This is a genomic window from Microbacterium sp. UCD-TDU (genome assembly GCF_000340625.1).
GTDB classification, from domain to species: Bacteria; Actinomycetota; Actinomycetes; order Actinomycetales; family Microbacteriaceae; genus Microbacterium; species Microbacterium maritypicum.
Window position 1 is genome coordinate 1 of record NZ_KB454446.1, and the last position, 230,686, is coordinate 230,686.

Here is a 230,686-nt window from a genome sequence, read left to right on the forward strand (position 1 = left end):
TTCCCTACACGACGCTCGTCCGATCTGCATCCTGCGTCCAGCAGGGCCTCGGCCCGGTAGAGCGAGGGATTCTTGGTACCGATCTCGGCTGCGGAGTAGGCGACGTCGTGGGCGAAGCCGAGCTGCGCGAAATGATCCGTGAAGATCGTCTCGTGCTTGAGCACCGCATCGAAATACGACGGCATCTCCGGCAACTCACGCCAGTACCGCGCCCACTCCTCCGACAAGAACATCTCACGACGAACCGCGATCCAGAACGACTGCAGATGATACGGAAGAACACCCTTACCCGTGAACGGATTCGGATCCTCCCGCGCATGATCGGTCATCCCCCAGAAGTGCGTCGCACGCTCCCCCATCCGATCGAACACCGGAGCATACGGACGCACCGGCCCGAACCACGTGTCATTCGTCAGCAGCACCTCATCGAACTCCGACAGCCGCGACCCCACATGATCCAGAGCATCCTTATGCGCCCAGATATCGAAACCGACGTTCTCCCGAACCAGGATCTCGTCCGACACCGCCTCCAGCTTGCCGCGACCCTCATCCGACAGCGAACCGTTCACGACCACCAGCACATGAGCCGCATGCTCACGCAAACCCGCCAACGCGTACGGAACATAATCGTCCACACCACCACGCCGGTCGAACACCACATACACGACGAGCCGACGACCACCCACCGGAAAAACACCCGGCACCCGACTCANGTTCACGACCACCAGCACATGAGCCGCATGCTCACGCAAACCCGCCAACGCGTACGGAACATAATCGTCCACACCACCACGCCGGTCGAACACCACATACACGACGAGCCGACGACCACCCACCGGAAAAACACCCGGCACCCGACTCACGACTGTCATGCTCCTGTGGGCCCCCGGATCCGGTGATGATCATCGACAGGCCCGTCCCGCCGACGCGTCGCGGGCCGTCGACCATCCTAGCCCGGGGTCAGACGCGACCCTGGGCGAGTGCCTTGAGCAGATAGGCCCCGTACCCGCTCTTCACGAGCGGCTCGGCACGCTCGCGCAGTTCGTCGTCGGTCAGGAAGCCCATCCGCCAGGCGACCTCCTCAGGGCAGCCGATCGACAGGCCCTGGCGCTTCTCCACCGTGCGGATGAAGTCCGTCGCCTCCGCGAGCGAGTCGAAGGTCCCGGTGTCGAGCCAGGCCGTGCCGCGCGTGAGCACCTGCACCTTGAGCTTGCCGCGGTCCAGGTACTCGCGATTGATGTCGGTGATCTCCAGCTCGCCGCGGGGCGAGGGCTTCAGCGCCTTGGCGATCTCGATCACATCGTTGTCGTAGAAGTAGAGGCCCGGCACCGCGTAGTTGCTCTTGGGCTGGGCGGGCTTCTCCTCGAGTGAGACCACTCGGCCCGCGTCGTCGAACTCCACCACCCCGTACGCCGTGGCGTCGTCGACCCAGTATCCGAAGACGACGCCGCCGTCGAGCTCCGTGTACTGCCGCAGCTGCGTGCCCATCCCCTGCCCATAGAAGATGTTGTCGCCGAGAACCAGGGCCGCGGAATCCGAGCCGATGTGCTCTTCTCCCAGGACGAAGGCCTGCGCGAGGCCGTCGGGCGAAGGCTGGGTCTTGTAGGTGATGGACACCCCGAACTTCGACCCGTCGCCCAGCAGACGCTGGAAGGACTCCGCGTCGTGTGGCGTCGTGATCATCAGGATGTCGCGGATTCCCGCGAGGATCAGTGTCGACAGCGGGTAGTAGATCATCGGCTTGTCGTAGACCGGGACCAACTGCTTCGAGACGCCGAGAGTGATCGGGTGCAGCCGGGAGCCTGTTCCTCCGGCGAGAATAATGCCACGCATGGTGAACAGTCTCCCTGATCGGCCCCACCTGAACAAACGCCCCGAGTCTCACAGGAGGGCTCCCGCTACGCTGGGGGGCATGCAGAGACTGCTCGTCACCGGCGGCGCCGGCTTCATCGGTTCCAATTTCGTGCACCACGTCATCGAGAACACCGATGCCCATGTCACCGTGCTCGACAAGCTCACCTACGCGGGCAACAAGGCCTCTCTCGAGGGCCTCCCCAGCGACCGCCTGCGCTTCGTCGAAGGCGACATCGCCGACGCCGAACTCGTCGACGGCCTGTTCGCCGACGTCGACTCGGTCGTGCACTACGCCGCCGAATCGCACAACGACAACTCCCTGCACGATCCCCGCCCCTTCCTCGACACCAACATCATCGGCACCTACACGCTGCTCGAGGCAGCCCGCCGTCACGATCGTCGCTTCCACCACATCTCGACGGACGAGGTCTACGGAGACCTCGAGCTCGACGATCCCGAGCGTTTCACCGAGCAGACGCCCTACAACCCCTCGTCTCCTTATTCCTCCACCAAGGCCGGCAGCGATCTGCTGGTGCGCGCCTGGGTGCGTTCGTTCGGCGTGCGGGCGACGATCTCGAACTGCTCGAACAACTACGGTCCGTACCAGCACGTGGAGAAGTTCATCCCGCGCCAGATCACGAACGTCATCCGCGGCATCCGGCCGAAGCTGTACGGCGCCGGCCAGAACGTTCGTGACTGGATCCACGCCGACGACCACTCCTCTGCCGTGCTCACCATCCTCGACAAGGGCGAGATCGGCGAGACCTACCTGATCGGTGCGGACGGCGAGAAGGACAACAAGTCCGTCGTCGAGCTGATCCTCACCGAGATGGGTCAGCCGGCGGACGCCTACGACCACGTCACGGATCGCGCCGGTCACGATCTGCGGTACGCGATCGATTCCACGAAGCTGCGCACCGAGCTGGGCTGGACCCCGGCCTTCGGTGACTTCGAGTCCGGACTCGCCTCCACCATCGCCTGGTATCGCGACAACGAGGCCTGGTGGGCCTCGTCCAAGGATGCCACCGAGTCGTTCTACGCCTCCAAGGGACAGTGATGACGGAGTTCGGCAAGACACTCGCGGTCACCGAGACGGCGATCCCCGGACTGCTCCTCGCGGATCTGCCGGTGCACGGCGACTCCCGTGGCTGGTTCAAGGAGAACTGGCAGCGCGAGAAGATGGTCGCTGCGGGTCTGCCCGACTTCGGACCGGTGCAGAACAACATCTCGTTCAACGACGCGATCGGTACGACGCGCGGCATCCATGCCGAGCCCTGGGACAAATGGGTCTCCGTGGCGACCGGCCGCATCTTCGGCGCATGGGTCGACCTTCGTGAGGGCCCTTCGTTCGGAACGGTGTTCACGGCGGAGATCGACCCCTCACAGGCGATCTTCGTACCCCGCGGCGTCGGCAATGCGTACCAGACGCTCGAGCCCGACACCGCCTACGTCTACCTGGTGAACGATCACTGGTCGGCCGATGCGGAGTACTCGTTCCTGAACCTGGCCGACGAGACGGCTGCCATCCAGTGGCCGATCCCGTTGTCCGAGGTCGAGATCTCCGCCAAGGACCACGCACACCCGCGTCTCGCGGATGTCACGCCGATCCCCGCCAAGAAGACGCTCATCATCGGCGCCGGCGGTCAGCTGGGCCACGCGCTGCGCGCGCACTTCGGCGAAGCCGCCGAATACGAATACGTGGGACGGGACGAGCTCGATCTCTCGGACGAGTCCTTCCCCTCGGCCCGCCGTTGGCGCGACTACGCGACCATCATCAACGCCGCCGCCTACACCGCGGTCGACAAGGCGGAGACTGCCGAGGGAAGAGCAGACGCCTGGGCCGCGAACGTCACCGGTGTCGCTGCTCTGGCGAAGATCGCCGTGGACAACGGCATCACGCTCGTGCACGTCTCGAGCGACTACGTGTTCGACGGCACCAAGGTCGGCGAGTACACCGAGACCGACTCCGTGCGCCCTCTCGGCGTATACGGCCAGACCAAAGCCGCAGGCGACGCTCTCGTCTCCACCGTCCCGCGCCACTACATCATCCGCACATCCTGGGTGATCGGCGAAGGGAAGAACTTCGTGCGGACCATGGCCTCGCTCGCCGAGCGCGGCATCGACCCTCGCGTCGTGGACGATCAGGTGGGACGACTGACGTTCACCACCGATCTCGCCGCCGCGATCGCGCACCTGCTCGACGGCGATGCCGAGCCCGGCATCTACAACCTCAGCAGCACGGGAGAGCCGCAGTCCTGGGCGGACATCGCCCGCGAGGTGTTCTCGGCGGTCGGACACGACCGCGCACGCGTCACCGGCGTCACGACCGAGGAGTACTTCGGTTCCGCCGATGCCCCGGTCGCACCCCGGCCGCGCAACAGCGTGCTCGATCTGTCGAAGATCATCGCCACGGGTTTCACGCCGCTCGACGGCACCGCGCACCTGCGCGACTACCTCCGTCGCTGACGGACGACAGAAGAGGGCCTGGGAGACATCCCAGGCCCTCTTCTGTCGTCTGCGCGAAGGTCAGGGCACGACGACGTTCTTGCAGCCCAGGAGCGTGTGCCCGCCTGCGCCGTTGTTGATCGCGTAGACGCAGACCCCGTGGTTGCCCGGCGACATCGGCACCGTCTGGTAGAAACCGTGCTTGAGGCCCGTACCGGGGTATGCGGCCAGGACATCCGGGCGATCGAGGGCTGCGGTGTACGCGGAACCCACTCCGTCCACGTAGATGTGCACGGCGATCGGATCCGTCGTGTCCGGATCGATGGCCCATCCGGCGACGATCGCGCCGCCGGCCGTCGCCTGCAGTGCCTCATAGTTTCCGAACGGAGCCCGTCCGCGATCCTGCACGGGCGCCGTGATCGTGACGCTCTTGCAACCGAGAAGGGTGTGGCCGCCCGGCCCGGTGTTGATGGCGTACGCACAGACGCCGGTGGTGCCGTTGGGGACGGTGAACGACTCCGAGAATCCGTGCGCGTCGCCGTATCCCGGGTTGGCTCCGCCGACGTCGGCGCGGGCCTTGTCGGCCGAGTACTCGCGTCCGACTCCCGCGACGTACAGATGCACCTTGATCGACGATGCGGTGTCAGGGTCGATCGCCCATCCGCTGGCCGTGATGGTGTTGCCGCTCACCTGAAGGGCTTCGAACGAGCCGATGGGCATCCGCCCTCGCTCCTGGATCCCCGAGGTCACGTTGACCTCCTTGCAGCCGAGCAGCGTGTGCCCTCCCGGACCGGTGTTGATCCCATAGGCGCAGACGGTCGACTTGCCTGCGGGAAGCGGCACCGACTCCTCGAAACCGTGGTTCGTGCCGTAGCCGGGGTAGAGCGTGCCGACATCGGCGCGGTTCTTGTCGGCGGTGAACTCACGTCCGATCGATCCGACGTACAGGTGCACCTTGATCGGCGAACGGGTGTCGGGATCGACCGTCCACCCCTTGGCCACGGCCGTCGTGCCCGAGACGACGACGGAGTCGAGGGCGCCGACCGGCATCCTCCCCTGCTCGGGGATCTGCGTGTTCACGGTGACCTTCTTGCAGCCGAGCTCCGTGTTCCCGCCCGCTCCGTTGTTGATGCCGTACGCACACACGGTGGCCGACTCACCCGAGACCTTGAGCGTCTCTTCGAAGCCGTGTCCGTCCCCATAGCCGGGGTTCGCCGCGCCCACGTCAGGGCGCGACTTGTTCGCGAGGAACTCCCGCCCGACTCCCGCTTCGTACAGGTGGACGCGTGCGGGTGCCGCCGTGTCCGGATCCAGGACCCAGCCGGTCGCGGTCACGGTGCCGGGCGCGGTGGATGTGAGCGACTCGAACGCACCGATCGGCGCCCGCCCGCGATCCTCGATCACGGTGCCGGGGTGCGTGTTCTGCGAGCAGCCCAACTCGGAGTTCGCTCCGGGCCCGACGTTGATGGCGTAGGCACAGATGGTGTGCACGCCCGCACCGGCGGGAATCGTCGCCTTGAAGCCGTGCTTCGTTCCGTGCGGACGGTACGCGGCCGGCAGATCCGTGCGCTCCACGTTCGCGGTGAAGGAGCGTCCGACCCCGCCGATGTAGAGATGGACCTCGATGGGCGACGCCGTATCGGGATCGACCGCCCACCCCGTCACCTCGAAACCGTCCTTCACGGGCTTGATGCTCTCCACCGCGCCGGCGGGAGGGCCGCTCAAGCTCGCCAGTCGCTTGCAGCCCAGAAGCACGTTGGCGCCGGGTCCCGCGTTCATGGCGTACACGCACACCGTCGAGTCGCCGGAACCTGCTGCCGGAACGCGGGCGGAGAACCCGTGTCTGTTTCCGGCCCCCGGGTAGACGGCGCCCACATCGGGACGATCCTCATCCGCGGTGAAGGCACGTCCGACGTCGCCCACGTAGACATGGACAGAGAGGGAGGCGCTCGTGTTGGGGTCGATCGCCCACCCCGACACGGCGAACTCGCCCGGACGGGCCTCGATCATCTCGATGTTCCCGAAGGGATTGTTCGCGCCGCCCTGTGTGGAGCCGAACCAGTCGGTGAAGTAGTTGTAGAAGTTGCGGTTGCCGTACGCGGAGCAGCCGTCACCCTCGCCGTAGCCCGCGCGCATCGCCGCTGCATTGGGCTGGTACGGCGTGTAGTAGTAGAGGGCCGACGTCGCCTTGTTGGCGATGTAGACGGGCGAACTGCCGCAGTTCGCGTTCGGGTTGTAGAGGATGTTCCAGGTGCGCCCCGGTGCGTACCACTGGAACCACTTGCCCTCCATGTAGATCTGCATCTGGCGCGCGGCTCCGTAGATCTGGTGGAAGAAGCCGATGTAGTTCGGGTCGCAGGGCGCGGTGTCAGGGCAGCCCTGCCCCAGCGCGATGTTGTATCGCCAGGCGCTCGGCCAGGTGTGGGTGATCAGTCCCTGCTCCTTCTGGAGCATCACGATGAGCACCTGAGGATTGATGTTGCAGGACTGCGCGACACGGTAGATGATCCGCGCGGCAGACTCGTTGGCCGCGCCGGTGTACCCCTTGCAGTACGCATCGGCGGGGCGGGTCACCGACGTGATGCGGAAGTCCTTGATGCAGACGTATCCGCTCTGGCAGCTCGACACCTTGCTGTTGAAGAAGGCCTGGATCTGCTCCTCGGACATCGTGCCCGCGTTCGTGAAGACCGCATCGCTGATGATGTTGCCCGCCTCGAAACCTGCAAGCGTGGACTTCACCATCCCGGTCGAGACCGGGTCGACGGCTGCTTTCGCGATGCTCGCGCTGCTCGAGCCGCTCGCGGAGACGGACGCGGTGGCGGCAGTGGCGGGGACCACCGTTCCGATGACAAGGGCGGAGACAGCGAGGAAACAGGTGAGGAGTCGGGGGAACCTCATGTTGTTTCGCGAGCGTGGGGCACGTCGAGACATGTGACCAGTGTGACGGAAGTTGCGTGATGATGCCACTGTTACACGCTTTGCGCCACAACTTTTCGGCGTGTCGCCCGTATGCGCAGGTTGCTCTCAGCGAATCACAGGTCTGCGTGCAGGCCCCAGAGGCGTTCCGCAGAGCTCGCCCAGGAGAAGGCTCGCGACCGGTCGGAGGCGAGCACGCGGAGCCTGTCCGCCGCTCCACCGGTCGCCTCGGCGACCGCGTCGGCGATCGCCTCGGCAGGGACCAGCATGCCCCCGTCGGCGATGACGTCCCGATGCGACCCGCTGGAGACCGCCACGACGGGAACGCCGAGCGCCATGGCCTCCACCGCGCGCCACGGCCAGCCTGCCACCGGGTCCGTCGCGACGTAGGCGGATGCGCCGTGCAGTACCGCTGCACGATCCTCGATGCTCAGTGTCCCCCGCACATGCGTGCGCCTCTCCGGCAGTCCTGCCGCCGCAGCGGCGTCGGCGTAGCGAGGCTCCGCCCCTTCGGGCGCGTCGATGACCACCGCGTCGAGGCCGGCGGCCACCGCACCCCGGAAGCCGTTGGGCAGGCTCGAGACGGACCCGGTCAGAACCACGTACTCGTCGGGCAGCGAGAGGGCGCGGCAACGCGCGGACGCGTCACCGGGAGCGCGGAATCCCTGGGGCGGTGCGCCGGCGATCACACGGAGGCGGTCGCCGATCCTCGCGAGCTCGGACAGACGCTCCGCGACGGCGTGAGAGGGCACCACCACCGCGTCGGCATGCCTGACGGCGCGTCGGAGCATGCCGCGCTGCCAGGCGACGCTGCCTTTGGAGAGCATCTCCGGCGCTTCCCAAGCGCGCAGATCCCACACGGTCACCGTGGTCTGGTCGTTGTCGTGCACGCGATCATGGCGCACGAGCGGGGCCATGAGCGTCGGCGAATGGATGAGTCCCCCACCGACACCGGGGACGATCCCGAGCTGCCAGGCGGCAGCGAGTTCGCGGCGCCCCATGCCGAGGGTGCGGACGTCTCCGATTCCCGCCACAGGCACGGTCGCTCCCGCGGGGACGATGGCATCCACCGCGCACCCGGAGGGCGCCGTCGCGACCAGTCCTGCCGCGAGTCCCACCGCGGCGTCGGCATGATCGGCATCCACGACGCTCACGAGCTGATCCAGAACAACACGCAGCCGAGCACCCATGCCCACAGGCTATCTTCGCCGTGCCGCTCCCCCACGGAACGCGCCGACCGCGCCGCCCGAATGTCAGCGTTCGCACAGTTTTCCCCCACCACCACTGCAGCGGTTCGTGCTTGAATGCTCGGGTGAGCGATGGTCGACTTCCCGTCCGGCGCCGATGGATCGGGTGGACCGTCGGCGTTCTGCTCTCCCTTCTCCTGATCGCCATCGGCTGGGTCTGCATCCGTGGGATCGGCGCGGTGAACGACCTCCAGCAGGTGGCGAAAGGCGCGTCTCAGCTGAAGTCGTCGATCGCTGCCGGAGACCTCGAGGGCGCGAAGCCGCTCGCGAAGAGCATCGCACACAACGCGGAGTCCGCTCGCAACCTGACGTCCGACCCCGTGTGGCACGCGTTCGGTGCTCTGCCATGGATCGGACCGAACTTCAGAGCGGTGAGCGAGATCGCCGAGATCGCCGACGATGTGTCAGCCGACGCGCTCACGCCCCTCCTCGACGTGGCGGCGGGCTTCGATCTGGCGAGCCTCGGCTTCGCCGGCGGGGCGATCGACCTGGCGCCGTTCGCGGAGATCGCCGGCCCGCTCGGCACGGCCGACACCGCGCTCAGCACCGCGCAGATGCAGGCACGACGCATCGACGCCGACGCCACGCTCCCGCCCCTCGCCGACGCCATCCGCACCATGCGCTCATCCGTCACCGAGGCCGCGACGGTCGTGGGGTCGCTCCATGGCGCGGCCGTGCTGCTTCCCACCATGCTGGGCGGTGAGGGACCGCGCAACTACGTACTCGCGATGCAGAACAACGCCGAGCTGCGCTCGTCGGGCGGCATCATCGGATCCATCGCCCTGCTGCACGCGGAGGGCGGCAGGATCACCCTCCAGAGCCAGGCGTCGACGCGGGACTTCCCCCCGCTCGACGCCGCGCTGCCCCTCAGCGACTCGACCATCGCGCTCTTCGAGGACCGTCCCGGCCGCTACCTGCAGAACATCACGAGCATCCCCGACTTCAGCGAGGCGGGAGCTGCCATCGCCGCGCGCTGGGAGGGTCGATTCGGTGGAACCGTCGACGGCGTCATCGCGGTGGACGCCGTCGTCGCGAAGCATCTGATGGCGGCGACCGGCGACCTCACGTTCGGCCCGTTCACGGCGACGTCCGAGAACGTCACCGACATCCTGCTCTCAGAGATCTACGCCGCGGTTCCCGATCCCGCCGTGCAGGACGAGATCTTCGCGCAGGCCGCAGGAGCGCTCTTCGGCGCCGCGCTGTCCGGAGGGGATCCGCGCGCACTGATCGGAGCGCTGGCTACGTCGGCCGAGGAGGGCCGCATCCGGATCTGGAGCGTCCATGAGGACGAAGAGGCCGTTCTCGCCGGCTCCGCGCTGGGGGGCACGATCCCCACCGACAGCGTCGATGCGACCTCGGTGGGGGTGCTGATGAACGACACCACCGGCGGCAAGATGGACTTCTACACCCGCGCATCCATCTCGACATCGGTCGGGAGCTGCCAGGGGACCCCGACCACGCAGGTGCGGGTGACCTGGACCAACACGGCCCCCGCCGACGCTGCCACCTCGTTGCCGCCCTACGTCACGGCGGACGGCTTCTACGGCGTGCCCGCAGGCACGGTGCGCACGCTGATCGCCGTGTACGGCCCCGAGGGGGCGACGCCGTCGCACATCGACCGGGACGGCGCAGAAGAGGGCGTGCAGACGGCGATGATCGGCGACCGCTCGGCTGTGCAGCACGAGGTCTCCCTCGCGCCGGGAGAATCGACGACGATCACGGTCGAGTTCCAGGGCACCGGTGCAGGAGAGCGACTCACGGATGTGCGGCACACCCCGCTGATCCACACCCCCGACACGACACGGGAGCCCCTCCGATGCGCCTCGTGACATTCCCGGCTCGATAGGGTACTGTCGACTCACTGGGGAATATCTGGCGTCTGCCATCCTGCCGTGGGGGCAGGAAGACGCCACGCAGTTGGATGCAGGGGTGTGTCCAAAAGCGATTCCGCGTGAAATTTCTGGGGAGAAATCATGCTGAAGAAACTGGCTGCCATCAGCCTTGCCGCTGGCGCGCTCGTACTCGTCGCGCCCACTGTGGCCACCGCTGCGCCGACTGCACCGGCCGCGTCGTCCGACTCCTATCCGACGCCTCCCGGCGCCAAGGTCGGCGACCCGATCATCGACATCTGCGAAGTCTCGACGATCGTGTTCGGTCCTGGGTACTTCCTGGCGTCCGAGAACGTGAACGTGTCGGTGTCCGGCTACAACGCCGGCAAGGCCGCCGTCTCCGGCAACATCGCCGGCGCCGACGGAAGCCTGACCCTCACGTTCCGTCCGCCGTCCGACGGTGAGGGCTCCTACGCCGTCGCCTTCAACGGCTCGCGTTCGTACACCGCCACGATCACCGTCTCGCACGGCCACGATGCGGCCACCAGCTGCGACCACGATCCCGGGGTTGCGACCGCGGGATCGGAGCTGCCGCTCACCGGTGGCGGTATCGAGCTGGCCCTCACCGGCGGAAGCGTGTCGCCCTGGGTCCTCGGCGGCGGAGCAGCAGCTCTGGTCGCCGGTGGAGCCCTCGTCGCGGTGGGAGCATCGCGCCGCAAGCGCGCCTAGGTCCGGCTGCCGCCTCGTGCGGTGGTCGACTGGACGACGGTGATCCCTCCCCCTCCGATCACCGTCGTCTGGTGCATCCGGTGGAATCCACCGGAAGCCCACGGTCGTTCTCCTTCGGGAGACGGCCGTGGGCTTTGTCGTTCCTGGGGCCAGCGCGCGCAGAGGGTCGCTCATGGGCGCCGAGCGAGGAGCTCGGACCTCAGCGGCCGTGATCACGGCTCGGGCGTCGGCGTCTCCGTCGGCGGATGCAGCTTCTGCTGGATCAAGTCGTGGATGAAGGCGTAGTCGGGCTGGTGCTCGTCCACTCCAGCGTCTGGGGTGAGCTCGATCGACGTGACCGGCTGCTCCTTCGCCTTGAGCATCAGGTCGAAGAACTCCGGCAGCTTGTCCGACGGGAGATCCGTGCTGATCAGCGCCGTCCCGGCCGCTGCCACCTCGTTGAAACGGGTGAGGACGGTCTGCGGCGTGAACTGGGCGAGAATGGCAGCCTGCAGCTCCCGCTGACGCTTCATCCGGTCCCAGTCACTGGTCGTGTAGCGCGAGCGGGCGTACCACTGCGCCGTGTCGCCGTCCATGCGCTGCGTTCCGGGTTCGATCCAGCCGATGGCCCACTCGTTCACGTCGGTGCCCGTCCACCCCTCGGGCGGACCGCCCTTGGGCAGACGCTCCGTGACGTCGATCTCGACACCGCCCAGCGCATCGACGAGCTCAGCGAAGCCGTGCATGTCGACGAACACGTAGTACGGGATCTCGATCCCGAGAACGCCCTCGGCAGCGTCCTTCGTCGCCTCGATACCCGGCTCCGACCCGTTGGCCACGGCGTCGGGGTAGAGACCGGCGCCGGCGTCTTCCCGGCAGACCTCGGCGGCGTTGCGCACGTGGTTCATCCATCCGTTCCAGCCGCAGGTAGAGGAGCCGTGACCCTCGAACCCGTTCGGATACAGCTCCTGCATCGGGCTTCCGTCGCTGAACGGCGCATTGGGGAGCTCTCGAGGGATGCCGGTGATCGTCACGGCACCGGTGTCGGCGTTCACCGAGACCACCGAGATGCTGTCGAACCTCATGGAGTCGCGGCCGTCGCCGCTATCGGCTCCGAGGAGGAGGATGTTGTAGTAGCCGTCGCTGGGCTGCACACTGGGGCCGCTCTGTCCGAAGATCGAGCCGATGGTGTTGCGCACCGATCCGACGGCGGTGGCTGCGTATCCCGCCCCGCCGCCGACGAGTCCCAGCAGCACCAGCGCCACGACGGGGATGGCCAGTCGGGAGACTCCTGGCACCTTCACGAGACGCACCAGGCGCAGAGTGTCGAACGTGAGCACCACCCACAGCACGACGTATCCCACCAGCAGCACTTGAACGATCGTCAGCACGGCCGCCGAGAAGAAACCGGCGCCGATCGTGAGCCACAGCAGGACCGGGCGTGCGAAGAGGGCGAGTCCGAGAGCGACGATCGCGAGGATCCAGGAGACCAGTGTGGCGCCGAGCCCGAAACGGCCGAGACGGCGGTTGCCGGCGAGGACCTGGGCGGACCCCGGCACCAGGAGGTTCGCGGCGACCAGCCACCACCCGCGTTTGGCCATCATCCCCGAATCGGCGGAGTCCGGGTGCCGCAGCGGCCGGGTCTCGATCAAGGGGCGCCGTGATGCGCGCGGAGGCGCAAGAGTCACAGGGAGGCCTTCAGCCGTTCGTTCTTCTCCTCGACTTGCGCCTCGAGGTCGCGCGCGTACTCCTCGACGCGGTCGGCGAGAGCAGTGTCGGCCGTTCCGAGAATCCGTGCGGCGAGCAGACCCGCGTTGCGAGCGCCGCCGATGGAGACCGTCGCGACCGGGATGCCTGCGGGCATCTGCACGATGGACAGCAGGGAGTCCATGCCGTCGAGATACGCGAGAGGCACCGGGACACCCACCACGGGGAGCGGGGTCATCGAGGCGAGCATTCCTGGAAGGTGGGCTGCGCCCCCGGCGCCGGCGATGATGACGCGGATGCCGCGCGAGCGCGCTTCGCGCGCATACGACATGAGCTTGTCCGGGGTGCGGTGTGCAGATACCACCTCGACCTCGTGCGGGATGCCGAAGTCCGTGAGCGCCTGGGACGCATCGCTCATCACGCGCCAGTCGGAGTCGGATCCCATGACGACGCCGACCAGAGGCTCGGCGGAAGAGTGCAGTGGCTCGGTCACCAGATCAGGGTACGGTCTGCCGCTGTGAGATTCCCCGAACGGCACGCCTGTTGCCCCGCATGTGTCGGCGAAGAGGCGATGCGGGCTGCGGATCAGTCGAAGTGTGCGGCCACGGCCCTGGCGACGTAGACCGCGTCGTCGAGGTCGTCGTCGGCGACATTCACATGTCCGACCTTGCGGCCCGGCCTCGGCGCCTTCCCGTAGGTGTGGATCTTCGCCTGCGGGTGCTCGGCCATCGCGGCACCGAAACGCTCGTCGAGCGTCCCCTCGACGGGTCCGCCGAGGATGTTGACCATCACGGACCACGCGGCTCGCGGCGCGGTGCTCCCGAGAGGAAGATCGGCGACGGCACGCAGGTGCTGTTCGAACTGGCCGGTGACGGCGCCGTCCTGGCTCCAGTGCCCGCTGTTGTGCGGCCGCATAGCGAGCTCGTTCACGAGGATGCGCTCGTCGTCGGTCTCGAACAGCTCGACCGCGAGCATCCCGGTCACGCCGAGTCCTTCGGCGATGGTGCGGCCGATCGCCTCCGCGACCTCGGTCAGACGCTCGGCGGCGGCGGGGGCCGGAGCGATGACCTCGGCGCACACGCCGTCGCGCTGAACGGTCTCCACCACGGGATAGGCGACGATCTCACCGCCCGCTCGACGGGCGACCTGCTGCGCGAGCTCGCGCACGAACGGGACGAGCTCCTCGACGAGAAGCGCCTCGCCATCGGCGAGCGCTTCCAGCCAGTCCTGCGCGTCCTGTGCGGCACGGACGACGCGCACGCCCTTGCCGTCGTAGCCTCCGCGCGGAGTCTTCACCACGCCGGCTCCTGCGTGCTCGTCGAGGAACGCCTGCAACTCGGTCGTGGTGCGCACAGCCGCCCAGTCGGGCTGGGGCACTCCGAGTTCCGCGAGACGCGCGCGCATCACGAGCTTGTCCTGCGCGTACTGGAGCGCGTCCGGTCCCGGATGCACGACGACGCCGTCTGCGACGAGCTGACGAAGAACGTCCTGCGGCACGTGCTCGTGGTCGAAGGTCACGACATCGACGTCGGCTGCGAAGGCGCGCACGGTCTCCAGATCCCGGTAGTCGCCGACCGCGGTGGCCGCGAGTCCGGCGGACATCCCTTCACCCTCGGCGAGCACTCGCAGTTCGAGTCCGAGCTCGACCGCCGGAGCGATCATCATCCGGGCCAGCTGTCCTCCGCCGATCACGCCAACACGCAGCGCCATGTGCCGCCTCCATTCGTCTGCCCCCATTCTCCCGCACCGATGCGGGCGTGCACGACAGATTGCGGATCGGCGTCACCGATCACGGCGCTCGGCCGTGTGAATGCCGGCGGATTCAGTCGCCGACGGCCTGCGCGTCGCGGTGCGCGAGAATCTGCCCGACCTCGATCTGGTCGGCGAGGGTCTCGTGCACGAGGGTCACGTTCGGGACGTTCGCCAACCGCAGCGGCGTGTCGACGCCGTTCGACAGCGTGATGGTGCCCGAGCCCCACAGCCGCTGCAGCGGACCGCGGCGAACAGCGATGGTGTAACCCCGGGCATGGGACATCTCGTGACGCCGACGGGAACCGATCCCCTGGCGGGCGATGACCCTCCTGGTCGTGACGGTGGTGCTCCGCGAGTACCAGATGACGAACGGCAGCACGACTGCCAGCAGCACCAGAGCCCCGGCGGCCGTGAGGAGCATCCAGTCCTCGATACCGTCCGGCAGATTGCCGAAGAAATACCCCGTCGCCCCGAAAGTCGCGATGAGCACGAGTGCCGACCAGAACAGCCGACGTGCGTGGCTCCGGAAGCGCGCGATCAGCAGCTCCTCCGAAGGCGTACCGGGCGGCGGCATCAGGGGCCTCCCGCCGAGCGTCACAGGCTGGGTCACCCCACCATTGTGCCCGTGATCTGCGACAAAGCCGTCTGTGCGGCGGCGTGTCAGGTTCCGGCCGGCCGCACGTGCACGACGTCGCCGGCGGAGATCGGGTACTGCCGACCATCCGATTCGACGAGAAGACGGCCCTCCGCATCGATCGCCGTGGCCACTCCATCGAGGGAGCGGCCGGCCGGCAAAGACACGCGGACCCGTAGCCCGAGCGTCGCGCAGCGGGCGGACACGACACCGTGCAGGCCGCTCGCGACGGCATCTCCAGAAGCGGTCAGCGCCGACAGGTGCCCGTCGAGCTTCTCGAGGTAGGCGGACAGCAGCCGGTCCTCGTCCACGACGACGCCGAGGGCTGCGAACGATGTCGCCGTCGGCACGGGGAGCTGCTCGATCGTCATGGCCGTGTTGACGCCCGCCCCCACGATCACCGCCGTCGTCGTCGCCTCCGCGAGGATGCCGCAGATCTTCCGCCCGTCGACGAGGACGTCGTTCGGCCACTTCACGGCGACGTCATGTCCGACGAGCTGCTCGGCGATCGCCTCCGTCATCGCCGCACCAGCGGCGAGCGGGATCCATCCCCGCGCGGCCGGATCGGCCGGAATCGTCCGCAGCAGCACGGAGATCGCGAGAGCGGAATCCGCCGGTGCGACCCACGTGCGATCGAGGCGACCGCGTCCGGCCGTCTGGTTGCGCGTGACCAGGGTCGCCAGGTGCGGCCAGTCTCCGGCGTCAGCCGCTTTCGCCCGCAGGTCGGCGTTGGTCGAACCGGTGTCGGCCACCAGCTCGAGGCGAGGCACGATCGCGCTCGCGAGCGGGAAGTCCATCCTCAGGCGTCCTCGTCGTCTGTTTCTTCGTCGTCGTCGTCCTCGTCTTCGCGGACGGTCCCGACCTCATGCGCCTGCCAACGCTCCCACTCCTGCATGAGGCGTTCGACGGCAGCATGGAACTTCGCGGTCGCCACCCCCTGCGTGGTGTCGCCGAAGTAGTGCTGCACCCACATCCGCAGCCGGGCGATCGCAGCCTCATCGGCTCGAACCCGATCGACCTCGGCGACGATGTCGACCGCAGCCTCCGCGGTCAGCCATTCGCAATCCGACAGGTAGCCCTGCGTGTCGATCGATGCCTGCTCGTCCGTCGGACGCGTGATCATCAGCGGCCTTCCGGCGGCGAGCCGGTCGTAGACCATGGCGGAGATGTCGACGATGGCGACGTCGGCCGCGGTGAGCTGCCAGCCCAACTCCGGAGCCGCGTCGTAGACGTGGTGAGCGGTCGCGTCCGCGGCATTCGCCGCTTCGATCGCGGCCACGATCCGTCGATGCGCGGCGCCATACGCCTCATCGACCACGCCACTGCGGGGATGGGGGCGGTAGATCACACGGTGGGCACCGGTCGCCAGCAGCCGGCTCACGAGCTCCTCGCCGTGCGAAGCGATCGAACCGTAGTGGGCGCTGGGACGGTCGCCTTCCCAGGTCGGCGCATAGAGCACGACGGTCCGCTCATCGGGCGTGTACGGAAGCGTTCCGGAGTAGTGATCGGCCTGCGGGCGCCCGATCTCGATCGTGCGATGGTTCACGTCGTAATCCCACAGCGTGCGTGAGAGACGATCCCGAGCAGCCTGCCCAGCGACGAAGGCGTAGTCGTAGGCCTTGTACTGGTTCGTCGTCATGTACATCTTGTCGGACTCGCCGTGATTGATGAACACATGCCAGCGCCGCCCGTACCGGAACATCTGGAAGTTCCTGGTGTTCTGGTTGACGTACAGCACGATGCGGATGTCCTGGGTGGCGATGAACCTCTCCAGATCGCGCACCTTGGGGACGAACACCACCGGAGGGGCGTCCTCTTCGAGGAGCTTCTCGGTCCCGGTGGCCTGCCGGGAGAGCACGACGACGGGCCAGCGCTTCGCGAGCTCGGCGAGCGGGCGGTACCACTGACGCATCTGGTACATGTTCACGGCACCGTCGGCGAAGTAGACCGCGACCTTGAAGTGGTCGGTCGGAAACGGCTCGCGCTCGGCGAGCCGACGTCGCACGCGCTGCACCGCGGTGCGAGACGCGAGCGCCCGCTTCAGCAGACGGTATGCCTTCTTCGCGTCAGACAGTGCACCCATCCCTCCAGAATAGTTCGTCCGCGTCCGATCCTCCGGCCGCAGCCGTCCCGAGCACTCCGAACGCCCTGCCGCGCCCTCGATCAGGGAACGTGCGTGGACACCGTGCCATGATCATCATGTGCGCGCCGACGAATTCTCCGCTCCCCTGTCCGGGGTGTCCTTCGTGATGCCGGTGCTCAACGAACGCGCGTACCTCGAGCACGCGATCGCCTCGGTGCTCGCTCAGGATGTCGATGCCCCCACCGAGCTCGTGCTCGCGCTGGGCCCGTCGACGGACGGCACGACCGAGCTCGCCCGACGACTCGCGGCGACGGACGACCGCATCCGGCTGGTGGACAACCCCGCGGCGCACATCCCGGTGGGACTGAACGCCGCGATCCGGGCAAGCCGCTACGGCACGATCGTGCGCGTCGACGCGCACTCCGAACTCTCCCCCGGTTACGCCGCCCTGGCGTTGCAGACTCTGGAGCGCACCGGATCGGCGAACGTCGGCGGCGTGATGCACGCCGAGGGGCGCACGCCCTTCCAGAAGGCGGTCGCTCGTCTGTACAACTCCCCTGTCGGGCTCGGCGGAGGCGCCTATCACGGGAGCTCGCAGGAGGGCGAGGCGGAGTCGGCGTACCTCGGCGTGATGCGGCGCGAGGTCCTCGATGAGGTCGGGCTGTTCGACGAGTCGATCCGACGTGGCGAGGACTGGGAGCTCAACCTGCGGATCCGACAGGCCGGCCACAAGGTGTGGTTCGACCCCGATCTGTCGGTCACCTACTGGCCGCGGGAGAGCTGGCTGCGACTGGCTCGGCAGTTCCGCGCGACGGGCGCCTGGCGCGGTGAGCTCGTACGTCGGTTCGGCCGCCGCAACGGGATCCGCTACTTCGCCCCGCCCGCGCTCGTGGTGGTCGTGGCCCTCGCCGTGGTCATCGGCGTCCTGCAGCTGACAGGCGTGCTCAGCGGAGTGGCGTCTCTGATCGCATCGATCCTCGTCTCCGTGCCGCTCGCACTGTATCTGCTGCTCGTCGTCGGTGTGGCGCTCGCGCCCGGCGGAGGGGGCGTGCGTCAGCGGATGTGGACGCTCCTGGTGCTGCCGACGATGCACATCTCCTGGGGCCTGGGCTTCCTGGGCGGTGTGCTGCGCGGTGCCCGCGACACCGTCGACGCCTCGCGCCTCGGCACCCGGAACACACCTCTCCCCTGACGCGCCCGCGCGGACTCAGGGCGTGACGAACCCCAGATCGAGGATGCGGTCGACCACACGCTGCGCGGCATGACCATCGTCGCGGGAGTTGAACTGCTTCCGCCAGGCCGCATAGCGATCCGCGTACGCGGCTACATGGCCCGCGTCGTCCAGAGCGGCCGCGAGCTCCTCCTGAGTGCGCACGAGCGGACCGGGTGCGCGCTCCGCGAGGTCGAAGTAGAACCCGCGCAGCTGTCCGCGATAGTGATCGATATCGGGCACCAGGAAGTACATCGGCTTTCCGGTGACGCTGAAGTCGAACATCACCGAGGAGTAGTCGGTGATCAGAGCGTCTGCCGCCAGCAGCAGCCGTGCGGTCTCGGGGTACCCGGTCACATCGATGACCCGTGCACCCGCGCGATCGCGTCCCTGTTCCAGAGTGCGGGAGTGACCGCGCACGAGGACCACGGCGTTCGCTTGGCGGGCCAGAAGCTCGGCATCGACGAAGTCGACCATCTCGGCACGGTCATCGCGCCAGGTCGGTGCGTACAGGAGCACACGCTCCTCGGGCCCGATGCCCAAGGCCGCGCGGACCTCGACAGGGTCGCCGTTGGTGAGCGCATCGTTGCGGGGGTATCCCTCCACCCAGATCGGGCGCCCGAAGAAGGCGTACGCCTTGCGCAGGATGCGCTCGGAATACGTGTTCTGGGCCAACAGGACGTCCCAGCGCCGGGATTCCTTCACGACCGCGGCCATCCGTCGCGGATCGAAGCCGGGACGGTGCAGGGCGAGCCGCTTGAGCGGTGTGCCGTGCCAGGTCTGGAGCACCTTCTGCCCCGGCTTGCGGGCGAACCGTCGACGCAGCCAGTCATTGACCACCAGCAGCCGTGCGGCTCCGCGGGCGTGCCACCACTGGGGGCTGCCCTCGACGACGGCGATCGCCCCCTCCGGCACCTCGACGGAGAGGTCGACGACACTCCAGTAGCGTCGCACCTCGGGCGCGCGCGCTGCGAGCTCGCGATCGATGGCCCGCGGGTTGCATCCGACGCTTCGTCCGTAGAAGCTCTCGAAGAACACGGCGTTCTCCGTGCCGCCCGCCTGCGCGACGTACCGTTCCTCGAGGGTCGAGCGCCCCTCAGCGGTCTCGTACACCGGATCCACCGGCGCGGCGATGCGGACGGTGCCGGCGTTCAGCGCGATCCGCACCCCGGTGAGCACGGCAGGAGCGAGTCGCACATCATCGAGATCGACGTCGGCGATCCGCAGCTCGTACGTCCCCGTCGGCAGCGGAAGCGAAGGGCCGCCCCAACGGGAGGCCTGCAACGGGAACGTCGCCTTCCAGGTCTTGCCGCCCCCGGTGACACGAGCCTTGACATGCGCTCGCGGTCCGACCAGGTCGGCCGCTTCCGGTCGCTGACCGGTCCCTTCGATGATCAGGGCCTCCGCCGCGTCATCGATGCGGGCCGTTGTCATGCTGCTCCCTTCGGCGCGGGAATCCCCCGCGTGCGGATGACCTGGTACACGCGCTCGGTGTTGCGCCCGTCCCGATATGCGTGCATCTCCGCGCTGAGCGTAGCGGAACGCTCGGACGCAGCGTCGTAGGCGGCGGTGTCTTCGAGGAGCGCTTCGAGCTGTGTCAGAAGCTCCGCCCAGTCTGTGGCCGTGTCAGGGCCTGCGACGTCGTCGTACCGGCCGTAGAAGCCGCGAGTGCGGGCGTACTCCTCGGCATCCGGAGCCAGGAACAGCACGGGCATGCGCAGCAGACCGACGTCGTACGCGAGCGAGGAGTAGTCGGTGACGAGAACGTCGAACGCGGCGAGCGCCGGCGTCACGTCGGGAAGCGACGCCGCGCCAAGCGCGTGCACCCTGCGGCTCGGAAGCGGGGGCGCATATCCGCCCTCCCCCAGGGGATGAGAGCGCACGAACAGGACGGCGTCGTGCTCTTCGAGGACCCGGACGATGCGGATCCACTCCTCAGCGGTGGGAACCGCAGGGTCGGGAGCCCCATCACGCCAGGTCGGTGCGTAGAGGATGGCGCGCGCGGCATCGGGAATCTCCCCCACGACGCTGCGAAGCAGAGCGGATGCCGCAGACCTCACGTGTTCCGCCGATCCCGCCGAGAGCACGTCGACTCGGGGTTCCCCTGTGACCACCACACGGTCATCACCCAGGCCGAACGCGGACTCCAAGCGCCCCCGTGCGCGGTGCGAAGCGGCCGGGAGCACGCGGATGCGCTGGGCGGCCGCGCGGTAGAGGATACCGACCGCGCGACGCAGCAGCGCCGCCGCGGGAACATTCGGAACCTGGGTCGTCGCCGGAGAATCCAGCCCGATCCGCTTCAGCGGGATCCCGTGCCAGAGCTGGACCACGAAAGCACCGCCGTTCGCGTAGCGGTTCACGTCGCCGAGTCCGTGGGTGACCACGAGCACCCCCGCCCGAGCGGTCGTCCACCATCCGCGCAGTCCGCTCTTGCGCACGGTGCGGATGCCGAGGGCGGCCGCGTCCCGATCCTCGCGCTCCGACGCCGTGAGCCAGACGGTGTCGTGGCCCGCCTCGGACGCGTAGCGCTGGAGCGCGAGAGCACCGTCGCCCACTCCGGCGCCGCAGCCGAAGACCCAGCGCCGGCCGCGCGGAAGGAGGAGGGTGCCGATGCGTCCGACGGCATACAACGGGATCCGGAGGAGCTTGGCCGCATTGCCGGTGCCGAAAGAGAAGGACGCCACTCCGCGAGCCTATCGCGGAGGTGGCGTCCTTCCCTGTGCGTGGTGGGGTCAGCCGGCGAGTTCGCCGAGCGTCACCTCGATGTCGTACTCCTTGCCGCCGCGCACGTAGGTGACCTTGGCATCGCTGCCGGCCGCCGCCGCGCGCACCTGGGCGGTGAGATCGCTCGCGCTGGTGATCGGGACGCCGTTGAACCTGGTGACGATGTCGCCCTCCTGGATGCCCGCAGCCGCGGCGGCGCCGCCGTCGGTCGCCTTGGCGATGTACGCCCCGGAGACCGTAGCGCCCTGCACGCTCGAGGCGTCCTGGACGGACGCGCCGAGCAGGCCGTGCGTGGCCGCACCGTCGGCGATGATCTCGTCCGACACCCGCTTGGCGATGTTGGACGGGATGGCGAACCCGATCCCGATCGACCCCGACTCCTCGGAACTTCCCGAACTCGCGATGGCCACGTTGATGCCAATCAGCTCGCCCTTGCTGTTCACGAGCGCGCCGCCGGAGTTGCCGTGGTTGATCGCGGCATCCGTCTGGATCACGGCGATCGAGATGGAGTCCGAGGTCTGGGGCGTGCCGCTTCCGGGGATGTCGAACTGGAACGGCCCCTGCCCCTGGCCCTGATCCGGCGTCTGCTGCTGGTCCGGGGCGTCCTCGGACGACGAGTCGGGCAGGGCGGACGAGGCGATCTGGATGCTGCGGTTCAATGCACTCACGATGCCGGTGGTGACGGAGTTCGCGAGCCCGAGAGGTGCGCCGAGCGCCACAGCGGTGTCGCCGACGTTGAGCTTCGAGGAATCGGCGAAGTCCATCGGGGTCAGCCCCTTGGCGTCCTTCAGCTTGATCACGGCGAGATCGTAGATCGGGTCTGTCCCGACCACGGTCGCCTCGAAGATTCGCCCGTCCGATGTGGTCACACGGATCGTCGGATCGGCGACCGCGCCGCCGAGGGTCACGACGTGCGTGTTGGTGAGCACGTAGCCGTCATCGCTGATGATGACGCCGGAGCCGCTGCCTCCCTGATCGGAGCCCGCCACCTCGATGGTGACGACGGACGGGAGTGCGGCCGTCGCGACTGCTGTGGTCTCGTTGACGGATCCCGGGTTGTTCACCGTCACCGTCTGCGGACCGGAGGCCGTGCCGGAGGACGGGCGGTCCTGGAGTCCGTTCAGCAGCGCGCCGCCGCCGAACCCGGCGACGCCGCCGACCAGAGCAGCCGCGACGATGAAGGCGGCGAACTTCGCGCCCCCACGAGGCTTCTGCTCCTTGGTCTTCGCGCCATCGCCCTGCGTGCCGAATGCGGCGCCGCCGTCGAGCGGCTGCGTGGGCTGGGTGTAGGACGCCGCGGTGGGGATGCCGAAGGCCGCGCCCTGTGCGGTAGCTGTTCCCGGCGCGCCGGCGGCAGGGGCTGCGTAGCCGTGAGGGACCGGCGCGATCACGGGCGCGGCCGGGGCCTGCGAGGTGAACGTCGACGGCATCTGATGCCCCTGGGCGGGGGCAGCAGCGGCCGGCGCGGTGGGTGCCGGGGCGGCAGCGGCCGGCCCGGTCGTGTCAGCGGCGGCATCCATCACCGGCTGAGCGGCGATCTGTGCGGCCTCGGTGGACGGCGTGGCGTCATTCGACGCGGATGCCGACTGGTCCTGGGGGTTGTCTTCGTTCATGGTGTGTGCTCCTTCGACGACCATTTCAGAATGACGCCTGTTTCTGTGCGTTCCTTATGCCGAAGATGAGTTTCAGCTATGGCCTTAGCCTGTTCTTCATGAGTGTCATTCCCGGCGCATGGCGTCGTACCGCAGCGGGGGCAGGTCTGCTCGCTGCCGACGGAACCGTCGCGCCCACCATCTTCGCAGAGATGTCGGCAGCGGCGGCTCGAACCGGGGCGATCAATCTCGGCCAGGGCTTCCCCGACGAAGACGGCCCCGCAGAGGTGCTGGAGGCGGCGCGAGCCGCCATCGCGAGCGGTGCCAATCAGTACCCGCCCGGTCGCGGCACAGCGGATCTCCTCGATGCCATCAGCGAGCATCAGCGGCGGTTCTACGGGATCCGTGTCGATCCTTCCAGCGAGGTGATCGTGACGGCCGGAGCGACGGAGGCCCTGACCGCGACCCTGCTGGCGCTGATCGACGGCCCCGAAGACGAGGTCGTCGTGTTCGAGCCCTACTACGACTCCTATGCCGCCGCCGTGGCCCTCGCGGGGGCACGGCTGCGCACGGTTCCGCTGCGCGCTCCGGACTTCCAGCCCGATCTCGAGCGGCTCGCCGCGACGGTGACCGACCGCACCAGGATCATCCTGGTCAACGACCCGCACAATCCCACGGGAGCGATCTTCGATCGTGAGGTGCTCGAAGAGGTGGTGCGCCTGGCAGAGAAGCACGATGCGATCATCGTCACCGACGAGGTGTACGAGCATCTGGCGTTCCGTGCCACGCACACCCCGATCACCACTCTTCCCGGAGCATCCGCGCGCACGCTGACGATCTCGTCGGCCGGCAAGACCTTCTCCACGACGGGGTGGAAGATCGGGTGGGTGCATGGACCGGCCGCGCTCATCACAGCCGTGCTCACCGTGAAGCAGTACCTCACCTACGTCAACGGCTCCCCGTTCCAGCCCGCTGTCGCCGTGGGGCTGCGGATGGACGACGCGTACTTCACGGACGCAGCCGCCGTGCTCGCCTACAAGCACGGGATCCTCGGCGACGGGCTGAGGGCGGCCGGATTCACCGTGCACGCGCCTCAGGGCGGCTACTTCACTGTCGCGGATGCGACCGCGCTGGGCGGAGAGGACGCAGCGGCCTTCTGCCGGGCCCTGCCGGAGCGCGTGGGCGTCGTGGCGATCCCGCTCACGGCCTTCGTCTCCGAGGAGCACAGGAGCGAATACGCGGGCCTGGTGCGCTTCGCCGCCTGCAAGCGCGTCGAGGTCCTCGAAGAGGCGGCGACGCGCCTCGCTCGCTTCTCCGCGTGACCGCGCCTGGCCATGTCTGACCCGGGCCCGGTCCGCGCCTAGGCTTCGGGGGCCACGACCCCACGAGGGATGACGGAGTACCGCCGCGCGCGCAGCGACGGGTTCGTGATCCGCACGCGCTCGATCGTCTCCCTCTCGACCACCGCGACGGCGATCCCGGGAGCGGTTCCCACTCCGGCGAGTACGACGCCCTGGGGATCGACGATCTGCGAGTGTCCCACCCCGATCGGGGTCGGATGGTCTGCCGCGACCACGTAGACGGTGTTCTCGATCGCACGAGCGGCGAGCAGCGTCGTCCAGTGGTGCTCCTTGAGCGGCCCCCTGACCCACTCGGCCGGCACGACCAGGGCGTCGGCCTGCGCATCGACCAGGGAACGGGCCACTTCAGGGAAGCGGAGGTCGTAACAGGTCATGAGCCCGAAACGCAGCCCCCCCAGCTCGAAGGTCGCGGCCTCCCCCACCTCACCTGGCTCCACCCAGTCGGACTCGGTCTGGCCGAACGCGTCGTACAGGTGCTGCTTGCGGTACACGGCGAGGACGCTGTCACCCCGCACAGCCACCACGGTGTTGCGCACTCGTAGCCCGTCGGTCGCCCGTTCGGCCAGACCCGCGACGATCACGACGGCGTACTCAGCGGCCAGTGCCCTCAGCGTCTCGACGAACTCCCCGTCGAGGTCCTCCGCATTGGCAGCCAGGCTCTCGTCCATGGGGTCGACGAAGTAACTCGAGTACTCAGGGAACACGATCAGCTTCGCCCCCCGCCCGGCGGCGTCGGCCGTCAGCGCAGCGATCCGCTCCCGGTTCTCGGCTCGGGAGGCGGTCGGTGCGAACTGGCACACGGCGACGGGGACGGCTGCGGTCTCGGACATGTCTCCATCCTCTCGCATCGACACGCCCGGGACGTCGCTCGGAGGCCCCCAGGATTCGCCCGCCTTCGGAATCCGTGATAAGTTACTTCTTGTGCCGCGGGGTGGAGCAGTTCGGTAGCTCGCCGGGCTCATAACCCGGAGGTCGCAGGTTCAAATCCTGTCCCCGCAACAAATGAAAGGCCCTCTGACTCGGAGAAATCCAAGTCAGAGGGCCTTTCGCTTTCCCCGGACGATGCCGGGCGCCACCTCGATACGAGAATGGGCACCCCCTCGGGGGCGCCCATTCCATACGATGCTGCGGATCAGTTGCCCGCTGCGGAGTCCAGCTCGATCAGCTTCTGAACCGCCGCGGTGAGGCGTTCGTCGGCCTCGGCGAACTTCGCGAGGTCTCCAGCCTTCAGCGCGGCCTCACGGTCGAGCAGCGCAGTCTGAGCAGCAGCCAGGGCCTCGGCCTCGGCGCCCGTCGGCTGCGTGGGCTCGGTCGTCGGCACCTCGCCGGTGTCGGGCACCTCGGTGTTCGGATCCGGTTCGACCGTGTCGTCACCGCCGGTGGCACCGGAGTCACCGCCGAAGAGGGTGTCGAGCGCCTCGGTCAGGGTGTTCTCGAAGGCGACGCGATCACCGAAGGCGACCAGCACCTTCTGCAGACGCGGCAGCTGCGTTCCCTCGGACGACTGCACGTAGACGGGCTGCACGTAGAGCAGACCGCCACCGACGGGCAGCGTCAGCAGGTTGCCGTAGATGACCTCGGACTCCCCCTGCTGGAGCAGGTTGAGCTGAGGCACGACCGAGGTGTCCGAGTTGTACGTGTTCTGCACCTGACCGGGACCGGGGACCGTGGTGTCGGTGTCGATCTCGAGCATGCGCAGCTGGCCGTAGCCCTCCGCCTTCACACCCTTCTCCGAGCCGGCATCCGAATCCACGGCGAGGTAGCCCATCAGCACGTCGCGGCTTCCGCCAGCCCCCTGCGAGTTCGGGATGAACGTCGAGAACATCGAGAACCGGGGAGAGTCCTGACCCGGCATCTGCATGGTCAGGTAGTACGGCGGCTGCAGCATCGATTCGCTGCGGGGGTCGTTGGGCGTCTGCCAGCGGTTGTCCTGCTGCGCGAACGATCCGGCCTTGTCGACGTGATACACGCCGAGGATGTCGCGCTGCACCTTGAACAGGTCGGTCGGATAGCGCACGTGGCTCATGAGCTCACCCGACATCTCGCTGATCGGCTTCACCGTCGACGGGTAGACCTTCTGCCAGGTCTTGAGCACCGGGTCCTCGTCGTCCCACGCGTACAGCTTCACCGAACCGTCATAGGCATCGACCGTCGCCTTGACGGAGTTGCGGATGTAGTTGATGTCGTCGATCGCGAGGGTCGGCGAGGGGATGTTGGAGTCGGCGATCGCGTCGGACAGGCTCACGCTCGTCGAGTACGGGTAGGTCTGGCTCGTCGTGTAGCCGTCGACGATCCAGACGATGCGTCCGTCCACCACGCTCGGGTAGGGGTCGCTGTCGAGCTCCAGATACGGTGCCACCTTCTGCACGCGCGTCTTGGGATCGCGGTCGTACAGGATCTGCGAGTCCTCGTTCACGAGGTTCGAGAACAGGATCTGCTCCGACTGGAACTTCAGTGCATAGAGCAGCTTGGTGAACGTGTCGCCGACCTTCGGGCCGCCGTCGCCGTCGAACGTGGTCTTCGTCTCGCTCGAGCCGTCCTTCCCGCGCGGGTAGTCGATCTCCGCGGGCTCCGAGCCCTCGGGAGCGCCGACGATCGAGTACTCGGGCGAGTTCTCGCCGAAGTAGACACGCGGCTCGAAGTTCTCCCGGTCGGACAGGAATCCCGAGGTGGGGATGCCGCGCTCGAGGAACACCGGCTCGCCGTCGGTGGTGCGCTGGTTTCCCGCGGCGGCGACGAGGCCGTAGCCGTGGGTGTAGACCGCGACGCGGTTGTTCCAGTTGTCACCGTCGCCCAGGCCCGACATGTCGAGGTCGCGCACCGACACCACGGTGTCCTGCATCTTCCCGTCGATCTCGTACCGGTCGACGTCCATCGTCTTCTGGAACTGGTAGTACCCGCGGTACTGCTCGAGCTGACGCACCGTCGGCGGGATGACCTTCGGGTCCATGATTCGGGTGGAGGCGGTGGTCTCCGCATCCGCGCGCAGCTGACCCGCCTCGGCGTCGGTCTTGGCGGCGAAGGGCGTGGTCTCGAGGTCTGCGACCCCGTACGCCTCCTTCGTGCCGTCGATGTTCCGCTGGTAGTACTCGGCCTGGTAGGCGTTCTGGTTCGGCTTCACCTGGAAGGTGGTCACCACCCACGGGTATCCGACGCCGACGACGAGCGAGGCCACGATGAGCAGCGCGGTCGCGGCCAGCGGGAAGCGCCAGCGGCCGATGACGGCCGTGACGAAGAAGAGGATCGCCACGACAGCGGCGATGATCGCGAGGATGGCGAGACCGGGGATCGTCGCGTTCACGCCCGTGTACGCCGCACCCGTGATGCGATCGTCGGGCTCGACGAGCGTCTTGTACTGGTCGAGCCACAGGCTCGCCGCCTGCACGAGCAGGTAGAGACCGGCGATGACCGCGAGCTGGATGCGCGCGGGCTTCGAGATGCGCAGCTCACCCTGGCCGATGCGCACCGAGCCGTACAGGTACGACACGAGGGCGGTGACCAGGAGGGAGAGCAGGAGCACGGCGGAGACGAACGCGAGCAGGATCGTGTAGAACGGCATCGCGAACATGTAGAAGCCGGTGTCGATGCCGAACTGCGGGTCGACGTCCGAGGTGGCCACACCGTTGATCCAGAGCCAGACCGTCTTCCACTGGCCCGCGGCCGCGAAGCCGGCGAACAGTCCGAAGAAGATGGGCATACCCCACATCGCCAGGCGACGCAGCGGCTCGATGACCTCCTGGTACCGATCCAGCTGCGAGCTGAGCCGCACGTAGACCGGACGCAGCCGGTAGGCGAGCTGGATGACGACGAACAGCGGAACGGCCATCCCGAGGAAGCCCACCACGAACATCACCGCCGTGGCGATCCACTGCGTCGTGAGGACGCCGGTGAAGCCCACCTGGTCGAACCAGAGGAACTCGGTGTAGAGGGAGGCGAACACGAAGAACACCGCGATCAAGGCGGCGATGATCACCAGGGAGATGCCGAGAATGCGTCGTGAGGTTCGAGGCGTGGCCGGATTCGGAGCTGAAGGCGAGGAGGTCACCCCACCATCCTAGGCATCGCTCACTGTGCGCAGGCTGTCATCCCGATCACAGCGCGGTCACGGTGACCTCTGCGTTCAGCTCCCTGCGAGGTCGCAGGTCGGGAGCGCTGAGACGTCTCCGTCGTCCGCGATGACCTCGAGCGCGGCGAGCGACTCCTCGAGCGTCGCCGTGCGGATGACCTGAAGTCCGTCCGGCACATGTCCGACGACTTCGTCGCAGTTCGCCGCGGGAGCCAGGAAGTACTCGGCCCCGGCGTCTCGCGCGCCGTAGAGCTTCTGACGGATGCCGCCGATCGGACCGACGGTTCCCGCCGCGTCGATGGTTCCGGTGCCGGCGATGTCCTTCCCGCCGTTGAGCTCCCCCTCGGTCAGGGTGTCGATGATGCCGAGCGCGAACATCATCCCGGCGCTGGGTCCGCCGACGTTGTCGAGCTGGATCGTGACGTCGATCTCGAAGTCGTAGTCGGTGCGCAGCGTGATGCCGATGAGCCATGCGGTCGCGTCGCCCTCGGTGCGCTTCTCCGGGGTGACCTCCACCGTCTGCTCGGCGCCGTCGCGCAGCACGGTGAGCTGCACCGGCGCTCCCGCCGCCGCCTGGATCGCCTCCCGCAGCTGCGTGGCCGACGAGACCGGAGTGCCGTCGATCGCGGTGATGACGTCATCGGCTTCGAGGATGCCGTCGGCCGGGGAATCCGCCACGGCCTCGACGACGACGACCTCGGCGCCGGTGTCGTATCCGAGCTCGTTCAACGCGGCCGCCGTCGCCTCGTGCTGGGAGTCGACCATCAGCGTGGCGTTGCGCTCGTCGCGCTGCTCGCTCGTCACCCCCTGGGGGAACACCGAGTCGAGGGGGACGACCGCCTTGGACGAATCCATCCACGCCAGGGCGAGCTCGAACCAGCTGGGTGTGCGCTCGCGGTTACCCACGACCTGCACCGTCGTGAGGTCCAGAGTCCCCGCGGTCTCGAACGTCTCGGCGCCCTCGACGCTGATCAGCGGCACCTGCTCGCCGTCTGCACCCTTCGCGGTACCGAGGGTGTCGTACACCGGCCCCGGTCGCTGGATCACGTAAGGCGACGGAAGGAACGTCAGCACGACCAGCGCGAGGAGCGCGACGATCAGCGCCCAGACTCCGAGTCCGAGCTTCCCAGACCGCGTTCGATCCACTGCATTCCTCCGTCGTTCGCGAGCGGCGTACACCGATCTGCCCGCATCGGGTTCGCGCGCAGAAACCTGTGACTAGCGTAGATGCCACGGCAACAGAAGTGCTGAGAGGGCGAGCGACATGGCAGACAACGACCCGACACCCGAGGACTTCCAGGAGTTCCTGCGGAAGATGCTCTCGAACCAGAGCGGCGGCGACATCGATCCCGAGGCGCTGCGGGGCGCCTTCGAGGGGATGGACGGCTTCACACTCGACCCCGCGATGATGCAGACAATCATGTCGCAGCTGCAGGGCGCCCTCGGCGGCGACCCCTGGGAGAACGCGTTGCGTCAGGCTCTGTTCATCGCCAACCGCGACGGACAGGGCGTGACCGACGGATCGCGCACCTCGCTCGCCGATTCCTTCGCGCTCGCGAACCTGTGGCTCGGCGAGGCGACGACCATCTCGGAGCTCTCCGAGACCCCGACCGCGATGACCAGGGGCGAGTGGGTGGAGAAGACCCTTCCGGTGTGGAAGGAGATCGCCGATCCCGTGTCGACGAGCATCGCTGACGCGCTGACCTCGGCGTTGGACACGCAGGTGCCCGAAGAGATGCGCGGCGTGGTCCAGGGCGCAGGCCGACTGATGAGGGGCCTGGGCGGCTCGGTGTTCGCCGCGCAGTTCGGACAGGTTCTCGGCAACCTCTCACTCGAGGTCGTCTCCGGCGGTGACGTCGGCATCCCGGTGCTGCCCGCAGGCACCGCGGCGATCATCCCGCAGAACCTCACGGCCTTCGGCGAAGGCCTCGAGATCCCTGAAGACCAGATCGCGCTCTACCTGGCCACCCGAGAGCTCGCCTACGCGCGTCTGTACCGGCACGCGAAGTGGTTGCACCTGCACGTCATGGCGCAGATCACCGACTTCGCTCGCGGAGTCACCGTCGACGTGGACGCGCTCGAAGACGTCGCCAGCCGCCTCGATCCCTCGAACCCCGAAGAACTGCGCGCGGCGATCGAGGGCGGTGCGCTCCTACCCGTGCAGAGCGACGCCCAGCGCGAGGCGCTCACCCGCCTCGAGAACCTCATCGCCACGATCGACGGCTGGGTCGACGTCGTGACCGCCCAGGCGACCTCTCGTCTTCCCGATGGTGCGCGCATCGCGGAAGCCGCCCGGCGCCGGCGCGCGGTGGGCGGACCCGCCGAGGACGCTCTCGGTGCCCTCGTGGGCCTCAAGCTCCGTCCACGGCGCATGCGCGAGGCCTCGGCCATGTGGCAGGCGGTGACGGATGCCGTCGGCATCAGCGGGCGAGACTCCCTGTGGGATTATCCGGACCTCATGCCGACTGCCGAGGACATCGACGACCCGAGTGCGCTCGTCGCCCGCCTGCAGGCTGCCGAGCGCGGCGAGCAGCCGGCCGCCGACGAGTTCGACGAGGCCCTCGCCCGTCTGCTCGACGGTGACGACTTCTCGGAGGACGCACCTGCCGAGGACTCGACGAACGACGCGGACGAAGACGGCGACGCCGCCCCGGAAGGCGACAGGCCGGTCTGAGCGCGAAGGTGCGGGCGGGCCGCGGGTTCCGCGGACGCCCGCACCGCTCCTACCCCGTTCGGCGAGCACGGAGAAGTTGTCCACGGATGCCCGGTTCCGGCCCCGCACCGACGGCTTCCTCACCACAATCGGAGAGATGCCGCTGACTCCTCCGCTCCTCACGCGTCTGCACCCGAGCTCTCCCCTGCTCTGGCGCGACGCGCACACGCTCCAGCTCGGCGACGAAGGCGGACTGCGCATCGCTGCTGACGATGCGTGGGTCGAGCCGTTGCTCAGCAGACTGCGCTCCGGTTTCCGGCGCGGGGCGTTCGACGTGATCGCGCACGCGGCCGGCGCGCCACGGGAGGCGGCGCGTACGCTCCTCGCCCGCCTCGATCCGCTGTTGCTCGACGACGCCGACCCGCCACGACCCGCTTGGGTCGAGAGCATCGGGATCGCCGACGGGCGCAGCGAGTACCGCATGCGCGAGGCGCTCACCGACGAAGGCATCGCCCTCATGGAGGTCGGCCGTCGGCCCGGTGTGGGCGTCGTGCTCGTCAACGGCGCAGCCGCCGCGCTGCAGTTCGCCCGCTTCCTGCGCGAGGACATCGCGCACCTGCCGGTGTCTTTCGAACCGGGCCGCGTGACCGTCGGGCCGCTGGTGGTACCCGGGGCCTCGGCCTGCCTCGCCTGTCGCGACGCCCATGCTCGAGACCTCGACCCGGCCTGGCCCCTGCTGCACGCGCAGATGATCGGCCGCGACCCCGGCCCGATCCGCGCGGCGCAGGTCGCCGAGGCCGGGCGGTTGGCGGCCCTGCTCCTCGCAGATCATGAGACCGCCGAAGGGCGCCTGGTGCGCGTCAGCGCGGACGGCTCGCTCGAGTGGCGTTCGGTGTCGTTTCACGAAGAATGCCGGTGCCGCGACCCGTGGTCCCCATCTCAGCCAGGAACCGAGACGGGGAGCGCTCACCCCGCCCCGCTGATCTCGACCAGGACAGCGCCAGCGTTCGCGCGGCGCGCGTGACCCCCACGTAGGCGAGTCGCCGTTCTTCGTCGACCGCCTCGAACGTCGTCGCATACGAGATGGGCAGCGATCCCTCCGCCCATCCGGCAAGATACACGTGCGGCCACTCCAGACCCTTGGCCGCGTGCAGAGTCGAGAGGGTGACGGTGCGCATCGTCGGTTCGTGCTGGTCCTTGGCCCGGGCCATCAGCGCATCGCTGAAGCTGCGCAGGTTCGCATCCGCTCCCGCCTCCTCCGCGAGCCTCAGAATGGCGCGACGCGCCTCCCATCCGCTGCGCTGCGCTCCCCCTGCGGCCGGCGGCTCGTCGGTGAGTCCGAGCTCGCGGAGCACACGCTGCACCCCGGGCAGGAACCCCTGCTCGCTGGGGGCGACCGCGGCGGCCCGCAGGGCGAGGATCGCCTGACGGACCTCCGGCATGGCGAAGAATCGTGTCCCGCCCAGAACGGACGTCGCGATGCCCTCGGCGGCGAGCGCCTGCTGCAGCACAGCGGACTGCGCGTGCGCGCGGTAGAGCACCGCGATCTCCGACGGTGAGGCCCCCGCCTCGATGCGCGCGGAGATCGACGCGGCGATCCCCGCGGCTTCCTCGCCCTCCGTCTCGTAGGCGGTGACGGTCGGCGCGTCCGCGGTGAACTGCTCCCGTGCCGGTACGAGCTCCAGCGCTCCGGGTCGGCCGTGCATCAGAGCGTTCGCCACCGTGAGGATCGGCGGCTGCGAACGGTAGTTTGTCTCCAGACGCACGACGGTGGCGTCCGGATGACGGCGCTCGAACTCGAGCAGGAACCGCTGCTCCGCGCCGGCGAAGGAGTAGATGGTCTGGCTGGCGTCGCCGACCACGCAGATGTCGTGCCGGTCTCCGAGCCACAGCTCCAGCAGGCGGTTCTGCAACGGCGAGACGTCTTGGAACTCATCGACCGTGAAGTGCCGGTACTGCTCGTGGACGGATGCGGCGACGCGCGGCTCCGCCTCCAGCATGCCGGCACAGGCGAGGAGCACGTCTTCGAAGTCGAGCTGGCGACGATCGTCCTTCAACGCCTCGTACCCGCGCATCAGCTCGATCAGCTGCCCCGCGTCGACCCCGCTGATCGGACGGCCGAGCGCTGCGTACTGGTCGATCGACAGCATCGACACCTTGCGCCACTCGATCTCGGAGGCGATGTCGCGAAGCGTCGCGGTGCTGGGACGGAGTCGGATCGCGTCGGCCGCCTGCCCCAGCATCCGCACCTTGTTGTCGATGATGGATGGTGCGGGCGATCCGGCCAGTGTGGGCCAGAAGAAGTTCAGCTGCGCGAGTGCGGTCGCATGGAACGTGCGGGCGGCGACGCCTTCGACACCGAGCGCCCGCAGGCGACCGCGGAGCTCTCCCGCCGCTTTCGCGGTGAAGGTGACCGCCATGACGCGCGAGGGCGAGTATGCGCCGGTGTCGACGCCGTGTGCGATGCGATGCGTGATCACCCGGGTCTTTCCGGTCCCCGCTCCGGCGAGCACGACGACGGGACCACGCAACACGGATGCCGCTGCCCGCTGCCGCTCATCGAGGGCATCGAGTGCGCTCACGCGTGATCCTCGTACCAGTCGACGATCAGCGCACGGGCGATCGACGCCGGCCCTGGAAGCCCCACCGGGCCGTGTCCGGCGAGCGCGGTACCGATCTCGGCACGCGTGAACCAGCGCACCTCGATGATCTCCTCGCCGTCGGCGCGCGCCGCGGACTCGTCGTCGACAACGGCACGGAAGCCGACCATGAGCGATCGCGGGAACGGCCAGGCCTGCGAGGAGACGTACCGCAGGGCGGAAAGACGCACCCCCGATTCCTCCTCGATCTCGCGATACGCGGTCGACTCGAGCGATTCCCCCGCCTCGGTGAAACCCGCGAAGCAGGAGAACATGCGCCCGCCCCAGTTGGCATTGGCGCCGAGCAGGAGCCGCTCGCCGTCTCTGCTCTCGACGGCGACGATCACGGCTGGATCCGTGCGCGGGAAGTGCTGGCGTGCGCACACGAGGCAGCGCCGCGACCATCCGCCCTGTTGCAGCTGGGTCGCCCCACCGCAGCTCGGACAGAACGGCGCGTCGCGAAGCCATCCGGCGAGGGCGATGGCGCCGATCAGGAGCTCGGACTCCTGTCCGTCGATGCGACCGCCGAGATCGCGCAGGCCGAGCCAGATCTCGTCCGGGGCGGTGTCGAGCGCGTCGCTCTCCGGCGGTGCGGCGGCGAGGAGCAGCACGGTGCCGTCGGCATCGCGTCCGAGAAGAGCCCAGCTCGCCTCGACGACCTCGTCCGGGGTGACGCGCAGCAGCGCGGAATCCACGACCCTGACCCGGCCCTCGCGCACGACGATCGCGCGGGTCTCCGGGTCGTTTCGCAGACGATCGAGCACGTCCGGCTCCTCGCGGAGTTCGGCTGCACGATCGAGGGATGGGCGCGGAATGGTCATCGACTCCCTCTCTCACGGGCGTGGCGGAGGCGGGACCGCCCCTGAGCCGACCTACCCTGGGGGCATGGGACGCTCTCCTTTCACTCTAGCCGCGGCAGTGACCGCCGCACTGCCCGGGGCGGAGGTCACGGGTGCGCGCGGTCTGAGCGCGGATGGCGAGGGGCGATTCGACTCCGCCGTCGCCTCGCTGGCCGACGGTCGCGAGCTCGCGATACGCGTCGCGGACGACGACGAGACGGCGCGCGAGCTCGCCGCCGAGGCGATCGCGCTCCGCGCGCTCACCGACGGGGCCCGCGCCATGCTGCCGTTCCGTGTGCCCGCCTACATCGGCGAGACGCGCATCGGCGACGGACGCGCACTCGTCACCGAGCTTCTGCCCGGCTTCCAGATCGAGGCCCCCCTGGTACCGCCGGGACGTGGAGCCGCGCAGTCGATGGGCGCATCGATCGCCGCCGTGCACGGCCTGCCCACCTCGGTCGTCCGCGGGGCGGGGCTCTCCACGCGCACCGCGGAGGAGAGCCGCGCCGAGCTGGAGCGTCTGGTCGACACCGCCGCCGCCACCGGCCGGGTTCCTGCACGCCTCACCGTGCGCTGGCGCGACGCCGTCGCCGACGACTCCCTGTGGCGCTTCGAATCCACCGTGGTTCTCGGGGGTGTGCAGTCGACCTCGTTCCTTTTCGAGGACGACCCGGAGCTCGGCCCCGAGGTCGTCGGCCTCCTCGGCTGGCACGGGCTCTCGGTCGGAGACCCCGCGCTCGACCTCTCCTGGCTCTCGGCAGCACCCGACGCCGCCGCCGACGTGCACGCCGCCTATGCCGGTGCGATCGATCGTGCACCCGACGCCGGCCTCGAGGTGCGCGCTCGCCTGCTCGCCGAGCTCGAGTTCGCCCGCTGGCTGGTGCACGGCGACTCCATGCACCGACCGGACATCGTCGACGACGCCGCCGCGCTGCTCGACGCTCTCGCCGAAGGCCTGCGCACGGACGATCTCAGCATCATCGACGCCCGCACCGCCGGCGTCGACTCCGCGCTGGACGCGCTCGACCGCGTGCCGAGGGGCGCTGTCACCGAGGTGGACACCTCCATGCACACGGATGCCTACAATCCCGAAGAGCTGTGGATCGAGGTTCCGGACGATTCCGACTCGGCGCAGACCGACACGGAATCGGTGGAACCGCTGCGCACGGTCGGCACGGATCGCGATCACGATGACAGCGCCCACCGCACCGAGATGCTGAACGTCGAGACCGAAGACCTGTCGGAGGCGCGGAGCATCTTCGCAGGAACCCACACCACCGATGTCGGCGAGGCGACGCGTACCGCCGCGACGAACGCCGCGGCCGCGTACGACGAAGACGACTCGGACGAGGCTCAGCGCGCGGCGCGTGCGGCGCTCCAGCGCTGGAAGAGCTCCTCCTCCGAGTAGACCCGTTCGCCGCGGATGATCAGGTCGTCGGCGACGTAGTACAGCGCGACGTCGATCTCGTCCAGGGGCACGTCGAAGCGTCGGTGGTATGCGAGACGGTAGAGCGCGAGCTGCAGCATCCGCTCCTCGCGTTCGGCCGCCGTCCGTGGAGCCTTGCCGGTCTTCCAGTCCACGATCTCGATGCGATCGCCGCGGTCTGCTCGTCGGTAGACGGCATCGAGCTTGCAGATGACGATGTGGGCCTCCCCCGCAGCCGTCCCGGAGAGACCTGCGCCGAGGGCGAAGTCGATCTCGATCTCGACGGCGATCGGCTGCAGCCCGCCCCACTCGCTGCGCTCGAACGTCGCCTGCAGAACCGCGAGATCGGCGGCGTCGGCGGGTGCGCTCGGCCCTTCGGCCGCCCCGGGGTCACCGTACGCGGGCGGTGCCGAAGTCTCATCCTCGTCGAGCTCCCAGAGCGCCTCGTCCACGCGGCTACCGACGCCCACGAGCTCGGACCGCTGCTCCACCCAGGCGTGGAAGAGCGTGCCGAGACGGGTCTGCCGATACGGCCGCTCCGGCATGGGCCTGACGATGGAGGACAGAGTGCCGGAGAAGTCGGTGACGTAGTCCTTGAACCGCGATGCCGGCACACGCGTGGGCGCTTCGGCGTCGGTGCCGCGCTGCCGGGCCGCACGCTCGGCCAACAGGCGGGCCAGCTCCACGGAGGGTTCCGCCGTTCCGGCTCGGGCGGAATCCTCGACGGCGGCGGCTGCGGCGGAGACGACTCCTCGTCGAGCCCCGAGCGGGTCGAGCGGCCAGCCCAGGGTGGCACCAGGGCCGTCATAGGGGTTGTCGTCGGGGTCGACCGCCTCGATGGGCTCGAGACCCTGCACATCGATGGCCTCGACGAGATAGGGACTCGGCGTGCGTGGAGACTTCTGCCCTGCCCAGTGCGCACCGCTGAGGAGCAGATCGGTGCGCGCACGGGTGACCGCGACGTAGGCGAGACGCCGCTCCTCCTGCTGTTGATACGCCCTGTACGCATCCTTGAAGCGCTTGATCGCGCCACCCTGCGGATTCGCCTTCGTCGCACCGCCGGACAGCGATGCCTGTGCGAGTCTCTGCCTCTTGACGGGGTCTGTCTCGTCGCCCATCGCCTCGACCGGATCCCACTCGAATCGGGGAAGCGCATCTCTGTCGCCGCGGAGAGCGAACGGGACGACCCCGAATCCGAACCAGCCGGAGGTGTCGGAGACCCGACTGGGGAGTTCGTCGACCACCAGCCGCACCACGGCGACGGCATCCCACTCCAACCCCTTCGACCCGTGAATCGTCAGCAACTGCACGACACCGGCCTCGGGCGGCTCCGGCCGCGGCATCAGCTCGTCGGTGCTCTCGGCCTTGTCGAGCCAGGCCAGCAGGCTCCCGATGCTTCCCCGATCGTCCGCGGCCAAGAAGGCGCGGACCTCGTCTGCGAAGGCACGCAGTTGCGTCGCGGCGATGCGGGCGGGCCCTCTGGTCTCGTTCGCGGCCAGCTCGATGTCGAGGCGCAGTTCGAGTTCGATCAGGCGGATCAGCTCGGGGATCGGCTGCGAGGATGCGCGGCGGAGGCGCTCCAGCATCTCCCCGGCCGCGCGCACCCGAGCCCTGCCGTCGGGGGTGATCGCCTCGAGGAGCCGGTAGTCGTCACGCACCGCCCGCACCACGTCGACCGCGTCGATGATCGACACCGCCTCGTCGGCTCCGCGCGAGGAGCGCAGCCGCGCACGCACCTCCTCGGGCAGCGGTGCCATCGCGGGATCGCGCTCCGACAGCGTGCGACCGAGGTCGTAGAGCGCGGCCATGTCGGCCACTCCGACTCCGAAACGCGGTCCGGTGAGAAGGCGGATGAGTGCCGACCCCGCGGTGGGGTCGTATACGACACGGAGCGTGGAGACGACATCCACCACCTCCGGGGTCGCCAACAGCCCGCCGAGACCGAGGATGCGGTGCGGGATGCCCCGCGCCGCGAGCGCCGCGGCGAAGGTCTGCATGTGCCGCTTCGAACGGAACAGGATCGCTCCCGTGTGCGCCTTACCGCCCTGTGCCTCGCCGGCGGTGCGGGCTTCGTGCGCGGCCCGGCGCTCGGCGAACCACTCCGCGACGACCGACGCCTCCTCATCGACCGTGAACGGGAACTCCACCGTCACGGTGCCCTCTCCCGCGCCCGGACGCGGTTCCAGCGGCGGCACGTCGAGCCCCGGGCACTGGAGCGGTTCGAGCACGCGGTTGGCGATCCCGAGGATGCCGCGGTCGTTGCGCCAGCTCGTCATGAGGCTGTAGGTCTGCGCCGAGCCGGTGCGGGAGAACGTGCCTGAGAAGGCGTAGAGGTTGTCGGCGCTGGCTCCGCGCCAGCCGTAGATCGACTGGTGCGGGTCGCCGACGGCCATCACCGCGGTGTCGCGGAACAGTTCCGCGAGGAACCGGGTCTGGATGACCGATGTGTCCTGATACTCGTCGAGGAGCACGACACGGTGCTGCTCACGAAGCTCGTCGCGGACGTCGGGAGCGGACTCGACGATGTCGTAGGCACCGCCCACCTGGTCGGCGAAGTCGAGCACACCGCGGCGCTGCTTCTCGGCGATGTAGTCGCGCACGAGGCGCGACAGCGTCGGCAGACTGAGGAGGTTGACCGCCGCCTTCTCGACATCGCCGTTGCCGCGATACGGCTCGAAGGCGAGGGCCTGATCCCGCGCGATACGCTCAGCGAGATCGAGGTCGACACGGTGGTCGAGGGCGTCGCCGGCAAGCCTCTGCACGGCATCGATGACCGTGCCGAGGGCGAATTCGATGTTCTCCAGCTCGGGGAGGTCGCTGCGGAGCACGACTTCACGGGCCAGCATCCAGGACGCTGCCTGGCTGAGCATCGCCACGTCGGGATCCCGTCCGATGCGCGCGGCGTGTTCGCGCACGATCCCGTCGGCGAAGGCGTTGTACGTCGAGACACGCGGTCGGATCATCAGCTCTTCCGCGGCACGCGGGGTCGTCGGATCCCACCCGGTTCCCCGGTGCGCGGCGATCTCATCGAGCACGTGTGCGCGCACCAGCTCGCGCTGACGGCCGGGCGCAGCCTCCTCGACCCTGCGCAGTGATCCGTCGGCGACGATCTCCGCCAGATGCGGGAGCAGGCCGCGGCGACCGTACTCGTCGATGACCGCGAGACGATGACCGATCCGCTCCGCGAGCTCGCCTGCGGCCTTGCGCGTGAAGGTGAGACCGAGGATCTCGTCGCGGCGCACGTGCCCGTTGGCGACGAGCCACACCACACGGCCCGACATCGTCTCGGTCTTGCCGCTGCCCGCACCCGCGACCACGAGAGCAGGCTCAGGCGGCGCCTCGATCACGCGTTGCTGGGCCGGCGTCGGCGACGGCTGCCCCAGTGCGGTGGCGATGTCGGTGGCCGAGATCCCCTCACCCTGTTCCGCCCTGCTCCACCCCGTCACGAGCTCACCGCCGGCACCGTGTGGATACGGCACGGATGCACCCGACGCTGCGTGTCGGCGCAGTGCGACTCGACCTGAGCGGTGAAGCTCGACGCCGACATGCCGCGGGCCGCATCCGCGACGCGCAGCAGGAAGGCCGAGCGCGACTCGTCGTCCAACGTGTGCTGATGGGCGATGCGGTAGTCACTCTTGGCGAGGGTCTTGGAGACGATCACGAGCCGTGCTCCCGCCAGTGACGACGGCGGAGCACCCTCGACCAGCCCCTGCTGCACGGCGACCTGATAAGCGGCCAACTGCGCATGCGCGAGCACGCCCGAGTCGGATTCGGGATCGTTCTTGCCCGTCTTCAGATCCACCACGACCGTCGGCCCCTCCGGACCTCCCGACATCCGCTCCCAGCCGCGACCTCGCGCCGCGGGGTGCTCGCCCGCACCGGGCGGGTAGGCCTCCACACGATCGATGTAGCCGTGGATGATCGCTTGATTCGCCCGGTCCTCCCCCACCTCGTGGACGGTGGGCACGGCGTCATCGGCCGACTCCGCCACGTCGACGGCGAAGCGGAACTCGACCTCGCTGCCGATCACGCGCCCACCCTCGCGGCGCACATCACCCAGGTACGTGTGCAGCCGATCGACGAGCAGGTCGGCGCGACGGCGCTCCTTGCGCCCGATCCACTCGGTCTCGAAATCGAGCTCCGGCCAGTGCTCGGCCACGATCGCGCGCATCTTCTCGAGATCTCCCTCGGGAACGCGCTCCATCGCCTCGTGCACGATCGTCCCGATGCCGGCTGTGGGCGGCATCACCGTGTCACCGCCGAGAGCCGAGACCACCCAGTTGAGACCGCATTCCTCATACGACTCCATCTTCGAGGGTGAGACCCGCGCCCCTGTGACAGCGAGATCGCGCAGCGGCGCCGCGGTCGAAGGAGGGGTCATCCCGTACCAGTCCACCGGATCCGCCCCCGGTACGCCCTCACGCGCGAGGACGGCGAGCTGCGCCGCGGCGGCCCGCCGCACCGGTTCGGCCGACACCGTGGTGAGGGTGCGCCGGTGGCGTGCGACGAGTCCGCGCAAGGTGAGCGGGTGCTCCGCCGACGCATGCCGCTCGGGAGGCTCTGGGGCGGGTAGGAAGCCGAAGAACGGACTGGGTGTCAGGTCGTCGTCGTCCACCGCCGTGATCAGGAGACGGTCGCGCGCACGCGACACGGCGCGCACGAACAGCCGGAGCTCGTCGTGCAGCGCCGCACGTCGACGATCTAGGGCTCCCGGAGGCTCGATGACGGTCCCCGTGCGCGCAGCCTGGATCGCGTCGGGCAGGCGCCAGGTCTGCAGCAGACCGCCGCGCAGACGCACGTTCGGCCAGATGCCGTCCTGCACACCGGCGACCACGACCGCGTCGAACTCCGTCCCCAGAGCGGTGGCGGGGGTCAGCAGCGTGACCTTGCCCGGTCGGTCGGGTGTCGACAGCGAATCCTCGGGCACCTCGCTGTCGAGGATGTCCCGCACGAACACCTCGGGCTTCTCGTTCGGTGTGCGCTCGACGAAGCGCTTCGCCGCGTCGAACAGGGAGACCAGCGCATCGAGAGAACGGGCCGTCTCCGCACCCGTCGGCAGCAACGAGATCTCGCGCCAGGCGATCTGCAGACGCCTGCCGTCGACAGCCCTGGCCTGATCCCACACCCGCCAGAGCAGGTCGTGGATCGTCTCGCCCGCCGCCGCGCCACGGGCCAGCGCCTCGATCACCAGCGCGAAACGCTCGGCCGTGCGCGACTCCGGAGCGTCGATGAGGGTGAGGTCCGCCGGATTCGCCATGGCCCGCCGCAGCAGCTCGCGCGCCGGCGTCGATCCCCCCTGTTCGAGTTCGACGTGGCGGAGTCGGGCACGCAGCCGGCGCAGGCCGATCGCGTCCATCCCTCCGAACGGGGTGCGCAGCGCCTCCTCGAGTGCTTCCGACGTGCGCTCCTGGACCGGGGTGAGCGCCAGACGCACGATGCCCACGATGTCGCGCACGATGCCCTCGCTGCCGAGCGGACGTTGCACACCGGCTGCACGCGTCGGGATCTCCCTCGCGGCGAGTTCGGTCTCCAGCGTCGTCACCTGCCGCGTGTCATGGGCGATGACCGCCATGCGATCCCACCGGATGCCGTCGGAGAGGTGCCACTCGCGCATCACTCCGGCTATGCGATCGAGTTCTTCATAGGGAGAAGGGGCCACGAACGTCGAGACCCCGGCGTCGACCTCTTCGGCCGTCACGGGCACCGGGGCGCGCCGATGCTCGACCCGGCCGGACACGCCGATCGCCTGGGTCACCGTGCGGGTGAGCGCGGTGAGCGCCGGACGCTGGCGGTGCGGCCCGTCGAGCACGTGCACCTCTCCCAGCACCCCGGCCAGCTGTGCGAACAGCTCGGGGCTCGCTCCGCGGAACGAGCCGGAGGAGATGTCGGGATCGCCGAAGGCCAGCACGGCGATCCCCCGGCTGCGCAGGGCCTTCACGACGGCGATACCCCCACGCGTGAGCTCCTGCGCGTCATCGATGAGCACCACGCGCAGAGGCGCGAGCGGGCCGAGAGCGGCCGTCTCGGCCGTGCGCAGGATGGTGCTCGCCTCGCTCAGCAGGTCGGCGGCGTCTCGGTGAGCCGACCGGAGCGCGTCGAGCACCGCGCGGTACTCCAGGAGGAACTCCGCCGTCGCCGCCCACACCTCGTTGCCCGATGCTCGCAGCTCCGCGGCGTCGACACCGATCTCCGTGCACTCGGCGAGGAATGCGCGCAGCTCCGAGCGGAACCCCTTCGACGCCCGCACTGAAGGGCTCAGCGCATCCGGCCACAGGATGCGTCCGTCTTCCGCATCGCCGCTGAGCAGCTCGGCGATGATTCTGTCCTGGTCGGCACCGGTCAGCAGCGCCGGCGGCTCCGCTCCCTCTCTCACCATTGCTCCACGCACCAGCTGGAAGGCGAAGGAGCCGAGCGACCGGGCCAGTGGTCCCGGCGTCGCCTGGCCGATGCGCACGCCGATCCGGTCGCGCAGGGCGGTCGCCGCCTGACGGTTCGGCGTGAGCGCGAGCACCTGCTCCGGGCGGAGCGCCTCGGCGTCGAGCAGGTGCACGACCCGGTCGATCAGGGTACGCGTCTTGCCGGTTCCCGGGGCGCCGATGATGACTCCGGATGCCGTCGGCTCCGCGGCGATCACAGCGCGCTGAGCAGTATCCGGTGTCATGCCTCCACGCTATCCGGACGCGCGGACATCGCCGTCCGCACCCGCCACGCTCACGCGCGTGACCGCGGCCCGTCCTCCTGTGCGCTCACGGCGAAACCCGGCGCCACGGCCGATCCCGCCCCGTGCTCGCGGGGTAGAGTTGGCGCAGTCCCCGAACTTCAAGGAGCACGCGTGGAAATCCGCATCGGCATCATCAACACCGGCCGTGAACTGAGCTTCGACACCGGCGCAAGCGCGGAAGAAGTCCGCACCCAGGTCGCCGCGGCGCTCGAGCAGAGCGCATCGCACGTGAGCTTCGCCGATGTGAAGGGCAACTCCTACATCGTCCCGACCGCGAACCTCGCCTACATCGAACTGGGCACCGAGGAATCGCGCCGCGTCGGCTTCGTCGCCTGACCCGACGATGTACATCCTCCTCGCACTCATCGGCGCGTGCGCTCTGGGAATCGCCGCGCACTTCCTGATCGGTGACCGTGAGCTGCGCGGCGTCGCACTGACTCCGTCGATCGCGACCGCCGTCTCGGCGATCACGTACACGGCTCTGCAATGGGCGGGCGTCGGCGAGGACAGCATCTGGCTGTGGCTCGCGAGCGTGCTAGGAGCACCCATCGTCGCGGCGCTGGCAACCGTGGCCCTCACCAGGCTCCGCAAGCGCTCCGACGCTCAGAACCGGGCAGCGCTCGGCATCTGACCCGCCGGGCTCCGCCTGCGAACGGACGAGGCGGATCGAGCGAAACGTCGACTAGGACGCGAGCCCCATCGCGTCCATGCGCCGGGCGTGCGCGCCCATGAGCTCGGTGTACACGGGCTCGATGCGCTCCTCGTCGACGTCGAGGCGCTCCGGTCGCAGCGCGGAGCGGCACACGAGGATCGTGTCGCCGACCAGACGGCGAGCCCACATCGACAGCAGTGAACGCCACTCCTCGTCGCTCTCGATGGTCTCCTGGACGATGGCGACGATCTCGTGCCGAGCGTCGTCCTCACGAAGGATCTCCGCCACGCGACGCCCGGTGTCCCCGTAGCTGGAGGCCAGCGCGAGGTAGAAGTCGTCGAGCATCCCGGCGGTGATGTACACCGCCAGCAGTGTCTCCCGGGGGCGCGCGCCGATGGTCTTGCGACGGAAGGCGTCGAGGTTCTCCCGGAACGGGAGCATCAGCTGCGTCGGGTCGTCCCCGCGCTCGGCGATGAGGTCGACGATCCCCCGGTGCTTGGTCAGAGCGGCTCCGGCGGCACGCGAGAGCGACTCCTTCTCGGAGAGCTCGGGCGTGGCGCGGATGAGGCGCGTCAGCGTCTCGAAGTAGCCCAGCTGCAGGTAGGCGGCCTGACCGAGGAAGCGGTTGAGCTCGGGGGCGAGTTCGGCGAAGTCGATGCGCGTCGCATCCCCCTGATCGCCTCTGCTGCGCAGGGCCAGAGTGCGTCGCGGCGCGTCGTCGCGCTGCCAGAACCACTTAACCACGAGGTCGTCCTCCCGAGTCCACCACGTCGTTCACAATACTCGTGCCGGACCCTCCTTCCTGGCCGGTACCACCCCTCGGGTAGGCTGGGCGTGTCCCCGCCGTCGGAGCGGGGCCCCGCGCCTGTGGCACAAGAGACGGCGTGGATCCGTTAACGTGGCGATCCCACAGGGTCGCCGGACAGGCAATCTGAATAAAGTGACAACTTTCGCCGATCTCGGCATCGACCAGGACATCGTCGACGCACTCGCCGCCAAGGGCATCGTCGACGCGTTCCCCATCCAGGAGCAGACCATCCCCCTCGGCCTTCCCGGCCAGGACATCATCGGTCAGGCCAAGACGGGAACCGGCAAGACCTTCGGCTTCGGCATCCCTGTCGTCCAGCGCCTCGGCAAGGACCCGGAGCACGGGGTCAAGGCGCTCATCGTCGTCCCCACGCGCGAGCTCGCGGTGCAGGTGTACGAGGACATCGACCTTCTCACCAGCAACCGCTCGACCAGCGTCGTGGCGATCTACGGCGGCAAGGCGTACGAGGGGCAGATCGACCAGCTCAAGGCGGGCGCGCAGATCGTCGTCGGCACGCCGGGGCGACTGATCGACCTCGCGGGCCAGCGCCTGCTCGACCTCTCGAACGCGACCGAGGTCGTGCTGGACGAGGCCGACAAGATGCTCGACCTCGGCTTCCTCGCCGACATCGAGAAGATCTTCCAGAAGGTTCCGGCCGTCCGCCACACGCAGCTGTTCTCTGCGACCATGCCCGGGCCGATCGTGGCCCTCGCACGTCGCTTCATGACGAACCCGATCCACATCCGCGCGAGCGACCCCGACGAGGGGCTCACGCAGGCGAACATCAAGCACCTCGTGTACCGCGCGCACTCGATGGACAAGGACGAGGTCATCGCCCGCATCCTGCAGGCCGAGGGCCGCGGCAAGACCGTCATCTTCACGCGCACCAAGCGCGCGGCGCAGCGCCTCGTCGACGAGCTGGGCGACCGCGGCTTCAACGTCGGCGGCGTGCACGGCGACATGGGCCAGGACCAGCGTGAGCGTTCGATGGCCGCTTTCAAGGCGGGCAAGCGCGATGTCCTCGTGGCCACCGATGTGGCCGCCCGAGGCATCGACGTGGACGATGTCACGCACGTCATCAACCACACGATCCCCGACGAGGACAAGACCTACCTGCACCGCGCCGGCCGCACGGGCCGCGCGGGCAAGACCGGCATCGCGGTCACCTTCGTCGACTGGGAGGACCTGCACAAGTGGGCCCTGATCAACCGGGCGCTCGAGTTCGGCCAGCCGGAGCCCATCGAGACCTACTCGTCGAGCCCGCACCTGTACGAGGACCTCAACATCCCCCAGGGCACCAAGGGCCGCCTGGTGTCGGCACCCAAGACCGAGTCCGTCAAGACCGAGCGCACCCGTCGCCCGGAGCGCGCGGCCGATGCTGCTGCCGAGGGCACCGACGAGAGCGGCACGCGTCGTCGCCGTCGCCGTCGCAACAGCACGACCCCGGTCGGATCGACCTTCACCGAGGGTGCGACGGAGCCGGCATCGGGCGAGGGACAGTCCGCGCCCTCAGCCGATCGCGGTGCCGAGGGAGCGGGTACGCATGACGGCGCCGGCAAGGAGCACCATGACGGCAAGCCGGCCCCGGCACGTCGTCGCCGCCGCCGCCGCGGCGGTTCCGGCGCAGGCGCGGCTCCCGTCACCGGCGCCTGAGCTTCGACCGAAAGGGCGCATGCTTCCGGTTCACACCGGCGTATGCGCCCTTTCCCGTGCGCGCGCGGGGCGGCGCGATGGTCAGGGAACGCGCGGGGCGGTGCCGGTGCCGTGCGCCAGGAGCCTGGCGACCATCTCTTCGGCTGTGGTGTTCTCGCCGGGACGGTTCGGCTTGCCGGTGCCGTGATAGTCGCTGGAGCCGGTGACGATGAGGTCGTGCTTCGCGGCGATCTCGCGCAGCATCCTCTTACCCGACTCCGTGTTCTCGCGATGCTCGATCTCGAACCCGCCGAGGCCGGCGTCGATGAGCCGCTCGATGAACGGCACCGGCATCATGCGGTCGCGGCCCGCTGTCACCGGGTGGGCGATGATCGCCACTCCCCCGGCCTCGGTGATCAAGCGCACCGCGGTGATCGGATCGGGCGCGTAGTGCGGCTCGTAGTACCCCTCCCGCGGATGCAGGATGCCCTCGAACGCCTCCGTCCGATCCCGTACGATCCCCCGCGCGACGAGAGCATCGGCGATGTGAGGGCGGCCGACCGTCGCGTCGAGCGTCGTCTGCGCCACCACATCATCCCAGTGCAGGTCGTAGTCGCGCCCGATGTTGCGCACGATGCGCTCGGCACGACCGATCCGGTCCCCCCTGATGCGATCGGTCTCGGCGCGCAAGGCCTCGTCCTGCGGATCGAAGAGGTAGCCGAGCACGTGCACGCTGCGCCATTCGTGCTTCGCGGAGAGCTCCATCCCCGGGATGAAGGTCATCCCGAGGGCGACGGCGGCATCTCCCGCCTCGCCCCATCCGGTGGAACGGTCATGATCGGTGAGCGCGAGCGTGCGCACCCCGTGCGCGTGCGCCTGGGCGACCACCTCGGCGGGCGACTCCGTGCCATCGGAATGGTTGGAGTGCAGGTGCAGGTCGGCGGGACCGGCGAACCCGTGGGACGAAGTGGCCATCCTCCGAGCGTACCGAGCGTCGCCCGGTGCAGGCGCAGAGGCGCACGGAGGCGGATGCCGAGGCAGGGACTTCACAGGCGGCGCTCCTAGGCTGGAGGAGATGTTTCGTCTCCTGGGGATCCTGTTCACCGTGCTGCTCGCGATCGCGACGGCGATCGTCGTGTGGCCGCAGTTCTTCCGTCTCGAGCAGACCTACCCGTTCGCGCAGCTCGTGTCGGCGCGCGGCCTCGTGCTCGGCGGATTCCTCGTGGTCGCGGTCCTCGCGCTCCTGCTGCTGTTCGCCCGCCCGCTGCGCGGATTCGCCGCGTCCGTGCTGATCGTCGCACTGCTCGGTGCCGGCGCGACGGCCGCCATCGGCGCCACGCGCGGCTTCGGCGGCTCCGACCTCCCGGAGAAGACCGAGGGCAGCGTCAGGGTGCTCACCTGGAACACGGCGGGTGAAGCCGTGCCGGCCGAGGTGATCGCGCAGCGGATCCTCGATCAGGGTGCCGACATCGTCGCCCTCCCGGAGACCACCGAGGCCGTCGGCGAGCGCATCGCGATCATGCTCCGGGAGCAGGGCCATCCGATGTGGGTACACCACGTGCAGTTCCGCCCCGATGTGCAGGACGGTCCGCAGTCATGGCAGACCACCGTGTTGGTCGCGCCCGACCTCGGGGAGTACTCCGTGATCGAGTCGGCGAAGGACGGCACGAGCAACACCGGCTCGGTGCCCAGCGTCGTGCTGATGCCGATCGACGGCTCCGGCCCCACCATCGTCGCCGTGCACGCGGTGGCCCCGCGCATGGAGGAGATGCAGCAGTGGCGCAGCGACCTGCAGTGGATCGCCGACCAGTGCCCCCAGGGCGACTTCATCCTGGCCGGCGACTTCAACGCGACGATCGACCATATGGCTCCGCTCGGCGTGGAAGGCGGCGACATCGGCTACTGCCGCGATGTCGCTTCCCGCACCGGCAACGGACTCACCGGCACCTGGCCGAGTTCTCTGCCCGCGCTGGCGGGCGCGCCGATCGATCATGTGATGGCATCGCAGAACTGGTCTCCGACGGGATCCGTCGTGCTCGATGACGCCGGGGGGAGCGACCACCGCGCCCTGGTCGTGCAGCTGGAGCCCGTCGGCTGATTCCCGCGCCAGCCCGCCAGGTGACAGACTGGAGGGATGAGCACTGGAGAGCGCGACACGATCGCAGAGCCCGCCGTCGAAGCGTCTGTCGAGAACGGCACCACCAACCGCAAGCAGCCCTTTCCTCAGGGCTTCCTCGACACCATCTCCACCGGTTGGGCCGAGCGTCCCGAGACGCTCCCCTCGCCGCGCGCACAGGCTCCGTACGCCGCGATGCGGCGCGCAGCCGTCTCCGCGGCTTTCCCCGGCAAGCGTCTCGTGATCCCCGCCGGCTCGCTCAAGCAGCGCAGCAACGACACCGATTACGTCTTCCGCGCGCACTCGGCCTTCGCGCACCTCACCGGCTGGGCATCGGATGCCGAGCCCGACTCGGTGCTCGTCTTCGCCCCGACCGCGGGTGGTCATGACATCACGCTCTTCTTCCGAGAGCGCGCCGACCGCACGACGACGGAGTTCTACGCCGACGCCACGGTCGGAGAGTTCTGGATCGGTCCGCGCCCGTCCCTCGCCGGCGTCGCAGCAGACCTCGAGATCGCGACCGCGCACCTGGACGAGTTCGAAGCCGTCGAGGGCGAGCTCGTGCTCGACGAAGACGAGACCCTCACACGATTCGTGTCGGAGCTGCGCCTCGTCAAGGACGAGTTCGAGATCGCCGAGATGCGCCGTGCCGTCGAGATCACCGCGAAGGGCTTCGACGACATCATCCGCGAGCTTCCCGCGGCGACGGCGCATGCACGGGGCGAGCGTGTCGTCGAGGGTGTCTTCCACCGCCGTGCGCGTGAAGACGGCAACGGCGAGGGGTACGACACGATCGCCGCCTCCGGCCCGCACGCCTGCTACCTGCACTGGACACGCAACGACGGCACCGTGGTCCCCGGCGATCTGATCCTGGTGGATGCGGGTGTCGAGGCCGACAGCCTGTACACCGCCGACATCACCCGCACGCTGCCCGTCTCCGGTACGTTCACCGAGGTGCAGCGACGGGTCTACGAGACGGTGCGCGAGGCCGCAGACGCCGCGTTCGCCGCCGCCCGGGTCGGAGTGCGCTTCCGCGACGTGCACGGCGCCGCTATGAAGGTCATCGCCGAGCGCACGGCCGAGTGGGGCCTGCTGCCCGTCACCGCCGAAGAGGCCCTGGACGCCGACAAGGGCGGCCAGCACCGTCGGTACATGGTGCACGGCACCTCGCACCACCTCGGCATCGATGTGCACGACTGCGCCCAGGCCCGTCGCGAGATGTACTACGACGGCATCCTCGCACCGGGCATGGTCTTCACGATCGAGCCCGGACTGTACTTCCAGATCGACGACCTCACGGTGCCGGCCGAGCTCCGCGGCATCGGCGTGCGCATCGAGGACGACATCGTGATGACCGAAGACGGCCCCGTGAACCTCTCGGCCGGCATCCCCCGCACCGCCGACGAGGTCGAGGCCTGGATCGCGCGACTGCAGAGCTGACGCCGATGGGCAAACAGGGGCGGACTCGGCCGTTCTGACGATGCACGACGCTGCGTACACGGTCGATCTCGCGCTCGCGCGCGAGTTGATCGCCGTGTCGTTCCCCGAACACGGCGATGCGGTGCTCCGCCCCATCTCCACCATCGGGACGGTGAACACGATCGTCCGTGTCGGGAAGGATCTGGTCGCCCGCTTCCCTCTCCTCCCCGTCGCACGGGCGGAGGCGGAGGCGGAGGCGGAGGCGGAGGCCGCGTCGATGACCGCGCTCGCGGTGAGCAGCCCCTTCCCGGCACCGCTGCCTCGCGGCGTGGCCGACGGCAGCGCAGCCTTCCCCTCGGCCTGGTCGCTGCAGACCTGGCTCACCGGCGAGACCGCCGGCTCCACCGCGCAAGCGGCATCCGCGTCGCTGGCGGAGGACCTGGTGACGCTGATCCGGGGGCTGCGGGCGACCGAGGTCGAGGATCGGGTCTTCGACGGCCGTGGCCGCGGAGGTACTCTCACCGACCATGACGAATGGGTGGCCGAGTGCCTGCACAGGAGCGGGCATCTTCTCGACACCGACCGCGCCACCCGACTCTGGACGGCGCTGCGTTCCCTGCCATCGGACGGCCCGGACGTGATGAGTCATCGCGACCTCACGCCGTTCAATCTTCTGGTCAGGGAAACCGACGGCGTCACCCGTCTGGTGGGAGTTCTCGACGGCGGTGGCTTCGGTCCCGCCGATCGGGCGCTCGACCTGGTCAGCGCCTGGCATCTGTTCGACGCTCCCGCCCGCGCTGTGCTGCGCGACGGAGTGGGGGTGAGCGACACCGAGTGGCTGCGAGGCGCGGCGTGGGCCTTCCAGCAGGCGATCGGGCTCGGCTGGTACTACGAGCAGTCCAATCCCCCGATGAGCACGCTGGGGCTCACGACGCTGCGGCGCCTGCTCGACGACCAGGAGCTGGCGACGCTGGAGCGGTGACGTCGGCGCGGTGACGTGCTCAGCGATCGATGAACTCGGCGACGATCGGCGCGAGCGACGCCCCGATCTCTGTCGCGGGGCGCTTGTGCCCCTTGACCTCGAAGGTGTGGCCGGCACCCTCGACCCAGACCACGCGCGCATCCTGGCAGCTCGCGACGGCCTCCTCGAACTGGGCGATCGGCTGGATGAACGGATCGTTCGTCCCCTCGACGAACAGCTGCGGCACCGTGATGCCCGGCAGATGCTCGATGCGCGGCTTCTCCGGCCGCCCCGGCGGATGCAGAGGATAGCCGAGGTAGGCGAGCCCGTCGACGAGCATGCCCTCGGCGACCGCCATCGACGCCATGCGTCCCCCATACGACTTCCCGGTCGCCCACAGGCTCGCTGAGGGGGCGGACTCTCGTGCGAAGGCTGCGACGGCGTTCCAGGTGGCGATCGCGTGCGCGGCAGGTCCCGGCATCCGTCGTCCCTGCTCCACGTAGGGGAAGTTGAAACGCAGGGTCGAGAAGCCGCTCGCACCGAGCGCGTCGACGTAGCCCGTGAGGAACGGGTGGTCCATGCCGGTACCCGCGCCGTGCGCGACGATCACCGTCGCCCCGTTGTCACCGGGGGTCCAGTCTGCGGAGACGACAGTGGGACCGTTCGAGAGTTCGACCGGGATCTGGACCATCAGACGGAGAGTGCGCAGATCGCCGTCATGCCCGCTCGCCCTGGATGCCGTCCGCATCGGGGGCGGTCTCGGGTTCGACCGGCGTCACCGTCGACGCTGCGGCGGTCCCGGGGTCGGGCGTCGCACCGGATTCCGGTTCGGCGACGGGCTCGGCCACCGGGTCGGCGGGACGCGGCGGAATGACGGGCTCTTCGGGAGCGGGAGCGGGAGGGGTCGCGCCGGGTGTGATCCGCTCACCGTAACGCGGCGGCTCATCGAGGTTGACCGGGGGTCGCACCGGGGCGACCTTGTTGGCGCCGAGCACCTGGCGGGCCTTGCCCAGCGATGAGGGCAGGACCGTGACCTCGTAGTGGTCGGCCGCGAACTGCGTGACGCTCGCGAAGTCACGACGACGACGCACGATCGCGTACGTGACGAGACTCAGGAGCATGCCGACCGCGACGCCGATGAGGACGAAGCCCAGGAAGAGCTGGATCGGGACCTCGGGGTTGCCCAGCACGAGGATGGCGGCGAGGAACAGCCCGATCAGCACGCCGTTGATCGCTCCGGAGCGCGCGGCGGCCGCATAGCCGAGCTTGCCGGTCACACGCTCCACGGTGCGCACGCTCTGTCCGACGATGGCGATATCGCGCGCGGGCACCTCCCCGGCGATCAGCTTCGAGACCGTCTTCTGCGCGCTCTCGTAGTCGCGCATCGACGCGACGATCTCGCCGGTGTCTGTGCCGCTCGCGGGCCGGTTCAGCATGCTCATCCGGCTATTCTTCCACGCGCACCGTCGGACGGCCCGAGGCGCGACGATCCCGCCGGAGACCTGAGCCGCCGACTACTCTGGAGAAGTGAGCACACAACGGGTTTTCGCCGCGCGCCTCGCCGGGTGCGCCGTCTTCGATCCCGTCGGCGACCGGCTCGGCAAGGTCCGGGATGTCGTCGTCGTGTACCGAAGTACCGCGGCGCCCCGCGTCATCGGTCTGGTCGTGGAGATCCCGGGACGCCGACAGGTGTTCCTCTCCATCGGACGCGTCACCTCGATCCGCGCCGGCCAGGTGATCAGCACGGGTCTGATCAACGTACGACGGTTCTCTCCCCGCGCCGGCGAGGTGCGGGTGCTCGCCGAGATGCTCGGGCGACGCGTGAGCTTCGTCGACGGCAGCGGCACCGCGGTGATCGAGGACATCGCGATCGAGCCGAACCGCCTCGGCGAATGGGCGATCAGCCAGCTGTTCCTCCGCCGCCCCAAGACCAGCGCCTCTCCGTTCGCGAAGGGACCGACGACTTTCGCGGGGTGGAGCGAGGTCACCGAGCAGCGTGCGCCCGGCGAGTCGCAGTCGGCCGAGCAGCTCGTCGCCTCGTACTCCGAGCTGCACGCCGCCGACCTCGCCAACACGCTCCTCGACCTTCCGCAGCAGCGCATGATCGAGGTCGCCGAGGAGCTGTCGGACGACCGTCTCGCCGACGCCCTCGAGGAGATGCCCGAAGACGAGCAGGTGCACATCCTCGACCGTCTGGGAGACGAGCGCGCGGCCGACATCCTCGACCAGATGGAACCGGACGATGCGGCCGATCTTCTGGCCCAGCTGGCCCCGGACCGTCTGGAGCAGCTCCTCGAGCTCATGGAGCCCGAGGAGGCCGAGGACGTCAGGATGCTGCTGCGGTACGGACCCGACACTGCCGGCGGCCTGATGACCCCCGAGCCGATCATCCTGTCGGCCGATGCCACCGTCGCCGAGGCGCTGGCCCTGATCCGCCGTCATGAGCTGCACCCCGCGCTGGCCGCCGCGGTGTTCGTGACGCTCCCGCCGTTCGAGACCCCCACCGGGCGCCTGCTCGGGCTCGTGCACTTCCAGCGGATGCTGCGCTACCCGCCGCACGAGCGGCTCGGCGCCATCCTCGACGACAGCCTCGAGCCCGTACCCGTCACCGCATCCGCCGCCGAGGTGGCGCGACTGCTGGCGAGCTACGACCTCGTCTCGCTCCCGGTGATCGATGCGGCGCACCGCCTCGTCGGAGCGATCAGCATCGACGACGTGCTCGACTACCTGCTCCCCGACGACTGGCGCTCGCACGACAGCGACGACAGCTCCCCCGCGAAGGAGATGCGCTGATGGCCCGATCCCCGCGCCTCGACGCACCGGGCCGCACCACCACGCGCCCCAGGGCGACCTCTCGCGACCGCTTCGGGCGTTTCACCGAGTGGGTCGCTCGTGCGATGGGTACGCCGGCCTTCCTGCTGATCCTCAGCCTCTTCTGCGTGGTCTGGATCCTCTGGAACACGTTGATGCCCGACGAGCTGCGCTTCGACGACGCCGCCCTCGGATTCACGGCGTTGACTCTCATGCTCTCCCTGCAGGCCTCCTACGCCGCACCGCTCATCCTGCTTGCGCAGAACCGCCAGGACGACCGCGACCGGGTGCAGATCGAGCAGGACCGGCAGCGCGCCGAGCGCAACCTCGCCGACACCGAGTACCTCGCCCGAGAGATCGTCGCGCTGCGGATGTCGCTCGAAGAGCGCAACTCGCAGGCCGTCACCCGTGACGTGCTCAGGCAGGAGCTCAAGGCTCTTCTCGCCGAGCTCGAAGACGCGCCGGACAGACCCCGACCCGGCACCGCCTCATGACCGCGGCCGACCGCGTCCGATCGGCCGTCGCCGCCGTGACGGACCCGGAGCTGCGCCGACCCATCGGCGAACTCGACATGGTCCGCGAGATCTCCGTCGACGGCGACCGCGCCCGCGTCGGCATCGTGCTGACGATCGTCGGGTGCCCCGCGGCGGCCAGGATCGAAGCCGACGTGCGCGGTGCGGCCGCATCGGTCCCCGGCATCGCCGAGGTCGAGGTCGAGGTCGGCGTGATGACGCCGGCCGAGCGCAAGGCGCTCACCGACAAGCTCCGCGCGGGAAGACCCGCACGACACATGCCGTTCGGCCCCGACTCGCTCACCCGTGTGATCCTCGTCTCCAGCGGCAAGGGCGGCGTGGGCAAGTCGACGGTCACGGCCAACCTCGCCGTCGCCCTCGCCGATCAGGGGTTGTCCGTCGGCCTCGTCGATGCGGACGTGCACGGCTTCTCGATCCCCGGGCTCCTCGGCATCCCGGCCGGTACCCAGCCGACCCGCATCGACGACCTGATGCTTCCCCCGGTCGCGCATGGCGTGAAGACGATCTCCATCGGCATGTTCCTCCGCGACGGCGAGTCCGTCGTGGCGTGGCGCGGACCGATGCTGCACCGCACGGTGTCGCAGTTCCTCACCGACGTCTTCTTCGGGGATCTCGACGTGCTCCTGATCGACATGCCACCCGGCACGGGCGACATCGCGATCTCGATCGGCCAGCTCCTCCCCCATGCGGAGGTGCTCGTCGTGACCACCCCGCAGACCGCCGCGGCCGAGGTCGCCATCCGCAGCGGTCTCGTCGCACGTCAGACCGGTCAGCGCGTGATCGGCGTGATCGAGAACATGGCGGCGTACACACTCCCCGACGGCACCCTGATCGACCTGTTCGGCTCCGGCGGAGGCGCGGCCGTCGCCGAGGCACTCTCCGAGCCGGGAGCGGCGGTCCCGCTGCTCGCCTCGATCCCCCTCAGCCCCGCTCTGCGTCAGGGCGGAGACGCGGGAGAGCCGATCGTCGGCGGCGGGACGACCGATGCCGCGGCCGCGACGATCCGCGAACTCGCGGCCGCCCTCGCCCGGCAGGGCAGGGGCCTCTCCGGTCGGTCTCTGCCGATGTCGATCGGCTGAGCGCGTGGGAGGATGAACGAGTGTCCCCCCGCTCCCTGACCGTCGATGAGAGGCTGCTGCGACGGATGGCGCGCGACGCCGCGATCTACTCGCTGACCCGCCCGTCCGCCCTCGTGATGTGGTTCGCCCTCGCCGGTGCGCTGGTGCTCAGCATCCTCAATCTCAGCGCCCCCGTGGCACCGGGGGCACAAGCCCCGTTCGCCGCAGGCTGGATGCCCGTGATCATCGCCGGGCTCGCCGGCTTCGCCGTCTTCATGTCCGTCTCGGGCGCCCGAACGGCCGTCCGGATCGCGATGCCGGTCGAGCAGGTGGTGTGGGTGTCGCTCGAAGACGACAGGCTGCAGGTCGGCAGCGGTCGCCGTCGATCCGACATCGATTACCGCACGTTCCAGAAGATGCACGTGGGCAAGGACGCCGTGCTGTTGAAGCTGCGTGACGCCTCGGTCGCCACCGCGATCCCCCGCGCCCTGCTCACGGATGCCGACATCGCGACGCTCCGTTCCAAGATCTCCTAGCTCTCCCAGACCTCAGGCGACGCCCTCCGGGGCGCAGGGCCGTCAGCGCGACGACGCCGGCGTCGACGGGCGACCAGACGACGGATCAGGATGACGCCGGGGACGAGCACGACGATCAGCGGGCAGACCACCGCGCCGAAGGCCAGGAGCGAACCGACGGCGAAATCGCTGCCGCCGTTGCGACCGAGACCGACGGACCCGCGTCCGAAGGTGTCACCGGCGACGAGGAATTCACCGTCGTAGGTGTCCAGCGCGTCGACGCAGGTCACGGTGTGGATGCCGGCCTCGACCGCGGTGAACTGCGCGCTCTGCGCGAAGCCCGGCCGGGGCGTCATCCACCACAGCGTGTCGTCCCAGGTGAGCGACGGCGCGCCCGACAGCGGCAGTCCCACGCCGTCCGGGCCGACCACCGCGCACTCCATCGTGCCCAGCGCCGCCGAGATCCCGTTGCCCCAGATGCCACCCCGCTCACCGGAATCGAGCATGACCTCCGCAGAGCGCCCGAGTGGTGACGGAGCCGCGTCATCGACGGAGGCCGCGACCGGCAGCACCCACAGGGTCCAGATCAGGACCGCCACGCACCCGCACAGCGCGGAGAGCCAGAAGGCCACGGCGTCGCGATCCGCGAGCCGCCCTCTGGTCACGTGGCTTCAGGGTCGAAAGGCGGGCGATTGGTCGCGCTGAACTCCTGGGGAGTCACACGTGTGGGGGCGACGGTTCCGGCGATCGGCTCCGCGATGGTCTCGCGCGCCTGCATGGGAGTCGCGGGCTGAGGTTCCTCCATCAGCGCGTCGCGGATGATCCGACGGGGGTCGTACTGACGCGGGTCGAGCTTGCGCCAATCGACGTCATCGATCTCGGGCCCCATCTCCTCGCGCACCCTGGTCTTGGTCGCGCGCAGGTACTCTCCGGCCTTGCGAACCATGCGGGAGAAGCTCTCCGCGGCCCGCGGCAGACGTTCGGGGCCGATGATCAGGACCGCGATGAGGCCGATCAGCAGCAGCTTCTCGAAAGTGAGCCCGAACGTCATCTCTACAGGCTACCGCCGCGCCTGCGGTCCCCGCACTCGCCGACCGAATACGCTGGAGAGGTTCACAGGGCAGGCAGGGAGAAACAGGCCATGAGCGAGTATGACGCGAACGCGCGTTTTCTGCGCGAGTCCATCGTGGAACCCGACGCCATCACCCGCGCCCGCGCACATGCGATCGAGCTGGGAGCGATGCCGATCAGCGCGGCCGTCGGTTCGCAGATCGCCGTGCTCGCCGCAGCGACCGGCGCTCGTTCCATCGTCGAGATCGGCACCGGCGCCGGCGTCTCCGGACTCTGGCTGCTGCGTGGAGCGCCGCAGGCCGTGCTCACCTCGATCGACAACGAGCCGGAGCATCTCGCCGCGGCACGGCAGGCCTTCGCCGATGCGAAGATCCCGTCCACACGAGCCCGTTTCATCACGGGGCGAGCGATCGATGTGCTCCCCCGCATGAACGAGAACTCCTACGACATCGTGCTGGTGGACGCCGACCCTGAGCACGTCATCGAATACGTCGAGCACGGTCTGCGTCTCGCACGCACCGGGGGGCTCGTCCTCGTGCCCCGTGTGCTCGCAGGTGGCCGCGTCGCCGACCCCGTGCAGCGCGACGAGATCACCTCGGCCTACCGGTCCCTCGTGCAGGAGACGCAGGAGTCCTCGGCCGTCCTGGCCACGCTCTCGCCCGCCGGCGAAGGACTGTTGCAGCTGATCAGCCTCGCAGAGCGCGACTGACGCACGAACCTCGCAGGGCGCAGGCACCGTTCGCACACGGAAAGGGCGGTGGATCCGAGGATCCACCGCCCTTTCGGATCCGCTGAAGCGGACCCAGGTCGATCAGGCCGGTGCCACGACGGCGGCAAGCACGTCGTGAAGCTCCTTGGCCTCGGCGTCGTTCACAGAGACGACCAGGCGGCCGCCGCCTTCGAGCGGAACGCGCACGATGATGAGTCGTCCTTCTTTCACGGCTTCCATAGGCCCGTCTCCGGTCCTCGGCTTCATCGCTGCCATCGTGGCTCCCTTTCCTCCGGTGGTATGGGATGAGTTTATCGGGTGTCACCGGGACCTGGAGGTCACGGAGCAACAATTGGCTCGAGCTTCACGATCACGGCACCTGCCAGAACGTGCTCCCGAGCGCATATACGTGGTAGATCCAGAACCATTGTCCGACCAGACATGCGGCCAGCACCCCGATGCGCCAGAGGCGTGATCGAGGCACGGCGACCGCACCCCAGAGAGGGCTGAGGGGCAGGAGCAGGCGGAAGGTGCTGGACTGCGGGAAGAAGACCGCGAGCAGATACAGCAGGTAGCTGGCACTCCACAGACGAAGATCCGCGCCGAGAGCCCGCACCTGCGGGGAGAACAGGAGCGCTGCAGACGCGCCGATGACCAGCACGGCGAGTACGAGGGGTCCCCACCACTGCGGCATCCCCCAGAGCGCGAACCAGAACTGCGACGCCTGGATCCATCCTTCGAACGGGATGAACCCTTCGACGCCGCCGGTGATCCAATGCTGACGCCACGCGAGTTCGGTCGCGAGATACGCACCGGGGTCTCCCGTGACGATTCCCGCGATCGCCTGCCAGGCGAAGCCGGAGGCGGTCGCGAGGGCGCCGAGAGCGAGGATGTGCGCGATCTCCCGTCCCGGGAGCGGATCCTGTGCGCGCCGAAGCCAGCGCAGGACACCGTGCAGGCCCAGATACAGGGCGAAGGCGAGGATCCCTGGGCGGGTGAAGGCCATCACCGGGATGAGGATGTACAACCAGGCGTACCTGCGCCGGATCGTCGCATCGAGGGCCAGGAACAGCAGCAGAAGGAACAGGGTCTCGGCATAGCCGACCTGGAACATCGCCGCGATCGGCCCGGCGGCGAAGAACACCACGGCCCACATCGCCGCCGAGTTCCCGAGACGCTCGCGAAGCAGACGATGAAGGGCGAGACAGGCCAGGTACCCCGCCACGAGTGACAGCAGGAGAGCCCCGGCGCCCCAGGACCCGAGCACGAACCCGATCCCCTTGGCCGCATATGCGAACACCGGCATGAACGCCCAGGCGTTCTCGACCACGTCGCCCGTGTCCGAGAGCGGCAGATCGCTCGGGTATCCGTCCTCGGCGACCAGCCAGTACCACTGCGCGTCCCAGCCGAGGACGAAATCGATGAGCCCGGCCCCCGCGCCGAAACGCGAGGACGAGGTCGACAGCGAAGCGGCGATGAGCAGGAACGCCGTCGTGACGGCCCGTGCGCCGAGGTAAATGACGGCCACACGCAGTGCGACCGGCGACATCGCCCAGCGGCGTGCGATGCTCAGCGCGACGTGAGCCATGCGCGAAGGCCCCGCTCCACGGCGTCGATCTGCACGAGGGGAACGCGCTCCTCATCGTGGTGGGCGAGATGCGGGTCGCCGGGGCCGTAGTTCACGGCGGGGATCCCGAGGGCGGAGAAGCGTGCGACGTCGGTCCAGCCGTACTTCGGTCGGGGCTCTGCGCCGACGGCGGCCACGAACTGCTTCGCGATCTCGGCGTCGAGGCCGGGACGCGCGCCCTCGGCGGCATCCGTGATCTCGATGTCGAAGCCGGCGAGGACTCCGCGCAGATGGGCCTCGGCGTCGGCCGCCGACTTGCTCGGCGCGAACCGGTAGTTGACCTCGACCTCGCACGCGTCCGGGATCACGTTGCCCGCGACTCCGCCCGCGATGCGCACCGCGCTCAGGCTCTCGCGGTACAGCAGCCCCTCGACCAGCACCTCCTTGGCGCGGTACTCCGCCAGGCGGGTGAGGATGGGCGCGGCGCGGTGGATCGCGTTCTCGCCGATCCAGGCGCGTGCGCTGTGGGCGCGCACGCCGGTCGTGCGCACGAGCGCGCGCAGAGTGCCGTTGCATCCGCCCTCGACCTCGCCGTTGGACGGTTCTCCCAGGATCGCGAAGTCGGCCTCGAAGAGATCGGGGCGCACGGCGGCGAGCAATCCGAGACCGTTCTTCGAGGCCTCGATCTCCTCGTTGTCGTACCACATCCAGGTGATGTCGATCGCGGGGTCGGTCAGTTCGGCCGCGAGCTTCAGCTGCACCGCGGTGCCCGCTTTCATGTCGACGGTGCCGCGCCCCCAGAGATAGGGCACCCCGTCGATCTCGATGTCGCGGGTCGGCAGATTCGCGTTGATCGGCACGGTGTCGATGTGACCGGCGATCGCGACCCGCTGTGCACGGCCGCGGTCGGTGCGGGCGACGATCGTGTTCCCGTGACGGAAGACGTCGAGGTGCTCCAACGGCGTCACCGCTGCCTCGATCGCATCGGCCAAGCTCTTCTCCTCACCGGAGACGCTCGGGATATCGCAGATCGCACGGGTGAGGTCGACGGAGGACGCGGTCAGATCGAGCACCATGGGTCAAGACTACTTACCCCGTCATGAGAGACGTCGCCATCCCTCGGGGGCGATAGCGTGGAGGCATGAGCGACGCACGCACTGTATGGGGTATCGGCCTGACCACGATCGCCGGGGACGGCACCGTCCTCGATGCGTGGTACCCCGAGGTGCGGACAGGTACCTCCACCTCCGACGAGGTCGCCGTCGCCGCACTCGAGCCCCTCGCCGGGCCCGACGAACGGCGAAACGTCACGCTCGAGGTCGTGCAGCTGCAGATCGACCTCGACGCGGCCCCGGCCTCGACCGCGGACGCCTACCTGCGTCTGCACGCCCTCTCCCATCTGGTGGTGCGTCCCAACGAACTGAACCTGGACGGCATCTTCGGGCACCTTCCGAACGTGGCCTGGACCAACGCCGGCCCCGTCCTTCCCGCGGATGCCGCTCGCCTGCGTCCGCACCTCCAGCGTGCCGGCATCCAGGTGCAGGGGCTCGACAAGTTCCCCCGCCTGACCGACTACGTGCAGCCTTCCGGCGTCCGCATCGCCGACGCCTCCCGTGTACGTCTGGGTGCATACCTCTCCCCCGGCACGACCGTGATGCATGAGGGGTTCGTCAACTTCAACGCCGGCACGCTGGGCGCGTCGATGGTCGAAGGGCGCATCTCGCAGGGCGTGGTGGTCGGCGACGGCAGCGACATCGGCGGAGGCTCGTCGATCATGGGCACCCTCTCCGGCGGTGGAACGCACCGCGTGTCGATCGGGGCCCGCACGCTGCTCGGCGCGAACGCCGGCATCGGCATCTCGCTCGGCGACGACTGCGTCGTGGAGGCCGGGCTCTATGTCACGGCCGGCACCAAGATCGTCCTCGTCGACGGACCTGTGACCGCTGATGGCGCACGCAAGAGCGTGAAGGGGGCCGAGCTCTCCGGTCACGATGGGGTGCTCTTCCGCCGGAACTCGCTCAGCGGTGCGGTGGAGGCCGTACGTCGCGCCGGTGTCGGAGTGACGCTGAACGAGGCGCTGCACGCCTGAGAACGACGCCCAGGGACGCCTGCCCCGCTCCTGCAGGCGGTTGACGACCCGCGCGGACGTCGACATGCGGCCGACGGCATGCACGCACTGGTAGACTGACGGAGTTGCGTGTACCGCCGGTCTCGTAACATCGTCGTCGTCACGGGGTCTCCGAGGACCGAAGCGAGCGGAACTGCTCCCACCACCAGCATCAGCTGGCCTTTCGAACGGCGAACCGATGCGCAATTCCTGCGCCGTCGCCCACCTCACCCCTTTATCTCGCGCCGTTCATTCGGGCGCTGACGGAGTTTCTGCATGTCTACTTTCCTTGAACTCGGCGTTCCCGCCGAGCTCGCCGCCGTTCTCGCCGATTCCGGCAAGACCGAGGCGTTCGCCATCCAGCGCGACACCCTTCCCGACTCCCTCGCCGGACGCGACCTCCTGGGCCGCGGACGCACGGGCAGCGGCAAGACCATCGCCTTCGCCCTGCCGCTCGTCGCGCGCCTCGCCGCTTCCGGCGGACAGCGCCGTGCCGGCCTCCCGCGCGGACTCGTCCTCGCCCCCACGCGTGAGCTCGCGACGCAGATCGCCGCGACCATCGCACCTCTCGCCGAGGCCGCGGGCCTGCGCGTCACGACCGTCTTCGGCGGCGTCAGCCAGCGTCCGCAGGAGCAGGCGCTGCGCGGCGGCGTCGACATCGTCGTGGCCTGCCCCGGTCGACTCGAAGATCTCATGAAGCAGCAGGTGGTTCGCCTGAGCGCGATCGAGGTCACCGTGCTCGATGAGGCCGATCACATGGCCGACCTCGGCTTCCTGCCCGGCGTCACCCGCATCCTCACCGCGACCCCGGCCGGTGGACAGCGTCTGCTGTTCAGCGCGACCCTGGACCGCGGCATCGACACCCTCGCCCGCCGCTTCCTCTCGAACGCGGTCAGCCACGAGGTCGACGAGGAGAGCGTGCCCGTCGGCGAGATGACCCACCGCGTGCTGGTCGTCGACTCCACCGACAACAAGACCGCCCTCGTGCGCGAGCTCGCCTCGGGCACCGGTCGCCGCATCCTCTTCACCCGCACCAAGCACCAGGCGAAGAAGCTCGCGAAGCAGCTCACCGCCGCGGGGATCCCCGCGGTCGACCTGCACGGCAACCTTTCCCAGAATGCGCGCGAGCGCAACCTCGGCGCCTTCTCCACCGCTCCCGAAGACGGCGGAGTGCGCGTGCTCGTGGCGACCGACGTCGCGGCACGCGGCGTGCACGTGGACAACGTCGACCTCGTCGTCCACGTCGACCCGCCCGTCGAGCACAAGGCGTACCTGCACCGTTCCGGCCGCACCGCGCGTGCCGGTGCCGCGGGCACCGTCGTGACCGTCGTGCTCCCCGAGCAGCGCCGCGACGTCAAGGACCTCCTGCGCAAGGCCGCCATCTCCGCTCCGCTGGAAGACGTCACCACCGCGGCCGTCACCGCGCTGGTGCCCGAGCGCGCAGCGCATGTGCGCCCGGCCCCCGTGCAGGCTCCGCAGCAGCAGCGCCAGTCCTCCAAGCAGCGCCCGGCAGGCGGCGAGAAGAGCGGAGCGGCCAACCCGCCGTCGCGTCGCCGTCGTCGTCCCCGCGCCGGTGCCTCCGGCACGGGCGCAGGTGGTGGCTACTCCACGCAGAGCAGCTCCCGTCAGGGCGGCCGCAGCTCGCAGGGTCGCTGACACACGACCCGCTGGCTTTCAGCTCAGCACGGCGCCCTCTCCGCTCGTCGGAGGGGGCGCCGTGCCGCTTAACCGCGACGAATGCCGGGAGTCCGAATCCACCGCGTCGCCACCAGACGACGAAAGCGCCCCCTCCGTCGTGCGGAAGGGGCGCTTTCTCGTCTGAAATCAGCGCGTCGGGAAGGAACGCTCGGGCGCACCCGTGTACAGCTGCTGCGGGCGACCGATCTTGGTCTGCGGGTCGAGCTGCAGCTCACGCCACTGCGCGAGCCAGCCCGGCAGACGGCCGATCGCGAAGAGCACCGTGAACATGCGCGTCGGGAAGCCCATGGCCTTGTAGATCACGCCGGTGTAGAAGTCGACGTTCGGGTAGAGGCGACGCTCGCGGAAGTAGTCGTCGGCCAGCGCGAGCTCCTCGAGCTCCTTCGCGAGGTCGAGCAGAGGGTCGGTGACGCCCAGGGAGGAGAGCACCTCGTCGGCCGCATCCTTGACGAGCTTGGCGCGAGGGTCGTAGTTCTTGTAGACCCGGTGGCCGAAGCCCATCAGCTTCACGCCCTCTTCCTTGTTCTTCACGCGCTCGACGAAGCGAGCGACGCTCTGACCGGAGTCGCGGATCTGACCGAGCATCGTCAGCACGGCCTCGTTGGCACCGCCGTGGAGCGGGCCGGAGAGAGCCTGGATGCCGGCGGAGACCGACGCGAACTGGTTCGCGCCGGTGGAACCCACCAGACGGACCGTGGACGTGGAGGCGTTCTGCTCGTGGTCCTCGTGCAGGATGAGCAACAGCTCGAGAGCCTTCGACATCACCGGGTTGACCTCGTACTCCTCGCTGTGAACACCGAAGTTCAGCTTCAGGAAATTGTCGACGAAGCTCAGCGAGTTGTCCGGGTAGAGGAATGCCTGGCCGACGCTCTTCTTGTGCGCGTAGGCCGCGATCACGGGGAGCTTGGCGAGCATGCGCACCATGTTCAGCTCGACGTGCTCCGGGTTGTGCGGGTCTGTCTGCCCCTCGTAGTACGTCGAGAGGGCGGCGACGGCCGACGACAGCACCGACATGGGGTGCGCCGTGTGCGGCAGAGCCGAGAAGAAGCGCTTGAGGTCTTCGTGCAGCAGCGTGTGACGACGGATCTTCTCGTCGAACTCCGCGAGCTCGGAGGCGGACGGCAGCTCGCCGTAGATGAGGAGCCAGGCCACCTCGAGGTAGCTGGTGGAGCCCGCGAGCTGCTCGATCGGATAGCCGCGATAGCGCAGGATGCCCTTGTCACCGTCGATGAAGGTGATCTCGGACTTCGTGGAGGCCGTGTTCACGAAACCGTAGTCCAGGCCCGTGTATCCGGTCTGTCGGGTCAGCGTCGAGAAATCGATGCTGTCGTGCCCTGCCGTGCCGCGCAGCACCGGGAATTCGGCGGTCGTGTCGCCGATCGTCAGCTTCGCCGTCTGGTCTGCCGCTGCACTCACGCGGACCTCCTCGTTGTGTCCGCCCCCGCTCGTCGCGGTGATGTCGAACAAGATCTTGATCAAGCCTGAACTGGCGATCTCACGGCGCTCAAGCGCCAGGTCGGGTCACGACCGAATCGCCTTTACAGCCTAGTAGTCACACAGGCCTACTGTGACATCCGCCAAACAGACGGCCCCTCCGAGGAGGGAACCTACATATCGGTTGCCATATCGGTTGCGGAGAGTCGACGCGCGGCCTCGCGGACGTGCGCGGTCGGCGCGGTGAGCGCGAGCCGGACATGCTGTGCGGAATCGGCTCCGTAGAAGGGCCCAGGGCCTGCGAGGATGCCGAGGTCAGCGAGTCGCGCCATCGACTCCCAGGCGTCGCGCCCCTCGGTCGCCCAGAGGTACAGCCCCGCCTCGGAACCCTCGATGCGGAAGCCCGCCGCCTCCAGCGCAGGACGCAGGGCATCGCGACGGGTGCGGTAGAGCTCCTTCTGCACGGCGACGTGCTCGTCATCTCCGAGAGCGACAGCCATCGCGTGCTGCACCGGTGCGGGCGGCATCAGCCCGAGGTGCTTGCGTGCCGTGAGCAGCTCTCCCACGATGCGTGCACAGCCGGCCACGAACGCCGCACGGTATCCGGCGAGGTTGGACTGCTTGCTCAGCGAGTAGACGCTGAGCAGGTTCGCACGGCTTCCGGCGGTCACCCGCGGGTCGAGGATCGAGGGGATCGGCTCGGTCGCCCACTCGCCGTCCCACCCCAGCTCGGCGTAGCACTCGTCGCTCGCCAGGACGGCTCCGAGCTCGCGAGCGCGGCTCACGGCCGCAGCGAGCTCGTCCACGGTCCAGGTGCGGCCGTCCGGGTTGCCCGGGGTGTTGATCCAGATGAGCTTGGTGCCCTCCGGCCAGGCCTGCGGGTCATCGGCGGGCAGGGGCGTGGCCCCCACGACGCGCGCGCCGACCTCGTAGGTCGGATATGCCACGCGCGGGTGCACGACGATGTCGCCGGCCCCCAGACCGAGCAGAGTGGGCAGCAGCGCGACGAGCTCTTTCGAGCCGATCGTCGGGAGCACGTTGTCCACGCGCAGGTCGGGCACTCCCCTGCGTCGGGCGTACCAGTCCACGATGGCCTCGCGCAGCGTCGGCGTGCCGACCGTCTGCGGGTAGGCGTGGGCGTCCGTCGCCTCGGCCAGCGCCCGCCGGATGATCTCGGGCGTCGGGTCGACGGGAGAGCCGACCGACAGATCGATGAGCCCGTCCTGGTGCCTCTCGGCGCGCTCACGGAACGGGACGACGGCGTCCCACGGGTAGTCGGCGAGGTCGCGGACGCTCACGAAGCGCGCCTACTCGCCCTGCGGCGGCAGAGCGGCGACGATCGGGTGGTCGAACGAGTAGACGCCGACCTTGGCGGCGCCACCCGGGGACCCGATCTCGTCGAAGAACTCGACGTTGGCCTTGTAGTAGTCCTGCCACTCGTCGGGCAGATCGTCTTCGTAGTAGATGGCCTCGACGGGNCGGCAGAGCGGCGACGATCGGGTGGTCGAACGAGTAGACGCCGACCTTGGCGGCGCCACCCGGGGACCCGATCTCGTCGAAGAACTCGACGTTGGCCTTGTAGTAGTCCTGCCACTCGTCGGGCAGATCGTCTTCGTAGTAGATGGCCTCGACGGGGCACACCGGCTCGCAGGCACCGCAGTCGACGCACTCATCCGGGTGGATGTACAACGAGCGTTCACCCTCGTAGATGCAGTCAACGGGGCACTCGTCGATGCAGGCGCGATCCTTGACATCGACGCACGGGAGGGCGATCACATACGTCACCCCCTCAGTCTACGACTCGCGAGCCTCGGGTTCTTGCGCGGCGGGTGCCTCCGTACGCACGGGAAGACGTCGCACCGAGGGCCAGGCGATCACCAGCAGCACGATTCCGGCCACCAGGTAGGTCCAGATCTGCCCCGCGAACGACGCGGGCACGACGACGGAGCCTCCAGGACCCTCGCCGGAGATCAGCACCAGCATGCCGATCATCCCCAGCCCCGCTGCCACGACGGCACCGCGGTCGTGTGTCAGCGCGCGCACGGCGATCAGGATGGCCGCGCAGGCGATCGCGGCGACGATCATGCCGACCGGGATCGGGCCCCACATCACGCTGTGGCTGATGGTGCCGGCGATGCCGTAGACACCGCCCACCAGGGCGGCAGCGATCCACGACAACACTCTCGACATCCAGCTCACGCGCACCTGTCGATCCTACCGAGGAGGCCCGCACGATCCCGATCAGAAACCTGGCAGGGTCAGGCCGCGACGCCGAACAGGCGAAGGAGTGCAGCCACCACCGCAGCCGCCACCACGACCACGAGGAAGGATTGCCGCAGCCACAGCAGCCCGCCCGCGACCAGCAGAGCGGGCACGCGCGCATCCACGGTGATCGCCTGCCCGTCTCCCAGGGTCTGCACGGCCACGAGAGCCGCCAGGAGCGCCACCGTCAGAAGATCCGAGATGCGGGCCGTGCGCGGCGCCTCGAGCACCCGGGGCGGCACGAGGTAGCCGGCGGCCTTGAGGGCGAGGCAGATCAGCGCCGCGAGGAGGATGGCGCTCCAGAGGGTCATGCCGTCCCCTCCGATCCCGCATCGGTCGACTCGACCGATGCGGCAGGCCGCCCCATCCAGTTGAACCAACCGACGGCGATCGCGACGACCGCGGCGACGAGTACCGGAAGTCCGGGCATCAGCACCGGGGTGAAGGCCGCGGCGACCACAGCCGCGGCGATGCCGACCACGACGGCCTGACGCTGGCGGAGTCTCGGCCACAGCAGAGCGAGGAATGCCGCGGCCGCCGCCGCATCCAGCCCCCAGGCCTTGGGGTCTCCGAGCACGTCGCCCACGAGCGCCCCGACGAGGGTGGTGATGTTCCAGCCGACGAAGATGCCGATCCCCGTCACCCAGAATCCGACCTGCCGCAGCCGCGGGTCGCTCTGCGAGATCGCCACCGCCGTCGACTCGTCGATCGTGAAGTGCGCCGCAGCCGCCCTGCGCACGGCCCCTCCTCCGATGATCGGCGACATCCGCATGCCGTAGGCGACGTTGCGCACCCCGAGAAGCGCCGCCGAGGCGATCGCCGAGGGCAGCGCGGCGACGCCGCCCGCAGTGAGGACCCCCACGAAGGCGAACTGCGATCCTCCGGTGAACATCAGCAGACTCAGCACGCACGTCTGCCAGACGTCGAGGCCCGACGCCACCGCGAGCGCGCCGAAGGAGATGCCGTAGGCACTGGTCGCGAGAACGACACCGAGCGCCTCGCGCCAGACCTCACGCTCGGCGGTCATCACACACCACCGGAACTACTGTTCGCTTCACTGAACGCATGATCATAATTCTGAACATGGGGACACAGATAGTCAAGCGAACGAACGTTTGACATGATGAACACATGGAGGAACTTCGCACACGCATCGCCCGCACCCTGCGTCGGGAGCGAGAGGCGGCGAGTCTGTCGGTGTCCGAGCTCGCTCGACGAGCCGGCATCTCCAAGGCGACGGTGTCCCAGCTCGAGAGCGGAGCAGGCAACCCCAGCGTCGAGACGCTGTGGGCGCTCGGCGTGGCTCTGGGCGTCCCCTTCGCCGTGCTGGTCGATCAGCAGGCCAACGCACCGACCCTCATCCGGGCAGACGACATCGCAGGCGTCCCGTCCTCCGCAGCCGCGTACAGCGCGACGTTGCTGTCGGCCAGCCCTCCGGGCGCCCGCCGTGACATCTACCTGATCCAGGCCGAGCCGGGCGACGCCCGCCGTTCCGACCCCCATCACCCCGGAACGATCGAGCACGTGATCCTGATGGCGGGACAGGCGCGGATCGGCCCGGTCGACGAACCAGTGCTGCTGGGCCCCGGCGACTACCTCACCTACGCCGGAGATGCTCCGCACATCTTCGAGGCGACCGCACCCGGCACCAGCGCCGTGCTCATCTCCGAGCTGCGCTGAGCATCACTCCGACCCGGCCGCCGGCGACGGGTCGGGGATCTCGTGCGGCCGATACTGCGGGAGCCGCGAAGCCGGGAGGATCGCCAGCGCGCTGATACCCGCGAGCAGGAGCAGGCCCAGCTTGAGGGTGCCGAGCCGGGACTCCTCGTTCACGGTGACGGCTGCGTCGACCTGCTCCGGCGTCGCGTCCGTGGCCTCGAGCGCGGCGCGGAGATCGTCGTTGCTGACGAAGTTGAGGTTGTCCATATCGACCTGTGCGATGAGCGACGGCGGAAGCTCGGGGTGCTCGACGACAGCGCGCCCGATGCTGAGCCCGAGAAGAGAGACCAGCAGCGCCCCTGCGAGCGCGGTGCCGACGGCCGAGGCGAGGTTCTGCGTGGTGCCTCGCAGCGAACCCACGTCTCCGGCGAGTTCGGCGGGGGCCGCCGTCACGAGGACGTTGAACACCAGCGTCACCAGCGCGCCCTGTCCGATGCCGAAGACGATGAGCCCGGCGATCGTCGGGATGGTCTCCCAGTTGTTGTTCACGACGAACGACAACCACACGAGCGCGACCGTGGTGAGAATGAAGCCGACCACGCCGATCGTCCGCGGCGGGAAACGCCGATACAGCCGCACCACGAGCGTGGCGGTGACGAAGACGGTGAGGTTGAACGGCATCATCGCCATCGAGGTGTCGAACGGGGTCCTGCCCTGCACGATCTGGATGTAGAGCGGGATCGTGAAGTTCACGCACGCCTCCAGGGCGACCACGATGAACATGGCGTACACGGCGGCCCGCTCACGCGACGAGCCGAGCACGCTCAGATCGATCAGGGGAACCCTCCCCTCCGACATCCGCCTCCGCGTCCACAGGAAGAAGGCCTGCCCGAGCACCAGCCCCACCACGATGAAGACAGGGGCAGGTGAGAGTCCGAGGACGTTGAAGGGCGCGTCGACCGTCGCCGCCACCGCCCCCCAGGAGTTCAGGTTGTTGAACCCGAGCGTCAGCAGCACGATCGCCGCGCCGATGAGGAGTGAGGCGACGAGGTCGATGCGAATCGATGCGTCTCCGCGGTCGCCGCGCAGGGTGAAGCTCAGCGCGAAGACGACGACGGCGATCCCCAGCACGATGAAGAACATCGGCCGCCAGCCGACCAGCGTCCCCAGAGTGCCGCCGATCAGGAAGGCGCTGACACCCGAGATCGCGCGCGCCGAACCGATGGCGCCGATGGCGGTCGCCTGCTGCTGGCCGCGGTAGTTCTCGGCGATGAGTGCCACGATCGACGGCACGATGATCGCTGCGGCCGCGCCGGCGACGGCCTGTCCGGCGATCGCCCACCACACCGTGGGTGCCAGGATCATCATCACCGAGGAGGCCGCGAACAGCGCGATCACGATCCGGAAGATGAGCACCCAGCCGACCCTCTGACCGAGCTTCGCACCTGTCATCACGAGCGCGGCCACGGCGAGCCCGTACATGACGATCGTCGTGCTCGCGACCGTGGGCGGGACGCCGAACTCACTCACCATGCCGCCCAGCGAGATCGGCAGCGCGGCGACGTTGAACGACATCAGCACCTGTGCGAGGAACAGGCTGACCATCGGGAACCACGAGGTCTTGGTCTGCTCCGGCTTCGTCTGGGTCATGACTGCTCCTGGGGTGCGGGGGAGGGTGCGGTCGCGGAGGCCTCACGACGCGCCGGGGCCGAGGCGAAGAGGTTCAGCCCCAGAACACGTGACAGGTATCCGATGGCCATCTGCGAGCGGATGGAGTTCCCGGCCTCGTCCAGTCGCGGCGAGAATCCGGCAACCGCGCCCTTGCCGGGTGCGACAGCGACGATGCCGCCGGCGACACCGGACTTCGCCGGGAGCCCTATCTCGAACAGCCAGTCGCCGGATCGTTCGTACAACCCTGTCGACGCGACGACGGCGAGAGTGTCGCGGCACACCTCTTCCGAGACCACCCGCTCTCCGGTGACGGGATTCACTCCCCCGTCGGCGAGCGTCGCCCCCATCACAGCGAGATCGTGAGCCGTGACGCTCAATGCGCACTGACGCGTGTAGACGTCGACCACCTCGTCGGGATCGCCCGACAGCCGACCATAGCTGCGCAGCAGACGACCGAGAGCGCGATTGCGGTCGTTCGTCTGCGCTTCCGATGCGTAGACGACCCCGTCGAGACTCAGCGGACGCCCGGCGAACGCCGAGAGCCCCTCGCGAACGCGCTCCCACTGCTCGACCGCGGTGGCGCCGGGCATGAGGGCGGTCGTCGCGATCGCGCCGGCATTGACCATCGGATTCATCGGGTGCCCGTCGTTGAGCTCCACCGCCATGACGGAGTTGAAGGCGAGGCCGGTGTTGTTCACGCCGACGATCTCGCGCACCCTCTCATGGCCGTGCTCCTGGATCGCCAGGGCGTAGACGAACATCTTCGATATCGACTGGATGGAGAAGGGGTGCAGGGCGTCGCCGGCATCGTGCAACCCGCCACCGACCTCGATCACCGCCAGACCGAAGAGCTCCGGATCGACCTCGGCGAGCACGGGGATGTAGTCGGCGACGGTGCCGCCGCGTTCCCCGCGATAGCGGGAATGCGCGTCGCGCACGATCTCCTCGACGCGGTCCCACCCCGGCAGGGAGCCGGTGGAGACCTCCTGCGGGACATCGCGCCACGCTGCCGGGTCGAGCACATCTCCTCCTCGGATCCGTGACGCCCCCAAGTCGTCAGAGTCACCGTAGCGCTCGACGCCCGCCGATGGCTAGAGAATCCTCGGGAGGACAGGCGGGGATCAGTACCAGTTCATGGCCTGCGAATGCGCCCACGCGCTGCACGGAGTGCCGTACACCGACGAGATGTATCCCAGTCCCCAGGCGACCTGAGTGGCGGCGTTCGTCTGCCAGTCGGATCCGGCTGATGCCATCTTGCTGCCGGGAAGCGCCTGCGGGATGCCGGTGGCACCGCTCGGGTTGTACGCCTGGTAGTTCCAGCCAGACTCCTTGTTCCACAGGGAGTTCAGGCAGGAGAACTGATCGCCGCCCCATCCGTAGGTGCTGGACATGATCTGCTGCGCGGAAGCCTTGGCGCCCTCCGGCGTATTGGCTGCGGCCAGCGCGGCCGCCGCCTGCTGCTCCGCGGCGGCCTGAGCTGCCGCCTGCTCCGCCGCGATCCTCGCGGCTTCTTCCTCCGCCTGCTTCTGCTGCGCCGCGGTGAGTGCACTGCGCAGCTCTGCGGTATCGGCGACGACGTCCGCGGTCTCCTCTTCCGCCTTGTCGGCGAGGACGCCCACCAGAAGCACCGGAGTCACGTCGCTGTCATCCAGCTTGTCGATGTCGCTGACGAGGTCGGAGGTGTCGATCGTCGTGACGACGCCGACGTCGAGCCCGGAGGCGACGACCTCGGACTCCAGCGTCTCGGCCGCCGCCACAGCGTCCTTCGCCTGTGCCAGGGTCGCCGAGGCGTCCTCCGTGATCTGCGCGAGCGGCTCGGCGCCGGCGAGGGCGGGAGCGGTGACGGCGGACGCGGCGTTCATGGAACCTACGGCAGGAGTGGAGGCGAGGCCGACGCTCAAGGTGATGCCGACGAGCGTGGCCGAGGCGACTCCGAGGATGGTCATCGGGCGGTGGGCGGCGTTTCGGGCGGAGGCTGCCGCGGAGGCGCGCCGAAGCGCACGGGTCTTGTGAAGCATGGGTTCGACTTTCGGGTGGTCGTACGCCCTTGCAGGAGACTCATCGGGAGCTCGTCCCAGGCGCAAGTGAACCACTCTGAACCATGAACCTGAACGAAAACCATCCCTCACCTGGGATTTACATGAGAAGAGGGCCCCATGCTCGCCTTTCGGCGGCACGAGGCCCTCTTACTCGGAGCGTCTCCGAGACGGGTCTCAGACGTTCGCGTCCTGGCGCTTCAGGCGGGCGGTCTCGCGCGCGCGGGTGTTCGCGTCGAGGTTCACCTTGCGGATGCGGACGACCTCGGGGGTCACCTCGACGCACTCGTCGTCGCGGGCGAACTCGAGGCTCTCCTCCAGCGTCAGCTGGCGCGGAGGCGTCATCGACTCGAAGGTGTCGGAGCTCGCCGCACGCATGTTGGTGAGCTTCTTCTCCTTGGTGATGTTCACGTCCATGTCGTCGGCGCGGGAGTTCTCGCCGATGACCATGCCCTCGTAGACCTCCTGCGTGGGCTGCACGAAGAACGACATGCGCTCCTGCAGGGCGATCATGGCGAACGGGGTGACGACACCCTGACGGTCGGCGACGATCGAGCCGTTCTGACGCGTCGTGATGGAACCGGCCCACGGCTCGTAGCCGTGCGAGATCGCGTTCGCGATGCCGGTGCCGCGGGTGGTGGTCAGGAACTCGCTGCGGAAGCCGATCAGGCCGCGCGACGGAACGATGAACTCCATGCGCACCCAGCCGGTGCCGTGGTTGGTCATGTTCTCCATGCGCCCCTTGCGGTTCGCGAGCAGCTGGGTGATCGCGCCGAGGTGCTCTTCCGGAGTGTCGATCGTGAGGTGCTCGAACGGCTCGTAGGTCTTGCCGTCGATCTTCTTCGTGACCACCTGCGGCTTGCCGACGGTGAGCTCGAAGCCCTCGCGACGCATGTTCTCGACGAGGATGGCGAGCGCGAGCTCTCCACGGCCCTGCACCTCCCACGCATCCGGACGTCCGATGTCGACGACCTTGAGCGAGACGTTTCCGATGAGCTCCTTGTCGAGACGGTCCTTGACCATGCGAGCGGTGAGCTTGTGGCCCTTGACCTTGCCCATGAGGGGCGAGGTGTTGGTGCCGATCGTCATCGAGATGGCGGGGTCGTCGACCGTGATGGCCGGCAGCGGACGCACGTCTTCGGGGTCGGCGATGGTCTCGCCGATCGTGATGTTCTCGAAACCGGCGATGGCGACGATGTCGCCGGGACCGGCGGACTCGGCGGGGTAGCGCTCGAGCGCACGGGTCTTCAGGAGCTCGGTGATGCGCGCGTTCTGGTGCGTGCCGTCGGCACGCACCCAGGCCACGGTCTGGCCCTTCTTCAGCGTTCCGTTGAAGACACGGAGCAGAGCGAGGCGGCCGAGGAACGGGCTGGAGTCGAGGTTGGTGACCCAGGCCTGCAGCGGGTGCTCGTCGTCGTACGCGGGCGCGGGAACGTGCTCGAGGATCGCCTCGAACAGCGGCTCGAGATCGTCGTTGTCCGGCAGCGAGCCGTCGGCGGGACGGTTCTGCGATGCCGCACCGGCACGGCCGGAGGCGTAGACCACCGGCACGTCGAGGAGAGCGTCGACGTCAAGGTCGGGCACATCGTCGACCAGGTCGGAGGCGAGACCCAGCAGCAGGTCATGCGCCTCTTCCTCGACCTCCGCGATGCGGGCGTCGGGGCGGTCGGTCTTGTTGACCAGGAGGATGACGGGGAGCTTGGCCTCGAGCGCCTTGCGCAGCACGAAGCGGGTCTGCGGCAGCGGGCCCTCGCTCGCGTCGACGAGCAGCACGACGCCGTCGACCATGGAGAGGCCGCGCTCGACCTCGCCACCGAAGTCGGCGTGACCGGGGGTGTCGATCACGTTGATCGTGATCTCCTTGCCCTGGGCGTGCTTGCCCTTGTACGTGATCGCCGTGTTCTTGGCGAGGATCGTGATGCCCTTCTCACGTTCCAGGTCGTTCGAGTCCATGGCGCGCTCATCGACGTGGGCGTGTTCGCCGAAGGAGCCCGTCTGACGCAGCATGGCGTCGACGAGAGTGGTCTTGCCGTGGTCGACGTGCGCCACGATCGCGACGTTGCGGAGGTCAGAACGGAGGGCGTGCGCCATGCAGGTGTCCTAAAAGATGTGGGGTTTCGCCGGGAAGCCGACGTTCCAGGATAACGCAAGCTCAGGGCTTGTTCCTGAAAAGCAGGTCGTAGCATCGAGATCGTGACCCGACCGCAGGCTCCGTGGGACCTCCCCGACCTCTCCCCCACTCCGTCCCGAGCGCGCCTGTGGTGGGAGATCTCGATCGTCCTGGCCCTGGGCCTCGGCCAGTCCGCGGTGTATGCGATCGTGCAGCTCGCCTACCGCCTCACCGACGAGGTCCCGATCGCCGATCAGGTCGCGAAGCTGAACCCCTCCCGCAGCGATCGGGAGATCTTCGACCTCATATACCAGGTGCTCGCGATCGGCTTCTCGCTCATCCCCGTGCTGCTGGTGTGCTTCCTGCTCTGGCAGTCGCGTCGCCCGCATCTCGCGCGGCTGGGGCTGGACGGCACCGGGTTCGCGAAGGATGCGGGTCGTGGAGTCCTCCTCGTCCTGGTGATCGGCATCCCCGGCCTCGGCCTGTACCTCGCCGGCCGGGCTCTCGGACTCACGGTCGCGATCGACCCCGCCGGGATCGACGCCTACTGGTGGACCGTGCCGGTGTTGCTGCTGGCCGCGGCGCGGGCATCGCTGCAGGAGGAGTTCGTCCTGCTCGGATACCTGTTCGCCCGGCTCCGGCAACTCGGCTGGAGCCCGTGGACGATCATCGTCTCGACGTCGGTCCTGCGGGCCAGCTACCACCTCTACCAGGGGTATCCGGCGTTCATCGGCAACCTCGCGATGGGCCTGCTCTTCGGTTGGCTTTATCAGCGCACGGGCCGGCTGATGCCGTTCCTCGTGGCGCACTTCGTCATCGACGCCGCCGCGTTCGTGGGGTACCCGTGGGCGGCGGGAACCTGGCCCGAGCTGTTCGGGTTGCCCGGCTGATCAGCTCAGGATGAGGCGGTGCCGGCGACGATGATCGCCCCGATCGTCCAGAGCACGATCACGGCGAGTGCGATGAGCGCGGGGGCGTCCCAGGTGCGACGGATCGACGTGGGCACGGGAGGCGCCGCCTCCCAGAGATCGCGGATTTCCGTGAGGGCGCGGAGGCCGGCGGGAGCCTTGGGTTCGGCGGCGTCACCCCGCGCGGGGCGCGGTGGCCTGGCACGGGCGGGGCCGCCGTAGCAGGTGAGGTCTCGTCCATCGTCGAGCGAGAACTGGAGCTGCCAGCGAAGGTCGATGTCGCGCACGTTGTTCCAGCCGAAGCTGGTACGGCGCAGCATGTTCTGCACGACGACGCCCTCGGGGTCCACCCGAACCGAGGAGACGTAGCTGAGCTCGTAGACGACCCACAGAGCCAGCAGCACCCACGGGGCAATGAGCAGCATCTGCACCCAGCTCCCTCGCACGACGGTGTCGCCGAGAAGGAACAACGCGAGCAGCGTGCTCGGGATCAGGATGACCAGTCCCGAGGACGCGCGATACGTTCGCGCGCCCTCGGGATGCTGTGGTTCGGTCACCGTCAGCGACCGCCGAGAGGGATCGACGCCCCGGGGATCGCCTTGAGCAGACGGTCGGTGTACTCCTGCTGCGGGTTGGCGAAGATCTCGTCGACAGTGCCCTGCTCGACGATCCTGCCCTTCTCCATGACGCACACGAGGTCGCTCGACACGCGGACGACGGCGAGGTCGTGCGTGATGAACAGATACGTGAGCCCGAGCTCGGACTGGAGTTCGGCGAGCAGCTGCAGCACCTGGTCCTGCACGAGCACATCGAGCGCCGAGACGGCCTCGTCGAGCACGATGATGTCGGGCTTCAGTGCCAGTGCACGCGCGATCGCGACGCGCTGACGCTGTCCGCCCGACAGCTCGTTCGGGTACCGAGTGGCGAGCACGCGCGGCAGCGAGACCTGATCGAGCAGCTCTTCGACGCGTTCGCGCTGCGATGCGCGATCGCCCACGCCGTGGATCTGCAGCGGCTCGGCGATCGTGTTGCCGATGTTGCGCAGCGGATCGAGCGAGCCGTACGGGTCCTGGAAGACCGGCTGCATGCGACGACGCAGGCCGAACGCCTGAGCGCTCGACAGCTTCGACACGTCCCGGCCGTCGATCTCGATGGTGCCGCTGGTGGGCTCCTCGAGCTTCAGCACCATCTTCGCCACCGTGGACTTGCCGGAGCCCGATTCGCCCACGAGAGCGAGCGTCTTTCCTCGGGGGATCTCGAACGACACATCGTCGACCGCTCGGAAGGCCTCGCTGCGGAACCCTCCCTGACGGATCCGATAGTCCTTCGTGAGCCCCGCGACACGCACCGTCGGAGGGATGGCGGCGAGGTCTTCGATCGTCTCGATGCCTCGGTCCTCCACCACTGCCTGGATGCGCTGCGACGCGACGCTGGGCGCCGCAGCGACCAGGCGCTTCGTGTAGGGGTGCTGAGGGTTTTCGAGGATCTGGCGGCTCGGCCCTGCCTCGACGATGTTGCCGCCGTTCATCACGATGATCTTGTTCGCACGCTCGGCCGCGAGGCCCAGGTCGTGCGTGATCAGGAGCATCGAGGTGCCCTTGTCGCGGGTGAGCGAGGCCATGTGGTCGAGGATCACACGCTGCACCGTCACGTCCAGAGCCGAGGTCGGCTCGTCGGCGATGAGCAGCTTGGGGTCTGCCGCGAGCCCGATACCGATCAGCGCACGCTGACGCATGCCGCCTGAGAACTGGTGCGGGAACTGATGCAGTCGCTTCTCGGCATCGGCCAGGCCCGCCTGCTGCAGAACCTCGATCGTGCGCGCCTTGGCACTCCCGCGATCCCGGGCGATGCCGTTCGCACGGATCGCCTCCTTGACCTGGAATCCGATGCTCCAGACGGGGTTGAGGTTCGACATCGGGTCCTGCGGCACGAAGCCGATGTCCCGACCGCGCACGGCCTCGATCTCACGGCGGTTCAGTGTCGTGAGCTCTCGCCCGTCGAGGGTGATGGACCCCGCGGTGACCTCTCCGGTTCCGGGAAGCAGGTTCACGATGGCCGTGGCCGTCGTGGACTTGCCTGATCCCGACTCGCCGACGATGGCGACGGTCTCGCCCGGCATGATGTCGAAGCTGACTCCGTGGAGCACTTCGCGCAGCCCCTCCTGGGTGCGGAAGGCGACCGTGAGGTCGCGGACGCTCAGCAGAGGGACCTGTTCGGTGACGCGCTCGCTCATCGGCGTGCCCTCGCCTTCGGGTCGAGGGCGTCTCTGATGAGCTCGCCCAGGGTGACGAATGCCAGCACCGCGAGGGTGAGGGCGATCGACGGATAGATGAGTGCCATCGGCGCCACGCGCAGCGAGGCCTGGGCCTTCGCGATGTCGTTGCCCCACGACATCACGTCGCTGCCGAGCCCCACTCCGAGGAACGAGAGCGTGGCTTCAGCGACGATGGCCGCAGCGAGGCCGAGCGTCGAGACGACGAGCAGTGGAGCGATCGCATTCGGGACGACGTGGTTCAACAGGATCTTGAACTTCGACTGCCCGAGCGCCTGCGATGCCATCACGAAGTCGGCTTGGCGGACGCGGAGCACCTCCGCCCGAACGACACGCGCGGTCGAGGCCCAGGCGAACGCCCCGATGGCGAACGCGAGAGTCCACACCGACCGGGCGTCCCGGAACACGGTCATCACGACGACGGCCGCGAGGATGTACGGGATCGCGAAGAAGATGTCACCGATGCGCGACAGCAGTCCGTCGAGCCAGCCGCCGTAGAAACCGGCGAGGGCTCCCATGATCAGGCCGAGCACAGACGAGATCACGGTGGCGATCAGGCCCACAGCCAGCGACGTCTGCGATCCCCACACGATGCGGGCGTAGATGTCGCACCCCTGGAACGTGAATCCGAGGGGGTGCCCCTCGGTCGGCCCGCCGTTGCTGTTGGAGAGCTGGCAGCCTTCGTTGGGGGGTGTGGAGGTGAACAGCGTCGGCCACAAGGCCATCACGAGGAAGAACAGCGCGAGCGCGATCGAGAACCAGAACAGCGGGCGACGGCGCAGGTCGAACCAGGCGTCCCTCCACAGGTTGCTGGGCTTGTCCGAGATACGGACGGCGTCGACGGAGATCGACTCGGTCTCCACCGGGGCGACGTAGTGCTGAGGTGTGGAATCAGGCATAGCGGATCCTCGGGTCGAGCAGACCGTAGAGCAGGTCGATGAGAAGGTTCACCAGCACGTACAGGATGACGAATACCGTCACGAAAGAGACCACAGTGGGGCCTTCGCCGCGCTGGATCGCCTGGAACAGCGTGTTACCGACACCCGGGACGTTGAAGATTCCCTCGGTGACGGTGGCGCCGACGAGCAGCACGCCGAAGTTCGTGGCGGAGTTGGTGATGACGGGGATCAGCGAGTTGCGCAGCACGTGTACGGGGAGCACGCGGCTCCGGGAGAGCCCCTTGCTGTAGGCGGTACGCACCCAGTCCTGGTTCAGAGTCTCGATGACGGAGCTGCGCATCAGACGCATGCTCACGGCATAGAGGCTGAACCCGAGGACGATCGCCGGGAGCCACAGCCCGCCCCAGTCGTTGTCCGCGCCCACGGTGGGCTTGAACCACCCGAGCTGGATCGCGAGGAAGTACTGCGCGAGGAACGCGACCACGAAGATGGGGATCGCGATCGCGACGAGGGCGACGACGAGGGACACGTTGTCGAACAGCTTGCCCTTGCGCAGCGCCGAGATGGTTCCGATGATGATCGCCAGCGTGAACTCGATCGCGATCGCCATGACGGCGAGGCGCCCCGTGACCGGGAGGGTGGCGGCGAGAACCGCCGAAACCGGGCGACCGGAGTACGTCGTGCCCAGGTCACCCTGGAGGACACCGGTGATGTAGTACCAGTACTGCACGATGAACGGATCGTTCAGGTGGTACTGCTCGCGCAGCTGCTCGAGGACAGCGGGGTTCGGGGTCTTGTCCCCGAACAGGGCGAGGATCGGATCGCCGGGCATGGCGAACACGAGGAAATAGATGAGCAGGGTGGCTCCGAAGAAGACCGGGATCACCTGCAGAAGACGTCTCAGAATGTAACCGAGCATCCGCTTGTCCCTTCTTAGAGGGGTGAGAGAAGCGAGGCGAACACAAGCCTGTGAGGCGGTGACGAAGAATCGTCACCGCCTCACAGGTGAAGTGCCGTCGGGCTTTACTCGCCGGCCTTCGTGATCTCGTAGTACAGCGGAACCGAGTTCCAGCCGAACGTCACGTTGTCGACGTTCTCGCTGAAGCCACCGGTCACGTTCGAGTACCACAGCGGGATCGCGGGCAGGTCCTGGAACAGAACCTCCTGCGCCTTCGTGAAGTCCTCGATCTGCGCGTCGGCGTCGGGGTTGCTGATACCGGCCTTGATCAGGTCGTCGAACTCGGGGTTCGAGTAGTCACCGTCGTTGGAACCGGCGCCGGTCGCGTAGAGCGGTCCGAGGAAGTTGTACAGACCCGGGTAGTCGGCCTGCCATCCCGAACGTGCGGCGGTGGTGATGGTGCGGTCGTTGACCTTGGACCGGAGGTCCTGGAAGGTCGGGTACGGGTCGCCCGATGCGTCGATGCCCAGGGTGTTCTTGATGCTGTTGCTCACAGCGTCGACCCATGCGTCGTGTCCGCCGTCGGCGTTGTACGCGATCTTGAACGTGCCCTCCCACGGGGCGATGGCGTCGGCCTCGGCCCACAGCTCCTTCGCCTTCTCGGGGTCGTAGTCGAGGACCTCGCTGCCGGGGACCGAGTCGGACCAGCCGGCGATGACCGGCGACGTGAAGTCCTTCGCCGGGGTGCGCGAGCCCGAGAAGATGGTCTCGGTGATCTCGTCACGGTTGATCGCCATCGACAGCGCCTGACGACGCAGCTTGCCCTCTTCGCCGCTGAAGTGCGGCAGGAACTGGCCGATGGTGAACGACTGGAACACAGCGGAGGGCTGGTTCACGGCGCGGTCGCCGAGCTCGTCGGTGAAGACAGCCAGCGAGTTCGTCGGGATCGCGTCGATGACGTCGACCTCGTTCGACAGCAGGTCGGCGTACGCCGCTTCCTGCGTCGCGTAGAACTTGATGGTGAGGCCGCCGTTGGCCGCCTTGCGTCCGCCGTCATAGTCGTCGTTGCGGACGAGCTCGATCTGGACGTCGTGCTGCCACGCGTCTTCGTCGGCGATCTTGTACGGGCCGTTGCCGATCGGGTTCTGACCGAAGGCATCCATGTCTTCGAATGCGACATCGGGCAGCGGGTAGAACGCCGAGTAGCCGAGACGCAGCGCGAAGTCAGAGGCCGGCTTGTTGAGCGCGATCGTGAAGGTGTAGTCGTCGACCTGCTTCAGGCCGGTGAGCTCGGAGTCCTCGTCGTAGCTGAAGCCCTCGATGTCCTCGAAGAAGTAGCTGGAGAGGTGGCCGTTCGAGAGCTTCGCGCCCTCGTTCCACGCCTTGATGAAGTTGTCGGCCGTGACCTCTTCACCGTCGGTGAAGGTCAGGCCTTCCTTGATCTTGATCGTGAGGTTCTGGGGGTCCTCGGTGGTGATCTCCTCAGCCACGTCGTTGACCGGCTTGCCCTCGGCGTCGTAGTAGATCAGCCCTGCGAAGATCTCGTCGAGGATCTTTCCGCCACCCACCTCGTTGGTGTTGGTCGGGATGAGCGGGTTCTCCGGCTCGGATCCGTTGGTCGTGATGATGGCGTCCGCGTTGACGTTTCCGCCGGCGTCGCCGTTCGACTCGTTTCCGCCGCTGGCGCAGCCCGCGAGCGCCAGGGCGCCGATCACGAACAACGCGGTGCCCGCAAGGGCGATCTTGTTGCGCTTCACTTTGTGTCCTCCTGTGGACATTCGGGGTTCTGCGTGCGCATCGTCGAGCACGCAGGGATACCTGAGCGTAACCCGCCGGTTCGCGAACCGTCCTCTTCAGCTAACGAACTGTTACTGAGTGGTGACCATCTGTAACACCGGGGAAACACCGCGAAACAGCAGACGGTGCCGCGCTCCCATACAGAAGCGCGGCACCGTCTGCTCAGATGAGCACGTGGCTCAGGCGAAAGCCTCCACCGGCGGGCAGGCGCACACGAGGTTGCGGTCGCCGTACGCCTGATCGATGCGACGCACCGGCGGCCAGTACTTGCCGGCGACCAGGGCGTGCACGGGATAGGCGGCATCCTCTCGCGAGTACGCATGGTTCCACTCCCCCGCGATGAGCGACACCGCGGTGTGCGGCGCGTGCACGAGGGGGTTGTCGTCCGCGGGCCAGCGTCCGGCGGCGACCGCATCCGCTTCGGCCTTGATCATGACCATCGCCTCGATGAAGCGCTCGATCTCGTCGAGGTCCTCCGACTCGGTCGGCTCGACCATGAGGGTTCCCGCGACGGGGAAAGACATGGTCGGCGCGTGGAAGCCGTAGTCGATGAGGCGCTTGGCGACATCGTCGACCGTGATGCCGGTCGCTTCCTTGAGCGGGCGGAGGTCGAGGATGCACTCGTGCGCCACGCGGCCGTTCTCGCCGGTGTAGAGCACCGGGAAGTGGGCGCTGAGGCGCTCCGCGATGTAGTTCGCCGACAGCACGGCCGCGGCGGTGGCCCGACGCAGTCCATCGGCTCCCATCATGCGCACGTACGCCCAGGAGATCGGCAGGATGCCCGCGGATCCGTAAGGAGCCGCGGAGATCACGCCGCCGCCGAACGTGTAGCCGCCGAAGTGCTCGGCGCTCTGTGCGAGCGGGTGCGAGGGGAGGAACGGCGCGAGGTGGGACTTCGCCGCGACCGGTCCGATGCCGGGTCCACCGCCGCCGTGCGGGATGGCGAAGGTCTTGTGCAGGTTGAGGTGCGAGACATCGCCGCCCAGGTCGCCGAAGCGCGCATAGCCCAGCAGCGCGTTGAGGTTCGCGCCGTCGACATACACCTGTCCCCCCGCGTCGTGCACAGCGGCCGTGATCTCGACGACCTGCTCCTCGTACACGCCGTGTGTGGAGGGGTAGGTGATCATGAGAGCGGAGAGGTCGTCGGCGTGGAGGGTGATCTTTGCGCGCAGGTCGTCGAGGTCGACGTTGCCGAGCTCGTCCGTCGCCACGACGACGACCTTCATGCCCGCGAGCACGGCCGAGGCCGCATTCGTGCCATGAGCCGACGACGGGATGAGGCACACCGTGCGGTGCGCGTCGCCGTTCGCGTGGTGATAGCCGCGGATGGCGAGGAGGCCGGCCAGCTCACCCTGAGAGCCGGCGTTCGGCTGCAGCGAGACCGCGTCATACCCGGTGACCTCGGCCAGCCAGCCCTCGAGCTGCTCGATGAGCTCGAGGTAGCCCTGCACGTCGGCGGCCGGAGCGAACGGGTGGATGCCGGCGAACTCGGGCCAGCTGATGGCTGCCATCTCGGTCGCCGCGTTGAGCTTCATCGTGCACGAGCCCAGGGGGATCATGCCGCGATCGAGCGCGTAGTCGCGGTCGGAGAGGCTCTTCAGATACCGCATCATGGCGGTCTCCGAGCGGTGCGAGTGGAAGACGGGGTGCGTGAGGTACTCATCCTGACGCCGCAGCGCCTCGGGAAGCCGGCCGTGCTCGGAGGCGGCGATGTAGCCGAAGGAGCGCCCTGTACCCGACGCGAAGCAGCCCGCGACCCGATCGAGGTCGGTGAACGTCGTGGTCTCATCGACCGAGACCCCGACGGTGTCGGCGTCGACCTCGTGGAGGAGATAGCCCGCGTCGTGCGCGGCGGCGACGATCTCGGAGGCGCGGCCAGGCACACGGACACGGAGAGTGTCGAAGAACTCCCGGTGCTCGATGTCGAGTTCGAGCTCGATGAGCCACGTGGCCAGAGCGTCCGCCTTGCGGGCCACGTCCAGGGCGATCGCCCGGAGCCCGTCAGGACCGTGGTACACCGCATACATCGACGCCATGACGGCCAGCAGCACCTGCGCGGTGCAGATGTTCGAGGTCGCCTTCTCGCGGCGGATGTGCTGCTCACGCGTCTGCAGCGAGAGCCGGTAGGCGGGCTTGCCGTCGGCATCCACCGAGACACCGACGAGACGGCCGGGCAGCTGACGCTCGAGACCGGAGCGGACAGCCATGTAGCCCGCGTGCGGGCCGCCGAAGCCCATCGGAACGCCGAAGCGCTGCGTCGTGCCGACCGACACGTCCGCACCGAGCGAACCGGGCGAGGCGATCAGCGTGAGAGCGAGCAGGTCGGCGGCCGCGACCGCGAGAGCACCGGAGAGGTGCGCCGCTTCGAAGACGGCCGACGGATCCCACACCCGTCCGGATGCGCCCGGGTACTGGACGAAGACACCGAACAGCTCGGAGGGCAACTCCTCGCCCGCGGCGAAGTCGACGGTGACGATGTCGATGCCGAGCGCCTCCGCGCGCGTGGCGAGCATCGCCCTGGTCTGCGGGAGCGCGTCCGCGTCGACCGCGAACGCCGTCGACGACGACTTCGAGGCGCGCCGGGAGAGCAGCATCGCCTCGACGACCGCCGTCGACTCGTCGAGCATCGAGGCGTTCGCCGTGGTGAGGCCGGTGAGTTCTGCGACCATCGTCTGGAAGTTGATGAGCGCCTCCAGGCGCCCCTGCGAGATCTCCGGCTGGTACGGCGTGTACGCGGTGTACCAGGACGGGTTCTCCAGCACGTTGCGCTGGATCACCTGCGGCGTGATGGTGCCGTAATAGCCGAGGCCGATCATCGGTCGGTTCACGGTGTTGCGCGAGGCGAGCGCGCGCAGCTCGGCGAGAGCCTCGGTCTCGCTCGCGGCGGACGGGATGCGCGAGGGCGCGTCCGCTGCCTCGGATGACGGGCCCGTGTAGATCGACGCGGGCACGGCCTGGCGCATGAGCGCCTCGACCGGGCTCAGCGCATCGTCCGCTCCGGCTTTGTCGAGACCGAGGGCGGCGAGCATCGTGCGCTGCGCGGCATCCGTGGGTCCGATGTGACGATCGGCGAAAGTGACCACTGGCGAATCAGCCCTCCGTGAGTGCGACATAGGCGTCGCGGTCGAGCAGTCCATCCAGCGCGCCGTCGGCGACGGCGACCTTGAGCAGCCATCCGCCCTCGAACGGCGCCGCGTTGACCAGCGACGGGTCATCGACGGCCGCGTCATTGATCTCGACGACCGTGCCGGAGACCGGTGCGTACAGCTCACCGACCGACTTGGTGGACTCGATCTCTCCGACGACCGCTCCCGCGGTGACCTCGGTGCCGACGGCGGGGAGCTCGACGAACACGACGTCGCCCAGCTTCTCGGCGGCGTAGTCGGTGATGCCGATGGTCACGGTGTCGCCGTCAGCGGCGATCCACTCGTGCTCTTCGGTGTAGTGGAGTGCGGCGAGATCGGTCATTTGGTCCTCCGGTAGAAAGGCAGGGCGGTCACGGTCGCGGGGATCCTGGTGCCCCGCACATCAAGGAATACTGCGGTTCCCTCTTCCGCGGAAGAAGGCTTCACGTAGGCCATCGCGATCGGATGACCGAGCGTGGGGCTGAGCGCCCCGCTCGTGATCTCGCCGAGCACCGATCCGTCTTCGTCGACGACGGCGTATCCGGCGCGGCCGGCGCGCTTGCCCTCGGCCACGAGTCCGACCAGGACCGGCGCTTGCGCTGCCTCGGTCGACTCCGCGGCGGCGGAGAGCGCCGCCTTGCCGACGAAGTGCTCCTTCGCGGTCACGACGACGCGTCCGAGGCCTGCCTGAGACGGCTGAGTGTCAAGGCTCAGTTCGTGCCCGTAGAGCGGCATCCCCGCCTCGAGGCGAAGAGTGTCGCGCGCGGCGAGCCCGGCGGGAACGAGGCCGTGCGGCGTGCCGGCAGCGAGCAGGGCATCCCACAGCGCCGCCGCGTCGTCAGCGGCGACGAGAAGCTCGAAGCCGTCCTCGCCCGTGTAGCCGGTGCGCGCGAGGAGGAGCGGCTTGCCGCGGTAGTTCGCCGACGCCCAGGCGTAGTACTTCTGATCGGACCAGGGAATGCTCACGTCGGTGATGTCAGCGGTCGCGGCGAGGATGGCCTCGGCTTTCGGCCCCTGCACCGCGATGAGGGCGTAGTCGTCGGAGACGTCTTCGACGTCGACTCCGCGATCGCCGAGGAACCCCGCGAAGCTGCGCTCTTCGCCCGGTGCCCGAGCGGGGAGGTCGCGCTCGACGAGCGACGGGAAATCACGGACGCGTTTCGCGAATGCCGAGTCGACGAAGCCCCGATTGCCGGCGTTCGCGATCACGAGGTAGCGGTCCTCGGCCAGCCGGTAGGCGATGACATCATCGATGATGCCGCCACCCTCCGCGAGCAGGAGCGAGTACTTCGCCTTCCCGACCGGCATCGCCGAGATGCGGCCGGCCAGAGCGTAGTCGAGGAAATCCGCTGCGGCCTCGCCGGTCACCAGGAACTCCGCCATGTGCGAGATGTCGAAGATGCCCGCGCTCTGGCGCACGGCGTGGTGCTCGGCGAGGTCGGACGTGTAGCGCACCGGCATCTGCCAGCCGCCGAAGTCGGTGAACGACGCGCCGAGCGCCTCATGGCGTTCGCGGAGCGGGGTGTAGCGGGGGTCGGACATGGAGTTCTCCCGGGCTGTGTCGGGTGGAACGGCGGCGTCGCCGTTCCTCGGAACTCCCCCTCTGTCATGGGCCTGAGAGTTTCACCCGCGCACGGAGGCGGGGCTTTCACCGTCGGCGGATCCGCACGGTCGCGGTATCGCTTTTCAGAGTGGCCGGAACCGCGCGGTACGCGTACCTGAGAGATTGGCGGGGAGGCTTGCTCCTTCGGTGCCCGGCTGCGTTCGCCGGGGCTCTCCCGCGTGGGTCATTCGGCCTGTCTTCAATTGTGTGTTCAGTCTAGCCGGTGCGGCCCCTGCGCAGAGGCCCGGGTCCCGACACGAAGCTCCCGTCGCGCCCTCAGTCGCTGCGAACGTGCGCGAGCGACCGAGAGTGCGACGGGAGCGAGGGTGTGGACGGTGCCCGTCAGTGCGCAATGCCGAGTCAGTGCGCGATGCCGAGTTCGGCGCGGACCTCGTCGCGGAGGCGGCCGAGGTTGTCGGGCTCTGGCGCCGCGCCGAGGAGAGTCCTGGTGTACTCGTGCTGCGGATTCAGGATGACCTCGTCCGCAGGACCGCGCTCGACCACGTCGCCCTTGTAGAGCACCATGATCTCGTCGGAGAAGTGCCGAGCCGTCGCCAGGTCGTGCGTGATGTAGAGGACACCGAGGTTCTCCTCGCGCTGCAGATCAGCCAGCAGGTTGAGAACGCCCAGCCGGATCGACACGTCGAGCATCGAGACCGGCTCATCCGCGACGATGAACCGCGCCCCCGGAGCGAGGGCACGAGCGATCGCGACCCGCTGCCGCTGCCCGCCGGACAGCTCGTGCGGGCGGCGCTCTGCGAAGCTCTCCCCCGGCGTCAACCGCACCCGCTCCAGCAGCTCGACCGCACGTTCGCGCACCTGCGAGCGGGACAGGTCGGGGTGGTGCAGACGGATCGGACGCTCGAGGTGATGCACGATGGTGTGGAAGGGGTTCAGCGACGCGAACGGGTCCTGGAACACCATCTGCACATCCGCGCGGTAGCGCTCCAACGCCCGCCCCCGCGTGCCAGACGGCTTCCCATCCAGAAGGATCTCCCCGCTGGTGGGAGTCTCCAGCTTCATCAGCATCCGGGCGATCGTGGACTTCCCCGACCCCGACTCCCCCACCAGAGCGACCGTCTTGCCGGCCTCGATCGTGAAGGACACGTCCTTCACCGCGTGCAGCACGTTGGTGCGGAACCCGGAACGCAGATGGAAGTCCTTCACCAGATTCCGCGCCTCCAGACGTGCCGTCTGCGGCGTCGCCGTCTCGGCGCGGTTGCTGTGGGTGGTCATCGGACGCCCTCCTGGCTCACACCGGTACGAACGAAGTCGCCCCGCTCGCCCTTGAGCGACGGGAAGCTCGACAGCAGCCGCTTCGTGTATTCGTGCTGGGGGGACCGGTAGATCTCCTCCGCCGTCCCCTCCTCCACGATCTGTCCCTGCAGCATGATCGCGATCCTGTCGCTGATCTCGATCAGCATCGGCAGATCATGCGTGATGAAGATCACCGCGAAACCGAGCTTCTCCCGCAATCGCATGATCTCCCGGATGATCCCGCGCTGCACGACCACGTCCAACGCGGTGGTCGGCTCGTCCATGATCATCACCTGGGGGTCGAGGGCCAGGGCCATCGCGATCATCATGCGCTGCCGCATCCCGCCCGAGAGCTCATGCGGGAAGCTCGACAGGCGATTCGGGTCGACCCCGACGAGGGTGAGCAGCTCCTCCGCCCGAGCGGTCTTCGCCTTCTTGCTCATCCCTGGGCGGTGCGTGTCGAAGATGTCGAAGATCTGCGCCTTGACCGAGATGACCGGGTTCAGCGAGTTCATCGCGCCCTGGAACACCATCGAGATCTTGTCCCATCGGAACGCCCTGAGGCCTTCCCCATCCAAGCCCACGATGTCGATGTCATGACCATCCCGGTCATGGAACACGATCTCGCCACCCGTCATGAGGGCCGGCGCCTTCAGCAGACGGTTCATCCCGTACGCCAGGGTCGTCTTCCCGCACCCCGACTCCCCCGCCAGCCCCAGGATCTCGCCTCGGTTCAGCGTCAAGGAGACATCGCGCACGGCCTTCACCGGCGGATCCACCTCATACTCGATCGACACGTTCCGCGCCGTCAGGACGGGCTCGCTCATGCGGTGACTCCCTTGGTCTTGGCAGCCTTGCGCACGCGGCGCGCGGCTTCGGGCGCATTGCGCAGCTTCGGGTTGATGACCTCGTCGATCGCGAAGTTGATGAGCGACAGGCCGGCACCGAGGAGTGCGATCATGAGCCCGGGCGGGACGAACCACCACCAGGCTCCACGTCCGAGAGCCTGCCCCGACTGCGCGTCGTTGAGGATCGAGCCCCAGGTGATCGACGAGTTGGGGCCGAGGCCCAGGTACGAGAGCCCTGCCTCACCGAGGATCGCGAAGATGATCGCGAACAGGAACTGCGCTGCGAGCAGCGGAAGGAGGTTCGGCATGATCTCGACGAGGATCACGCGGAACGACCGCTCCCCCGCCACCTTCGCGGCGTACACGTAGTCGCGTGTGCGGAGAGAGCGCGTCTGGAGCCGGAGCACATAGGCCGCTCCCGCCCAGGAGGTGATGCCGAGCACGAACGCGACGAGCTGCCAGCTGCGCTGCGGCACGAAGGAGGCGATCACCATCACGAGCGGGAGTCCGGGGATCACGATCATGACGTTCGTGAGGAGCGCGAGACCGTCTTCGCGCCAGCCACCCAGGTATCCGGCGAGGACACCGAACAGCAGGGACAGCACGATCGCGATGGCTCCGGCGGTCACGCCGATGAGCAGCGAGCCCTGCGCGCCGATCGCGAGCTGGGCGAACATGTCGTTGCCGAGCTTGGTCGTGCCGAGCCAGTGCTCCGCGGAAGGCGGCTGGAGCGCGGGGTTGGCGGTGCTGCGCGGATCTTGCGAGAACATCGGCGCGATGATCGCGAACAGCACGATCGCGACCACGATGATCGCGCCGACGATGAACTTCGGCGACGTGCTGGGCAAGATGCGGCGACGCTTGCGTCCCTGCTGCGTAGCGAGCGAGATCGTGCTGGCCGGTGCCGTGATCGGCGGCTCCTGGGTCAGGAGCGGGTTCTTGGTGTCAGACATTCTGGCGAGCCCTCGGGTCGATGAAGCCATAGACGAGGTCCATGATGAAGTTGGCGGCGAGCACCGTCAGGGTGATGACGAGGAACAGTCCCTGCATCAGCGCGTAGTCGTTGTTGGTCACGGCCTGGAACATCAGCTTGCCGATGCCGGGGTAGGTGAACACCTGCTCCATCACGATGGATCCGGCCACGACGAACCCGAGGGTGATCGAGAAGCCTGCGATCGAGGGGATCGCCGCGTTGCGGGCCGCGTACGTGGTGAGCACGCGGCGGGGCCGCAGACCCTTCGCCTCGGCCGTGAGCACGTAGTCCTCGGCGAGCGTGGACACCATCATGTTGCGCATGCCGAACATCCAGCCGCCGACCGAGCTGATCACGATCGTGAGCGCCGGGAGGATCGCGTGCGCCACCGCGTCGGTGAAGAACGCCCAGGTCGGCTCGGGGCCGTCAGGGTAGTCGAAGACGTCGTAGCCGCCGAAGATGGGGAACCATCCCAGACCGACCGCGAACACGGCCACCAGGATCAGCGCCATCCAGAAGTACGGGATCGACTGCAGCACGGTGGTGGCGGGGATGAGGTGATCGACCCAGGTGCCGCGCTTCCATCCGGCCCAGGCGCCGAGCACGACGCCGAGGACGAAGGAGATGACGGTCGCGGTACCGACCAGGATGAGCGTCCAGGGCAGGGCACCCGCGATGAGTTCCGTCACCGGGGTGGGGAACTTGGTGACCGAGACGCCGAGGTCGCCCTGGAACATCCGCCCCCAGTACGCGAGGTACTGCTCCCACAGCGAGGAGTCGTCGCCGCCGAGCAGGAGCCTGATGTTGCGGATCGTGGTCTCGGAGACATCGCCGCCGGCGCGCTGCATCTTGGCGATCATGATGTCGGCCGGGTTCCCCGGCATGAGCCGGGGAAGAAAGAAGTTGATGGATATCGCGGCCCAGAGCGTGAACGCGTAGAACCCGATTCTTCGTGCATAGAACTTCATGTCACTTGTTTCCTGACTTCCTTCTTCCCCGACTCCTTTCCTACTTGACCGGCTGCAGCTGCGTCAGGACGTAGCCTGCCGCGATCGCACCCCAGGACGGCGGGAAGGCGTAGAGGTCTTCCTCGGTCGGCCAGCCCGTGTAGTCCTTCGTGTTGTAGAAGGTCTGCGTCGCGTTGATGACGAGCGGAATGTAGGGCAGGTCACGCACGATCTCGGTCTGGATCGTGGCGTACAGCTCCTTCTTCGTCGCCTCGTCGTTCGTGCTGATCGCCGACTGGATCGCGGTGTCGACAACAGGGTTGCTGTAGCGGCTGAAGTTCCAGCGGCCCGCGGGGATCTCGGTGCCGACCGGGGTCGTCGACTCGACGGCCGTGCCGCCGAACCAGTCGCGGTAGATCTGGAAGGGGTCGGCGACGGACGTGCCGATCACACCACCCATGATGAGCTGGAACTCGCCACCCTGACGGGAATCGGAGAACTCCTGCCACTGCACGGTCGATGCCGTGATCTTGATGCCGGCGGCCTCGGCCTGCTCGGCGATCAGCTTCGCGGCGTCGTTGTAGTCGGTCCAGCCGTCGACCGAGGTGAGCGTGAGCTCGAGCGGAACCCCGCCCTTCTCGTAGATGCCGCTGGAACCCTTGGTGTAGCCGGCGGCCTCGAGGATGGAACCGGCCTCGGCGGCATTCGCCTCCTGCGGGCTGACCTCGTTGGCCGGGTCGGCGAGCCACTTCTCGTCGCGCGGCAGCAAGGTGAACGCCGGCGAGATGTCCCCCGTGAGGCCGACGAATGCCTTGTCCTTGATGATGCCGCGGTCGATCGCCACGTTGAGCGCCTGACGCACGGCGACGTCGGTCTGCGGCCCGGTGCAGCCGAGGTCGGCGTTCGAGCAGGTGTAGAGCACCGTCGGGTCCTGGGGCGTGTTGATCCACTCGATCGCTCCGTTGCCGGTGACATCATCCGGGTTCGGGATGAACATGCCGGTCCAGTCGAGCTTGCCTGCGGCGAGCAGGTCCTGTGCGGTCTGGTTGTTGTCGACCGCGATGTACTGGACCTTCTTGACGCCGAGCTTGTCCGCATCGCGGTAGTTCTTGTTCGCGACGAGGGTGTACGACTCGCTCGTGGTCTTGTCGACGACGTAGGGGCCTGAGCCGACCGGCTCTTCGTTCGTGAAGTTCGCGAAGTCCTTGACGTCCTTCCAGACGTGCTCGGGGAGGATGTAGCTCGACCCCATCCGCTGGAACTCGGTCGTGTACTGCGCGGACGAGTACGTCAGCACGGCGGTGGTGTCGTCCGTCGCTTCGGCCGAGATCAGACCGTTGCCCTCGGGGTTGTTGGCCTCGTAGTTGAACGAGAACGCGACGTCCTTGGCGGTCAGGGGCTCACCGTCGCTCCACATGAGGTCGGGCTTGATGGTGACCGTGATCACCGTGCCGTCCTCGTTGTATTCGAACGAGTCGCCGATCAGGCCGACCGGCTCGGAGTCCGCGGTCTTGTTGTAGAAGAACAGCGGCTCGTAGATCGGTCCGAGCGCGCCGTGGAGCACGGTCGGTGCGAACGGGTTGTAGTTCGCGGTGATCGGGGTCTGGCTGCCGGCCCAGACACGCAGGGCCCGGTCGCCATCGGCGTTGCCGCTGTCGCTACCGCCGCCACAGGCCGTGAGGCCCAGGGCGAGGACGGATGCTCCGGCAATCGCGGTGAGCGCAATCTTGCGCCTTCCGTTACGGATCATTTCTCTTGTTTCCTCTCGGTGCTGCACTGCAGGAGGGATCGCTCCGGATGGAGCAGAACCCCGGATGCGGGGTTCATGGGCCCCGCGGAGGCGGCCGGTCGGCCACTCTCGAAGGGGTTTGTTAGGACAGTAACCTAACAAACCCCGTCCCGGTGAACAAGACTCCCCGAGCCCGTCAGATAACGTTTCGGACTCGACCGGCATCGTGGTCATATACGCGCACTAAGGGTGCGAATGACACTAAGATCGATCCCGGAGGTTAAGGTGCCCATGACTCAAAGCAGCGACATCCGCGTTGCCGTCTCGACGGTCATCCTGACGTTGCGACGCACGGATGACGGACGCGCGGTGCTCGCGCTGCCGCTCGTGCTGCGCACCCGCGAGCCCTTCGCCGACCAATGGGCCCTTCCCGGCGGGTGGCTCACGCCGACCGAGTCGCCCGTCGACGCCTCGGCGCGCACCCTCGCCGAGACCACCGGCCTCGCCCCCAGCTACCTCGAGCAGCTCTACGCCTTCGGCGCCGTCGACCGCTCCCCCACCAGAGTCGTGTCGATCGTGTACTGGGCGCTTCTGCGACAGGACGACGTGACGGCGCAGAGCGCGGCGCATCGCGCATCCGGCGCCGCCCCCGAGAACGTGAAGTGGTTCGACGTCGACGAGCTGCCGCAGCTGGCCTTCGATCACACCGAGATCGTCGAGTACGCGCTGTGGCGGCTGCGCAACAAGGTCGGATACAGCCGCGTCGCGCAGGGATTCCTGCCCGCGGAGTTCACGCTCGCCGAGCTGCGGGAGGCCTATGAGGCGATCCTCGGCCGCACCCTCGATCCCGCCAACTTCCGTCGCCAGGTGGAGGCAGCGGGCAACCTGCTCCCCACCGATCGGTTCCGCACCGGAAGCCACCGCCCCGCGCGTCTGTATCGCGACAACACCGATGTCGAGCTGGCCGATCGTGGCCCGCTCGGTCCCGAAGAAACGAGCACCCGATGAGCATCACCTTCGTACCCGCTCCTGCTGTCCCGCCCCTGGACGCCTCGGTCGACCATGCGATCCAGGCCATCGTCAGCGGAGCGTCGACCGATGCCACGTGCGCCACCGATCTCGCAGCCGGCCCCTGGGATTTCGACGCACGACCTGGCTACGGGCCGGGCTCGTCCATGGGGGACGTGATCCCGACCGGAGCCCCCCGACAGGGCGAACTGCCCGCCGAGTACCGCGAAGCCTCGGAGGAGGAACTCGATGGGCGGATCCGGGCGGCGAAGGCCACCCTCGGCGACAGGGTCGTGATCCTCGGCCACTTCTACCAGCGGGAGGAGGTCGTGCAGCACGCGGACTACGTCGGGGACTCGTTCCAGCTCGCGACTGCAGCCAAGGGACGCTCCGACGCCGAGGCCATCGTGTTCTGTGGAGTGCACTTCATGGCCGAGACCGCCGACCTGCTCTCACAGCCCGACCAGGCGGTGATCCTTCCAAACCTCGCCGCCGGGTGTTCGATGGCCGACATGGCCGACATCGACCAGGTCGAGGAGTGCTGGGAGCAGCTCGAAGAGGTGCTCGGTGACCTCGACGCCGTAGATGCCGACGGGCGTGTGCCGGTGATCCCCGTGACCTACATGAACTCCTCCGCAGCAATCAAGGGCTTCGTCGGACGGCACGGCGGGATCGTCTGCACCTCCTCGAACGCCCAGACGGTCCTGGAGTGGGCGTTCGAGCGCGGACGCCGGGTGCTGTTCTTCCCCGACCAGCACCTCGGCCGCAACACCGCGAAGGCGATGGGTGTGCCGCTCGAGCAGATGCCGATGTGGAACCCGCGGCGAGCGCTCGGCGGATCGTCCGCGACGGAGCTCGTCGACGCACGCGTGATCCTGTGGCACGGGTTCTGCTCGGTGCATCGCCGTTTCACGGTCGGCCAGATCGACCAGGCCCGCGCCGAGCACCCCGGCGTGCGTGTGATCGTGCACCCCGAATGCCCGATGGAGGTCGTCGACGCCGCAGACGAGGCGGGCTCGACCGAGTACATCCGCCGCGCGATCGACGAGGCCACGGAGCCCACCGCGTTCGCGATCGGCACCGAGATCAACCTGGTCCGCCGACTCGCGGCGCAGTACCCGCAGCACGAGATCTTCTGCCTCGACCCTGTGGTGTGCCCCTGTTCGACGATGTACCGCATCCACCCCGGATACCTGGCCTGGGTGCTGGAAGAACTGGTCGCCGGCCGCACGCCGAACCGGATCACCGTCTCCGACGACGTCGCCGATCCCGCACGGGTGGCACTGGAGCGGATGCTCGCGGCGAAGCCTCCGGTGGTCGCAGGCGCGCGATGAACGTCGTGGTCGTCGGCTCGGGCATCGCGGGACTCACCGCGGCGCTCCACGCGCACGAGTCCGGCCACGAGGTGACGATCGTCACCAAGGGAGACCTCGGCGACGGCTGCACAGGACTCGCCCAGGGCGGTGTCGCCGGGATCTATGGGCCTCGCGACTCCGCCGCACAGCACGCCGACGACACGATGGACGCCGGTGCAGGGCTGTCCGACCCGGAAGCCGTCGGTGTGCTGGTCGCGGAGGGCGCGTCCAGGATCGCCGAGCTGATCGCCCGCGGCGTCGCCTTCGATCGTGCGGCTGACGGCTCGCTGCAGCTCGGACGTGAAGCCGCGCACCGCCACGCCCGCATCGTGCATGCGGGAGGCGACGCCACAGGAGCGGCGATCTCTGCAGCCCTGGTCGCGTCTGTGCGCCGGACGCGAATCGATGTCATCGAGCGCGCCTTCCTGATCGATCTCGTGCGCGTCGGGGGTGCGGTGCGCGGCCTGCGGACCCTTCGCGACGGCGTGGTCTCCGACACGTCGGCCGACGCGGTGATCCTCGCCACCGGGGGCGCAGGGCACCTGTATGCGCACACGACGAACCCGGCGGGAGCGACGGGAGACGGCATCGCCGCCGCGCTGCGGGCGGGAGCAACGGTCGCCGACCTGGAGTTCGTCCAGTTCCACCCGACGATCCTCGCCTCGGGCCCGGCATTCCTGATCTCTGAGGCCGTGCGCGGCGAAGGTGCGACGCTGATCGACGAAGAGGGCCGACGGTTCGTGTTCGACAGCCACCCCGACGGCGAGCTCGCACCGCGCGACGTCGTGTCGCGGGCGATCGCCCGCCGCGCCGCGGCTCAGGGCTCACCGGTCAGGCTCGACGCCACGATGCTCGGCGCCGCCGCCCTCGCGCGACGCTTCCCCACCATCGACCGGGTGACCAGAGAGCGCGGCTTCGACTGGGCGCGTGAGCCGATTCCCGTGACACCGGCCGCGCACTATCTGATGGGCGGCGTGGTGACCGATCTCGATGGCCGCACGACGGTCCCCGGCCTGTTCGCCGTGGGAGAGGTCGCCCGCACGGGAGTGCACGGGGCCAACCGGCTGGCGTCGAACTCGCTCCTCGAGGGCGCGGTGTTCGGGGCCAGGGCCGCCGCCGCCCTGACGCGGCCGTGGACGGATGTCGATCACGAGTCCTGCCCGGTCGACGCGCGCGCACACGAGAGCCGCGACACGGGGGCGCCCGCCTTCACCCGGGCCGCCCTGCAGCAGCTCATGTGGGACGAGGTCGGACTGCTGCGAACGGGCGAGGGGCTCACCCACGCACTACGCACGCTGCGGGCGTGGTCTTCGTCGAGCTCAGCGCCGATGACGGCGAGCGCCCACGAAGATGCCAACCTGCTGCTGCTGGCCGAGGCGACGGCATCTGCGGCGCTGGCGCGAACGGTATCCGTCGGCGCGCATCATCGTGTCGACGCGCACATTCCCGAAACCGGTGCGCGCTCGCACGCCCCCTCATCGATCCTGGAGACCGTCTGATGCTGACCACTGCCACTGTGAACCGCGTCGTCGGCGCGGCCCTCGAAGAGGACGCCCCCTGGGGCGACCTGACCAGTACCGCGCTGCTGCCCGCAGATGCCACCGCCACCGCTGATCTCGTCGCTCGCGAGGCCGGGGTCTTCAGCGGTGGTGAGGTGTTCGCCGCCGCGTTCCGGCTCACCGACACCGCTCTCGACGTGGACCTGCACGTCGGCGACGGTGACGACTTCGCCGCGGGCGACGTCCTCGCGTCGGTCGCGGGCTCAGCGCGCAGCGTGCTCACGGCGGAACGCGTCGCGCTGAACTTCACGCAGCGGATGAGCGGCATCGCCACTCTCACCGCCGCCTACGTGGCAGCGATCGACGGCACGGGCGCCCGGATCGCCGACACCCGCAAGACCACACCGGGGCTGCGCGCGTTCGAGCGTCATGCCGTCGAGTCCGGTGGCGGCCGCAACCACCGCTACTCGCTGTCCGATGCCGTGATGGCGAAGGACAACCACCTCGCGGTGCTGAAACGCTCCGGCCGCGACCTCGCGACCGCACTGCGCGAAGCCCTGTCCCGCCTTCCCCACACGACTCACGTCGTGGTCGAGGTGGATCGTCTCGACCAGATCGAGGCTGTGCTCGACGGCGGTGCCCACACCGTGCTGCTCGACAACTTCTCGCTCGACGACCTGCGCGAGGGGGTTGCCCTGATCGGCGACCGCGCCACCGTCGAAGCCTCCGGCGGGGTGAACCTCGATACCGTCGGCGACATCGCCCGCACCGGAGTGGATGTGATCTCGGTCGGCGCTCTGACGCACTCCGCACGAGCCCTCGACCTGGGCCTGGATCTGCGGATCGACTGACCGCGATGTCGCACCCTGGCATGTTGTATCTCGATCACGCCGCGACCTCCCCGGTACGACCGGAGGTGCTCGAGGCGATGAGTCCGTATCTCTCCGGGGTGTACGGCAACCCGTCGAGCCATCACACGGCCGGCGAAGCCGCCGCGGGTGCTCTCGACGATGCACGCGCACGGGTGGCCCGGATCCTCGGGATGCGCACGGGTGATGTCGTGTTCACCGCAGGGGGCACCGAGGCGAACAACCTCGCGGTGAAGGGCATCGTGCTGGCAGCTCTCGAGGCAGGGCGACGTCATCTGGTGATCTCACCGATCGAGCACGAGTCGATCCTCGAATCCGCCGACTACCTCCGACGCTTCCATGCCGTCGAGGTGACGCTGCTGCCGGTCGACGCGCGCGGACGGATCGCACCGGACGACCTGACGGCGGCGATCCGCGACGACACAGCGCTGGTGTCGATCGGCCACGCGAACAACGAGATCGGCACGATCCAGGACGCGACGGCACTGGCTTCCGTCGCCCGGGCCGCCCGTGTGCCGCTGCATCTGGATGCCGTGCAGTCGGCCGGCTGGCTGGGGCTGCGGGATCTCGGCGCTGATGCGGTGTCGGTCGCCGGGCACAAGCTCGGTACACCCAAGGGCATCGGCGCCCTGGCCGTGCGCGGGCGGGTTCCCGTCGAGCCGCTGCTGCACGGCGGCGGGCAGGAGCGCGGACGACGCTCCGGTACCGAGAACGTCGCGGGCGCCGTGGCACTCGCGACGGCTCTGGAGATCGCGGAGCACGAACGCGAGGTGGTCGCCGCGCGCGTCGGCGCGGCGACGAGGCACTTCATCGCGCTGGTACTCGAGAGCATCCCCGAAGCCGTGCTCACCGGCGACGCCGTGCATCGTCTGCCAGGGACGGCGAGCTTCACCTTCGCCGGCACCAGCGGGGAATCGGTGCTGCTCGAGTTGGAGCGCCGTGGTGTCATCTCGTCGAGCGGATCGGCGTGCGCGGCGGGCAGCGATGAGCCCTCCCATGTGCTCCTCGCCTGCGCCGTGTCGCCCGAGGTGGCGCAGACCGCCGTGCGCTTCACCTTCGGTCGCGTTCCACTGCCCGACGACGCTCCCGCACGACTGGCCGCACTCGTCATAGAGTCGGTGCGCGCGGCTCGGGGCTGATACGCGGCCATAGACTCGGCAGGTGACTGTCTCCGCCCCGATCGTGACGCTGATCGTCCCCGGACGCGACATCGCCGCCTTCGCCCCCGCCGCCCTGGACTCTCTGCGCGCGCAGACCGAGTCACGGTGGCGAGCGATCCTCATCGACGACGGCTCGACCGACGAGACGGGGGCGATCTTCGACGCCGCCGCAGCCGATGACCGTCGGTTCACGTCGATCCGACACGAGGCCTCCCGCGGTCTCGGTGCGGCGCGCAATGTCGGTCTCGATCAGGTCTCCACCCCCTACCTCGGTTTCCTCGACGCGGACGACGAACTGCTGCCGGACGCCCTGGCCCGCCTGACGGGAACGCTCGCGCAGACGGGAAGCGACTTCGTCGCCGGTGCCTACGTGCGCTCGCGTCCGCACGGCGGCGGCTACGTCGCCGGTCGCGTGCAGCCCTGGGTCTCGGCGGCGACCTCGCCGGAGCGGCTCGCGACCACTCTCGAGTCCCACCCGCGGGCGGTGTCGAACATCGTCGCGTGGTCGAAGGTGAGTCGCACCGATTTCTGGCACGATCTGCGCTTCCCCGAAGGCGTGGCCTACGAGGACCAGGTGGTCGCCCAGCTGATGTACACGCGGGCACGCGCCTTCGACGTGATCCCCGATGTCGTCGCGCGCTGGCGGCTCCGCGCCGACGGCACCTCGATCACCCAGAGCAAGGCGCAGCTGTCCGTTCTGCGGGACTATCTCGCGGCGCTGCGCGGCGGCATCCGGGTGCTGCATGAGGCTGGGGCGCACGCTTCCGTGACTGCACGGCTGGAGTTGATCCTGGCGATGGACCTCGTGCCGCTTCTCGAGATCGCCGACGCGCACCCGGATCCGGTCTACGCGGTCGAGGTCGAGGCCTTCGTCACCGAACTCCGCGCTCTTCCCGAGTTCGCCGATGCCGTGCCCGACCCTGCCATCGCCGCCGCGCTCGCGTGGTGAGAACGAGCCTCCCGACGACGGAACGGTGAACGCGTGAACGACTACCTCTCCTCCCTCTTCTCGCTCGACGGACGCACCGCGATCGTCACCGGTGGCAGCTCCGGCATCGGCCGCGGCATCGCCACAGCGCTCGCACGCGCCGGCGCGGCGACGGTCGTCGTCGCCCGCGGAGAGGACCGCATCCGGGAGACCGTCGACGAGCTGCGTGCCCACGGCTGCCGCGCAGCCGGGGTCGTCGGCGACCTCGGCACACGGGATGGGATCCACGCCGTCGCAGAGGCTGCGGAGGTGCCGTTCGGCGAGCCGGACATCCTCGTGAACTCGGCTGGCATCAACATCCGTCCGCCGTTCCCGGAGATCACCGAGGACGACTGGGACGCGACGATGACGGTCAACGCCCTCGCGCCGTTCCTGCTCGGCCAGCGCTACGCGAAGGGCATGGCCGCGCGCGGATACGGCCGGCTCCTCCACATCAGCTCCCAGCAGGCTCACCGCGCTTTCGTGGGAAGCGGGGTCTACGGCGCATCGAAGGGTGCCGTCGAGTCGCTCATGCGCTCGGAGGCCGAGGCCTGGGGTGGAACCGGCGTCACGAGCAACACGCTCGTCCCCGGCTTCGTGCTGACCCCGTTGAACGCCCGCCTGCAGCAGGATCCGCAGAAGGTCGCCGAGCTCGCGGCACGCACCATGATCGGACGCAACGGACTGCCGAGCGACTTCGCCGGTGCCGCGGTGTTCCTCGCCGGAGCGGGATCGGCCTACGTCACCGGCCACTCGCTGTTCGTCGACGGCGGACTGTCGGTGCACTGAGGCGCCTCGGTGCTCCAGGACAGCGGCCGGCGCCGACGGCTCACGGCTCCGGCGGGTAGATCCGCTCGTCGGGACGAGGCTCGGCCAGCAGCGGCACCGCCGCAGTGATGGCCGCGACGGCATCGGCACCCGCAGAGTCGACAGGCGCCTTGTCCGCACGGCGCTCGGCGAGGGGCGCCGGCGCGCCGCCGGTCACCGCCTCTTCGACCGCGGCCTCGGTGTCGAGCACGCGCGACGCCGCCACCTGCTCGGCTGCGAGCTCGGCGTAGAGTCCGCCCAGCGCGAGGAGCTCGGCATGGGTTCCCGACTCGACGATGCGTCCGGCCTCCAGCACGTGGATCACATCGGCGCCCATCACGGTCGAGAGCCGATGGGCGATGGAGAGCGTGGTGCGCCCCTTCGCCGCCTCGTCGAGCGCCTCCTGCACCACGCGCTCCGACACCGTGTCGAGCGCGGAGGTGGCCTCATCCAGAAGCAGCACCGGTGGGTCTTTGAGGAGCACACGGGCGATCGCGATCCGCTGCTTCTCGCCGCCGGAAAGCCGGTAGCCGCGCTCCCCCACCACCGTGTCGTACCCCTGCTCGAACCCGGCGATGATGTGGTGGATGTTCGCGGCGGTGCACGCGGCGAACAGTTCGTCCTCGGTCGCATCCGGCTTGGCGTAGCGCAGATTCTCGCGGATGGTGGCGTGGAACAGGTAGGTCTCCTGGGAGACGATCCCGACGTGGTCGATGATCGACTCCTGGGTGAGCGCGCGCACGTCGGCGCCGGCGAACATCACCGCGCCTCCCTTCGCTTCGTACAGTCGGGGCGCGAGGTACAGGATGGTGGTCTTGCCCGCGCCGGACGGTCCGACGAACGCGACGTGCTGCCCCGGTTCCGCCACGAACGACACCCCGTCGAGCGTCGGTCTGGCATCGGCGGAGGCGTCCGGGTAGCGGAAGACGACGTCGGCGAACTCCAGACGCCCCCGTGGCCCCGGTGCCTCGTCGACCGTGATCGCATCCGGGGCATCCTCGATCTCCGGCACCAGGTCGAGGTACTCGAAGATGCGGGCGAACAGTGCCGACGACGTCTGCAGGTCGAGCGACACCCGCATCAGTCCCATCAACGGCATGAGAAGTCGTGCCTGCACGGTGGTGAAGGCGACGACGGTTCCCGCGGTGATCGCACCGGTGCCTCCGGCGATCAAGTAGCCGGAGACCAGATAGATGACAGCGGGCACACTGGCCATGAGCACCTGCACGACCGCGAAGAAACCCTGACCGCTCATCGCCCGCCGCACCTGCAGCGTGACCTGGTTGCGGTTCTCGGCCTGGTAGCGCTCCGACTCGGTGCGCTGCCGGTTGAACGCCTTCGACAGCAGCATGCCCGAGACGCTCAGCGTCTCCTGGGTGATCGAGGTGAGCTCGGACAGGGATTCCTGCGTCTCCCCCGCGATGCGGGCCCGCACCTGGCCCACCTTGCGCTGCACGAAGATCAGGAACGGCATCATGATCACCGCGATCAGCGTCAGCCGCCAGTCGATCAGGATCATCGCGACGAGCGAGGCGATCACGGTCACGACGTTGCCGAGGATGCTGGTGACGGTGTTGGTCAGCACCCCGGAGACGCCGCCGACGTCGTTCTGCAGCCGGGACTGGATGACGCCCGTCTTGGTGCGGGTGAAGAAGCCGAGCTCCATCGCCTGCAGGTGCTCGAACAGCTTCACCCGCAGGTCTCCGGTGACGCTGTTGCCGACGGTCGAGGTCAGCCACGTCTGAGCGACTCCCAGCACCGCGGAGATCAGGAACAATCCGATCATCGCGGCCACGAGCCAGGCCAGCAGCTCGAGGTGCGGCCCGCCCCCGGCCACCGGGAACAGCGCGTCATCGAAGATGCGCTGCACGATCAGGGGCGGAATGACGGCGATCGCGGCCCCGACCACCACAAGGATGCCCGTGAAGAAGATGCGCCAGCGATACGCCCGGAACAGCGAGACCACCCGGGCGCCCAGGCCGTTGATCCGGGGCGCCTCGGCATTCAGCTTCCGCTGCGCGTCTTCATCGACACCGCGGAAACCGCCCCGATGTCCACCACCCATGCCGCCGCCCATGCTCATGGCGCCAGCGTACCCACGCTCGACGACATCGGGACTCGAGCCCCCGCCGAGCGCGGATATCTGTGAACTCGGAATGAAATGTCCGCGGCTGCCGTTACGCTGAAGGACTCTTGCGAACTCTCGCGATATCCATTCTTCTTCGCCCTGGAGGCCGCCCATGTCTGCCGTCGATACCGGCTCCCTCTCCACGACCGCCGCACCGGCGGGGGGCGAGATCCCCCGCAAGGACATGCGGGTGATCTGGCTCCTGCTGGTCGCCGCCTTCGTCGCCATACTCAACGAGACCACGATGGGGATCGCGATTCCCCATCTGAACACCGACCTGGGCATCCCGCCCGAGCTCGGTCAGTGGCTCACCAGCGCCTTCATGCTGACCATGGCCGTGGTGATCCCCACCACCGGCTTCATCCTGCAGCGGTTCACGACGCGCCAGGTCTTCATCGCCGCGATGATCGCCTTCTCGCTCGGTACGCTCGTCGCCCTCGTCGCGCCCGGGTTCGCGGTGCTGCTCGTCGGCCGCGTGATCCAGGCCGCCGGTACCGGCATCATGATGCCGCTGCTGATGACGACGATCATGAACGTGGTCCCGCCGCAGTCCCGCGGCCGCATGATGGGCCGTGTCGGCCTCGTCATCTCGCTCGCTCCCGCGATCGGCCCCACGCTCGCGGGCGCCGTCCTCGAATTCGCCAGTTGGCGTGCCCTCTTCGGGATCATCCTCCCGATCGCCCTGATCGCCCTGGCCATGGGCGCGAAGTGGATGACGAACCTCGGCGAGACCCGAGTCGTTCCGCTCGACGTGCTCTCGATCCCGCTCGCGGCGCTCGGCTTCGGCGGCATCGTGTTCGGACTCAGCCAGTTCGGCGGCGAGGGCGGATCGGGCGAGACGACCGGCATCGTCTCGCTGGTGGTCGGTGCTCTGTCGCTCGGACTCTTCGTGTGGCGCCAGCTCGTGCTGCAGCGCATCGACGACGCGCTGCTCGATCTGCGGGTGTTCCGCTCCAGCAACTTCACCCTGTCCGTCATCATCATGTCGATCCTGGCGCTGTCGATGTTCGGCACCCTGACGCTGCTTCCGCAGTATCTGCAGAACGTCGCCGGTCTGAACCCGCTGCAGTCGGGTCTGATCCTGCTCCCCGGCTCGCTGCTGATGGGTCTGCTCGGACCGATCATGGGGCGCGTCTACGATGCGCGCGGCACGCGTCCGCTGCTGATCCCCGGCACGATCCTCGTCTCCGCGGCGCTGTTCTTCTACTCGACCGTGGGCGAGCACACCGTGTCGTGGGTCCTCATCATCGTGCAGGCCGCCATGTCGGTCGGACTCGCGATGTCGTTCACGCCGCTGTTCTCCGCCTCGCTCGGTTCGCTCCAGCGCTCCCTGTACTCACACGGTTCGGCTGTGCTGAACACGCTGCAGCAGGTCGGCGGCGCGGCGGGCGTGGCGCTGCTGCTGGTGACGTACTCGTCGATCCTGCACGCCGGCGAACAAGAGGGACTGTCGACCGCTGTCGCCGGTGCCCCCGGTGCGCGAATGGCGTTCCTGATCGCGGCGATCATCTCGCTCGCAGCCGTGGCCCTCAGCCCGTTCGTCCGCAAGCCTGCAGACGATGCCGGTGAAGGATTCCACGGAGGGCACTGACCGTCCGTAGACGGCCTGCGACGGCGTCTGCCTCTACTCGCTCTTCGGTGCGGGGATGTGGCAGACGCCGTCGCTGCAGTAGCCGACGGCGTCGCCTTCGAGCAGGTTCAGAGAGTCCGGGAGGGGCTGCAGCCCGAGGGGTGCGTCCTGCTGCACGGAGTCCTGCTGCGTGTTCTTCATCCCTCGATCGTACGCCTGCCCGATGCAGGTGGCGCCGAACCGTGCGAGACGCCTCGACAGTGGGCGGACGGCGATTCTCGCCTACGGTTGTTCCATGCTCAAACGACTCCTCGCCCGCACGTTCTGGGCGTTCAGCAGATGGACGCTCGTGAGCGAGGCCGCACCGACACGTCCGACCGTTCTCGTGGGGGCACCCCATACGTCGAACTGGGACTTCGTCCTGATGCTCGCCATCGCGTGGCGGCTCGACATCGACGTGCACTGGCTCGGCAAGAAGAGCCTCTTCCGCGGCTGGCGCGGTCCGATCATGCGACGCCTCGGCGGCATTCCCGTCGATCGCTCCGACCCGGCTCGCGTTGTCAAGGATGTCGTGGGACAGGTCCACGACGGGACCGTGTTCGGTCTCGTCGTCACCCCGGACGGCACCCGCGGGGGCAACGAGTACTGGAAATCGGGCTTCTACCGGATCGCGCGAGAGACCGGCATGCCGGTGACCCTCGGGTTCGTCGACAGGACGACCATGACGTCGGGACTCGGGCCGACGATCGACCTGACCGGGGATGTCGGGGCGGACATGGACCGGATCCGCGCGTTCTACGCCGACAAGGCCGGCGTGCGTCCCGAACGACGCACCGAGCCGCGGTTGCGCGAAGAGCGCCCCGCCACCACCGACCCCGACGCCACGTAGGCTGCGTCTCCCGCGACGACCTGGACAGCACCGGCGCAGGGAAACCACACTGAGTCCATGACAGCAGACTCTTCGGGTGGCGAGCACGAACTCGACGATCGTGCCGACGGACGGGACGAGACCGCGAACGAACGCGCTGATCGCAACTGGGATGAGTTGCTGCAGGAACTGCGCGTCATGCAGACCGGCACCCAGATCCTCACCGGCTTTCTCCTGGCGGTCGCCTTCCAGCCTCGGTTCACCGACATGGACGAGCTCCAGCGCGACGTGTACGTCGTCCTCGTCGCTCTCGCCGCCGTGGCGACCATCCTCGCCCTGGCGCCGGTGGGGATGCATCGCGCGCTGTTCGGGCATCGCCGCAAGCCCGACCTCGTGCGCATCGCGGCCCGGATCGTCCGCATCGACCTGGTCGTGATCGGCGCGCTGACCATCGGGGTGACCACCTTGATCGTGGACTTCACGGTCAACCGCACGGCGGGGATCGTCGCGCTCGTCGCGGCCCTCGTTCTCGTGGCGGCGCTCTGGGTGGCGCTGCCTCGCATCATGCGCGGCAGACCCCGCGCCCGCGGAGGTGCGTAGGAATGACGCGGCGCCCCGCGAGCGCGCGTGCCCTCAGCGGCCTGCGGGGCTCCGGTTCTCGGCGCTGACCATCCATGCGAACTGCTCGAGCCGCTCGATGATGGCGTGCAGAAGATCCGCCGAGGTCGGGTCCTCTTCGTCGACGGCGTCGTGCACGTCGCGCACCGTGCCCACCACGGCTTCGAGGCGCTCGGTGACCAGGTCGATCGTCTCGGTCGTCGACACCTCGCCCGCAGGGAACTCGGGAAGCGACGTCGTCTTGGCGATGGTCGCGCTGCGTCCGTCGGGGACGGCGTGCAGGGCGCGCATGCGCTCTGCGATCGTGTCGCTGAACGTGCGCGCGTCGTCGATGATCTCGTCGAGCTGACGGTGAGTGTCGCGGAAGTTGCGCCCCACGACGTTCCAGTGCGCCTGCTTTCCCTGGATCGCGAGATCGAGCAGGTCGACGAGCACCGCCTGCAGGTTGTTCGCGAGCGTCGTCGAGGCGGTGAATCCCTTTTCGGCGTTCTGCTGCCTCGTCGTCTTCGCCGCGCCCTTCGTCGAGCCGGTCTTCTTGGTCGTTGTGCTTTCAGCCATGGTGTGACCTCCTGCGGGTCACGCTAGTGCGGACGGCAGCCAGGGGCGAGGGGGTTGACACCGTGGGGACGCACCCCGGAATGTGACTCGGGTGAGTGATGCAGACGCAGTGAACGAAGACCAGGACCCGACGCAGCCGGAGATCGTCATCTCCCCGATCAGCGACGACGACGCCGGCGAGGTGCTGACCGTGCAACGCGCGGCTTTCGTGTCGGAAGCCGCGATCTACGGAAGCGTCGATATGCCGCCTCTGACGCAGACGCTCCCCGAACTGGAAGCGGAGCTCCGATCCGAGTCCGGACTGACCGCACGCATCGACGGGCGACTCGTCGGCGCGATCCGCTACGTCGAGAAGGACGGTGTGCTCCTGATCGGCCGGATCGCGATCGCTCCCGACATGCAGGGCGAGGGCATCGGAAGGATGCTGCTCGAGAGCGCCGAGAAGGCGTCGGGCGCTGACGTCGCCGAGCTGTTCACCGGGAGCCTGAGCGAGGCGAACATCCGTCTCTACGAGGCCTGCGGGTACAAGGAGCACGAGCGCGTGCCCGATGGTGACGGCACCGCGCAGGTGTTTCTGCGCAAGCAGCTGCGAGCAGGGTAAGAGCCTCCTCCGAATCCGCGCAAGGGGGTTGAGACCATCTCCGAGGTGGGGCATCGTGGCCCGGACATGTCGCGACCGTGACATGCCCCGACCGGAAGGAGAGTCTCGTGCTCACCCTCACCGACAACGCCTCCGCCATCGTGACGACTCTCGTCAGCCGTCAGACCGACGCTCCGGATGCCGGGCTCCGCATCCACTCGACCGAGGCCCAGGGCCCGGAGGGCGGTGCACGCCTCGCCGTGCTCGTCGCCGCAGACCCGGAGCCGCAGGATCAGGTCGTGGAGGTCGCCGGCACCCGGCTGTTCCTCGATGAGTCGGCCGCTGCCGCTCTCGACGACAAGATCCTCGATGCCGGCGTGGACGACGAAGGCTCCGTCTCGTTCGCCGTCACCCCTCAGGTCGCCTGACCGAAGGATTCCGGATGCCGCGGCCGACTCGGTCGCGGCATCCGTCTGTCTGCACCGCGTAACCTGGAACGAGCTCGCAAACCCGTGCGAACAGTCGAAAGGCCACCGTGAAGATCTCTCTGCTCCGCCGCTTCGTCGTCCTCGCGGAGGAACTGCATTTCCCTCGTGCGGCAGAGAAACTCGGCATTCCGCTGGCCTCGCTCTACACGTCGATCGACAAGCTCGAGGCCGAGGTCGGCCATCCGATCGTCCATCGCGAGGGCCCGACGCGGCTGACACCTGTCGGCGAGCTTCTGCTGGTGGAGGCGAAGACTGCGGTCGCTGCCGCTCCGGAGCCGGTGCGCAACGCCCCCGCCCCTGCCGGAGGAAAGGCCAAAGCCTCGAAGGGCAAGGGCCGCACGCCCGCCGTGAAGGGGCAGCCGAAGCCGTACAAGAAGCGGCAGGGCCGCTAGCGGGACGGCGAAGGACTCAGTCCCAGTCGAGGTACTCCTCGATGACGACCGCGGTCTCGATCGGGTGTGTCATCGGGAACAGGTGATCGGCGCCGTCGATGCTCTTCACGCTCGCGCGCTCCGGTGCCGTCGACTGCAGCTGCTCTCCGTTGGCGAACGGAGCATCGATGTCCTTGGTGCCCTGGATGATCAGGACGGGCATCACCGGCGCGAGCGGGATGTCGCTCTCTTCGACCGCGAGCAGCGCCAGACCGTTCACGCGGTCGGCGTGCGCCAGAGCGAAGGCGCGCGCGACAGTGCCGCCGAACCCGTGTCCGCCGACCCACGTGTCGCCCAGCCCGACGTGATCGATCACGGCGAGCGCATCCTCGACACGGTCATCCAGCGAGACCTCTTCGCGCTTGGCCTCGGCACGATGGCCGATGCGCAGTACGTGGAAGCCCGCCTCTTCGGCGAGGTAGTGCGAGACGACGCCGAGAACATCAGCCGCCAGATCGCGCTCCTGGATCAGGACGAGCTTGACCGGCCCGTCGCCCTCGTTGACGAAGGGGATCGCGCGGCCGTCGGGCTCGAAGATCTGGGTGTCGGTCATCGGCGTCAATCTCCTCGTGCCGTCGGTGTCAGGAACTCAGGCGGAACGTCCACGGCGGACGCCAGCGACCGGACCGCGGCCGGAGCCGCCGTGTTCCAGCGTATCTTGAGCGGGCGGTCAGGGAGGTGAGGAAGCCCGGATCTGAAAGAGATGCCTCGGTGATCCGGGTCATACCTCGACGACCTGCCCCGCCTCCACCCTCCAGTGCCGGTCGGTCTGCACGGTCGCGAGCATCCGCCGATCATGGGTGACGAGCAGCAGGGTTCCCTCGTAGGACTCGAGCGCCTGTTCGAGCTGCTCGATCGCGGGCAGGTCGAGGTGGTTGGTCGGCTCATCGAGCACGAGCAGGTTGATGCCACGTGCCTGCAGCAGCGCCAGCCCCGCGCGCGTGCGCTCCCCCGGCGAGAGCTCGTCGACGGCGCGCATCACGTGGTCGGCCTTGAGCCCGAACTTCGCGAGGAGTGTGCGGACCTCGCCCGACGCCATCTCCGGCACGAGCTCCTCGAAGGAGACGGCGAGCGGCTGCGTGCCGACGAGCTGCGCACGGGCCTGGTCGATCTCGCCGATCTGCACGCTCGCACCGAGGCTTGCGGTTCCCTCATCGGGAAGCTGCCGTCCGAGCAGCCCGCGCAGCAGCGTCGACTTCCCCGCGCCGTTGGGACCGGTGATCCCGATCCGCTCCCCCGCGTTCACCTGGAGCGACACCGGGCCGAGCTGGAAGGATCCCTGCCGGAACACGGCCGAGCTCAGCGTCGACACTACCGAGCTGGAGCGCGGCGCCGAACCGATCGTGAACTCGAGCTGCCACTCCTTGCGCGGCTCCTCGACCTCTTCGAGCCGGGCGATCCTGCTCTCCATCTGACGCACCTTCTGCGCCTGCTTCTCGCTCGACTCCGCAGAGGCTTTGCGTTTGATCTTGTCGTTGTCGGGCGCTTTCTTCATCGCATTGCGCACGCCCTGGCTCGACCACTCGCGCTGGGTGCGAGCACGGGCGACGAGGTCGGCCTTCTTGTCGGCGAACTCGTCGTACTTCTCGCGCTGGTGACGACGGACCGTGGCCCGCTCCTCCAGATACGAGTCGTAGCCGCCGCCGAAGACCCGGTTGCTACCCTGCGCGAGGTCGAGTTCCAGCACCCTGGTCACGCAGCGGGCGAGGAATTCACGGTCGTGGCTGACCACAACGACCCCGCCGCGGAGTCCGCGCACGAAGGCCTCCAGCCGCTCGATCCCGTCGAGGTCGAGGTCATTGGTCGGCTCATCCAGCAGCGCGATATCGTAGCGCGAGAGCAGCAGCGCGGCGAGCCCCACGCGGGCGGCCTGTCCGCCCGACAGCGAGGTCATCATCGCCGCGGCCGGGTCGTCGCCCAGGTCGAGTCCGAGGTCGGCGAGCACCACCGGCAGTCGCTCGTCGAGGTCGGCAGCACCGCTCGCCAGCCAACGATCCAGCGCGGCCGCGTACGTGTCGGCAGGATCTGTGCCCGGTGCGGCGAGGCTGGGGTCACCGAGTGCGGCGGCGGCGGCATCCATGTCGCGGGTCGCGGCCGTGCAACCCGTGCGGCGGCCGATGTAGTCGGTGACGCTCTCGCCGGCGATGCGCTCGTGCTCCTGCGGAAGCCAGCCGACGAAGGCATCGGCCGGTGAGAGTCGGATCGTCCCGGCCTGGGGCTCGTCGACACCGGCCAGCAGCTTCAGGAGGGTCGACTTCCCCGCCCCGTTCGCGCCGACGAGGCCGACGACATCACCCGCGGTGACGGTCAGATCGAGGGAGTCGAACAGGGTGCGGTGGCCGTACCCGCCGGCCAGCCCTTGGGCCACGAGTGTTGCGGTCATCCGTCAATCCTGTCACCCGTGCGGGTGGTGCGCGGACGCGGCCTCTCCGGCCGTGCGGTCTCCGTCGCACGACGCGGTCGTCCGTGGCCGGGCGCCAAGACTCGTCCGCATGCCGTGGAGCGAGATCGACGTCACCCTCCCGCACGTCACGGTGTCGGATCTACGACGACGCCTGGGTTCACGCCCACGAGGGCACGGCGTGCAGATGCGCATCCGGGACGACGACGTGCTCGTGGCTCGAAACGGGGTCCGGGGGATCCACGCCACCGGCAGCACCGTGCTCCGGGCGCGGCTGCATGACACCGACACCGGTGTGCGGGTGTCCGGCAGGGTCACCCCAGCGGTCCCGACCTGGCCATCGTGGCCGTCCTGTTCCTGGCAGCGGCGGGTCTCGTCGCGCTCGGTCTGGCGCTGAGCGCCGACATCGCCCTCTTCGTCGCCGTGGTGCCGCTCGCACTCGGTGTCACCTTCGCCGCCCTGCTCCCCCGATCGGTGCGGGACGGGCGACCCGTTTTCCTCCGCGCGTTGCTCGACGACACCACGAGCGCGCCCTAGCAACAGGCACGTGCCGAGGCGATCCTGCGCAGGGGCGGACTACCAGGCGCGACCGCGAAGATCGATGGAACCCGACGGCCAATCGGCGCGAGCCGGGTCGAGCGGGAGGATCAGGATCGGCGGCCCGGCGATCTGCTCGACGGGCTCTCCTCTGCGGTCGAGTGAGCGCTCACCCGCAGAGATACTCCGCCAGCCGCAGGATTCGTAGAAGGGAACGACTTCCTCCCGGCAGCCGAGGTAGCCGAACCCGATATCTCCGGCGTCGGTCATCGACGTCGCCGCCCGGGTCATCAACCTGTTCGCCACACCCTGGCCGCGTGCGCCCGACGAGACGAGCACGCCGCCGACTCCGGCGATCACGACGTCGGCCCCCCGACGCCGATGACCCGGCGCTGCCAGCCCACATGACCCACGACCTCGCTTCCGACACGCGCGACGATATGCACGTCATGGGGCGCGTAACCGTAGGGGAGCTCGGGATCCCACGCGCCGAAGTCGGCGAGATACTCGGCATCGAAGAGCGCGCGCAGCCCATCCAGATCCCGTGCCGTCAGCAGGGCATGGGGAACGGTCTCGATCGCGAGTCCCGCCGAGCGGTTCGCCGTCATGGTCTCAATGATGCGCTTCTCAGTCCTTGGGATCGCGCAGGGCGGTCATCGCCTCGAGCAGCGTGTCATGGATGTAGGCGAGCTCGGGCGAGATCTCACCCCACTCCTGATCCCCGCCCTCTGCCGTCCACTCGCCCCCGCTCTCATCGGCGTCCCAGACCGCGTCACCGTGCTGCCAGATCCACCAGAGGTTCGCACTCGGATCCTGCACCCGAGCGAACTGCGTGCCGAAGAAGTCGGTGGGCTTCGTGACCAGACGACCTCCGCGCGCGAGAGCCCGCTCGAGCACAGCGTCGAGGTCATCGACATAGATCTGAAGCAGGCTCGGAGTGAAAGGCCAGTCCGGCTTACGCTCCGCGAGCATGATGGTGGTCGTGCCCACTCTCACCTCGGCCTGAAGCAGAAGGCGGTCGTCATCGACGGTGCGTGCCTCGGCACGCTCCTCGCCGCCGAAGACTTCGACGACGAATCGGGTCAGATCCTCGGCGCCCGTCGTGATGATGAACGGGTTGACGGTGGCGTAGCCCTCGGGGGCGGCGGGAATGGACATCGTCTGCTCCTCTGCTGGTGATGGATGCGATGCCCTCAGTCCACCACCGGATGACTGCCTCGGTATTGAACTTTTCCGCCATCATCGACCTGACAGCACCTGGGCCGGCGTCTGGCCGTGGAAGGCCCTCAGCGAACGAGTCAGGTGAGCCTGGTCGGCGAAACCGCAGCGCGCAGCGCATTCCGTCGGCGGGACGCCCTGCAACAACAGGGCGAACGCTTCACGTGCTCGCGACAACTGCTCGATCTGCTTGCGCGTGATCCCTGTCACGGCACGGACCCGACGCTGACGGTGTCTTTCCGAGTAGCCCGCGTCATCGCCGGAGAGCATCCGCCTGACGTGCTCGTCATCGCGCAGCACGTCGAGCTCAAGAAGACGATCGGTGAAGCTCTCGAGGTCCTCGAACTCCGGGAACGGCAGTGTATGCCGGCCGATTGTGACCTTCCCCGCTTGGACGACGAGGCGCTGCTCGCCGCCGCGCAGGAGCATCTTGCTCACTCCGGGAAGCACCGCGTGAGCCTTCAGCTGGATGCCCCAGCTGTGCTCGCCGACCGTCGAGCGGATCCAGCGGTGCCCCAGGGTCGGACCGGTCAGGCCGGCGAGCATCACGCCATCGGGCTCGCGGGCGAACCACAGATCCCAGTACTCGACGGCCGGGACGAGGTACCGCTCATCTCGCGTCGCCTGCGCCTGCCACACACACTCCAACACCCGCGAGTCGGGATGACGTTCCTCGTACATGCGTTCCGTCCGCAATCGATCACTGCGGAAACAATATAGACGCTGCGAGTCGGCGAGCCACCAGAGCGTTCAGTTGTTGAAGCGGAACTCCACGACGTCGCCGTCCTGCATGACGTAATCCTTGCCCTCGAGGCGCGCCTTGCCCTTGGCGCGGGCCTCGACGACGGAGCCTGTCTCGACCAGATCCTCGAACGAGACGATCTCGGCTTTGATGAAGCCCTTCTCGAAGTCGGTGTGGATGACACCGGCGGCCTGAGGCGCTTTCGAGCCCTTGGGGATCGTCCAGGCGCGAGCTTCCTTCGGGCCGGCCGTGAGGTACGTCTGCAGGCCCAGGGTGTCGAAGCCGATGCGGGCGAGCTGGTCGAGGCCGGACTCGTCCTGGCCGGTCGAGGCGAGCAGTTCCGCCGCATCCTCCGGGTCGAGGTCGATGAGCTCGGATTCGATCTTCGCGTCGAAGAAGATGGCCTTCGCCGGGGCGACGAGGGCTGCGAGCTCCGCCTTGCGCGCGTCGTCGGTCAGCACGGCCTCGTCGACGTTGAAGACGAAGATGACGGGCTTCGCGGTGAGCAGACCCAGTTCCCGGATCGGCGTCAGGTCGATACCGGCGACCGACAGCAGCACGCCGCGCTCCAGCGCATCCTTCGCCGCATTCGCGGTCTCGAGCACGACGGGCTCGATCTTCTTGCCGCGCACTTCCTTCTCGTACCGGGTGATCGCCTTGTCGACGGTCTCGAGATCGGCGAGCATGAGCTCGGCGTTGATCGTCTCCATGTCGGAGGCCGGGTTGACCGTGCCGTCGACGTGCACGACGTCGTCGTCGGCGAAACCGCGCACGACCTGTGCGATGGCGTCGGCCTCACGGATGTTCGCGAGGAACTTGTTGCCGAGACCCTCACCCTCGCTCGCACCGCGCACGATGCCGGCGATGTCGACGAACGACACTGCCGCGGGGAGGATCCGCTCGCTGCCGAAGATCTCCGCGAGCTTCTCGAGGCGCGGGTCGGGCAGGTTCACCACCCCGACGTTGGGCTCGATCGTCGCGAACGGATAGTTCGCCGCGAGCACGTCGTTCTTGGTGAGTGCGTTGAAGAGGGTGGACTTGCCGACGTTGGGCAGGCCGACGATGCCGATAGTGAGAGCCACGGGGCACGAGTCTACCTGGCCGGAGCCCCGCGATCCTGCGGAAGGCTGCGCGTCAGTCGCGGACGGCGCGATACGCCCTGGTCACGTACGGGAGGTCGATGGTCGCGTCGCCGTGCAGGTCGAGCTCGTCGAAGAGAGCGTCGAGCTCGCGGCGGATGCGTGTCTTCTCCCCATCGGCAGCGGTGATGATGTAGCTGCGCGACGCCGCCATCCGATGCAGCACATCGCGGGTGACGGGTCGGACCCATTCCCAGCGCTCCTGGTCGAGCGGTCCGAACGGCGCGGTGACGACCGGATCGCCCTCGGCGAGCATGATCTCGGCGTGGCTGCCGTGCATGACCTCGGTGAGCCTGCGCACCCACTCGACACGATCGTCGCGGATGTTCCAGATGAGGCCGAGCACTCCCCCGCTGCGCACCGCACGACCGATCTCGGTCGAGCCCGCGACGGGATCGACCCAGTGCCAGGCCTGGCCCAGCACGACGGCATCGACACTCGCATCCGGAAGAGGCAGCCGCTCCGCCGACCCGACGAAGGTCGGCACACCCGGCACGGCGCCGCGAAGGGCCGCGAGCATCTCGGGATCAGGGTCGACAGCGACCACCTCGGCGTCAGGGGCCTGGGTCAGCACCCGGGTGAGCTTGCCCGTTCCCGCGCCGACATCGGCGACACGGCGAGAATCCGCCGGCATCCGCTCGAGCATCCAGGCCACCGCGTCGAAGGGGTACTCCGGCCTTCCGGCCTCGTAGTCTCCGGCCTGCGCTCCGAACGACGTCGCCATGTCCTCAGCCATGTCGCCAGCATACGGCGAGTCTGCGACCCCTCTTCGGGCACCCGGGGGAAAGTGGGGATGTGCCACTGGACTTCACTGCGATCGACTTCGAGACCGCGAACTCCAGCCCGGCCTCCGCGTGCTCGGTCGGACTCGTCCGTGTGCGCGGCGGAGAAGTCGTCGCCACCACCGGATGGCTGATCCAGCCGCCGCCGGGACACGACGAGTTCCAGGAATGGAACGTGCGCATTCACGGCATCCAGCCCGAGGACGTGCTCTCGGCCGCGACCTGGGTCGACCAGTTCGACCGCCTGTGCGCCTTCGCCGGAGCCGACGTGCTCGTCGCGCACAACGCGGGCTTCGACCTGAACGTGCTGCGCCGCGCCTCCGAAGCGACGGGGCAGCTCTGCCCGCCCTACCGCTCGCTGTGCAGCCTGCAGGTCGCCCGCAAGACCTACACGCTCGATTCGTATCGCCTGCCGATCGCCGCGGCCGCCGCCGGGTTCGAGGAGTTCTCGCACCATGATGCGCTCGCCGATGCCCGCGCCTGCGCGCAGATCGTCATCGATGCGGCGGCACGAGCAGGTGCGGCCGATGTCTTCGCCCTCGCCGATGCTCTGAGCCTGCGTGTCACCGCGCCGGTCGCTCCGGCCGCACCCGCTCTGGAGCGCGCCGTCGCCTGACCTGCCTCGTCGCGTCTGACTCGTCACGCGGCATCCGTGCGCGGCGACCGGAGAATGTCGGATGCCGGCCGCATCATGAACACATGGATGCTCTGGCTGTCGTTCTTCTCCTCGTCGCCCTCGCGGCGGGTGTCGCTATGGGCTGGTTCCTGCGAGCCGGACGCGGTGCCGCCGATCTCGCGCGCGCTCAGGCCGAGCTGGCGGCCGCACGAGACGATCGCGACCGCCAGTACGATCTGTACCGCGATGCCGTCGAGCATGCGCGCAACGAGCAGCGGGCGGAGGCGCAGCGCGTCCAGCAGCAGAACGCCGTGCTGACAGCGCTCGCTCCGGTTCGCGAGAGTCTGCAGCAGATGCAGACCAAGGTCACCGCCATCGAGCGGGAACGGCACGCGCAGTTCGGCACTCTCGAAGAGCAGCTGCGCCAGGCCCAGGAGTCCGATGAGGCTCTGCGCGCGACGACCGAGTCGCTCGCCGGGGCTCTGCGTTCCACCGCCACGCGCGGCGTCTGGGGTGAGACTCAGCTGCGCCGCGTCGTCGAAGCCGCGGGACTCACCCGGCACATCGACTTCGATCTGCAGGCGACGATCTCCTCCGACCGTGGTCAGGGACGCCCCGACATGGTGATCCGCCTCGCCGGCGGCAGCTCGATCGCCGTCGATGCCAAGGTTCCTCTCGACGCCTATCTCGAGGCCTCCGCTCTTCCCGGCGGCGACGCGCAGGAGCCGCAGCGCCGCACACTCATGCAGAAGCACGTCAAGGCGGTCCGCGCGCACATCGACGCGCTGGCGAAGAAGGCCTACTGGGCGGGCCTCGATGCGAGCCCGGAGTTCGTGATCTGCTTCCTGCCGAGCGAATCGCTGCTGGCCGCAGCCATCGATGAAGACCCGACCCTCCTCGACTATGCGTTCAGTCGCCGAGTGGCGCTCGCCTCCCCCGTCAACCTCTGGGCTGTGCTGAAGACCGTGGCCTTCACCTGGACGCAGCAGGAGGTCTCGACCGAGGCGCGCACCCTGCTCGCGCTCGGCACGCAGCTCTACGACCGGCTGGGAACGCTCGCCGGGCACGCCGACGATCTGCGTCGAGCGCTGGAGCGCACTGTCGACAGCTACAACCGGTTCGCCGGATCGCTCGAGACCCGTGTGCTCGTCACCGCTCGTCAGTTCCCCGGCGTCGACGCGTCAGCGCTCGCGACAGCCGCCCCGACGACGGCGAGCACAGGCCGGCGATTCACCGCACCGGAGCTGCTCGCTGCAGACTCGACCGCGGCGCGGGAAGCTCTCTCAGACGGCGAGTCTGCTCATATCGACCCACTCGATCCCGCAGAGGCCGTCCAGCCCGAGGCCGTCCGCGCCGATGTGGGCGACGTGCGGCTTCGACTCGACGAAGGGTGACACCTTCGGCAGAGCATCAACCGGTGATGCGGTAACTCCGCGGGCGTTCAGCGACGACGGATCAGGCGATGCCAGGAACGCCGCTGAGCAGCAGGATGACGAGTCCGCTGGTGGCCAGGAACGCTCCGATCATCCACCAGGAGCTGATCTCGTGCCCTTCATCGCGGCGGACGCGGAAGAGGACGTCGGCGCGACGAGCCGGATCGACCATCGCGGCCGGTGGCGTCGTGACCGGGGGCGTCGGAACGGATTCCGCATCTGCGCTCACCCGGAGGATGCGCCCCGTGTTGGTCGTGATGATCTTCGTCGGGGCGGCCTTCGAACCGCTCGTGTGCTGCGTTGTCATCTGTTCGCCCTCCTGTGCCTGCGGTGCCTGGCGGCTCCGTCGACGGCGACAAACCCAGTGACAATTGTGACACGGCACCCCAGAGAACCGTGGATCGAGTGGCTGTGAGGCGGTACCGGCTCGATAACGATGCCGCCGATGTCGCCGGCGATGATCACGTGTCAGAGGACGAGCGAAGGATCAGAGCCACTTCGAGACGAGGTGCTCCGAAGCGATGCGACGAAGCGTTCCGGAGGCTCCTCGGAGCACGACGCTCTCGGTGTAGACGTAGCCGCGTTCACGACGGACACCGGCGACGAGCTGGCCGTCGGTGACGCCGGTGGCGACGAAGATCGTGTTGTTGCCCTGCACCAGATCATCGGCCTCGTAGACCTTGTCCATATCGAGACCGGCATCGATGCCGCGCTGGCGCTCATCGTCATCGCGCGGCCAGAGGCGTCCCTGGATGTGTCCGCCGAGAGCCTTGATCGCGCACGCCGTGACGATGCCCTCAGGGCTGCCGCCGACGCCGACGCACATATCGGTGCGAGCATCGTGACGGGCGGCGTTGATGCCACCGGCGACGTCACCGTCGCTCATGAGACGCGTGCCGGCACCCGCATCGCGGATCTCCTGGATGAGCTGCTCGTGACGCGGACGGTTCAGCACCGAGACGACGATCTCGTCGACAGGCTTGTCGAGCGCGCCGGCGAGCTTGCGGATGTTCTCGCCGATGGGAAGACGGATGTCGACGACGCCGACGCCTGCCGGGCCGGTGACGAGCTTGTCCATGTAGAAGACGGTCGAGGCATCGAGCATGGTGCCACGGTCGGAGACGGCGATCACCGAGAGTGCGTTCTGACGACCGGCTGCGGTGAGCGAGGTGCCGTCGATGGGATCGACCGCGATGTCGCACAGCGGTCCACGGCCCGTGCCGACGACCTCGCCGTTGAAGAGCATCGGGGCGTTGTCCTTCTCGCCCTCGCCGATGACCACTCGCCCCTGGAAGTCGACCGTGCCGAGGAACGCGCGCATCGCGTCGACGGCGGCGCCGTCCGCTGCCTCCTTGGCTCCGCGACCGATGAAGGGGACCGCACGGATGGCCGCGGCCTCCGTCGCACGCACCAGCTCCATCGCGAGGTTACGGTCGGGACGAAGAGGGCTCAGATCCGCTGTCAGACTCACCATGCGGTCAGCCTAGCCACCATCTCGTCCGAATCCGCCGCCTTTCGGCCCGAATCCGACGAAGGAATCCGGTTTCTTAACAGCCAGGCAGAAGCCATCGTGCTCGGCGGAGATCTGGGCTGCGGTATCAGCGTGCGCGCCCCGATAGAGTGGCAGCTGTCCCGGCTTCCCCTATCGCAGGAGTTCTCATGCCCGTCGCCACCCCGGATCAGTACGCCGAAATGCTCGACCGCGCGAAGGCCGGCGGCTTCGCGTACCCCGCATTCAACGTCTCCAGCTCGCAGACGATCAACTCCGTCCTCCAGGGGCTGACCGAGGCCGGCTCCGACGGCATCATCCAGGTCACCACGGGTGGCGCCGACTACTTCGCCGGCCACACGGTGAAGGCTCGCGCCGCGGGCGCGCTCGCGTTCGCGCGCTTCGCCACCGAGGTCGCGAAGAACTACCCGATCACCGTCGCGCTGCACACCGACCACTGCCCGAAGGACGCGCTGGCCGGTTTCGTCGAGCCGCTGATCGCCGCCTCCGAGGAAGAAGTCAAGGCCGGCCGCAACCCGATCTTCCAGTCCCACATGTGGGACGGCTCCGCTGTTCCCCTCGCGGAGAACATCGAGATCGCCAAGGACCTGCTCCCCCGCATGAAGAACATCAACGCCATCCTCGAGGTCGAGATCGGCGTCGTCGGCGGCGAAGAGGACGGCGTGCAGCACGAGGGCTCGAACGAGGCCCTCTACACGACCTTCGCCGATGTCGACCAGGCGGTTCAGGCGCTGGGTCTCGGCGAGCAGGGCCGCTACATCGCCGCCCTGACCTTCGGCAACGTGCACGGCGTGTACAAGCCCGGTGGCGTCAAGCTGCGCCCTGAGCTGCTCGGCGAGATCCAGGCCGAGGTCGCGGCGAAGTACAACACCGGCGCCAAGCCGCTCGACCTGGTGTTCCACGGCGGCTCCGGCTCGACAGATGAGGAGATCGCCCTCGCGGTCGCCAACGGTGTCATCAAGATGAACATCGACACCGACACGCAGTACGCCTACACGCGTGCGATCGCCGACTACATGTTCAAGAACTACGACGGCGTGCTGAAGGTGGATGGCGAGGTCGGCAACAAGAAGCAGTACGACCCGCGCGCCTGGGGCAAGATCGCCGAGTCGGCGATGGCCGCCCGCGTGGTCGAGTCGACCCGTCAGCTCGGCTCGTACGGACAGTCCCAGAGCTGATCCGCGAACGAGACAGCAGAAGGGGCCCGGCATTCCTGCCGGGCCCCTTCTGCGTCCCGATGGGCCGACGTGCGTCGACGCCGACCGGCTGAGGTCAGGGAGTCGTCATCTGCTCGAGGTGGGCGACGAAGGCAGGGTCACTCATCATCGGCACCGCGATGCAGACGGAGACCACGCCGATGGTGACGATCGCTCCGACGATCGGGAGCCACCAGGTGAGGCGGCCACGACGCAGGCGTCGGATCGAGAGCGCAGCGGTGATCGACCATCCGACGACGAGGACGATCGCGGCGATCATCCCCCAGGTCTTCGCCTGCGCGAAGTTCGTGAACTCCCCCTCGATGCCGACGACCTTCATGGTCTGGTTCATGACGCTCGGCAGGTCCAGGTAGGACAGGCCGGTGATGACGACGTTGATCAGTCCGTAGGCGAGCATCACGATCGTCGCGAAGCGATCGACAGGATGCGACCGCTTCGTCGAAGACTCGTTCACCGGGTTCCCGGCCTGAACCGCGGGCGGCAGTGGCGCCGAGGGCGGTGCGATCACGACCTCGTCGAGCGGGGGCAGGCCGGCGGCTCGTCGCTGTTCCTCGGGGGTCGCGAGTTCGCCGTACTGGGGCCGCTGGTCGCTCATCCCGCCATGCTAACGGCACAACCTCGGGCCGGTTCACAGCGGGCGACCGCTCCCTGTGGGGCACAAACGATAGCGGCCCCGGAGAAGTGGGGACTTCTCGGGGCCGCGGACGTGGAGCGTGGGGACGCTCCTCATCCAGATTGACCGCCAGCGCTGGGGACGCTAGAGGCGATCGGTGACGTTCACGTATGCCGCCACTGTTCCCATAGTAGGAAAACGCGTGCCGACGCGCCAGGGGCCCTCCTTCAGATAGTGAACTCGGCTCCGGAGGAACCCTCCTCCAGCACGTTGGCCCCGAGCTGCAGAGAGAGACGGCGTGCAGTGCGCTGGAGCGTCGAGACGAGCGTGCGATCGACCACGGCACCATCGGCCGGCAACGAGATCGCCAGCGAGGCGATGACCCCGGGGGCGATGACCGGCACAGCGACGCAGGTGGCGCCGATCGCGTATTCCTGCTGATCGATCGTCCACCCCGGAGAGCGCTCCAGCTGCGTCAGCAATGCCCTGCGATCGGTGATGGTGCGCGGTGTGAGCTCCGGCAGACGATGCCGCGAGAGGTAGTCCAGGCGATCCGCTTCCGGGAGTTCGGCGAGGATCTGCTTGCCCAGCGCGGTCGCATGAGCGCTGGACTGCAGCCCCACCCACAGCTCTATCCGGGGATTGCGGACAGCGTCGACGATGTCGACCATGTGCATCTCCCCGTCATCGAAGCGGGAGAGATACGCCGTGGCTCCGACGTCTTCGGTCACCTCCCGCAGCGCTGCGCGCACGCGGGCGAGGAACACTCCCCGCGAGCTGATCTGCTGCTGGAACGACGGAAACCGAGTGCCCAGCACGACACCGTCCGGTTCCGAGGAGAGGTATCCCTCATGCACGAGCGTGCGCACCAGGTTGTAGGTGGTACCGGGGGTCAGACCGGTGATGGCCGCGAGCATCTTGGGAGGAAGCGGCCGAGGTGAATTGGCGACGATGTCGACCAGCCGCAGAGCGCGTTGCACCGACCCGATGAGGGTGGGCTCCGCCTCCGCGGCGCTCACCGCTAAGCGCCTCCTCCGGACGCGCGACCACCGAGGGCCCGCGCGTCGCGCTGACCCGCAGCATCTTGACGCAGTTCCTTGGGCAGGGAGAACATGAGGTCTTCCTCTGCCGTCTTCACTTCTTCGATGTCGCGGTAGCCGGCGTCGCCGATCGCATCGAGCACCTCGCGCACCAGCACTTCGGGCACGGATGCCCCGCTGGTCACACCGACGGTCTCGACCCCGTCGAGCCACTCCTGCTGGATCTCTTCTGCGTAGTCCACGCGATAGGCGGCCTTCGCCCCGTACTCGAGGGCGACCTCGACGAGGCGCACGCTGTTGGACGAGTTCGATGAGCCGACGACGATCACCAGGTCTGCTCCGGCGGCGACCTTCTTGATCGCGACTTGACGGTTCTGCGTCGCGTAGCAGATGTCATCGGACGGCGGATTCTGGAGTTCGGGGAATCGCATGCGCAGACGGTTGACCGTCTCCATCGTCTCGTCGACCGAGAGGGTGGTCTGCGAGAGCCAGACGACCTTGTTCGGGTCCTTCACCACGACGGTGTCGGCTTCCTCGGGAGAGTTCACGACGGTGACGTGCTCCGGGGCTTCCCCTGCCGTCCCCTCGACCTCTTCGTGGCCCTCGTGGCCGATGAGCAGGATCTCGAAATCGTCGCGTGCGAAGCGCACGGCCTCGCGGTGCACCTTGGTGACGAGGGGGCAAGTCGCATCGATCGCGTGGAGTCCTCGATCGGATGCCGCGTTCACGACCGCCGGCGAGACACCGTGGGCGCTGAAGACGACGTGGGCCCCCTCAGGGACCTCATCGACCTCTTCGACGAAGATGGCGCCCTTCTCCTCGAGCTCGGTCACCACGTGGATGTTGTGCACGATCTGCTTGCGCACGTAGACCGGGGCGCCGTAGCGCTCGAGGGCCTTCTCCACGGCCACCACGGCACGGTCCACACCCGCGCAGTATCCGCGCGGTGCGGCGAGCAGAACCCGCTTGTGTCCGGCCACCGGGTTATCCTGAAGCCGCCCGGCCGCCGCACGCACTCGTGGAAGGCGGGGCACGGGGAGATGAACGGCAGTCGAAGTCACCCTTGAATTCTACCGCCGCGCAGCTGTGCGAGGCCGGGGAGACGCGGGAGCGGGAACGGGAGCGGATGACAGTCTTCGAAGCGACCACGGGCCGGGGCGAGACGCCACCGGCCGATTCCGTCGCACCCCGCGACTCGACGGCCGACGCCCCCACCTCGGTCACCCGGCTGAACGCCACCATCCGCGACTTCATCGCACGGTGGAACACCGTCTGGGTCGAGGGAGAGATCACCTCCTGGAATGTGCGCGCCGGCAACGTGTTCGCGCGGCTGAAGGACACCCGCTCCGACGCGCAGATCTCCATCCGAGTGTGGTCGAGCGTGCGCGGGCGCATCCCCTCCGACATCGGCATCGGCGATCATGTGGTCGCCGCGGTCAAGGCCGACTACTTCGTCAAGGCCGGCGATTTCAGCTTCGCTGTCTCCGCGATGAAGCACGTCGGGCTGGGCGACCAGCTCGAGCGCCTCGAGAAGCTGCGCGCGCAGCTGCGACAGGAAGGCCTGTTCGACTCTTCGCGCAAGAAGCGCCTGCCCTTCCTGCCGCATGTGATCGGCCTGATCACGGGCGAGCGCTCGGACGCCGAGAAGGATGTGCACCGCAACGCCGAGCTGCGCTGGCCGCAGGTGCGCTTCCGCACCGAGTACGCCGCCGTGCAGGGCGACCGCTGCGTTCCCGACACGCTCGCCGCCCTCGCCCGGCTCGACGCCGACCCCGAGGTCGATGTGATCATCATCGCCCGCGGCGGCGGAGACCCGCAGACGCTCCTCGGCTTCAGCGATGAGCGGCTCGTGCGCGCGGTCGCAGCGGCCTCCACGCCCGTCGTGAGCGCTATCGGGCACGAGAACGACCATCCGCTGCTCGACGATGTGGCCGATCTGCGCGCTTCGACGCCGACCGATGCCGCCAAGCGCGTCGTCCCCGATGTCGGTGAGCAGCGGGCGCTCATCGCGCAGCTGCGGTCCCGCGCGACCACGAGGCTCACGCAGCGCCTCACACACGACATCGCTCAACTGGAGCAGCTCCGCTCCCGCCCGGTGCTGCGTTCGCCCGCACCGATCATCGACGCCCGCGCCCAGGAGATCTGGCTGCTGCTCGGACGCGGCCGTGACACCGTGAACCGACAGCTCGACGACGCCGGGCGCCGCACCGGAGAGCTTCGGGCATCTCTCCGCGCGCTCTCGCCCGCCGCGACCCTGGCTCGTGGCTACGCGATCGCCCACCTCGATGGGGGCGTGATCCTGCGCGACGCCGCCGATGCGCCGGCCGGAAGCACGCTCACGATCACCCTCGACCGGGGCTCGCTGACCGCCCGCTCGGAGGGCGAGATCGCGGAAGACGCCTGAGCCGGACACCCGCGGCGCACGACGTAAGATGGAGGAGTGAGCGCCCTGAACGACACCCCTGTGGACACGCTGTCGTTCGAGGCGGCTCGAGACGAGCTCGTCAAGGTCGTCGCCGAACTCGAACAGGGATCCCCGACCCTCGAGAACTCGCTCGCCCTCTGGGAACGCGGTGAGGCCCTCGCCGCCCGTTGCGAAGAGTGGCTGCTGGGCGCCAAGCGCCGCCTCGACGCCGCTCGTGCCGCGGCATCCGATGTCGAGACGCCGGCAGGAGACTCGTGAGCAAGCAGCCCCCGATCATCGCCGAGCTCGGCCGCCCCGAGACTCCGGAAGAGACCGCCGCCCGCAAGGCCGCGTTCAGCAAGGCCTACCGGTCGAGCCAGACGGTGAGAAACCTCGTGGCGGCGCTCCTGGTCACGGTCGCCGTGGTCGCCGTCATCATCTTCGCCGTCCCTCGCGGCACGCCGGTCGAGCAGAAGCCACTGGATGTCGCCGCCGTCGCCGAGGGCGTGGAGTCGTCGATGGATCGCCCCGTGCTCATCCCCGAGCTCGGCGACTTCTGGCGTGCGAACGGCGCCGAGATGCAGGGTGGGGCCACCGTGGTGTGGGAGGTCACCCTGGCCCCGAAGTCCGACACGGAGCGCGGGTTCATCAAGGTGGCCCAGGCGTTCGACGCCGATTCCTCCTGGGCTCCGCAGCGTCTGAACGGCATCGCGCCGACCGACACCGTGCGCATCGGCGGCCTCGACTGGGACGTGTACAAGCCCGGAAGCGCTGAATCGAACGCGAACGTGACGTATGCCATCGGCACGCAGGCCGGCGACGACTACATCCTCCTCTACGGCTCGCGCTCGGCCGATTCGACCGCCGAACTCGCCGAGTCCCTCATTCCGCAGATCCGCATCATCTCGGAGGCCCCATGACGCACCCGTTGACCCCCACCGCTGCCTGGAAGCAGATGCAGGACGGCAACCGCCGTTTCGTGCAGGACGAACCCCGGCACCCGAATCAAGACGTCGCCCGCCGCAAGGATCTGACGGCAGCACAGCATCCGGTCGCCACGCTGTTCGGATGCTCGGACTCGCGCCTCGCCGCCGAGATCATCTTCGACCTCGGCCTCGGCGACCTGTTCGTGGTGCGCAACGCCGGACAGGTGATCGGCGAGTCGATCGTCGCGAGCCTGGAGTATGCCGTCGCGGTGCTCGAAGTGCCGCTGATCGTCGTGCTCGCCCATGACTCCTGCGGCGCCGTGCGTGCGGCGATCGACGGCACCGCGATCGATGCCGCTCCCCTGCCCCCGCACATCTGGAAGCTGATCGCCCCCATCGTTCCCGCCGCGCGCAAGGTGCTGGCCGAGAGCGGCGGGACCACCGTCGCCGAGATCGACTCGGAACTGGTCGGCATCGAGCATCTGCGCAACACCGTGAGTGATCTGCTGCAGTCGTCCGAGATCATCAGCGACGCCGTGTCCGCGGGTCGCCTGGGCATCGTCGGCGCCAACTATCGTCTGGCCGAGGGCACCGCGGTGCCCGTGATCACGGTCGGAATCGACGCCGACGGCGTCACCACCGAGGGAACTGACCCCGCAACCAAGGAGGGTTCGGAATGACCGAGCAGGACTACCGCATCGAGCACGACACCATGGGTGAGGTGCGGGTGCCCGTGAACGCGCTCTACGGAGCGCAGACCCAGCGCGCCGTGGAGAACTTCCCGATCTCGGGCAAGGGACTGGAATCGACCCAGATCGCTGCCCTGGCCCGCATCAAGAAGGCCGCGGCACTGGCCAACAAGGAGCTCGGCACTCTCGACGGTGCCATCGCCGATGCGATCGCCCAGGCCGCAGACCAGGTCGCCTCCGGAGACCACGACGGCGAGTTCCCGGTCGACACCTACCAGACCGGCTCCGGCACCTCGTCGAACATGAACATGAACGAGGTGCTGGCGACGCTCGCGACGCGCATCCTCGGTGCGACCGTTCACCCCAACGACCACGTGAACGCCTCGCAGTCGTCGAACGACGTGTTCCCGACCTCGGTGCACATCGCGGTCACCCAGGCCCTCATCGACACGCTCATCCCCGCGCTCGACCACCTCGCCGTCGCCCTCGAGGCGAAGGCCGAGCTGTGGAAGAACGCCGTCAAGTCCGGCCGCACCCACCTGATGGATGCCACCCCGGTGACCCTGGGCCAGGAGTTCGGTGGCTACGCCCGTCAGATCCGTCTGGGCATCGAGCGCGTGCAGTCCGCTCTCCCCCGCGTCGCCGAGGTCCCGCTGGGCGGCACCGCAGTCGGCACCGGCATCAACACCCCGCTCGGCTTCCCGCAGAAGGTCATCGCGCTGCTCGCGGCAGAGACCGAGCTTCCCATCACCGAGGCCAAGGACCACTTCGAGGCGCAGGCCAACCGCGACGGACTGGTCGAGGCCTCCGGCGCGCTGCGCACGATCGCGGTCTCGCTGACCAAGATCAACAACGACCTGCGCTGGATGGGCTCCGGCCCCAACACGGGTCTCGGCGAGCTGCACATCCCCGACCTGCAGCCTGGTTCCTCGATCATGCCGGGCAAGGTCAACCCGGTCGTTCCCGAGGCCGTGCTGATGGTGTGCGCACGCGTGATCGGCAACGACGCGACGGTCGCCTGGGCCGGCGCATCCGGCTCCTTCGAGCTGAACGTCGCCATCCCGGTCATGGGCACGGCCGTGCTCGAGTCGATCCGTCTGCTCTCGAACGCCTCGCGCGTGCTCGCTGACAAGACGATCGACGGTCTGCAGGCCAACGTCGAGCGCGCCGCCGCATTCGCGGGCATGAGCCCGTCCATCGTGACGCCGCTGAACAAGCTCATCGGCTACGAGGCTGCGGCGAAGATCGCCAAGCACTCGGTCGCCAAGGGCATCACGGTGCGCGACGCCGTGATCGACCTCGGCTACGTCGAGCGCGGCGACCTCACCCTCGAGCAGCTCGACGAGAAGCTCGACCTGCTGTCGATGACGCACCCGGGCTGAGTCCCCCACGAAACAGCGGATGCCGCGAGGACTCGTTCCTCGCGGCATCCGCTGTTTCACGCCGTCAGCTGAGCTCTCCACCCTCCAAGAGCTCGGTGACGAGCGCGGCGATCGCCGACCGTTCGGAGCGGGTCAGGGTCACGTGGCCGAAGAGCTCGTGTCCCTTCAGCGTCTCGATCACGCTGGCGATCCCGTCGTGACGGCCGACGCGGAGGTTGTCGCGTTGGCCGACGTCGTGTGTAAGGATCACGCGCGAGTTCTGCCCCATGCGGCTCAGCACCGTCAGCAGCACGTTGCGCTCGAGCGACTGGGCCTCGTCGACGATCACGAACGCGTCGTGCAGGGAGCGCCCACGGATGTGGGTCAGCGGGAGCACCTCGAGCAACCCACGCTCGATCACCTCCTCGATCACGTTGCCCGAGACCACCGAGCCGAGCGTGTCGAACACCGCCTGCCCCCAGGGGCCCATCTTCTCGCCCTGGTCACCGGGGAGGTAGCCGAGCTCCTGCCCGCCGACCGCGAACAACGGTCGGAACACGATGATCTTCTTCTGCTGCTGCCGCTCCAGAACCGCTTCGAGTCCTGCGCAGAGCGCGAGCGCCGACTTGCCGGTGCCGGCGCGTCCGCCGAGGGAGACGATGCCGACCTCCTGATCGAGCAACAGGTCGATCGCGATGCGCTGCTCCGCCGAACGGCCGTGCATCCCGAAGATGTCGCGGTCTCCACGCACCAGTCGGTACTCGCCGTCTCCGCTCACCCGACCAAGCGCAGAACCGCGCTCGGAGTGGATGATCAGTCCGGTGTTCACCGGAAGGCCGCGAGCCTGCTCGCTGATGCCGACCTCGCTCTCGTAGAGGTCGCTGATGTCGTCGCCGGAGAGATCGAGCGTCGAGATCCCGGTCCACCCGGAGTCCACCGCCTGCTCGGCGAGGTACTCCTCGGCGCGAAGTCCCAGGGAGGCGGCCTTCACACGCATCGGCAGGTCCTTCGAGACGATCGTGACGTCCTGACCGTCCTGCGCGAGGTGCATCGCGACCGAGAGGATGCGGGTGTCGTTGTCGCTGAGGCGGATGCCGGCCGGAAGCACCGACGAGTCGGTGTTCGCGAGTTCGACCCGGAGCGTGCCGCCCTCACCGACCTCGACCGGGAAGTCCAGGCGTCCGTGCTCGATGCGCAGGTCATCGAGGTGTCGAAGGGCCTGCCGCGCGAAGTAGCCGATCTCCGGATCGTGCCGTTTGCCCTCGAGCTCGGTGATCACGACGACGGGGAGGACGACCGAGTGCTCGGCGAACCGGAAGAACGCCTGCGGATCGCTCAGCAGGACCGAGGTATCGAGGACATAGGTGCGCAGATCCTGATCCGGATCGGCGGACGATGCTCGCCTCGTCGTCTTACGGGTGGACTGCTGCGCGGTGCTGGTGGCCTGCTGCGCTGTACGTGTGGTCACGACCCACTCCCGACCCGGGTAATCCCGGCTATTCGAACGAGTCGACCAGGGGGTCACGAGTCGTCAACCTGAGGCCGACTCGAACGGGCGCCTTGCCCGATGCCTAGAACGTACGACCGCGTGGGCGATTAACGCGGACTCGACACGCCAGCGATTCGTTAAGCGCTGGTGAACGTCTCGTTGCCGAACGCGTGCAGGGCCTCATCGAGAAGCGCGAACGTCGCCGCATCCGTGCCCGCGTGGGGCGCGATCCGCACCGAGGATCCCCGTGCGGTCACGACGAGACCGGCGTTGGCAAGTGCCGCGGCGAGGCGTGCGGGCTCCTCCGGGGCGAGCGCCACGATGCCGGCGCGCTCGACGCGATCACGCGGGGAGCGCACCTCGATCCCATGGCGGTCGGCGATCTCGATCACGGTGTCGACGTGTTCCGCGAGGCGCTGCTCGATGGCGGCGACACCGGCATCGCGCACATCCCGCACGCCGATCGCGAGTCGTCCCGCGGCGAGGGTATCCGGTTGACTCACGGTGAAGGCGCGAGCCGAGGGCGCTGGCGCCGGGAGCTCGTCGACGAACAGGCCGGTGGCCGTGGTGCCGGTGATACCGGAGAGGACGGGCGAGATGCGCTCTCTGGCGCGGGGTGAGAACCACGCGAAGGCACTGCCCCGGCCTGCGCGCAGCCACTTGTAGCCGTGTCCGACCACCACATCGGCCGCGGAGTAGTCGACATCGATCACGCCGAACGATTGGACGGCGTCGAGGATGAGCAGGCGGTCGGGACCGATCGCCTCGCGAAGCGCCGCCAGGTCGGTGCGATACCCGGTGCGGAAGTCGACGTGGCTCACGGCGAGGGCGACCACCTCGTCATCCAGCGCCTCGATGACGGCATCAGCGGTGACGCGTCCGTCGTCCGGGGTGATCCAGCGCGGGATGATCGCACGATCAGACGCCGTCGACGCGCGCTCCAGGGTCAGGCTCACGCTGGGGAACTCGGCGGTGCTCGCGATCACAGCGCCGGACAGGCCGAACAGCGCGTGCATGAGTCCGTGGGTCGATGACGGCTGCAGGGTGACGTCGTCGGCGTCGCCGCCCAGCAGCTCGGCGACGAGTTCCTGGGCCTGACCGATGCGCTCGGCGACCAGGGAGAGGGAGGACGGTCGTCCGCTGCCGAGCAGGTCGGCATCGGCGAACACCTCTTCGCGTACGGAGGGCGACAGCGGGCCGAAGGCCGCCCAGTTCAGGTAGCCGGACTCGTTGTCGAAGGTGTCGACATAGTCCTGGAAAGTGCTCACTTCGTCATTGTGGCACGGGCCCGCGCGGGCCCGTCGCCGGGTCAGCGACCGAAGCGCCTGTCGCGGTCGGCGTAGTCGCGGATCGCCCGGAGGAAGTCCACCTGACGCAGGTCGGGGCCCAACGCCTCGACGAAGTAGAACTCGCTGTGCGCGCTCTGCCACAAGAGGAAGTCGCTGAGCCGCTGCTCCCCACTCGTGCGGATCACGAGGTCGGGATCGGGCTGCCCACCCGTGTAGAGGTGCTCGCCGATCATCTCGGGCGTGAGGTGGGCGGCGAGGTCCTCCAGCGTGCCACCGGAGGCCTCATGCTTCGCGATGATGCTCCGCACCGCGTCGACGATCTCATTGCGGCCGCCGTAGCCGACGGCGAGATTCACGTGCAGTCCGGTGTGATCCTTGGTGCGGTTCTCCGCATCCGAGAGCACCCGTGCGAGTTCTGCGGGGAGGATGTCGGAGCGTCCGACGTGCTTCACCCGCCAGTTCCCCTCCTGCGACAGGGCCTCGGCGAGTTCGGCGATGATCTCGATGAGGTCGGCGAGTTCCGCGGAGTCGCGCTTTCTCAGGTTGTCGCTGGAGAGCAGATAGAGCGACACCACGCGCACGCCGAGCTCGTCGCACCAGCCGAGGAACTCGCGCATCTTCGCAGCGCCTGCTCGGTGTCCCTCCGCGGGCGTGTCCAATCCGAGCTGACGCGCCCACCGGCGATTGCCGTCGATCATCATCGCGACATGATGCGGCACCGTGGCCGGATCGAGGTGGCGGCGCAACCTGTTGGTGTAGAGCCGATACAGCGGCCCTCGCCCCGGGCTCTCGCGTGACATCACCTCCCTACGCTACCGTGCCGGGGCCTGCGGCATCGTGTGCGGAAGCTGGGATATATGTGCCCTGCACGGTATGCGGGTCGGCTTAGAGTGAGCGTGTGAGTACTCCCGAGCCCTCCGGTCCCGACGTCCCTCAGCTGCCTCTGCTCGAAGCCGCGGCTGTCGATGCCGCCCTCGAGACCAAGCCGACCTGGCGAGGATGGATCCATGCCGGCACGTTCCCGGTGGCACTGGTCGCCGGCGTGGTGCTGATCGTCGTCTCCCAAGGTGCCGCAGCGAAGTGGGCCTCCGCCGTGTTCATGCTCACGTCACTGCTGCTGTTCGGCAACTCGGCGCTGTACCACCGCATCGACTGGCGGCCGAAGGTGAAGGTGCTGCTCAAGCGCATCGACCACGCCAACATCCTCCTGCTCATCGCCGGTACCTACACACCGCTGGCGGTGCTGGCGCTGCCGCCGGAGAAGGGCGTGCTGCTGCTCAGCTTGGTGTGGGGAGGCACGCTGGTCGGCATCCTCTTCCGGGTGTTCTGGATCCACGCCCCGCGCTGGCTCTACGTCGCGCTCTACCTGCTGCTCGGATGGGCAGCCGTGATGTATCTTTTCGATCTCATGAACGCGAACTTCGCGATGATGGTGCTGGTGATCGTCGGCGGGCTCCTGTACACGGGAGGCGCGGTCGTCTACGCGCTCAAGAAGCCGAACCCCTGGCCCGGGCACTTCGGATTCCACGAGATCTTCCACGTGTGCACGGTGCTCGCGTTCCTCTGCCACTGGACCGCATGCCTGCTCATCGCCCTGTCGCCGCTGTCGCCCTCGCTGGGCGCACCGTGACGCGAGGTCAGCGCGCGGGCGTATCGCCGTCGGTGTCAGAGGCAGCGGTGCCGTCCGAGGTCGGCGCGCCCTTTCCGGGAGCCGCGGCGGCATCGCCCTCGGCCCGCGCTGCTTCCTCGGCGTCGAGCTCATCGCGCACCTCTTCGCGGTACCGGACGCGGCGGATGCGGCGGTTCATGTCCCAGATCAGCAGGATCACCGCGATCACGACCACGACGATCGCGGCGAAACCGACGAACCCCGGGGTGACCGACACCGGGTCGACGGTCATGCTCGGCGTCGGCATCGGGGTCTCGGACAGAGAGAACATGAATCGGCCTTTCGTACGCAGGTCGCATAACCTGGTAACACCAGCCTAACGACCGGAAGACCCACCCGTGACGACCGCACAAGAGCTCGACGAACGCTATGGCCGAACCCGACGACGCCGCGCGCCGTGGATCATCGGCGGTGCGATCGCACTGCTGATCATCGGCGCCTTCAGCTGGATGACCGTGGCCCAGTCGATGGCGTCCGTCGACGCGGACGATCTGGGCTTCGAGCTCGTCGACGAGCACTCCGTGAACATCACCTTCCAGGTCACCGGAGTGCAGGGCAAAGACGTGGTGTGCGCCGTCGAGGCCCTCGACGAGGAGTTCGGTGTCGTCGGCTGGAAGATCGTCGAGATCGAGGCCGGAGACAGCCACTCGCAGGCGCGCTCCGTCACGATCCCCACGGTGTCAGAGGCCACCACAGGTTTGGTGAACAGCTGCTGGGTCGCCTAGACTCGTGCCAGACAAGACGACGCCCCGGCACCGTGCCGGGGCGTCTTGGCATATCCCCCGCAGCATGCCGGAGGGATCCCGAAAGAAGGAGCTTCGTCATGTCCACCGATGCTCAGGTTCCCTTCCTCACGCAGGAAGCGTATGACCGGCTCGTCGCCGAGCTGGAGCACCTGTCCACCTTCGGCCGCGACGAGATCGCCAAGCGCATCGAGGCGGCCCGCGAAGAGGGCGACCTCAAGGAGAACGGCGGGTACCACGCCGCGAAGGACGAGCAGGGCAAGCAGGAGGCGCGCATCCGCACGCTGGAGGCTCTGCTGAAGACCGCCAAGGTGGGCGAAGCTCCGGCCAGCCGCGGAATCGTCGAGCCCGGCACCGTCGTCACCGCCCTCGTCGCCGGCGGCGAAGAGGTGTTCCTGCTCGGCAGCCGCGAGATCGCCGCCGGCAGCGACCTCGATGTCTACAGCGAAGCCAGCCCGCTCGGCCAGGCCATCCTCGGCCTCAAGGTCGGCGAGAAGTCGTCGTACGAGGCCCCGAACGGCCGCGAGATCAGCGTGGAGATCGTGAACGTCGAGACGTACACGGGCTGAGACGCCACACAGAAGCGCCCCCGCATCCTCAGGACGCGGGGGCGCTTCTGTGTGAATGCGCAGTCGTGCTCAATCGGGGACGAGGATGGGTTCGAAGCCGGCGCGACGCAAGGTGTCGAGCGTGTGCTCGGAGTGCTCGGGACCGCGCGTCTCGACACTGAGCTCGAGGATGACGTCGCTGATCTGCAGACCATGACCGTGGCGGGTGTGCATGGCCTCGATCACGTTCGCGCCGGCCTCGGCGATGAGCTCGGAGACGCGGGCCAGCTGACCGGGGCGGTCGGGCAGAGGGATGCGGATCGTCAGGTAGCGACCGGAAGCGGCGAGTCCGTGCGACACCACGCGCTGCAGCAGGAGCGGATCGATGTTACCGCCCGACAACACGGCCATGGTGGTTCCGCTGCCCGTCACCTTGCCTGCCAGGATCGCCGCTACACCGGCGGCACCGGCGGGCTCGACCACGACCTTCGCCTGCTCCAGCAGGATGAGGATGGCCCGTGCCAGGTCGTCGTCGGAGACCGTGACGACCTCGTCGACGAGGTCCTTGATGATGTCGAACGGGACGGCACCGGGACGAGCGACCAGGATGCCGTCGGCGATGGTCGGTCGGGTGACGATGTCGACGGGCTCGCCTGCCTCGAGCGACGGCGGAACGGCGGCGGCGTTCTCGGCCTGCACACCGATGATGCGGACCGTACGGCCGAGCTCGGCGGCGCGTGCCTTCACGGCTGCCGCGACGCCGGCGATCAGACCGCCCCCGCCGATCCCGAGCACGACGGTGTCGACGTCGGGCGCGTCCTCGAGGAGTTCGAGTCCGAGCGTTCCCTGCCCGATCACGATGTCGCGGTGATCGAACGGATGGATCAGCACCGCACCCGTGCGCTCGGAGAACTCAGCGGCGAGACGCAGCGAGGTCGCCACCGTCTCCCCCTCCAGCACGACTTCCGCTCCGTAGCCGCGCGTGGCGAGCAGCTTCGGCACCGGAACGCCCAGAGGCATGAAGATCGTCGCCGGGATGCCGAGTGCCTGCGCCGCCAGGGCCACTCCCTGCGCGTGGTTTCCGGCTGAGGCTGCGACCACGCCACGCGAGCGCTCTTCGGCGCTCAGCTTCGACAGCCGGTAGGCCGCGCCGCGGATCTTGAAGGATCCCGTGCGCTGGAGGTTCTCCATCTTCAGCAGCACCGGGGCGCCGAGGATGTCGGAGAGCGCTCGCGACGGCAGCGTCGGCGTGTGCGAGATCACCTCAGCCAGACTCTGAGCAGCGTGCTCGAACTCGGTCAGGCTGGGGACTGCACTCATCGATTCCTCCGTCTCCGCTCGCGCGGTACTGTGCTCCAGATAAGGTCTCCGCTCGGCCCGACGCCCGTGCGCCAGGATCCCGAGCTGATGGTCACGGCTGCGACGTTGATGAACGCCGCCAACGGCACCGCGAACAGTGCGCCGGGGATGCCGGCGATCATCGCTCCACCTGCCACGACGAGGACGACGGCGAGCGGATGCACCTTGACCGCCGAGCCCATCATGATCGGCTGCAGGATGTGTCCTTCGATCTGCTGGACGGCCAGCACGACCAGGAGCATCCAGAGCGCGATCCAGGGGCCGTTGTACACCAGTGCCAGGAACACGGCGACGGCGCCGGTCACGACCGCACCCACGATCGGGATGAACGAGCCGAGGAACACCAGGACGGCGACCGGGAGCGCGAGGGGCACCTGCAACAGGAACGCCCCGAGTCCGATGCCGATCGCGTCGATCGTCGCGACGAACAGCTGCGTGCGCGCGTAGTTCACGATCGTGGTCCAGCCGTTGCGGGCCGCTCCGTCGACGGCCGGCTGAGCCTTGCGCGGGAAGATCCGGAGGGTCCACCGCCAGATGCCGGCGCCGTCGGCGAGGAGACAGATCAGGATGAACAACGACAGCACGGCACCCGTGGCGACGTGCCCGACGGTGGTCCCGATCGCCAGGGCGCCGGTCCACAGCACCTGCGCCTGCTCGTTGAGGAAGTCGAGACCCTGCTGCAGGTAGTTCGCGATCTGCGTGTCGGAGAGGCTCAGCGGACCCTCGTGCAACCAGACCTGGAACTGATCGAAGGCCTCGGTCGAACGCTGCTGCACATCGGGCAGCTGAGCACGCACCTGCCAGACGACGAGCCACATCAGCCCGGTGACGATGGCGGCCGTCCCGATGAGCGAGATGGCGATCGCCAGCCAGCGCGGGAGACCACGCCGCAGCATCCACGAGAAGGCCGGCCACAGGAGCGCGGTGATGAGGATGCCCACCATGAGGGGGATGACCAGGAGCTTGAGCAGCATCACGAGCCAGATGAATACGCCGATCGCCGCCGCGATCAGCAGCAGCCGCCAGGCATAGCCCGCCGTGATGCGCAGAGGCAGCGGTACCGCCTCGTCGGCCTCGGTCGACACGGTGCGCTCGGTGGAGACCGGGCGCGGACGGAACAGATCTCTCAGTCGGGGTCGCTGGTCCTCACTCATCGCCCAAGTCTACGGTCACGCCGTATGCCCTCGAACGCATCTTTCCCCGGAGGGTCCATGTCGGCGCTCGGCGATACCCTGACCGTGTGACCGACACCCTCACTCCGACCCAGGCACGCCGCATCGCTCTGGCCGCGCAGGGCTTCACCCGCGCGCGGCCCGCATCGGTCGCGGGGCGCCACGTGCACCGGGTGATGGATCGTCTCGGTGTGCTGCAAATCGACTCCGTGAACGTGTTCGCACGATCCCACTACCTGCCGTTGTTCTCGCGGCTGGGTGCCTACGAACCGGCCCTGCTCGACCGCGTCTTCCTCTCGCGCACGACCCATTACGTGGAGTACCTCGCTCACGAGGCGACCTTCATCCCGATCGAGGACTGGCCGCTGTGGCGTTTCCGCATGGACGATTTCCGCCGGCGCTGGGCGGGCGAAGAGTCCTGGATGTCGAGCAATGCACGAACGCTGCAGTGGGTCCAGGACGAGCTGCGTGCGCGCGGGCCCTTGCGTCCCGCCGATCTCCGTGCCGATGCTCCCAGGGAACGCGGCACCTGGTGGGACTGGGACGACGTCAAGCTCGCCCTTGAACACCTGTGGCGCACCGGCGATGTCGCCATCAGCGGGCGACGCGGGTTCGAGCGCACGTATGCGCTGGCCGAGCACGTGATCCCTGACGCCATCCGTTCGCAAGAGGTCTCCCGCGCCGACGCCATCCGTGAGCTGACCCGCCGCGCGGCCCGATCGAGCGGCGTCGCGACGCAGTCCGACCTGGCCGACTACTACCGGATCCGCGACCGGGCCGCCGTCGCCCGCTCGATCGCAGAGCTCGTCGACGCCGGCGAACTGGAGCCCGTACAGGTGCGCGGCTGGGAACGCGGCGGGCGTCCACTCGCCGCCTGGCGGCATCGTGCTGCGGTGCTGCCCCGCAAGGTCGACGCCGCGGCGATTCTGACGCCGTTCGACCCGGTGGTGTGGTTTCGAGATCGCGCACTCCGCGCGTTCGAGCTCGACTACCGCATCGAGATCTACGTGCCGGCCGAGAAGCGGCGGTTCGGCTACTACTCCTTGCCGGTCCTCGTGGGCGACCGCATCGTCGCGCGCGTCGATCTCAAGTCCGACCGCGCGACATCGACGCTGCAGGTGCAATCCGCCTGGTGGGAACCGCAGGCCCGCCCCGGCGATGCCGAGCAGATCGCTGCCGAGCTCCGACTCGCAGCGGCCTGGCAGAGCCTGGATCACGTCTCGGTGTCGAGGTGGGGTGACGCCACCGAAGCACTGCATGGGGCACTGGCGGCCGGAGCAGGCACCGGTGCCTCCGTGCGTCGTCACGTGCACGCGCGAGAGAGTCCGGCGTGAGAAGGGCCCGTTGGTGGCTGCTCGGCGGCGTCGCCGGTCTCGTCGTCGTGGCCGCGGGGCTCTGGCTCTGGTCGTCGACGAACCGCTCCTCCACGCCGGAAGACGCGGCGCTCGCCTATGTCCAGGCGCTTGAGTCCGGTGACGCCGACGCCGTGGCGGCCACCGGCATCGACGTGTCGGATACCGCACTGGTCGCCTTCGCCGCCGCCACCGCGTTCATCGAAGACTCCGAGGTCACGACCGCCCGACGCGAAGACGACGGCACGTCGGCCTTCGTCCCGATCTCCTTCCGACTCGACGGCGAGACGCACACCGCGCAGTTGACGATCGCCATCGTCGACGGCCGCTGGAGCGTCGATGCGACGGGACTCGGCACACTGACCGTGGAAACGACGATCGGGTCGGATGTCGCGATCGGCGATGCGACCGTTCCGGCGGAGACGGCTACACTGCTGCTCCCCGCGACCTACGCCCTCGCCGCCGCGCCGGAGACACTGCTCGAGGGCGAGAGCGCGGCGCGGGTGCTGCCAGGGATGAAGACAACGACGACGCTCGACGTCGTGCTGCGGCCGGAGGCGACGGCGGTCGCGCAGGCCCAGCTCGATACGCTCCTCGAGAGCTGCACCGCTGAGAGCGCAGAAGTCCCCGACGGATGCCGCATACGCATCCCTTGGGGGACCGAGTTCCGCGAGGTGGATGCCATCCGCTACCGGATCGACACGGCACCGGTCATCGCGTTGACTCCCGCCGGTTTCACCGCAGAGGGTGGAGTGCTGGTGGCCACCATCACCGGCATCGCTCAGAACGGCGAAGCCCGCACGACCACCTATCGGACGGACTCCTGGAGCGTGCGCGGCGACCTGCAGTTCACCGCCGACGGACTCCTGCTGTCGGCGTGGTGAACGACCGGCGTCAGAACTGCACGCGCGGCGGTTCGGAGATCGCGCTGCTGTCGGCGACCTCGAAGAACTCCCGCTCGGAGAAACCCAGTCCCTTGGCGAACAGGTTGTTGGGGAAGACCTTGATCTTGGTGTTCAGCTCGCGCACGCCGCCGTTGTAGAAACGGCGCGCCGCCTGCACCTTGTCCTCGGTGTCGACCAGTGCCTGCTGCACCTGGAGGAAGTTCGTGCTCGCCTGCAACTGCGGGTACGCCTCGGCGACCGCGAAGAGGCTCCGCAACGCCTGCTGCAGGTGCCCCTCGGCAATGCCCGCCTCGCCCGGCCCTCCGGCCGACAGGGTCTCGGCACGCGCACGCGTGACGTTCTCGAAGACGGCCTTCTCGTGGGACGCGTAGCCCTTCACCGTCTCGATGAGGTTCGGGATGAGGTCGGCTCGTCGCTTCAGCTGCACCGTGATGCCGCTCCACGCCTCATCGACGCGGACGTTCAGCTGCACCAGCGAGTTGTACGTGGCCCACAGATAGATGCCGACGAGCAGGATCACTCCGACAACGATCAGTACCGGCACGAGCCATTCCATCAGAGCCCCACCCTTCCTCGTGTTTCTCTCATCCTAGACGCGCAGTCTGCACGTGGACTGGGCGCGCGCGGCCTCCCCTGCGTCCCGATCAGCTGCCGAGGACCCGCTCGAGGTAGCGGTTGCCGAAACGACGCTCCGGGTCGAGGCGATCGCGCAAGGCGACGAAGTCGTCGAAGCGCGGGTATCGCTCCCGGAGGGTCTGCGCCGTGAGCGTGTGGAGCTTGCCCCAGTGCGGGCGCCCGCCGAACTCGTGCATGATCTCCTCCACGGCGCCGAAGTACTCCGTGGGGTCGGCCCGCCAGTAGCGGTGCACGGCGATGTACGCGCTCGCGCGTCCGTGAGCCGTCGACAGCCAGCGGTCGTCGGACGCGGCGAAGCGCACCTCGATCGGGAACTCGATCGTCCATCCGCGCCGCGCGATCAGCGCCTGCACCGCCTCGAAGGCCGGCACGACGTTCTCGACGGGGATCGCGTACTCCATCTCACGGAATCGCACTGTCCTGCTCTGGATGAGCACCCGGTGCGAGAGTTCGGTGTACTCGCGATCTCCGGTGAGCCTGACCGCGAGCCGGCTGAAGGACGGAGTGATCGCCGGAACGACCTGACCCGCAGCGCACGCCACGCGATACACCCCGTTCGAGAGCAGCGTCTCATCGATCCACCGTCCGACCACCGGGAGCGGCTTGCGCACCGTCGCCTCCGGCAGCCGCATCTGGCGCTTGGTCAGCGCGATATCCGTGTGGGGGAACCAATAGAACTCGAAGTGGTCGGAGGCGGCCACGCGCTCGTCCAGGGTGGCGAGCACCTCCTCCAGACGCACCGGTTCGTCGATCGCGTGCATGACGAACGCCGGCACGCACTGCAGGGTCACCTCGACGATGATGCCGAGGGCGCCGAGTCCGAGAGCCGCAGCGGGGAGCAGCTCGCTCTCGTGCTCCTCGTCGATGCGGAGGAACTCGCCGGCTGCCGTGACCATGGTGACGCCGACGACCTGAGTGGCGAGGCCACCGTACGCGGCACCGGTGCCGTGGGTTCCGGTCGAGATCGCGCCGGCGATCGACTGACGATCGATGTCGCCCAGGTTCTCCATCGCCAGCCCGTACGGGGCGAGAAGTCCGGGGATTCGGTGCAGCCGGGTGCCGGCGAGCAGGGTCACGCGTCCCGTCGCGGCATCCGCCGAGACGAGTCCCTGCAGGTCGTCGAGCTCGAGCAGGACACCCGGGGCGACCGCGATGCCCGTGAAGCTGTGGCCGGCGCCGACGGCCTTCACCGGAAGCCCCTGCTTCACCGCGGCGACCACCGCCCGCTGCACGCCCTCGGGGGTGCGCGGACGCTCCACGCGCACGGGCCGCACGGAGGCCGAGCGAGCCCAGTTCTGCCAGGTGCCACCGATTCTCGTCACAGGAAGGCCTTTCCCTCGCCCCGGTAGGTCGGCAGCTCGTCGATGATCTCGTCGCCCGAGACCAGGTGATAGCTCTCGATGCGCTCGGCCGGCTCGCCGCTCTTGGCATGCCGGAACCAGACCCTGTCGCCCACGCCGAGCGATGTCGCCGCCGGTCCCTGCAGGGGCGTCTGCACCTCGCCGGCAGCCTCGCGGGAGAGGGTATGGAGCCCCTGCGGCCAGACGGCACGCGGTTGACGCGAGGCGACAGCGGGGCCAGAGGCGATCCATCCTCCGCCGAGCACCGTGGCGATGTCGATGGCCGGGCGCCGCACCACGTCGAACGCGAATGCGGACGCCGGAGCGGGGCGGAACGAACGATACCCGTCGAACAGATGGCCGCCGAGGAGCCCGCTTCCGGCGCTCGCCTCGCTGAGCGACTCATCGCTTCCGGTGAACTCGAGCGACCCCGTTCCGCCGCCGTTGAGGATCTCCAGCGGCGTGATCTCTCCGACCGCGGCGACGATGGCCGCCCGGCGCTCGCGCAGCTCGTTCCGTGAGCGCGACTGCACCATCCGGATCAGCGGGGCATCGGGGCCGGCATCGTCCCCCTGCCCAGCGATCTGCGCGTCGTACATCTGCAGTCCGACGAGCCGGAATCCCGGACGGGCGACGATCTTGCGAGCGAAAGCGGCGACCTCTCCCGCGTTGAACAGCGCCGAACGGCGCACGCCGATGTGACCGAGGAGCGAGGAGCGCCAGGAGGCATCGACGTCGATCGCGACACGGATCTCCGGACGCGAACCAGGCCCTGCGACGCTGTCGAGCAGGTCGAGGTGCACGAGGTCGTCGATCATCAGCGTGATGCGCTGAGCAGCCTGCTCGTCGGCGAAGAGCCGTGCCAGACCCGCACGGTCGACCGTGGGATAGCCGAGCATGATGTCGTCATGGGTCTCGGCGAGCCACAGCGCCTCCTCGAGCGTGAAGGCGAGGATGCCGCGGAACCCCGGGAGCTTCAACACGGCATCGAGCACGGACCGCACGCGTACCGATTTCGAGGCGACCCGGATCGGCAGCCCGCCTGCCCGCACCAGAAGGTCCATCGCGTTGTAGCGGAGCGCCTCCCGGTCGATCACCGCCACCGGCGCGGGGAGATGCCCCGTCGCAGCGGACAGGCGCGGCCAGTAGCGGGCCGGGTCCTCCCATTCGGGGGCGACCGCGGGCGCACCGTGGGCGGGGCTCAGTTCGTCGATGAGGTCGAGCACTCCCCCACACTAAGGCCTCCCCGGACTGCGGATCACCCCCGAAGGCACCGCGTCGCATCCGGGCACGCCGATAGGCTGGCGAGGAGGCCCCCGTAGCCCAATGGCAGAGGCAGGCGACTTAAAATCGCTTCAGTCTGGGTTCGAGTCCCAGCGGGGGCACATCCGCACTCAGTCCTCCGCCGGCGCGACCGTCTTCCGCTCGCCCGCCGCCTCGCGAATGCGACGCACGACCAGGACGACCAGTGCAATCGCGATGGCCGAGTACACGGCGTAGTCGAGGTACCCGAGGTACTGCTCGAGCTTTTCGTGCTGCGTGCCCAGCGCCGCTCCGACCCCGAGGAGAAGCGCATTCCAGAGCCCGCTGCCGATGATCGTGTAGATGCTGAACGTCGCGAGGTTCATGCGGGAGGCCCCGGCCGGAATCGAGATCAGGCTGCGCACTCCGGGGACCATCCTTCCCACCAGCACGGTCCAGCCGCCGCTGCGCACGAACCACTCCGATCCGCGTTCGAGATCGGAGCGGCTCACCAGCTTTGTGGCGGCGAGCATCCGCACCGCGCGATCCATCCCGATGGCCGCGCCGAGCCCGTACAGCAGCAGCGCCCCCAGCCAGGACGCGAGCGTGCTCCAGAAGATCAGCCACCCCAGGTTCAGGGAGCCGCTCTGGCTCAGGTACCCCGCGAAGGGCAGGATCACCTCGCTCGGGATCGGCGGCACCAGGACTTCGAGGAAGACCAGCACGCCCACGCCGATGTCCCCCAGCGCGGTGAGGACATCGGCTGCGAATCCGGTGAGCCCGGTGAAGCCGTGATCGGCAGCAGCAGTGAGAGCCATCCGCGGTCAGCGCCCGAAGATATCGCCGATACCGGGGATGCCGAGGTTGCCGAGCTGCTCGCCCCAGCCGCTCGCCGCCTCTCCCAGCCCCGACACCGTCTCGCCCGCGGAGCCCATCAGATCGCCCGCACCCCCGGCGAGGGACTCGACATCGATACCGGCGGCGAGGGACTCGACATCGATGCCTTCCGCCAACGCGCCGAAGTCGACGCCGATGTTCGCGGCCTGCTCCAGAAGAGGACCCGCCACCGTGCTGAGCACCGCACCCCCGGCCACCACGCCGAGCAGTCCGACCGCCGCGCCCCCAGCGACGACCGCAGCACCGCCGACACCCGCACCGCGCACGCGCGACAGCAGACCACGCATCCGCCCCGGGTTCATGGCCTCGGCACGTCCGGCGGCGCGAGCGAGGTCATCCGGCGACGACGACCGCGGACGCTCGCCCGGCTCGAGCTCCTGTCGCATGCGGGCTTCGACGAGCGAGCGCTGCTCAGGGGTCAGACGCGCGAACGCGTCGCGGTGGATCTGCTCGACGCGCTGCGGATCCGCCGTCTGCAGCAGGTAGTCGTAGCGGGCGATGGCGGCACGGTCCGCATCGCTCATGGCCTGCGAGGCCCGGGAGGCTCCGGGCGACGGTGGTGCGTAGGGGTCGGCGGCAGACGGTGCGGAGCTCGTGGACCGAAGCCGCTCACTGGGCGCGGCGGGCGGTGCGTACGGGTCGGCCGTCGCCGGACGGCTCTGGCTCGGCGACCGCTCCGGCTCTCCCTGCCCGCGAACGGCGTCGACGGCGCCACGGAGCATGCCGCCCCAATCCGTCGACCGGGACCCGTCCTGTGCGCGTGATCCGTCAGCCGTGTGACCGTTGCGCGCCGAACCGGCGTTCTTCTCGAGCGCCTCGGATGCCATGCCGATCAGTCGGGAGAGCTTTCCCATGAGTGGTCCCTTTCGTGGTGCGGACCGCCCAGGATCCACCACGTCAGGATGACGGCAGGGTCTCTCGGCAGCCCGCGATGCGGGTGCCAAGGTCTCCTCCACCCTCACGGGCCGGCGGGCCGGAGCACGATCTCGTGCTCGTAATGACGACGTCGCCGCATTCGGGAGTACTCCCCTTGCCTGCGCGACGATACCGGCTGTACCTGTGCACCGCCTCGGAGACGCTCCGCAGAGACGACGATCGGCCCCGGCGCAGAGCGCACAGGGCCGATCGTCGTACTCGAGGGTCTGTTACTTGGCTGCAGCCTCGGCCGGCTCGGGAGCCTTCTCGGCGACAGGCTTCTTCGCGGCAGGCTTCTTCACCGCGGGCTTCTTCGCAGCCGGCTTCTTCGCAGCAGGCTTCTCCGATGCCTCGGCCGATGCCGCCGGAGCAGCGTCCGCCACGGGAGCGGCGGGAGCGGCCGGACGCGGGCGCGCGGCGAACTCCTCGAAGACGTAACGCGGGTTCTGCACGGTCTCGAGGTTCACCAGGTCGCGGCCGAGCCACAGGTTGTTCCACCAGCCCCAGATGACGCGGAACTTGCGCTCCCACGTCGGCATCGCGAGACCGTGGTAGCCGCGGTGCGCGACCCAGGCCACGAAGCCCTTGAGGGCGATCTTTCCGGACTGGAAGACACCGTTGTACAGGCCGAGACCTGCGACAGCGCCCAGGTTCTTGTGGAGGTACTCCTTGGGGTTCTCCCCACGCAGCACGGCGACGAGGTTCTTCGCGAGCAGCTTCGCCTGGCGAACCGCGTGCTGGGCGTTCGGCACGCAGAAGCCGCCGACGCCACCGCCCGACAGGTCGGGGACAGCGGAGACGTCTCCGGCTGCCCACGCGCCCTCGACGAAGGCCTCGGGGGTTCCGACGCGCAGGTCGGCGCGGGTCTGGATGCGACCGCGCTCCTCGACGGGCAGGTCGCCGCCGCGCACGACGGTCGGGTTGGCCATGACACCGGCGGTCCACACGATGACGTCGGTCGGGATGACCTCGCCGGTGGAGAGCTCGACGTTGCCGTCGACCGCGCTCGTCAGCTGCGTGTCGAGGTGCACGTTGGCGCCGCGCTTGGCGAGGTCCTTGAGCACCCACTCGCTGGTCTGCAGCGAGACCTCGGGCATGATGCGGCCCATCGCCTCGATGAGGTGGAAGTGAGTGTCTTCGAAGCTGATCTGCGGGTACTTGCCCACCAGCGCGGACGCCAGGGAACGCAGCTCGGCGAACACCTCGATACCCGCGAAGCCGCCACCGACGACGACGACGGTCAGCAGACGGTCGCGCTCAGGACCGGCGGGAAGCGAGGCGGCCTTGTCGAAGTTCGACATGACCTTGTCGCGGATCGCGACGGCCTCTTCGATCGTCTTCAATCCGATCGCGTTGTCGGCGATCCCGGGGATCGGGAAGGTGCGCGAGACGGCACCGGCCGTGACGACGATCTGGTCGTACGCGAACTCGTACGGCTCGCCGACGGGCGGCGTGATCGTCGCGACCTTCTGCGCGTGGTTGATGTTCGTCACCTTGGCGGTGAGGACGTTGGTGCGCTTGAGGTGACGGCGGTGCGCGACCACCGAGTGCCTGGCTTCGATGGAGCCGGCGGCGACCTCGGGGAGGAACGGCTGGTACGTCATGTACGGCAGCGGGTCGACCATGGTCACGTCGGCCTCGCCCTTGCGCAGGTGCTTCTCGAGCTTCCACGCGGTGTAGAAACCCGCGTACCCTCCGCCGACGATCAGGATCTTGGGCACAGTGCTGTTCTGAGGCACAGAAGAACTACTCCTCGGAGTCGGGGGTGTGGCGTACGGAAATGCGCGCCGATCGGATGCGCCGGGCAGCTGCGGTGACGCCAAGCGCTACCAGGATACCAGGGACCGTGAGCGCAATGAGCGGCAGGGTACCGTAGCGCAATGAATCCGCGCTGGGAAGCAACGGTGAACCGGCTTCGGTGGGCGCATCGGGCGCGGGGAGAGGCGGGACGGCGACGGGTGTCATCGTCGGAACCGGCTGCGGCTCCGTCTCCGCGCGACGGAAGACGCGGATCCACTCGGCGAGGTCTCCCATGGGGTTCTCGCTCACCGCGGGAAGGTTCGCCGAGATCGCCGCTGCGGCATCCACCAGTCCGTATCCGTAGAGGGGATCCTGGGGTTTGACCGCATCAGGGACGGGGATCGCGGTCTTGATGATGCGGTTGATGACATCGATCGCCTTGATGTCGGGGTGCGCCGAGCGGATCAGCGCTGCGACTCCCGCGACGATCGGCGCCGCACCACTGGTTCCGCGCCACGGCACGACCGTGCCGTCTGCGGAGACGCCGATGAGCCCCTCGCTGGGCGCGGAGATCCCGATCGTGATGCCCTGGGTCGACGCCTCGATGCTCGCCACGCCGGTCTGGTCGACGCCACCGACCGTGAGTACACCGGGAATGGTCGCCGGGGCGCCGATGATGTTCGTCCCACTCCCCCGATTGCCGGCGGCGACCACGACCACCACGTCGTGCTCGAAGGCATATAGGAACGCGTCGTCCCAGCTCTTGTCCCAATCGAGCGTGTTCGTCGTGAAGGAGAGGTTGATGATGTCGGCACCGTTGTCGACGGCCCAGCGCATGCCCTTCGCCACCTGCTCGGTGAACGGAACAGCGGCGGCCGCGCTGAATCCCACCGAGATCGAGAGCAGGTTGGCTTCCGGCGCCACGCCGATCATGCCGGTCCCGTCGGGCGCACCGCGACCGGCAGCCAGCGAAGCCACCCACGAACCGTGATTGCCATCGACGGCGCCCAGGGGCGTGCGCCCGTCCGGAGTGCCTGACCCCGAGACATCGGTGCCACCCACGACAGCATCGCCGAAGACCGAGGGCACCTTGCCGATGCCGGTGTCGATCACCGCGATGGTGACGCCCTTGCCACGAGTGGTCTGCCAGGCCTCGCGGATCCGCGCCCCGTCGAGCCAGTACTCCGAAGCCCGCACCGGGTCGGCAGGGTCGTCGGGGATCGGGGCCGGAGTCGGCGCGACGCCGAGGAGCAGCACAGTCGCCGCCACCACCACGATGGCGGCAGCGCTGCGCAGCGTCCGGCGTGCGGTCATACCGCGGAAGCCGCCTCATCGCGCAGGGCGGCGCCAGGGTCTTCACAGCGGCAGACCGAAGGCGACCAGGAGGATCGAGCGAGTGCGGCGTCGCCGATCGGGTTGACACCCTGGCCTGCGGCCAGGGCATGCCCGGCCAGAGCGTGCAGGCATTTGACGCGCGTGGGCATTCCCCCGGCGGAGATGCCGTCGATCTCGGAGACCTCGCCGAACTGCCTCCGGTCGGCGAGGTAGGCCTCGTGGGCTGCGAGATACGCCGACGCCACTGCCTCGTCGTCGACGAGAAGGGCCGCGAGCTCCGGCATCACCTGGGTCGCCTCGAGCGTCGACATCGCCGCGGTCGCCGCGGGGTGGGTCAGGTAGTAGAACGTCGGGAACGGCGTACCGTCCGGCAGACGCGGTGTGGTGGCGACCACCGTCGGGTTGCCGCACGCGCAACGGGCCGCGATGCCCACCACACCTCGGGCGGAACGGCCGAGCTGGGCCGATACGACGGCGAGCTCGGCGGGCGTGGGGGCAGGGAACGGCGGCGTGGTCACCTCACCAGCGTAGGGGAGCCGCCGGGGAAGTTGCTCGACGGGACGGTCAGGGAGCGACGGCGGCCGTATCGCTGAGGCCGGTCGAGACGATGGTGCGCAGCAACTGCGGCATCCAGTCCGTCGGCTTCTCGACGATCGTGTCGCTCACGGGCTCCTGCTCCCGCGGAAGGGCCGCGGGATCGAGGTCGTTGTCGATCAGATACACGACCTCTCCGGGCTTGACGTAGTAGAGGCGCTCGCGGGCCTGCGTCGTGATGTACACGGGGTCGTTCCAGCGCTCACGTTCGGCGACGAGGGAGGCGATCTCGTCTTCGCTCACCTTCACCGACGCTTCGAGGGCCGCGATCTTCTGACGTTGATCGATGAAGGTCCCGAGCGTGGGCACGAGCACCCAGGCACCCAGCACCACCAGCGAGAGCATGATGACGGAGAAGGCCGAGAGGCGGATGCCGGACGCCCACTCGCGGACGTCGACGCGAGGCGCCTCACCACGGCTCCTGCTCGATGAGCGCGGTGCGGAGGACGATGCGGCGGGCGTGGCCGGCTTCTTCGAATTCATCGTGCCGGCGGGTCGCGGCGTCTGCGGTCCCGGAGACGCCGAAGGAGGAGCCGGTCGTCGTGCCACGGCTCCTCCTTCGTCGTGCCGCTTCAGCGGCGGTGTTCACCGCCGAGACGGCGGCTTCTTCGGTGTAGCGGTGCGCTCAGGCCTGGTAGCGCGGGAAAACGGAGCGGCCGGCGAAGACCGCGGCGTCGCCGAGCTCTTCCTCGATGCGCAGCAGCTGGTTGTACTTCGCGACGCGCTCGCTGCGCGCAGGAGCACCCGCCTTGATCTGTCCGGCGTTGGTCGCGACGACCAGGTCGGCGATCGTGGTGTCTTCGGTCTCACCCGAACGGTGCGAGAGCATCGCGGTGTAGCCGGAGCGCTGAGCGAGGCTGACCGCGTCGAACGTCTCGGTGAGCGTGCCGATCTGGTTGACCTTGACGAGCAGCGAGTTCGCGACGCCGCGCTTGATGCCATCGGCGAGACGCTGCGGGTTGGTGACGAACAGGTCGTCGCCGACCAGCTGCACCTTGCTGCCGAGCGCGTCGGTGAGGTGCTTCCAGTTGTCCCAGTCGTCTTCGGCGAGAGCATCTTCGATCGTGACGATCGGGAAGTCGTTGACGAGTCCGACGTAGTACTCGGTGAGCGCCGCGGCGTCCCAGTCCTTGTTGTCGAGACGGTAGACGCCGTCCTTGAAGAACTCGGTCGCGGCGACGTCGAGGCCGAGGGCGATGTCGGTGCCCGGCGTGAAGCCGGCCTTCTCGATCGCCTTCACCAGGAAGTCCAGTCCCTCGCGGTTGCTGGGCAGGTCGGGAGCGAAGCCGCCCTCGTCGCCGAGGCCGGTCGCGTAGCCCGCGGCCTTGAGCTCTGCACGCAGCACGTGGTAGGTCTCGACGCCCCAGCGGAGCGCCTCGGAGTAGGTCTGCGCACCGATCGGGGCGAGGAAGAACTCCTGCATGTCGATGCCGTTGTCGGCGTGCTCGCCACCGTTGATGACGTTGAACAGCGGAACGGGCAGCACGTGCGCGTTCGGGCCGCCCAGGTAGCGGAAGAGCGGGAGGTCGGCCGAGTCGGCCGCTGCCTTCGCGACGGCGAGGCTGACGCCGAGGATGGCGTTGGCTCCGACGCGCTTCTTGTTCTCGGTGCCGTCGACCTCGATCAGGATCTCGTCGACGATGCGCTGCTCGCTCGCCTCGACACCTTCGATCGCCGGTCCGAGCTCGTCGATGATGGCCTCGACGGCCTTGAGCACGCCCTTGCCGCCGTAACGGCTCTTGTCTCCGTCGCGGAGCTCGTACGCCTCGAACGCGCCCGTGGATGCGCCGGACGGCACGGCCGCCCGCTGCACGATGCCGTCGTCGAGGAGGACCTCCACCTCAACGGTCGGGTTTCCGCGCGAGTCGAGAATCTCGCGTGCGCCTACAGCCTCGATCAGTGCCACTGATGTGCTCCTTGCTCAGGGGGAAAACGTTGTGTGGAGCGTCGTCGATCCGCGCTCAGTCTAGCCCGGCCCTCCGACAGGATCAGGGACTCGACCGACAGGTTCGCGCACACGTACCCGCCGCCGTCGATATCAGACGACCACGGCGATGGCGAAGCCGTCCCAGCCCTTCACGCCGACGGTCTGCAGGGCGGTGGCGTCGAATCGCGGGTCCTCCCCCAGCATCCGCAGTCCCTCACGCGTGCCGACGACCTTGGGGTCGGTGCTGTCGTCGCGGACGATCTCGCCTTCACGCCCGATGTTGTCGAGCACGACCACGGTGCCGGGGTGGCCGAGCTTCGCCGCCCAGTCGAGGTAGATCGTGTTCGACTCCTTGTCGGCGTCGATGAACACCAGGTCGAACCCGCCGACCAGCGTGGGGAGCACATCCACCCCCCGACCCACACGGATGTCGACGCGGTCGCCGACGCCGGCGGCATCGATGCTGGCGCGGGCGACCGCCGCGTTGTCGGACTCCGCCTCGATGGTCACGAGGCGCCCTCCGGGACCGACGGCGCGAGCGAGCCAGATCGTGGAGTAGCCGCCGAGCGTGCCGACCTCCAGCACCCGCCGCGCACCGCTGATGCGGACCAGGAGGTTCAGCAGCTTGCCGGCGACAGGAGCCACCTCGATCTCGGGCAGGCCCGCCTCGCGCTGCGCGCTGAGCGCCGACTCCAGATCCGCATCGGGTCCGACGAGCAGATCGGAGAGGAAGGCGTCGGCTTCGGACCAGGCAGCGGGGGTGGATTCCATGGCCTCAGCCAACCCCCGCCGCTGCCGTCCGTCAAGACCGCGGTGCGGAGAGCAGGCGCCCCGGAGCATCGGAGAGCTCGGGCTGGGCGCGGAACTGCCCGGTCAGCACCAGCACGACAGTGAGGAGGGCGAGGACGACCCACGTCGCCACGCCGAGCGGTCCGGCCAGGGCCATGTCGGGCTGCGTCGCGGCGACGATGAGGACGAACCCCGCCGCGGCGTTCAGCGAGCCGTGCGCGATGACCGCCGGCCACACGGACGCCGAGCGCAGGCGCAGCCACCCGAGCAGAATGCCCCAGGCCACGCATCCGCCGATCATGAACAGCACGCCGGTGAGGTCGGTGCGCCCGAAGTTGTAGCCGAGAAGGATGACCGGGCTGTGCCACGCGCCCCACATCACCCCGCTGAGGATCAGGGCCGGCCAGGTGCCGAGCGGGCGCAGCGCCGGAAGCAGCCAGCCGCGCCAGCCGAGCTCCTCGCCGAAGGCGAACAGGCTGTTGAACAGCCCGCCGACGGGGATCATCGCGAGCTGCGCGAACACGATGACCTGGACAGGAGGCAGCGGTGTGCCGGCCGGGACGGCCTTCTCGAGTTCGGCGGCGAAGGCCGCGAACGTCAGATCGAGCTGCACGAATCCGAGCGCGGCGGAAAGCAGGATGCCCAGACCCACCAGAAGTGGCGGAACGAGCCAGCCGGCGACCATGAGCCAGATCACCCGCTTCGCCGGCCGCATCGGCCACAGTCCGAGGAACCGTGCACGCTGGCCGCGCGCGGGGACGCGCATCACGAACGTCACGACGAGGGCTGCCACCGCGGGTGTGAACATCATCACCGGCAGCAGGAGGACCGAGATCGGCTCAGCGAGACCGTCGCCCAGCCACAACGGCAGCGCCACCAGCCAGGCGAGGGCGAAGGAGACCGCAACGAAGACGATCACCGCGGTCCACGGCACGCGGTGCGTGTGCAGGGTCTGGTCGTTCATGAGGTCGCCTTTCCGGAGTCGGTCGAGGAGGTGCCGGGTGTTCGCGAGCGGTCGACATAGGCCTGCAGCAGCGCCGCGGCTTCTTCCGCGCCGTCGATCGTCACGATGAACGGCCGTCTCTCGCGGCGGGAGACCTCGATCGCCGAGCCGCGCCGCATGACGATGCCGGACCGTCCGTCGACGCCGATGCGCCACCCCCAGCCGCCGAACTCCGCGAACGGCGAGATCTCGACGGCGCGCACCGACTCGATCTCGTCGAGTGGGATGCGGATGCGCGGCCACCTCAGCAGGGCCCGCGCCGAGAAGCCCTCCGGCGTGACCTTGACACGGAAGGAAGCTGTCGCCGCCAGCGCGAAGCCCACGAAGAGCACCACCACGGCGACGATCCATCCGCCCTCGACACCGGTGCCGAGCATGAACGCACCGAGCGCGACCAGGCCGAGGAGCACGAGGAACAGGAAAGCGAGCGCGCCGCGTGGCATGGTCGTCGTGGCGACCCACACGACGCGTTCCCCCTCCGCCACGTTCACGGCATACCGCGGCTCCAGCGTGCGCCCGCGTTCGGGGCGGACGCGGGGCTGCACGGCCCAGGCGATCCCGCCGACGGCCACGAGCCCGGCGAAGGCCAGTGCGAAGGTCTCGCCGACGCCCGGCACGTCGGAGACATCGGTGAGGTCGCGCTGGATCGCGAGGGATCCGAGACTCAGGATCGCCGCCAGTGCGGCCATGCCCGCGGCGAGCGCGCCCATGAGGCGGGCGGTGCCGCCCCAGTGCGCACCGGCGGAAACGAGCGTCGCGACCGCCATCAGCACCGGCAGCCCGATCCCGAGCCCGATGAGGAGCCAGAGGTACGTGGACGGCGCCCCGAATCCGTCGGCACCGCTCGGACCCCAATGGGTCGCGACCTGTGCCGGCAGCGTGGGCAACCAGGTGAGGAGGATGACGACGGCGACGGCGGTGATCACGATCGGCACGATCACCGCGACGAGGAAGAAGGCCACTCGTGCGCGTCGCAGCAGTTGCGGCGGGGTGCGGGTGAGGTCGTGGGTGGCGTCACGATGGGTCATGGCGAATCCTCCTCGGGGTTCTCGATCGGGTCCATGCCGGTGCGGGCGTCACGGTGCGCATGAACGATGCCGGCGAGCGTGTCGGCGGAGACGCCGAGTGCCGCGGCACGGCGCACCAGATCGTCGATGTCGTTGGCGAGTTCTGCGAGCGGCGCGGCCGAGGCAGCGATCACCGCTCCCCTGCCGCGACGCAGGTCGACCAGACCCTCGTCACGCAGTCGCTGGTACGCATGCAGCACGGTGTGCTGGTTGATGTCGAGTGCTTCGGCGACATCGCGTGCCGCGGGAAGGCGATCGCCCGGAGCGAGGACCCCGGTGAGGATGTCGGAGCGGATGGAGGCCGCGACCTGGTCGTACAGCGCACGGGGGCTGTCGGTATCGACACGGATGAGCATCCGATCCTTCTCTCGTGGAATCGCTATTTATTCTATGCGAACTATAACAACTGTGACAACCCTCCAGACGTCTTTGTCGCTCTCTGCTCGTTCCTCCACACTGGCGTGATGCGCATCACTCCCCGCCGTCTCGCGATCGGCATGAGCCTGTGGATCCCCAACCTCTTCAGCGGCATCCGCATCCGCCGCTTCAGCGAGGATTGGACCCACGCCACGGTCGAGCTCCACGTGAACGTCTTCACCCGCAACTACGTCAAGACCGCGTTCGGCGGCTCGATGTCGGCGATGACCGACCCGTACTTCTTCATGCTGGTGATGCATCAGCTCGGACGCGACCACGTCGTGTGGGACACGCGGGGAGAAATCGAGTTCCTCAAGCCCGGCCGTGGGGTGCTCACGGCCGAGTTCGAGGTGTCGAAGGAGAAGGCGGAGGAGATCCGCGAGCGTGCACGGGGCGGAGCCAAGGTGCTCGAGTGGTTCGAGACCGTCATCACCGACCGGGAGGGCGACGTCGTCGCGAGAGTACGGCGCGAGGTCTACATCCGGGAGAAGAAGCGCGTCACGGCTTCCCAGGGCTGACCGCGAGCGTCGACGACCTCGCGATCAGGGTGGGGGCGAGCCGGAGGGTGCGGTGAGCGGTCGATGCCCCCGACACCAGACCGAGGACGAGTTCGAGAGCCGCGTGCCCGCTCTCCTCGAACGGCTGTCGCACGGTCGTGAGATCGAGCGCCTCGGCGACCTCGCCGTCGTCGTAGCCGACGACCGCGAGCGGGGCGGTGCCGGGATCCGCTCGTAGCGCCGCGAGCACCTCGACAGCGAACTGGTCGTGGTTCGCGACGATCGCCGTCGCACCCGCGGCTCGGGCCGCAGCGATCACCCGGCCATCGACCGCGGAGGGCTCGGCGACGGCGAGATCGGTCATCGCCAGATGCTGGGTCAGCCCCTCGATACGGAGCATCCCCGCCGACACGTAGGCCGGCGAGCGCTGCGGCTCGTGCACGAAGAGGACGCGGCGATGCCCGAGCTCGGCGAGGTGGCGCCCGATCTGCGCACCACCGTCGCGATCGTCGACGAGGACGACCGGACCGTCCACGTCCGACCGCGTCGGCACTACGTCGACGTAGACGACCGGGATGCGCGCCGCCCTGCTCGCCCGGCGTGCGGCCCCGCCCAGCGGAACCCCCATCACCACGAGCCCGGTGGCATCCGTGCGCGTGGGCAGGACGTCGAGCAGCGGCTCGTCGGCAGCCGCGGCGGAATCGAGGTCGTACGGGATGATGTCCACGGCCGCGTCCCTCGCCCGACGGAGCATTCCGGACAGGCGGCGCAGGTACGAGGGGTAGGTGGTGAACGGTGCGGCGACCGCGATGCGCGCGGCTCCGACACGTCGACCCTGTGCCATCCGGTACCCGAGCGCTGTGGCCGCGGCGACGATGCGCTCGCGGGTCTCGGGTCGCACCCGATGCGGGGCGCTCACCGCCAGCGACACGGTGGAGATGCTCACTCCGGCGCGCTCCGCGACGTCGTAGATGGTGACCCGTCCCGGTCGTGCGCGCATGGTCGGACTTCCTTCTTCATCGAAGTTCTTCGATTGCCCAGACTAGGTCGGAACCCGCACGATCGGAACCCGTCGGTGCGGAACTCGTCGAAGGAGATGACCGATGCCGACGCCCCGGTCCCGATTCCAGCGTCCGACGCTCGACAGCGCGGTCGCCGCGTGGGAGGAGCGAGTCGCTCCGCTGCTCGAAGACGAACCCGCAGACCCCGCAGGACGACGCCGAGTCGCTGCGCGCAACGACGACACCGTGAGCGCCGCGCTCGGGATCGCGCCGCTCCCTACGGCCTCGGAAGAGCACACGGTTCCGGTCGACGGACATCCCGACGTGCGCGTCCGCGTGTACTGGCCCGGCGAGGAGCGCGCGCCGGCGGGATCGGGCCTTCCCGTGCTGGTCTACTACTACGGCGGAGGATTCACGATCGCCGGGATCGACTGGGTCTCCTGGGACGCCCGCTTCCGTGTGAGAGCGCGGGATGCGGGGATCGTGATCGTCGCAGCCGACTACGCCCACGCACCAGAGCAGCGATTCCCCGCGCAACCGGAGCAGTGCTGGTCGGCGTTCGAATGGACCCGCGCCCACGCGGAGGAGCTGGGTGGGTCGCCGGAGCGGATGGCCGTGGGCGGAGCATCGTCGGGAGGCGACCTCGCCGCGGCCGTGACACTCATGAACCGCGATCGCTCGGCGCATCCGATAGTCCTGCAGCTGCTGGAGAACCCTGCGCTGGATCTGACCATGGGGCACGCCGACATGCGCGGCATCGATGCGCGCATGCCAGGAGTGATCGTGCGCGCGGCCGGCCGCACCCTGGTTCGGCAGTACCTCGGAGACGACACCGCCCTCGCCCGCCTCCCCTACGCCTCGCCGCTGCGAGCCACGTCGCACGAGGGGCTCCCTCCCGCACTCATCCTCACCTCCGAACTCGATCCCCTGCGGGGCGACGGAGAGGCCTACGCCCGCGCGCTCTCCGCCGCAGGCGTGCCCGTGACCGCGATGCGCTTCATCGGGCAGACCCACGGCTCGCTCGGCTCGACCGGATACGTGCCCGCCGCAGACGTCGCGCACCGTCTCGTCGTCTCGGAGCTGCGCACGCTGCACGCGAGAGGGGCGGCATGAGCGAACAGGAATACCGCCAGCCGCCGTTGAGTGCCGAGATCCTGGAGTGGATCCAGCGCATCCGCGAGCTCTCCCCGACCCTTCCCGACCTCGAGGCCCCCGAGCCGGGAGCACGACGCCGGGCGCAGCGGGAGTTGAGCGACCTCCTGGCGGTGGAGTTCACCGAAGCGGTTCCCGCAGGCGTGCTGGTCGACGACCTCGTGGTCGCCGGCGGGACGGGTCCGCTGCGCGCGCGTCGATTCCGACCAGGATCGTCGACCGGTGCACTGCCGACGATGTTGTGGCTGCACGGCGGCGGCTGGACCGGCGGCACGATCGACGAGCTTCTCAACGAGCGCCTGTGCGCTGATCGCTCCCTGCGCTCCGCGGTGCAGATCATCGCGCTGGAGTACCGGCTGGCGCCCGAGCATCCCTTCCCGGCTCCGGTCGACGACGCCGTCGCCGCACTCGCCGACATCCGGGAGCGCGCCGACGAGCTGGCGGTCGACGCGCACCGACTCGGCGTCGGCGGCAACTCCGCCGGCGCGACGATAGCGGCCACGACGGCCCTGCGCATGCGCGACGCCGGAACGCCCCTGCACCACCAGACGCTCGAAGTTCTCCCCGCGGCGCTGCGGATCGTCGGGGACTCTATGCACCGCTACCTGCGCCCGGCCGACAGGCAAAGCGTCGAACAGCTCGCCGAGGTCTATCGCGCCGGAGCTCCCCTCGCAGAGTCCTCTCCGCTGGACGCGCCGGATCACCGGCGGCTCGCCCCCGCGCTGATCCTCGCCGCCGAGTTCGATCCCCTGCGGGACGGGGCCACCGCCTATGCCGATGCGCTGCGGAAGGCAGGGGTCCCCGTCAGGCTGCGCATCGGACCCGGCCACGATCACGCCTCCCCCGGTCTCACCCGCCGCTGGGAGGGCGCTCGGATGTGGCGCGACGTGGTGGTCGCCGAGCTCGCCGACGCCTACGACACGACCCCCCTCCCGATCGCCGATCCGGCGCTGACCACCGGTACGCACCCGTGACCACTCCACACCCCGACCCCGACCCCGACCCGGAGACGATGATGTCCACCCATGCAGTCGATCCTGTCTTCCCCGCGGACCCCGCTCCGCCGCTCACCGCCGATGCGATCCCGGGACAGCGCCAGACGCGCTGGTTCTGGATCTCCTTCGTGCTCGCCTGGCTCGGATCCGGCATCGCCCAGGGCGTCGCCAGCGTCGCGATCCCCCAGCTCCTCAAGGAGTGGGATCCCGATCGGGCGACGGGCGACCTCAGCATCATCCTCACGCTCGGCGGGGCCGCCATCCTCATCACGACGCCGATCTTCGGCCGCCTCAGCGACCGCTCGATGTCGAGGCTCGGCATCCGTCGGCCGTGGATCCTCTCCGGCTCTCTGATCGCCCTGGCCGGATACGCGGTGCAGGCCACTGCCCCGTCGCTCCTCGTGCTCGCTGTCGGCACGATCCTGGTGCTCGTGGGGTGGGGCGCGGTCTCGATGACCGTGCACACCCTCTTCGCCGACCAGATCCGCCGCAGCATCCGCGCCATCATGTCGGCCGTCACCGGCGCCGCCACCGCGATCGGGATCCTGGGCGGCGTCTCCCTCGCGGGCGCCGTCGCCCCGATCGGTCAGGTCGGCATGTTCCTGATCCCGGGCGGACTCGCCGTCGTCCTGGCGATCACTCTGTTCTTCACCCTGAAGGACATCCGTCGCCTGGAACCCGCGGAGCCGATGGACTGGAGCGGAGTCCTGGACACCTTCTGGTTGAGCCCGCGCCGCTACCCCGACTTCGCCTGGGCATGGGTGTGCCGCTTCTTCATGACCGCATCGATCGTGTCGGTCACGAGCTACCTCTACCTGACGATCTCCGGACGCTTCGGGATCGACGACCCGACCCAGATCGCCGCCGTGCAGACGCAGGCCACCGCGGCCTTCACCCTGATGAACCTGGTGATGGCGTTCGTCTTCGGCGTGATCTCCGATCGGACAGGGCGCCGCAAGCCGAGCGTGATCATCGGCGCTCTCGCGAGCGCTGGCGGGCTGGTGCTGGCGATCTCGTTCGGAGACATCGCGTTCTTCCTCGTCGGCATCGCGATCGTCGGAGCCGGGCAGGGAGCGTACATCGCGGCAGACGTCGCCCTGATGACGGAGTGCCTCCCCTCCGTCGAGGACGCCGGCAAGGACCTCGGCATCGTGGCGCTCGCGTACCTGCTGCCGGGCATCCTCGTACCCGTTTTCGGATTCTTCGCCACCCGAATAGGCTCGCCGACAGGTGAGAACTTCGCGGCCCTCTACATCGGCGCGGTCGTGATGGCCGTGATCGCCGCGTTCGCGGTCACCCGAGTGAAGGGCGTGCGATGACCGATGCTCCCTGTCTCGGCGGCGCAGCCCGTCGCGAGTACCGGCGCCTGAACCGCGCCGCGGACATGCCTCCGCGGACGCACCACGAGGTCGTTCGGGCAGCCGGCATCCCCGTCCCGGCGGACGACGGCACCACGCTCCTCACCGACCATTGGCATGCGGAGGGAGCCGGCGGGCACACCGTGCTGATCCGCACTCCGTACGGTCGCGACGGCATCGCCGGGGTGGCGCTCTTCCTCGCCGAACGCGGGCACCATGTGGTGGTGCAGAGCTGCCGCGGCACGTTCGGTTCGGGCGGTGCGTTCGATCCGCTGCACGACGAGGTCGCCGACGGGCAGGCGACCATGCGCTGGTTGCGCGCGCAGACGTGGGCGACCGGCCGTGTGCACTCCTGGGGCGGAAGCTACTTCGGCGTGACACAGTGGGCCTACTGCGACGGCGACGAGCGTCCCGACGCCCTGGGCATCGCGATCTCCGCACGACGCTTCGACGACGCGATCCTCTACCCGGGCGGCGGATTCTCGATCGACACTCCACTCACCTGGGCCTACGCGCTGGACATCCAGGAACGATCGCTGCCGTCGAAGGCCTGGGCGCTGCTGCGCGCCCGCAGCGCCTTCCGCCGTGGGGCGCTCGCGATTCCCCCCTCGGAGGCGGTGCGCGTGGCGCGTGACGCGGACCCGCAGTTCTTCCGCGACTGGGTCGAGCACAGCGAGCACGGCGACCCGTGGTGGGAGCCGATGCACTTCGCGCAGGATGTGGAGACCATCCCGCCCGTGACGCTCGTCGCCGGATGGCAGGACCTGTTCCTGGTCGGTCAGCTGGCGGACTACGCCGCCCTCCGCGACGCGGACCGCCCGGTGCGCCTCATCATCGGCGACTGGGTGCACGGCGCTCCGGAGATCACCGTCATCGGGGTCCGCGAGGCGCTGCGCTCCTTCACCGCGGACGCGGCCACGAACGGCGTGCGCCTCGACGTGACCGGAGGCGGAGGGCGGCGGGAGCTTCCGAGCTGGCCTCCGCCGCACACGGCGATGACCGTGACCCTCACCGCCGACGGACGACTCGACCGGAGCGGTGCCGAGCACCCCGCCGCCGACCTGACGTACCGCTACGACCCTGCGGATCCGACCCCGGACGGCGGCGGACGCACGCTCAATCCGTTCTCCGCAGGACGACGCAGACAGCGCGTCCGCGAACGCCGGGACGATGTACTCGTGTTCACCGGCGATCCGCTCCCGGAAGACCTGCTGGTCATCGGAGTGCCCGAGATCGCCCTGCCGTTCTCGTCGTCCCATCCCCGCGCGGACCTGTTCGTGCGTCTCTGCGAGGTCGACACCCGGGGCATCTCGCGGGCGGTCACCGACGGGTATCGACGGCTCTCCCCCGACGATGCGGGAATCGACGGTGCGAGTACCGACGGTACCGGCACCGTGCGGCTCGAACTCGCGCCCCTCGCCCACCGCTTCGCCGCCGGGTCGCGTCTGCGCGTGCAGGTGTCGTCCGGCGCCCACCCTCTGCATCTGCGCAACCCCGGGACGGACGATCCGGTGCGCGATCACTCGCGCCTGCTCGCCAGCGAACAGACCGTGCGTGTGGGAGGCTCCGATCCCGCCACCCTCACACTGCCCGCCGAGGTGACGGCCCCGGCCCACGCAGGAGCCGCGTCACCCCCCGTTCACCGTCGCGTGCCACGATGACGGGATGCCCCTCGCCCGTCGCCTGACTCTCGCGGATGCGGTCGCCATCGGCCTCGGCTCGATGATCGGCGCCGGCGTCTTCGCGGTGTGGGCTCCCGCGATCGGCGTCGCCGGGAGCGGCATCCTCATCGCTCTCGCGATCGCCGCCGTGGTCGCATACTGCAACGCCACCTCGTCGGCGCAGCTCGCCGCAGCGCACCCCGTCGCCGGTGGCACGTACGCCTACGCCCGCGCGGAGATCGGTCCCTGGTGGGGCTTCATCGCGGGATGGAGCTTCGTGATCGGCAAGATCGCCAGCTGCGCGGCCATGGCCATGACCTTCGCCGCGTATGCGGTCCCGGCCGGCTGGCAGGTGCCCGTCGCCGTCGCGGCGGTCGTGCTCCTCGCCGTCGTGAACTGCTTCGGTGTGACCCGCACGGCCCTGGTCACCCGCATCCTCGTCGTGTGCTCGCTGCTCGGGCTCGCGGTCGCAGTCGGGTTCGGATTCGCAGCCACCCCGACCGCCTCTCCCACCCCGCTGCCCGATGCCACGGTCTACGGGGTGCTCCAGGGCGCCGGGCTGCTGTTCTTCGCGTTCGCCGGCTACGCCCGCATCGCGACGATGGGCGAAGAGGTCGTCGATCCCGCGCGCACGATCCCCCGCGCCATCGTGTTCGCCCTGGGGGGCGCGGTCGTCGTCTATGCACTGGTCGGTGCGGTCGTCGTGCTCGTTCTCGGCGCCGATGTGGTCGGTTCGACGGCACCGCTGGTCGACCTGCTCACCGCCGCCGGCGCATCGGCGTGGACTCCGGTTCTTCGCGTGGCAGCGGCTGCCGCCTCGCTCGGCGCTCTCCTGGCGCTGCTGACCGGAATCGGCCGCACGACTCTGGCTATGGCCCGCGAGGGCGATGTTCCTCGATTCCTCGCGAAGATCGACCGGCGCCATCAGGTTCCGCAGCGCGCCGAGATCGCCATCGCTCTCATCGTGATCGCCATCGTGCTCGTCGCCGACCTGCGCGGCGCCATCGGTTTCTCGTCCTTCGGCGTGCTCCTCTACTACCTGATCGCGAATGCAGCCGCCTTCCGGCAGACGGGGCGCGCACGACGCTACCCACGAGTCGTCCAGGTTCTCGGAGCCCTCGGATGCCTGGTCCTGATGAACACCCTGCCCGTGTTCGCGTCGCTGGTCGGAACCGCCGTGGTGCTCCTCGGCGTGGGATACCGGGTGCTACGGCTGCGGTTCACGCGGGCGTGAGAGGTGAGAACTGTGCGGGGCCGAGACTCACACCGCTCTGAGGTCAGCCGATCGCCTCGGAGCGGTAGGCCCGTGGGGCGATCCCGAGCACGGTCTGGAAGTCGCGCGTGAGGTGCGCATGATCCGCGTAGCCGAGTTCGGCGGCGATCGAGGCCAGATCGACTCCCGGCTCCTCGCGCACACGCTGCGCCGCCTCCTGCAACCGCCGACGCCGGATCATCGCGGCGGGTGAGAGGCCGACATAGCGGTGCGTCATCCGCTGCACGGTGCGCACCGAGACGGCGAGCCTGGTCGCCGCCTCCTCCGGGGTGAGCGCCGGGTCATCGCCCATCAGCACGTCCATCACCGCGTTGGCCTGGCGTGCAGGATCGCCGATCGGCGACGCGCGCTCTTCGAGCCAGCGGGAGAAGGCCTCGACCGCACGCTCTCTGTGCCTCTCGTCCGAGCCCATCGCCGAGACGACGGCATCGCGAAGCGCGGCGACATCGCCGGCCTCGTGGTCGAGCACCCGCTCGCCGTCGACCAGGGACGACGGATCCTCGATCAGCGCACCGACCGCCGCCGGTCGCAGAAGTGCACCGACCGCCCATCCGCTCCCCCGCAGGTCGCGGTGCGACGCGCGGGTCGTCGCGCCCGACAGCGTCACGGCTTCCGCATCGACGACGAGGTTGAGGGCCGGATAGGCGACGATCTCCTGCTGCGAGGAGCGCCCTGGTGCGATGTCCCACTCCGGGATCCAGAACCATGCGACCAGACCCGTCGCCGCCGACGGTGCCGGCAGCCGGTGGAACTGCGGAAGGCGAGCGGGATACAGCACACCACGGGTCGGATTCACCATGCGCCCAGCGTAGGGTCCACCGCCGACGCCCGAAGGCTGTCGCGGATCTTCAAGTCACCGGTACCTCGCCCGGCCTAGCGTGGCGGCATGAGCACCGACAGCACCACGACACACGACACCCCCACGACCGGCGCGAGCGGCACGTACACGACGAACGGCCGCCCGAACAGCGCCACCTCGCTCACTCCCTTCCTGGCGATCCCGGATGCGAAGCAGGCGATCGAGTTCTACCGCGATGTCTTCGGCGCACGCGTCGTCGATGTGACCGAGTTCGGCGGAGTCGTCGCCCATGCCGACCTCGACTTCGGTCTCGGCCTGCTCCAGCTCGGAGAGCCGAACCCCGAGTACCGCCTCGTGCCCTCGCCCGAGGGCGACGACGACTGCTACTCGATGGGGCTGTACGTCTCCGACGTCGATGCGGTCGTCGAGAAGGCCGTCGCCGCGGGAGCGACCGTGCGCGAAGCCCCGGCACCCTTCGTCTCGGGCGACCGGTTCGCCAGCATCCGCGACCCGTTCGGGGTGCGCTGGTCGGTCATGACCCGTGTGGAGGACATCTCCGACGAGGAGAGCAGCCGCCGGGTGGCGGAATGGGCGGCCTCGTTCAGCGCGGCACCGGCAGACGGCGCGAGCTGAGCGATGCCTCGGCCGCACGGCACACCGCGGGAAGCAGCGCCTCGGCTGTGCGGCGATAGCCCAGCGCGCTCGGGTGGAAGCGGTCGAGGCTGAACATCGCCTCGGGCTCGTCGAAGAACATCGGTCCCACCGCTCGACGCAGATCGACCGGTTCGGCGCCCGCCCGCCGTGCCGTCTCGTCCTGGACCTCGGCCAGACGACGGGACAGGCTGGAGGCGAGGCGGCGGAGAGGTTGCGGCACCGCGCGCAGCGCACCGAGGTCGGGGCAGGTGCCCACGACGACCTCGGCCCCTCTCTCCCGCAGCCGGTGGATCGTGTCGTGCAGGTGCTGTGCGGACAGCGCCACGGGCACCCGGTGCGTCACGTCGTTCCCTCCGACGACGATCACGGCCACGTGCGGACGGTAATCCGTGGGCAGGGCATCGAGTTGGCCGGGGAGATCGGGCGACTCCGAGCCGACGACGGCGACCGTGCGCAGCCGCACCGGCCGATGCATCCGGCGTCCCGTCGCCTTCGCCAGCCGCCCGCCGAGGGTCTCCTTGCGATGCTCGGCCCCGAGGCCTGCGGCGATCGAGTCGCCGAGTACGAGCAGTTCGAGGGGCTCTCCGTCGAGACCTCGACGCCACAGGCGATCCGCGTCGAGCGCGTCCTCACCCAGCGGCTTCCCGATCCGCCGTCGTGCGAGCGCCGCCTGCTGCCGGAGCACGAGACGGAGGCCGACCAGGAGCGCGACGAGTGCCACCCCGACCAGGACAGGCGGCACGACGACCGGTATCCGAACGCGACTCACGCCCCGATTCCACCCCGACATCGTGAACGCGGCGTGAACGGGAGCAAGGATGCCCCGTCATTCCGGGTGCACCTGTCGGGCCTTCGTGCGGATGTCGGGCAGAACCACGGCGATTCCCCCGACATCCGTGCATCCACCCGACAGGTGTCCGGTGCGGCTGACCAAACCAGACCACACCGGGCCCCACCAAGGCGGACCGGTCAGGACAGCGGCTTGAGCTCCAGCTCGCCGGTGCCGACGGAGACGGTCGCGAAGGCGGTGTAGCCGTCGGCCGCCGAACGCTCGAGCAGCGCCTTGACGTTCTTGGTGCGTCGCTCGAGCCGCACCCTCGCGCCCCCTGCGATCAGCGCCGCCTTGTGCCGGACGAGCTCGTGCACCGCAACGTCGGCATCGTGGATGAGCACGACGGCCTGTGCGGTGGCATCGGCCTCGTCGGCGATCAGGTCGACGAGGCGTTCGAAGCCGAGCGAGAAGCCCACGGCGGGAACCTGCTGTCCGAGGAAGCGGCCGATCATGCCGTCATAGCGACCGCCACCGCCGAGCGAGTAGCCGACCGAGGGGTGCGCGAGCTCGAAGATCGTGCCGGTGTAGTACCCCATGCCGCGCACGAGGAACGGATCGAAGACCAGCGGGATGTCGGACTGCCCCCGCCCTGCGGCGACCGCCTCGCCGATTCCGACCAGGTGCTCGACCAACTCGGTCGGGGCACCATCGGGGAGCGCCTTGCGGATCTGCCGCTCGCCGAACGGGGTGTACTCCATGGTCTGCGGGCGACGCAGGAACGCATCGAACGCGTCGGCGGCTGCGGTGGAGGCGCTGCGCTCACGCAGCTCGGCCGCCACGCCCTCGGGCCCGATCTTGTCGAGCTTGTCGATCGTGATGAGCACCCCGGGGCGCTCCTCGGCGGTGAACCCGAAACTGTCCAGCATCCAATCCAGCACCCGACGGTCGTTGATCCGCACGGTCGCACCTTCGAGCCCCAGCGCGTCGACCGCGTCGAGCGAGGCGACCATCAGCTCGGCCTCGGCGCGCGACGAGTCATCTCCCATGATGTCGATGTCGCACTGCACGAACTGGCGGTAGCGCCCCTTCTGCGGGCGTTCGGCGCGCCAGACCGGACCGATCTGGATCGAGCGGAACACCGTGGGCAGCTGGCCGCGGTTGCTGGCGTAGAAGCGCGCGAGCGGCACGGTCAGGTCGTAGCGCAGGCCGAGGTCCGAGAGGGCGGCCGGATCGTCGGCGGCAGCGCGGATCGCGTCGGCATCGAGGCCGCGGCGCAGGATGTTGTACGACAGCTTCTCGTTGTCGCCGCCGATGCCGGCGTGCAGGCGGTCGTAGTCCTCGACGACGGGCGTCTCGATCTCGTCGAATCCATGCGCGCGGTAGCGCTCGCGGATGACGGAGAGCACGCGCTCACGGCGGGCCTTGTCGGCGGGGAGGATGTCGCGCATGCCGCGCGGCGGGTTCACGGTAGCCACGGTTCCATCTTCCCAGGTCTGCCGACGCCCCCGTGCCGGGATCAGGATGCGGCTTCGGCGGCCCGCACGTCGTCTTCCAGCACGCGCAACCGCTCGCGCAGCGCCCGCTCGGCATCCCAGCCCTGCGCACGCGCCGTCGCCACCAGTGCCAGGAGCGCCTCACCGAGCTCGTCCTCCGATGCCGGGGCGGCGGCGGACTCCACCGCGACGCCCACTCCCGCGGCGCGACCGGCGAGCTTCTGGGCGAGCGCGAGCGCCGGCATCCCCCGCGGCACACCGTCGAGCACGCTGCGGCGGGTGCGCTTCTCCGCCGCCTTCGCGGCGTTCCAGTGCACCAGCACCTGCTCCGGCGTCTCGGCCACCTCACCGGCGAACACATGCGGATGCCGACGCACCATCTTCTCGGTGAGCGTGCGTGCCACGTCGTCGATGTCGAAGGGATCGTCCGGGTCCTGTGCCGCGATCGCCGAATGGAACAGCACCTGCCAGAGCAGATCCCCCAGCTCCTCGCGGAGGTCGTCGCGGCTGCCGCTCTCGACAGCGTCGATCACCTCGTGCGACTCCTCGATCAGGTACGGCACGAGGTCGCGGTGTGTGATCCGCTGCGACCACACGCAACGCTCCCGGACGGCGTGCATGGTCTCGGCTGCCTGGCGCAGCGGATCGGCAGCGTCCGCTGCGGCCGGGGACTCAGAGCTCACGCTTCCTCCTTGCAGGGACCCGGCCGGAAGCGGCGAGGGCCGGAACATTCCTCACGACGATGCGGACGCGACCCGACGGTACCAGCGCGCCCGCAGGGAGACGATGATCCCGGAGAGCACGAGAGCGATCAACGACCCCACCAGCACACCGAGGATCGCCTGGTCCCTGATGCCGCCATCGTCGGCGAAGGCGAGGTTCGCCAGCAGCAGCGAGACGGTGAAGCCGATACCGCCGAGGGCACCGGCGGCGAGGATGTCGGCGAACGGCAGCGCAGGATCGGCACCCTTCGGACGGATGCGCATCGCGAGCCAGCCGAACAGCGAGATGCCGATGATCTTGCCCACGGGCAGCGCGACCACGATCGCCCAGAAGGCCGGCGACAGCTCGGTGATCGAGACGGCGGGGATCACCACGAACGCCGCGACGAAGGCGAACAGCGGCAGGATGGCCCCGTTCACGGTCGGCTCGAGTGCGTGCCTGGTGCGCCCGGCCGGCACGGGCGACATCACGAGACCCAGCAGCACGCCGGCGATCGTGGCGTGGATGCCGGAGGAGGCGACCAGTCCCCAGGTGATCACGCCGACCAGGGCCATGGCGACAGCGATCAGCGGGTGGCCCTTGGCATGCAGCAGCCTGCTCAGCGCCCAGAACACGGCCACCCCGACGATCGCGAGCCCGAACAGCAGCCACTGCACGTCATCGGCGAACAGCACGGCGATGAAGATGATGCCGATGATGTCGTCGAGGATCGCGAGGGCGAGCAGGAAAACGCGGACGCGCGAGGGCAGCCCCTTGCCGAACATCGCCAGCACGCCGAGGGCGAACGCGATGTCGGTCGCTGTGGGGATGGGCCAGCCCGGAGCCGTCGTGCTGTCGCCGCCGGCGATCAGCAGGTACACCGCGATCGGGACCAGCACGCCGCCGGTCGCCGCGATGGCGGGCTGCACGGCCTTTCGCGGGGAGTCGAGCTCGCCGTGGGTCAGTTCGTGGCGCAGCTCGATGGCCACGACGAGGAAGAAGACGGCGAGAAGGCCGTCGGACACCCAGTGCGCGATCGACAGGTCCAGGGCCGTGCCGGGGATCGCGATATGGAGGTCGAGGAAGGCGGCGAGCGCGTCGTGCGTCGGCAGGTTCGCGAGCAGGAGTCCGAGGCCGGCCGCGATGAGGAGGAGGACGGCAGGGAACTGCTGCCCGCGGAGGGGGTTCGCTGAGATGCGCATTCCCCCCATCGTAGGTCGCCGACAGGCCGCGGCGCCTCCCGTCATCGCCCCGTCGTGAAGCAGACCGTCATGCGTGCAGGACACCCCTCCGACGAGGGATACTCTCGAAGTGTGACCCCCGCACACTCCTTCTCCGAGCCCACGAACACCGAGGCCATCCGCGTGATCGGCCGATTCGAAGCAGGCCGCGGCATCCCCGATGCCATGCGCACCGATGTCAGGATGCTCGGGCAGCTGCTCGGGCAGGTGCTGCGCGAAGCCGGCGGCGACGACCTCTTCGAAGACGTCGAACGGCTGCGTCTGGCGACGATCCAGGCCTATGACGAGGAGACCTCCGACGCCTTCGAGCGCGCCGCGGCGATCGCCGAGTCGTTCACGGTGGCGCGGGCCGACGAGGTCGCGCGCGCGTTCACCTGCTACTTCCACCTGGTGAACCTCGCCGAGGAGCACCAGCGCGTGCGCGTACTGCGCGAGCGCGCCGGACAGCCGGGCAGGGAGGACGCCACCGACACCGTTGCAACCGCGTACGCGCGGCTGCGCACCGAGGTCGGCGACGACGAGGCCCGCCGCCGACTGGAGGGGCTCCGCTTCCACCCGGTCTTCACGGCGCATCCCACCGAGGCCCGCCGCCGCGCGGTGTCGTCGAGCATCCGCCGCCTGTCCGAGCTGCTCACCCAGCACGATGCCGCGAGCGAGGGCGGCTCGGAGGAGCACCGTGCCCGCCGCCGGATGCTGGAGGAGATCGACACCCTCTGGCGCACCGCCCCGCTGCGGTCGCAGAAGCCCTCCCCGACCGACGAGGTCCGCACCGTGATGGGAGTGTTCGACGAGACGCTCTTCACGACGGTGCCGCACGTGTACCGCCGCATCGACGATGCGCTCCGCGGAGAGGACTCCGGCGCCACCGCCCCGGTCGTCCCCGCCTTCGTGCGCATCGGCTCCTGGGTGGGCGGCGACCGCGACGGGAACCCCTTCGTGACGGCATCCGTGACCCGCGAGGCCTCGCAGATCGCGGCCGATCATGTGCTGCGTGGTCTCGAGCGCGCACTCGATCGCATCGGCCGCACCCTCACTCTCGCCTCCGACGACACTCCGCCGAGCGTCGAGGTCACGGCGCTGTGGGAGCGGTTCGCCGCCGCTGAGCCGAACCTGGCGGCCGAACTCGCCACCCGCTCGCCCGACGAGCCGCACCGTCGCGTGCTGCTGGTGCTGGCCCGTCGCGTCGCCGCGACCCGTCACGGTGACAGCACCCAGGCGTATTCGCGTCCTGAGGAACTGCTCGCGGACCTGCGCGCGGTGCAGTCCTCGCTCGCGGACGCCGGAGCGAAGCGGCACGCGTTCGGTGGCGTGCAGCACCTGATCTGGCAGGTCGAGACTTACGGCTTCCACCTCACGGAGCTAGAGGTGCGCCAGCACTCCCAGGTGCATGCGAAGGCCCTGGCCGAGCTCGATGCCGGTGAGGGCGTCAGCGCGCAGACCGAGGAGGTGCTGGAGGTGTTCCGCGCGATCGCGGACATCCAGAACGACCGTGGCCTGCGCGCCGCCGGGCGCTACGTCGTCTCCTTCACCCAGGCGGCTTCCGACCTCGCGAACGTGCACCGTCTCGCCCACTACGCGCTCGGTGACGACGCCCCGGTGCTCGACGTGGTGCCGCTGTTCGAGACGTTCGCCGATCTGCAGGCGGCACCCGGCATCCTCGCAGAGGCCGTGACGTTCCCCGAGTTCCGCGAGCGCATGGCCGCCACCGGCAATCGGCTCGAGGTCATGCTCGGCTACTCGGACTCGTCGAAGGACGTCGGCCCCGTCGCTGCGAACCTCGCCCTCTACGAGGCGCAGGAGAAGATCGCACGGTGGGCGCAGGAATCCGACATCGAGCTGACCCTCTTCCACGGTCGCGGCGGTGCGCTCGGCCGCGGCGGCGGGCCCGCCAACTCCGCGATCCTCGCGCAGCCGCCGCACTCGGTCGACGGCCGGTTCAAGCTCACCGAACAGGGCGAGGTCATCTTCGCCCGCTACGGCGAGCCCGCGATCGCCATGCGGCACATCGACCAGGTCGCGGCGGCGACGCTGCTGGCCTCCTCCCCCACCGAGGAGGAGCGCACGAGCCGAGCGGCCGCCCGCTATGCCGAGGTCGCCTCGATCATGGACGCGGCCTCCCGGGAGCGCTTCTTCTCGCTCGTGAAGGCGGAGGGCTTCGCCCCGTGGTTCGCCACCGTGACCCCGATGGAGGAGATCGGGCTGCTGGCTCTCGGCTCCCGCCCCGCCCGCCGAGGGCTCTCGGTCGAGTCGCTGGAAGACCTGCGGGCCATCCCGTGGGTGTTCGCCTGGACGCAGGCCCGCATCAACCTCGCCGGATGGTTCGGACTCGGCACCGCCCTGGACGCGGTGGGCGACGAGGAGCTGCTCGTGGAGGCGTACCGGGAGTGGCCGCTGCTTCGCACCATGATCGACAACGTCGCGATGAGTCTCGCCAAGACCGACGAGCGCATCGCCCGTCAGTACCTGGCCCTCGGCGGCCGCGACGATCTGGCACAGCTCGTGCTCGACGAGCTCGCGACCACGCGGCGCTGGGTGATCCGTCTCACCGGGGGCGAGAGCCTGCTCGAGAACAAGCCCGTGCTGCAGCGCGCCGTGCAGCTGCGCAGCCCCTACGTCGACGCGCTCTCGCTGCTGCAGCTGCGAGCGCTGCGGGCCCTCCGCTCCGCCGCAGAGGATCCGACCGGCTCCGGCGCCGACCCGGAACAGCAGCGTCTACTGCTGCTGTCCGTCAGCGGTGTGGCCGCCGGCCTGCAGAACACCGGGTGACCGACGTCGCCACCGACCGAGCGGGAACCCTCGCTTTCGGTGCCCACTAGAGTGAAATCTCTGCCGGATCCGGCACAGCCTCACGCGACACGATCGCCTGCACCACCATCCCCCACCAGAAAGCTCTTCCGCGTGACCGCTACGTCTCCCGTCGACTTCCATCCGCTCGCCGCATCCGTGCAGCCCGTCTTCGACACGGTGCTCTCCCGCAGCCCGTACGAGCCGGAGTTCCACCAGGCCGTCCACGAGGTGCTGCACTCGATCGCACCCGTGCTGGAGCGCCACCCGGAATACGTCGACGGCGGCATCCTCGAGCGACTCGTCGAGCCCGAGCGCCAGATCCTCTTCCGCGTGCCGTGGATCGACGACGCCGGCAGGCTCCAGGTCAACCGCGGCTACCGCATCCAGTTCTCCTCCGTGCTCGGCCCGTACAAGGGCGGACTGCGCTTCCACCCCTCGGTGAACCTGTCGATCATCAAGTTCCTCGGTTTCGAGCAGATCTTCAAGAACGCGCTCACCGGCCAGGGCATCGGCGGCGGCAAGGGCGGCTCCGACTTCGACCCGCACGGAAAGTCCGATGCCGAGGTCATGCGCTTCTGCCAGTCGTTCATGAACGAGCTCTACCGTCACCTCGGCGAGCACACCGATGTGCCTGCGGGCGACATCGGCGTCGGCGGCCGCGAGATCGGCTACCTCTTCGGCCAGTACCGCAAGGTCACCAACCGGCACGAGTCCGGCATGTTCACCGGCAAGGGGACGGGGTGGGGAGGTGCAGAGGTGCGCACCGAGGCCACCGGGTACGGCGCGGTGTTCTTCGCGCAGGAGATGCTCGCCGTGCACAGCGACTCCCTCACCGGCAAGCGCGTGGGCATCTCGGGATCGGGCAACGTCGCGATCTATGCGATCCAGAAGGCCACCCAGCTCGGCGCCACCGCGGTGACGGCCTCCGACTCCTCCGGCTACGTCGTCGACGACGCCGGCATCGACCTCGACCTGCTGCGTCAGATCAAGGAGGTCGAGCGCGCCCGCATCGTCGAGTACGCCAACCGCCGCCCGAGCGCCCGCTTCGTCGAAGGCGGCAGCGTGTGGGAGGTCCCGGTCGACATCGCCGTCCCCTCCGCCACCCAGAACGAGGTCAGCCTCGCCGACGCCCAGGCCCTGATCGCGAACGGCGTGCGCGCCGTGTCCGAGGGCGCGAACATGCCGTGCGTGCCGGATGCGGTCGAGGCGTTCCAGAAGGCCGGCGTGCTGTTCGCCCCCGGAAAGGCCGCGAACGCCGGTGGCGTCGCGACCTCCGCGCTCGAGATGAGCCAGAACGCCTCGCGTCAGCGCTGGAGCTTCGGCGACAGCGAGAACAAGCTGCGCGAGATCATGGCCGACATCCACGATGCGGCCTTCGACGCCGCGGAGCGCCACGATGTCGCTGGCGACTACGTCGCCGGCGCCAACATCGCCGGCTTCGAGCGCGTCGCTGCGGCGATGCTCGCCCAGGGCGTCATCTGACCCCTTCCTGGACACAGGTTCCTCGACACGAGAAGAGCCGCCTCCCTTCCGGGGAGGCGGCTCTTCTCGTGTCGGGATGTCGGGTCAGCTCTCGTCGACCGGAACCTTGACGACCTTGTTGTATCCGGTCACCGCCTGGTTCTCGTCGAAGGCGACGACCTTCTTGCGGAAGCCCTTCGTGATGATGGCGAGGTAGACGACCCCGATCGCGGTCCACACCAGGCCGCCGCGCAGGGCGTCTTCGTGCAGGTTCGCCCAGAGCAGACCGGTGAGCACCATGCCGATGCCGGGCATCACGATGAAGCTGAAGATGTCGCCTGGAGTCTTGCGACGGCCCTTGCGGATGGCGAACCACGCGATCACCGAGATGTTGACGAAGGTGAAGGCGATCAGCGCGCCGAAGTTGATCCACGCGGCGATCAGCTCGAGGGTGAACGGGATGGCCAGCAGCGAGATGGCGCCGACCAGAACGATGTTGAAGGTCGGGGTGTGGGTGCGTGGGTTGATGTAGCCGAACGCCCGCTGCGGCAGCACGTTGTTACGGCCCATCACCAGCAGCATCCGCGACACCGAGGCGTGCGAAGCCAAGCCGGAGGCGAGGGTGGCGCAGAAGCCGGCCGCTGTCAGCACCGCCATGAGCACGGGGCCACCGACCAGGTTGCCGATGACCGGCAGCGTGGAGTCCTCGACGAACTGCATGTCACCGCCCGGCGCGAACTCGTTCCAGTCGGGGAAGCGCAGCTGCGTGAGGTAGCCGGAGATGAGGAAGATCGCGCCGCCCAGAAGCACCGTCAGCAGGATGGCCTTGGGCATGATCTTCGGATCCTTGGCCTCTTCCGCGTACATCGTCACGGCGTCGAAGCCGATGAACGAGAAGCACACGATCGTGGCGCCCATCAGCACCGCGCCCATCGTGGCGCCGTCGTGGAAGAACGGGGTCATCGAGGCCACGGTCGCGGCGCCGTCGCCGCGCATCAGTTGCGCGATCACCATCACCACGAAGACGACCATCACGATGATCGAGAACACGAGCAGGATCATGTTCAGGTTCGAGGTGCCGCGCATCGTCAGGTAGATGATGCTCGTGACGAGGATGCAGTACAGCACGACCCAGATCCACCCGGGGATCTCGGGGAAGAGCGCCTCGAGATAGCTGCGGATGATGAGGCAGTTCACCATCGGCAGCAGCACGTAGTCGATCAGCGACGTCCAACCGACCATGAAGCCGAGGTTCGGATGGATCGATTCGCGCACGTAGGTGTAGGCGGATCCGGCACTCGGGATCGCGCTGGAGATCTTGCCGTAGCTGATGGCGGTGAAGACCATCACGACCAGCGCGACCAGGTACGCCGCCGGAACGACGTTGTCGGTGTCACGGGCGACCATGCCGAAGGTGTCGAAGACGACCGTCGGTGTCATGTAGCCGAGCCCGAGCCCGACGATGGCCCACAACCCCAGATTTCGTCGGAGCGTCCCTCCGCCTTGCGCCAGCGGCTTCGTCTTCGTTGCCATGGGTACTCCTCGGGGAACAGCGCATGGGTCGGACTTCGGATCGTCCGACGCTGAGGAACAGTATGGACCGGAGGTAATCGCCAGCGCTACGACGAATTCGGTTCGAAATACGCTTTTAACAATCCGATGGACAGCGGGATTCGAAGACGAGGGCCCGAGTCACCACCCTTCCGTCAGCACCCTGTCCAGCATCGCGACGACATGATCGGCACTGTGCGCCGTGAGGCACAGCGGTGGTTTGATCTTGAGGACGTTGGACCGCTCGGATGTCGTCAGCACGATCACACCGAGTTCACGCATCCGCTCGCAGATCGCCGCGGCCTCCGCGGCCGCCGGCTCCATGGTGTCGCGGTCACGGACGAGTTCGACACCGAGATACAGCCCCTCGCCGTGGACGACGCCGATCAGCGGATGCCGGTCGGCGAGGGCCCGAAGGCCCTCGGCGAGGCGCGCGCCGATCACTGCCGCGTTGTGCTGCAGCCCCTCCTCGGCCATCGCATCGAGCACCGCGATGCCGACCCGGCAGCTGAGCGTGCTGCCGCCGGCGGAGGAGAAGAACTGGCCCTGCGTCGACAGCGCGTCCGCGATGCGCTTCGAGGTGATGACCCCGCCGATCGGGAATCCGTTGCCCATCGGCTTCGCGATCGTGATGATGTCGGGCACGACCTCGGCGAGCTCGAACCCCCAGAAGGCGGACCCCATCCGCCCGAAGCCGACCTGCACCTCATCGGCGATGCACACCCCGCCCGCCGCCCTGATCTGGGCATAGGCGCCGGCGAGATAGCCGTCGGGAAGCACCACGCCCCCCGCGTTGCCGAGGATCGACTCGCACAGGAACGCCGCGACCTCCCGACCCTCCTCCCGCAGCCGATCGAGATCGGTCGCGAGGTCGGCGAGATAGGCGTCGGCGACGTCCGCACCCCGGTACGTGCCGCGGAAGCGGTTGGGCACATCGGCGATGTGCACCCAGTCGGGGCGCGTGGCGAGCGCGAAGGGGTTGTCATAGGCGCTGGTGGTCACCGCATCGCTCGCCATCGTCCAGCCGTGATAGGCCTCTCGCAGCGCGACGACCGTGCGACGACCGGTCGCCGCCTGCGCCAGACGGATGGCGAGATCGACCGCCTCCGAGCCGCTGTTGACCAGCAGCACCGTGTCGAGGTCGCTGCCTTCGGGCATCAGGGCGAGAAGTCGTTCGCTGTACTCCGCGAGGTCGCGGAACAGGAAGCGGGAGTTCGTGGCGAGGGTCCGCAGCTGGCGGTCCGCGGCGTCAGCGACCTTCGGATGGGCGTGGCCGAGACCTGCGACGTTGTTGACCATGTCGACGTATGTGCGCGCGGTGGTGTCGATCAGGTGGTGCCGCCAGCCGCGTTCGATCTGCGGGGGACGCTCGTAGTAGCGCTCCTGCGCCGCCGCGAAGATCTTCTCGCGACGGCCGAGCTCCGCCGCGGCATCGTCGTGCTGCGTGAAGGAGGGCAGCCCGAGCACGGGTGCGGGGTCGGCGGTCAGCCGGCTCCATGCCGGGACGCGGTCGGGGGCGACGAGGACTGCGCCGTCCGCCTGTTGTTCCGGAGCGTCGTCTCGCCGGATGCCCACCGTCAGCCGCCGCGGTTCGAAGGCGGCGGCAAGCCACCCCACCGTCTCGCCGGCGCCCACAGGGCGCTCACGGCGCTCCTCCGCATCGAGTCCCGTGATCTCGAGCACCCAGTCGTGGCCGCCGCCAGGACCGTCGAGGTCGAGGATGAGCCGAGCGGTCCCGCCCCGTTGCGTCACACGCCCACTCGCGGGCGCCGCCACCCGCGCCCGCGGCCCCGGAGGGAAGTGCAGTTCGCAGGCGGTCGCCCAGGTCTGCCCCGGCTCCGCGTCGTCGACGTGCGCTCGCGTCAGCCGGAACGCACCGTACGGCATCACCGCCACGGCGACCCCGAGCTCGATCGCCTCGGCGATCAGCTCCTCCTCCGCGTCCTCCCGGAGCCAGCGCCCGCCGTCCAGGGCTGCGGACTCGACTCCGGGATCGATCACGGCGACGCGGCCGGTGAGATCCGGCAGCAGCGAGGCGAGCGGGGAGAGCTCCGCCTCCGCCGCCAGATCCGCCGCATCGAAGCCGCCTCCATCGATTCCGACCGCGACGAGCACGTGCTCGGTCATCTCGACCAGCGGCAGCAGGGTCGCGGCGTCGAAGATCGCCTGCTCGCCCGCGATCCGCTCCCGCGCGTAGTCGTTGTCGCCGTCGATCTCGAGCTGACGCCACCCGCTCGCCACCAGCAGCGCGGCGCGCAGCACCACGAGAGGCCAGACCGCTCTGGCCTCCGACACGCTCAGCGGGGCATCCCGATGGAAGGCGGCGATCGTCTCGATCACGCGCAGCGGCCGCTCCGGCTCGTGGTGCAGCATCGACGATGCGCACACCGCGAGCTCGGCCACGCGCCATCCGAGTCCGAGATCGCCCAGATCGAGGACCGTGTGCGGATGCAGACGGGAATCGTCGCCCCGCCTCCCCATCACGTTGTCGTCGGTGAGGTCACCGTGGATCGCCTGCACCGGAAGGCCCGCGGCGAACGGGGCGAGAGCGGCATCCGCCTTCGCCGCCGCACGCAGCACGCGCCCTCGCAGTGCGGCGTCGGCGATGGACGGTGCGAGTGCCGTGGTCTGCTCGTGCGCGACGCGCATGTCCCACATCTGCGGGCGATCGAGACCGGGATGTCCGAGAGGCGCCAGCGCATTCACGGAAGCGGCGGCGAGCGCCCCGAACTCGGCGAGCACCACCGGGGCGAGGTATCCCGCATCCACCAGCGGCTCCCCCGGGGCGAACTCGCTGCGCCGCACGGCGAATCCGTTCCAGCGCTGGGTGAGCGCGCCGTCGAGGCCCGGAAGCACCGCCGGCACCCGCACCCCCGCGTCGCGGTAGGCGTCGAGGGCGACATGCTGCGCGTCGCGCGCCGCATCGCCGAACACCGCGTTGTCGATGCGCAGCACGCTCTTCGCGCCGTCCTCCGCCGTGAGGAGGAAGTTCCGGTCCTGATTGCTGCCGAGCTCCCGCGCGCTCGCCGTGATCCCGTAGCAGTCCAGGGCGATGCGCGCGGCATCCGCCGTGCTCACGTCGGGGCGGACCAGGCCCACTGCGCCCGTCATGCGCGGTGCTGCCGGTGGTGCGCGCCGTCGATGCTCACGTCGTGCGCATGCCGTGCGAGCGACGTGCCGTAGCGCTCGGTCAGCTGCACCATGAGGTCGGGGGTGTCGCGGTCGACACCGAACACATGCCCGGGGAAGTCGAGATCGGGCTGCGCCGCCGCGATCTCGGCCTCGCGATCCGGCGAGAACAACTGCGCGGGGTCGCCGACGGCCACCCAGCCGATCGGGACGACGGTGCCCTCCGGCAGCACGGCACGACGGAGCACGATCGCGTTTACGCGCACCTCGCAGCGCGGCCCGATCAGCGCACCGTTGAACAGTCGCGACCCCGAGGCGAGGAACGTCTCCTCTCCGACCGTCGCGCCCGCGATGCTGGACAGCGTGCCGATCAGGGTGTGGGACCCGATGTGCACGGCGTTCGCCGCCGTGGCGCGGATGAGTGCGTTCTCCATCACGATGACGTGCTCACCGAGGGTGATCGCTCCTCCCTCGGCGGTGATTACGGCGCCGTGCAGCACCTGGCAGCCCGGCCCGATCTCGACGTCGCCGGAGATCACGGCGGTGGGGGCGATGACGGCGGTGTCATGGACGCGGGGCCGAGCCCCGAGGTGCTCGTACAACATGCCGCCAGACTAGTCCCGCGGCCGCGGCGGCGCGCTACTCGGACGCGGCCGGCTCGGGGAAGATCGCAGTGAACAGCTGACCGACCCATTCGAGCAGCTGCGCGTCGGGAAGCGGCTCGAGCCCCACGCCGACGGCGGCGGGGACCGTGGGCATCGGTACGACCAGCGCCTCGCCCCCTCCCACGAGCTTCGCCTTCGGGTAGAGCCGCTGCAGCCGCACCTTGATCGAATCCTCGAGCCGAGCGGGCGCGATGCGCAGATTCGACCCCATCACCACGACGTCCGTCAGGCCCGCACGCGCGGCGCGCCGGCGCAGGCGCGAGATCGCCAGCAGCCCCTCGACCTCTTCCGGCGGCGTTCCGTACCGGTCGACGAGCTCTTCGATGACCAGGTCGATCGCGTCGTCCTTGGCCGTCGCCGCCGAGGCAGCGGAGAGCTTCTGGTAGGCCTCCAGGCGCAGCCGCTCACTGTCGATGTAGTACTCGGGGATGCGCGCGTCGAGGGGAAGCTCGAGACGCAGTTCCTGCCCCGTCTCGACCTCGTCGCCACGGAAGGTCGCCACGGCCTCCCCGATCATGCGCAGATACAGGTCGAACCCGACGCCGGCGATATGACCGGCCTGCTCGGCGCCGAGCAGGTTGCCCGCGCCGCGCAGCTCGAGGTCCTTCAGGGCGACCTGCATGCCCGAGCCCAGGTCGTTGTTGACCGCGATGGTCTGCAGCCGGTCGGCGGCGGTCTCGCTCAGCGGCTTCATCTCGTCGTACAGGAAGTACGCGTACGCGCGCTCGCGCCCTCGCCCGACGCGCCCGCGCAGCTGGTGCAGCTGGCTGAGTCCGTACTTGTCGGCGCGGTCGATGATGATCGTGTTCGCGTTCGCGATGTCGAGCCCCGTCTCGATGATCGTCGTCGAGACGAGCACGTCGAACTTGCGCTCCCAGAAGTCGTCGACGACCTGTTCGAGCTGGTGCTCGCCCATCTGTCCGTGCGCGACGGCGATCCTGGCTTCGGGCACGAGCTCGGCGAGCTCGCTCGCGACGCGCTGGATCGACTGCACGCGGTTGTGCACGAAGAAGATCTGCCCCTCGCGGAGGATCTCGCGGCGGATCGCCGCGGCCATCTGCTTGTCGCTGCGCGGACCGACGAAGGAGAGGATCGGATGCCGGTCCTCGGGCGGAGTCGCCAGCGTCGACATCTCACGGATGCCGGTCACCGCCATCTCGAGCGTGCGCGGGATCGGTGTGGCGCTCATGGCGAGGATGTCGACGTTGGTCTTCATCTTCTTGAGCGCATCCTTGTGCTCGACGCCGAAGCGCTGCTCCTCGTCGATGATCATCAGACCGAGGTCTTTGAACATCACCTGGTCGGTGAGGATGCGGTGGGTGCCGATCACCATGTCGACGGACCCCTCCAGCAGACCCTGCAGAGTGAGCCGCGCCTCCTTGTCGGTCTGGAAGCGCGACAGCGGCCGCACCTTGACCGGGAAACCGGCGAAGCGCTCGGTGAACGTCTCGAGGTGCTGCTTCACGAGCAACGTCGTCGGCACGAGCATCGCCACCTGCTTGCCGTCCTGGATCGCCTTGAAGGCGGCCCGGACGGCGACCTCGGTCTTGCCGAAGCCGACGTCTCCCGAGAGCAGGCGGTCCATCGGGATGGGCCGTTCCATGTCGGCCTTGATCTCGTCGATCGTCTGCAACTGGTCCTGGGTCTCCGCGAACGGGAACGCCTCCTCCAGCTCGCGCTGCCATGGCGTGTCAGGGCCGAAGGCATGACCCTTGGCGCTCATCCGTGCGGAATAGAGCTTCACGAGCTCGACCGCGATGTCGCGGACGGCCTTGCGAGCCTTGCCCTTGGCCTGCGACCAGTCGCTGCCGCCCATCTTCGACAGGGTCGGGGCCTCGCCGCCGACGTACTTCGAGAGCAGGTCGAGCTGATCCGTGGGCACGAACAGCTTGTCGCCCGGATACCCGCGCTTGGACGGCGCGTACTCCAGCACGAGGTAGTCGCGGATCGACTTGGTGGCGTTGCGCCCGCCGGTGGACACCTCGCGCTGGGTCATCTCCACGAAGCGGCCGATGCCGTGGGTCGCGTGCACCACGAAGTCGCCCTGCTTGAGCTGCAGCGGGTCGACGACGTTCTTGCGCCGCGATGCGAGCTTCTTGACGACGCGCTGGTCGCCACCGATCGTGCGGCCGTAGAACTCGTTGTCGGTGAGCACGGCGAGCTTCGCCTCGGCCACCTGGAAGCCGGCCTCGACCGACCCGGTGACCAGCGTCGCGACACCGCCCTCCGGCGCCTCGGTGAGTGTCTCGACCACACGTGCCGCGAGTCCTCGGTCGGCGAGCACGTCGCGTGCGCGGTCGACCAGGCCGTGACCGGCGGCGATCACGACCACGCGCCAGCCGTCGGTGACCTTCGCCTCGACGAAGGAGATCGCGCCGTCGACGTTGCCGTGGAAGGAGGGGATGACGGCGGCGCCGAGGTTGGTGGCCTCTGCATCGCCCTCGCCGAGTCCGGCGCCGAACGGGCTGAGTCGCCACCACACGCCGCCCCGGTCGCGCACCACCTCGCGGAGGTCGGCGATCGTCAGGAAGTCGCCGGCGCCCAGATCGATGGGCGCGGAGGCGCCGGAGGTGGCCGCGCTCCAGGCGGCATCGAGGAACTCGCGGTTCGTGTCGCCCAGGGTGATCGCGCGTGCGGTCGCGCGCTCGGGGTCGATGACCGCCGTGGCGCTCCCGGAGGGCAGATACTCGGCGAGCGACTTCAACGGGCCGGCGACGGCGGGCAGCAGCGACTCCATGCCTTCGACCGGGATGCCCTCGGCCATCTTCTCGAGCATTCCGGAGATCGCCGGGAAGCCGCCGACGAGCGCGCGGGCGCGCTCGCGGACCTCTGCCGTGAGCAGCAGTTCGCGGGTGGGAGGAAGGTCGACGCTCGCGACATCGCCCGGGAGCGAGCGCTGGTCGGCGACCGAGAACGCGCGGATCTGGTCGATCTCGTCGCCGAAGAACTCGATGCGGTAAGGGTGCTCGGAGGTGGGAGGGAAGACGTCGAGGATGCCGCCGCGCACCGCGAACTCGCCGCGCCGCGACACCATGTCGACGCGCGAGTAGGCGCGCTCGACCAGCTGCTCGACCACACGGTCGAGTTCGTGTCCTCGGCTGCCGGCGGCGAGCTCGAGCGGGGCGATCTCGCCCAGGTTCGCCGCGATCGGTTGGAGAGCAGCCCGCACCGATGCCACGACGACGAGCGGGTGATCCCCCGACCACTCCGCGATCCGTCGCAGCGTCTGCAGGCGCTGCCCGACCGTGTCGGGGCTCGGGCTGAGGCGCTCGTGCGGCAGCGTCTCCCAGGCGGGGAAGGTGAGGATGTCGGCGTCGGGCAGATAGGCGTGCATCGCCAGCGCGAGGCTCTCGGCCCGCCTGCCGGTCGGCACGACGGCGAGGAGCGCGGCCGGGTGTCCTGCCGCCGTCCGCTTCTCGAGCAGGCCGGCCAGCGCCGGGGCGTCGAGCCCGTCGACCAGGCCGAGGTCGGCATCGGTGCGCGCCCAGCTGAGGGCGTCACGGTACAGAGACGCCTCTTCCAAGGCGCGCAGAATCCCCGGAACAGTCACCGGACAAGACTAGTCGCGCCCACGGACACTCCGGCCGCCGCCCCTGCCACGGGCGCGCACCTCAATAGGCTGTCGGGATGGAATCCGTCGCCCTCACCACCGAACGCCTCGTCCTGCGCCCCCCCGACGGAGGGCGACATCGATGCGATCACCGTCGCCTGCCAGGACCCGGAGATCGGGCGCTGGACCACGGTGCCGAGCCCGTACGCGCGCGAGGACGCCGAGGAGTTCGTGCGTCTCATCGCGGGGTGGTGGGCCGACGGCTCGGAGGTCGTCTGGGCGATGTACGCCGACGACCTGCTCGTGGGCATGATCGGTCTGCACGACATCGCCGACCACTTCACGGGCGCTGCCGCCGAGCTCGGCTACTGGGTGACGGCCGACGCCCGGGGCCGGGGGTATCTCACGGAGGCCGCCCGCGCGGTGCTCGACTGGGGCTTCGGCGAGCTCGGGCTCGTCCGCATCGGCTGGCAGGCCGTCGTCGGGAACATCCCCTCGGCCCGCGCCGCCCGCGCTCTCGGGTTCCGCTACGAGGGCCTCCAGCGGCAGGCGCTCACGAGCCCGCGCGGTCGCGACGACGGATGGATGGCCGCTCTGCTGCCGGACGACGACCGCACGCCGGTGGACTGGCCGGTGCTCTGAGGTGCGAGCACACCGGGTACGAGCCCGAGGAGCGACCGGTCGCCAGGTGACAGTGTCGGCGGCCGATGACAGGATGAACGCATGCCGGAGATGCCGGAGGTCCAGGGCCTGACCGCCTTTCTCGCCGAGCGCGCCGTGGGGCGCACGATCACCCGCGCGACCGTCTCGGCGATCGCCGCGCTGAAGACCTACGACCCGCCGATCACCGCGCTGCAGCAGGCCACGATCGCGGCGTCCGCTCGCCTCGGGAAGTTCGTGGTGCTCTCCTGCGGCGACGACCTGCACCTGGTGTTCCACCTCGCCAAGGCCGGGTGGTTGCGCTGGTACGAGACGCTCCCGGCGACGCTCATCAAACCCGGCAAGTCGCCGATCGCCCTGCGCGTCGCGCTCGACGACGGCAGCGGTTTCGACCTCACCGAGGCGGGCACGAAGAAGTCGCTCGCGGTCTACGTGGTGCGCGATCCGCACGATGTACCCGGCATCGCGCGACTCGGCCCCGACCCCCTCGACTCGTCCTTCACGCGCGATGCGTTCGCGGCACTGCTCGAGGATCGGCGCATGCAGATCAAGGGGCTGCTGCGCGATCAGGCGGTGATCGCCGGCATCGGCAACGCCTACTCCGATGAGATCCTGCATGCCGCACGCATGTCGCCGTATGCGATCGCCGGAAAGCTCGACGATGCCGAGATCGACCGCCTGTTCGCCGCCATGCGCGAGACGCTCGGCGAGGCGGTGGCCGCAGCCTCCGGCAAGCCTCCCGCCGACCTGAAAGACGCCAAGCGCCGGGGGATGCAGGTGCATGCACGCCGCGGCGAGGCTTGCCCGGTGTGCGCAGACACGGTGCGCAGCGTGTTCTTCGCCGACCGCTCTCTCGAGTACTGCCCCACGTGCCAGACCGGCGGCAAGGTGCTCGCCGACCGGCGTCTGTCCCGACTGCTCAAGTGACGGCGGGCGATCGGAAGGCGCCGATCCATGTCTTGGAATGAAATGCGCGCAGACGCGTTGAGTACACTCAGAGCAACAACGTGCTCCGGGGTCGGTGGGAATCCGAACCGGCGGTGACAGTCCGCGAGCGTCTCGAGAGATCGGGATGCCGATCCGGTGGAATTCCGGGACCGACGGTGATGCGAGGGAGACCTCGCTAGTCCGGAAGGGAGGCAGCACGAGACGCATCCGTGCGTCCGTTCCGCCACCCCTGTCCGACCCCGGAGCCTCAGAGGAGGACGACGGATGGCAGTGAACGCGGCAGAGCGCAACGCGATGGATCGCGCGCTCCACCTCGCCGCCCGAGGACCGCGCGGGGCGAACCCGCAGGTCGGCGCGGTCATCCTCTCCCCCGACGGCACGGTCCTCGCCGAGGGCTGGCACCACGGCGCCGGCACCCCGCACGCCGAGGTCGACGCGCTCTCGAAGCTCGCCCCCGGCGAAGCCCGCGGCGCCACCGCCGTCGTGACCCTGGAGCCGTGCAACCACACCGGCCGCACGGGGCCCTGCGCCGTCGCGCTCATCGACGCCGGGATCGCCCGGGTGGTCTACGCCCTCGATGACCCCGGCGCCGTCTCGGGCGGCGGTGCGGAGCGTCTGCGGTCCGCGGGTGTCGACGTCGAAGCGGGCGAACAGGCCGATGCCGCGCACGCCCTGATCGCCGGATGGCTCGAGGCCCAGCGCCTCGGACGCCCGCAGATCACCGTCAAGTGGGCGCAGAGCCTCGACGGGCGCGCCGCCGCCGACGACGGCTCCAGCCAGTGGATCACGGGTCCCGCAGCCCGCGCCGACGTGCATCGCCGCCGCGCGGAAGCCGATGCCATCGCGGTCGGCACCGGAACCGTGCTCGCCGACGATCCGGCCCTCACCGCCCGCGACGGCGACGCCCTGCTGCCGCACCAGCCGATCCCGGTGGTCATCGGGTCGCGGCCCACCCCTGCCGACGCCGCGGTGCACCGGCATCCGCACTCCCCCCTGTTCTTCGACACGCACGATCTGCACACGGTCGTCGCCGACCTGCATGCCCGCGGGGTGCAGAGCCTGTTCGTGGAGGGCGGTCCGACGCTCGCCAGCGCCTTCCTCCAGGCCGGGCTCGCCGACCGCCTGCTCGTCTACATCGCTCCGGTGCTGCTCGGCGGCGGCCGCCTGGCCCTCACCGACATCGGTGTCGCCTCCATCGGCGAGGCGCGCCGCCTGACCATCGACGAATGGGTCCCCCTCGGGAGCGATCTGCTCGCGATCGCGCACCCTGCGCACGACGCACACCCGCGGAACGAAGGAGCAGCCTGATGTTCACCGGAATCATCGAGGAGATGGGCGAGATCACCGCGATCGCGCCCGCGGGCGACGGCTGGCGCCTGACCGTGCGCGCACCCCGCGCGGCAGCGGACGCGGTGCACGGCGAGTCGATCGCGGTCTCCGGCGTGTGCCTGACCGTCGTCGGCTCGACCGCGGACACCTTCGACACCGACGTGATGAAGCAGACGCTCGACGTCGCCGCCATCGGGTCGGCGACGGTCGGCACCCGCGTCAACATCGAGAAGGCCATGCCGGTGGGGGCGCGACTGGGCGGACACATCGTGCAGGGCCACGTCGATGGGGTCGGCGACGTGCTCGAGGTACGACCGGGCGCCCAGTGGAGTGTGCTGCGCATCAGTCTGCCCGCCGACCTCGCCCCGCTCGTCGTCGACAAGGGTTCGATCTCGGTCGACGGCACCTCGCTGACCGTGAGCGCGGTGAGCGCGCCCGCAGAGCCCTCCCCCTGGTTCGAGATCTCGCTGATCCCGGAGACCCTGGCCGCGACCACCCTCGGCATCCGCGCCGTCGGCGACCGCGTGAACCTGGAGACCGACATCCTCGCCCGGCACGTCGAGCGCCTGCTCGCGTTCCGCGCCGCACCGGAAGGAGGCTCGCGATGAGCCTTTCCACGATCGCCGAGGCCCTGGAGGCGCTGCGCGCCGGGCGCCCCGTTCTCGTCGCCGACGACGAGAACCGCGAGAACGAGGGCGACGTCATCCTGTCAGCAGAGCTCGCGACGCCGGAGTGGGTGGCCTGGACGGTGCGCTGGTCGTCGGGATTCATCTGCGCTCCGATGCCGGCCGACCTCGCCGACCATCTGAATCTTCCGCCGATGGTGGCCGCCAGCGAAGACGCCCGCTCGACCGCGTACACCGTGAGCGTCGATGCGGCCCAGGGCGTCACCACCGGTATCAGCGCTCACGATCGCGCGCACACCCTGAACGTGTTGTCGAACCCGGAGTCGACGTCCACGAGCATCATCCGCCCGGGGCACGTGCTGCCGCTGAGGGCTGTCGACGGCGGCTTGCGCGAGCGCAGCGGCCACACCGAAGCCGCCGTCGAGCTCATGAAGCTCGCCGGACTCCGACCTGTCGGCGCGATCGCCGAGGTCGTCGCGGAGGACGGCAGCATGATGCGCCTTCCCGGGCTGATCGAACTCGGTGCCCGTGACGGCGTGCCGGTGATCACCATCGAGCAGCTCATCGCCCACCTCAACGAGATCGACCCGGACGGAGCGACCCCGAGCGCGCACCGGGGCCGCCGGGTGAGTCTGCGCGCCGACGCCACGGTTCCCACCACGCACGGCACCTTCCGCTTCCTCGCTTACAAGGACCGCGTCACCGGCACCGACCACATCGCGGTCGTCTCTGGCGAGCTCAGTGAGACCGCGCTGGTGCGCGTGCACTCGGAGTGCCTGACCGGCGAGGCGTTCGGCTCACTGAAGTGCGAGTGCGGCCCCCAGCTCGACTCCGCGCTCGACGCGATCGAGAAGGAGGGCGGGATCGTGATCTACATGCGCGGGCACGAGGGGCGCGGGATCGGCCTCATCAACAAGCTGCGCGCGTACAGCCTGCAGGAGGAGGGCCTCGACACGGTCGATGCCAACCTCGCGCTGGGGCTGCCCGCCGACGCCCGCGACTACGCCGCGGCCGCCGGCATCCTCTCCGATCTGGGGGTGTCGAAGGTGCGTCTGCTGACGAACAACACCGACAAGGTCGCGCAGCTGCGTGAGCTCGGCCTCGACGTGATCGAGCAGGTGCCGCTGATCGTCGGAGTGGGCCCCAACAACCATCAGTACCTGGAGACCAAGCGTGACCGCATGGGTCACATCATCGGCGAAGCGGAACTCGCAGAGGCGCTCGCCCACGGAGAGGACGACGGATGAGCGGCGCAGGAGCACCCGAGACCGGCAGCATCGACGGACGGGGACTGAACGTCGTCATCGTCGCCGGCACCTGGCACGAGACGATCTCCAACGGCCTGATCGCCGGCGCGGAGCGTGTGCTGGACGAGGCGAAGGCCACGCACCGACTGGTGCGCGTGCCCGGCTCGTTCGAGCTCGCGATCGCCGCGCAGGCCGCGTTCGCCGGCGGCGCGGATGCGGTCGTCGCGCTCGGCGTGATCATCCGCGGAGGCACTCCGCACTTCGAGTACGTCTCGGCGGCGACCACCGACGGCCTCACCCGCGTCGCCCTCGATGCCGGCAAGCCGGTCGGATTCGGTGTGCTCACCCTCGACGACGAGCAGCAGGGTCTCGACCGCGCCGGTCTCGAAGGCTCCAAGGAGGACAAGGGCGCCGAAGCCGCCGATGCCGCGTTGCGGACGGCTCTGGTCACCCGGGAGCTGCGCGGCTGAGGTCAGCCTGCCCTTGCTAGCGCAGAAGGGCGCCGCACTCGTACGGTGAGGGCATGGAGACCCTCCGCCACATCGTGCTGTTCGTCCACCTCATCGGATTCGCCGTGCTCTTCGGCGCCTGGGCCGCCCAGGCATTCGGAGGCAAGCGGGAGTTCACCCGGCTGATGAACATCGGCATGGCGATCGCCGCGGTCGCCGGCCTCGCTCTCGCTGCACCGTGGGGACTCTCCTACGAGCTCAACTACGTCAAGGTCGGCGTCAAGCTCGTGATCCTGCTCGTCATCGGCGCCCTGCTCGGTATCGGCCTGGCTCGTCAGCGTCGCGGAGCAGCCATCCCGTCCGCGGTGTTCTGGCTGGTCGGCATCCTCACCGCGGCCAATGCCGCGATCGCCGCGATCTGGCGCTGACCACACTCAGTCCGTCTCGCTGAACAGCCGGCGGATGCGCGGTATCACCGTCGCGTAGGTCCGCGCGACCTCCTCGTAGCCGCGCGCCAGTTCGAGGTCGACGTCGACGCGTTCGCCCTCCCGGACCATCGCGTCGACCGCGCCCTCCCAGCTCCGATGCATGCCGACACCGACCGCGGCGCAGATCGCCGCTCCCATGCCCGCCGCATCTCGCACCAACGGGGTCCGCACCGGCACGCGATACACGGCGGCGAGGATCTGCAGCATCAGCGGTGAGCTGCTCCCGCCGCCCGTGACCACCAGACTTCTCCGCCTCCTCCCGAGAACTGCGCGTGCGCGGTCATCACTGGCTGCCGTCTCGATCGCGAGAGCCTCGAGGATCGCCCTGTAGATGTGGAACCGGCCCTGCGTTCCGTCGAAACCCACGAGCGCACCCCGACGCCACGGTTCGTCGGGAGGTGCGAGCCAGTCCAACGCCGCGACGATCCCGCCCGCGCCGACAGGCACCTGCGCGGCACCGACGTTCAGCTCCTCTTCCGTCATTCCGCACCCGGACGACGAGATCAGTTCACGGAACCAGCTGACGGTCCACATCCCCCGTCGCACACCGTTGCTCTCGTAGAGGTAGGCGCCCGGCTCCGCTCCGAAGTTGGTCCAGACGTCCGCATTCGAGCCGAGCGGGCGATCCCCTACCGTCATGGTGGCCACATATGTACCCAGCGACAGCAGCGCGTCGCCCTCTTCCCGAAGGCCTGCCCCGAGCGCCTCCACAGCCTTGTCGTTCGAAGTGGCGATCACGGGGATGCCTGCCGGGAGCCCGGTCCGGTGCGCAGCCGCTGCCGTCATACGTCCCAGTACCTCCCCCGGCGCAACAAGCTCGAAGAGCATCTGCGGATCCATGCCAGTGCGGGCATATTCGGAGGCGTCCCCGCTCCACGTCCACCGTTCGGAGTCGATCGGCCACATGCCCTGATAGTTTCCGGCGGCATCACGACGTTCACCGGTGAGCCGATGCCCGATGTACCCCGACGAGGTCGTGACGTACGCCGCATCTTGGACTTCTCGTTCGTACGCGTGAGGCAGTCGTTCGTCCATCCAGCTCATGATCGGCTGCGCCAGGGAGCCGTCGTTGCGCAGCACGGCACGGCAGAAGCGGATGGTGCACAAGCCGACGCCGCGGATCTCGGAGTGATCACCGTCGAAGCGCGCGAGGGCCTCACGCACAGCGGCGACCACCGAGTCCCAGAGGTCGTCGTCCGGGTGTTCCCAGCGGCCGGGCGAAGGCGACGCGTACGGGCGCAGCGGGACGCGCGCGCTGGCGTGCACGACCCCGTCGCCGTCGACGATCAGCACCTTCGTGCTCTGGGAGCCGTTGTCTATGGCGACGACGTACCCTCGCGCCGTCACGGTCACGCCGGCGACGCCGTCTCCGCTGCATCCAGCGGATAGATGGTGCCGTGGTTCATGATGCCGTGAGGGTCGATGCCGTCCTTCAGCACGCGCAGCAGCTCGAAAGCGCTGCCATGTTCCTCGAGCGTCCAGGGCGTGCGGTACTTCCCGATGCCGTGGTGGTGGACCATGGATCCACCGAGCCGCAGCGCCTCCTCGACCACGATCGCGTTGAGCGGCTCGTGATACACGGTGATCTCCTCGCGCGGCTCGCAGGAGATGTCGTAGTCGTACACGAAGTACAGGTTCGTCCCGGTCTGGTAGCTGTGGGAGGAGTGCGCGCCGAGCATCGTGAGGTCGGCCGCGTGTGGGAATTCGGTCCGCGCGCGCCGCATCACGGAGTCGAAGAGCTCCGCGACACCCGACCAGTCGATGGAGACCTCGGTGGTGTAGCCGAGGTGCGACTTCTCGAGCATCTCCCGTTTCTCGGCATCGATCTTGTCCTGGCCCCAGTTGAGGTTGTCGAACCAGTTCTCGATGAGTGCGGGGTCGACCTTCTCGTGCGGGATGCCGGCGAAGATCGCCTCCACGCCGTCAGCGGTCGCGTCGGCGATCGCCTTCGGCCCCTCCGTGACGACCACGACCACGGCCTTGCCGTCGGCGAAGTGCGAGAAGTGCTGCGCGGCATCCTCTTCGGAGTATGCTCTGGCGACCGAGGGGTGATACCCCGCGACGATGATCTCGCGCAGTCCCGCGACGCCCACGGGCAGCGAGTCGACCAGATATCCGAGGAAGCGGTTGTTCTCGGGCTGGTACCGGAACACCTTCACCGTCACTTCGGTGATCACGCAGAGTGCGCCTTCGTTGCCGATCACGATGTGCCGGATGTCGGGACCTGCGGCACGACGGGGCACGTTCTTGATCCGGGTGACCCGTCCACCGGGGAGCACCGCTTCGAGGCCGACCACCATATCCTCGATGCCACCGTAGAGCGTGGAGAACTGGCCGATGGAGCGCGTCGCGACGAGTCCGCCCATCTGCGCCAAGGGCTTGGACTGCGGGGAGTGTCCTGTCGTCAGGCCCTGCGCGCGGAGGGTGTCCTCGAGCACCTGGAGCGGAACCCCGCACTGCGCGGTGACCATCATGTCGATCGGGTCGATCTCGAGGATCGCGTCCATGCGCGAACCGTCGAGCACGATCGTGTCCTCGACGATGGTCTCCAGCCCGCCCTCGGTCGCGGTCCTGCCCGTGCGGGGCACGATGTTGATCAGGTTCTCCTCTGCGAAGGAGAGGATCGCCGAGACATCCTCCGTGGAGCGGGCGTAGGCGATCGCCGCGGGGATCGGTCCGTCGAATATCCCGTGCACCGACGTGTACTTCTTGAAGCGATCGACGCTCGCCTCGCGCAGTTCCCGGGCGTCGGTGTCGACCTGATCATCGCCGATGAGATCGCGGAGTCGGTCGACGATCTCCGCGCGGGTGAGAGCGGATCGTGAAGCAACCATGGGAGAGATTTCCTGTTCGTTCGTGGATTCGAGGTGCAGCGGGTCAGCGCATCAGCGCACGAGATAACCGCCGTCGACGGTCAGCACGTGGCCGTTGACGAAGTCGGATGCGGGGCTGGCGAGGAACACTGTCGCTCCCATCAGGTCGGCGACATCGCCCCACCTCCCCGCGGGGGTGTGATCGATGATGCGGCCATTGACGGTGGGGTCGGCGCGGGACTCCTCTGTGATGCGGGTCTTGAAGTAGCCCGGCGCGATCGCGTTCACCTGGATGCCGCTTCCTCCGAGCTCGTCCGCATAGGCGCGTGTCAGTCCGACGATGCCGTGTTTGGTCGCCGCATAGGCGGGTGAGCCGAGACCACCGAGGAAGGAGAACAGCGAGGCGATGTTGATGATCTTGCCCGCACCCTGCGGGATCATCCGTTTCGCCACCTCGTGGGCCATGTCGAACGCCGCGGTGAGATTGACGGCGACCATGGGGTCCCATTCCTCCCGGCCGAACTCCGTGACATCCGCGATGCGGCTTATCCCGGCGGAATTGACGAGGATGTCCACTCCGCCCAGGGCCGCCACGCACGCGTCCACGGCCCTGGCGGGCGCTCCGGGCGCGGTGATGTCGATCATCTGCTGCTCGTACCGGCCGCCTTCCGCATGCACGAGGTCGGCGGTCTCACCGCCGTCGTCGAAGAGTGTCGGCACGGAGACGTCCGCTCCCGCCTTGGCCAGGGCAAGCGTGAATGCCTGCCCCAGTCCGGTGTTCCCGCCCGTGACGATCGCTCTCCTACCCCGCAGGGAGAAGTGGTCCAGGGAGAAATCAGTGATGTGCAATGCAGGCTCCTTCAGAACGTGCGGACGGATCAGGCGAAAGGGTCTGAGATTCCGATGTAGGTCGTCTCGAGGTACTCGTCGATCCCCTCGAATCCGCCCTCCCGACCGATTCCGGACTGCTTCACGCCACCGAACGGTGCGGCCGGATTGGAGACGAGACCGGTGTTCAGCCCGAGCATCCCCGTCTCCAGGCGCTCCGCGAGACGCAGCGCGCGGGTCAGATCGCGGGTGTAGGCGAAGCAGACGAGTCCGTACTCGCTGGCGTTCGCCAGTCGCACCGCCTCGTCCTCATCGCGGAACGTCGTGATGGGGGCGACCGGCCCGAAGATCTCTTCGCGGAGGATGCGCGCGTCCTGCGGCACATCGACCAGCACCGTGGCCGGATAGAAGTAGCCCCGCCCGGACGGCACGACACCTCCGAGGGCGACCCGTGCACCGTCTTCGACGGCACCGGCGACGAGTTCGGCGACCTTCTCCCGCGTGGACTCGTCGACGAGAGGGCCGAGAGTGGAGGCGGGCTCGGTACCCCGGGCGTTGACGTAGCCGGCCATGCGCTCGATCAGCCGAGCTGTGAACTCCTCGGCGATGCTCTCGTGCACATGGAAGCGGTTCGCCGCGACACACGCCTCTCCGCCGTTGCGGAGCTTGGCGAGCAATGCACCCTCCACGGCTGCGTCCAGATCGGCGTCTTCGAAGACCAAGAACGGGGCGTTCCCACCGAGCTCCATGGACACGCGGAGCACCTGGTGCGCGGCATCGGCAATTAGGCGACGTCCCACCTCGGTGGACCCGGTGAAGGAGAGCTTGCGCAGCCGGTGGTCGGTGATGAGCGGTCCGGTCACGGCACCGGCGCGGGTGGTCGGGATGACGTTGACGACGCCATCAGGGACGCCCGCCTCCCGCAGTATCTCCGCGAACAGGAGGGCGGTGAGGGGCGTGAGGGCGGCAGGCTTCAGCACCGAGGTGCAGCCCGCGGCGAGCGCGGGTGCGATCTTGCGCGTCGCCATCGCCAGCGGGAAGTTCCACGGCGTGATGAGCAGGCTCGGACCGACAGGTCGCTTCGCGACGAGCAGGCGGTTGCGGCCGTCAGGCGCGGTGGCGTAGCGTCCGGAGATGCGCGGTGCCTCTTCCGAGAACCACCGGAGGAACTCCGCACCATACGCCACCTCCGCACGGGACTCGGCGAGCGGTTTGCCCATCTCGAGCGTCATGACGAGCGCGAAGTCCTCGGCGCGCGCCGTCACCAGCTCGAACGCCCGCCGCAGGATCTCCCCACGCTCGCGCGGGGCGGTGGCGGCCCACGTTGACTGAGCGGCCGCGGCCGCATCGAGGGCGGCGGCGCCGTCTTCCGGCGACGCATCGGCCACGTGGGCGAGCACCTCACCGGTTGCGGGGTCGACGACAGGGAACGTGGCCCCGGAGTGCGCGTCGCGCCACTGCCCAGCGATGAACAGGCCCGTGGGGACGGCGGCGAGCAGCTCGGCCTCGTGTGCGGCGCTCATGCGGCCACCTCCCGACGAAGGTCGCGGCCGAGGAGTTCTTCGTACAGTCGCACCGGCGTCATCTCCCCCGCGCGATCACCGTATTGAGCCCGCGCCCGCCGGAAGATCTGCTCGACCAGCGACGACAGCTCGACCGGCATCCCGACCGAGCGCGCCAGATCGACGGACAGGCCGAGATCCTTGCACGCCAGCGCGATCGCGAAGCCCTCGTCGTAGTCGCCGTGGTCGAGGATCGAGAGCACGTCGCGGGAGACGAACGTGCTGTTCGCCGGACTGGCGATGAGCGCATCACGCAGCACCCCGAGGTCCACCCCGGCGGCGACGCCGACCGAGAGCACCTCGGCGGTGGCGACCAGGTGCGAGAACCACAGCTGGTTGATCATGAGCTTGACGGCGTATCCCGCGCCGTTCCCTCCGACGTGGAGGATGCGCTCTGGATCACCCATCGCCTCGAACACCGGGCGCAGACGGGCCACGTCGTCGGCGTCTCCCCCGATGAAGATCTGCAGCATGCCGGTCGCTGCGCCGACCGACATCCCGCTCACCGGAGCATCGAGCAGATGCAGCCCCCGGCCCGCCTGCTCGATGCGCACGGCCTCGAGCACATCGGGAACCGACGTCGACATGTCGATCCAGGTGCCGCCGTCGGGTAGTCCGGCGATGAGGCCATCTGCCCCGGCAGCAACCGCAGCGACGTGCTTCGGCGCCGGCAGCATGGTGATGACGAGATCACTCGTGGCAGCGACCTCGCGCGGCGTCTCCGCCCATCGCGCGCCGCCGGCGATGAGCTCTGCTGCCGACTCGCGGCGGAGATCCGTGACGACGAGCGGGAAGCCTGCGGCCTGCAGGTTCCTCGTCATGCCTGATCCCATGTTGCCGAGTCCGATGAACCCGACGGTGGGGAGGGCCTCGGCGAGCGGAGGCGTGGGGGAACTCATGGGGCTTACGTGTCCTTCGTGGTGGAGAGGGGGGTGAAGAAGGGATTGGTCGGGTGATCGCGGGCGGCGAGCACCTCGTCGAGGGCCGGCAACGACGCTGCCCCGTTCGCGAGCGCCGCGCGGGTCGCCTCGCGGTTGTTGCGGTAGACCGTCTCGGCATCGTCCGCGGCCGGGTTGACCCACACCGCGGCGATCACCGCGTGCGTGTCGGCTGCTTCGCGCGGGATGACCCCATCTGCGACGGCATCCGCGACGCCCGCGGCGACCCCGGCCTGCGCGGGACCCCAGATGAGGAGCCCGTGCTCGTCGCCCGCCGGGGCGGCCTTCGTGACGAACAGGGTCATCGGCTTGACCGGGAGTGAGGGACGCAGGACCGCGACGAACGGTACGTGACCCTGACTGGGGCTGGCGAGGGCTGTGGCCCACGCCGTCCCCGCCGGCCCGTCACGGTGGCCGAGGACGGTGTTGATGTGCGCAGCGTTGACGCCGTCGCCGACGAAACTCTCGCCCAGCTGGACAGCAGCGGTCATCAGATGAGTCCCTGGTCCTCGAGCCATTCGATCGCGACGTCTTCCGGGTCCTCGCCGTCGACATCGACCTTCGCGTTGAGCGTCTGCATGACCTCGGTCGTGAGCAGCGGGCTGAGCTCGGCGAGGACGTCGGCGATCCCGGGGTGCTCGTCGAGCGTGCTCTGCTTGAGGGTGAATCCACCCTGGTAGCTCGGGAAGAACTCCTTGTCGTCCTCCATCACGACCAGGTCGAGAGCGGGGATGCGGCCGTCGGTCTGGAACACCTCGCCGAAGTTGCAGTCGTCGCCCTTCTGGGTCGCGGTGTAGATCACGCCGGTGTCGAGCATCGTCACATTGGCGGCGGGTGCATCGAATCCGTACGCCGCAGAGAGCCCCGGCCATCCGTCGTCGCGCGTCGAGAACTCGCTCTCGATGCAGAACGTCTGGTCGGCGCTGGGGAGCTTCGCGACATCGCTGAGCGTCTTCACACCGAGCTTGTCGGCCTCGCTCTGCCGGATGGCGAACGCGTAGGTGTTGTTGAACGGTGCGGGGTCGAGCCACGCGATGCCGCTCTCGGCGTCGGCCTCCTTCACGGCCTCGAACTGCGCCTCGGCTCCCTGCACCGGCGTCGTGTTGCCGTTGTAGGTGATCCACGACGTGCCCGTGTACTCCCAGTAGCCCAGGAACTGGTCGTTCTCGAGTGCCTGGCGCACATTCGCCGAGCCGACGAGCTTGGTGTTCGCCTCGACGTCGGCGCCATGGGCGTTGAGGAGCTCAGCGGTCATGTAGGCGAGGATGTACTGCTCGGAGAAGTCCTTCGAGCCGATCTCACCTGTGAGACCTTCCAGCTCGTCGCCCTTGGCGCCGGAGCCGCCCGCGCCGCCGGCGGTACAGCCGGTGAGGAGGAGTGCTCCGGCGGCGAGTGCCGCCAGTGTTGCCGTTGCGAGGGTGCGCGATGTCATTGCAGGTTCCTTTCGGGAGGGATTACGAGAGTCGATGATTCAGAGGCCTTTGGGGCGGACGATGTCTTCCGCGACGCTGGCTGCCCAGTCGATGAGCACGGCGATCGCGGCGACGAGGATCGCCCCGACGATGAGCACGGGATAGCGCTGCAGCTTCAGTCCGTTGATGATCATGTCGCCGAGGCCACCCGCGTTGATGAAGGTCGCGACGGTCGCCACTCCGACCGCGAACACCAGTGCGGTGCGGAGCCCGGCGAGGATCACGGGGGAGGCGAGCGGCAACTCGACCCGACGTAGCACCTGGCCGGAGGTCATCCCCATGCCCCGCGCCGATTCCTTGATGTTCGGGTCGACCTGCGCGAGGCCAGCGATCGTGTTCTGGAGCACGGGGAGGAAGGAGTAGATGACGAGCGCCACGAGCGCCGTCGTGAAACCGGTCTGCCACACGATGGCGAGGAGGATCACGACGCCGATGGCCGGCGTCGCCTGTCCGATGTTCGCGATGCCGATCACGACACCACGGAAGACGCGTGATGACGAGCGGCTGACCGCGATGCCCGCGGGGATCGCCAGCACGGCCACCAGGATCGATGCCGTGATCGACAGGATCAGATGCTCGCCGATGCGCGCCGTGATGTAGTCGGCGTTGAGCGTGCGCTGTTCGATCGAGTCGAGCTCGAGCGTCGAGATCCAGAGGAACGTGACCAGCAGCACGGCCGCGACGACGATGAGCGGCATCATCCTCCGCAGCAGCACGGGCATACCGCGCCGCTCGACGGACTGCGTCTGCAGGACCGTCGTCGCGGAGGGCACGATATCGGGCGCCTGCATGGTCACTCGCCCTCCGTGCGGCGTGCGGGTGCAACGGCCCCGAGCGCGGCGGAGATGGCCGCCTGATCGATGGAGCCGACGATGCTCCCCCCACGCGTCACGTTGACGCGCGGGGCGCCGGTGAGGACCAGGAGGTCGAGCGCCTCGCGCAGCGAGGTCTGCTCGTCGATGGTCGCCACGGGGGCGTGGGAGTCCGGTGCGCCCACGTGCGCGCCGTTCACGGGGATGAGCGCGAGCCGCTTCAGTGCCGCCCCTTCGCCGATGAACGAGCGCACGTACTCGTTGGCCGGGTTCGCGAGGACGCGCGCCGGGGTGTCGAACTGCTCGATCCGGCTGCGCTCGCTCAGCACCGCGATGCGATCACCCATTCGGATGGCCTCTTCGAAGTCGTGCGTGACGAAGATGATCGTCTTGCCGATGTCGGCCTGCAGCCGGAGGAACTCCGCCTGCAGCTTCTCGCGCGTGATCGGATCGGTCGCGCCGAACGGCTCGTCCATGAGCATCACCGGAGGGTCGGCGGCGAGGGCTCGAGCGACTCCGACCCGCTGCTGCTGCCCGCCGGAGAGCTGGCGCGGGTAACGATCCGCGAAGGTACCAGGGTCGAGCTGCACCGTGTCGAGGAGCTCCTCGACGCGTGCCGTGGTACGCGCCTTCGACCAGCCGAGCAGCTTCGGCACGACGGCGATGTTCTCCGCGATCGTGAAGTGCGGGAACAGCCCGATCTGCTGGATCACGTAACCGATGTGGCGGCGCAGCTCGTTGCCGTCGAGGGAAAGGACGTCGTCGCCGTTGATGCGGATGGATCCGGATGACGGCTCGATGATGCGGTTGATCATCTTCATCGTGGTGGTCTTGCCGCAGCCGCTGGGGCCGACGAACATGACCAGCTCGCCGGGCTCGATGCGCATCGAGAAGTCCTCGACGGCGGGAGTCGACTGCCCCGGGTACTGCTTGGTGATGTGGTCGAGGACGATGTCGACGCCGCCCTGCTGCGAGGCGAGAGAGGTGAGTACGCCGGTGTTCGTGGTGATGTCAGACACGGAGGCCCCTTGAGGTGGTGAGACGGGCGATGAGCACGAGGATGCCGTCGAGGACGAGCGCGAGGAGGATCACGGCGACGGTGCCGGTGAGCGCGTAGTTGAGGGCGTTCTTGGATCCCAGGGAGGACAGCCCCTTGAAGATGTACTCGCCGAGTCCTGGGCCGGCGACGTAGGCGGCGATCGCTGCGATGCCGACCGTGAGCTGCGCGGCGACGCGGATGCCGGTCATGATCACCGGCCAGGCGATCGGCAGCTGCACGGTGAAGAGCACCCGGTTGGGGCTGAGGCCCATCCCCCGTGCAGATTCCAGCACCGAGATCGGCACCTCGCGGAGTCCGACGACGGTGTTGCGCACGACAGGGAGCAGGGAGTAGAAGACCAGCGCGACCACGGTCGGCAGCCAGCCGAGGCCGAGGATCGGGCTGAGCAGGGCGAGCAGCGCGAGCGAGGGGATCGTGATCGCGACAGCGGCGGCGGTCAGCACCGTCGTCCGGGCGATGCGTCGATTGCGGACGAGGATCCCCAGCCCGATCCCGATGGCCGAGGCCAGCGCGACGGAGATGAGCACGACGACGAGGTGATCGCGGGTCAGCTCGAGGATGTCGTCTGCGCGACGTGTGAGGAAGACCACGAGGTCTTCCCAGTTGAATCCGGTCAAGAGGGCTCCTGTCTCGTCGTTGAGGCCGGTACCGGGATGTCACTCACCGTAGCCGCTGTAACCATTTCGTCAAAGGGTGTTGTGACTATGGCAACTATGCGAGATAGACTCACGCTGTGAACACCTCGACGACTCCCCCCACGCCCCGACGGAACTCCTCGGGTCTGGGGCGTGATATCGAGATCCTCGAACTGCTCGGCACCGACGAGGCGCTGAGATCCGGGGGGCTCGGCGTCTCCCAGGTCGCACAGTCGACCGGACGGGACAAGGCGGTGGTGTCACGCACCCTGGCGACGCTGGCCGAGAGCGGCCTGGTCGAACGGGACGACGACACGCTGCGCTACCTGCTGGGACCGCGGCTGTACGCACTCGCCGCCCACACCGCCAGCACGACCCTCGTGCACGCCTCGCGCAGCATCCTGCGCCGGCTGGTCCAGTCGACGAGGGAGACCAGCCACCTCTGCGTGCTTCGCGGCGGTAACGTCCTCACCCTGTTGAGCGAACTCAGCCCACACGATGTGCGGACCACAGGCTGGGCGGGTACGACCACGGCCGCTTGGCGCACACCCTCCGGGCGGGCACTGCTGAGCGACTGGGATGAGGAGTCCCTCGCGCGATGGTACGAAGATCACGGCCAGGACCGGCCGCTGGTCGGCCGATTCGACCAGTCGGACCCCTCGGTGTTCCCCGTGCTCGATGCCCCGCCCCCCGGCAACGCCCCCGTGACCGATCTCGCCAGCCTCCTGACCGAGCTCGACCGCATCCGCGAGCAGGGTTACGCACTCTCCGACGAGGAGCTCGAGTTCGGCGTCGTCGCCGCGTCCGCACCGATCACTGACTTCACGGGGCGCATCGTCGCCGCGGTGAACGTCAGCGCTCCCAAGGCGCGCATCGGACAGCGCCTCGACGCCCTGGGCGTCTTCGTCTCACGCGCCGCACGGGAGCTCTCGTCGCGGCTGGGAGCGAGCGGAGTCTAACCCGGGCGGAGCCTCGCGCCTCAGGAGGATTCCGTTCTCGCCCCCCTCCCCGTGCAGGATCTTCTCCGCAGCAGCGCGCGGAGTGAGCCGACTCAGCGCTTCCGCGGTGCCGCCGTGCTCTCACGCACGATGAGCTCGGTCGCCACCAGGGGGGTCTGCTGCCGTTCGACGCCGTCGAGTTCCGCGAGCAGCGCGTCCACCGCGAGTGCTCCCACACGCTCCGGGTGCTGCTGCACCGTCGTCAGCGGCGGCCACAGCTGCGCGGCATCGGGCAGGCCGTCGAACCCGACGATGCTGACGTCTTCCGGCACGTCGCGCCCGACCTCGCGGAAGGCGCGCAGCACTCCGATCGCCATCTGGTCGTTCGCCGCGAACACGGCGGTGACCTCGTCGATCTCGCGCAGTTCCACACCGGCCGCGTAGCCGGATGCAGCGGTCCAATCGCCCGACAGAGGGGCCGGGACATCGCGACCGTGCTGTTCGAGGGTCTGCTGCCAGGCTTCGCGCCGACGCTCCGCGGAGTACGAGCGCGCGGGGCCGGTGACATGCCACACCGTGTCGTGCCCGAGCCCGAGAAGGTGCTCGGTCGCCAGACGCGCACCCTGCGCCTGGTCGGTGTCCACGAACGGGTGGGTGTCGCCGCGGTTCGAGTCGACGAACACGACCGGAAGCGCGTCGGGGATCTCGATGTCGGCCTCGTCGAGCTGATGCGCCTCGATCACGATGATGATGCCGTCGACCGCGTGTTCCTCCAGTCGTCGGAATGCTCCGGCCACGGTCTCACCGGCACTGGATTCGACGGGGATGAGGGTGAGGGCGTAGCCGAGCTGGGCGGCGCGTACGGCGATCGCATCGAGCGTGCGCTGGTTGCCGTACGAGCTGAACGAGAACATCACGACACCGATGGTGCGGAATCGCCCTGATCGCAGCGCGCGAGCGGCACTGTTGGGTCGATAGCCGAGGCTGTTCATGGCCGCTTCGACACGCTCGCGCGTGGCGGCGCCGACGTATCCCCTGGCATTCACGACGCGGGACACCGTCTGACCGGAGACACCGGCCTCCCTGGCGACGTCTTCCATCGAGGGCTCGCGTCTGCGCGTCGGCGTCTCTGTCGGATGCTCTGGGGTCACGATCACCCATCCCCTCATATGTTGACGTTGACACACTACCAGTCCATCCAATATGTTGACGTTGACACACGGCGCACGGTGCGCCCGAAACGTAAGAAGGACTCGTCGATGACGACTGAAATCCCCGCAGCCCTGGGTGCCCCCGGCATCCGGCGCCGCGACAAGCGCGACTGGAAGGGATGGGCCTTCGTCGGCCCGTTCATGGTCGTGTTCGCCCTGGTGTTCCTGACACCCCTCGCCTATGCGCTCTACCTGAGCTTCTTCCAGGAGAAGCTCATCGGCGGCACCGCTTTCGTCGGGCTGGACAACTACGCACGCGCACTCTCCGATCCACAGTTCTGGGAGGCGTTCGGCCGCGTGCTGGTCTTCCTCGTCGTGCAGGTGCCGATCATGCTGATCCTCGCGCTCGGAGCCGCTCTCGCCCTCGACAGCGCCCGCCTGCGCGGAGCATCCTTCTTCCGCATCCTGATCTTCCTGCCCTACGCCGTCCCCGCGGTGGTGGCGGTGCTGATGTGGGGCTACATCTACGGAGACCAGTTCGGTCTCACGAGCAACATCAACGACTTCCTCGGGGTCGACGCGATCACCCCGTTCGCGAAGGAATGGATGCTGCTCTCGATCGGCAACATCGTCACGTGGGAGTTCGTCGGCTACAACATGCTGATCTTCTACTCCTCGCTCAAGACCATCCCGACCGACATGTACGAGGCCGCTTCCCTCGACGGCGCCGGGGCCTGGCGCACGATCTTCTCGATCAAGATCCCCTCCGTGCGCGGGGCGCTCGTGATCGCGACGATCTTCTCGATCATCGGGAGCTTCCAGCTCTTCAACGAGCCCAACATCCTGCGTCCGCTGGCGCCGAACGTGATCACCACGTTCTTCACCCCGAACATGTACGCGTACAACCTGTCGTTCGCCGGGCAGCAGTTCAACTACGCCGCGACGATCGCCATCATCATGGGCGTCATCACCGCGGTCATCGCCTACGTCGTGCAGCTGCGCGGCTCGAAGTCGGAGGTGCGCTGACATGGCACTCCCCCTCGCCCGTCCCTCACGCAGACGCCATGACCCGATGAATCCGCGCAAGTCCAACACGCTGCTCATCGTCATGATCCTGTACGCGCTGTACACCCTCGTCCCGCTGGTCTGGCTGCTGTTCAGCTCGACCAAGACGCAGGCCGGACTCTTCAGCTCGTTCGGGCTGTGGTTCGCCGACGACTTCGCCTTCATCGACAACCTCGTCGCCACGTTCTCCTACCGCGACGGCATCTTCCTGCGCTGGTTGGGCAACACCCTGCTGTACGTGGTGGTGGGCGCAGGAGGAGCGACGCTGCTGGCCACCATGGCGGGGTACGGACTCGCGAAGTTCCGCTTCCCCGGGCGCCGTGCGGTGTTCGCCGTGGTCCTGGGCGCCGTGGCCGTGCCCGGCACCGCCCTCGCGGTCCCGACCTTCCTGCTGTTCAGCGAGCTCGGGCTGACCAACACCCCGTGGGCGGTGATCATCCCGTCGCTGATCAGCCCGTTCGGTCTGTACCTGATCTGGGTGTTCGCGTCCGAGTCGGTGCCCACCGAGCTGCTCGAAGCCGCCCGCATCGACGGTGCCGGCGAGTTCCGCACGTTCTTCACGATCTCGATGCGACTGCTCGCACCCGGCATCGTGACGGTCGCGCTGTTCACGGTGGTGGCCACCTGGAACAACTACTTCCTGCCCCTGATCATGCTGTCCGACCCCGCGTGGTATCCGCTCACCGTCGGGTTGAACCAGTGGAGCGCCCAGGCCATCGGGGCCGGATCCCAACCCATCTACAACCTCGTGATCATGGGCTCGCTGCTCACGATCATCCCGATCGTCATCGCCTTCCTGCTGCTGCAGCGTTTCTGGCAGTCAGGTCTCACCGCGGGAAGCGTCAAGCAGTAGCTCCCCGCACCTCCCCTGCATCACCTCAGCGATCCGACGCTGGATCGCCCCTCCCGAAAGGACACAGCAATGAAGCACCTTCCCTCCCCGACGCGGCGCACCCTCGCGGTGCTGGCCGCGGGAACCGTGGCAGCGCTGGCGCTGGCCGGTTGCAGCACCGGCGGCGGCACCGGTGCCGGCGGCAACGCGGGCTCCGGCTCCTTCGACTCCATCGAGGCCGCACTCGAGAAGGGCGGCGAGATCACGTACTGGTCGTGGACCCCCTCGGCCGAGGCGCAGGTCGAGGCCTTCCAGAAGGAATACCCCAACGTCAAGGTCAAGCTGGTGAACGCCGGGACCAACAACGAGGAGTACACCAAGCTGCAGAATGCGATCAAGGCGGGCTCCGGCGCCCCCGATGTCGTGCAGATCGAGTACTACGCCTTCCCTCAGTTCGCCCTGACCGACGCCTTCACCGACCTGTCCCAGTACGGTTTCGCGGACTTCGAGGACGACTACACCGCCTCGACCTGGAACTCGGTGACCGACGGCGACGCGATCTACGGCCTGCCGCAGGACTCCGGCCCCATGGCGCTGTTCTACAACAAGACGGTGTTCGACGCCGCCGGCGTCGCGGTGCCCACCACCTGGGATGAGTACTACGAGGCCGCCAAGGCGATCCACGCGGCGAACCCCGACGCGTACATCACCAACGACACGGGGGACGCGGGCTTCGCGACATCGATGATCTGGCAGGCCGGCGGAAAGCCGTTCGAGACCTCGGGCACCGACGTCACGATCGACCTGCAGGACGCCGGGTCCGTCAAGTGGACCGAGAACTGGAACCGCCTCGTCGAGGAGGACCTGCTCGCACCGTACAGCAGCTGGAGCGACGAGTGGTTCCGTGCCCTGGGCGACGGCAGCCTCGCCAGCCTCGTGATCGGCGCATGGATGCCCGCGAACCTCATCTCGGGTGCCCCCGACGGTGCCGGAGACTGGCGCGTCGCACCGATGCCGACCTACGACGGCGCCCCGGCGAGCGCGGAGAACGGCGGTGGCGGCCAGGCCGTCACGAAGCAGAGCAAGAACCCGGAGCTGGCTGCCGGATTCCTGTGGTGGCTGAACAACTCGGAGGAGAGCATCTCGATCTTCCTCGAGACCGGCGGCTTCCCCTCCACCACCGCTGAGCTGTCGAGCAAGGAGTTCCTCGCCGAGGCTCCGGAGTACTTCGGCGGTCAGAAGATCAACGAGGTCCTCGCCGCTGCAGCCGATGACGTGGTCGAGGGCTGGAGCTACCTGCCCTACCAGGTCTACGCGAACAGCATCTTCGGCGACACCGTCGGCCAGTCGTACCAGGACGGCACCGACCTGAACAAGGGCCTCACCGCCTGGCAGGACGCGCTGGTCGAGTACGGCAACGCGCAGGGCTTCAGCGTCAACAAGTGATACCTGCGGGCTGAACCGGTTCCGGCCCCCATCCCCCACCCCACGGGACCGGTTCAGCCCGCCTCATCGAAAGCACCACGACACGTGACATCCTTCTCCCTCGGCGACACCGACTTCCTCCGCGACGGACAGCCGCATCAGGTGATCTCCGGCGCCATCCACTACTTCCGCGTGCACCCCGACCAGTGGCAGGACCGCATCCGCAAGGCCCGGTTGATGGGGCTGAACACGATCGAGACCTACGTCGCCTGGAACGCGCACGAACCGCGACGCGGCGAGTGGGACGCGAGCGGATGGAACGACCTCGGACGCTTCCTCGACCTGATCCACGCCGAGGGCCTCGACGCGATCGTGCGACCCGGCCCCTACATCTGCGCCGAGTGGCACAACGGAGGACTTCCCGTGTGGCTGACCGGGAGCGTCGAGGGGCTGCGCTCCTCCGCTGCCGACTTCCTGGTGGAAGTGAGCGCCTACCTGCGCCGCGTGTACGACATCGTGGCCCCGCGGCAGATCGATCGGGGCGGCCCCGTCGTGCTGGTGCAGATCGAGAACGAGTACGGCGCCTACGGATCGGACCGGGCCTATCTCGAGGCTCTGGTCGCCGTCACCCGCGATGCCGGGATCACCGTGCCCTTGACGACCGTCGATCAGCCCGTCGATCAGATGCTGAGCGACGGCAGCCTCGCCGAGCTGCACAAGACCGGGTCGTTCGGCTCCCGCAGCGCGGAAAGGCTGGCGACCCTGCGACGGCACCAGAGCACCGGTCCGCTGATGTGCTCGGAGTTCTGGGACGGCTGGTTCGACTGGTGGGGCGGCGTGCATCACACCACCGATGTCGCCACGGCCGCCGCCGACCTCGACGAGCTGCTGGCGGCCGGTGCCTCGGTCAACATCTACATGTTCCACGGCGGCACCAACTTCGCGCTGACCAACGGCGCGAACCACAAGGGTCGCTATCTGCCGCTGGTGACCTCCTACGACTACGACGCCCCGCTCGACGAGGCCGGCAACCCCACGGAGAAGTTCTTCGCCTTCCGCGAGGTCATCGCCCGGTATGCGCCGGTGCCGGATGAGCTTCCGGCACCGGCCGAGGCAGCGCCCGCGTTCGAGGTCCCGCTCACGCCCGCGGGCGCCTGGACGGACCTCGCGGCTCCTACGTCGACGACCGCGCAGCCCGAGACCTTCGACGCACTCGGCCACCTCAGCGCCCTCGTGCGCTACGACACAGAGCTGGCGGGTGCGCGCGGCGGACTCCTCGTCGTCGACGAGGTGCGCGATCTGGCGTGGGTGAGCGTCGACGACCGCGTGGTCGGCACGCTCTCGCGCACCCGGCACGACCGGGCGATCCGGATCCCGGACGGCCGGACCCTCAGCATCCTGGTCGAGGATCAGGGTCGAGTGAACTACGACCACCGCCTCGGCGAGGAGAAGGGTCTGATCGGCGAGATCACCCTCGACGGCGCGCCGGTGACCGGCTGGCGCTCGACGCCGTTGGATGTCGCAGCGATCGCCGCGGAGGTCGGTACCGAGATCGATGCCGAGCTCGATACCCCTGCCGTTGCCGACGCCGCCGATGTCCTGAAGACGGGCCCGGCCGCGTGGACCGGCTCGTTCACCCTGGATGCGCCGACGGACCTCTTCTTGGACACCATGGCCTGGAGCAAGGGCTACGCCTTCGCGAACGGCTTCTTCCTCGGCCGCTACTGGCGCAACGGCCCGCAGCGCACGCTCTCCGTGCCCGCACCTGCCACGAGAGAGGGTGCGAACCGTCTGGTCGTGCTGGAACTCGAGAACGTCGTGGAGCCGCGTGCCGTCTTCGTCGGTGCCCCCTCGCTCGGCGACACGGAGGAATAGCGCCGCTGAGGTGCCCGCCCGGATGACACGCGAAACGCGCGCACAGCAAACACTCAGGAAGGCGTAAACTCGCCCGAGTCCCATGGTATACCGGGGACTCGATCGGAGGAGTTCCATGAGTACTGCCACTGCGCCCGCGAATCCTCGCTCGCGCGTCATCACCGCGAGCCTGGTCGGCACCACGATCGAGTTCTACGATTTCTACGCGTATGCCACGGCTGCCGTACTCGTGTTCCCGGTGCTGTTCTTCCCCACCGGGAACGACACCACCTCGCTCCTGTCCTCGTTCGCGGTGTTCGGCGCCGCGATGGTCGCCCGCCCGATCGGCGCCGTGGTTTTCGGCCACTTCGGCGACAAGTTCGGGCGCAAGGCCACGCTGGTGGCCTCGCTGCTGACGATGGGCATCGCGACCTTCGTCATCGGCCTGCTGCCGACGTACCAGGACATCGGGTGGTGGGCGGCACTCCTGCTGCTGATCCTCCGCCTCGCGCAGGGCTTCGCGCTCGGCGGCGAATGGTCGGGGGCGGCACTGGTCGCGACCGAAAACGCGCCGAAGGGCAAGCGCGCCTGGTACGGCACCTTCCCGCAGCTGGGTGCACCGCTGGGCTTCATCATCGCGAACTTCCTCTTCCTCGCCATCAACTGGCTGCTGCCGCATGCCGAGAACCCGGTGCTGAAGTCCGAGGCGTTCCTCTCCTGGGGCTGGCGCATCCCGTTCCTGTTCTCAGCCGTGATGGTCGTCATCGGGCTGTGGGTGCGACTGAAGCTCGTCGAGTCCGACACCTTCAAGAAGGCCGAGACGAAGGGCGTGATCCGCAAGCTCCCGCTCGCGACCGTCTTCCGTCACCACTGGAAGCAGCTCATCCTCGGCACGTTCATCATGCTGGCGACCTACGTGCTGTTCTATCTGATGACGAACTTCACCCTCGCCTACGGCACCAAGCCCGCCTCGCTGGAGACGGCATCGGCCGCCGCGAAGGCCGCGGCAGAGGCGACGGGCGCCCCGTTCGACCCGACCAAGTTCGCGGCCCAGTTCTATCCCGGCCTCGGCTTCGGCTACACCGACTTCGTGCTGATGCAGATCATCGGCGTCGTGTTCTTCGGCATCTTCACGCTGCTCTCCGGCCCCATCGCCGACGCGATCGGACGACGCAAGCTCCTGCTGTGGGTCACAGGTGTGATCATCGTGTTCGGCTTCACGTTCAACACGTTCCTGCTCCCTGCCGCCGACCCGAAGTTCACCGGCGCACTCGCACAGGCCTTCCTGGTGTTCGGCTTCATGCTGATGGGAGCGACATTCGGTCCGATGGGCGCTCTGCTGCCCGAGCTGTTCCCGACCAACGTCAGGTACACCGGCTCGGCGATCGCGTACAACGTGTCGTCGATCCTGGGTGCGGCCGTGGCGCCGCTGATCGCGCTCTGGCTGTGGTCGCTCGGTGACGGCGCTCCGTGGCTGGTGGGCCTGTACCTGTCGGCGATGGGTGTGCTGACCTTCATCGCGCTCCTCCTCAGCCCGGAGACCAAGGACCACGACTACGACGACGACCTCGGCGTCGCGGCGGCCGTCGAGCTGTGATGCTGCGGCCGTGACGACTCACGTCACGGCCGCAGGAACTCCTCGATCGCGGCGATCGTGGTCGTGTTTTCGAGATGCCGCACGGTGCGGATGCCACGCACTCGATCAGTTCGTGGGTGCCGGTGCCGCAGCAGGCGCCCCAGATGCATCGACGATTCTGCCGCCACCGAGCCGCGTTCAGCCGCTCCATAGGATTCGACCGCGAACGAAGTACGGTCGAAGTACCATCTCCAGATAGAGGTCCCGCATGTCCGGTTCGGCGACAGCACGCCGCCGCGGACGTGGCGCGCAGCCCGAAGGCCCCCGCGCCACCTTCCGCCAGCTCCTCCCCTTCCTCTTCGAGCACAAGCGCACCCTCATCGTGGTCGCGGTGCTCAGCGTCATCGGCGCGGCGACGTCGCTCGTGCAGCCGTTGCTCGTCGGTCAGGTCATCGAGGCGGTGCAGTCCGACACCGGCATCGGGATCCTCGTGTGGCTGCTCGTGGGCTTCGTGGTCGTGTCGTCTGTCATCTCCGGCTTCCAGCACTACCTCCTCCAGCGCACGGGCACCGCGGTCGTGTACTCGAGCCGCCGCAAGCTGATCGCCCGCATCCTGCATCTGCCCACGTCGGAGTTCGACGCCCGCCGCACCGGCGACCTCGTCTCGCGCGTGGGCACCGACACGACCCTGCTCTACGCCGTGCTCACCCAGGGCCTCGCAGACGCGGTCGGCAGCGCCGTGCTCTTCCTCGGCGCGCTCATCGCGATGCTCGTGATCGATCCCCTCCTGCTGCTGCTCATCGTCGTGGTGATCGGCATCTCGGTCGCAGTGGTCGTGCTGCTCAGCGGGCGCATCCGCACCGCGTCGACCGCGCAGCAGGAGAAGGTGGGCGAGCTGGCCTCCGGTGTCGAACGCGCCGTGGGCTCGATCCGCACCATCCGCGCGTCGGGTGCGACCGAGCGCGAGACCGCCGCGGTGTCTGAGCTCGCGTCCGACGCCTACGGCATCGGCGTGCGCATCGCCAAGATCTCCTCGATGGTCGTGCCCGTCTCCGGCATCGCCCTGCAGCTGTCGCTGCTCGTCGTCCTCGGCGTGGGCGGATTCCGCGTGGCCGCAGGAGCCATCACCATCGCCTCGCTGATCTCGTTCATCATGTTCCTGTTCCTGCTCGTGATGCCGCTGGCCACGACGTTCGGAGCGATCACGTCGGTGAACCAGGCACTCGGAGCGCTCGGCCGCATCCAGGAGGTGCTCGACCTGCCCACCGAGTCGCAGGACGATGAGAAGATCGCCGCGTCGCTGCCCCGTGAGACGGCAGCACCGGATGCTCCGGCGATCGAATTCCGCGACGTGCGGTTCCACTACCCGGCGAACGTCGTGGCCGCGCGTCAGGCCGCCGCCAAGGAAGCACGGAACCTGCTCGCCGACGCGCACCTGGAATCGGCAGAGGATGCCGCACCGGCCGTCCAGGACCACGAGGTGCTGCGCGGAGTCTCCTTCGCCGTGCCCCACGGCTCCCGTGTCGCCCTGGTCGGCCCCAGCGGCGCGGGCAAGAGCACGATCCTGTCGCTGATCGAGCGCTTCTACGACCCCACGGGCGGATCGATCCGCCTGCACGGCCACGATGCGCGCACCTACCAGCGCGACGAGCTCCGCGCCCACTTCGGCTACGTCGAGCAGGATGCGCCGACGCTGGCCGGCACCCTCGCCGAGAACCTGCGGCTCGCCTCCCCCGAAGCGACGGACACCGACTGCGAACGGGTGCTGCGCGCGGTGAACCTGGGCGATGTGCTGGAGCGCAACCCGCTCGGCATCGAGGCACCGGTGGGCGAGGACGGTGTGATGCTTTCCGGTGGTGAGCGTCAGCGCCTCGCGATCGCCCGCGCCCTGCTCACGGACGCCCCGATCCTGCTGCTCGACGAGTCCACGTCATCACTCGACGGCGTGAACGAGCAGCGCATGCGGGAGGCCATCGACGCCGTCTCCACCGACCGCACGCTCATCGTGATCGCGCACCGCCTCTCGACCGTCGTCGACAGCGACCTGATCGTGGTGCTGCAGGACGGCGTCGTGGTCGGCCAGGGTAGGCACACCGAGCTCGTGGAATCGACGCCGCTGTACCGCGACCTCGCACGTCACCAGCTGCTCGCCTGACGCCACCCGTTCCCGGGCAACACGAAGGCGGGACGTCGGAGACCACTCAGCCATGGGTTCGTCTCTGATGTCCCGCCTTCGCGGGTCTGCAGGGCACGGAGCCCTGAGGGTGCCGGCTCCCCCGAACCGGCACCGGTCTGGGGTTACGCCTTGTCGAGGCGGTAGCGCAGCGAAGCCAGCTCGGCACGCAGGGCCGCGGGAACCTTGTCGCCGAAGGTGTCGTAGAACGCCTCGGTGAGGTCGGCCTCGGTCTTCCACGCCTCGGCATCGACGGAGAACAGCTCGTCGAGGTCGGCGGCGGGGATGTCGAGTCCGTCGAGGTTGAGGTCCTCTACGCGCGGCAGGCGTCCGATCGGGCTGTCGACCGCGGAGACATCGCCCGCGATGCGGCGGATGATCCAGTCGACGACACGCGAGTTGTCACCGAAGCCCGGCCACAGGAACCGGCCGTCGGCACCCCGACGGAACCAGTTCACCTGGAAGATGCGCGGTGCCCGGTCGAAGCGCAGACCACGACCGACCTTGAGCCAGTGACCGAAGTAGTCCGCCATGTTGTAGCCGCAGAAGGGCAGCATCGCGAACGGGTCGCGGCGCAGCTCCCCCACGGTACCTTCGGCGGCAGCGGTGCGCTCGGACGAGATGTTCGAGCCGAGGAAGACGCCGTGCGTCCAGTCGGTGGCCTCGACCACGAGCGGGACGTTGCTGGCGCGGCGTCCGCCGAACAGGATGACATCGAGCGGCACCGCCTCCTCCCAATCCTCGGAGATCTGCGGGCACTGCGCCGCCGACACCGTGAAGCGGGAATTGGGGTGCGCGGCCGGACGCCCGGACTCGGGGGTCCAGTCGTTGCCCTCCCAGTCGATCAGGTGCGCGGGCGCCTCGTCGGTCAGACCCTCCCACCACACGTCGCCGTCGGGGCGGAGCGCGACGTTGGTGAAGATCGTGTTTCCCCACAGCGTCTCGACCGCGGTGACGTTGGTCGACTCGCCGGTGCCGGGCGCGACGCCGAAGAAGCCGGCCTCGGGGTTGATGGCCCACATGCGGCCGTCCTCGCCCGGACGGATCCACGCGATGTCGTCACCGAGGGTCTCGACCCGCCAGCCGGGGATGGTCGGGCGGAGCATCGCGAGGTTCGTCTTCCCGCAGGCCGACGGGAAGGCCGCGGCCACGTGGTAGGCCTTGCCCTGGGGGTCGATCACGCGGATGAGCAGCATGTGCTCGGCGAGCCAGCCCTCGTCGCGGGCGATCACCGAGGCGATGCGCAGCGCGAAGCACTTCTTGGCCAGGATCGCGTTGCCGCCGTAGCCCGAGCCGTAGGAGTAGACCTCGAGCGTCTCGGGGAAGTGCACGATGTACTTGTCGTCGTTGCAGGGCCACTCGACGTCCTGCTCGCCCGGTGCGAGCGGAGCGCCGACCGTGTGCACGGTCTTGACCCACGGCGCGCCCTCGGCGATCTGACGCGTCACGGCATCGCCCACACGGGTCATGATGCCGATCGAGGCGACCGCGTACGCGCTGTCGGTGATCTGGACGCCGATGTGCGAGAGCGGGCCACCGACGCGTCCCATCGAGAAGGGCACGACGTACATCGTGCGGCCGCGCATCGATCCCTCGAAGATCTCATCCATCTTGGCGTGCATCTCGGCGGGGGCCGCCCAGTTGTTCGTGGGGCCCGCGTCCTCTTCGCGCTCGGAAGAGATGAAGGTGCGTCCCTCGGTGCGGGCGACATCGCTGGGGTGCGAACGGGCGAGGTAGGAACCGGGGCGCCATTCGGGGTTGAGCTTGATCAGCTTGCCCTCGTCGACCAGTCCGCGCAGGAGCCAGTCGTTCTCGGCGCGCGAGCCGTCGACCCAGTGCACCGCGTCGGGCTGGGTGAGTTCGCGGATCTCCTCGACCCAGGCGGCCAGCTCGGCCATCGCGGGGGTGTCATACGTCGGAGCCGCGCCGAACGTACGCGTCGGTGCGACGGGAGACGTGCGGGGGGTGAAGACTTCGGCGATAGCCATGACGTGTGCTCCTTTGAAGTGTGGGGCGTTGCACCTATCTTCTTCCGGTTCGAGCGCGACTTTCGGCCATTTCGGGCGATAAGAACTTCAATTCTTTCGCTAGACTCAAGGAATGGCGTCCTCCGGCATCCACCTCACGACTCTCGGCCACCGCATCCGTCACCACCGACTGGAGAACGGGTTCACGCTCGACGAGCTCGGTGCTCTCGTCGGCGTCGCCGGCTCCCAGCTGAGCCTGATCGAGAACGGCAAGCGCGAGCCCAAGCTCTCGCTGCTGCAGGCGATCGCCCAGGCGACCAAGACGGAGGTGACCGATCTCATCTCCGGCGAGCCGCCGAACCGCCGCGCCGCTCTCGAGATCGCCCTCGAACGCGCGCAGGAGAGCCCGGTCTTCCGCCAGCTCGGCGTCGCGCCCGTGCGCGTGACCAAGGGCATGAGCGACGAGACCATCGAATCGGTCCTCGGCCTGCACCGGGAGCTGGAGCGTCGCGAACGCGAGGCCATCGCCACGCCGGAGGAGGCGCGGCGCGCGAACACCGAGCTGCGGCTGCGGATGCGCGCGCAGAACAACTACCTCCCCGAGATCGAGAAGCTCGCCGAGAAGCACCTCAAGGCCGCGGGTCACGTGCAGGGCGCTCTCACGCACCGCACCGTGAGCATCATGGCCGAGAAGCTCGGATTCGAGCTGATCTACGTCAACGACCTCCCCCATTCGACCCGATCGGTCACCGACCTCGAGAACGGACGCATCTACCTGCCGCCGGCCTCGATCCCCGGCGGTCACGGCCTGCGGTCGATGGCGCTGCAGGCCATGGCGCACCGCCTGCTCGGGCACGCCCCGCCCACCGACTACGCCGACTTCCTGCAGCAGCGCCTCGAGATCAACTACTTCGCCGCGTGCTGCCTGATGCCGGAGACCGCATCGGTTGCGTTCCTGCAGCAGGCGAAGAAGGATCGCAACCTCGCGGTCGAGGACTTCCGGGACGGCTTCGGCGTGACGCACGAGGCGGCGGGCATGCGCATGACGAACCTGCTGACGCAGCACCTCGGCATGGCGCTGCACTTCCTGCGGGTCGACTCCACCGGCGCCATCACCCGCGTGTACGAGAACGATGACCTGCCGCTGCCGATGGATGTGACGGGCGCGGTCGAGGGACAGCGGGTGTGCCGGAAGTTCCAGGCGCGCGCGGCGTTCACCCAGCAGAACCGCACGGTCGAGCACCACCAGTACACCGACACTCCCTCCGGCACGTTCTGGTGCTCCACCCAGACCGGCTCGTCGAGCGACGGCGAATTCTCGGTGACCGTCGGCGTGCCCTTCGACGACGCGCGATGGTGGCGTGGACGCGAGACCGGCGACAGGGCCGTGTCGACCTGCCCCGACGAGTCGTGCTGCCGACGCCCCTCGGCCGAGCTGAGCGACCGTTGGAGCGGAAGGGCCTGGCCGAGCGCACGCGTGCACACCCACATGTTCTCCCCACTCCCCCGCGGCGCGTTCCCCGGTGTCGACGACAACGAGGTCTACAACTTCCTCGCACGCCACGCGAGCGAGTAGCCGCGGCGGCGGGTCGCGGCGGGCCGGGGCGGGTCGGGCGCCGAGGCACGGCCGGAGCGGCGGCTGAGGCGCGAGGATGCCGCGCCGGCTCAGTCGTCGGCGAACGCGGCGAACCGGGCGAGGGCGTCGGCGACCGCGGCGGGATCCTCCGGCCGCTCGAACAGCGCGGGCGGAGCGTCGCGTGTCGCGCCCGCGTGCGACCAGGTGCCGATCACGCGCCCCTGCTCGACGAGGGTCGGACGCACCATCCCGTTCTTGCCGGGGCCGACGGCTGCGAGATGCTCCTGCGCGCAGACGGTCGTGCGGTCGGCGTACGAGATGTAGTACTCGTCGAACGCGCCGAGGGCGTGGACGGACGGCGCCCCGGTCGCGCGTCGAGGGCGCCGGCGGGGCGCGAAGAGTCCGTCGCCGAGGTCATCCACCCTCGCGGCCGCGCGCGCGGCCGCCTCGCGTGCCTGGCCGAGGGTGAGCCCCGACCACCAGGCGAAGTCGGCGATGGCGGCGGGGCCGTGCCCGTCGACGTAGCGCACGAACAACTCGGCGAGCGGATCGTCGGGGACGGCGTGATCGCGGATGTGGTCCTCCACGAGCACGAAGCGCTGCTCGCGGGCGACACCTTCTCGCGGGACCACGGGTCCCTGGCAGATCAGGCCGTCGATCGTGAGGGTGAACAGCAGATGGATGCCGCGCTGGCCCGCGGGGTCGATGCCGATGCTCTCGAGGATCTCGAACACCTCGGCACGGGTGCATCCGCCGTCGCGCAGCGCCGGGGTCAGTGCCCTGACGGACGCTGCGACCATGTCGTCGTCGATGCCGAGGTCACGGTGTCGGGAGGCCGCCTGCTGACGCTGCCGCCCGGCGGTGACCTGGAGCATCCACCCGAGGTCGCGCGCCGGAACCGTGTGCAGTGTGCCGCGCATGGTCCAACCGCGCACGATGTCACCGCGGTCGAAGGCGCGGTCGACGTCGCGCAGCCGCACCGGGTTCCCGGTGCGGACGGCGAGCGCCCATCGTCCGGCCGTGAAGTCCTGACTCTGCACGGCGAGCATGTGGTGCGCGGCATCCGTCACGGTGCGTGCGGGCGCCGTGAGCCGGTGCGATCGGAGGCGCTCGGCGAGCAGGGTCGCGGTCTTCATGACCTCATCATGCCGGGCGCCACCGACCCGGCGCACGGATCTCGTCAGCTCTGCAGGGTGACCTCTGGACGTTCGGGGAGCACGATCGGGTGGGAGCCCGCCATGACCTCGAGCACGCGGATGACCTGGCAGGAGTACCCGAACTCGTTGTCGTACCAGACGTAGAGGATGAGGGTGTCCTCGTCGGCGATCGTGGCGAGGCCGTCGACGATGCCCGCCCGGTGGGAGCCGACGAAGTCGGTGGAGACCACGTCGGGGCTCTCGACGTAGTCGATCTGCTGACGCAGCTTCGAGTGCAGCGACACGCGGCGCAGGTAGTCGTTGACCTGGTCCTTCGTGGCGGGGCGCGCGATCGTCAGGTGCAGCACGGCGAGCGAGACGTCGGGGGTGGGAACGCGGATCGAGCTGCCGGTGAGCTTTCCCTCCAGCTGCGGGAGAGCCTTGGCGACCGCCTTCGCGGCCCCCGTCTCGGTGATGACCATGTTGAGCACCGCCGAGCGTCCGCGACGGTCGCCCTTGTGGAAGTTGTCGATCAGGTTCTGGTCGTTCGTGAACGAGTGCACGGTCTCGACGTGCCCCTTGACGACGCCGTACGCCTCGTCGATCGCGGCGAGCACGGGTGTGATGGCGTTGGTCGTGCAGGAAGCGGCCGAGAGGATGCGGTCGGAGTCGGCGATCGTATCGTCGTTGATCCCGTGGACGATGTTCTTGAGGGGGCTCTTCCCCGGCGCGGTGAGCAGCACACGGGCGACGCCCTTCGAACGCAGGTGCTGCGAGAGGCCGGCCTCGTCGCGCCAGCGCCCGGTGTTGTCGACGACGATCGCGTCGTGGATGCCGTGGGCGGTGTAGTCGATGGTCGCGGGGTCGTCGGAGTAGATCACCTGGATGCGGGTGCCGTTCGCGATGATCTGCTCGGCATCCTCGTCGACGGTGACCGATCCCGCGAACCGACCGTGCACGGAGTCGCGCAGCAGCAGGGATGCGCGCTTGACGAGGTCGTTCTCGGCGCCGCGGCGGACGACGATGGCGCGCAGACGCAGTCCGCTGCCTCCGCCGGTGTGGGCGATGAGGATGCGGGCGAGGAGGCGACCGATGCGTCCGAAGCCGTAGAGCACGACGTCGGTGGGTTCGGCGGCGACGGCTCCCATGGCGGGCGCGAGCACCTCGGCGAGGTAGGTCTCCAGCGGCTGCCCGCTCTCGGCGTGTCCGGCGACGAGCCGGGCGACGTCGAGGGAGGAGGCACCGGGAGCAAGGGCATGGATCGCTTCGAGCACGGCGAGGCTGTCTTCGATCGGGAGCCGCTCGTGCCCGAGCTGCGCGACGCGCTCGTGCACTTCGACGAGGCCGGTCGCCGACAGGCCGAGCAACCGGTGCCCGTGGAGAGAGGTGACCACATCGTGTTCGCGTCGGAGCGCCCCGATGAGCGGGATCATCCGCTCCGCCAGCTCTTCGCTCTCAGTCCAGTCGTCGCGGTGTGCCGCGGAATCGTTCATCTGCGTCCTTGCATGTGTGAGCGCGCGCCGAGATCGCCGGCGCGCGGGTTGCCGGGTGAATCGGGGGATGCATCCAGCGTACAAGTCGCGGGAACGCGTGCCGAATCGGGACGTCGACGGCATCCGGTCGCCGGCGGGAATCCCGCGCGCCGCGCGTGCGTTCTCTTGGTCGGATGCTCGATGAAAGGCCGCCGATGACAGATCACCCTCGCCGCTCGGCGTGGCCGCCCCTGCTGCTCGCGATCGCGCTCGAGGTCACCGCGACCCTCTCGCTGCGCGCGGCCGAGGGTTTCACCCACCCGCTCTGGCTGATCGTCGTGGTCATCGGCTACTCCGGCTCGCTGTGGCTGCTGTCCGTCGTGCTCGATCGCGGCATGGCCGTGGGTGTGGCGTACGGCATCTGGTCGGCGATCGGCGTCGTGCTCACCGCCGTGTTCGGCACCGTGCTGTTCGGCGAGCTGCTGGGCCCGGTGCAGCTCATCGGCGTCGGTGTGATCGTGATCGGCGTGCTGCTCGTCGAGCTCGGCTCGCACACGCGTGAGGCGAAGGAGGTCACCCCATGACCTGGCTGCTCCTCGCCCTCGCGATCGCCAGCGAGGTCACCGCGACGCTGAGCCTGCGCGCCTCCGAAGGCCTGCGCCGCCGCCGCTGGATCCCCGTGATCGTCGTGGGCTATCTCGCCGCGTTCACGCTGCTGGGCACGATCCTCGCGCTGGGGATGCCCGTGGGCGTCGCCTACGGCATCTGGGCAGCGGCCGGTGTCGCGCTGACCGCGGTGCTGGGGCGGGTGATCTTCAAAGACCACTTCTCGGCCATGATGGCCGTCGGCGTCGCGCTGATCGCCGTCGGGGTGGGGATGATCGAGTTCGGCGGCGGGCACTGATAAGCAGCCCTCGTCGGCGTCTGCTCGAGGCGCACCTCTTCGTCGCCATCTTGCGTCTACACTGGTGGAATAATGACACAGTCACTCCACGGCGACGAGGCCGATCTGATCATCCGCGGCGGCCGCATCCACACCCTCGACCCCTCGGATGCGATCGTCGGAGCTCTCGCCGTCCGTGACGGGGTGATCATCGCCAGGGGCGACGATGCGGAATCCCTCGATGCCTGCGCCGTGATCGAGCTGGATGGACGCACGGTGATCCCCGGCATCAACGACGCCCACCTGCACGCCGCATGGCTGGGCGCACGGTGGCCCCACCTCTTCTTCTCCGACACTCCCCCCGAGGAGCAGCCATCTGGGCGGCTCGTGTCGAGCGCGGAAGAGCGCCGCACCGCGCTGCGGCGGGCGTGGGCGCTGCTGGCCGAACTGGGTATCACCAGCTACACGGAACCAGGCATCGGCCCCGGCGAGGATGACGGCGAGACGGGATGCTTCGGCTCCGACATGCTCGACACCTATCTCGAGCTGCACCGCGAACGCGCGCAGACCTCCCGCGTGACCCTGCTGCGGCTGTTCGGCACGATCGACGGGGAGAGCACCCTCGCCGACTTCGAGAGAGGCATCCGCACCCCTCCCCCCGCCTCGGATGCCCGGTGGCTCGCGATCCCCGGAGTGAAGATCTTCGCCGACGGCATCCCACCCCTGGCGACCGCCTGGGTCGATGAGCCCTATGCCGACGGCACGACGGGCGGCCTGCTCACCCGCGGCGAACCCGACGCCCTCACCGCCTTCCGACGCATGCTCGAACTCGCCTCGGCTCGCGGAATGCAGATCGCCGTGCATGCGACGGGAGACCGCTCGATCGCCGAGTTCCTGTCCGTGCTGGAGCGACGGCACGGCGATCACCCCACGCCGGCGGGACCGCACTACGTCGTGCACGGAGACCTCGCCACGACCGCGCAGATCGCCCGGATGGGGCGGATCGGTGCGGGGTTCGCCGTGCAGCCGCTGATCGCGGCGCACACGCACTCGTGGGCAGCGGTGCAGCTGGGAGAGGCCCGACTCGCCACCGCCTGGCCGCTCGCCGAGATGCTGACCTCCGACGCCCTGACCACGGTCACCAGCGACTCCCCCATCGCCAGCCCGGATTGGCGACTCGGGCTCGATGCCTCCCTCGCCCTGCTCACCGCTGCAGGGATCGCCGACGACACGCAGAGCAGGAACCGGCTGCTGCGGTCCATGACCGTCGAGGCCGCCCGACAGGACGGCGCATCCGCGTGGAAGGGGTCGCTGGAGGTCGGCAGGGTCGCCGATCTCACGGTGCTCGACGAGGACCCGCTGACCCCCGGGCGCGACCTCGCGACGATCGGGGTCGCCCGCACGATCGTCGACGGGCGCACGGTCTTCACCCGCGACTGACCGGCCCACCCGCGACCGACCGCCCCGCGACCGACCGGCCCACCCACGCCTCGCCTCGCCGAGGGGTCGAACACGAAAACGGCGGGCGGCATGCTCTCACATGCCNNNTGAAGTTCGCGAAAAACTTGTTCGAAAATCTCACATGCCGCCCGCCTCTGATCCCCCTCGGACCAGTCGTGTGCCCCGGCACCGGATCGCGTCCGCTGCCGGGGCTAGTCTCACACCGCGGTCGCCACGAGCACCCGCGGGCTGCCGGGCAGGGCCAGCTTGTCGCGCACCGACCAGCCGGCGTCGGCGAGCCATCCGCGCACCTCCGCCTCGGGGTACACGACGGTACCGTCGATCACCAGGTACTCCCCCGCGTGCAGCGCGTCGAGGGCTCGCTGCTCCGCGTCCTCGTCCAGGAAGAAATCGAGCACGGTCAGGGTCGCCCCCTCGACGGCGGCCGCGCGCAGGTTGCGGAAGATCTGCGCGTTCTCCTGCGCGGAGAAGCGGTGGATCACGTGATTGGCGAACACCACGTCGTACTCGCCTTCCGGTGCGGTGGTCGCGGTGTCACCGACCTCGACCGCGGCACGATCGTGCATCCCGGCGGCCGTCACGGCCTCGGCGATGCCGTCTTCGAAGCCGGGGGCGTAGAGGAAGGTCGTCCGCAACGCGGGGTTCTTCGCCATGACCGACAGCGCGAACTCGGCCGAGAGCCCACCGAAGTCGAGTGCCCTGGTCGCGCCTTCGAGGTCGACGAGACGACCGAACTCCTGCGCGTGCAGGCGGTTGTACGTCATGACGCCCGCCATGAAGGTCGCCCAGCGGGCGTCGTCCATCTGCAGATCGCCCGGCTCGGTGGTGTCGACCGTGTGCGCGAACTGCAGCCAGTGCGGGTAGCTGATCTCGTCGAGGAAGGTGAGGAACGGCGCGAGGTCGATCGCCGCCTCCTCGCCGACGAGGTACGCGGCGGCGTCGTCGGCGAGCTCGTAGCGCCCCGCGCTGCGGATCAGCAGACCCTTCGCGGCCATCGCATCGGCCAGCAGCGCCGCGATGCGCTCGCTGACCCCGCATCGCTCGGCGATCTCGCCCGCCGTGTCGGCCCCGTCGGCCACCGCGGCGAACAGCCCGATCCGGCTGGCCTGGAAGAGCTGCTTGGAAGCCATATAGCCGGTGGCGATGTCGAGGATCCGCGCCGCATCGGCGGTGGGAATGTCAGTCATGAACGAGCCTTTCAATTTGTCTACAAATGTTGGAAATAAACGACAGGGGAGAGCCGGATGCGAGAGAGGACTCACTCCGCGAGGAACTCCTGCACGGCCCTGCGGAACTCCGCCGTGTGCAGGGCCGAGAGGTGATCGCCCGGCACGCGTCGCGCTCGCGCATCGGGGAGCATCGCGGCGAGATCATCGATCCCCGCCGCCATCTCGTCGTGCGCCCCGCCGAGGAGCAGAACGGGGACGGCGGGCGCGCCACGGCCGGGGACGAAGGGCTCCGCCGCCAGGCCCTCGATCAGCGAGAGCAGGTCGGCAGGACGATTTCCGGGCATCGACACCATCTGGACGATCATGCCCGTGAGCGGGTCCTGGGGCGGGCGCTCGCCCGCGAGAGCCGCACGGGCCGCCGGAAGATCGACGAACGCGAAGGGCTCCCCCGCGCTGAGTCCGCCGAGCACCAGCCGTCGTACCGCGACACCGGGGTGGTGCGCCAGGTCCCACGCGAGCCGTGCCCCGAGCGAGTAGCCGACCAGGTCGACCTCTTCCGCACCGATGGACGACGCGATGGTGTCGAGCACGACCGATGTCGTCGCGGAGCCGAGCGCGATGCTGTCACCATGCGCCGGCAGATCGATCACCATGCGCGGGCGCTCTCCGAGCACACCCTCCCACTCCCGATCCGGCCAGTCCACGGAGCCCCGCGAGGCGAGGCCGTGCAGGAACGCGACAGGACGCCCCTGGCCGGGGCGGTGGGTGACGGACAGGGACACGGTCATGAGACGCCTTTCTCTCGAATGCGGCGCCTCGCGATCAGCGCAGTCGCGCCAGGAACTGCTGGATGTAGTCCTGATAGTCGGCGATGCGCTCGCCCTCGGGATACATGAGGTTGATCACGGTCGCCCCCACGGCGACCGAGATGAACTCGTTCGCGAGTGCCGCGTAGTCCTGATCGCGGATGGCGCCCGCATCGCGCGCCGCCTCCATCCGCTCGACGAGCATCGCGTGCCACCGCCCGAGGTGTGTGCGGTACAGCTCCGTGAGCTGATCGTTCGACATCGCGTACTCCCACAGCGCGAGGAGCACCCGCCCGCTCGCGATCTCGCCGACACTGCTGGGCAGCGTGCCCTCGAGCACCTGCTGCAGCATCCGCTCGGGCGTCGCGCCCTCGGAGATCGACTGCTGGAGCCAGGTGTCGTGCTCGAGCAGCACCGTCTCGAACGTCGCGGCGACGATGCTCTCCTTCCCGGGGAAGTAGTGCTTCAGCGCTCCGTTCGCGAATCCGGCCTCGGCGGCGATGCTGCGCATCGTCGCCGCCTCGAACCCGCCCTTCAGGATGATGCTCTTGGCCACGTCGACGATGTCCCGTCGACGCTGGTCGTGGTCGATGATCTTCGGCATGACGTCCTTCCGGCCGATTCTGCTGCGTGGAGTGTTCCGGCCTGGAGCTACCGTACCGCCGCATCGCGCACCTCCCGCAGAGCGAGCCACTGGGCACGGCGCTCGCGTTGCGCAGCCTGATCGGCGACGGGCGATGCCAGACGGAGCCGCTCGGAGTAAGGATGCTGCGGAGCGCGGGTGACCTGCTCCCCGGCGCCGACCTCGACGAGTTCGCCGCGATACATCACGGCCACCCGGTGGCAGACTCTGCGCACGACACCGAGGTCGTGCGAGACGAACAGGTAGGCCACGCCGGTGTCGCGCTGCAGCTCGATGAACAGATCGAGGATCGTCGCCTGGGTCGTGAGGTCGAGCGCGCTCACGGGCTCGTCGCACACGACCAGGCGCGGGCCGCGCACCAGCGCACGGGCGATGGCCACTCGCTGCCTCTGCCCACCGGAGAACTCGCTCGGATAGCGATCCATGGCGGACGACGGGAGGCGCACGCGATCGAGCATCTCCCGCACCTTCGCCTCGGCGGCCCTCGCGCCGATCCCCGTCGTGAGAAGGGGCTCGGCGAGGATGTCTCCGATCGTCATCGCCGGGTTCAGCGAGCCGTAGGGGTCCTGGAACACGACCTGCACGTCGTCGGCGAGCGCTCGGCGCGCGCGATGGCTCAGGCGGCTGATCTCCTGCCCGTCGAAGCGGATGCTGCCGGCGGTGACCGGAGCCAGCCCGAGGATGGCCTTACCGAGCGTGGACTTACCCGATCCCGACTCCCCGACCAGGCCGAGGCACTCCCCCGGTGCGATGTCGAGAGAGACGCCGTGCAGGGCGCGGAAGGCCCGCCGTCCGCGACCGTACTCCACGACGAGGTCGTTCACTTCGAGGAGGGGGCTCATGCGGGGACTCCCGTCGTGGTGCGGTCGAGTTCGTCTCGGCCGACGGCGTCGTCGAGCGAGGCGGCGATGAGCTCCCTCGTGTACGGCTCGGTCGGGGAGGCGAACAGGGCGTCGACCGGACCGGACTCCACGATGTCGCCGCTGCGCATCACGATCACGCGGTCGCAGATGTCGGCCACGACGCCGAAGTTGTGCGTGACGATGAGAAGAGCCATGCCGTACTCCGCCTGCAGCTCGCGCAGCAGCTCGAGCACCTCGGCCTGCACCGTGACATCGAGCGCCGTGGTGGGTTCGTCGGCCACGAGGAGTGAGGGCTTGCCGGCGATGGCCCCGGCGATCAGCACGCGCTGCGCCATCCCCCCGGACACCTGGTGCGGGTAGCTGCGCATCACCCGGTCCGGGTCGGTGAGGCCGACGCGCACGAGCATCGCGCGTGCGCGCTCCTTCGCGGCCGACCTGCTCAGCCCCTGCGTGCGGCGCAGCGGTTCGACGAGCTGATGGCCGATCGTGTACGACGGATCGAGGTTGCTCATCGGCTCCTGCGGCACGTAGCCGATCGTCCGCCCGAGCAGGGCCCGGCGCTGCTTCGGGGTCGACGATGTGACATCGACCCCGCCCACCCAGATGGCGTCGGCGGTGGCGCGCCCCGTCGCGGGGAGCAGATCGAGCACGGAGAACACGGTCTGCGACTTGCCGGATCCCGATTCGCCGACGATGCCGACCACCTCGCCCGGCGCGACGTCGAGGGTCACGCCGTGCACGACCTCCGTCTCCCCGGTCGGCGTGGCGTGCACGACCCGGAGGTTCTCGACCCGCAGCGCGGAACCCTCCGCCGAGTGGTGAGCACTGCCTGTCGGAGCGCTGGTGGGCATCGCTGCGACCCCATCGCGCTTTCGCCGGGCGACCCGGGGCGTCCGCACCTGCACGAGCTCTGCGAGGGTCGACCCCATGATCGCGAGCACGGCGATCGTGAGCCCGAGCGCGGCCGACGGCCACAGCAGCATGAGCGGGTACGTGAGCATGAGCCGGAAGCCCTCGAGCATCATGGCGCCCCAGCTCGGGACGTTGGAATCGCCGATGCCGAGGAACTGGAGCCCTGCCTGCATGCCCATCGCGATCCCGGCGGTCAGGGCCGTCTGGATGATGACGGGCGGGTACACGGCCGTGATCACGTGGCGGAAGATGATCCGCCCGTCCGACAGACCGGAGACGCGCGCCGCATCGATGTAGGGCTCGCCGCGCACGGCGAGCGTCTGCGAGCGGGCGATGCGGAAGTAGCCCGGCACCATGAAGACACCCACCGTGGCCATCAGCAGTTCGAAGTTGTTGCGGAAGCCGGCGGCGACGACGAGCAGGATGATCATGCCGGGGATCGACTGGAGGGCATCGCTGATCCAGGTGGCGGCCCTGTCGAACGCTCCCCCGAAGTAGCCGGCGGCGACGCCGGCCGGCACGCCGATCACGAGTGCGGTCACGATCGTGATGAGCGCGCCCCAGAGCGTGGTGCGGGTGCCGTAGATGAGGCGGCTGAGGATGTCCCGCCCGGTGGAGTCGCCCCCCAGCAGATGCTCCGGCCCCGGCGCGGCCTTGGCGGCGGACAGATCGACGAAGTTCGGATCCATCGGCGCGAGCAGCGGTGCGAAGATGCCGACGAGCACGATGAGGACGAAGATCGCGAGCGGGATGTAGCCGCCGGGGTGGCGGAGGAAGCGCCGGAACAGGCTCGATCGGCGCTTCTGGGCTGCCCGATCGAAGGCGACGCGGATGTCTGTCGTGGTCATGCGACGCGCACCTTCGGGTTGATCCAGCCCAGCACGAGGTCGAGCAGGAGGTTGATGAGGACGACGAAGACGACGGAGATGACCGTGATGCCGAGGAGCATCGGGATGTCGCCGTTCTGCGAGGACTGGTTGGTGAGCTGGCCGAGACCGGGCAGGCTGAAGATCTGCTCGACCACGATCGCGCCGGAGAGGAGTCCGACGAACATCAGCGCGATCACCGTGAGCGCCGCGGGTGAGGCATTGCGGAGGATGTGCAGGTTCACGCGGGCGGTCGAGAGGCCCCGGCTGCGCAGCGTGCGCACCCAGTCCTGCCTGCTCTGCGCGATGACGGCGTTGCGGAGCTGCTCCGCGACGGCGACGATGCCGCCCAGCGCCAGCGAGATCGCCGGGAGGGTGATGGAGCGCAGCCACCCCTCGACGGACTGCGTCGGGGGCACGTAGCCCACTGCGGGGAACCACTTCAGCTGCACCGCGAGCCACATCACCAGCACGAGGCTGACCCAGAAGCCGGGGAGCGCGAACAGCACGACGGAGATGCCCTTGATGACGCGGTCGAACCAGGTGCCGGGGCGAAGACCTGTGATCATGCCGAAGGCGATGCCGACCACCGCGGTGATGAGCGTCGCGAAGGTCACGACCGAGAGGGTCACCGGGACCTTGATCGCGAGCTGCGCGCTGACCGGCTGGAAGTTGCGCCAGGAGACGCCGAAGTCGAGCAGCGCGGCATGCGACAGCCAGTCCCAGAACTGGACCAGGAGAGGACGGTCGAGGCCGATCTTCTCGGCCAGCGCCGCCTGTTGCGCAGGACTCGCCGTCGTGCCGAGGAGCGATGCGGTCGGGTCGCTGATGGCGAGGTGCGCCAGGAAGAAGGTGCCGATCGAGACCGCGACGAGCAGGAGGATGCCGGACAGCACCCGCTTCGCCGTGAACACAAGCATGGAAACCTCTCGGGGGTGGAGGGGTCGGTGGGGTCGGAGGGGGAGGATGCCGGGGCGGCCGACGTCGCGACCGCCCCGGCGGGCGTCAGCCCTGGGTGATGTAGCGCAGGGTGGGGAACATCATCCCGACGATGGGCTGCAGCTGGATGCCGGAGGCCGTGTAGTAGATGTTGTTCGCCTGGTACCAAACAGACCACCACGCCTGGTCGACGAGCGCCTTGTTGAGCTCCTTGACGGCGTCGGTCTGCGCCTCGCCGCGTTCCGTCTGCACCTTCTCGACGAGCGGGGCGATGACCTCGTTCTGGGCGTAGTCGGGTGCGGGGTTGAACCACTGCACGCTGGTCACCTGGCGCGCGACCGTAGCGACGTCGTTGCCGTCCATCGCGAGGAACGAGATGAACATCGGGTAGTTCGGCGCGTTGAGCTGGTAGTCCGGCATCTGCATGTTGTCCCAGGTGACCTTCACGCCGAGCTCGGTGAGCGCCTGCTCGGCCGAGGGCTTCCACATCTCGAAGATCGGCGACATCGGCATGGAGATCTCGAAGCCGTCTGCGTAGCCCGCGTCGGCCAGCAGCTTCTTGGCCGTGTCCATGTTGTGGGCGTAGGTCTCATTGAGGGCGGGATCGTTGACCGTGCCGCCGTCCGGGAAGACCTGGTTGGTGGCGACGCCGGCACCGCTGCCGACGGCGGCGAGGATCGCGGCACCGTCGAACGCGTAGTTCAGCGCCTGCCGGACCTCGAGCTTGCCGAGGGGCTCGCTCTTGGCTCCGGTGTGGTCGGTGATGACGAGTCCCGCCCAGCCGGAGACGCGCTCCGCGGTGTTCCAGCCCTGCTGCTTCGCCTGCTCGAGGTTGGCGACGTCGCCGTACTGCACATTGATCTGGCCGCTGAGCATGGCGTTGTGACGCGCTGTCGCATCGGTGATCGGGAAGATCGCGAGGTCGGCGAACGGGTAGGCCTCGGCATCCCAGTGGTCGGTGGTCTTGATGAAGTGGTACTCCGCGCCGGCGATGCTGGTGTCGCCGTCGAGGACGTAGGGTCCGGAGCCGATGGGTTCGCTGCCGAGGGTTCCCGCCTCGATAGCTGCCGGAGAGACCACGTAGCTGCGGCCCAGCCCCATGAAGTAGAGGATCGTGTCGTCGCGCTGGGTGAGGAGGATGCGAACCGTGTCGTCGTCGACCTTCTCGAAGGCCGAGACGTTCAGGTAGGCCTCTCCGGAGCGCGCGCCCTGCTTGAGGTAGTCGAGGCTCGTGATCACGGCGTCGACGTCGACCGGGGTGCCGTCGCTGAACACGGCGTCGGTGCGGATGTCGAGGTCGATGCTGAGGTCGTCGTCGGCGACGGTCCATCCGGTCGCGAGGGACGGGACCGGCTGGCCGTCCGCGTCCAGAGCGATCAGGGCATCGTAGACGGCGGAGAGGTAGGGGCCGTCGAAGCCGATGTCGGCGAGCGAGGGATCCCACGACGTGACGTCGAGGAAGTTACCGATGTTGAGGGCGTCGGGGCCGTCGGCAGCACTGCCGTCGGACGGGGAGGGTGTTGCGCCTGCGCTGCAGCTGGTGAGCGCGAGGGTCGCGGCCACGGCTGCGGCGAGCGCGAGGGGCATTCGTTTCATGGTTCCTTCTCTCGGGTGCAAGGGTGGTGAAGAAGGCTCGGAGTGCCGCTGACCGGAGACCGGATCCGGCTTCACCTCGATGTGTCGCGCTGGTTAGTCTACATGCGTGGAAAAAGAGCGCAAGAGTCTTTCGCTCTCCTGAGGGCTCCGCTCATGCCCTGGCGCGCACCGGGCTTGTCCGAGCGTGCAGGCATGGTGGAGCGCCGGTCGTCCGCGAGACGCGCAGGCAGCGCGTTCAGGCCACGCGTTCAGGCCACACGTCCAGGCAGCGCGTTCAGGCCACACGTCCAGGCAGCGCGTTCAGGCAGCGCGTTCAGGCCACACGTTCAGGCAGCGCGTTCAGGCAGCGATGTCGAAGCGCGCCCTGCCACCCAGGCGCGGAGCCCGCGCAGGGTCGACCGTGGCCGGTGGGAGGAACCACACCCTGCCTCGGCTCCCACCGCCATCGATACGGATATCCCACCCGTTGTCATGGATCCGATGGTGGCAGGTCTCGCACAGCAGCACGCCGTTCGAGAGATCGGTCGGACCGTGATCTCGACTCCACCATCGGATGTGATGCGCTTTCGTCATCTCGGGCGGCAGCGCACACATGGCGCATCCACCATCCCGCTCGACCAACGCCAACCGTTGCGAGCGCGTGAACAGGCGCTTCTCCCGACCCCAATCGAGCACTTCGCTCGCCGCACCGAGCACGCAGGGGATCACTCCCCCGCCTGCGGCCATCCGTCGGGCCGCGCCGATGCTGACCGGCTGTTCGATTCCGTCGATCTGGGCGGACCCGGCGCCGGCTTCCAGGTCGTCGAGGCTCATCCGCACCACGACGGTCGCACCCGCCAACGGCACCCGGGCGTCGCACTCGAGAACGTGGCCCGCGAACACGGACAGAGCGTCGGCCTGGATCATCGGCACGGTGCGACGATCGGCGTCCGGCGCGTCCGGTGCGGCCGCGTTCTTTCGCGCGGCGAATGCGGCGGTCACGTAGCCGCGGATGGCCGTCACGACAGGAGCGGCGGTCTCGGCGTCGAGGACGGCGTTCAGATGCACCATCCCGTCGCGCTCATGAATGGTCAAAGCTCGGCGGGAACGCTGCTCCTCCAGGCGCGGCTCCACCCCATCCGGGTCCAGCCACGCCTCCGCCCTCACGACCAGCTTGCGCACGTCATCGAGAGCGAGCCCGACCGCCTTCTCCACCAGCAGAGACTCCGCCTCGGCGACCCGCACCAGACCCACCGAGACGCGACACCGATCCAGCAGGGCGATGATCGCGGCAGCCACCTGAGCACTCAGCGCGCCGGACCCGAGCGCCTCACGCACTCTCGGATACTTCGCCGGCAGAGGCGCCCCGAGGAAATCCTCGCGCGGCGCGACCGCTTCTCCGACCTTCACCAGCCGGGTCGCATCGCCGCGCGAGACGCCGACGGTCGCCGCGATCAACGTCGCCGGGTTCCGGTAGCCCTGCTGCTTGGCGAGACCCTCCGCACCCAACTCGGGACGAGACTCGCGTGAGATGCACGCCGCGACCTCGATGTGCACCGCATCCAGCCGCCGCTGCAGCACCCCGATGGATGCGCTCACGGCGATCAGCTGCTCTCGCGACAGCTCACCGGATCCATCGGCGTCGGCCCACGCCGCATCGAGGCGGGACATCGCCTCGTGCAACTCGACCAGCTTCGGCATGATTCCACTTTACCGAATCACCTCTCGACATTCGAACTTATCTTCGAACGAATGCCAGCATTCTGCCGCTGACTCCGACCGGACACCATGCTCACATGGTTCACTAGGTCTGACCGCAACAGCCGACAGGAAGAGGGAGACATGGGCACGTGGGGACCGGGAAACTTCGACGACGACACGGTCGCCGACGCGCTGAGCGAGATCACCGACGAGCTCATCGCGAAGATCTCCGAGGTGTTCGCCGATGAGGACGACGACACCGAGCTGCAGCCGGACGAATGGGGCGGAGCCATGGTTCCCGCGTGGCTGGAGATCCTCACCGACATCGGGTCCGCGGGGCGAGTGGGTGCCACGTTCCCGTCGAGCAGCACGCTCGAGGGCTGGCGAGACCGGTACATCCGGGTCTGGGACGACTACATCGACGAGCTCGAACCGGACGAGGACTACCGCACCGACCGACGCCAGGTCATCGTCTCGACGTTCGAGCGCGCCATAGCCCTCGCACACGAGCGCGAGGCGTAGCCGACCTCACCACACCCCGTCGGCGCGCACGTCACGGTCGACCCAGCAGTCGGCGAGCGCCGCACGCACCTCGGGACCACGTGCGAGCGCCAGGTCGAGCGCCGCATGGTTCTGCTCCAACTGCGCGAGCCGGGAGGCACCGAACAGCACGTTCGCGGTCGCGGGGTTCGACAGGCAGAAGGCGATGCCCAGTGCCGCCGGGGTGACCCCGAATCCGGCGGCCACCCGCGCGACCTCGGGGTAGATCGCGGCGATCTGCTCACGGATCCCTCCGACATCCGCGCCGATCTTCCGCTCGGGCTGCCGCCCGGTGGCGAGGATCCCGCCCTCGAAGACGTCGGACGCCTGCAGGGTGAGCACGCCCGCATCGAACAACGCCCCGTACGCCTCCCCCTCGGCCATCGACCGGCGCGCGATGCCGTATTTCAACTGCGCGAACACCGGTGCGACGACCCCTTGCGTCTCCGCCTCGTCGAGAGCCTGCGTGGTGTGGGCGATCTGCCAGTTGTTGATGCCCCAGCTGTCGACGAGGCCTTCCGAGATCAGCGCGTTCACCTCGGCGACGAGGCGCGGCATGTCGGGCACCTTCCCGTAGTCGCCGACCACCACCGTGTCGAAGCGTTCGAGGCCGGCCCGCCCGAGCGACTCGACGAGCTGTTGACGAAATCCCTGGTTCGGCCAGTCCCAGAGCCACAGCTTGCCGCACAGGGTTATCCCGTCGCGATCGACGCCACTCGCCCGCAGCGCCTCGCCGAACAGGATGTCGGTCCTCGAGTTCTCGGCATGCGGACCCATGTTGTAGTACGCGATGTCGAAGAATCCGGCATCGAGCTCCGTGGCTCTCCGGATCAGCGCGACCGCCTCATCCTTCGACATCCGGTCCCAGGTGTTCCACGACCCCAATGCCAGCGGAGGCACAGGCACCCCTCCGCGCTGCAGTGCCGTGCGGGGATATGTCGATTCGGGCATGAAGGCTCCTTCGTCTTCTCTGACACGGGGTTGTGTTTTTCTATGTTTGTAGAATATAACGGAGTCACCCCGTCGCAGCACCCGTCAGTGAGGACGAACATGACCGCTTCCCCCCGCCGCATCCTCGTCACCGGTGGAGCCTCGGGCCTCGGCAGAGGCATCGCCGCCGCGTTCGCACGGGCCGGGGACGAGGTGTTCATCGGCGACGTGAACGCGGAAGCCGTGCAGAGCGTCGCGAACGAGCTCGGCGCCACGGCCGTGCACCTCGACATCTCCGACGAGGCCTCCGTGCAGTCGGCGGCGGATCGGCTCTCCGCCGCGGGCGGACTCGACGTGCTGGTGAACAACGCCGGCGTCGTCGCGGGCGGCGGCACCCTGCAGGACGTGCCCGTCGAGGCCGTCGATGCCGCCCTGCGCGTCAACGTCCGCGGCACCTTCCTCATGCTCCGCACGTTCGGCGCCCTGCTCGCGGCGACCGGCGGCGGCTCGATCGTCAACATCTCCTCGATCGGCGCCCGCCAGCCCACCCCGGGTCTGGGCCACTACGAAGCCACCAAGGCGGCGGTCGACGCCCTCACCCGCACGGCCGCCATCGAGCTCGCCGGATCGGGAATCCGCGTCAATGCCGTCGCCCCCGGCCCCGTGCTCACTCCCCTGACCGCCGACTTCGCGTCGAACCCCGATGCCCGTGCGGCCTGGGAGTCGCGCATCCCGCTCGGCTCGATCGCCGAGGTCGACCAGGTCACCCCGCTCGTGCTGTTCCTCGCGAGCGACGCCGCCAGCCACATCACCGGGGTCTGCGTCGCCGTCGACGGCGGACAGCTCCTGGTCTGACCGTTCCCCGGAGACGACACCATGACCCGCACCGCAGAGCTGCCCACCACGACCCGCGCCGCCGTCCTCACCGCCCACGGCGAGCCCCTGACACTGCAGGAGCTGCCGCTGCCCGCCGAGATCGAACCCGGTGCCGCCCTGGTGCGCATCACCTGCACGACCCTGTGCGGCACCGACATCGAGATCTGGGAGGGGAAGATGACCTTCCCCGGCATGCTCCCGATGGTGCTCGGCCACGAGATGGTCGGCGAGATCGTCGCCACCGGCCCCGACACCCGTGATGCTCTCGGCCGCGCCCTCTCCCCCGGCGACCGCATCGGCTGGTCGGAATCGACCTGTGGCGAATGCCACGGCTGCGTCGTGCTGCGCGAACCGGTGGCGTGCGCCCGCCGCGGCTACGGCTTCCTCCAGCGCGCGGACGTGCCTCCCTTCGCCACCGCGGGTCTCTCCGCGTACGCCTACGTCACCCCGGGCGCCGCGAAGCTGCTGCTCCCCTCCGCCGTCAAGGACACGTGGGCGTCGATGGCGGGATGCGCCGTCAAGACCGTGCTCCGCGCGTTCGAGCGTGCCGGACGCATCCGACCGGGATCGAGCGTCGTGATCCAGGGCTCCGGAGCCCTCGGCATCTTCGCCACCGCCGTCGCGAAGATCGCCGGCGCCGGCCAGGTGATCACCGTGGGGGCACCGTCCGCGCGTCTCAAGCTGGCCGGGCGCTTCGGCGCAGACGCCGTGGTCGACTTCCGCGACGGTCCCGTGGTCGACCAGGTCCTGGAGCTGACGAACGGACGCGGCGCCGATCACGTCTTCGACTTCGCCGGGGCCCCCGGCGTGGGACCGGACGCCGTCGGGATGGCCGCCCAGCGCGGCACCATCGCGATCGTCGGTTCGACCGGACCGGCAGGCGACGGATTCGCCCTCAGCACGATCATGGGCAAGGAGCTCACGGTCGTCGGATCCCTCAACGGCGACATCTCCGACTACGCCAGGGCCGTCGACTTCTTCTCGGCGTTCGCCGACCGCTTCCCTTGGGATGACCTCTTCAGCGCCCCCGTCGGCCTCGCGGAGGCCTCGGCGAAGATCGCCCGCATGCACCATCTCGATGAGGTCAAGGCCGTCATCGACCCGAGTCTGTGAGGACGACCATGATCACTCCCCTTCCGCGCCGTGAGATCGGGCGCAGCGGCCTGCACACCTCGCTGTTCTCGCTCGGCTCCTGGCACACCTACGACCGGATGGACTTCGCCGACGCGGTGGGCATGCTCCGCGAGGCCGTGGATCACGGCGTGAACCTCTTCGATGTCGGGGTCTACTCCGCACCGGGTGCCCCACCGGTGTTCACCGACGTGATCTTCTCGGCCATGGTGCGCGCGGCCGGCCTCGACCGAGAGGAGTGGCTGCTGTCGTCGAAGCTCTGGCTCGAGACGTTCGACACCGAGGGCTTCCGCCCCCAACTCGACAACGCCCTGATGCGCGTGGGCGTCGAGCACGCCGACCTCGTGATTCTGGGAGACCTGCGCCGCGACGACCTGGATCTGCGCGATCTCGTGCTCGATCTGGCACGCCTGACCGATGCCGGTCTCATCCGCGCCTGGGGAGTGAACAACTGGTCGGCGTCGAGCATCCAGGCCCTGATCGACATCGCGACGGACGAAGACGTGCCCGGCCCGCAGATCGCGCAGCTGAAGTACAGCGTCTCGCGACGTGCCATCCCGGACGGAGCGCCCTTCACCGGCCTGTGGGAGCAGGGACTGACATTGCAGGCCTCGGACTGCCTCGAAGGCGGCATCCTGGCGGGCAAGGTGAACGGCGACCGCCAGATCGGTCGCGACCCCGGCGACATCCGCGGGCGTATCCTCGCCGATGTCCCGGCGTTCGCGGCACTCGCCGATTCGCTCGACGCGTCTCCGGCACAGCTCGGCATCGCCTTCACCCTCACGCATCCGGCTCTCACGACGACGCTGTTCGGGGCGTCGAGCGTCGCCCAGCTGCGCGCGAACCTCGCGGCCGTCGATCTGGTCGATCGTGTCGGCGCCGCAGAACTGCGCCGCCTGGTCGCACCGTTCTGGGCGGACCGCGGCATCGTCGACCCCGAAGGCCCCTGAACCGCCCCCGCCACCACTCGCACAAGGAGTTCCATGACCGCCACCGCCGCCGGACGTCCCACCGTCACCCCCGTGCCCTTCGACCCCGAGGTGCAGGCCGTGCTGGATGAGATCGCGAAGGATCCTCAGCCGCCCCTGACTCGCGACGCGCTGCCGCGCGCGGGCGCCGACCGGATGTTCCCCGACAACGACACCGTCATCGCCGGCCGTGACATCGAGTGGGAGGACCGCGTGATCCCCGGCCCCTCCGGTGCTCCCGACATCGAGATCACGATCTTCCGACCGGCCGGAACCCGCGCCGAGGTGCTTCCCGGCTTCGTCAACATCCACGGCGGCGGGATGATCGTCGGTCACCGCTCGTGGGAGACCGGGCGCGTGGTCGACATCGTCGCGCAGCACCGCGTGGTGGCGGTGAACGTCGAGTACCGTCTCGCCCCCGAACACCCCTACCCCGCCGGAGTGGAAGACTGCTACGCCGCCTTCGCCTGGGTGCATGCGCATGCGAACGATCTCGGCATCGATCCTGCGGGTATCGTCGTCGGCGGCGGGAGCGCTGGGGGCGGACTCACCGCCGCCGTCGCCCTGATGGCACGCGACCGACGGGGCCCGGTGATGGCGGGACAGCTGCTGCTGTGCCCGATGATCGACAACACCAACACCACGGTGTCGAGCCGGCAGTACGACGGCATCGGCACGTGGCAGCGGGAGCTGAACCTGCTCGCGTGGTCGTGCGTGCTCGGCGACGATCTCGCCTTCAGCCCCGAGGCACCTGCGCATGCCGCCCCCTCCCGCGCGGCCGACCTCTCGGGCCTGCCGCCCGCCTTCATCGAGGTCGGAGAGGCCGAGGCCTTCCGCGACGAGGACACCGAGTACGCCCTGCGCATCTGGGCGACCGGCGGACAGGCCGAGCTGCATGTGTGGGGCGGCGGCGCACACGGCTTCGACATGTACATGCCCGATGCCGAGATCTCCCGCGCCGCCCTCGCCGCGCGCGCCTCCTGGCTGCGACGGATCTGGCGGGCCGCCCGATGACCGCCCACCCACCGGTCCCCTACGATCCCGAGCTCGTCGCCGGTCTCGCGGCCTTCGTCGACATGGTCGAGATCATCCCGCTGCGCGCCGACACCATCCACGCCAATCGCGATCATTTCGCGACCATCATCCCGCCCATGTCGGCACAGGCCGAGGGGCGCGCGATCACCTGGGAGGACCGGATCATCTCCGGCCCCGCCGGAGCCCCGGACATCGAGATCACGATCGTGCGGCCCACCACGCCGGCGAACGGACCGGCCCCCGCCGTGCTCTCGATCCACGGCGGCGGGATGGTTCTGGGCACCCGGTTCTTCGGGACCTCCGAGCTCATCGACCTGGCCGAGCGATACGGGGTGGTCGGTGTCGCAGTCGAGTACCGCCTCGCCCCCGAGCACCCGGGGCCGGCACAGGCCGAGGACTGCTATGCGGCGCTGGAGTGGATGGCGGCGCACGCGGAGGACCTGGGCATCGACCCCGACCGCATCATCGCGTCCGGCATGAGCGCGGGCGGCGGCCTCTCCGCCGCCGTCGCGCTGCTCGCCCGAGACCGAGGGGGTCCGCGCCTGGCCGGACAGCTGCTGGGATGCCCCATGCTCGACGACCGCAACGACACGGTGTCGAGCCGTCAGTACGACGGGTTCGGAGCCTGGGATCGCCACAACAACCACACCGCATGGGAGGCGATCGCCGGCGAGGACCGCGGCACCGATCGGGTATCGCCCTACACCGCCCCCGCGCGCGCCGTCGATCTGTCCGGCCTCGCCCCCGCGTTCATCGAGGTCGGGGCGGCCGAGACCTTCCGAGACGAAGCGGTCGACTACGCCACGCGCATCTGGGCCACCGGCGGACAGGCCGAGCTGCATGTGTGGGCGGGCGGATACCACGGCTTCTCCGGCTTCTCCCCCGACGCCGAGGTCTCGCAGGCAGCCGACGCCGCGCGCGCGAGCTGGCTGCGGCGCACGCTGCACCTGGAAGGATGAGCACTCCCGTTCCCGGGGAGCCCTCGCGGCCACGGATGGGCACGGTGCACGCGATGCTCGTGCTCGGCATGCTCGAGGCGTTCGGCCCGCTGTCGATGGACCTCTATCTGCCGCAGCTGCCGCAGCTCGCCGCCTCTCTCGGCACCACGGAGGCACTCGCTCAGGCCACGATGTCGGCGTGCATGGTCGGCCTCGGGCTCGGTCAGCTCGTCGCCGGCCCCCTCAGCGACCGTTGGGGCAGACGACTACCCCTGATGGTCGGCGTCGCCGTCTTCGCCGTCCTCTCCCTGGCGTGTGCGCTCGCGCCGAACATCGAGTTGCTGTTGCTCGCGCGCTTCCTGCAGGGCCTCGCGGGATCGGCCGGCATCGTGATCTGCCTCGCGATCGCCCGGGACCAGTTCGAGGGCGTGGAGCTCTCGCGGATGCTGTCGCTGCTGTTCCTGGTATCGGGGACAGCGCCGATCATCGCGCCCGTCGTCGGAGGTCAGCTCGCGAGGATCATGGATTGGCGCGGGATCTTCGGCGTGCTCAGTGCCGTGGGCGTCGTGCTGCTGCTGGTCGTCATGTTCGCCCTGCCGGAGACGCTGCCCGCCGCAGCACGGCACGGCGGCGGCCTGCGCACCCTCCGCACCCACACCGGAGCGGTCCTGCGCGATCGGCTCTTCGTCGCGGTGCTGTGCGCGGCGGCCGGGGGCGGGGTCGCCTTCTTCACGTACTTGTCGATGTCGTCGTTCGTGCTGCAGGACGAGTTCGGCCTGAGTCCACAGTCGTTCAGCCTCGCCTTCGCGGCGGGAGCCCTCGCGAGCATCGTCGGCAGTCAGCTCAGCCGCCTGGTCGTGAGCAGGTGGGGACCGCTGCGGGTGTACCTCGGTGGCATCTCGGCCACGCTGATCGCCGCGACGGCATTCCTCGTGCTCGCACTCGCCGAGGTGGGCGTTGCGGGAGTCGTCGCCGCGCTGATCGGATTCATGCTTTGCTCAGGGCTCGGCGGGCCCAACGGTCAGACCCTCGCGCTCGCCCACCACGGCGCACGAGCGGGCACGGCCTCGGCTCTGCTCGGGATGTCGACGTTCCTGTTCGGCCCGGTGCTCGCTCCGGTCGCCGCAGGGATCGGTGGCACGAACGCCGTCACGATGGCGGTGACGATGACCGCAGCGGCGGCGGTCGCCGCGATCGCCGCCTGGCTGTTCGTGCGCCCCGCCGCCGCGGGGTGATGGCCTCTCCGTCAGAACCCCAGGCACATCACCGCGACGCCCACCGTCATCGCCCACGACTCGGTGCGAAGCAGGCGCGCCGTGCGACCGTGGTGCACCGGAGGGACGAACCACTCCGCGACGACGGTCCACAGCGCCACCGCGCCGACGCCCGCGAAGAGCAGCACCGAGAGCATGCCGGGGAGCCCATGGCCGCCGTGTCCTGTCACCGTGGCCGGACCCACCGCGGCTACGGGTCCGGCGGCTCCGTGGAACGCGCACATCGCCATCACCAGGGAGACCAGAGCGCGGTGACAGCACGGGGCCGCCGATGCGGTGCCGCGAACTCCCATGGTCCCGACCATGCCGGATCCCAGCAGAACCACCCCCAGCGCCAGCTCGAGCACGGGGTAGCGCCCGGCGGTCGCGGCGAGTGCCAGCATCGCCGCCGCCATGACGAGCACGCTCTGCCGCCCCTGCCACGGCACGGCGCGCCAGGCAGCCACGCCGGCGACGGCCGAGACGATCGCGGCCGCGGCCATCAGCCACGGCACCGCAACGATGAGGTGATCCACGCCGGAAGTATATTGAGCGATCGCTCAATATAGCTATACCCGTGCGCGATGCGACAAGATGGGTGCGTGCCTCGCATCGTCGACCATGATGAGCGCCGCCGGCAGATCGCCGAGGCGCTGCTGGCCGTCGCCGCCCGCGACGGACACGAGAGCGTCTCTTCGCGTGCCGTGGCGACGGAGCTCGGCGTCGCCACGGGTTCGCTCTGGCACTACTTCGACGGCTTCGACGAGGTCATGCGTGCGGCTGCGGCCGAGGTGACCCGCCGCACCGAGGCGCGCATCGCCGAGGCGACGGCCGACCGCCGCGGGCTCGACCGACTGCACGCGCTCATGCGCGAAGTACTCCCGGTCGATGAGCGCACCCGCACCGAAGCCCATGTCGTGGTCGGATTCTGGGGGCGCCTGGCCGCGCTCGCGCCGACACCGGACGCCGGCTCCCCCACGCTCGCCACCTGGCAGGACACGACGCGACTCGCCCTGCGCGAGGCGATCGAGGACGGCGAGTTGCGCACGGACACCCCCACCGAGGCGATCGTGACACTGCTGCGCTCCATCACCTACGGACAGCAGATCGTCGAGGTCACGGAGCCGCAGACGCCGGCCGCCCACCTCGCGGTGCTCGAGGTGGCGCTCGCTCCCTGGCGGGCCTGACAGGGCCTCCCGCCCGCGAATCTCCCGTTGCGGGCGTCGGGCGGTCCGTCGTATCATCATGCCAACCCGTTTATTGAGCAATCGCTCGAAAATAGTGAGGTCGATGATGTCCCACCACGCTCCGCAGCCCGTGTCGATCGAGAAGATCGCCGCCCCGCACCCCCACGATCCCCTCACGGGTGCAGAGATCGCGGCCGCCCGCGCCGTGCTCGACGCCGCGGGCCTGATGACCGAGACCACCCGGGTGCCGATGCTCCTGCCCGACGAACCCCGCAAGGACGAGCTCGCGGCCTGGACGCCCGGCTCCCCCATCGACCGCCGCGTCGACGTCACCCTGCTCGACATCGCCACCGGCGTCGCCACCGAAGCCATCGTCTCGATCACCCGCGGCGAGGTGCTGCACACGCAGCGGGTCCCCAACGACGCCCCGCCCTACGGGCAGCCGCAGTACCTGTTCGAGGAGTACGAGCGCGCCGAGGCCATCACCAAGGCGTCACCGCAGTGGCAGGCCGCGATGAAGCGCCGCGGCCTCGAAGAGCACATGGCGCTCGCTTTCTGCGGGCCGCTCGCCCCCGGATACACGGGCCGTGCCGACGAGGTCGGACGACGCGTGATCCGCTCCCTGACCTTCCTCAAGTACGACGAGCAGGACTCTCCCTGGGCGCACCCGGTCGAGGGACTCATCGTGCACATCGACCTCACCGCGAACAGCGTGATCCGCGTCGAGGACCACGGCGATGTGCCCGTTCCCGCCGGCCACGGCAACTACTACCCCGAGGTGCAGGGCGAGGCACGCACCAGCCTGAAGTCGATCGAGATCACGCAGCCCGAAGGGCCGAGCTTCGCCGTCACGGGTTCGCTCGTGGAGTGGGAGGGCTGGTCGATGCGCGTGGACTTCAACGCGCGCGAAGGCCTCGTTCTGCACGACGTCACCTTCCAGGGACGATCGGTGCTGAGCAGGGCGAGCGTGCCCGAGATGGTCGTCCCCTACGGCGACACCGCGCCCGGCCGCTTCTGGATCAGCTACTTCGACGCCGGTGAGTACCTGCTCGGGAAGAACGCGAACCACCTCGAGCTCGGTTGCGACTGCCTGGGCGTGATCCGCTACCTCGACGGCTACGTCGCCGACGACCACGGCCACCCCGTGCGCATCCCGAACGTGATCTGCATGCACGAGGAGGACTACGGCATCCTCTGGAAGCACACCGATCTGGCCGGGCGCTCCGACGTGCGGCGCTCCCGCCGGTTCGTGGTGTCGTACTTCTCCACGATCGGCAACTACGACTACGGGTTCTACTGGAACTTCGGCCTCGACGGGTCGATCGAGGTGGTGGCCAAGGCCACGGGCATCGTCTTCGCCAGCGCGGGTGAGCCCGGGGTGCGCCAGCGCCATGCGACGGAGCTGGCCCCCGGCGTGTTCGCCCCCGTGCACCAGCACCTCTTCTGCGCACGGCTCGACGTCGCGATCGACGGCGAGGACAACCGGCTCGTCGAGATCGACGCCCAACGCGTGCCGATGGGCCCCGAGAACCCCTTCGGCAACGCCTTCACCTGGTCGGAGACGACTCTGCACACCGAGAACGAGGCGCAGCGCGAGGCCGATTCCTCGGTCGCACGGGTGTGGGAGGTGCAGAGCGCGTCCCACACGAACCACGTCGGCCGGCCCACCGCGTACCACCTGGTGCCGCAGCCCACGGCGCTGCTCATGGCCGACCCGCAGTCCTCCGTCGCCGCGCGTGCCGCCTTCGCGACGAAGCACCTCTGGGCGACACGCTTCGAGGCGG

General features: G+C 68.8%; 208 protein-coding genes, 2 tRNA genes, 1 pseudogene and 1 riboswitch (1 of these 212 cut by a window edge). Of the genes and pseudogenes, 88 read left to right on the top strand and 123 right to left on the bottom strand.

What is annotated here, in order from left to right:
• Both D514_RS22825 and rfbA read right to left on the bottom strand, forming a co-directional pair.
• Positions 1–872: rhamnan synthesis F family protein (locus D514_RS22825; protein ID WP_236610905.1), on the bottom strand; the 872-nt coding region annotated here is incomplete at its 3' end.
• Positions 873–960: 88 nt separating this feature from the next.
• The gene (gene rfbA / locus D514_RS22830; RefSeq protein ID WP_017828595.1) at positions 961–1,833 is read right to left on the bottom strand and encodes a glucose-1-phosphate thymidylyltransferase RfbA; all 873 of its coding nucleotides are present in this window, start codon (positions 1,831–1,833) and stop codon (positions 961–963) included.
• A gap of 79 nt (positions 1,834–1,912) precedes the next feature.
• Between rfbA and rfbB the strand changes: the two genes are divergently transcribed.
• Both rfbB and D514_RS22840 read left to right on the top strand, forming a co-directional pair.
• The gene (gene rfbB / locus D514_RS22835) at positions 1,913–2,911 is read left to right on the top strand and encodes a dTDP-glucose 4,6-dehydratase (RefSeq protein ID WP_017828596.1); all 999 of its coding nucleotides are present in this window, start codon (positions 1,913–1,915) and stop codon (positions 2,909–2,911) included.
• On the top strand, positions 2,911–4,320 hold the full coding sequence (locus D514_RS22840; protein WP_031205479.1) for a bifunctional dTDP-4-dehydrorhamnose 3,5-epimerase family protein/NAD(P)-dependent oxidoreductase: 1,410 nt from the start codon (positions 2,911–2,913) through the stop codon (positions 4,318–4,320). The genes rfbB and D514_RS22840 overlap by 1 nt, the downstream gene beginning before the upstream one ends.
• 60 nt (positions 4,321–4,380) lie before the next feature.
• Here D514_RS22840 and D514_RS22845 read toward each other — a convergent pair whose 3' ends face one another.
• Together D514_RS22845 and D514_RS22850 are read right to left on the bottom strand one after the other, a co-directional pair.
• The gene (locus D514_RS22845) at positions 4,381–7,197 is read right to left on the bottom strand and encodes a hypothetical protein (RefSeq protein WP_017828598.1); all 2,817 of its coding nucleotides are present in this window, start codon (positions 7,195–7,197) and stop codon (positions 4,381–4,383) included.
• 134 nt (positions 7,198–7,331) lie between these two features.
• Positions 7,332–8,405: a glycosyltransferase gene (locus D514_RS22850; protein WP_017828599.1), complete on the bottom strand. Its 1,074-nt coding sequence runs from the start codon at positions 8,403–8,405 to the stop codon at positions 7,332–7,334.
• A gap of 122 nt (positions 8,406–8,527) precedes the next feature.
• Between D514_RS22850 and D514_RS22855 the strand changes: the two genes are divergently transcribed.
• Together D514_RS22855 and D514_RS22860 are read left to right on the top strand one after the other, a co-directional pair.
• Positions 8,528–10,291 carry a DUF4012 domain-containing protein gene (locus D514_RS22855; protein ID WP_017828600.1) on the top strand — a complete coding sequence of 588 codons (1,764 nt, stop codon included), beginning with the start codon at positions 8,528–8,530 and terminating at the stop codon, positions 10,289–10,291.
• Between the two features lie 144 nt (positions 10,292–10,435).
• Positions 10,436–11,020: a hypothetical protein gene (locus D514_RS22860; RefSeq protein ID WP_017828601.1), complete on the top strand. Its 585-nt coding sequence runs from the start codon at positions 10,436–10,438 to the stop codon at positions 11,018–11,020.
• Between the two features lie 212 nt (positions 11,021–11,232).
• On the opposite strand, the gene D514_RS22865 is transcribed toward D514_RS22860, so the two are convergent.
• The 6 genes from D514_RS22865 to D514_RS22890 form a co-directional block, all read right to left on the bottom strand.
• On the bottom strand, positions 11,233–12,687 hold the full coding sequence (locus D514_RS22865; protein ID WP_031205480.1) for an LCP family protein: 1,455 nt from the start codon (positions 12,685–12,687) through the stop codon (positions 11,233–11,235).
• Positions 12,684–13,151, bottom strand: coding sequence for a 5-(carboxyamino)imidazole ribonucleotide mutase (gene purE / locus D514_RS22870; RefSeq protein ID WP_036322962.1), 468 nt, complete (start codon positions 13,149–13,151; stop codon positions 12,684–12,686). Before purE ends, D514_RS22865 begins: the two co-directional genes overlap by 4 nt.
• A gap of 140 nt (positions 13,152–13,291) precedes the next feature.
• Positions 13,292–14,416, bottom strand: coding sequence for a 5-(carboxyamino)imidazole ribonucleotide synthase (locus D514_RS22875; protein ID WP_017828604.1), 1,125 nt, complete (start codon positions 14,414–14,416; stop codon positions 13,292–13,294).
• Positions 14,417–14,528: 112 nt separating this feature from the next.
• Positions 14,529–15,068, bottom strand: coding sequence for a PH domain-containing protein (locus D514_RS22880; RefSeq protein ID WP_031205481.1), 540 nt, complete (start codon positions 15,066–15,068; stop codon positions 14,529–14,531).
• A 50-nt stretch (positions 15,069–15,118) separates the two neighbouring features.
• Complete coding sequence (locus D514_RS22885) at positions 15,119–15,889, bottom strand: biotin--[acetyl-CoA-carboxylase] ligase (RefSeq protein WP_017828606.1); 771 nt, start codon at positions 15,887–15,889, stop codon at positions 15,119–15,121.
• 2 nt (positions 15,890–15,891) lie between these two features.
• Positions 15,892–17,175, bottom strand: a complete 1,284-nt coding sequence (locus tag D514_RS22890; protein WP_017828607.1) for a CDP-glycerol glycerophosphotransferase family protein — start codon at positions 17,173–17,175, stop codon at positions 15,892–15,894.
• A 166-nt stretch (positions 17,176–17,341) separates the two neighbouring features.
• Here D514_RS22890 and D514_RS22895 point away from each other — a divergent pair, with 166 nt between their 5' ends.
• A complete protein-coding gene (locus D514_RS22895; RefSeq protein ID WP_051056566.1) occupies positions 17,342–18,367 on the top strand; it encodes a glycosyltransferase family 2 protein in 1,026 nt (341 codons plus the stop codon).
• Positions 18,368–18,382: 15 nt separating this feature from the next.
• Here D514_RS22895 and D514_RS22900 read toward each other — a convergent pair whose 3' ends face one another.
• The 3 genes from D514_RS22900 to D514_RS22910 are packed head-to-tail and all read right to left on the bottom strand — an operon-like array spanning position 18,383 to position 22,722.
• Positions 18,383–19,819 (bottom strand): CDP-glycerol glycerophosphotransferase family protein, encoded by a 1,437-nt coding sequence (locus D514_RS22900; protein WP_017828609.1) that lies wholly within the window; start codon positions 19,817–19,819, stop codon positions 18,383–18,385.
• Positions 19,816–21,069, bottom strand: coding sequence for a CDP-glycerol glycerophosphotransferase family protein (locus tag D514_RS22905; RefSeq protein ID WP_017828610.1), 1,254 nt, complete (start codon positions 21,067–21,069; stop codon positions 19,816–19,818). The genes D514_RS22900 and D514_RS22905 overlap by 4 nt, the downstream gene beginning before the upstream one ends.
• Positions 21,070–21,117: 48 nt before the next feature.
• A complete protein-coding gene (locus tag D514_RS22910; protein WP_036322965.1) occupies positions 21,118–22,722 on the bottom strand; it encodes a S1C family serine protease in 1,605 nt (534 codons plus the stop codon).
• 98 nt (positions 22,723–22,820) lie between these two features.
• Here D514_RS22910 and D514_RS22915 point away from each other — a divergent pair, with 98 nt between their 5' ends.
• A complete protein-coding gene (locus D514_RS22915) occupies positions 22,821–24,023 on the top strand; it encodes an aminotransferase class I/II-fold pyridoxal phosphate-dependent enzyme (RefSeq protein WP_017828612.1) in 1,203 nt (400 codons plus the stop codon).
• Between the two features lie 38 nt (positions 24,024–24,061).
• Here D514_RS22915 and D514_RS22920 read toward each other — a convergent pair whose 3' ends face one another.
• Positions 24,062–24,892 carry a carbon-nitrogen hydrolase family protein gene (locus D514_RS22920; protein WP_017828613.1) on the bottom strand — a complete coding sequence of 277 codons (831 nt, stop codon included), beginning with the start codon at positions 24,890–24,892 and terminating at the stop codon, positions 24,062–24,064.
• A 95-nt stretch (positions 24,893–24,987) separates the two neighbouring features.
• On the opposite strand from D514_RS22920, the gene D514_RS22925 reads away from it, so the two are divergent.
• Positions 24,988–25,061 (top strand) — tRNA-Met (locus D514_RS22925).
• Positions 25,062–25,194: 133 nt separating this feature from the next.
• Here D514_RS22925 and D514_RS22930 read toward each other — a convergent pair.
• Both D514_RS22930 and D514_RS22935 read right to left on the bottom strand, forming a co-directional pair.
• Positions 25,195–28,107 carry a UPF0182 family protein gene (locus D514_RS22930; RefSeq protein WP_031205483.1) on the bottom strand — a complete coding sequence of 971 codons (2,913 nt, stop codon included), beginning with the start codon at positions 28,105–28,107 and terminating at the stop codon, positions 25,195–25,197.
• Between the two features lie 75 nt (positions 28,108–28,182).
• Entirely contained in the window at positions 28,183–29,274 is a 1,092-nt protein-coding gene (locus tag D514_RS22935) for a PDZ domain-containing protein (protein ID WP_017828615.1), read from the bottom strand.
• 118 nt (positions 29,275–29,392) lie between these two features.
• Here D514_RS22935 and D514_RS22940 point away from each other — a divergent pair, with 118 nt between their 5' ends.
• On the top strand, positions 29,393–30,802 hold the full coding sequence (locus D514_RS22940; RefSeq protein ID WP_017828616.1) for a zinc-dependent metalloprotease: 1,410 nt from the start codon (positions 29,393–29,395) through the stop codon (positions 30,800–30,802).
• 839 nt (positions 30,803–31,641) lie between these two features.
• Here D514_RS22940 and D514_RS22945 read toward each other — a convergent pair.
• Positions 31,642–33,363 carry an ATP-dependent helicase gene (locus tag D514_RS22945; RefSeq protein WP_017828618.1) on the bottom strand — a complete coding sequence of 574 codons (1,722 nt, stop codon included), beginning with the start codon at positions 33,361–33,363 and terminating at the stop codon, positions 31,642–31,644.
• On the bottom strand, positions 33,360–34,241 hold the full coding sequence (gene nudC, locus D514_RS22950; RefSeq protein ID WP_017828619.1) for an NAD(+) diphosphatase: 882 nt from the start codon (positions 34,239–34,241) through the stop codon (positions 33,360–33,362). The genes D514_RS22945 and nudC overlap by 4 nt, the downstream gene beginning before the upstream one ends.
• 64 nt (positions 34,242–34,305) lie before the next feature.
• On the opposite strand from nudC, the gene D514_RS22955 reads away from it, so the two are divergent.
• Positions 34,306–35,667 (top strand): hypothetical protein, encoded by a 1,362-nt coding sequence (locus tag D514_RS22955; protein WP_031205485.1) that lies wholly within the window; start codon positions 34,306–34,308, stop codon positions 35,665–35,667.
• On the opposite strand, the gene D514_RS22960 is transcribed toward D514_RS22955, so the two are convergent.
• Together D514_RS22960 and D514_RS22965 are read right to left on the bottom strand one after the other, a co-directional pair.
• Complete coding sequence (locus tag D514_RS22960) at positions 35,613–39,164, bottom strand: ATP-dependent DNA helicase (RefSeq protein WP_236610906.1); 3,552 nt, start codon at positions 39,162–39,164, stop codon at positions 35,613–35,615. The genes D514_RS22955 and D514_RS22960 overlap by 55 nt on opposite strands.
• Entirely contained in the window at positions 39,128–42,346 is a 3,219-nt protein-coding gene (locus tag D514_RS22965) for an ATP-dependent DNA helicase (RefSeq protein ID WP_031205486.1), read from the bottom strand. The genes D514_RS22960 and D514_RS22965 overlap by 37 nt, the downstream gene beginning before the upstream one ends.
• Positions 42,347–42,517: 171 nt before the next feature.
• Between D514_RS22965 and D514_RS22970 the strand changes: the two genes are divergently transcribed.
• Together D514_RS22970 and D514_RS22975 are read left to right on the top strand one after the other, a co-directional pair.
• Complete coding sequence (locus D514_RS22970) at positions 42,518–42,742, top strand: DUF3107 domain-containing protein (RefSeq protein ID WP_017828623.1); 225 nt, start codon at positions 42,518–42,520, stop codon at positions 42,740–42,742.
• Between the two features lie 7 nt (positions 42,743–42,749).
• Entirely contained in the window at positions 42,750–43,037 is a 288-nt protein-coding gene (locus D514_RS22975; protein ID WP_017828624.1) for a hypothetical protein, read from the top strand.
• A 51-nt stretch (positions 43,038–43,088) separates the two neighbouring features.
• Here D514_RS22975 and D514_RS22980 read toward each other — a convergent pair whose 3' ends face one another.
• Positions 43,089–43,802 carry a ferritin-like fold-containing protein gene (locus D514_RS22980; protein ID WP_017828625.1) on the bottom strand — a complete coding sequence of 238 codons (714 nt, stop codon included), beginning with the start codon at positions 43,800–43,802 and terminating at the stop codon, positions 43,089–43,091.
• Positions 43,803–43,998: 196 nt separating this feature from the next.
• On the opposite strand from D514_RS22980, the gene D514_RS22985 reads away from it, so the two are divergent.
• Complete coding sequence (locus D514_RS22985; RefSeq protein ID WP_017828626.1) at positions 43,999–45,519, top strand: DEAD/DEAH box helicase; 1,521 nt, start codon at positions 43,999–44,001, stop codon at positions 45,517–45,519.
• An 81-nt stretch (positions 45,520–45,600) separates the two neighbouring features.
• On the opposite strand, the gene D514_RS22990 is transcribed toward D514_RS22985, so the two are convergent.
• On the bottom strand, positions 45,601–46,473 hold the full coding sequence (locus tag D514_RS22990; protein ID WP_017828627.1) for a PHP domain-containing protein: 873 nt from the start codon (positions 46,471–46,473) through the stop codon (positions 45,601–45,603).
• A gap of 100 nt (positions 46,474–46,573) precedes the next feature.
• On the opposite strand from D514_RS22990, the gene D514_RS22995 reads away from it, so the two are divergent.
• The 3 genes from D514_RS22995 to D514_RS23005 are packed head-to-tail and all read left to right on the top strand — an operon-like array spanning position 46,574 to position 50,015.
• Positions 46,574–47,596: an endonuclease/exonuclease/phosphatase family protein gene (locus D514_RS22995; protein WP_017828628.1), complete on the top strand. Its 1,023-nt coding sequence runs from the start codon at positions 46,574–46,576 to the stop codon at positions 47,594–47,596.
• A gap of 36 nt (positions 47,597–47,632) precedes the next feature.
• Positions 47,633–49,054 carry an aminopeptidase P family protein gene (locus D514_RS23000; protein ID WP_017828629.1) on the top strand — a complete coding sequence of 474 codons (1,422 nt, stop codon included), beginning with the start codon at positions 47,633–47,635 and terminating at the stop codon, positions 49,052–49,054.
• A gap of 40 nt (positions 49,055–49,094) precedes the next feature.
• Positions 49,095–50,015 carry a phosphotransferase gene (locus tag D514_RS23005; protein ID WP_017828630.1) on the top strand — a complete coding sequence of 307 codons (921 nt, stop codon included), beginning with the start codon at positions 49,095–49,097 and terminating at the stop codon, positions 50,013–50,015.
• A 19-nt stretch (positions 50,016–50,034) separates the two neighbouring features.
• On the opposite strand, the gene D514_RS23010 is transcribed toward D514_RS23005, so the two are convergent.
• Entirely contained in the window at positions 50,035–50,685 is a 651-nt protein-coding gene (locus D514_RS23010; protein WP_036322968.1) for an alpha/beta family hydrolase, read from the bottom strand.
• A 25-nt stretch (positions 50,686–50,710) separates the two neighbouring features.
• The gene (locus D514_RS23015; RefSeq protein WP_236610942.1) at positions 50,711–51,430 is read right to left on the bottom strand and encodes a general stress protein; all 720 of its coding nucleotides are present in this window, start codon (positions 51,428–51,430) and stop codon (positions 50,711–50,713) included.
• Between the two features lie 91 nt (positions 51,431–51,521).
• Between D514_RS23015 and D514_RS23020 the strand changes: the two genes are divergently transcribed.
• Genes D514_RS23020 through D514_RS23035 form a run of 4 tightly spaced genes read left to right on the top strand, consistent with a single transcriptional unit; the run spans position 51,522 to position 54,932 of the window.
• Positions 51,522–52,787 carry a CBS domain-containing protein gene (locus tag D514_RS23020; RefSeq protein WP_017828633.1) on the top strand — a complete coding sequence of 422 codons (1,266 nt, stop codon included), beginning with the start codon at positions 51,522–51,524 and terminating at the stop codon, positions 52,785–52,787.
• Positions 52,787–53,299 (top strand): DUF1003 domain-containing protein, encoded by a 513-nt coding sequence (locus D514_RS23025; RefSeq protein WP_017828634.1) that lies wholly within the window; start codon positions 52,787–52,789, stop codon positions 53,297–53,299. Before D514_RS23020 ends, D514_RS23025 begins: the two co-directional genes overlap by 1 nt.
• Positions 53,296–54,417, top strand: coding sequence for an Mrp/NBP35 family ATP-binding protein (locus tag D514_RS23030; protein ID WP_017828635.1), 1,122 nt, complete (start codon positions 53,296–53,298; stop codon positions 54,415–54,417). Before D514_RS23025 ends, D514_RS23030 begins: the two co-directional genes overlap by 4 nt.
• Before the next feature lie 20 nt (positions 54,418–54,437).
• Positions 54,438–54,932, top strand: a complete 495-nt coding sequence (locus D514_RS23035; protein WP_017828636.1) for a YcxB family protein — start codon at positions 54,438–54,440, stop codon at positions 54,930–54,932.
• Here D514_RS23035 and D514_RS23040 read toward each other — a convergent pair.
• Together D514_RS23040 and D514_RS23045 are read right to left on the bottom strand one after the other, a co-directional pair.
• Positions 54,929–55,576, bottom strand: coding sequence for a hypothetical protein (locus D514_RS23040; RefSeq protein WP_017828637.1), 648 nt, complete (start codon positions 55,574–55,576; stop codon positions 54,929–54,931). The genes D514_RS23035 and D514_RS23040 overlap by 4 nt on opposite strands.
• Positions 55,573–55,962, bottom strand: coding sequence for a twin-arginine translocase TatA/TatE family subunit (locus D514_RS23045; protein ID WP_017828638.1), 390 nt, complete (start codon positions 55,960–55,962; stop codon positions 55,573–55,575). The genes D514_RS23040 and D514_RS23045 overlap by 4 nt, the downstream gene beginning before the upstream one ends.
• A 90-nt stretch (positions 55,963–56,052) precedes the next feature.
• On the opposite strand from D514_RS23045, the gene D514_RS23050 reads away from it, so the two are divergent.
• Positions 56,053–56,691: an O-methyltransferase gene (locus tag D514_RS23050; protein WP_017828639.1), complete on the top strand. Its 639-nt coding sequence runs from the start codon at positions 56,053–56,055 to the stop codon at positions 56,689–56,691.
• A gap of 102 nt (positions 56,692–56,793) precedes the next feature.
• Here the strand turns inward: D514_RS23050 and D514_RS38405 are convergent, their stop codons facing one another.
• The 3 genes from D514_RS38405 to dapE all read right to left on the bottom strand — a co-directional run bounded on the left by D514_RS38405 (position 56,794) and on the right by dapE (position 59,334).
• On the bottom strand, positions 56,794–56,967 hold the full coding sequence (locus tag D514_RS38405) for a DUF3117 domain-containing protein (RefSeq protein ID WP_017203323.1): 174 nt from the start codon (positions 56,965–56,967) through the stop codon (positions 56,794–56,796).
• A gap of 94 nt (positions 56,968–57,061) precedes the next feature.
• Positions 57,062–58,279, bottom strand: coding sequence for a hypothetical protein (locus D514_RS23055; RefSeq protein ID WP_017828641.1), 1,218 nt, complete (start codon positions 58,277–58,279; stop codon positions 57,062–57,064).
• Positions 58,261–59,334 carry a succinyl-diaminopimelate desuccinylase gene (dapE, locus tag D514_RS23060; RefSeq protein WP_017828642.1) on the bottom strand — a complete coding sequence of 358 codons (1,074 nt, stop codon included), beginning with the start codon at positions 59,332–59,334 and terminating at the stop codon, positions 58,261–58,263. The genes D514_RS23055 and dapE overlap by 19 nt, the downstream gene beginning before the upstream one ends.
• Positions 59,335–59,399: 65 nt before the next feature.
• Here dapE and dapD point away from each other — a divergent pair, with 65 nt between their 5' ends.
• Positions 59,400–60,347: a 2,3,4,5-tetrahydropyridine-2,6-dicarboxylate N-succinyltransferase gene (gene dapD / locus D514_RS23065; RefSeq protein WP_017828643.1), complete on the top strand. Its 948-nt coding sequence runs from the start codon at positions 59,400–59,402 to the stop codon at positions 60,345–60,347.
• A 294-nt stretch (positions 60,348–60,641) separates the two neighbouring features.
• Positions 60,642–62,021 carry a DEAD/DEAH box helicase gene (locus D514_RS23070; RefSeq protein ID WP_017828644.1) on the top strand — a complete coding sequence of 460 codons (1,380 nt, stop codon included), beginning with the start codon at positions 60,642–60,644 and terminating at the stop codon, positions 62,019–62,021.
• A gap of 168 nt (positions 62,022–62,189) precedes the next feature.
• Here D514_RS23070 and D514_RS23075 read toward each other — a convergent pair whose 3' ends face one another.
• From D514_RS23075 to D514_RS23095, 7 genes and pseudogenes are all read right to left on the bottom strand, one after another.
• The gene (locus D514_RS23075; RefSeq protein WP_051056569.1) at positions 62,190–63,479 is read right to left on the bottom strand and encodes a citrate synthase; all 1,290 of its coding nucleotides are present in this window, start codon (positions 63,477–63,479) and stop codon (positions 62,190–62,192) included.
• A gap of 191 nt (positions 63,480–63,670) precedes the next feature.
• Positions 63,671–64,795, bottom strand: a complete 1,125-nt coding sequence (gene dapC / locus D514_RS23080) for a succinyldiaminopimelate transaminase (protein ID WP_017828646.1) — start codon at positions 64,793–64,795, stop codon at positions 63,671–63,673.
• Between the two features lie 9 nt (positions 64,796–64,804).
• Positions 64,805–65,035, bottom strand: a complete 231-nt coding sequence (locus tag D514_RS0118985) for a hypothetical protein (RefSeq protein WP_017828647.1) — start codon at positions 65,033–65,035, stop codon at positions 64,805–64,807.
• Positions 64,977–65,282: pseudogene (gene fdxA / locus D514_RS0118990) on the bottom strand (ferredoxin); the annotation flags it as partial. The gene D514_RS0118985 and the pseudogene fdxA, both read right to left, overlap by 59 nt.
• 9 nt (positions 65,283–65,291) lie before the next feature.
• Positions 65,292–65,702, bottom strand: coding sequence for a hypothetical protein (locus D514_RS23085; RefSeq protein ID WP_017828648.1), 411 nt, complete (start codon positions 65,700–65,702; stop codon positions 65,292–65,294).
• 53 nt (positions 65,703–65,755) lie between these two features.
• Positions 65,756–66,070 carry an AzlD domain-containing protein gene (locus tag D514_RS23090; protein ID WP_017828649.1) on the bottom strand — a complete coding sequence of 105 codons (315 nt, stop codon included), beginning with the start codon at positions 66,068–66,070 and terminating at the stop codon, positions 65,756–65,758.
• Positions 66,067–66,786 carry an AzlC family ABC transporter permease gene (locus D514_RS23095; protein WP_017828650.1) on the bottom strand — a complete coding sequence of 240 codons (720 nt, stop codon included), beginning with the start codon at positions 66,784–66,786 and terminating at the stop codon, positions 66,067–66,069. The genes D514_RS23090 and D514_RS23095 overlap by 4 nt, the downstream gene beginning before the upstream one ends.
• A gap of 104 nt (positions 66,787–66,890) precedes the next feature.
• On the opposite strand from D514_RS23095, the gene D514_RS23100 reads away from it, so the two are divergent.
• A complete protein-coding gene (locus tag D514_RS23100; protein ID WP_017828651.1) occupies positions 66,891–67,439 on the top strand; it encodes a helix-turn-helix domain-containing protein in 549 nt (182 codons plus the stop codon).
• Between the two features lie 3 nt (positions 67,440–67,442).
• Here the strand turns inward: D514_RS23100 and D514_RS23105 are convergent, their stop codons facing one another.
• The 4 genes from D514_RS23105 to typA all read right to left on the bottom strand — a co-directional run bounded on the left by D514_RS23105 (position 67,443) and on the right by typA (position 73,216).
• Positions 67,443–69,068 carry an MFS transporter gene (locus D514_RS23105; RefSeq protein ID WP_017828652.1) on the bottom strand — a complete coding sequence of 542 codons (1,626 nt, stop codon included), beginning with the start codon at positions 69,066–69,068 and terminating at the stop codon, positions 67,443–67,445.
• A complete protein-coding gene (gene glsA / locus D514_RS23110) occupies positions 69,065–70,111 on the bottom strand; it encodes a glutaminase A (protein ID WP_017828653.1) in 1,047 nt (348 codons plus the stop codon). Before glsA ends, D514_RS23105 begins: the two co-directional genes overlap by 4 nt.
• A gap of 99 nt (positions 70,112–70,210) precedes the next feature.
• A complete protein-coding gene (locus D514_RS23115; RefSeq protein ID WP_017828654.1) occupies positions 70,211–71,107 on the bottom strand; it encodes a hypothetical protein in 897 nt (298 codons plus the stop codon).
• A gap of 195 nt (positions 71,108–71,302) precedes the next feature.
• On the bottom strand, positions 71,303–73,216 hold the full coding sequence (typA, locus tag D514_RS23120) for a translational GTPase TypA (protein ID WP_017828655.1): 1,914 nt from the start codon (positions 73,214–73,216) through the stop codon (positions 71,303–71,305).
• Between the two features lie 102 nt (positions 73,217–73,318).
• On the opposite strand from typA, the gene D514_RS23125 reads away from it, so the two are divergent.
• Positions 73,319–74,125, top strand: coding sequence for a CPBP family intramembrane glutamic endopeptidase (locus tag D514_RS23125; protein ID WP_017828656.1), 807 nt, complete (start codon positions 73,319–73,321; stop codon positions 74,123–74,125).
• A 5-nt stretch (positions 74,126–74,130) separates the two neighbouring features.
• Here the strand turns inward: D514_RS23125 and D514_RS23130 are convergent, their stop codons facing one another.
• The 13 genes from D514_RS23130 to D514_RS23190 form a co-directional block, all read right to left on the bottom strand.
• Complete coding sequence (locus tag D514_RS23130) at positions 74,131–74,700, bottom strand: PH domain-containing protein (protein WP_017828657.1); 570 nt, start codon at positions 74,698–74,700, stop codon at positions 74,131–74,133.
• A 2-nt stretch (positions 74,701–74,702) separates the two neighbouring features.
• Positions 74,703–76,376, bottom strand: a complete 1,674-nt coding sequence (locus D514_RS23135; RefSeq protein ID WP_017828658.1) for an ABC transporter ATP-binding protein — start codon at positions 76,374–76,376, stop codon at positions 74,703–74,705.
• Positions 76,373–77,314 carry an ABC transporter permease gene (locus D514_RS23140; RefSeq protein ID WP_017828659.1) on the bottom strand — a complete coding sequence of 314 codons (942 nt, stop codon included), beginning with the start codon at positions 77,312–77,314 and terminating at the stop codon, positions 76,373–76,375. Before D514_RS23140 ends, D514_RS23135 begins: the two co-directional genes overlap by 4 nt.
• Entirely contained in the window at positions 77,307–78,233 is a 927-nt protein-coding gene (locus D514_RS23145; RefSeq protein ID WP_017828660.1) for an ABC transporter permease, read from the bottom strand. The genes D514_RS23140 and D514_RS23145 overlap by 8 nt, the downstream gene beginning before the upstream one ends.
• A gap of 104 nt (positions 78,234–78,337) precedes the next feature.
• On the bottom strand, positions 78,338–79,969 hold the full coding sequence (locus tag D514_RS23150; protein WP_017828661.1) for an ABC transporter substrate-binding protein: 1,632 nt from the start codon (positions 79,967–79,969) through the stop codon (positions 78,338–78,340).
• 219 nt (positions 79,970–80,188) lie between these two features.
• The gene (gene gcvP, locus D514_RS23155) at positions 80,189–83,122 is read right to left on the bottom strand and encodes an aminomethyl-transferring glycine dehydrogenase (protein ID WP_051056548.1); all 2,934 of its coding nucleotides are present in this window, start codon (positions 83,120–83,122) and stop codon (positions 80,189–80,191) included.
• Positions 83,100–83,477: a glycine cleavage system protein GcvH gene (gene gcvH / locus D514_RS23160; protein WP_017828663.1), complete on the bottom strand. Its 378-nt coding sequence runs from the start codon at positions 83,475–83,477 to the stop codon at positions 83,100–83,102. The genes gcvP and gcvH overlap by 23 nt, the downstream gene beginning before the upstream one ends.
• The gene (locus D514_RS23165) at positions 83,474–84,676 is read right to left on the bottom strand and encodes a glycine cleavage system aminomethyltransferase GcvT (protein ID WP_017828664.1); all 1,203 of its coding nucleotides are present in this window, start codon (positions 84,674–84,676) and stop codon (positions 83,474–83,476) included. The genes gcvH and D514_RS23165 overlap by 4 nt, the downstream gene beginning before the upstream one ends.
• A 154-nt stretch (positions 84,677–84,830) precedes the next feature.
• Positions 84,831–84,925, bottom strand: a riboswitch (glycine riboswitch).
• A gap of 172 nt (positions 84,926–85,097) precedes the next feature.
• On the bottom strand, positions 85,098–85,973 hold the full coding sequence (locus D514_RS23170) for an ABC transporter ATP-binding protein (RefSeq protein ID WP_017828665.1): 876 nt from the start codon (positions 85,971–85,973) through the stop codon (positions 85,098–85,100).
• Entirely contained in the window at positions 85,970–86,821 is an 852-nt protein-coding gene (locus D514_RS23175; RefSeq protein WP_017828666.1) for an ABC transporter ATP-binding protein, read from the bottom strand. The genes D514_RS23170 and D514_RS23175 overlap by 4 nt, the downstream gene beginning before the upstream one ends.
• Positions 86,818–87,795 (bottom strand): ABC transporter permease, encoded by a 978-nt coding sequence (locus tag D514_RS23180; protein WP_017828667.1) that lies wholly within the window; start codon positions 87,793–87,795, stop codon positions 86,818–86,820. Before D514_RS23180 ends, D514_RS23175 begins: the two co-directional genes overlap by 4 nt.
• On the bottom strand, positions 87,788–88,783 hold the full coding sequence (locus D514_RS23185; RefSeq protein ID WP_017828668.1) for an ABC transporter permease: 996 nt from the start codon (positions 88,781–88,783) through the stop codon (positions 87,788–87,790). Before D514_RS23185 ends, D514_RS23180 begins: the two co-directional genes overlap by 8 nt.
• Before the next feature lie 40 nt (positions 88,784–88,823).
• Positions 88,824–90,512, bottom strand: a complete 1,689-nt coding sequence (locus D514_RS23190; RefSeq protein WP_017828669.1) for an ABC transporter substrate-binding protein — start codon at positions 90,510–90,512, stop codon at positions 88,824–88,826.
• A gap of 270 nt (positions 90,513–90,782) precedes the next feature.
• Between D514_RS23190 and D514_RS23195 the strand changes: the two genes are divergently transcribed.
• Genes D514_RS23195 through D514_RS23225 form a run of 7 tightly spaced genes read left to right on the top strand, consistent with a single transcriptional unit; the run spans position 90,783 to position 98,138 of the window.
• Complete coding sequence (locus tag D514_RS23195; protein WP_017828670.1) at positions 90,783–91,499, top strand: NUDIX domain-containing protein; 717 nt, start codon at positions 90,783–90,785, stop codon at positions 91,497–91,499.
• On the top strand, positions 91,496–92,833 hold the full coding sequence (nadA, locus tag D514_RS23200; RefSeq protein WP_017828671.1) for a quinolinate synthase NadA: 1,338 nt from the start codon (positions 91,496–91,498) through the stop codon (positions 92,831–92,833). The genes D514_RS23195 and nadA overlap by 4 nt, the downstream gene beginning before the upstream one ends.
• A complete protein-coding gene (gene nadB, locus D514_RS23205; protein ID WP_017828672.1) occupies positions 92,830–94,353 on the top strand; it encodes an L-aspartate oxidase in 1,524 nt (507 codons plus the stop codon). Before nadA ends, nadB begins: the two co-directional genes overlap by 4 nt.
• Positions 94,353–95,204, top strand: a complete 852-nt coding sequence (nadC, locus tag D514_RS23210) for a carboxylating nicotinate-nucleotide diphosphorylase (RefSeq protein WP_017828673.1) — start codon at positions 94,353–94,355, stop codon at positions 95,202–95,204. The genes nadB and nadC overlap by 1 nt, the downstream gene beginning before the upstream one ends.
• A gap of 20 nt (positions 95,205–95,224) precedes the next feature.
• Complete coding sequence (locus tag D514_RS23215; protein WP_017828674.1) at positions 95,225–96,361, top strand: cysteine desulfurase family protein; 1,137 nt, start codon at positions 95,225–95,227, stop codon at positions 96,359–96,361.
• Between the two features lie 22 nt (positions 96,362–96,383).
• A complete protein-coding gene (locus D514_RS23220; RefSeq protein WP_017828675.1) occupies positions 96,384–97,331 on the top strand; it encodes a glycosyltransferase family 2 protein in 948 nt (315 codons plus the stop codon).
• Positions 97,332–97,364: 33 nt separating this feature from the next.
• A complete protein-coding gene (locus D514_RS23225) occupies positions 97,365–98,138 on the top strand; it encodes an SDR family NAD(P)-dependent oxidoreductase (RefSeq protein ID WP_017828676.1) in 774 nt (257 codons plus the stop codon).
• Positions 98,139–98,178: 40 nt separating this feature from the next.
• Here the strand turns inward: D514_RS23225 and D514_RS23230 are convergent, their stop codons facing one another.
• Positions 98,179–100,233, bottom strand: a complete 2,055-nt coding sequence (locus D514_RS23230) for an ABC transporter ATP-binding protein (protein WP_017828677.1) — start codon at positions 100,231–100,233, stop codon at positions 98,179–98,181.
• 163 nt (positions 100,234–100,396) lie between these two features.
• Between D514_RS23230 and D514_RS23235 the strand changes: the two genes are divergently transcribed.
• Complete coding sequence (locus D514_RS23235; RefSeq protein WP_017828678.1) at positions 100,397–101,875, top strand: MDR family MFS transporter; 1,479 nt, start codon at positions 100,397–100,399, stop codon at positions 101,873–101,875.
• A gap of 33 nt (positions 101,876–101,908) precedes the next feature.
• On the opposite strand, the gene D514_RS38845 is transcribed toward D514_RS23235, so the two are convergent.
• Complete coding sequence (locus D514_RS38845) at positions 101,909–102,055, bottom strand: hypothetical protein (RefSeq protein ID WP_017828679.1); 147 nt, start codon at positions 102,053–102,055, stop codon at positions 101,909–101,911.
• A 94-nt stretch (positions 102,056–102,149) separates the two neighbouring features.
• On the opposite strand from D514_RS38845, the gene D514_RS23240 reads away from it, so the two are divergent.
• Positions 102,150–102,743 (top strand): 1-acyl-sn-glycerol-3-phosphate acyltransferase, encoded by a 594-nt coding sequence (locus tag D514_RS23240; RefSeq protein WP_017828680.1) that lies wholly within the window; start codon positions 102,150–102,152, stop codon positions 102,741–102,743.
• A gap of 57 nt (positions 102,744–102,800) precedes the next feature.
• Entirely contained in the window at positions 102,801–103,322 is a 522-nt protein-coding gene (locus D514_RS23245) for a DUF6328 family protein (protein ID WP_017828681.1), read from the top strand.
• Between the two features lie 33 nt (positions 103,323–103,355).
• Here the strand turns inward: D514_RS23245 and D514_RS23250 are convergent, their stop codons facing one another.
• Positions 103,356–103,898: a Dps family protein gene (locus D514_RS23250; protein WP_017828682.1), complete on the bottom strand. Its 543-nt coding sequence runs from the start codon at positions 103,896–103,898 to the stop codon at positions 103,356–103,358.
• 91 nt (positions 103,899–103,989) lie between these two features.
• Here D514_RS23250 and D514_RS23255 point away from each other — a divergent pair, with 91 nt between their 5' ends.
• The 3 genes from D514_RS23255 to D514_RS23265 all read left to right on the top strand — a co-directional run bounded on the left by D514_RS23255 (position 103,990) and on the right by D514_RS23265 (position 105,358).
• Positions 103,990–104,499 carry a GNAT family N-acetyltransferase gene (locus D514_RS23255; protein ID WP_236610907.1) on the top strand — a complete coding sequence of 170 codons (510 nt, stop codon included), beginning with the start codon at positions 103,990–103,992 and terminating at the stop codon, positions 104,497–104,499.
• A 107-nt stretch (positions 104,500–104,606) separates the two neighbouring features.
• Positions 104,607–104,906 carry a hypothetical protein gene (locus D514_RS23260; RefSeq protein WP_017828684.1) on the top strand — a complete coding sequence of 100 codons (300 nt, stop codon included), beginning with the start codon at positions 104,607–104,609 and terminating at the stop codon, positions 104,904–104,906.
• 107 nt (positions 104,907–105,013) lie between these two features.
• Complete coding sequence (locus D514_RS23265; RefSeq protein ID WP_017828685.1) at positions 105,014–105,358, top strand: LysR family transcriptional regulator; 345 nt, start codon at positions 105,014–105,016, stop codon at positions 105,356–105,358.
• Between the two features lie 16 nt (positions 105,359–105,374).
• Here the strand turns inward: D514_RS23265 and D514_RS23270 are convergent, their stop codons facing one another.
• Both D514_RS23270 and D514_RS23275 read right to left on the bottom strand, forming a co-directional pair.
• Positions 105,375–105,950 carry an alpha/beta fold hydrolase gene (locus tag D514_RS23270; RefSeq protein WP_031205492.1) on the bottom strand — a complete coding sequence of 192 codons (576 nt, stop codon included), beginning with the start codon at positions 105,948–105,950 and terminating at the stop codon, positions 105,375–105,377.
• A gap of 168 nt (positions 105,951–106,118) precedes the next feature.
• Positions 106,119–107,780, bottom strand: coding sequence for an ABC-F family ATP-binding cassette domain-containing protein (locus D514_RS23275; RefSeq protein WP_017828686.1), 1,662 nt, complete (start codon positions 107,778–107,780; stop codon positions 106,119–106,121).
• 360 nt (positions 107,781–108,140) lie between these two features.
• Between D514_RS23275 and D514_RS23280 the strand changes: the two genes are divergently transcribed.
• Positions 108,141–108,335, top strand: a complete 195-nt coding sequence (locus tag D514_RS23280; RefSeq protein ID WP_017828687.1) for a hypothetical protein — start codon at positions 108,141–108,143, stop codon at positions 108,333–108,335.
• A 39-nt stretch (positions 108,336–108,374) separates the two neighbouring features.
• Here the strand turns inward: D514_RS23280 and D514_RS39160 are convergent, their stop codons facing one another.
• The 6 genes from D514_RS39160 to D514_RS23305 all read right to left on the bottom strand — a co-directional run bounded on the left by D514_RS39160 (position 108,375) and on the right by D514_RS23305 (position 112,170).
• On the bottom strand, positions 108,375–108,695 hold the full coding sequence (locus tag D514_RS39160) for a GNAT family N-acetyltransferase (RefSeq protein ID WP_017828688.1): 321 nt from the start codon (positions 108,693–108,695) through the stop codon (positions 108,375–108,377).
• Positions 108,692–108,943, bottom strand: coding sequence for a hypothetical protein (locus tag D514_RS39165; protein ID WP_017828689.1), 252 nt, complete (start codon positions 108,941–108,943; stop codon positions 108,692–108,694). Before D514_RS39165 ends, D514_RS39160 begins: the two co-directional genes overlap by 4 nt.
• Positions 108,944–108,962: 19 nt before the next feature.
• Positions 108,963–109,493 (bottom strand): glyoxalase/bleomycin resistance/extradiol dioxygenase family protein, encoded by a 531-nt coding sequence (locus tag D514_RS23290; protein ID WP_017828690.1) that lies wholly within the window; start codon positions 109,491–109,493, stop codon positions 108,963–108,965.
• Positions 109,494–109,574: 81 nt separating this feature from the next.
• The gene (locus D514_RS23295; protein WP_017828691.1) at positions 109,575–110,234 is read right to left on the bottom strand and encodes a helix-turn-helix domain-containing protein; all 660 of its coding nucleotides are present in this window, start codon (positions 110,232–110,234) and stop codon (positions 109,575–109,577) included.
• A gap of 69 nt (positions 110,235–110,303) precedes the next feature.
• Positions 110,304–111,377, bottom strand: coding sequence for a redox-regulated ATPase YchF (ychF, locus tag D514_RS23300; protein WP_017828692.1), 1,074 nt, complete (start codon positions 111,375–111,377; stop codon positions 110,304–110,306).
• Positions 111,378–111,429: 52 nt separating this feature from the next.
• Complete coding sequence (locus D514_RS23305; protein ID WP_017828693.1) at positions 111,430–112,170, bottom strand: class I SAM-dependent methyltransferase; 741 nt, start codon at positions 112,168–112,170, stop codon at positions 111,430–111,432.
• A 59-nt stretch (positions 112,171–112,229) separates the two neighbouring features.
• Here D514_RS23305 and D514_RS23310 point away from each other — a divergent pair, with 59 nt between their 5' ends.
• Both D514_RS23310 and D514_RS23315 read left to right on the top strand, forming a co-directional pair.
• A complete protein-coding gene (locus D514_RS23310; RefSeq protein WP_017828694.1) occupies positions 112,230–112,832 on the top strand; it encodes a 3'-5' exonuclease in 603 nt (200 codons plus the stop codon).
• Between the two features lie 83 nt (positions 112,833–112,915).
• Positions 112,916–114,226, top strand: coding sequence for a DNA recombination protein RmuC (locus tag D514_RS23315; RefSeq protein ID WP_017828695.1), 1,311 nt, complete (start codon positions 112,916–112,918; stop codon positions 114,224–114,226).
• 61 nt (positions 114,227–114,287) lie between these two features.
• Here D514_RS23315 and D514_RS23320 read toward each other — a convergent pair whose 3' ends face one another.
• Positions 114,288–114,572 carry a hypothetical protein gene (locus tag D514_RS23320; RefSeq protein ID WP_017828696.1) on the bottom strand — a complete coding sequence of 95 codons (285 nt, stop codon included), beginning with the start codon at positions 114,570–114,572 and terminating at the stop codon, positions 114,288–114,290.
• Between the two features lie 180 nt (positions 114,573–114,752).
• Positions 114,753–115,739: a class II fructose-bisphosphatase gene (gene glpX, locus D514_RS23325; RefSeq protein ID WP_017828697.1), complete on the bottom strand. Its 987-nt coding sequence runs from the start codon at positions 115,737–115,739 to the stop codon at positions 114,753–114,755.
• A 185-nt stretch (positions 115,740–115,924) separates the two neighbouring features.
• Here glpX and fbaA point away from each other — a divergent pair, with 185 nt between their 5' ends.
• Positions 115,925–116,953, top strand: a complete 1,029-nt coding sequence (gene fbaA / locus D514_RS23330) for a class II fructose-bisphosphate aldolase (protein WP_017828698.1) — start codon at positions 115,925–115,927, stop codon at positions 116,951–116,953.
• 94 nt (positions 116,954–117,047) lie between these two features.
• On the opposite strand, the gene D514_RS23335 is transcribed toward fbaA, so the two are convergent.
• The 3 genes from D514_RS23335 to D514_RS23345 all read right to left on the bottom strand — a co-directional run bounded on the left by D514_RS23335 (position 117,048) and on the right by D514_RS23345 (position 119,706).
• The gene (locus D514_RS23335; RefSeq protein WP_017828699.1) at positions 117,048–117,587 is read right to left on the bottom strand and encodes a DUF6264 family protein; all 540 of its coding nucleotides are present in this window, start codon (positions 117,585–117,587) and stop codon (positions 117,048–117,050) included.
• A gap of 245 nt (positions 117,588–117,832) precedes the next feature.
• The gene (locus D514_RS23340; protein WP_017828700.1) at positions 117,833–118,624 is read right to left on the bottom strand and encodes an IclR family transcriptional regulator; all 792 of its coding nucleotides are present in this window, start codon (positions 118,622–118,624) and stop codon (positions 117,833–117,835) included.
• 2 nt (positions 118,625–118,626) lie between these two features.
• Positions 118,627–119,706 carry a 4-hydroxy-3-methylbut-2-enyl diphosphate reductase gene (locus D514_RS23345; protein WP_186004808.1) on the bottom strand — a complete coding sequence of 360 codons (1,080 nt, stop codon included), beginning with the start codon at positions 119,704–119,706 and terminating at the stop codon, positions 118,627–118,629.
• A gap of 65 nt (positions 119,707–119,771) precedes the next feature.
• Between D514_RS23345 and xseA the strand changes: the two genes are divergently transcribed.
• Genes xseA through D514_RS23370 form a run of 5 tightly spaced genes read left to right on the top strand, consistent with a single transcriptional unit; the run spans position 119,772 to position 124,046 of the window.
• Positions 119,772–121,049, top strand: a complete 1,278-nt coding sequence (gene xseA / locus D514_RS23350; RefSeq protein WP_017828702.1) for an exodeoxyribonuclease VII large subunit — start codon at positions 119,772–119,774, stop codon at positions 121,047–121,049.
• 36 nt (positions 121,050–121,085) lie between these two features.
• The gene (locus D514_RS23355; RefSeq protein ID WP_017828703.1) at positions 121,086–121,328 is read left to right on the top strand and encodes an exodeoxyribonuclease VII small subunit; all 243 of its coding nucleotides are present in this window, start codon (positions 121,086–121,088) and stop codon (positions 121,326–121,328) included.
• Positions 121,325–121,969 carry a DUF4245 family protein gene (locus tag D514_RS23360; RefSeq protein ID WP_017828704.1) on the top strand — a complete coding sequence of 215 codons (645 nt, stop codon included), beginning with the start codon at positions 121,325–121,327 and terminating at the stop codon, positions 121,967–121,969. Before D514_RS23355 ends, D514_RS23360 begins: the two co-directional genes overlap by 4 nt.
• Complete coding sequence (locus D514_RS23365) at positions 121,966–122,655, top strand: carbonic anhydrase (RefSeq protein WP_017828705.1); 690 nt, start codon at positions 121,966–121,968, stop codon at positions 122,653–122,655. Before D514_RS23360 ends, D514_RS23365 begins: the two co-directional genes overlap by 4 nt.
• Complete coding sequence (locus D514_RS23370; RefSeq protein ID WP_017828706.1) at positions 122,652–124,046, top strand: aspartate ammonia-lyase; 1,395 nt, start codon at positions 122,652–122,654, stop codon at positions 124,044–124,046. Before D514_RS23365 ends, D514_RS23370 begins: the two co-directional genes overlap by 4 nt.
• A gap of 64 nt (positions 124,047–124,110) precedes the next feature.
• Here D514_RS23370 and D514_RS23375 read toward each other — a convergent pair whose 3' ends face one another.
• The 3 genes from D514_RS23375 to D514_RS23385 all read right to left on the bottom strand — a co-directional run bounded on the left by D514_RS23375 (position 124,111) and on the right by D514_RS23385 (position 127,603).
• Positions 124,111–125,397, bottom strand: coding sequence for a PhoH family protein (locus D514_RS23375; RefSeq protein WP_236610943.1), 1,287 nt, complete (start codon positions 125,395–125,397; stop codon positions 124,111–124,113).
• A gap of 254 nt (positions 125,398–125,651) precedes the next feature.
• Positions 125,652–126,782, bottom strand: a complete 1,131-nt coding sequence (locus D514_RS23380; protein WP_017828708.1) for an aminotransferase class V-fold PLP-dependent enzyme — start codon at positions 126,780–126,782, stop codon at positions 125,652–125,654.
• A gap of 41 nt (positions 126,783–126,823) precedes the next feature.
• Positions 126,824–127,603, bottom strand: a complete 780-nt coding sequence (locus D514_RS23385; RefSeq protein ID WP_017828709.1) for an isoprenyl transferase — start codon at positions 127,601–127,603, stop codon at positions 126,824–126,826.
• Between the two features lie 98 nt (positions 127,604–127,701).
• On the opposite strand from D514_RS23385, the gene D514_RS23390 reads away from it, so the two are divergent.
• Entirely contained in the window at positions 127,702–128,433 is a 732-nt protein-coding gene (locus tag D514_RS23390; RefSeq protein ID WP_017828710.1) for a hemolysin III family protein, read from the top strand.
• 7 nt (positions 128,434–128,440) lie between these two features.
• Here the strand turns inward: D514_RS23390 and D514_RS23395 are convergent, their stop codons facing one another.
• Entirely contained in the window at positions 128,441–128,743 is a 303-nt protein-coding gene (locus D514_RS23395) for a hypothetical protein (RefSeq protein ID WP_017828711.1), read from the bottom strand.
• Positions 128,744–128,810: 67 nt separating this feature from the next.
• Between D514_RS23395 and D514_RS23400 the strand changes: the two genes are divergently transcribed.
• Together D514_RS23400 and greA are read left to right on the top strand one after the other, a co-directional pair.
• Positions 128,811–129,197 carry a DUF4307 domain-containing protein gene (locus D514_RS23400; RefSeq protein ID WP_017828712.1) on the top strand — a complete coding sequence of 129 codons (387 nt, stop codon included), beginning with the start codon at positions 128,811–128,813 and terminating at the stop codon, positions 129,195–129,197.
• Positions 129,198–129,295: 98 nt separating this feature from the next.
• Entirely contained in the window at positions 129,296–129,784 is a 489-nt protein-coding gene (gene greA / locus D514_RS23405) for a transcription elongation factor GreA (RefSeq protein WP_017828713.1), read from the top strand.
• 69 nt (positions 129,785–129,853) lie between these two features.
• Here the strand turns inward: greA and ilvA are convergent, their stop codons facing one another.
• Both ilvA and D514_RS23415 read right to left on the bottom strand, forming a co-directional pair.
• Positions 129,854–131,083 (bottom strand): threonine ammonia-lyase, encoded by a 1,230-nt coding sequence (gene ilvA / locus D514_RS23410; protein ID WP_017828714.1) that lies wholly within the window; start codon positions 131,081–131,083, stop codon positions 129,854–129,856.
• Entirely contained in the window at positions 131,080–132,276 is a 1,197-nt protein-coding gene (locus D514_RS23415; protein ID WP_017828715.1) for an AI-2E family transporter, read from the bottom strand. Before D514_RS23415 ends, ilvA begins: the two co-directional genes overlap by 4 nt.
• A gap of 86 nt (positions 132,277–132,362) precedes the next feature.
• Between D514_RS23415 and D514_RS23420 the strand changes: the two genes are divergently transcribed.
• Both D514_RS23420 and D514_RS23425 read left to right on the top strand, forming a co-directional pair.
• Positions 132,363–133,628: a winged helix-turn-helix domain-containing protein gene (locus D514_RS23420; protein WP_017828716.1), complete on the top strand. Its 1,266-nt coding sequence runs from the start codon at positions 132,363–132,365 to the stop codon at positions 133,626–133,628.
• Positions 133,625–134,530, top strand: a complete 906-nt coding sequence (locus D514_RS23425; protein WP_017828717.1) for a hypothetical protein — start codon at positions 133,625–133,627, stop codon at positions 134,528–134,530. The genes D514_RS23420 and D514_RS23425 overlap by 4 nt, the downstream gene beginning before the upstream one ends.
• 10 nt (positions 134,531–134,540) lie before the next feature.
• Here the strand turns inward: D514_RS23425 and D514_RS23430 are convergent, their stop codons facing one another.
• From D514_RS23430 to D514_RS23440, 3 genes are all read right to left on the bottom strand, one after another.
• Positions 134,541–135,107, bottom strand: a complete 567-nt coding sequence (locus D514_RS23430) for a LemA family protein (RefSeq protein WP_017828718.1) — start codon at positions 135,105–135,107, stop codon at positions 134,541–134,543.
• Between the two features lie 88 nt (positions 135,108–135,195).
• The gene (locus D514_RS23435; protein WP_017828719.1) at positions 135,196–136,509 is read right to left on the bottom strand and encodes a D-arabinono-1,4-lactone oxidase; all 1,314 of its coding nucleotides are present in this window, start codon (positions 136,507–136,509) and stop codon (positions 135,196–135,198) included.
• Entirely contained in the window at positions 136,506–137,753 is a 1,248-nt protein-coding gene (locus D514_RS23440) for an alanine racemase (protein WP_017828720.1), read from the bottom strand. The genes D514_RS23435 and D514_RS23440 overlap by 4 nt, the downstream gene beginning before the upstream one ends.
• Positions 137,754–137,839: 86 nt before the next feature.
• Between D514_RS23440 and D514_RS23445 the strand changes: the two genes are divergently transcribed.
• Positions 137,840–137,912: transfer RNA gene (locus tag D514_RS23445), tRNA-Leu, on the top strand.
• Positions 137,913–137,921: 9 nt separating this feature from the next.
• Here D514_RS23445 and D514_RS23450 read toward each other — a convergent pair.
• From D514_RS23450 to D514_RS23500, 11 genes are all read right to left on the bottom strand, one after another.
• Positions 137,922–138,587, bottom strand: a complete 666-nt coding sequence (locus D514_RS23450) for a DedA family protein (protein WP_017828721.1) — start codon at positions 138,585–138,587, stop codon at positions 137,922–137,924.
• Between the two features lie 6 nt (positions 138,588–138,593).
• On the bottom strand, positions 138,594–139,520 hold the full coding sequence (locus tag D514_RS23455) for a hypothetical protein (RefSeq protein ID WP_017828722.1): 927 nt from the start codon (positions 139,518–139,520) through the stop codon (positions 138,594–138,596).
• Between the two features lie 291 nt (positions 139,521–139,811).
• Positions 139,812–141,302, bottom strand: a complete 1,491-nt coding sequence (locus D514_RS23460; protein ID WP_036322989.1) for an NAD(P)/FAD-dependent oxidoreductase — start codon at positions 141,300–141,302, stop codon at positions 139,812–139,814.
• A gap of 25 nt (positions 141,303–141,327) precedes the next feature.
• On the bottom strand, positions 141,328–142,635 hold the full coding sequence (locus tag D514_RS23465) for a S8 family serine peptidase (protein ID WP_017828724.1): 1,308 nt from the start codon (positions 142,633–142,635) through the stop codon (positions 141,328–141,330).
• Positions 142,632–143,174 carry a DUF501 domain-containing protein gene (locus D514_RS23470; protein ID WP_017828725.1) on the bottom strand — a complete coding sequence of 181 codons (543 nt, stop codon included), beginning with the start codon at positions 143,172–143,174 and terminating at the stop codon, positions 142,632–142,634. Before D514_RS23470 ends, D514_RS23465 begins: the two co-directional genes overlap by 4 nt.
• 46 nt (positions 143,175–143,220) lie before the next feature.
• The gene (locus D514_RS23475) at positions 143,221–143,799 is read right to left on the bottom strand and encodes a septum formation initiator family protein (RefSeq protein WP_017828726.1); all 579 of its coding nucleotides are present in this window, start codon (positions 143,797–143,799) and stop codon (positions 143,221–143,223) included.
• Between the two features lie 76 nt (positions 143,800–143,875).
• Positions 143,876–145,156 (bottom strand): phosphopyruvate hydratase, encoded by a 1,281-nt coding sequence (eno, locus tag D514_RS23480; protein WP_017828727.1) that lies wholly within the window; start codon positions 145,154–145,156, stop codon positions 143,876–143,878.
• A gap of 132 nt (positions 145,157–145,288) precedes the next feature.
• A complete protein-coding gene (locus tag D514_RS23485; protein ID WP_017828728.1) occupies positions 145,289–145,948 on the bottom strand; it encodes an O-methyltransferase in 660 nt (219 codons plus the stop codon).
• 31 nt (positions 145,949–145,979) lie between these two features.
• The gene (locus tag D514_RS23490) at positions 145,980–146,930 is read right to left on the bottom strand and encodes a CPBP family intramembrane glutamic endopeptidase (protein WP_017828729.1); all 951 of its coding nucleotides are present in this window, start codon (positions 146,928–146,930) and stop codon (positions 145,980–145,982) included.
• Positions 146,927–147,997, bottom strand: a complete 1,071-nt coding sequence (locus D514_RS23495) for a DUF1648 domain-containing protein (protein WP_017828730.1) — start codon at positions 147,995–147,997, stop codon at positions 146,927–146,929. Before D514_RS23495 ends, D514_RS23490 begins: the two co-directional genes overlap by 4 nt.
• Positions 147,994–148,392 carry a GntR family transcriptional regulator gene (locus tag D514_RS23500; RefSeq protein ID WP_017828731.1) on the bottom strand — a complete coding sequence of 133 codons (399 nt, stop codon included), beginning with the start codon at positions 148,390–148,392 and terminating at the stop codon, positions 147,994–147,996. The genes D514_RS23495 and D514_RS23500 overlap by 4 nt, the downstream gene beginning before the upstream one ends.
• A 108-nt stretch (positions 148,393–148,500) precedes the next feature.
• Here D514_RS23500 and D514_RS23505 point away from each other — a divergent pair, with 108 nt between their 5' ends.
• Positions 148,501–148,971, top strand: coding sequence for a PaaI family thioesterase (locus D514_RS23505; protein WP_017828732.1), 471 nt, complete (start codon positions 148,501–148,503; stop codon positions 148,969–148,971).
• Here the strand turns inward: D514_RS23505 and D514_RS23510 are convergent.
• The gene (locus D514_RS23510) at positions 148,952–149,950 is read right to left on the bottom strand and encodes a LacI family DNA-binding transcriptional regulator (RefSeq protein WP_017828733.1); all 999 of its coding nucleotides are present in this window, start codon (positions 149,948–149,950) and stop codon (positions 148,952–148,954) included. The two genes, D514_RS23505 and D514_RS23510, sit on opposite strands and share 20 nt — an antisense overlap.
• A 103-nt stretch (positions 149,951–150,053) precedes the next feature.
• Between D514_RS23510 and D514_RS23515 the strand changes: the two genes are divergently transcribed.
• Genes D514_RS23515 through D514_RS23530 form a run of 5 tightly spaced genes read left to right on the top strand, consistent with a single transcriptional unit; the run spans position 150,054 to position 156,351 of the window.
• A complete protein-coding gene (locus D514_RS23515) occupies positions 150,054–151,064 on the top strand; it encodes an alpha/beta hydrolase (RefSeq protein WP_017828734.1) in 1,011 nt (336 codons plus the stop codon).
• Positions 151,061–152,077, top strand: a complete 1,017-nt coding sequence (locus D514_RS0119010; protein ID WP_081603844.1) for an alpha/beta hydrolase fold domain-containing protein — start codon at positions 151,061–151,063, stop codon at positions 152,075–152,077. The genes D514_RS23515 and D514_RS0119010 overlap by 4 nt, the downstream gene beginning before the upstream one ends.
• Positions 152,074–153,417 (top strand): MFS transporter, encoded by a 1,344-nt coding sequence (locus D514_RS23520; RefSeq protein WP_236610908.1) that lies wholly within the window; start codon positions 152,074–152,076, stop codon positions 153,415–153,417. Before D514_RS0119010 ends, D514_RS23520 begins: the two co-directional genes overlap by 4 nt.
• Positions 153,414–155,117, top strand: coding sequence for a CocE/NonD family hydrolase (locus tag D514_RS23525; protein WP_017828737.1), 1,704 nt, complete (start codon positions 153,414–153,416; stop codon positions 155,115–155,117). Before D514_RS23520 ends, D514_RS23525 begins: the two co-directional genes overlap by 4 nt.
• 4 nt (positions 155,118–155,121) lie before the next feature.
• Positions 155,122–156,351 carry an APC family permease gene (locus D514_RS23530; protein ID WP_017828738.1) on the top strand — a complete coding sequence of 410 codons (1,230 nt, stop codon included), beginning with the start codon at positions 155,122–155,124 and terminating at the stop codon, positions 156,349–156,351.
• Positions 156,352–156,394: 43 nt separating this feature from the next.
• Here D514_RS23530 and D514_RS23535 read toward each other — a convergent pair whose 3' ends face one another.
• On the bottom strand, positions 156,395–157,189 hold the full coding sequence (locus D514_RS23535) for a helix-turn-helix domain-containing protein (protein WP_017828739.1): 795 nt from the start codon (positions 157,187–157,189) through the stop codon (positions 156,395–156,397).
• A gap of 87 nt (positions 157,190–157,276) precedes the next feature.
• On the opposite strand from D514_RS23535, the gene D514_RS23540 reads away from it, so the two are divergent.
• The gene (locus D514_RS23540; protein ID WP_017828740.1) at positions 157,277–157,822 is read left to right on the top strand and encodes a glyoxalase/bleomycin resistance/extradiol dioxygenase family protein; all 546 of its coding nucleotides are present in this window, start codon (positions 157,277–157,279) and stop codon (positions 157,820–157,822) included.
• Here D514_RS23540 and D514_RS23545 read toward each other — a convergent pair.
• From D514_RS23545 to nhaA, 4 genes are all read right to left on the bottom strand, one after another.
• Complete coding sequence (locus D514_RS23545) at positions 157,791–158,612, bottom strand: SGNH/GDSL hydrolase family protein (RefSeq protein ID WP_031205498.1); 822 nt, start codon at positions 158,610–158,612, stop codon at positions 157,791–157,793. The two genes, D514_RS23540 and D514_RS23545, sit on opposite strands and share 32 nt — an antisense overlap.
• Positions 158,613–158,812: 200 nt before the next feature.
• The gene (gene hisS / locus D514_RS23550) at positions 158,813–160,063 is read right to left on the bottom strand and encodes a histidine--tRNA ligase (RefSeq protein WP_031205499.1); all 1,251 of its coding nucleotides are present in this window, start codon (positions 160,061–160,063) and stop codon (positions 158,813–158,815) included.
• A gap of 68 nt (positions 160,064–160,131) precedes the next feature.
• Complete coding sequence (locus tag D514_RS23555) at positions 160,132–160,791, bottom strand: nucleoside triphosphate pyrophosphohydrolase (protein WP_017828743.1); 660 nt, start codon at positions 160,789–160,791, stop codon at positions 160,132–160,134.
• Between the two features lie 51 nt (positions 160,792–160,842).
• A complete protein-coding gene (gene nhaA / locus D514_RS23560; protein ID WP_017828744.1) occupies positions 160,843–162,012 on the bottom strand; it encodes a Na+/H+ antiporter NhaA in 1,170 nt (389 codons plus the stop codon).
• A 111-nt stretch (positions 162,013–162,123) separates the two neighbouring features.
• Here nhaA and D514_RS23565 point away from each other — a divergent pair, with 111 nt between their 5' ends.
• Both D514_RS23565 and gdhA read left to right on the top strand, forming a co-directional pair.
• On the top strand, positions 162,124–164,817 hold the full coding sequence (locus D514_RS23565) for a phosphoenolpyruvate carboxylase (protein WP_017828745.1): 2,694 nt from the start codon (positions 162,124–162,126) through the stop codon (positions 164,815–164,817).
• A 132-nt stretch (positions 164,818–164,949) separates the two neighbouring features.
• On the top strand, positions 164,950–166,320 hold the full coding sequence (gdhA, locus tag D514_RS23570; protein ID WP_017828746.1) for an NADP-specific glutamate dehydrogenase: 1,371 nt from the start codon (positions 164,950–164,952) through the stop codon (positions 166,318–166,320).
• Between the two features lie 84 nt (positions 166,321–166,404).
• Here the strand turns inward: gdhA and D514_RS23575 are convergent, their stop codons facing one another.
• From D514_RS23575 to mfd, 4 genes are all read right to left on the bottom strand, one after another.
• Positions 166,405–167,832: an APC family permease gene (locus D514_RS23575; protein WP_186004809.1), complete on the bottom strand. Its 1,428-nt coding sequence runs from the start codon at positions 167,830–167,832 to the stop codon at positions 166,405–166,407.
• Between the two features lie 159 nt (positions 167,833–167,991).
• Positions 167,992–170,961 (bottom strand): aminotransferase, encoded by a 2,970-nt coding sequence (locus tag D514_RS23580; RefSeq protein ID WP_031205501.1) that lies wholly within the window; start codon positions 170,959–170,961, stop codon positions 167,992–167,994.
• A complete protein-coding gene (locus D514_RS23585; RefSeq protein ID WP_017828749.1) occupies positions 170,958–171,584 on the bottom strand; it encodes a gamma carbonic anhydrase family protein in 627 nt (208 codons plus the stop codon). The genes D514_RS23580 and D514_RS23585 overlap by 4 nt, the downstream gene beginning before the upstream one ends.
• 34 nt (positions 171,585–171,618) lie before the next feature.
• A complete protein-coding gene (gene mfd / locus D514_RS23590) occupies positions 171,619–175,194 on the bottom strand; it encodes a transcription-repair coupling factor (RefSeq protein WP_031205503.1) in 3,576 nt (1,191 codons plus the stop codon).
• Positions 175,195–175,368: 174 nt separating this feature from the next.
• Between mfd and D514_RS23595 the strand changes: the two genes are divergently transcribed.
• From D514_RS23595 to D514_RS23625, 7 genes are all read left to right on the top strand, one after another.
• Entirely contained in the window at positions 175,369–175,836 is a 468-nt protein-coding gene (locus D514_RS23595) for a GNAT family N-acetyltransferase (RefSeq protein WP_306413950.1), read from the top strand.
• A gap of 81 nt (positions 175,837–175,917) precedes the next feature.
• Positions 175,918–176,781: an Fpg/Nei family DNA glycosylase gene (locus D514_RS23600; RefSeq protein ID WP_017828752.1), complete on the top strand. Its 864-nt coding sequence runs from the start codon at positions 175,918–175,920 to the stop codon at positions 176,779–176,781.
• A 285-nt stretch (positions 176,782–177,066) separates the two neighbouring features.
• Positions 177,067–178,110 carry a bifunctional diaminohydroxyphosphoribosylaminopyrimidine deaminase/5-amino-6-(5-phosphoribosylamino)uracil reductase RibD gene (gene ribD / locus D514_RS23605; RefSeq protein ID WP_017828753.1) on the top strand — a complete coding sequence of 348 codons (1,044 nt, stop codon included), beginning with the start codon at positions 177,067–177,069 and terminating at the stop codon, positions 178,108–178,110.
• A complete protein-coding gene (locus D514_RS23610; RefSeq protein ID WP_017828754.1) occupies positions 178,110–178,739 on the top strand; it encodes a riboflavin synthase in 630 nt (209 codons plus the stop codon). Before ribD ends, D514_RS23610 begins: the two co-directional genes overlap by 1 nt.
• Positions 178,736–180,004 carry a bifunctional 3,4-dihydroxy-2-butanone-4-phosphate synthase/GTP cyclohydrolase II gene (locus D514_RS23615; RefSeq protein ID WP_017828755.1) on the top strand — a complete coding sequence of 423 codons (1,269 nt, stop codon included), beginning with the start codon at positions 178,736–178,738 and terminating at the stop codon, positions 180,002–180,004. Before D514_RS23610 ends, D514_RS23615 begins: the two co-directional genes overlap by 4 nt.
• A complete protein-coding gene (gene ribH, locus D514_RS23620) occupies positions 180,001–180,474 on the top strand; it encodes a 6,7-dimethyl-8-ribityllumazine synthase (RefSeq protein ID WP_017828756.1) in 474 nt (157 codons plus the stop codon). Before D514_RS23615 ends, ribH begins: the two co-directional genes overlap by 4 nt.
• Positions 180,475–180,527: 53 nt before the next feature.
• The gene (locus D514_RS23625; protein WP_017828757.1) at positions 180,528–180,881 is read left to right on the top strand and encodes a hypothetical protein; all 354 of its coding nucleotides are present in this window, start codon (positions 180,528–180,530) and stop codon (positions 180,879–180,881) included.
• 6 nt (positions 180,882–180,887) lie between these two features.
• On the opposite strand, the gene D514_RS23630 is transcribed toward D514_RS23625, so the two are convergent.
• Genes D514_RS23630 through D514_RS23675 form a run of 10 tightly spaced genes read right to left on the bottom strand, consistent with a single transcriptional unit; the run spans position 180,888 to position 191,043 of the window.
• Positions 180,888–182,294 (bottom strand): FGGY-family carbohydrate kinase, encoded by a 1,407-nt coding sequence (locus D514_RS23630; RefSeq protein WP_017828758.1) that lies wholly within the window; start codon positions 182,292–182,294, stop codon positions 180,888–180,890.
• Positions 182,291–183,775, bottom strand: a complete 1,485-nt coding sequence (locus D514_RS23635) for an FAD-binding oxidoreductase (RefSeq protein ID WP_017828759.1) — start codon at positions 183,773–183,775, stop codon at positions 182,291–182,293. The genes D514_RS23630 and D514_RS23635 overlap by 4 nt, the downstream gene beginning before the upstream one ends.
• A 51-nt stretch (positions 183,776–183,826) precedes the next feature.
• Complete coding sequence (locus D514_RS23640; protein ID WP_017828760.1) at positions 183,827–184,603, bottom strand: SDR family oxidoreductase; 777 nt, start codon at positions 184,601–184,603, stop codon at positions 183,827–183,829.
• 29 nt (positions 184,604–184,632) lie between these two features.
• Positions 184,633–186,105, bottom strand: coding sequence for an NAD-dependent succinate-semialdehyde dehydrogenase (locus D514_RS23645; RefSeq protein ID WP_017828761.1), 1,473 nt, complete (start codon positions 186,103–186,105; stop codon positions 184,633–184,635).
• A complete protein-coding gene (locus D514_RS23650) occupies positions 186,102–187,043 on the bottom strand; it encodes an NAD(P)-dependent oxidoreductase (protein WP_017828762.1) in 942 nt (313 codons plus the stop codon). The genes D514_RS23645 and D514_RS23650 overlap by 4 nt, the downstream gene beginning before the upstream one ends.
• A 5-nt stretch (positions 187,044–187,048) precedes the next feature.
• Positions 187,049–187,573 (bottom strand): formaldehyde-activating enzyme, encoded by a 525-nt coding sequence (fae, locus tag D514_RS23655; RefSeq protein WP_017828763.1) that lies wholly within the window; start codon positions 187,571–187,573, stop codon positions 187,049–187,051.
• Positions 187,573–188,514, bottom strand: coding sequence for a glycine betaine ABC transporter substrate-binding protein (locus D514_RS23660; protein ID WP_017828764.1), 942 nt, complete (start codon positions 188,512–188,514; stop codon positions 187,573–187,575). The genes fae and D514_RS23660 overlap by 1 nt, the downstream gene beginning before the upstream one ends.
• Before the next feature lie 39 nt (positions 188,515–188,553).
• A complete protein-coding gene (locus D514_RS23665; protein WP_031205508.1) occupies positions 188,554–189,345 on the bottom strand; it encodes an ABC transporter permease in 792 nt (263 codons plus the stop codon).
• 2 nt (positions 189,346–189,347) lie between these two features.
• Positions 189,348–190,376 carry an ABC transporter ATP-binding protein gene (locus D514_RS23670; protein ID WP_051056572.1) on the bottom strand — a complete coding sequence of 343 codons (1,029 nt, stop codon included), beginning with the start codon at positions 190,374–190,376 and terminating at the stop codon, positions 189,348–189,350.
• A gap of 1 nt (position 190,377) precedes the next feature.
• Entirely contained in the window at positions 190,378–191,043 is a 666-nt protein-coding gene (locus D514_RS23675; protein ID WP_017828767.1) for an ABC transporter permease, read from the bottom strand.
• 116 nt (positions 191,044–191,159) lie between these two features.
• On the opposite strand from D514_RS23675, the gene D514_RS23680 reads away from it, so the two are divergent.
• A complete protein-coding gene (locus D514_RS23680; protein WP_017828768.1) occupies positions 191,160–192,020 on the top strand; it encodes an IclR family transcriptional regulator in 861 nt (286 codons plus the stop codon).
• A gap of 92 nt (positions 192,021–192,112) precedes the next feature.
• Here the strand turns inward: D514_RS23680 and D514_RS23685 are convergent, their stop codons facing one another.
• Positions 192,113–193,156 carry a LacI family DNA-binding transcriptional regulator gene (locus tag D514_RS23685; RefSeq protein ID WP_306413948.1) on the bottom strand — a complete coding sequence of 348 codons (1,044 nt, stop codon included), beginning with the start codon at positions 193,154–193,156 and terminating at the stop codon, positions 192,113–192,115.
• Between the two features lie 102 nt (positions 193,157–193,258).
• Between D514_RS23685 and D514_RS23690 the strand changes: the two genes are divergently transcribed.
• From D514_RS23690 to D514_RS23715, 6 genes are all read left to right on the top strand, one after another.
• On the top strand, positions 193,259–194,176 hold the full coding sequence (locus D514_RS23690) for a carbohydrate ABC transporter permease (RefSeq protein ID WP_017828770.1): 918 nt from the start codon (positions 193,259–193,261) through the stop codon (positions 194,174–194,176).
• A gap of 46 nt (positions 194,177–194,222) precedes the next feature.
• Positions 194,223–195,068 (top strand): carbohydrate ABC transporter permease, encoded by an 846-nt coding sequence (locus D514_RS23695; RefSeq protein WP_017828771.1) that lies wholly within the window; start codon positions 194,223–194,225, stop codon positions 195,066–195,068.
• Between the two features lie 69 nt (positions 195,069–195,137).
• Complete coding sequence (locus D514_RS23700) at positions 195,138–196,493, top strand: sugar ABC transporter substrate-binding protein (protein WP_017828772.1); 1,356 nt, start codon at positions 195,138–195,140, stop codon at positions 196,491–196,493.
• Between the two features lie 84 nt (positions 196,494–196,577).
• Positions 196,578–198,347 (top strand): beta-galactosidase family protein, encoded by a 1,770-nt coding sequence (locus tag D514_RS23705; RefSeq protein ID WP_017828773.1) that lies wholly within the window; start codon positions 196,578–196,580, stop codon positions 198,345–198,347.
• 115 nt (positions 198,348–198,462) lie between these two features.
• Positions 198,463–199,923: an MFS transporter gene (locus tag D514_RS23710; protein WP_017828774.1), complete on the top strand. Its 1,461-nt coding sequence runs from the start codon at positions 198,463–198,465 to the stop codon at positions 199,921–199,923.
• 247 nt (positions 199,924–200,170) lie between these two features.
• On the top strand, positions 200,171–202,057 hold the full coding sequence (locus D514_RS23715) for an ABC transporter ATP-binding protein (RefSeq protein ID WP_017828776.1): 1,887 nt from the start codon (positions 200,171–200,173) through the stop codon (positions 202,055–202,057).
• Positions 202,058–202,200: 143 nt separating this feature from the next.
• Here the strand turns inward: D514_RS23715 and D514_RS23720 are convergent, their stop codons facing one another.
• Complete coding sequence (locus D514_RS23720) at positions 202,201–204,063, bottom strand: phosphoenolpyruvate carboxykinase (GTP) (RefSeq protein WP_017828777.1); 1,863 nt, start codon at positions 204,061–204,063, stop codon at positions 202,201–202,203.
• A 112-nt stretch (positions 204,064–204,175) separates the two neighbouring features.
• On the opposite strand from D514_RS23720, the gene D514_RS23725 reads away from it, so the two are divergent.
• Complete coding sequence (locus tag D514_RS23725; protein ID WP_017828778.1) at positions 204,176–205,618, top strand: helix-turn-helix transcriptional regulator; 1,443 nt, start codon at positions 204,176–204,178, stop codon at positions 205,616–205,618.
• Between the two features lie 89 nt (positions 205,619–205,707).
• Here the strand turns inward: D514_RS23725 and D514_RS23730 are convergent, their stop codons facing one another.
• Positions 205,708–206,754 carry a winged helix DNA-binding domain-containing protein gene (locus tag D514_RS23730; RefSeq protein WP_017828779.1) on the bottom strand — a complete coding sequence of 349 codons (1,047 nt, stop codon included), beginning with the start codon at positions 206,752–206,754 and terminating at the stop codon, positions 205,708–205,710.
• A 44-nt stretch (positions 206,755–206,798) separates the two neighbouring features.
• Complete coding sequence (locus D514_RS23735) at positions 206,799–208,247, bottom strand: glyceraldehyde-3-phosphate dehydrogenase (RefSeq protein WP_017828780.1); 1,449 nt, start codon at positions 208,245–208,247, stop codon at positions 206,799–206,801.
• 194 nt (positions 208,248–208,441) lie between these two features.
• Here D514_RS23735 and D514_RS23740 point away from each other — a divergent pair, with 194 nt between their 5' ends.
• From D514_RS23740 to D514_RS23750, 3 genes are all read left to right on the top strand, one after another.
• A complete protein-coding gene (locus tag D514_RS23740; RefSeq protein WP_017828781.1) occupies positions 208,442–208,810 on the top strand; it encodes a multidrug efflux SMR transporter in 369 nt (122 codons plus the stop codon).
• Positions 208,807–209,130 (top strand): multidrug efflux SMR transporter, encoded by a 324-nt coding sequence (locus tag D514_RS23745; RefSeq protein WP_017828782.1) that lies wholly within the window; start codon positions 208,807–208,809, stop codon positions 209,128–209,130. Before D514_RS23740 ends, D514_RS23745 begins: the two co-directional genes overlap by 4 nt.
• A gap of 72 nt (positions 209,131–209,202) precedes the next feature.
• Positions 209,203–210,549 (top strand): amidohydrolase, encoded by a 1,347-nt coding sequence (locus D514_RS23750; protein ID WP_017828783.1) that lies wholly within the window; start codon positions 209,203–209,205, stop codon positions 210,547–210,549.
• Between the two features lie 218 nt (positions 210,550–210,767).
• Here D514_RS23750 and D514_RS23755 read toward each other — a convergent pair whose 3' ends face one another.
• From D514_RS23755 to D514_RS23790, 8 genes are all read right to left on the bottom strand, one after another.
• A complete protein-coding gene (locus D514_RS23755) occupies positions 210,768–211,757 on the bottom strand; it encodes a methyltransferase dimerization domain-containing protein (protein WP_017828784.1) in 990 nt (329 codons plus the stop codon).
• 71 nt (positions 211,758–211,828) lie between these two features.
• Complete coding sequence (locus tag D514_RS23760) at positions 211,829–212,527, bottom strand: alpha/beta fold hydrolase (RefSeq protein WP_017828785.1); 699 nt, start codon at positions 212,525–212,527, stop codon at positions 211,829–211,831.
• Positions 212,528–212,561: 34 nt separating this feature from the next.
• Complete coding sequence (locus tag D514_RS23765) at positions 212,562–213,149, bottom strand: TetR/AcrR family transcriptional regulator (RefSeq protein WP_017828786.1); 588 nt, start codon at positions 213,147–213,149, stop codon at positions 212,562–212,564.
• A 47-nt stretch (positions 213,150–213,196) separates the two neighbouring features.
• Positions 213,197–214,030 carry an ATP-binding cassette domain-containing protein gene (locus tag D514_RS23770; protein ID WP_017828787.1) on the bottom strand — a complete coding sequence of 278 codons (834 nt, stop codon included), beginning with the start codon at positions 214,028–214,030 and terminating at the stop codon, positions 213,197–213,199.
• Entirely contained in the window at positions 214,027–215,811 is a 1,785-nt protein-coding gene (locus tag D514_RS23775; RefSeq protein WP_017828788.1) for a dipeptide/oligopeptide/nickel ABC transporter permease/ATP-binding protein, read from the bottom strand. The genes D514_RS23770 and D514_RS23775 overlap by 4 nt, the downstream gene beginning before the upstream one ends.
• On the bottom strand, positions 215,808–216,749 hold the full coding sequence (locus D514_RS23780; protein ID WP_017828789.1) for an ABC transporter permease: 942 nt from the start codon (positions 216,747–216,749) through the stop codon (positions 215,808–215,810). Before D514_RS23780 ends, D514_RS23775 begins: the two co-directional genes overlap by 4 nt.
• An 85-nt stretch (positions 216,750–216,834) precedes the next feature.
• Positions 216,835–218,364 (bottom strand): ABC transporter substrate-binding protein, encoded by a 1,530-nt coding sequence (locus D514_RS23785; protein WP_236610909.1) that lies wholly within the window; start codon positions 218,362–218,364, stop codon positions 216,835–216,837.
• 339 nt (positions 218,365–218,703) lie between these two features.
• Complete coding sequence (locus tag D514_RS23790; protein WP_017828791.1) at positions 218,704–220,044, bottom strand: HNH endonuclease signature motif containing protein; 1,341 nt, start codon at positions 220,042–220,044, stop codon at positions 218,704–218,706.
• A 141-nt stretch (positions 220,045–220,185) separates the two neighbouring features.
• Here D514_RS23790 and D514_RS23795 point away from each other — a divergent pair, with 141 nt between their 5' ends.
• Complete coding sequence (locus D514_RS23795) at positions 220,186–220,566, top strand: DUF4259 domain-containing protein (RefSeq protein ID WP_017828792.1); 381 nt, start codon at positions 220,186–220,188, stop codon at positions 220,564–220,566.
• A gap of 6 nt (positions 220,567–220,572) precedes the next feature.
• Here the strand turns inward: D514_RS23795 and D514_RS23800 are convergent, their stop codons facing one another.
• Positions 220,573–221,535 carry an aldo/keto reductase gene (locus tag D514_RS23800; RefSeq protein WP_051056551.1) on the bottom strand — a complete coding sequence of 321 codons (963 nt, stop codon included), beginning with the start codon at positions 221,533–221,535 and terminating at the stop codon, positions 220,573–220,575.
• Between the two features lie 99 nt (positions 221,536–221,634).
• Between D514_RS23800 and D514_RS23805 the strand changes: the two genes are divergently transcribed.
• From D514_RS23805 to D514_RS23830, 6 genes are read left to right on the top strand one after another with little or no spacing between them, the layout of a single operon-like run.
• On the top strand, positions 221,635–222,369 hold the full coding sequence (locus D514_RS23805) for an SDR family NAD(P)-dependent oxidoreductase (RefSeq protein WP_017828794.1): 735 nt from the start codon (positions 221,635–221,637) through the stop codon (positions 222,367–222,369).
• 21 nt (positions 222,370–222,390) lie between these two features.
• Complete coding sequence (locus D514_RS23810) at positions 222,391–223,503, top strand: zinc-binding dehydrogenase (protein WP_017828795.1); 1,113 nt, start codon at positions 222,391–222,393, stop codon at positions 223,501–223,503.
• A gap of 8 nt (positions 223,504–223,511) precedes the next feature.
• Positions 223,512–224,471 (top strand): aldo/keto reductase, encoded by a 960-nt coding sequence (locus tag D514_RS23815; protein ID WP_017828796.1) that lies wholly within the window; start codon positions 223,512–223,514, stop codon positions 224,469–224,471.
• A gap of 33 nt (positions 224,472–224,504) precedes the next feature.
• Positions 224,505–225,503 carry an alpha/beta hydrolase gene (locus tag D514_RS23820; protein ID WP_017828797.1) on the top strand — a complete coding sequence of 333 codons (999 nt, stop codon included), beginning with the start codon at positions 224,505–224,507 and terminating at the stop codon, positions 225,501–225,503.
• Positions 225,500–226,483 carry an alpha/beta hydrolase gene (locus D514_RS23825; protein ID WP_017828798.1) on the top strand — a complete coding sequence of 328 codons (984 nt, stop codon included), beginning with the start codon at positions 225,500–225,502 and terminating at the stop codon, positions 226,481–226,483. Before D514_RS23820 ends, D514_RS23825 begins: the two co-directional genes overlap by 4 nt.
• The gene (locus D514_RS23830) at positions 226,480–227,697 is read left to right on the top strand and encodes a multidrug effflux MFS transporter (RefSeq protein WP_236610910.1); all 1,218 of its coding nucleotides are present in this window, start codon (positions 226,480–226,482) and stop codon (positions 227,695–227,697) included. Before D514_RS23825 ends, D514_RS23830 begins: the two co-directional genes overlap by 4 nt.
• An 11-nt stretch (positions 227,698–227,708) precedes the next feature.
• Here D514_RS23830 and D514_RS23835 read toward each other — a convergent pair whose 3' ends face one another.
• Positions 227,709–228,251, bottom strand: a complete 543-nt coding sequence (locus D514_RS23835) for a hypothetical protein (protein ID WP_017828800.1) — start codon at positions 228,249–228,251, stop codon at positions 227,709–227,711.
• 66 nt (positions 228,252–228,317) lie between these two features.
• Between D514_RS23835 and D514_RS37990 the strand changes: the two genes are divergently transcribed.
• Both D514_RS37990 and D514_RS23845 read left to right on the top strand, forming a co-directional pair.
• Positions 228,318–228,902: a TetR/AcrR family transcriptional regulator gene (locus tag D514_RS37990; RefSeq protein ID WP_017828801.1), complete on the top strand. Its 585-nt coding sequence runs from the start codon at positions 228,318–228,320 to the stop codon at positions 228,900–228,902.
• 103 nt (positions 228,903–229,005) lie between these two features.
• Positions 229,006–230,686 carry the 5' portion of a primary-amine oxidase gene (locus tag D514_RS23845; protein WP_017828802.1) on the top strand. It continues 308 nt past the right edge of the window, so 1,681 of the gene's 1,989 nt are visible here — the first part of the coding sequence; its start codon is at positions 229,006–229,008; the stop codon falls past the right edge of the window.

Excerpts from the sequence above, each read along its gene's own strand:
- D514_RS23830 (WP_236610910.1), top strand. The coding sequence starts at position 226,480 with ATGAGCACTCCCGTTCCCGGGGAGCCCTCGCGGCCACGGATGGGCACG.
- D514_RS22900 (WP_017828609.1), bottom strand. The coding sequence starts at position 19,819 with ATGACAACGGCCCGCATCGATGACGCGGCGGAGGCCCTGATCATCGAA.
- D514_RS23295 (WP_017828691.1), bottom strand. The coding sequence starts at position 110,234 with ATGTACGAGGAACGTCATCCCGACTCGCGGGTGTTGGAGTGTGTGTGG.
- D514_RS23695 (WP_017828771.1), top strand. The coding sequence starts at position 194,223 with ATGAATCCGCGCAAGTCCAACACGCTGCTCATCGTCATGATCCTGTAC.
- D514_RS23585 (WP_017828749.1), bottom strand. The coding sequence starts at position 171,584 with ATGTTGTACGAGCACCTCGGGGCTCGGCCCCGCGTCCATGACACCGCC.
- glpX (WP_017828697.1), bottom strand. The coding sequence starts at position 115,739 with ATGGTGAGTCTGACAGCGGATCTGAGCCCTCTTCGTCCCGACCGTAAC.
- D514_RS23045 (WP_017828638.1), bottom strand. The coding sequence starts at position 55,962 with ATGACGTTCGGGCTCACTTTCGAGAAGCTGCTGCTGATCGGCCTCATC.
- D514_RS23490 (WP_017828729.1), bottom strand. The coding sequence starts at position 146,930 with ATGAACGACCAGACCCTGCACACGCACCGCGTGCCGTGGACCGCGGTG.
- D514_RS23175 (WP_017828666.1), bottom strand. The coding sequence starts at position 86,821 with ATGAGCGAGCCCGTCCTGACGGCGCGGAACGTGTCGATCGAGTATGAG.
- D514_RS23465 (WP_017828724.1), bottom strand. The coding sequence starts at position 142,635 with ATGACCGCACGCCGGACGCTGCGCAGCGCTGCCGCCATCGTGGTGGTG.
- D514_RS22885 (WP_017828606.1), bottom strand. The coding sequence starts at position 15,889 with ATGGACTTCCCGCTCGCGAGCGCGATCGTGCCTCGCCTCGAGCTGGTG.
- D514_RS23275 (WP_017828686.1), bottom strand. The coding sequence starts at position 107,780 with ATGACCGCAACACTCGTGGCCCAAGGGCTGGCCGGCGGGTACGGCCAC.
- D514_RS39165 (WP_017828689.1), bottom strand. The coding sequence starts at position 108,943 with ATGACGGCGAACCGCTCGGCGGGACTCGCGATCGAGACCGTTCCCCAT.
- D514_RS23315 (WP_017828695.1), top strand. The coding sequence starts at position 112,916 with ATGGATGCTCTGGCTGTCGTTCTTCTCCTCGTCGCCCTCGCGGCGGGT.
- D514_RS23600 (WP_017828752.1), top strand. The coding sequence starts at position 175,918 with ATGCCGGAGATGCCGGAGGTCCAGGGCCTGACCGCCTTTCTCGCCGAG.
- D514_RS22845 (WP_017828598.1), bottom strand. The coding sequence starts at position 7,197 with ATGAGGTTCCCCCGACTCCTCACCTGTTTCCTCGCTGTCTCCGCCCTT.
- D514_RS22895 (WP_051056566.1), top strand. The coding sequence starts at position 17,342 with ATGCCGGTGCTCAACGAACGCGCGTACCTCGAGCACGCGATCGCCTCG.
- D514_RS23395 (WP_017828711.1), bottom strand. The coding sequence starts at position 128,743 with ATGTTCTCTCTGTCCGAGACCCCGATGCCGACGCCGAGCATGACCGTC.
- fae (WP_017828763.1), bottom strand. The coding sequence starts at position 187,573 with ATGACCGCTGCTGTCCAGCTGGGCGAGAGTTTCGTCGGCGACGGCGTC.
- D514_RS22995 (WP_017828628.1), top strand. The coding sequence starts at position 46,574 with ATGTTTCGTCTCCTGGGGATCCTGTTCACCGTGCTGCTCGCGATCGCG.
- nadB (WP_017828672.1), top strand. The coding sequence starts at position 92,830 with ATGAACGTCGTGGTCGTCGGCTCGGGCATCGCGGGACTCACCGCGGCG.
- D514_RS22940 (WP_017828616.1), top strand. The coding sequence starts at position 29,393 with ATGGCAGACAACGACCCGACACCCGAGGACTTCCAGGAGTTCCTGCGG.
- D514_RS22955 (WP_031205485.1), top strand. The coding sequence starts at position 34,306 with ATGGGACGCTCTCCTTTCACTCTAGCCGCGGCAGTGACCGCCGCACTG.
- D514_RS23740 (WP_017828781.1), top strand. The coding sequence starts at position 208,442 with ATGACAGATCACCCTCGCCGCTCGGCGTGGCCGCCCCTGCTGCTCGCG.
- D514_RS23800 (WP_051056551.1), bottom strand. The coding sequence starts at position 221,535 with ATGCCCGAATCGACATATCCCCGCACGGCACTGCAGCGCGGAGGGGTG.
- D514_RS23580 (WP_031205501.1), bottom strand. The coding sequence starts at position 170,961 with ATGACGGGCGCAGTGGGCCTGGTCCGCCCCGACGTGAGCACGGCGGAT.
- D514_RS23820 (WP_017828797.1), top strand. The coding sequence starts at position 224,505 with ATGACCGCCACCGCCGCCGGACGTCCCACCGTCACCCCCGTGCCCTTC.
- D514_RS22840 (WP_031205479.1), top strand. The coding sequence starts at position 2,911 with ATGACGGAGTTCGGCAAGACACTCGCGGTCACCGAGACGGCGATCCCC.
- D514_RS23450 (WP_017828721.1), bottom strand. The coding sequence starts at position 138,587 with ATGGCTCTCACTGCTGCTGCCGATCACGGCTTCACCGGGCTCACCGGA.
- D514_RS23525 (WP_017828737.1), top strand. The coding sequence starts at position 153,414 with ATGACCGATGCTCCCTGTCTCGGCGGCGCAGCCCGTCGCGAGTACCGG.
- D514_RS23240 (WP_017828680.1), top strand. The coding sequence starts at position 102,150 with ATGCTCAAACGACTCCTCGCCCGCACGTTCTGGGCGTTCAGCAGATGG.
- ribH (WP_017828756.1), top strand. The coding sequence starts at position 180,001 with ATGAGCGGCGCAGGAGCACCCGAGACCGGCAGCATCGACGGACGGGGA.
- D514_RS23795 (WP_017828792.1), top strand. The coding sequence starts at position 220,186 with ATGGGCACGTGGGGACCGGGAAACTTCGACGACGACACGGTCGCCGAC.
- D514_RS23505 (WP_017828732.1), top strand. The coding sequence starts at position 148,501 with ATGCGCATCACTCCCCGCCGTCTCGCGATCGGCATGAGCCTGTGGATC.
- D514_RS23540 (WP_017828740.1), top strand. The coding sequence starts at position 157,277 with ATGAGCACCGACAGCACCACGACACACGACACCCCCACGACCGGCGCG.
- D514_RS23720 (WP_017828777.1), bottom strand. The coding sequence starts at position 204,063 with ATGGCTATCGCCGAAGTCTTCACCCCCCGCACGTCTCCCGTCGCACCG.
- D514_RS23385 (WP_017828709.1), bottom strand. The coding sequence starts at position 127,603 with ATGTCACGCGAGAGCCCGGGGCGAGGGCCGCTGTATCGGCTCTACACC.
- D514_RS23055 (WP_017828641.1), bottom strand. The coding sequence starts at position 58,279 with ATGGCTCACGTCGCGCTGAGCATCGCACGCCGCTGGGCGATGTCGCCG.
- D514_RS23745 (WP_017828782.1), top strand. The coding sequence starts at position 208,807 with ATGACCTGGCTGCTCCTCGCCCTCGCGATCGCCAGCGAGGTCACCGCG.
- D514_RS23790 (WP_017828791.1), bottom strand. The coding sequence starts at position 220,044 with ATGCCGAAGCTGGTCGAGTTGCACGAGGCGATGTCCCGCCTCGATGCG.
- greA (WP_017828713.1), top strand. The coding sequence starts at position 129,296 with ATGTCCACCGATGCTCAGGTTCCCTTCCTCACGCAGGAAGCGTATGAC.
- D514_RS23335 (WP_017828699.1), bottom strand. The coding sequence starts at position 117,587 with ATGAGCGACCAGCGGCCCCAGTACGGCGAACTCGCGACCCCCGAGGAA.
- D514_RS23030 (WP_017828635.1), top strand. The coding sequence starts at position 53,296 with ATGACCGCGGCCGACCGCGTCCGATCGGCCGTCGCCGCCGTGACGGAC.
- D514_RS23305 (WP_017828693.1), bottom strand. The coding sequence starts at position 112,170 with ATGGCTGAGGACATGGCGACGTCGTTCGGAGCGCAGGCCGGAGACTAC.
- D514_RS23270 (WP_031205492.1), bottom strand. The coding sequence starts at position 105,950 with ATGACCGACACCCAGATCTTCGAGCCCGACGGCCGCGCGATCCCCTTC.
- nadA (WP_017828671.1), top strand. The coding sequence starts at position 91,496 with ATGAGCATCACCTTCGTACCCGCTCCTGCTGTCCCGCCCCTGGACGCC.
- D514_RS22910 (WP_036322965.1), bottom strand. The coding sequence starts at position 22,722 with ATGAACGAAGACAACCCCCAGGACCAGTCGGCATCCGCGTCGAATGAC.
- dapE (WP_017828642.1), bottom strand. The coding sequence starts at position 59,334 with ATGGTGCTCGATCTGACCGCGTCCTCCGTCGACCTCACCCGTGCGATC.
- D514_RS22875 (WP_017828604.1), bottom strand. The coding sequence starts at position 14,416 with ATGGCGCTGCGTGTTGGCGTGATCGGCGGAGGACAGCTGGCCCGGATG.
- nhaA (WP_017828744.1), bottom strand. The coding sequence starts at position 162,012 with ATGCGCATCTCAGCGAACCCCCTCCGCGGGCAGCAGTTCCCTGCCGTC.
- D514_RS22990 (WP_017828627.1), bottom strand. The coding sequence starts at position 46,473 with ATGGCCACTTCGTCCCACGGGTTCGCCGGTCCCGCCGACCTGCACCTG.
- D514_RS23145 (WP_017828660.1), bottom strand. The coding sequence starts at position 78,233 with ATGCTCGGTTACATTCTGAGACGTCTTCTGCAGGTGATCCCGGTCTTC.
- D514_RS38845 (WP_017828679.1), bottom strand. The coding sequence starts at position 102,055 with ATGAAGAACACGCAGCAGGACTCCGTGCAGCAGGACGCACCCCTCGGG.
- D514_RS23815 (WP_017828796.1), top strand. The coding sequence starts at position 223,512 with ATGATCACTCCCCTTCCGCGCCGTGAGATCGGGCGCAGCGGCCTGCAC.
- D514_RS23070 (WP_017828644.1), top strand. The coding sequence starts at position 60,642 with ATGTCTACTTTCCTTGAACTCGGCGTTCCCGCCGAGCTCGCCGCCGTT.
- D514_RS23170 (WP_017828665.1), bottom strand. The coding sequence starts at position 85,973 with ATGACCACCCACAGCAACCGCGCCGAGACGGCGACGCCGCAGACGGCA.
- D514_RS23615 (WP_017828755.1), top strand. The coding sequence starts at position 178,736 with ATGAGCCTTTCCACGATCGCCGAGGCCCTGGAGGCGCTGCGCGCCGGG.
- D514_RS22920 (WP_017828613.1), bottom strand. The coding sequence starts at position 24,892 with ATGTCCGAGACCGCAGCCGTCCCCGTCGCCGTGTGCCAGTTCGCACCG.
- hisS (WP_031205499.1), bottom strand. The coding sequence starts at position 160,063 with ATGCGCGACATCCTCCCCGCCGACAAGGCCCGCCGTGAGCGCGTGCTC.
- ribD (WP_017828753.1), top strand. The coding sequence starts at position 177,067 with ATGGCAGTGAACGCGGCAGAGCGCAACGCGATGGATCGCGCGCTCCAC.
- D514_RS23195 (WP_017828670.1), top strand. The coding sequence starts at position 90,783 with ATGACTCAAAGCAGCGACATCCGCGTTGCCGTCTCGACGGTCATCCTG.
- gcvP (WP_051056548.1), bottom strand. The coding sequence starts at position 83,122 with ATGTCGCACTCACGGAGGGCTGATTCGCCAGTGGTCACTTTCGCCGAT.
- D514_RS23105 (WP_017828652.1), bottom strand. The coding sequence starts at position 69,068 with ATGACCCAGACGAAGCCGGAGCAGACCAAGACCTCGTGGTTCCCGATG.
- D514_RS22890 (WP_017828607.1), bottom strand. The coding sequence starts at position 17,175 with ATGGGTGCACTGTCTGACGCGAAGAAGGCATACCGTCTGCTGAAGCGG.
- purE (WP_036322962.1), bottom strand. The coding sequence starts at position 13,151 with ATGGGATCCGACTCCGACTGGCGCGTGATGAGCGATGCGTCCCAGGCG.
- D514_RS23700 (WP_017828772.1), top strand. The coding sequence starts at position 195,138 with ATGAAGCACCTTCCCTCCCCGACGCGGCGCACCCTCGCGGTGCTGGCC.
- D514_RS23730 (WP_017828779.1), bottom strand. The coding sequence starts at position 206,754 with ATGAAGACCGCGACCCTGCTCGCCGAGCGCCTCCGATCGCACCGGCTC.
- D514_RS22965 (WP_031205486.1), bottom strand. The coding sequence starts at position 42,346 with ATGACACCGGATACTGCTCAGCGCGCTGTGATCGCCGCGGAGCCGACG.
- D514_RS23215 (WP_017828674.1), top strand. The coding sequence starts at position 95,225 with ATGTTGTATCTCGATCACGCCGCGACCTCCCCGGTACGACCGGAGGTG.
- D514_RS23185 (WP_017828668.1), bottom strand. The coding sequence starts at position 88,783 with ATGAAGTTCTATGCACGAAGAATCGGGTTCTACGCGTTCACGCTCTGG.
- D514_RS23735 (WP_017828780.1), bottom strand. The coding sequence starts at position 208,247 with ATGAACGATTCCGCGGCACACCGCGACGACTGGACTGAGAGCGAAGAG.
- ilvA (WP_017828714.1), bottom strand. The coding sequence starts at position 131,083 with ATGAGTGCAGTCCCCAGCCTGACCGAGTTCGAGCACGCTGCTCAGAGT.
- D514_RS23320 (WP_017828696.1), bottom strand. The coding sequence starts at position 114,572 with ATGACAACGCAGCACACGAGCGGTTCGAAGGCCGCCCCGACGAAGATC.
- rfbB (WP_017828596.1), top strand. The coding sequence starts at position 1,913 with ATGCAGAGACTGCTCGTCACCGGCGGCGCCGGCTTCATCGGTTCCAAT.
- D514_RS23810 (WP_017828795.1), top strand. The coding sequence starts at position 222,391 with ATGACCCGCACCGCAGAGCTGCCCACCACGACCCGCGCCGCCGTCCTC.
- D514_RS22860 (WP_017828601.1), top strand. The coding sequence starts at position 10,436 with ATGCTGAAGAAACTGGCTGCCATCAGCCTTGCCGCTGGCGCGCTCGTA.
- D514_RS22850 (WP_017828599.1), bottom strand. The coding sequence starts at position 8,405 with ATGGGTGCTCGGCTGCGTGTTGTTCTGGATCAGCTCGTGAGCGTCGTG.
- D514_RS23650 (WP_017828762.1), bottom strand. The coding sequence starts at position 187,043 with ATGAGTTCCCCCACGCCTCCGCTCGCCGAGGCCCTCCCCACCGTCGGG.
- D514_RS38405 (WP_017203323.1), bottom strand. The coding sequence starts at position 56,967 with ATGGCAGCGATGAAGCCGAGGACCGGAGACGGGCCTATGGAAGCCGTG.
- D514_RS23785 (WP_236610909.1), bottom strand. The coding sequence starts at position 218,364 with ATGAAACGAATGCCCCTCGCGCTCGCCGCAGCCGTGGCCGCGACCCTC.
- D514_RS23635 (WP_017828759.1), bottom strand. The coding sequence starts at position 183,775 with ATGGTTGCTTCACGATCCGCTCTCACCCGCGCGGAGATCGTCGACCGA.
- D514_RS23825 (WP_017828798.1), top strand. The coding sequence starts at position 225,500 with ATGACCGCCCACCCACCGGTCCCCTACGATCCCGAGCTCGTCGCCGGT.
- D514_RS23510 (WP_017828733.1), bottom strand. The coding sequence starts at position 149,950 with ATGCGCGCACGACCGGGACGGGTCACCATCTACGACGTCGCGGAGCGC.
- D514_RS23415 (WP_017828715.1), bottom strand. The coding sequence starts at position 132,276 with ATGAGTGAGGACCAGCGACCCCGACTGAGAGATCTGTTCCGTCCGCGC.
- D514_RS23500 (WP_017828731.1), bottom strand. The coding sequence starts at position 148,392 with ATGCTCATCCGTGTCGATACCGACAGCCCCCGTGCGCTGTACGACCAG.
- D514_RS23115 (WP_017828654.1), bottom strand. The coding sequence starts at position 71,107 with ATGCTTCACAAGACCCGTGCGCTTCGGCGCGCCTCCGCGGCAGCCTCC.
- rfbA (WP_017828595.1), bottom strand. The coding sequence starts at position 1,833 with ATGCGTGGCATTATTCTCGCCGGAGGAACAGGCTCCCGGCTGCACCCG.
- fbaA (WP_017828698.1), top strand. The coding sequence starts at position 115,925 with ATGCCCGTCGCCACCCCGGATCAGTACGCCGAAATGCTCGACCGCGCG.
- D514_RS23250 (WP_017828682.1), bottom strand. The coding sequence starts at position 103,898 with ATGGCTGAAAGCACAACGACCAAGAAGACCGGCTCGACGAAGGGCGCG.
- D514_RS23770 (WP_017828787.1), bottom strand. The coding sequence starts at position 214,030 with ATGAGCCCCCTCCTCGAAGTGAACGACCTCGTCGTGGAGTACGGTCGC.
- D514_RS23625 (WP_017828757.1), top strand. The coding sequence starts at position 180,528 with ATGGAGACCCTCCGCCACATCGTGCTGTTCGTCCACCTCATCGGATTC.
- D514_RS23535 (WP_017828739.1), bottom strand. The coding sequence starts at position 157,189 with ATGGTGAATCCGACCCGTGGTGTGCTGTATCCCGCTCGCCTTCCGCAG.
- D514_RS23780 (WP_017828789.1), bottom strand. The coding sequence starts at position 216,749 with ATGCTTGTGTTCACGGCGAAGCGGGTGCTGTCCGGCATCCTCCTGCTC.
- D514_RS23100 (WP_017828651.1), top strand. The coding sequence starts at position 66,891 with ATGGAGGAACTTCGCACACGCATCGCCCGCACCCTGCGTCGGGAGCGA.
- D514_RS23805 (WP_017828794.1), top strand. The coding sequence starts at position 221,635 with ATGACCGCTTCCCCCCGCCGCATCCTCGTCACCGGTGGAGCCTCGGGC.
- D514_RS23165 (WP_017828664.1), bottom strand. The coding sequence starts at position 84,676 with ATGTCCGACCCCCGCTACACCCCGCTCCGCGAACGCCATGAGGCGCTC.
- D514_RS23235 (WP_017828678.1), top strand. The coding sequence starts at position 100,397 with ATGTCTGCCGTCGATACCGGCTCCCTCTCCACGACCGCCGCACCGGCG.
- D514_RS0119010 (WP_081603844.1), top strand. The coding sequence starts at position 151,061 with ATGAGCGAACAGGAATACCGCCAGCCGCCGTTGAGTGCCGAGATCCTG.
- D514_RS23775 (WP_017828788.1), bottom strand. The coding sequence starts at position 215,811 with ATGACCACGACAGACATCCGCGTCGCCTTCGATCGGGCAGCCCAGAAG.
- D514_RS23050 (WP_017828639.1), top strand. The coding sequence starts at position 56,053 with ATGAGCGAGTATGACGCGAACGCGCGTTTTCTGCGCGAGTCCATCGTG.
- D514_RS23755 (WP_017828784.1), bottom strand. The coding sequence starts at position 211,757 with ATGACTGACATTCCCACCGCCGATGCGGCGCGGATCCTCGACATCGCC.
- D514_RS23575 (WP_186004809.1), bottom strand. The coding sequence starts at position 167,832 with ATGGCAACGAAGACGAAGCCGCTGGCGCAAGGCGGAGGGACGCTCCGA.
- D514_RS23530 (WP_017828738.1), top strand. The coding sequence starts at position 155,122 with ATGCCCCTCGCCCGTCGCCTGACTCTCGCGGATGCGGTCGCCATCGGC.
- D514_RS23370 (WP_017828706.1), top strand. The coding sequence starts at position 122,652 with ATGACCGAGCAGGACTACCGCATCGAGCACGACACCATGGGTGAGGTG.
- dapD (WP_017828643.1), top strand. The coding sequence starts at position 59,400 with ATGAGCGACGCACGCACTGTATGGGGTATCGGCCTGACCACGATCGCC.
- D514_RS23455 (WP_017828722.1), bottom strand. The coding sequence starts at position 139,520 with ATGGGAAAGCTCTCCCGACTGATCGGCATGGCATCCGAGGCGCTCGAG.
- D514_RS23010 (WP_036322968.1), bottom strand. The coding sequence starts at position 50,685 with ATGGTCCAGATCCCGGTCGAACTCTCGAACGGTCCCACTGTCGTCTCC.
- xseA (WP_017828702.1), top strand. The coding sequence starts at position 119,772 with ATGACAGTCTTCGAAGCGACCACGGGCCGGGGCGAGACGCCACCGGCC.
- D514_RS23750 (WP_017828783.1), top strand. The coding sequence starts at position 209,203 with ATGACACAGTCACTCCACGGCGACGAGGCCGATCTGATCATCCGCGGC.
- D514_RS23135 (WP_017828658.1), bottom strand. The coding sequence starts at position 76,376 with ATGAGCGAGCGCGTCACCGAACAGGTCCCTCTGCTGAGCGTCCGCGAC.
- D514_RS23230 (WP_017828677.1), bottom strand. The coding sequence starts at position 100,233 with ATGGGCGGCGGCATGGGTGGTGGACATCGGGGCGGTTTCCGCGGTGTC.
- D514_RS23090 (WP_017828649.1), bottom strand. The coding sequence starts at position 66,070 with ATGACCCTCTGGAGCGCCATCCTCCTCGCGGCGCTGATCTGCCTCGCC.
- D514_RS23190 (WP_017828669.1), bottom strand. The coding sequence starts at position 90,512 with ATGATCCGTAACGGAAGGCGCAAGATTGCGCTCACCGCGATTGCCGGA.
- D514_RS23485 (WP_017828728.1), bottom strand. The coding sequence starts at position 145,948 with ATGGAATCCACCCCCGCTGCCTGGTCCGAAGCCGACGCCTTCCTCTCC.
- D514_RS23760 (WP_017828785.1), bottom strand. The coding sequence starts at position 212,527 with ATGACCGTGTCCCTGTCCGTCACCCACCGCCCCGGCCAGGGGCGTCCT.
- D514_RS23515 (WP_017828734.1), top strand. The coding sequence starts at position 150,054 with ATGCCGACGCCCCGGTCCCGATTCCAGCGTCCGACGCTCGACAGCGCG.
- D514_RS22975 (WP_017828624.1), top strand. The coding sequence starts at position 42,750 with ATGTACATCCTCCTCGCACTCATCGGCGCGTGCGCTCTGGGAATCGCC.
- D514_RS23095 (WP_017828650.1), bottom strand. The coding sequence starts at position 66,786 with ATGACCGCCGAGCGTGAGGTCTGGCGCGAGGCGCTCGGTGTCGTTCTC.
- D514_RS23140 (WP_017828659.1), bottom strand. The coding sequence starts at position 77,314 with ATGCCTGATTCCACACCTCAGCACTACGTCGCCCCGGTGGAGACCGAG.
- D514_RS23710 (WP_017828774.1), top strand. The coding sequence starts at position 198,463 with ATGAGTACTGCCACTGCGCCCGCGAATCCTCGCTCGCGCGTCATCACC.
- D514_RS23015 (WP_236610942.1), bottom strand. The coding sequence starts at position 51,430 with ATGCTGAACCGGCCCGCGAGCGGCACAGACACCGGCGAGATCGTCGCG.
- D514_RS23180 (WP_017828667.1), bottom strand. The coding sequence starts at position 87,795 with ATGTCTGACACCAAGAACCCGCTCCTGACCCAGGAGCCGCCGATCACG.
- nudC (WP_017828619.1), bottom strand. The coding sequence starts at position 34,241 with ATGACCATTCCGCGCCCATCCCTCGATCGTGCAGCCGAACTCCGCGAG.
- nadC (WP_017828673.1), top strand. The coding sequence starts at position 94,353 with ATGCTGACCACTGCCACTGTGAACCGCGTCGTCGGCGCGGCCCTCGAA.
- D514_RS23025 (WP_017828634.1), top strand. The coding sequence starts at position 52,787 with ATGGCCCGATCCCCGCGCCTCGACGCACCGGGCCGCACCACCACGCGC.
- D514_RS23645 (WP_017828761.1), bottom strand. The coding sequence starts at position 186,105 with ATGAGCGCCGCACACGAGGCCGAGCTGCTCGCCGCCGTCCCCACGGGC.
- D514_RS23495 (WP_017828730.1), bottom strand. The coding sequence starts at position 147,997 with ATGACCCATCGTGACGCCACCCACGACCTCACCCGCACCCCGCCGCAA.
- D514_RS23430 (WP_017828718.1), bottom strand. The coding sequence starts at position 135,107 with ATGGAATGGCTCGTGCCGGTACTGATCGTTGTCGGAGTGATCCTGCTC.
- D514_RS23660 (WP_017828764.1), bottom strand. The coding sequence starts at position 188,514 with ATGACATCGCGCACCCTCGCAACGGCAACACTGGCGGCACTCGCCGCC.
- D514_RS23365 (WP_017828705.1), top strand. The coding sequence starts at position 121,966 with ATGACGCACCCGTTGACCCCCACCGCTGCCTGGAAGCAGATGCAGGAC.
- D514_RS22915 (WP_017828612.1), top strand. The coding sequence starts at position 22,821 with ATGAGTGTCATTCCCGGCGCATGGCGTCGTACCGCAGCGGGGGCAGGT.
- D514_RS23765 (WP_017828786.1), bottom strand. The coding sequence starts at position 213,149 with ATGCCGAAGATCATCGACCACGACCAGCGTCGACGGGACATCGTCGAC.
- D514_RS23290 (WP_017828690.1), bottom strand. The coding sequence starts at position 109,493 with ATGTCCATTCCCGCCGCCCCCGAGGGCTACGCCACCGTCAACCCGTTC.
- D514_RS23690 (WP_017828770.1), top strand. The coding sequence starts at position 193,259 with ATGACGACTGAAATCCCCGCAGCCCTGGGTGCCCCCGGCATCCGGCGC.
- typA (WP_017828655.1), bottom strand. The coding sequence starts at position 73,216 with ATGGCGCACGCCCTCCGTTCTGACCTCCGCAACGTCGCGATCGTGGCG.
- D514_RS23665 (WP_031205508.1), bottom strand. The coding sequence starts at position 189,345 with ATGCAGGCGCCCGATATCGTGCCCTCCGCGACGACGGTCCTGCAGACG.
- D514_RS23005 (WP_017828630.1), top strand. The coding sequence starts at position 49,095 with ATGCACGACGCTGCGTACACGGTCGATCTCGCGCTCGCGCGCGAGTTG.
- D514_RS23725 (WP_017828778.1), top strand. The coding sequence starts at position 204,176 with ATGGCGTCCTCCGGCATCCACCTCACGACTCTCGGCCACCGCATCCGT.
- D514_RS23610 (WP_017828754.1), top strand. The coding sequence starts at position 178,110 with ATGTTCACCGGAATCATCGAGGAGATGGGCGAGATCACCGCGATCGCG.
- D514_RS23715 (WP_017828776.1), top strand. The coding sequence starts at position 200,171 with ATGTCCGGTTCGGCGACAGCACGCCGCCGCGGACGTGGCGCGCAGCCC.
- D514_RS23245 (WP_017828681.1), top strand. The coding sequence starts at position 102,801 with ATGACAGCAGACTCTTCGGGTGGCGAGCACGAACTCGACGATCGTGCC.
- gcvH (WP_017828663.1), bottom strand. The coding sequence starts at position 83,477 with ATGACCGATCTCGCCGCACTCCACTACACCGAAGAGCACGAGTGGATC.
- D514_RS23000 (WP_017828629.1), top strand. The coding sequence starts at position 47,633 with ATGAGCACTGGAGAGCGCGACACGATCGCAGAGCCCGCCGTCGAAGCG.